General features: G+C 52.4%; 207 protein-coding genes, 1 other RNA gene, 2 pseudogenes and 1 other annotated feature (1 of these 211 cut by a window edge). Of the genes and pseudogenes, 116 read left to right on the plus strand and 94 right to left on the minus strand.

Annotated elements, in window-relative coordinates:
• From OGX86_RS14900 to OGX86_RS14920, 5 genes are all read left to right on the plus strand, one after another.
• The coding region (locus tag OGX86_RS14900; protein WP_286639289.1) for a hypothetical protein at nt 1-421 on the plus strand (421 nt) is incomplete at its 5' end.
• 72 nt (nt 422-493) lie between these two features.
• Nucleotides 494-754 (plus strand): hypothetical protein, encoded by a 261-nt coding sequence (locus OGX86_RS14905; protein WP_396349907.1) that lies wholly within the window; start codon nt 494-496, stop codon nt 752-754.
• Nucleotides 751-1,071 (plus strand): DUF5375 domain-containing protein, encoded by a 321-nt coding sequence (locus OGX86_RS14910; protein WP_286639291.1) that lies wholly within the window; start codon nt 751-753, stop codon nt 1,069-1,071. Before OGX86_RS14905 ends, OGX86_RS14910 begins: the two co-directional genes overlap by 4 nt.
• An 11-nt stretch (nt 1,072-1,082) precedes the next feature.
• Nucleotides 1,083-3,416 carry a primase-helicase zinc-binding domain-containing protein gene (locus OGX86_RS14915; protein WP_286639293.1) on the plus strand — a complete coding sequence of 778 codons (2,334 nt, stop codon included), beginning with the start codon at nt 1,083-1,085 and terminating at the stop codon, nt 3,414-3,416.
• 174 nt (nt 3,417-3,590) lie between these two features.
• Complete coding sequence (locus tag OGX86_RS14920) at nt 3,591-4,049, plus strand: hypothetical protein (RefSeq protein WP_286640250.1); 459 nt, start codon at nt 3,591-3,593, stop codon at nt 4,047-4,049.
• A 593-nt stretch (nt 4,050-4,642) separates the two neighbouring features.
• Here OGX86_RS14920 and OGX86_RS14925 read toward each other — a convergent pair.
• From OGX86_RS14925 to OGX86_RS14940, 4 genes are all read right to left on the minus strand, one after another.
• On the minus strand, nt 4,643-5,824 hold the full coding sequence (locus OGX86_RS14925) for a MalY/PatB family protein (protein ID WP_286640251.1): 1,182 nt from the start codon (nt 5,822-5,824) through the stop codon (nt 4,643-4,645).
• Nucleotides 5,825-5,836: 12 nt separating this feature from the next.
• Nucleotides 5,837-7,288 carry a Na+/H+ antiporter NhaC gene (gene nhaC, locus OGX86_RS14930; protein ID WP_048226419.1) on the minus strand — a complete coding sequence of 484 codons (1,452 nt, stop codon included), beginning with the start codon at nt 7,286-7,288 and terminating at the stop codon, nt 5,837-5,839.
• 153 nt (nt 7,289-7,441) lie between these two features.
• A complete protein-coding gene (locus OGX86_RS14935; RefSeq protein WP_008783828.1) occupies nt 7,442-8,446 on the minus strand; it encodes a LacI family DNA-binding transcriptional regulator in 1,005 nt (334 codons plus the stop codon).
• Between the two features lie 167 nt (nt 8,447-8,613).
• Nucleotides 8,614-9,063, minus strand: coding sequence for a GNAT family N-acetyltransferase (locus OGX86_RS14940; RefSeq protein ID WP_008783829.1), 450 nt, complete (start codon nt 9,061-9,063; stop codon nt 8,614-8,616).
• Nucleotides 9,064-9,187: 124 nt separating this feature from the next.
• Between OGX86_RS14940 and pdxR the strand changes: the two genes are divergently transcribed.
• Nucleotides 9,188-10,657 (plus strand): MocR-like pyridoxine biosynthesis transcription factor PdxR, encoded by a 1,470-nt coding sequence (pdxR, locus tag OGX86_RS14945; protein ID WP_286640252.1) that lies wholly within the window; start codon nt 9,188-9,190, stop codon nt 10,655-10,657.
• A gap of 192 nt (nt 10,658-10,849) precedes the next feature.
• Complete coding sequence (locus OGX86_RS14950; RefSeq protein WP_286640253.1) at nt 10,850-11,563, plus strand: GNAT family N-acetyltransferase; 714 nt, start codon at nt 10,850-10,852, stop codon at nt 11,561-11,563.
• 52 nt (nt 11,564-11,615) lie between these two features.
• Here the strand turns inward: OGX86_RS14950 and cbdX are convergent, their stop codons facing one another.
• From cbdX to puuD, 13 genes are all read right to left on the minus strand, one after another.
• Nucleotides 11,616-11,705: a cytochrome bd-II oxidase subunit CbdX gene (gene cbdX, locus OGX86_RS14955; RefSeq protein WP_003830863.1), complete on the minus strand. Its 90-nt coding sequence runs from the start codon at nt 11,703-11,705 to the stop codon at nt 11,616-11,618.
• Between the two features lie 13 nt (nt 11,706-11,718).
• Nucleotides 11,719-12,855 (minus strand): cytochrome d ubiquinol oxidase subunit II, encoded by a 1,137-nt coding sequence (gene appB, locus OGX86_RS14960; RefSeq protein ID WP_286640254.1) that lies wholly within the window; start codon nt 12,853-12,855, stop codon nt 11,719-11,721.
• A gap of 11 nt (nt 12,856-12,866) precedes the next feature.
• Nucleotides 12,867-14,411 (minus strand): cytochrome bd-II oxidase subunit 1, encoded by a 1,545-nt coding sequence (gene appC / locus OGX86_RS14965; RefSeq protein ID WP_286640255.1) that lies wholly within the window; start codon nt 14,409-14,411, stop codon nt 12,867-12,869.
• 89 nt (nt 14,412-14,500) lie between these two features.
• Nucleotides 14,501-15,358: a hydrogenase expression/formation protein gene (locus tag OGX86_RS14970; RefSeq protein WP_128317567.1), complete on the minus strand. Its 858-nt coding sequence runs from the start codon at nt 15,356-15,358 to the stop codon at nt 14,501-14,503.
• Nucleotides 15,358-15,759, minus strand: coding sequence for a hydrogenase-1 operon protein HyaE (gene hyaE / locus OGX86_RS14975; protein ID WP_048226408.1), 402 nt, complete (start codon nt 15,757-15,759; stop codon nt 15,358-15,360). Before hyaE ends, OGX86_RS14970 begins: the two co-directional genes overlap by 1 nt.
• A 5-nt stretch (nt 15,760-15,764) precedes the next feature.
• Nucleotides 15,765-16,346 carry a hydrogenase 1 maturation protease gene (hyaD, locus tag OGX86_RS14980; protein WP_286640256.1) on the minus strand — a complete coding sequence of 194 codons (582 nt, stop codon included), beginning with the start codon at nt 16,344-16,346 and terminating at the stop codon, nt 15,765-15,767.
• The gene (gene hyaC, locus OGX86_RS14985; protein ID WP_032942451.1) at nt 16,343-17,077 is read right to left on the minus strand and encodes a Ni/Fe-hydrogenase b-type cytochrome subunit; all 735 of its coding nucleotides are present in this window, start codon (nt 17,075-17,077) and stop codon (nt 16,343-16,345) included. The genes hyaD and hyaC overlap by 4 nt, the downstream gene beginning before the upstream one ends.
• Before the next feature lie 18 nt (nt 17,078-17,095).
• Complete coding sequence (gene hyaB, locus OGX86_RS14990; protein WP_032942453.1) at nt 17,096-18,889, minus strand: Ni/Fe-hydrogenase large subunit; 1,794 nt, start codon at nt 18,887-18,889, stop codon at nt 17,096-17,098.
• Nucleotides 18,886-20,013, minus strand: coding sequence for a hydrogenase 1 small subunit (hyaA, locus tag OGX86_RS14995; protein ID WP_286640257.1), 1,128 nt, complete (start codon nt 20,011-20,013; stop codon nt 18,886-18,888). Before hyaA ends, hyaB begins: the two co-directional genes overlap by 4 nt.
• A gap of 208 nt (nt 20,014-20,221) precedes the next feature.
• Nucleotides 20,222-21,502: an NAD(P)/FAD-dependent oxidoreductase gene (locus OGX86_RS15000; RefSeq protein ID WP_048214853.1), complete on the minus strand. Its 1,281-nt coding sequence runs from the start codon at nt 21,500-21,502 to the stop codon at nt 20,222-20,224.
• A 2-nt stretch (nt 21,503-21,504) separates the two neighbouring features.
• Entirely contained in the window at nt 21,505-22,992 is a 1,488-nt protein-coding gene (gene puuC / locus OGX86_RS15005; RefSeq protein WP_048226397.1) for an aldehyde dehydrogenase PuuC, read from the minus strand.
• Between the two features lie 138 nt (nt 22,993-23,130).
• Nucleotides 23,131-23,688, minus strand: coding sequence for an HTH-type transcriptional regulator PuuR (gene puuR / locus OGX86_RS15010; protein ID WP_003830877.1), 558 nt, complete (start codon nt 23,686-23,688; stop codon nt 23,131-23,133).
• A 25-nt stretch (nt 23,689-23,713) separates the two neighbouring features.
• The gene (puuD, locus tag OGX86_RS15015; protein WP_043015313.1) at nt 23,714-24,478 is read right to left on the minus strand and encodes a gamma-glutamyl-gamma-aminobutyrate hydrolase; all 765 of its coding nucleotides are present in this window, start codon (nt 24,476-24,478) and stop codon (nt 23,714-23,716) included.
• A 212-nt stretch (nt 24,479-24,690) separates the two neighbouring features.
• Here puuD and OGX86_RS15020 point away from each other — a divergent pair, with 212 nt between their 5' ends.
• Together OGX86_RS15020 and OGX86_RS15025 are read left to right on the plus strand one after the other, a co-directional pair.
• Complete coding sequence (locus OGX86_RS15020) at nt 24,691-26,109, plus strand: glutamine synthetase family protein (protein WP_003830879.1); 1,419 nt, start codon at nt 24,691-24,693, stop codon at nt 26,107-26,109.
• Between the two features lie 343 nt (nt 26,110-26,452).
• Nucleotides 26,453-27,841, plus strand: a complete 1,389-nt coding sequence (locus OGX86_RS15025) for an APC family permease (protein ID WP_286640258.1) — start codon at nt 26,453-26,455, stop codon at nt 27,839-27,841.
• Nucleotides 27,842-28,027: 186 nt separating this feature from the next.
• Here OGX86_RS15025 and OGX86_RS15030 read toward each other — a convergent pair whose 3' ends face one another.
• A complete protein-coding gene (locus OGX86_RS15030; RefSeq protein ID WP_048214850.1) occupies nt 28,028-30,250 on the minus strand; it encodes an EAL domain-containing protein in 2,223 nt (740 codons plus the stop codon).
• 504 nt (nt 30,251-30,754) lie between these two features.
• Nucleotides 30,755-31,867, minus strand: coding sequence for an agmatine deiminase family protein (locus tag OGX86_RS15035; RefSeq protein ID WP_128317748.1), 1,113 nt, complete (start codon nt 31,865-31,867; stop codon nt 30,755-30,757).
• 402 nt (nt 31,868-32,269) lie between these two features.
• On the opposite strand from OGX86_RS15035, the gene OGX86_RS15040 reads away from it, so the two are divergent.
• A complete protein-coding gene (locus tag OGX86_RS15040) occupies nt 32,270-32,833 on the plus strand; it encodes a DJ-1/PfpI family protein (RefSeq protein WP_048226390.1) in 564 nt (187 codons plus the stop codon).
• 56 nt (nt 32,834-32,889) lie between these two features.
• Here OGX86_RS15040 and OGX86_RS15045 read toward each other — a convergent pair whose 3' ends face one another.
• Both OGX86_RS15045 and OGX86_RS15050 read right to left on the minus strand, forming a co-directional pair.
• Nucleotides 32,890-33,636: an SAM-dependent methyltransferase gene (locus OGX86_RS15045; RefSeq protein WP_220395101.1), complete on the minus strand. Its 747-nt coding sequence runs from the start codon at nt 33,634-33,636 to the stop codon at nt 32,890-32,892.
• Between the two features lie 10 nt (nt 33,637-33,646).
• The gene (locus OGX86_RS15050; RefSeq protein WP_003021255.1) at nt 33,647-33,904 is read right to left on the minus strand and encodes a YjhX family toxin; all 258 of its coding nucleotides are present in this window, start codon (nt 33,902-33,904) and stop codon (nt 33,647-33,649) included.
• Nucleotides 33,905-35,224: 1,320 nt separating this feature from the next.
• On the opposite strand from OGX86_RS15050, the gene pepT reads away from it, so the two are divergent.
• From pepT to OGX86_RS15070, 4 genes are all read left to right on the plus strand, one after another.
• Nucleotides 35,225-36,481 carry a peptidase T gene (pepT, locus tag OGX86_RS15055; protein WP_128317750.1) on the plus strand — a complete coding sequence of 419 codons (1,257 nt, stop codon included), beginning with the start codon at nt 35,225-35,227 and terminating at the stop codon, nt 36,479-36,481.
• Nucleotides 36,478-37,839, plus strand: coding sequence for a C4-dicarboxylate transporter DcuC (gene dcuC, locus OGX86_RS15060; protein ID WP_048226385.1), 1,362 nt, complete (start codon nt 36,478-36,480; stop codon nt 37,837-37,839). Before pepT ends, dcuC begins: the two co-directional genes overlap by 4 nt.
• Before the next feature lie 322 nt (nt 37,840-38,161).
• A complete protein-coding gene (locus tag OGX86_RS15065) occupies nt 38,162-38,791 on the plus strand; it encodes a DUF2913 family protein (RefSeq protein ID WP_128317650.1) in 630 nt (209 codons plus the stop codon).
• A 98-nt stretch (nt 38,792-38,889) separates the two neighbouring features.
• On the plus strand, nt 38,890-39,126 hold the full coding sequence (locus tag OGX86_RS15070) for a hypothetical protein (RefSeq protein WP_020996594.1): 237 nt from the start codon (nt 38,890-38,892) through the stop codon (nt 39,124-39,126).
• Between the two features lie 101 nt (nt 39,127-39,227).
• On the opposite strand, the gene OGX86_RS15075 is transcribed toward OGX86_RS15070, so the two are convergent.
• Entirely contained in the window at nt 39,228-39,857 is a 630-nt protein-coding gene (locus OGX86_RS15075; protein ID WP_048226381.1) for a LysE family translocator, read from the minus strand.
• A 109-nt stretch (nt 39,858-39,966) separates the two neighbouring features.
• On the opposite strand from OGX86_RS15075, the gene OGX86_RS15080 reads away from it, so the two are divergent.
• The 3 genes from OGX86_RS15080 (at nt 39,967) to foxA (ending at nt 44,209) form a co-directional block, all read left to right on the plus strand.
• Nucleotides 39,967-40,872: a LysR substrate-binding domain-containing protein gene (locus OGX86_RS15080; protein ID WP_125363725.1), complete on the plus strand. Its 906-nt coding sequence runs from the start codon at nt 39,967-39,969 to the stop codon at nt 40,870-40,872.
• A 123-nt stretch (nt 40,873-40,995) separates the two neighbouring features.
• Nucleotides 40,996-41,979 carry a helix-turn-helix transcriptional regulator gene (locus OGX86_RS15085; RefSeq protein WP_286640259.1) on the plus strand — a complete coding sequence of 328 codons (984 nt, stop codon included), beginning with the start codon at nt 40,996-40,998 and terminating at the stop codon, nt 41,977-41,979.
• A gap of 121 nt (nt 41,980-42,100) precedes the next feature.
• A complete protein-coding gene (gene foxA, locus OGX86_RS15090) occupies nt 42,101-44,209 on the plus strand; it encodes a ferrioxamine B receptor FoxA (RefSeq protein ID WP_100247269.1) in 2,109 nt (702 codons plus the stop codon).
• Nucleotides 44,210-45,003: 794 nt separating this feature from the next.
• Here the strand turns inward: foxA and OGX86_RS15095 are convergent.
• The 4 genes and pseudogenes from OGX86_RS15095 to OGX86_RS15110 form a co-directional block, all read right to left on the minus strand.
• Entirely contained in the window at nt 45,004-45,513 is a 510-nt protein-coding gene (locus tag OGX86_RS15095; protein WP_231504623.1) for a hypothetical protein, read from the minus strand.
• Nucleotides 45,514-45,696: 183 nt separating this feature from the next.
• Nucleotides 45,697-46,791: a 4Fe-4S binding protein gene (locus OGX86_RS15100; RefSeq protein WP_048214839.1), complete on the minus strand. Its 1,095-nt coding sequence runs from the start codon at nt 46,789-46,791 to the stop codon at nt 45,697-45,699.
• A gap of 220 nt (nt 46,792-47,011) precedes the next feature.
• A pseudogene (locus tag OGX86_RS15105) lies at nt 47,012-48,400 on the minus strand (diguanylate cyclase).
• Nucleotides 48,401-48,479: 79 nt separating this feature from the next.
• A complete protein-coding gene (locus OGX86_RS15110) occupies nt 48,480-49,112 on the minus strand; it encodes a LysE family transporter (RefSeq protein ID WP_008783857.1) in 633 nt (210 codons plus the stop codon).
• Between the two features lie 265 nt (nt 49,113-49,377).
• Here OGX86_RS15110 and yahO point away from each other — a divergent pair, with 265 nt between their 5' ends.
• Nucleotides 49,378-49,653, plus strand: coding sequence for a DUF1471 family periplasmic protein YahO (gene yahO / locus OGX86_RS15115; protein WP_032942474.1), 276 nt, complete (start codon nt 49,378-49,380; stop codon nt 49,651-49,653).
• 32 nt (nt 49,654-49,685) lie between these two features.
• Here the strand turns inward: yahO and prpR are convergent, their stop codons facing one another.
• Nucleotides 49,686-51,296 (minus strand): propionate catabolism operon regulatory protein PrpR, encoded by a 1,611-nt coding sequence (prpR, locus tag OGX86_RS15120; RefSeq protein ID WP_048226372.1) that lies wholly within the window; start codon nt 51,294-51,296, stop codon nt 49,686-49,688.
• Nucleotides 51,297-51,549: 253 nt separating this feature from the next.
• On the opposite strand from prpR, the gene prpB reads away from it, so the two are divergent.
• The 4 genes from prpB (at nt 51,550) to prpE (ending at nt 57,100) form a co-directional block, all read left to right on the plus strand.
• The gene (gene prpB, locus OGX86_RS15125; RefSeq protein WP_048226370.1) at nt 51,550-52,431 is read left to right on the plus strand and encodes a methylisocitrate lyase; all 882 of its coding nucleotides are present in this window, start codon (nt 51,550-51,552) and stop codon (nt 52,429-52,431) included.
• Nucleotides 52,432-52,511: 80 nt separating this feature from the next.
• Nucleotides 52,512-53,681: a bifunctional 2-methylcitrate synthase/citrate synthase gene (gene prpC, locus OGX86_RS15130; protein ID WP_032942476.1), complete on the plus strand. Its 1,170-nt coding sequence runs from the start codon at nt 52,512-52,514 to the stop codon at nt 53,679-53,681.
• A gap of 40 nt (nt 53,682-53,721) precedes the next feature.
• Nucleotides 53,722-55,173 carry a bifunctional 2-methylcitrate dehydratase/aconitate hydratase gene (locus OGX86_RS15135; RefSeq protein ID WP_286640260.1) on the plus strand — a complete coding sequence of 484 codons (1,452 nt, stop codon included), beginning with the start codon at nt 53,722-53,724 and terminating at the stop codon, nt 55,171-55,173.
• Nucleotides 55,174-55,213: 40 nt separating this feature from the next.
• Nucleotides 55,214-57,100: a propionate--CoA ligase gene (gene prpE / locus OGX86_RS15140; protein WP_128317657.1), complete on the plus strand. Its 1,887-nt coding sequence runs from the start codon at nt 55,214-55,216 to the stop codon at nt 57,098-57,100.
• Between the two features lie 94 nt (nt 57,101-57,194).
• Here the strand turns inward: prpE and OGX86_RS15145 are convergent, their stop codons facing one another.
• From OGX86_RS15145 to OGX86_RS15155, 3 genes are all read right to left on the minus strand, one after another.
• Nucleotides 57,195-58,448 (minus strand): MFS transporter, encoded by a 1,254-nt coding sequence (locus tag OGX86_RS15145; RefSeq protein WP_048226366.1) that lies wholly within the window; start codon nt 58,446-58,448, stop codon nt 57,195-57,197.
• 51 nt (nt 58,449-58,499) lie between these two features.
• Entirely contained in the window at nt 58,500-61,583 is a 3,084-nt protein-coding gene (locus OGX86_RS15150) for a beta-galactosidase (protein ID WP_286640261.1), read from the minus strand.
• Nucleotides 61,584-61,704: 121 nt separating this feature from the next.
• Entirely contained in the window at nt 61,705-62,787 is a 1,083-nt protein-coding gene (locus tag OGX86_RS15155; protein WP_079935120.1) for a LacI family DNA-binding transcriptional regulator, read from the minus strand.
• Nucleotides 62,788-62,952: 165 nt separating this feature from the next.
• On the opposite strand from OGX86_RS15155, the gene OGX86_RS15160 reads away from it, so the two are divergent.
• On the plus strand, nt 62,953-63,561 hold the full coding sequence (locus OGX86_RS15160; RefSeq protein WP_231912267.1) for a class I SAM-dependent DNA methyltransferase: 609 nt from the start codon (nt 62,953-62,955) through the stop codon (nt 63,559-63,561).
• On the opposite strand, the gene OGX86_RS15165 is transcribed toward OGX86_RS15160, so the two are convergent.
• Together OGX86_RS15165 and OGX86_RS15170 are read right to left on the minus strand one after the other, a co-directional pair.
• The gene (locus tag OGX86_RS15165) at nt 63,558-64,508 is read right to left on the minus strand and encodes a GlxA family transcriptional regulator (protein WP_286640262.1); all 951 of its coding nucleotides are present in this window, start codon (nt 64,506-64,508) and stop codon (nt 63,558-63,560) included. The genes OGX86_RS15160 and OGX86_RS15165 overlap by 4 nt on opposite strands.
• An 18-nt stretch (nt 64,509-64,526) precedes the next feature.
• Nucleotides 64,527-65,303, minus strand: coding sequence for an MBL fold metallo-hydrolase (locus tag OGX86_RS15170; protein ID WP_103015000.1), 777 nt, complete (start codon nt 65,301-65,303; stop codon nt 64,527-64,529).
• 383 nt (nt 65,304-65,686) lie between these two features.
• Here OGX86_RS15170 and OGX86_RS15175 point away from each other — a divergent pair, with 383 nt between their 5' ends.
• The 3 genes from OGX86_RS15175 to OGX86_RS15185 all read left to right on the plus strand — a co-directional run bounded on the left by OGX86_RS15175 (nt 65,687) and on the right by OGX86_RS15185 (nt 67,292).
• The gene (locus OGX86_RS15175) at nt 65,687-65,932 is read left to right on the plus strand and encodes a YmjA family protein (RefSeq protein WP_003021350.1); all 246 of its coding nucleotides are present in this window, start codon (nt 65,687-65,689) and stop codon (nt 65,930-65,932) included.
• An 86-nt stretch (nt 65,933-66,018) separates the two neighbouring features.
• Nucleotides 66,019-66,495, plus strand: coding sequence for a cold-shock protein (locus OGX86_RS15180; RefSeq protein WP_003830914.1), 477 nt, complete (start codon nt 66,019-66,021; stop codon nt 66,493-66,495).
• 239 nt (nt 66,496-66,734) lie between these two features.
• Nucleotides 66,735-67,292 (plus strand): hypothetical protein, encoded by a 558-nt coding sequence (locus OGX86_RS15185; RefSeq protein WP_241176675.1) that lies wholly within the window; start codon nt 66,735-66,737, stop codon nt 67,290-67,292.
• A gap of 235 nt (nt 67,293-67,527) precedes the next feature.
• On the opposite strand, the gene OGX86_RS15190 is transcribed toward OGX86_RS15185, so the two are convergent.
• On the minus strand, nt 67,528-67,830 hold the full coding sequence (locus OGX86_RS15190; RefSeq protein ID WP_003830918.1) for a putative quinol monooxygenase: 303 nt from the start codon (nt 67,828-67,830) through the stop codon (nt 67,528-67,530).
• Nucleotides 67,831-67,965: 135 nt separating this feature from the next.
• Nucleotides 67,966-68,778: a DNA-binding transcriptional regulator gene (locus OGX86_RS15195; RefSeq protein WP_048226474.1), complete on the minus strand. Its 813-nt coding sequence runs from the start codon at nt 68,776-68,778 to the stop codon at nt 67,966-67,968.
• A gap of 191 nt (nt 68,779-68,969) precedes the next feature.
• On the opposite strand from OGX86_RS15195, the gene OGX86_RS15200 reads away from it, so the two are divergent.
• The 9 genes from OGX86_RS15200 to mmuM all read left to right on the plus strand — a co-directional run bounded on the left by OGX86_RS15200 (nt 68,970) and on the right by mmuM (nt 79,129).
• Nucleotides 68,970-70,634: a bifunctional 3-(3-hydroxy-phenyl)propionate/3-hydroxycinnamic acid hydroxylase gene (locus OGX86_RS15200; RefSeq protein WP_286640263.1), complete on the plus strand. Its 1,665-nt coding sequence runs from the start codon at nt 68,970-68,972 to the stop codon at nt 70,632-70,634.
• 1 nt (nt 70,635) lies between these two features.
• Nucleotides 70,636-71,580 (plus strand): 2,3-dihydroxyphenylpropionate/2,3-dihydroxicinnamic acid 1,2-dioxygenase, encoded by a 945-nt coding sequence (gene mhpB, locus OGX86_RS15205; RefSeq protein WP_032942486.1) that lies wholly within the window; start codon nt 70,636-70,638, stop codon nt 71,578-71,580.
• Nucleotides 71,581-71,608: 28 nt separating this feature from the next.
• Entirely contained in the window at nt 71,609-72,475 is an 867-nt protein-coding gene (gene mhpC / locus OGX86_RS15210) for a 2-hydroxy-6-oxonona-2,4-dienedioate hydrolase (RefSeq protein ID WP_048214822.1), read from the plus strand.
• 9 nt (nt 72,476-72,484) lie between these two features.
• The gene (gene mhpD / locus OGX86_RS15215; RefSeq protein ID WP_048226352.1) at nt 72,485-73,294 is read left to right on the plus strand and encodes a 2-keto-4-pentenoate hydratase; all 810 of its coding nucleotides are present in this window, start codon (nt 72,485-72,487) and stop codon (nt 73,292-73,294) included.
• A complete protein-coding gene (gene mhpF / locus OGX86_RS15220; protein ID WP_286640264.1) occupies nt 73,291-74,241 on the plus strand; it encodes an acetaldehyde dehydrogenase in 951 nt (316 codons plus the stop codon). Before mhpD ends, mhpF begins: the two co-directional genes overlap by 4 nt.
• A complete protein-coding gene (mhpE, locus tag OGX86_RS15225; RefSeq protein ID WP_001013515.1) occupies nt 74,238-75,251 on the plus strand; it encodes a 4-hydroxy-2-oxovalerate aldolase in 1,014 nt (337 codons plus the stop codon). The genes mhpF and mhpE overlap by 4 nt, the downstream gene beginning before the upstream one ends.
• 69 nt (nt 75,252-75,320) lie before the next feature.
• Nucleotides 75,321-76,532: a 3-(3-hydroxy-phenyl)propionate transporter MhpT gene (mhpT, locus tag OGX86_RS15230; RefSeq protein ID WP_286640265.1), complete on the plus strand. Its 1,212-nt coding sequence runs from the start codon at nt 75,321-75,323 to the stop codon at nt 76,530-76,532.
• A gap of 274 nt (nt 76,533-76,806) precedes the next feature.
• Nucleotides 76,807-78,210, plus strand: coding sequence for an S-methylmethionine permease (mmuP, locus tag OGX86_RS15235; RefSeq protein WP_048216352.1), 1,404 nt, complete (start codon nt 76,807-76,809; stop codon nt 78,208-78,210).
• Complete coding sequence (gene mmuM / locus OGX86_RS15240) at nt 78,197-79,129, plus strand: homocysteine S-methyltransferase (RefSeq protein WP_213786511.1); 933 nt, start codon at nt 78,197-78,199, stop codon at nt 79,127-79,129. The genes mmuP and mmuM overlap by 14 nt, the downstream gene beginning before the upstream one ends.
• A 489-nt stretch (nt 79,130-79,618) precedes the next feature.
• Here mmuM and OGX86_RS15245 read toward each other — a convergent pair whose 3' ends face one another.
• The 8 genes from OGX86_RS15245 to OGX86_RS15280 all read right to left on the minus strand — a co-directional run bounded on the left by OGX86_RS15245 (nt 79,619) and on the right by OGX86_RS15280 (nt 89,799).
• A complete protein-coding gene (locus tag OGX86_RS15245) occupies nt 79,619-81,073 on the minus strand; it encodes a PAAR domain-containing protein (protein WP_286640266.1) in 1,455 nt (484 codons plus the stop codon).
• Nucleotides 81,074-81,080: 7 nt separating this feature from the next.
• Entirely contained in the window at nt 81,081-81,794 is a 714-nt protein-coding gene (locus OGX86_RS15250; RefSeq protein ID WP_286640267.1) for a hypothetical protein, read from the minus strand.
• 211 nt (nt 81,795-82,005) lie between these two features.
• Nucleotides 82,006-83,052 carry a ferric ABC transporter ATP-binding protein gene (gene fbpC, locus OGX86_RS15255; protein WP_000192349.1) on the minus strand — a complete coding sequence of 349 codons (1,047 nt, stop codon included), beginning with the start codon at nt 83,050-83,052 and terminating at the stop codon, nt 82,006-82,008.
• 11 nt (nt 83,053-83,063) lie between these two features.
• On the minus strand, nt 83,064-85,142 hold the full coding sequence (locus OGX86_RS15260) for an ABC transporter permease (RefSeq protein WP_008783887.1): 2,079 nt from the start codon (nt 85,140-85,142) through the stop codon (nt 83,064-83,066).
• Nucleotides 85,143-85,210: 68 nt separating this feature from the next.
• Nucleotides 85,211-86,242: an ABC transporter substrate-binding protein gene (locus OGX86_RS15265; protein WP_003830932.1), complete on the minus strand. Its 1,032-nt coding sequence runs from the start codon at nt 86,240-86,242 to the stop codon at nt 85,211-85,213.
• The gene (gene uhpC / locus OGX86_RS15270; RefSeq protein ID WP_003830933.1) at nt 86,239-87,543 is read right to left on the minus strand and encodes an MFS transporter family glucose-6-phosphate receptor UhpC; all 1,305 of its coding nucleotides are present in this window, start codon (nt 87,541-87,543) and stop codon (nt 86,239-86,241) included. The genes OGX86_RS15265 and uhpC overlap by 4 nt, the downstream gene beginning before the upstream one ends.
• 85 nt (nt 87,544-87,628) lie before the next feature.
• On the minus strand, nt 87,629-89,170 hold the full coding sequence (locus tag OGX86_RS15275) for an MASE1 domain-containing sensor histidine kinase (protein WP_048226338.1): 1,542 nt from the start codon (nt 89,168-89,170) through the stop codon (nt 87,629-87,631).
• Complete coding sequence (locus tag OGX86_RS15280) at nt 89,170-89,799, minus strand: response regulator transcription factor (protein ID WP_008783889.1); 630 nt, start codon at nt 89,797-89,799, stop codon at nt 89,170-89,172. The genes OGX86_RS15275 and OGX86_RS15280 overlap by 1 nt, the downstream gene beginning before the upstream one ends.
• A 337-nt stretch (nt 89,800-90,136) precedes the next feature.
• Between OGX86_RS15280 and tauA the strand changes: the two genes are divergently transcribed.
• The 4 genes from tauA to tauD are packed head-to-tail and all read left to right on the plus strand — an operon-like array spanning nt 90,137 to nt 93,556.
• On the plus strand, nt 90,137-91,099 hold the full coding sequence (gene tauA / locus OGX86_RS15285; RefSeq protein ID WP_003830936.1) for a taurine ABC transporter substrate-binding protein: 963 nt from the start codon (nt 90,137-90,139) through the stop codon (nt 91,097-91,099).
• A gap of 14 nt (nt 91,100-91,113) precedes the next feature.
• Complete coding sequence (tauB, locus tag OGX86_RS15290) at nt 91,114-91,881, plus strand: taurine ABC transporter ATP-binding subunit (protein WP_048226334.1); 768 nt, start codon at nt 91,114-91,116, stop codon at nt 91,879-91,881.
• Nucleotides 91,878-92,708, plus strand: a complete 831-nt coding sequence (gene tauC / locus OGX86_RS15295; RefSeq protein WP_048214813.1) for a taurine ABC transporter permease TauC — start codon at nt 91,878-91,880, stop codon at nt 92,706-92,708. The genes tauB and tauC overlap by 4 nt, the downstream gene beginning before the upstream one ends.
• The gene (tauD, locus tag OGX86_RS15300; protein ID WP_048226333.1) at nt 92,705-93,556 is read left to right on the plus strand and encodes a taurine dioxygenase; all 852 of its coding nucleotides are present in this window, start codon (nt 92,705-92,707) and stop codon (nt 93,554-93,556) included. Before tauC ends, tauD begins: the two co-directional genes overlap by 4 nt.
• A gap of 77 nt (nt 93,557-93,633) precedes the next feature.
• On the opposite strand, the gene hemB is transcribed toward tauD, so the two are convergent.
• Complete coding sequence (gene hemB / locus OGX86_RS15305; RefSeq protein WP_048226331.1) at nt 93,634-94,608, minus strand: porphobilinogen synthase; 975 nt, start codon at nt 94,606-94,608, stop codon at nt 93,634-93,636.
• Between the two features lie 501 nt (nt 94,609-95,109).
• Here hemB and ehaB point away from each other — a divergent pair.
• A complete protein-coding gene (gene ehaB / locus OGX86_RS15310; RefSeq protein WP_286640268.1) occupies nt 95,110-98,034 on the plus strand; it encodes an autotransporter adhesin EhaB in 2,925 nt (974 codons plus the stop codon).
• A gap of 89 nt (nt 98,035-98,123) precedes the next feature.
• Complete coding sequence (gene iprA / locus OGX86_RS15315; RefSeq protein ID WP_003830944.1) at nt 98,124-98,747, plus strand: hydrogen peroxide resistance inhibitor IprA; 624 nt, start codon at nt 98,124-98,126, stop codon at nt 98,745-98,747.
• Between the two features lies 1 nt (nt 98,748).
• Here iprA and ampH read toward each other — a convergent pair whose 3' ends face one another.
• Nucleotides 98,749-99,906: a D-alanyl-D-alanine-carboxypeptidase/endopeptidase AmpH gene (ampH, locus tag OGX86_RS15320; protein ID WP_286640269.1), complete on the minus strand. Its 1,158-nt coding sequence runs from the start codon at nt 99,904-99,906 to the stop codon at nt 98,749-98,751.
• Nucleotides 99,907-100,290: 384 nt separating this feature from the next.
• Between ampH and sbmA the strand changes: the two genes are divergently transcribed.
• On the plus strand, nt 100,291-101,511 hold the full coding sequence (gene sbmA / locus OGX86_RS15325; RefSeq protein WP_003021430.1) for a peptide antibiotic transporter SbmA: 1,221 nt from the start codon (nt 100,291-100,293) through the stop codon (nt 101,509-101,511).
• Between the two features lie 15 nt (nt 101,512-101,526).
• Complete coding sequence (locus OGX86_RS15330) at nt 101,527-102,630, plus strand: DUF1615 domain-containing protein (RefSeq protein WP_286640270.1); 1,104 nt, start codon at nt 101,527-101,529, stop codon at nt 102,628-102,630.
• Here the strand turns inward: OGX86_RS15330 and OGX86_RS15335 are convergent.
• Entirely contained in the window at nt 102,615-102,938 is a 324-nt protein-coding gene (locus tag OGX86_RS15335; RefSeq protein WP_286640271.1) for a DUF2755 family protein, read from the minus strand. The two genes, OGX86_RS15330 and OGX86_RS15335, sit on opposite strands and share 16 nt — an antisense overlap.
• Before the next feature lie 264 nt (nt 102,939-103,202).
• Here OGX86_RS15335 and OGX86_RS15340 point away from each other — a divergent pair, with 264 nt between their 5' ends.
• The gene (locus OGX86_RS15340) at nt 103,203-103,421 is read left to right on the plus strand and encodes a DUF2754 domain-containing protein (RefSeq protein ID WP_003830949.1); all 219 of its coding nucleotides are present in this window, start codon (nt 103,203-103,205) and stop codon (nt 103,419-103,421) included.
• A 23-nt stretch (nt 103,422-103,444) separates the two neighbouring features.
• On the opposite strand, the gene ddlA is transcribed toward OGX86_RS15340, so the two are convergent.
• Entirely contained in the window at nt 103,445-104,539 is a 1,095-nt protein-coding gene (ddlA, locus tag OGX86_RS15345) for a D-alanine--D-alanine ligase (protein WP_048216351.1), read from the minus strand.
• A gap of 301 nt (nt 104,540-104,840) precedes the next feature.
• Between ddlA and OGX86_RS15350 the strand changes: the two genes are divergently transcribed.
• The 5 genes from OGX86_RS15350 to adrA all read left to right on the plus strand — a co-directional run bounded on the left by OGX86_RS15350 (nt 104,841) and on the right by adrA (nt 109,673).
• Nucleotides 104,841-106,037 (plus strand): multidrug efflux MFS transporter, encoded by a 1,197-nt coding sequence (locus tag OGX86_RS15350; RefSeq protein WP_008783902.1) that lies wholly within the window; start codon nt 104,841-104,843, stop codon nt 106,035-106,037.
• 248 nt (nt 106,038-106,285) lie between these two features.
• Nucleotides 106,286-106,528, plus strand: a complete 243-nt coding sequence (locus tag OGX86_RS15355; protein ID WP_079935136.1) for a sigma-S stabilization anti-adapter protein IraP — start codon at nt 106,286-106,288, stop codon at nt 106,526-106,528.
• A 104-nt stretch (nt 106,529-106,632) separates the two neighbouring features.
• Complete coding sequence (gene phoA / locus OGX86_RS15360; protein WP_008783904.1) at nt 106,633-108,048, plus strand: alkaline phosphatase; 1,416 nt, start codon at nt 106,633-106,635, stop codon at nt 108,046-108,048.
• A 97-nt stretch (nt 108,049-108,145) separates the two neighbouring features.
• Nucleotides 108,146-108,466 (plus strand): phosphate starvation-inducible protein PsiF, encoded by a 321-nt coding sequence (psiF, locus tag OGX86_RS15365; protein ID WP_128316821.1) that lies wholly within the window; start codon nt 108,146-108,148, stop codon nt 108,464-108,466.
• 91 nt (nt 108,467-108,557) lie between these two features.
• On the plus strand, nt 108,558-109,673 hold the full coding sequence (gene adrA, locus OGX86_RS15370) for a diguanylate cyclase AdrA (RefSeq protein ID WP_213786140.1): 1,116 nt from the start codon (nt 108,558-108,560) through the stop codon (nt 109,671-109,673).
• A gap of 17 nt (nt 109,674-109,690) precedes the next feature.
• Here the strand turns inward: adrA and proC are convergent, their stop codons facing one another.
• Entirely contained in the window at nt 109,691-110,500 is an 810-nt protein-coding gene (gene proC / locus OGX86_RS15375) for a pyrroline-5-carboxylate reductase (protein WP_008783907.1), read from the minus strand.
• A gap of 207 nt (nt 110,501-110,707) precedes the next feature.
• On the opposite strand from proC, the gene OGX86_RS15380 reads away from it, so the two are divergent.
• The 5 genes from OGX86_RS15380 to ppnP all read left to right on the plus strand — a co-directional run bounded on the left by OGX86_RS15380 (nt 110,708) and on the right by ppnP (nt 113,393).
• Nucleotides 110,708-111,163: a YaiI/YqxD family protein gene (locus tag OGX86_RS15380; RefSeq protein ID WP_048214806.1), complete on the plus strand. Its 456-nt coding sequence runs from the start codon at nt 110,708-110,710 to the stop codon at nt 111,161-111,163.
• A gap of 186 nt (nt 111,164-111,349) precedes the next feature.
• Nucleotides 111,350-111,895, plus strand: coding sequence for a shikimate kinase AroL (gene aroL / locus OGX86_RS15385; protein ID WP_008783910.1), 546 nt, complete (start codon nt 111,350-111,352; stop codon nt 111,893-111,895).
• 26 nt (nt 111,896-111,921) lie between these two features.
• Complete coding sequence (yaiA, locus tag OGX86_RS15390; RefSeq protein WP_003021472.1) at nt 111,922-112,113, plus strand: protein YaiA; 192 nt, start codon at nt 111,922-111,924, stop codon at nt 112,111-112,113.
• Nucleotides 112,114-112,359: 246 nt separating this feature from the next.
• Nucleotides 112,360-113,037: an AroM family protein gene (locus tag OGX86_RS15395; RefSeq protein WP_003830963.1), complete on the plus strand. Its 678-nt coding sequence runs from the start codon at nt 112,360-112,362 to the stop codon at nt 113,035-113,037.
• Between the two features lie 71 nt (nt 113,038-113,108).
• A complete protein-coding gene (gene ppnP / locus OGX86_RS15400; RefSeq protein ID WP_003021477.1) occupies nt 113,109-113,393 on the plus strand; it encodes a pyrimidine/purine nucleoside phosphorylase in 285 nt (94 codons plus the stop codon).
• 50 nt (nt 113,394-113,443) lie between these two features.
• Here ppnP and rdgC read toward each other — a convergent pair whose 3' ends face one another.
• Nucleotides 113,444-114,355, minus strand: a complete 912-nt coding sequence (gene rdgC / locus OGX86_RS15405) for a recombination-associated protein RdgC (protein WP_003021479.1) — start codon at nt 114,353-114,355, stop codon at nt 113,444-113,446.
• A 91-nt stretch (nt 114,356-114,446) separates the two neighbouring features.
• Between rdgC and mak the strand changes: the two genes are divergently transcribed.
• A complete protein-coding gene (mak, locus tag OGX86_RS15410) occupies nt 114,447-115,355 on the plus strand; it encodes a fructokinase (protein WP_048214805.1) in 909 nt (302 codons plus the stop codon).
• A gap of 27 nt (nt 115,356-115,382) precedes the next feature.
• On the opposite strand, the gene araJ is transcribed toward mak, so the two are convergent.
• The 3 genes from araJ to sbcD form a co-directional block, all read right to left on the minus strand.
• A complete protein-coding gene (gene araJ, locus OGX86_RS15415; protein WP_048226470.1) occupies nt 115,383-116,555 on the minus strand; it encodes an MFS transporter AraJ in 1,173 nt (390 codons plus the stop codon).
• A 192-nt stretch (nt 116,556-116,747) separates the two neighbouring features.
• On the minus strand, nt 116,748-119,891 hold the full coding sequence (sbcC, locus tag OGX86_RS15420) for an exonuclease subunit SbcC (RefSeq protein WP_128316819.1): 3,144 nt from the start codon (nt 119,889-119,891) through the stop codon (nt 116,748-116,750).
• Nucleotides 119,888-121,090, minus strand: a complete 1,203-nt coding sequence (gene sbcD, locus OGX86_RS15425; protein WP_128316818.1) for an exonuclease subunit SbcD — start codon at nt 121,088-121,090, stop codon at nt 119,888-119,890. The genes sbcC and sbcD overlap by 4 nt, the downstream gene beginning before the upstream one ends.
• 190 nt (nt 121,091-121,280) lie before the next feature.
• On the opposite strand from sbcD, the gene phoB reads away from it, so the two are divergent.
• The 5 genes from phoB to malZ all read left to right on the plus strand — a co-directional run bounded on the left by phoB (nt 121,281) and on the right by malZ (nt 128,452).
• Nucleotides 121,281-121,970, plus strand: a complete 690-nt coding sequence (gene phoB, locus OGX86_RS15430) for a phosphate response regulator transcription factor PhoB (RefSeq protein ID WP_003830970.1) — start codon at nt 121,281-121,283, stop codon at nt 121,968-121,970.
• Between the two features lie 50 nt (nt 121,971-122,020).
• The gene (gene phoR / locus OGX86_RS15435; RefSeq protein WP_003830971.1) at nt 122,021-123,316 is read left to right on the plus strand and encodes a phosphate regulon sensor histidine kinase PhoR; all 1,296 of its coding nucleotides are present in this window, start codon (nt 122,021-122,023) and stop codon (nt 123,314-123,316) included.
• Nucleotides 123,317-123,721: 405 nt separating this feature from the next.
• The gene (gene brnQ, locus OGX86_RS15440) at nt 123,722-125,041 is read left to right on the plus strand and encodes a branched-chain amino acid transporter carrier protein BrnQ (protein ID WP_048226310.1); all 1,320 of its coding nucleotides are present in this window, start codon (nt 123,722-123,724) and stop codon (nt 125,039-125,041) included.
• An 81-nt stretch (nt 125,042-125,122) separates the two neighbouring features.
• Complete coding sequence (gene proY, locus OGX86_RS15445) at nt 125,123-126,496, plus strand: proline-specific permease ProY (protein WP_003021504.1); 1,374 nt, start codon at nt 125,123-125,125, stop codon at nt 126,494-126,496.
• Nucleotides 126,497-126,634: 138 nt separating this feature from the next.
• On the plus strand, nt 126,635-128,452 hold the full coding sequence (malZ, locus tag OGX86_RS15450; protein ID WP_048226308.1) for a maltodextrin glucosidase: 1,818 nt from the start codon (nt 126,635-126,637) through the stop codon (nt 128,450-128,452).
• On the opposite strand, the gene OGX86_RS15455 is transcribed toward malZ, so the two are convergent.
• On the minus strand, nt 128,446-129,348 hold the full coding sequence (locus OGX86_RS15455) for a LysR family transcriptional regulator (protein ID WP_003830973.1): 903 nt from the start codon (nt 129,346-129,348) through the stop codon (nt 128,446-128,448). The two genes, malZ and OGX86_RS15455, sit on opposite strands and share 7 nt — an antisense overlap.
• Nucleotides 129,349-129,621: 273 nt before the next feature.
• Between OGX86_RS15455 and OGX86_RS15460 the strand changes: the two genes are divergently transcribed.
• The 3 genes from OGX86_RS15460 to OGX86_RS15470 all read left to right on the plus strand — a co-directional run bounded on the left by OGX86_RS15460 (nt 129,622) and on the right by OGX86_RS15470 (nt 132,872).
• The gene (locus tag OGX86_RS15460; protein WP_003021513.1) at nt 129,622-130,263 is read left to right on the plus strand and encodes a hydrolase; all 642 of its coding nucleotides are present in this window, start codon (nt 129,622-129,624) and stop codon (nt 130,261-130,263) included.
• A 173-nt stretch (nt 130,264-130,436) separates the two neighbouring features.
• Nucleotides 130,437-130,982, plus strand: coding sequence for an antibiotic biosynthesis monooxygenase (locus tag OGX86_RS15465; RefSeq protein WP_003830975.1), 546 nt, complete (start codon nt 130,437-130,439; stop codon nt 130,980-130,982).
• A gap of 21 nt (nt 130,983-131,003) precedes the next feature.
• Entirely contained in the window at nt 131,004-132,872 is a 1,869-nt protein-coding gene (locus OGX86_RS15470; protein ID WP_048226306.1) for an amidohydrolase, read from the plus strand.
• 67 nt (nt 132,873-132,939) lie between these two features.
• On the opposite strand, the gene OGX86_RS15475 is transcribed toward OGX86_RS15470, so the two are convergent.
• Nucleotides 132,940-133,542 (minus strand): peroxiredoxin, encoded by a 603-nt coding sequence (locus tag OGX86_RS15475; protein WP_003021524.1) that lies wholly within the window; start codon nt 133,540-133,542, stop codon nt 132,940-132,942.
• Between the two features lie 168 nt (nt 133,543-133,710).
• Nucleotides 133,711-134,292 (minus strand): ACP phosphodiesterase, encoded by a 582-nt coding sequence (acpH, locus tag OGX86_RS15480; RefSeq protein ID WP_048226304.1) that lies wholly within the window; start codon nt 134,290-134,292, stop codon nt 133,711-133,713.
• A gap of 90 nt (nt 134,293-134,382) precedes the next feature.
• Between acpH and queA the strand changes: the two genes are divergently transcribed.
• The 7 genes from queA to OGX86_RS15515 all read left to right on the plus strand — a co-directional run bounded on the left by queA (nt 134,383) and on the right by OGX86_RS15515 (nt 141,247).
• Complete coding sequence (gene queA, locus OGX86_RS15485; protein WP_032942525.1) at nt 134,383-135,447, plus strand: tRNA preQ1(34) S-adenosylmethionine ribosyltransferase-isomerase QueA; 1,065 nt, start codon at nt 134,383-134,385, stop codon at nt 135,445-135,447.
• A 208-nt stretch (nt 135,448-135,655) separates the two neighbouring features.
• Nucleotides 135,656-136,783 (plus strand): tRNA guanosine(34) transglycosylase Tgt, encoded by a 1,128-nt coding sequence (gene tgt, locus OGX86_RS15490; protein WP_003021535.1) that lies wholly within the window; start codon nt 135,656-135,658, stop codon nt 136,781-136,783.
• A gap of 22 nt (nt 136,784-136,805) precedes the next feature.
• Nucleotides 136,806-137,138: a preprotein translocase subunit YajC gene (gene yajC, locus OGX86_RS15495; RefSeq protein WP_003021544.1), complete on the plus strand. Its 333-nt coding sequence runs from the start codon at nt 136,806-136,808 to the stop codon at nt 137,136-137,138.
• 27 nt (nt 137,139-137,165) lie between these two features.
• Nucleotides 137,166-139,013 (plus strand): protein translocase subunit SecD, encoded by a 1,848-nt coding sequence (secD, locus tag OGX86_RS15500; protein ID WP_003021547.1) that lies wholly within the window; start codon nt 137,166-137,168, stop codon nt 139,011-139,013.
• Between the two features lie 10 nt (nt 139,014-139,023).
• Nucleotides 139,024-139,995 (plus strand): protein translocase subunit SecF, encoded by a 972-nt coding sequence (gene secF / locus OGX86_RS15505; protein ID WP_003021550.1) that lies wholly within the window; start codon nt 139,024-139,026, stop codon nt 139,993-139,995.
• A 170-nt stretch (nt 139,996-140,165) separates the two neighbouring features.
• Entirely contained in the window at nt 140,166-140,531 is a 366-nt protein-coding gene (locus OGX86_RS15510) for a VOC family protein (protein WP_032942527.1), read from the plus strand.
• A 23-nt stretch (nt 140,532-140,554) separates the two neighbouring features.
• Entirely contained in the window at nt 140,555-141,247 is a 693-nt protein-coding gene (locus OGX86_RS15515) for a helix-turn-helix transcriptional regulator (RefSeq protein WP_032942528.1), read from the plus strand.
• Nucleotides 141,248-141,292: 45 nt separating this feature from the next.
• On the opposite strand, the gene OGX86_RS15520 is transcribed toward OGX86_RS15515, so the two are convergent.
• Nucleotides 141,293-142,156, minus strand: a complete 864-nt coding sequence (locus OGX86_RS15520; protein ID WP_003021561.1) for a nucleoside-specific channel-forming protein Tsx — start codon at nt 142,154-142,156, stop codon at nt 141,293-141,295.
• Nucleotides 142,157-142,454: 298 nt separating this feature from the next.
• Nucleotides 142,455-142,994 (minus strand): SadB/YajI family lipoprotein, encoded by a 540-nt coding sequence (locus tag OGX86_RS15525; protein ID WP_128316816.1) that lies wholly within the window; start codon nt 142,992-142,994, stop codon nt 142,455-142,457.
• Between the two features lie 153 nt (nt 142,995-143,147).
• Between OGX86_RS15525 and nrdR the strand changes: the two genes are divergently transcribed.
• The 6 genes from nrdR to pgpA all read left to right on the plus strand — a co-directional run bounded on the left by nrdR (nt 143,148) and on the right by pgpA (nt 147,255).
• The gene (gene nrdR / locus OGX86_RS15530) at nt 143,148-143,597 is read left to right on the plus strand and encodes a transcriptional regulator NrdR (RefSeq protein ID WP_003021571.1); all 450 of its coding nucleotides are present in this window, start codon (nt 143,148-143,150) and stop codon (nt 143,595-143,597) included.
• 3 nt (nt 143,598-143,600) lie between these two features.
• Nucleotides 143,601-144,704 (plus strand): bifunctional diaminohydroxyphosphoribosylaminopyrimidine deaminase/5-amino-6-(5-phosphoribosylamino)uracil reductase RibD, encoded by a 1,104-nt coding sequence (ribD, locus tag OGX86_RS15535; RefSeq protein WP_128316815.1) that lies wholly within the window; start codon nt 143,601-143,603, stop codon nt 144,702-144,704.
• A 90-nt stretch (nt 144,705-144,794) separates the two neighbouring features.
• Nucleotides 144,795-145,265: a 6,7-dimethyl-8-ribityllumazine synthase gene (ribH, locus tag OGX86_RS15540; protein WP_003021575.1), complete on the plus strand. Its 471-nt coding sequence runs from the start codon at nt 144,795-144,797 to the stop codon at nt 145,263-145,265.
• Nucleotides 145,266-145,284: 19 nt separating this feature from the next.
• On the plus strand, nt 145,285-145,704 hold the full coding sequence (gene nusB / locus OGX86_RS15545) for a transcription antitermination factor NusB (protein WP_000801129.1): 420 nt from the start codon (nt 145,285-145,287) through the stop codon (nt 145,702-145,704).
• A 77-nt stretch (nt 145,705-145,781) separates the two neighbouring features.
• Nucleotides 145,782-146,759, plus strand: a complete 978-nt coding sequence (thiL, locus tag OGX86_RS15550) for a thiamine-phosphate kinase (protein ID WP_008783930.1) — start codon at nt 145,782-145,784, stop codon at nt 146,757-146,759.
• The gene (pgpA, locus tag OGX86_RS15555; protein ID WP_003021578.1) at nt 146,737-147,255 is read left to right on the plus strand and encodes a phosphatidylglycerophosphatase A; all 519 of its coding nucleotides are present in this window, start codon (nt 146,737-146,739) and stop codon (nt 147,253-147,255) included. The genes thiL and pgpA overlap by 23 nt, the downstream gene beginning before the upstream one ends.
• A gap of 99 nt (nt 147,256-147,354) precedes the next feature.
• On the opposite strand, the gene yajO is transcribed toward pgpA, so the two are convergent.
• Genes yajO through xseB form a run of 4 tightly spaced genes read right to left on the minus strand, consistent with a single transcriptional unit; the run spans nt 147,355 to nt 151,415 of the window.
• Entirely contained in the window at nt 147,355-148,329 is a 975-nt protein-coding gene (gene yajO / locus OGX86_RS15560) for a 1-deoxyxylulose-5-phosphate synthase YajO (protein WP_008783931.1), read from the minus strand.
• A 56-nt stretch (nt 148,330-148,385) separates the two neighbouring features.
• On the minus strand, nt 148,386-150,248 hold the full coding sequence (gene dxs, locus OGX86_RS15565; protein WP_003830996.1) for a 1-deoxy-D-xylulose-5-phosphate synthase: 1,863 nt from the start codon (nt 150,246-150,248) through the stop codon (nt 148,386-148,388).
• A gap of 24 nt (nt 150,249-150,272) precedes the next feature.
• The gene (gene ispA, locus OGX86_RS15570; RefSeq protein ID WP_048226298.1) at nt 150,273-151,172 is read right to left on the minus strand and encodes a (2E,6E)-farnesyl diphosphate synthase; all 900 of its coding nucleotides are present in this window, start codon (nt 151,170-151,172) and stop codon (nt 150,273-150,275) included.
• Complete coding sequence (xseB, locus tag OGX86_RS15575; protein ID WP_003021586.1) at nt 151,173-151,415, minus strand: exodeoxyribonuclease VII small subunit; 243 nt, start codon at nt 151,413-151,415, stop codon at nt 151,173-151,175. It abuts the gene before it with no gap.
• A gap of 196 nt (nt 151,416-151,611) precedes the next feature.
• On the opposite strand from xseB, the gene thiI reads away from it, so the two are divergent.
• Nucleotides 151,612-153,060 (plus strand): tRNA uracil 4-sulfurtransferase ThiI, encoded by a 1,449-nt coding sequence (gene thiI, locus OGX86_RS15580; RefSeq protein WP_008783933.1) that lies wholly within the window; start codon nt 151,612-151,614, stop codon nt 153,058-153,060.
• A 65-nt stretch (nt 153,061-153,125) separates the two neighbouring features.
• Here thiI and OGX86_RS15585 read toward each other — a convergent pair whose 3' ends face one another.
• The 3 genes from OGX86_RS15585 to panE are packed head-to-tail and all read right to left on the minus strand — an operon-like array spanning nt 153,126 to nt 155,705.
• On the minus strand, nt 153,126-154,208 hold the full coding sequence (locus OGX86_RS15585; RefSeq protein WP_286640272.1) for a hypothetical protein: 1,083 nt from the start codon (nt 154,206-154,208) through the stop codon (nt 153,126-153,128).
• A 32-nt stretch (nt 154,209-154,240) separates the two neighbouring features.
• The gene (gene yajL, locus OGX86_RS15590) at nt 154,241-154,831 is read right to left on the minus strand and encodes a protein deglycase YajL (RefSeq protein WP_008783935.1); all 591 of its coding nucleotides are present in this window, start codon (nt 154,829-154,831) and stop codon (nt 154,241-154,243) included.
• Nucleotides 154,794-155,705 (minus strand): 2-dehydropantoate 2-reductase, encoded by a 912-nt coding sequence (gene panE / locus OGX86_RS15595; RefSeq protein WP_032942532.1) that lies wholly within the window; start codon nt 155,703-155,705, stop codon nt 154,794-154,796. Before panE ends, yajL begins: the two co-directional genes overlap by 38 nt.
• A gap of 174 nt (nt 155,706-155,879) precedes the next feature.
• Between panE and OGX86_RS15600 the strand changes: the two genes are divergently transcribed.
• Complete coding sequence (locus OGX86_RS15600) at nt 155,880-156,371, plus strand: YajQ family cyclic di-GMP-binding protein (protein ID WP_003831002.1); 492 nt, start codon at nt 155,880-155,882, stop codon at nt 156,369-156,371.
• Between the two features lie 46 nt (nt 156,372-156,417).
• Here the strand turns inward: OGX86_RS15600 and OGX86_RS15605 are convergent, their stop codons facing one another.
• Nucleotides 156,418-157,782: an MFS transporter gene (locus tag OGX86_RS15605; RefSeq protein WP_071445875.1), complete on the minus strand. Its 1,365-nt coding sequence runs from the start codon at nt 157,780-157,782 to the stop codon at nt 156,418-156,420.
• A 235-nt stretch (nt 157,783-158,017) separates the two neighbouring features.
• Here OGX86_RS15605 and OGX86_RS15610 point away from each other — a divergent pair, with 235 nt between their 5' ends.
• Both OGX86_RS15610 and OGX86_RS15615 read left to right on the plus strand, forming a co-directional pair.
• A complete protein-coding gene (locus OGX86_RS15610) occupies nt 158,018-158,392 on the plus strand; it encodes a DUF1493 family protein (RefSeq protein WP_286640273.1) in 375 nt (124 codons plus the stop codon).
• A gap of 167 nt (nt 158,393-158,559) precedes the next feature.
• Nucleotides 158,560-158,883: a DUF1493 family protein gene (locus tag OGX86_RS15615; RefSeq protein WP_071696878.1), complete on the plus strand. Its 324-nt coding sequence runs from the start codon at nt 158,560-158,562 to the stop codon at nt 158,881-158,883.
• Between the two features lie 57 nt (nt 158,884-158,940).
• Here OGX86_RS15615 and cyoE read toward each other — a convergent pair whose 3' ends face one another.
• The 7 genes from cyoE to OGX86_RS15650 form a co-directional block, all read right to left on the minus strand.
• A complete protein-coding gene (cyoE, locus tag OGX86_RS15620) occupies nt 158,941-159,831 on the minus strand; it encodes a heme o synthase (RefSeq protein ID WP_100194043.1) in 891 nt (296 codons plus the stop codon).
• A gap of 11 nt (nt 159,832-159,842) precedes the next feature.
• Nucleotides 159,843-160,172, minus strand: coding sequence for a cytochrome o ubiquinol oxidase subunit IV (locus OGX86_RS15625; RefSeq protein ID WP_079938377.1), 330 nt, complete (start codon nt 160,170-160,172; stop codon nt 159,843-159,845).
• Nucleotides 160,172-160,786, minus strand: coding sequence for a cytochrome o ubiquinol oxidase subunit III (locus OGX86_RS15630; RefSeq protein WP_003831007.1), 615 nt, complete (start codon nt 160,784-160,786; stop codon nt 160,172-160,174). The genes OGX86_RS15625 and OGX86_RS15630 overlap by 1 nt, the downstream gene beginning before the upstream one ends.
• Nucleotides 160,776-162,767, minus strand: coding sequence for a cytochrome o ubiquinol oxidase subunit I (cyoB, locus tag OGX86_RS15635; protein ID WP_003831008.1), 1,992 nt, complete (start codon nt 162,765-162,767; stop codon nt 160,776-160,778). The genes OGX86_RS15630 and cyoB overlap by 11 nt, the downstream gene beginning before the upstream one ends.
• Nucleotides 162,768-162,786: 19 nt before the next feature.
• A complete protein-coding gene (cyoA, locus tag OGX86_RS15640) occupies nt 162,787-163,734 on the minus strand; it encodes a cytochrome o ubiquinol oxidase subunit II (protein WP_286640274.1) in 948 nt (315 codons plus the stop codon).
• A 460-nt stretch (nt 163,735-164,194) separates the two neighbouring features.
• Nucleotides 164,195-165,670, minus strand: coding sequence for a muropeptide MFS transporter AmpG (gene ampG, locus OGX86_RS15645; protein ID WP_286640275.1), 1,476 nt, complete (start codon nt 165,668-165,670; stop codon nt 164,195-164,197).
• Nucleotides 165,671-165,714: 44 nt separating this feature from the next.
• Nucleotides 165,715-166,293, minus strand: coding sequence for a lipoprotein (locus OGX86_RS15650; RefSeq protein WP_032941838.1), 579 nt, complete (start codon nt 166,291-166,293; stop codon nt 165,715-165,717).
• A 306-nt stretch (nt 166,294-166,599) separates the two neighbouring features.
• Here OGX86_RS15650 and bolA point away from each other — a divergent pair, with 306 nt between their 5' ends.
• The 9 genes from bolA (at nt 166,600) to fadM (ending at nt 177,021) form a co-directional block, all read left to right on the plus strand.
• Nucleotides 166,600-166,917 carry a transcriptional regulator BolA gene (bolA, locus tag OGX86_RS15655; protein ID WP_003021619.1) on the plus strand — a complete coding sequence of 106 codons (318 nt, stop codon included), beginning with the start codon at nt 166,600-166,602 and terminating at the stop codon, nt 166,915-166,917.
• A 344-nt stretch (nt 166,918-167,261) separates the two neighbouring features.
• Nucleotides 167,262-168,560 (plus strand): trigger factor, encoded by a 1,299-nt coding sequence (tig, locus tag OGX86_RS15660; RefSeq protein ID WP_003021622.1) that lies wholly within the window; start codon nt 167,262-167,264, stop codon nt 168,558-168,560.
• Nucleotides 168,561-168,807: 247 nt separating this feature from the next.
• A complete protein-coding gene (gene clpP, locus OGX86_RS15665; protein WP_003021624.1) occupies nt 168,808-169,431 on the plus strand; it encodes an ATP-dependent Clp endopeptidase proteolytic subunit ClpP in 624 nt (207 codons plus the stop codon).
• Between the two features lie 126 nt (nt 169,432-169,557).
• Entirely contained in the window at nt 169,558-170,832 is a 1,275-nt protein-coding gene (clpX, locus tag OGX86_RS15670) for an ATP-dependent protease ATP-binding subunit ClpX (RefSeq protein ID WP_003831013.1), read from the plus strand.
• Between the two features lie 184 nt (nt 170,833-171,016).
• Nucleotides 171,017-173,371, plus strand: a complete 2,355-nt coding sequence (gene lon, locus OGX86_RS15675; RefSeq protein WP_003831014.1) for an endopeptidase La — start codon at nt 171,017-171,019, stop codon at nt 173,369-173,371.
• Nucleotides 173,372-173,561: 190 nt separating this feature from the next.
• Nucleotides 173,562-173,852, plus strand: coding sequence for a nucleoid-associated protein HU-beta (gene hupB / locus OGX86_RS15680; RefSeq protein WP_219352570.1), 291 nt, complete (start codon nt 173,562-173,564; stop codon nt 173,850-173,852).
• 268 nt (nt 173,853-174,120) lie between these two features.
• On the plus strand, nt 174,121-175,995 hold the full coding sequence (ppiD, locus tag OGX86_RS15685) for a peptidylprolyl isomerase (RefSeq protein WP_048226289.1): 1,875 nt from the start codon (nt 174,121-174,123) through the stop codon (nt 175,993-175,995).
• Nucleotides 175,996-176,141: 146 nt separating this feature from the next.
• Nucleotides 176,142-176,516, plus strand: coding sequence for a helix-hairpin-helix domain-containing protein (locus OGX86_RS15690; protein WP_048226287.1), 375 nt, complete (start codon nt 176,142-176,144; stop codon nt 176,514-176,516).
• A gap of 106 nt (nt 176,517-176,622) precedes the next feature.
• Nucleotides 176,623-177,021 (plus strand): long-chain acyl-CoA thioesterase FadM, encoded by a 399-nt coding sequence (gene fadM / locus OGX86_RS15695; RefSeq protein ID WP_003021636.1) that lies wholly within the window; start codon nt 176,623-176,625, stop codon nt 177,019-177,021.
• Between the two features lie 105 nt (nt 177,022-177,126).
• On the opposite strand, the gene queC is transcribed toward fadM, so the two are convergent.
• Nucleotides 177,127-177,822 (minus strand): 7-cyano-7-deazaguanine synthase QueC, encoded by a 696-nt coding sequence (queC, locus tag OGX86_RS15700; RefSeq protein ID WP_003021638.1) that lies wholly within the window; start codon nt 177,820-177,822, stop codon nt 177,127-177,129.
• A 65-nt stretch (nt 177,823-177,887) separates the two neighbouring features.
• The gene (locus tag OGX86_RS15705) at nt 177,888-179,588 is read right to left on the minus strand and encodes an SgrR family transcriptional regulator (RefSeq protein WP_048214789.1); all 1,701 of its coding nucleotides are present in this window, start codon (nt 179,586-179,588) and stop codon (nt 177,888-177,890) included.
• 144 nt (nt 179,589-179,732) lie between these two features.
• Between OGX86_RS15705 and cof the strand changes: the two genes are divergently transcribed.
• Complete coding sequence (gene cof, locus OGX86_RS15710) at nt 179,733-180,551, plus strand: HMP-PP phosphatase (RefSeq protein WP_032942541.1); 819 nt, start codon at nt 179,733-179,735, stop codon at nt 180,549-180,551.
• 50 nt (nt 180,552-180,601) lie between these two features.
• On the opposite strand, the gene OGX86_RS15715 is transcribed toward cof, so the two are convergent.
• Nucleotides 180,602-181,657 carry a PLP-dependent cysteine synthase family protein gene (locus tag OGX86_RS15715; RefSeq protein WP_122984023.1) on the minus strand — a complete coding sequence of 352 codons (1,056 nt, stop codon included), beginning with the start codon at nt 181,655-181,657 and terminating at the stop codon, nt 180,602-180,604.
• A gap of 116 nt (nt 181,658-181,773) precedes the next feature.
• Here OGX86_RS15715 and decR point away from each other — a divergent pair, with 116 nt between their 5' ends.
• From decR to amtB, 5 genes are all read left to right on the plus strand, one after another.
• Nucleotides 181,774-182,232 (plus strand): DNA-binding transcriptional regulator DecR, encoded by a 459-nt coding sequence (gene decR / locus OGX86_RS15720; protein WP_003831023.1) that lies wholly within the window; start codon nt 181,774-181,776, stop codon nt 182,230-182,232.
• Between the two features lie 44 nt (nt 182,233-182,276).
• Nucleotides 182,277-184,049: a SmdA family multidrug ABC transporter permease/ATP-binding protein gene (locus tag OGX86_RS15725; RefSeq protein ID WP_128316809.1), complete on the plus strand. Its 1,773-nt coding sequence runs from the start codon at nt 182,277-182,279 to the stop codon at nt 184,047-184,049.
• The gene (locus OGX86_RS15730; RefSeq protein WP_284105791.1) at nt 184,042-185,820 is read left to right on the plus strand and encodes a SmdB family multidrug efflux ABC transporter permease/ATP-binding protein; all 1,779 of its coding nucleotides are present in this window, start codon (nt 184,042-184,044) and stop codon (nt 185,818-185,820) included. The genes OGX86_RS15725 and OGX86_RS15730 overlap by 8 nt, the downstream gene beginning before the upstream one ends.
• A gap of 248 nt (nt 185,821-186,068) precedes the next feature.
• Nucleotides 186,069-186,407 (plus strand): P-II family nitrogen regulator, encoded by a 339-nt coding sequence (gene glnK / locus OGX86_RS15735; protein ID WP_003021657.1) that lies wholly within the window; start codon nt 186,069-186,071, stop codon nt 186,405-186,407.
• A 31-nt stretch (nt 186,408-186,438) separates the two neighbouring features.
• Nucleotides 186,439-187,725 carry an ammonium transporter AmtB gene (gene amtB / locus OGX86_RS15740; protein ID WP_286640276.1) on the plus strand — a complete coding sequence of 429 codons (1,287 nt, stop codon included), beginning with the start codon at nt 186,439-186,441 and terminating at the stop codon, nt 187,723-187,725.
• A 50-nt stretch (nt 187,726-187,775) separates the two neighbouring features.
• Here amtB and tesB read toward each other — a convergent pair whose 3' ends face one another.
• Nucleotides 187,776-188,636 (minus strand): acyl-CoA thioesterase II, encoded by an 861-nt coding sequence (tesB, locus tag OGX86_RS15745; protein ID WP_003831027.1) that lies wholly within the window; start codon nt 188,634-188,636, stop codon nt 187,776-187,778.
• Between the two features lie 212 nt (nt 188,637-188,848).
• Between tesB and OGX86_RS15750 the strand changes: the two genes are divergently transcribed.
• Nucleotides 188,849-189,418: a YbaY family lipoprotein gene (locus OGX86_RS15750; RefSeq protein WP_003021666.1), complete on the plus strand. Its 570-nt coding sequence runs from the start codon at nt 188,849-188,851 to the stop codon at nt 189,416-189,418.
• Between the two features lie 31 nt (nt 189,419-189,449).
• Here OGX86_RS15750 and OGX86_RS15755 read toward each other — a convergent pair.
• A pseudogene (locus tag OGX86_RS15755) lies at nt 189,450-189,839 on the minus strand (MGMT family protein).
• Between the two features lie 84 nt (nt 189,840-189,923).
• Here OGX86_RS15755 and ffs point away from each other — a divergent pair.
• The 3 genes from ffs (at nt 189,924) to OGX86_RS15770 (ending at nt 190,685) form a co-directional block, all read left to right on the plus strand.
• An RNA gene (ffs, locus tag OGX86_RS15760) (signal recognition particle sRNA small type) lies at nt 189,924-190,020 on the plus strand.
• Between the two features lie 198 nt (nt 190,021-190,218).
• Nucleotides 190,219-190,470: a hypothetical protein gene (locus OGX86_RS15765; RefSeq protein ID WP_003831029.1), complete on the plus strand. Its 252-nt coding sequence runs from the start codon at nt 190,219-190,221 to the stop codon at nt 190,468-190,470.
• A complete protein-coding gene (locus tag OGX86_RS15770; RefSeq protein ID WP_048226283.1) occupies nt 190,467-190,685 on the plus strand; it encodes a hypothetical protein in 219 nt (72 codons plus the stop codon). The genes OGX86_RS15765 and OGX86_RS15770 overlap by 4 nt, the downstream gene beginning before the upstream one ends.
• Nucleotides 190,686-190,744: 59 nt before the next feature.
• Here the strand turns inward: OGX86_RS15770 and yczR are convergent, their stop codons facing one another.
• Entirely contained in the window at nt 190,745-192,172 is a 1,428-nt protein-coding gene (yczR, locus tag OGX86_RS15775) for a MocR-like transcription factor YczR (protein WP_136391582.1), read from the minus strand.
• Between the two features lie 87 nt (nt 192,173-192,259).
• On the opposite strand from yczR, the gene yczE reads away from it, so the two are divergent.
• The gene (yczE, locus tag OGX86_RS15780; RefSeq protein ID WP_048214785.1) at nt 192,260-192,889 is read left to right on the plus strand and encodes a membrane protein YczE; all 630 of its coding nucleotides are present in this window, start codon (nt 192,260-192,262) and stop codon (nt 192,887-192,889) included.
• A 64-nt stretch (nt 192,890-192,953) separates the two neighbouring features.
• On the plus strand, nt 192,954-193,307 hold the full coding sequence (locus OGX86_RS15785; protein WP_048226278.1) for a DUF1428 domain-containing protein: 354 nt from the start codon (nt 192,954-192,956) through the stop codon (nt 193,305-193,307).
• 51 nt (nt 193,308-193,358) lie between these two features.
• Here the strand turns inward: OGX86_RS15785 and pdeB are convergent, their stop codons facing one another.
• Nucleotides 193,359-194,912, minus strand: coding sequence for a cyclic di-3',5'-guanosine monophosphate phosphodiesterase PdeB (gene pdeB, locus OGX86_RS15790; RefSeq protein ID WP_286640277.1), 1,554 nt, complete (start codon nt 194,910-194,912; stop codon nt 193,359-193,361).
• Nucleotides 194,913-195,100: 188 nt separating this feature from the next.
• Here pdeB and OGX86_RS15795 point away from each other — a divergent pair, with 188 nt between their 5' ends.
• Together OGX86_RS15795 and ykgO are read left to right on the plus strand one after the other, a co-directional pair.
• Complete coding sequence (locus OGX86_RS15795) at nt 195,101-195,361, plus strand: type B 50S ribosomal protein L31 (RefSeq protein WP_008783961.1); 261 nt, start codon at nt 195,101-195,103, stop codon at nt 195,359-195,361.
• A 1-nt stretch (nt 195,362) separates the two neighbouring features.
• Nucleotides 195,363-195,503: a type B 50S ribosomal protein L36 gene (gene ykgO / locus OGX86_RS15800; protein ID WP_005125190.1), complete on the plus strand. Its 141-nt coding sequence runs from the start codon at nt 195,363-195,365 to the stop codon at nt 195,501-195,503.
• Between the two features lie 78 nt (nt 195,504-195,581).
• Here the strand turns inward: ykgO and OGX86_RS15805 are convergent, their stop codons facing one another.
• From OGX86_RS15805 to acrA, 6 genes are all read right to left on the minus strand, one after another.
• Nucleotides 195,582-196,052 (minus strand): YlaC family protein, encoded by a 471-nt coding sequence (locus OGX86_RS15805; RefSeq protein WP_020996574.1) that lies wholly within the window; start codon nt 196,050-196,052, stop codon nt 195,582-195,584.
• Between the two features lie 116 nt (nt 196,053-196,168).
• Entirely contained in the window at nt 196,169-196,720 is a 552-nt protein-coding gene (gene maa, locus OGX86_RS15810) for a maltose O-acetyltransferase (RefSeq protein WP_003835924.1), read from the minus strand.
• A gap of 181 nt (nt 196,721-196,901) precedes the next feature.
• Complete coding sequence (gene hha, locus OGX86_RS15815; protein ID WP_002892050.1) at nt 196,902-197,120, minus strand: hemolysin expression-modulating protein Hha; 219 nt, start codon at nt 197,118-197,120, stop codon at nt 196,902-196,904.
• A gap of 27 nt (nt 197,121-197,147) precedes the next feature.
• Nucleotides 197,148-197,522, minus strand: a complete 375-nt coding sequence (gene tomB / locus OGX86_RS15820; protein ID WP_003021733.1) for an Hha toxicity modulator TomB — start codon at nt 197,520-197,522, stop codon at nt 197,148-197,150.
• A gap of 488 nt (nt 197,523-198,010) precedes the next feature.
• Nucleotides 198,011-201,160 carry an efflux RND transporter permease AcrB gene (gene acrB / locus OGX86_RS15825; protein WP_193135115.1) on the minus strand — a complete coding sequence of 1,050 codons (3,150 nt, stop codon included), beginning with the start codon at nt 201,158-201,160 and terminating at the stop codon, nt 198,011-198,013.
• A gap of 22 nt (nt 201,161-201,182) precedes the next feature.
• A complete protein-coding gene (acrA, locus tag OGX86_RS15830) occupies nt 201,183-202,376 on the minus strand; it encodes a multidrug efflux RND transporter periplasmic adaptor subunit AcrA (protein ID WP_032942549.1) in 1,194 nt (397 codons plus the stop codon).
• A 141-nt stretch (nt 202,377-202,517) separates the two neighbouring features.
• On the opposite strand from acrA, the gene acrR reads away from it, so the two are divergent.
• Nucleotides 202,518-203,168: a multidrug efflux transporter transcriptional repressor AcrR gene (gene acrR, locus OGX86_RS15835; protein WP_003831045.1), complete on the plus strand. Its 651-nt coding sequence runs from the start codon at nt 202,518-202,520 to the stop codon at nt 203,166-203,168.
• A gap of 128 nt (nt 203,169-203,296) precedes the next feature.
• Nucleotides 203,297-206,662, plus strand: coding sequence for a mechanosensitive channel MscK (mscK, locus tag OGX86_RS15840; RefSeq protein WP_048214782.1), 3,366 nt, complete (start codon nt 203,297-203,299; stop codon nt 206,660-206,662).
• 75 nt (nt 206,663-206,737) lie between these two features.
• Here the strand turns inward: mscK and rsmS are convergent, their stop codons facing one another.
• Both rsmS and priC read right to left on the minus strand, forming a co-directional pair.
• Nucleotides 206,738-206,899, minus strand: coding sequence for a pleiotropic regulatory protein RsmS (gene rsmS / locus OGX86_RS15845; protein ID WP_008783967.1), 162 nt, complete (start codon nt 206,897-206,899; stop codon nt 206,738-206,740).
• Between the two features lie 14 nt (nt 206,900-206,913).
• Nucleotides 206,914-207,441 carry a primosomal replication protein N'' gene (priC, locus tag OGX86_RS15850; RefSeq protein ID WP_182315468.1) on the minus strand — a complete coding sequence of 176 codons (528 nt, stop codon included), beginning with the start codon at nt 207,439-207,441 and terminating at the stop codon, nt 206,914-206,916.
• A 69-nt stretch (nt 207,442-207,510) separates the two neighbouring features.
• On the opposite strand from priC, the gene OGX86_RS15855 reads away from it, so the two are divergent.
• From OGX86_RS15855 to hemH, 8 genes are all read left to right on the plus strand, one after another.
• A complete protein-coding gene (locus OGX86_RS15855) occupies nt 207,511-207,888 on the plus strand; it encodes a DUF454 family protein (RefSeq protein WP_008783969.1) in 378 nt (125 codons plus the stop codon).
• Between the two features lie 193 nt (nt 207,889-208,081).
• A complete protein-coding gene (apt, locus tag OGX86_RS15860) occupies nt 208,082-208,633 on the plus strand; it encodes an adenine phosphoribosyltransferase (RefSeq protein WP_003021759.1) in 552 nt (183 codons plus the stop codon).
• Between the two features lie 210 nt (nt 208,634-208,843).
• A complete protein-coding gene (gene dnaX / locus OGX86_RS15865) occupies nt 208,844-210,772 on the plus strand; it encodes a DNA polymerase III subunit gamma/tau (protein WP_003831049.1) in 1,929 nt (642 codons plus the stop codon).
• Nucleotides 210,105-210,169: a sequence feature (DnaX frameshifting element), on the plus strand. It overlaps the preceding gene by 65 nt.
• Before the next feature lie 57 nt (nt 210,773-210,829).
• A complete protein-coding gene (locus tag OGX86_RS15870; RefSeq protein ID WP_003021764.1) occupies nt 210,830-211,159 on the plus strand; it encodes a YbaB/EbfC family nucleoid-associated protein in 330 nt (109 codons plus the stop codon).
• A complete protein-coding gene (gene recR, locus OGX86_RS15875) occupies nt 211,159-211,764 on the plus strand; it encodes a recombination mediator RecR (protein ID WP_003831050.1) in 606 nt (201 codons plus the stop codon). The genes OGX86_RS15870 and recR overlap by 1 nt, the downstream gene beginning before the upstream one ends.
• Before the next feature lie 110 nt (nt 211,765-211,874).
• On the plus strand, nt 211,875-213,749 hold the full coding sequence (gene htpG, locus OGX86_RS15880; RefSeq protein WP_032942554.1) for a molecular chaperone HtpG: 1,875 nt from the start codon (nt 211,875-211,877) through the stop codon (nt 213,747-213,749).
• 231 nt (nt 213,750-213,980) lie between these two features.
• The gene (gene adk / locus OGX86_RS15885) at nt 213,981-214,625 is read left to right on the plus strand and encodes an adenylate kinase (RefSeq protein WP_003021773.1); all 645 of its coding nucleotides are present in this window, start codon (nt 213,981-213,983) and stop codon (nt 214,623-214,625) included.
• A gap of 163 nt (nt 214,626-214,788) precedes the next feature.
• Nucleotides 214,789-215,751 (plus strand): ferrochelatase, encoded by a 963-nt coding sequence (gene hemH / locus OGX86_RS15890; RefSeq protein WP_003831052.1) that lies wholly within the window; start codon nt 214,789-214,791, stop codon nt 215,749-215,751.
• Here hemH and aes read toward each other — a convergent pair.
• Nucleotides 215,748-216,707: an acetyl esterase gene (aes, locus tag OGX86_RS15895; RefSeq protein WP_149607770.1), complete on the minus strand. Its 960-nt coding sequence runs from the start codon at nt 216,705-216,707 to the stop codon at nt 215,748-215,750. The two genes, hemH and aes, sit on opposite strands and share 4 nt — an antisense overlap.
• A 152-nt stretch (nt 216,708-216,859) precedes the next feature.
• On the opposite strand from aes, the gene gsk reads away from it, so the two are divergent.
• Nucleotides 216,860-218,164 (plus strand): inosine/guanosine kinase, encoded by a 1,305-nt coding sequence (gsk, locus tag OGX86_RS15900; protein WP_003021781.1) that lies wholly within the window; start codon nt 216,860-216,862, stop codon nt 218,162-218,164.
• 45 nt (nt 218,165-218,209) lie between these two features.
• On the opposite strand, the gene ybaL is transcribed toward gsk, so the two are convergent.
• Nucleotides 218,210-219,889, minus strand: coding sequence for a YbaL family putative K(+) efflux transporter (ybaL, locus tag OGX86_RS15905; RefSeq protein WP_003021783.1), 1,680 nt, complete (start codon nt 219,887-219,889; stop codon nt 218,210-218,212).
• Nucleotides 219,890-220,114: 225 nt separating this feature from the next.
• Nucleotides 220,115-221,335 (minus strand): fosmidomycin MFS transporter, encoded by a 1,221-nt coding sequence (fsr, locus tag OGX86_RS15910; RefSeq protein WP_003021788.1) that lies wholly within the window; start codon nt 221,333-221,335, stop codon nt 220,115-220,117.
• 174 nt (nt 221,336-221,509) lie between these two features.
• Between fsr and ushA the strand changes: the two genes are divergently transcribed.
• Nucleotides 221,510-223,162, plus strand: a complete 1,653-nt coding sequence (gene ushA, locus OGX86_RS15915; protein ID WP_128317166.1) for a bifunctional UDP-sugar hydrolase/5'-nucleotidase UshA — start codon at nt 221,510-221,512, stop codon at nt 223,160-223,162.
• A gap of 181 nt (nt 223,163-223,343) precedes the next feature.
• Here the strand turns inward: ushA and ybaK are convergent, their stop codons facing one another.
• The 3 genes from ybaK to copA all read right to left on the minus strand — a co-directional run bounded on the left by ybaK (nt 223,344) and on the right by copA (nt 227,474).
• Nucleotides 223,344-223,823, minus strand: coding sequence for a Cys-tRNA(Pro)/Cys-tRNA(Cys) deacylase YbaK (gene ybaK, locus OGX86_RS15920; protein ID WP_003831056.1), 480 nt, complete (start codon nt 223,821-223,823; stop codon nt 223,344-223,346).
• A gap of 201 nt (nt 223,824-224,024) precedes the next feature.
• The gene (locus OGX86_RS15925) at nt 224,025-224,819 is read right to left on the minus strand and encodes a TraB/GumN family protein (protein ID WP_136391587.1); all 795 of its coding nucleotides are present in this window, start codon (nt 224,817-224,819) and stop codon (nt 224,025-224,027) included.
• 153 nt (nt 224,820-224,972) lie between these two features.
• A complete protein-coding gene (gene copA / locus OGX86_RS15930) occupies nt 224,973-227,474 on the minus strand; it encodes a copper-exporting P-type ATPase CopA (protein ID WP_265638986.1) in 2,502 nt (833 codons plus the stop codon).
• Nucleotides 227,475-227,583: 109 nt separating this feature from the next.
• Here copA and cueR point away from each other — a divergent pair, with 109 nt between their 5' ends.
• Complete coding sequence (gene cueR / locus OGX86_RS15935) at nt 227,584-227,994, plus strand: Cu(I)-responsive transcriptional regulator (protein WP_008783984.1); 411 nt, start codon at nt 227,584-227,586, stop codon at nt 227,992-227,994.
• On the opposite strand, the gene OGX86_RS15940 is transcribed toward cueR, so the two are convergent.
• Nucleotides 227,991-228,707 carry a DUF3142 domain-containing protein gene (locus OGX86_RS15940; protein ID WP_128317164.1) on the minus strand — a complete coding sequence of 239 codons (717 nt, stop codon included), beginning with the start codon at nt 228,705-228,707 and terminating at the stop codon, nt 227,991-227,993. The genes cueR and OGX86_RS15940 overlap by 4 nt on opposite strands.
• Nucleotides 228,677-230,686, minus strand: the 3' portion of a protein-coding gene (locus OGX86_RS15945) for a PA5441 family protein (protein ID WP_286640278.1). Its footprint extends 135 nt past the window's final position; 2,010 of the gene's 2,145 nt are visible here — the last part of the coding sequence; its start codon lies off the right edge, out of view — the gene reads right to left on this strand; its stop codon occupies nt 228,677-228,679. The genes OGX86_RS15940 and OGX86_RS15945 overlap by 31 nt, the downstream gene beginning before the upstream one ends.

A 230,686-nucleotide genomic window follows, 5' to 3' on the forward strand; every position in this document is an offset into this window, starting at 1 on the left:
ATATCGCTGTACAGGATTTCCTGATGTGGTGGTGTCGGGCGTGCTGGCCGACGGTATTCCGTGGGATATGCCGTACCGCTGTCCGGAGCTGGTCTGGAATCCGTACCGGCGCACCTACACCATCCTCATTCGTATTATTGCCGGTGGCCGCATGGCAGAAATTCCGCTCAGTCGTTTTTTGCGGGACTTTACCTGTGAGCATCCCGATGTATTTAAGCGCAACCCTGAAAACCGCCACGCCGTATTACGCGAAATAGCGGCCGACCCGGCATTACAGCAATACCGGGCGCGGAATATCGATAACTATCCTGACGATATTCCCCCGGTTAAACGTCCGGCGCCGGTGGCGCATAAATGGCGGAATAATTTCAGGCCGGAAACGGAAATAAAACCGGATAACAGCTACCGCCATTATCTGTAATTAAAAACGACACCCAAAAAATAAAATGTGCGTATCTGCGCAGGGATACGCACGTCCTCAGGAGACGACATAATGCCTGTTAACAGTACGGAACGGCCGCAGAATATAAACCAGCCCACCATCAGCCGGGCAGACCTCGAATGCCTCGAACATATGCGCAACGTCGGCCAGCTCGTCGGCGACCTGATGCAGGTGCAGGGCTGTACCACCGTGCGCCACAATCCGGCGCAGCAGTTGCAGCTCACCTCGGTGATTTACCTCATGACTGCCCGGCTCGACGGCGTGGTCGACCGCTGTAATCAGCACTGGCTGACCGGGGAGGGCAATGTATGAAAACCGCATTATCTCCCGTTCTGCGCGCTGCACTTTACCGCCGCGCGGTCGCCTGTGCCTGGCTGACCCTGTGCGAACGTCAGCACCGCTACCCGCAGCTCACGCTCGGTACGCTGGAAAGCGCCATTGCGACCGAGCTGGAGGGCTTCTATCTGCGCCAGCATGGCGAGGAAAAAGGCCGTCAGATTGCCTGTGCCCTGCTTGAAGATTTAATGGAAGCCGGACCACTGAAAGCCGCGCCGTCGCTGTCCTTTCTCGGGCTGGCCGTGATGGATGAACTCTGCGCCCGTCATATCACCGCACCGGCACTGCACTGAGGGAAAGCACCATGAAAATGAACGTAACGGACACCGTGAAACAGGCGTGCGGCCACTGGCCGCGCATTCTCCCGGCGCTGGGGGTAACGGTCATCAAAAACCGTCATCAGGCCTGTCCGGTGTGTGGCGGCTCCGACCGCTTTCGCTTTGATGATAAAGAGGGGCGCGGGACGTGGTTCTGCAATCAGTGCGGCGCGGGTGACGGGCTTAAGCTGGTAGAAAAAGTGTTTGGCGTGACCCCGTCAGAGGCCGCCGGGAAGGTGAATGCCGTGACCGGCAACCTGCCGCCGGTTTCCCCGGCGGTGACTGCGACCGCAGACGCTGAAACAGAGGCCGACCGCAAAGTGGCGGCCGCGCTGGCCGTCAGGCTCATGGAGAAAGCCCGCCCGGCCACCGGCAACGCCTACCTCACCCGCAAGGGCTTCCCCGGCCGGGAATGTCTGACGCTCGCCACCCTGCATAAAACCGGCGGTGTGACGTACCGCGCCGGTGATGTGGTTGTCCCGCTGTATGACGATAGCGGCGCACTGGTTAACGTCCAGCTCATTAATGCGGACGGTCTCAAACGCACCCTGAAGGGCGGTCAGGTTAAAGGGGCATGTCATGTCATCGAAGGGAAAAAACAGGCCGGAAAACGCCTGTGGATTGCAGAGGGTTATGCGACCGCACTCACCGTGCATCACCTGACCGGGGAAACCGTCATGGTGGCGCTGTCCTCCGTGAACCTCCTTTCTCTGGCTAGCCTTGCCCGTCACACATATCCGGCCTGCCGGATTGTCATTGCCGCCGACCGTGACCTTAACGGCGACGGCCAGACCAAAGCGTCTGCGGCCGCAGAGTCCTGCGAGGGCGTGGTCGCCCTGCCGCCGGTGTTCGGTGACTGGAATGATGCGTATACACAGCACGGCGGGGAGGCCACGCGTAAAGCCATGTATGACGCCATCCGGCCACCGGCTGAAAGCCCTTTCTCTACCATGAGCGAGGCGGAATTTACCGCCATGAGCACCAGTGAGAAAGCCATGCGGGTGCATGAACATTACGGCGAAGCACTGGCCGTGGATGCGAACGGCCAGCTCCTGTCCCGCTATGAGGCGGGAATCTGGAAAATCATCCCGCCGTCGGACTTTGCGCGCGACGTGGCCGGGCTGTTCCAGCGCCTGCGCGCCCCGTTTTCGTCGGGGAAAATTGCCTCGGTGGTCGACACCCTGAAACTGATTATTCCGCAGCAGGACGCCCCGCCACGGCGGCTGATTGGCTTTCGCAACGGCGTGCTCGATACCAAAAGCGGCGTATTCAGCCCGCACAGCAAAACGCACTGGCTGCGCACCCTGTGCGACGTGGATTTCACCCCGCCGGTGGAGGGGGAAACGCTGGAGACGCACGCGCCGAATTTCTGGCGCTGGCTCGACCGCGCCGCCGGTTCGCGCGCCGATAAACGGGATGTGATACTCGCCGCGCTGTTTATGGTGCTGGCGAACCGTTACGACTGGCAGCTCTTCCTCGAAGTGACCGGTCCCGGCGGCAGCGGGAAAAGTATTCTGGCCGAAATAGCGACGATGCTCGCCGGGGAAGATAACGCCACGTCGGCCACCATCGAGACGCTGGAGTCGCCCCGCGAACGTGCGGCGCTGATTGGCTTCTCGCTGATACGTCTGCCTGACCAGGAGAAATGGAGCGGTGACGGGGCAGGACTCAAGGCCATCACCGGCGGCGATGCGGTCTCCGTCGACCCGAAATACCGCGATGCGTACTCCACCCATATTCCGGCGGTGATACTGGCCGTAAACAACAATCCGATGCGCTTCACCGACCGCAGCGGCGGGGTGTCGCGTCGCCGGGTGATTATGCACTTCCCGGAACAGATTGCCCCGGAAGAGCGTGACCCGAAGCTGAAAGATAAAATCGCCCGGGAGCTGGCCGTCATCGTGCGCCAGCTCATGCAGACGTTCAGCGACCCGATGACCGCGCGTACACTGCTCCAGTCGCAGCAGAATTCCGACGAGGCGCTCAGCATCAAACGCGACGCCGACCCGACATTTGATTTTTGTGGCTATCTGGAGGCGCTGCCCGAACCTGACGGTATGTACATGGGGAATGCGAATATCATCCCGCGACAGCCGCGCCTGTACCTGTATCACGCCTATCTGGTTTACATGGAGGCGCACGGCTACAAGAACACACTCAGCCTGACCATGTTCGGCAAAGGGCTGTCATCGATGCTGAAAGAGTACGGGCTGAATTACGCCAGGCGGCGAACAAATCAGGGGATGCAGACGAACCTTGCGCTCAGGGAAGAAAGCAACGCCGACTGGCTGCCCCGGTGCGACGAAACCACTGCGACATAACCTACCCGGACCGGCATCAGCCGGTCTTTTTTACCTGAAAATTAGTAAAATTACGCAGAAAAGCCATTGTGATAATTGCCCGCTAGTATTCAGTTAGAAGCTGAGGTTGGAATACACCTTTCTACTGGTCGTTTGGTACAATGGATAAAACCGATAGAAAAGGGAGTTACGAGCATGACAGGAATGGAAGTTCTAGATTCTGCATTAAAAATTGGGCTTGGGGCTATGATTAGTGCAGTCTCGGCGTTTGCCATGCTGATCAGGTCACAGCGACATGATAAGGAAAAAGATGCGGCTTCTTGTTTCGTAAGACTCCGCGAGGAAAAGAAAACGCTTTATATTGAATTTCTCACACAATCACAGTCACTTGTGCAAACCTATCGGGATGTTCCTTGCGATGGGCAGGGGCAGGATTATCTCGACTATTTGCGGATCTATAACCAGCTCCAGATCTCTTCGGACGATTTGATCCGAAAATGTGCCTACGAGCTACTCAATGCCGTAAATGAATTTATTGTTATTTATACTGAAGATCGGGAGTTTTATAACAAATTAAGAGATCGTGTGGATATTAAAATTGGTGAATTTCAGTTTCTAGCTAAAAATGAGTTGCAAGAGATAAAGTCAAATTGATGCTTTAAAAGCTACCGTCAAGCAAATGAGCAACACCGACGTTTTAGAATTTCTGAATATTGTGTGACACACCCCAATATGTAGTTTTAGACCACATAGAACGGCTCTCTCTTTTACTACAATCGACAAAAGTGAACAGTAAAGTGTTCACTGTTCACGGACTGTTCACTGCGTATCATATTGAAATTAAAGATAAATAATGGTGAGTGAACAGTGTGAATAGTTTTCCATAAAAAAAGATTTTTTCGTAGTTTGAGGTTGTGCGAAAAATGAACGCATCCGCCAATGTGTATAGGAGTGTGTATAGTTTTATTCTTCGATATTAATTTTTTCAACAAAATCAATTAATTGATTTTGTTTTTCGACTCCTATTATCGCACCATTTCAAACTCTTCCCAGGTCTACCGAAATCAACGCAAACCCCGTTTACTGCGGTTTTCAGTGCGCATCTTATTTTTTCCGGGTAACCTGCACCACGTTCTCCGCATCGCCATTCTTGGTTGGTAGTTCAGAGGTCGTTAATCAGGCCTCGTCGAAATGGCTGATAATATCGAGCGGCCCTGTGCCAGGGCCGATTCGTTTACTGAGCAGATTCAACAGGATGTAAATGCAATACGCTTCAACCCCTCTACCGCTTTTTCGAGGTAGGGGCGTGGACATCCCATGTTCAGCCGGATAAAACCATTTCCAGCAGGACCAAAGCCATTTCCCATTGAAGGCGCAATACCGGCAACATCAAGCATTACCCATTTGAGCTGCTCATCATCCAGTCTAAGCGCTTTGCAATCTATCCACAGTAGATACGTTGCCTGGGAAGGAACAACCCGAGCCCATGGGAGATATTCATCAATTTGTTGAATAAACCAGCGTCGATTTTCAGCCAGATAGCCAAGTAACTCGTCTAACCATGGCGCACCATGTTGCCATGCAGCCGTACTCGCCTCGACGGATAGCGCATTGAATACATCAAGTCCATGCGCATCCAGACGGCGTAAAAAGTGTTCACGCAATGCCGGTGCCGGTATCAGAAAATTAGCAATACGCAATGTCGACAAACCAAACGTTTTACTGGCTGAAGTGGCTGAAATTACACGCGAATGCCAGCGTTCTCCCAGATGCAGAACTGAAGTAAATTGTTCTCCAGGAAGCAATAAATCTGCCCATATCTCATCAGACAGCAACGTCACATCATAGGTCTCGCATAGCGTAAGTAGCTGTTCCAGCTCCTGTGCAGACCAACAACGACCGGTTGGGTTATGCGGATTACATAAAATCATTAATGGTGGACGTTCAGTCCGGAATAACATTTCCAGGTGAGCAAAATCCATTTGATAACCGGTAGCCGGGTCCTCATACAACGGATTTTCCAGCAGCTGTCTGCCGTTCAGAGAGATAATTTTAGCGAATGAACCATAATAAGGCCCCTGAACGACCACGCCTTCACCGGGTTGACTCAGCATTTGTACGAGTAGCGATAATCCCGGAACAACACCTTCAATACTGCAGATCCACTCTTGCTTGATTTCCAGCTGATGCCGGGTTGAGAACCATGAGATTAATGAATCAAAGTAGCTTTGTGGTCGTTCGCTGTAACCAAAAATACCGTGCCCGACGCGATGAGTTAAAGCTTCCTGAACAGCGGGCGGGCAAGTAAAGTCAAAATCAGACACCCACATTGGCAACAGTTGATGTGTATCCTCGCCGAAATATCGCGCCATAAAGTCCCATTTCAGCGAGGCGGTATCGTGACGATCGATAATCTTATTAAAATCCATTACATGCTCTCCCTATTCTGCTGCCGTAATATTTTTTTCTGTTTCTGCCACTGATGGCGCCTTCGCAATACCGATTCCCGTGAAACCGTAAATCAAGGCGAAGAAGATTGCGGCATAGCACTGAATCGCCCATGGCAATAAATCCAGCGTGCTCACTCCTAATGTCGTGGCCATATAAACTCCGGCAGCGGTCCACGGCAACAACGGCTCAATGACGGTGCCAGCGTCTTCAATAGTGCGGGACAGATTTTTGGTATCCAGTCCCATACGACGATATGCGTCTTTAAACAGTTCAGCTGGAACCAGAAGAGCCAGCTTGCCGTCGCTTGTCGCTCCGGTCACCAGAAGGGTGGTACCAATGGTTGCCGCAATTAACTGACCGACACTGTGAATGACCGTCAGTAAGCGGTTAATGATAATGTTGAGCGCGCCGGTTAACGTTAAGGCACCGGCAAAAGAGAATGCGCAAAATACCAGAAGGATAGTGCTCATCATTGAGAACATTCCGCCGCGGTTCAGCAGGCGCGGAACATCAGCAATAATGCCCTCACTCCCTTGCGGGAACATAGTAATGTTAAATCCATCTATAAAGGCATCCAGTCCCTGCTTGATGCTGAGTCCTTGCATGACAACGCCCAGAATCAGGGCTAATACGCATGCACTCAGCATTAAAGGAATGACTGGCTTTTTACGAATCGCGCCCCACAACACAATAACTGGCGGCAAAATCAGAATGATATTGAAGTGGTATAGCGACTCCAGAGCGTTGACAATATCGGTAACCCGTTGCGGCGTGGCGACCTCGCCGAGCATATTGCTGTGGCCGGCAATAAGATAAACCACGGCGGCAAGCAGAAAGCTGGGAATAGTGGTCCACAATAAGTGCTGGATATGCTCGAAAAGGGTGGTATCTGCAACAATGGCCGCAAAGTTGGTGGAGTCTGACAGCGGCGATATCTTGTCACCGAAGTAAGCGCCAGAAACAACGGCACCTGCCGCTGCTGCCATCGAGACATCCAGTCCGGCGGCAACGCCCATCAATGCTACGCCAACCGTTCCGGCGGAACCCCAGGAGGTTCCGGTACACACCGATACGACGCTGGTCAAAAAGAAGGCGGCGATGAGAATGTATTCGGGGCTGATGAGTTTAAGTCCCCAGTACACCATGTAAGGGATGGTGCCGCTGAACATCCATGTACCAATCAGGCCGCCGACACAGATAAGAATCATGATAACCGGCATTGCTTTGGCGAGTTTATCAACCACCGAATTAATGATGTCTTCCCAGCAATACCCTTGCCACCAGGCCATGCCCGCGGCGACTGCAGCAGAACATAGCAACAAAGGCTCAATACGTAGCCCCATGATGCCGTAGCCAATAATTAACAGCAGTAGCATGGCTAAAATAGGGATCACTGCCAGTCCAAATGAGAGTGTTTTTTTCTGATTTTGAGAGGCATTCATTCATGAATCTCCAGTCTGTAAGGTCGCTCAAGAGTAGAGAACACCCTTTTGCCTGACTGTGACCGCTCATTGGCCCTCATGTAAGCGATTACATGAAGACGTTAAACTTGAAGTCGGTCACAATTCAGGGGCTTGACGATTTACGCATTGATTTCAGAGAGAGGGGGGAAGAACAGAATCGCGGATCACTAAATCCGCAGTGAAACTATTCACGCTGGGACGCTGAGTTGCGCCCTTAAAAAGCTGTATCGCCAGCTGCGAAGCGCAGCGAGCCATGCGCTCAACGGGATAATGCATTGTTGTGAGTGCGGGGTAGAGATAGCGGGCCATCACCACATCATCAAATCCAACGATCGAAAGCTGCTGCGGAAGTGTAATTCCCTGCTGATGGAGGATGCGCATAATTCCGGCGGCCATTACATCATTAAACGTCACCGCTGCGGTGAAAGGAATGCCGCAATTAAGCAACTGATGCGCAGCGCGTTCGCCACCCTCTTCATTGAAGGGCACGCTAATAACCCAGTTTTTATCTGGCGTAATGCCATATTCGGCCAGCGCCTGGCGATAACCTTCCAGCCGCTCACGGCGATCGATAATCGGTAAATCACTTGTCACGCAGGCAATACAACGGTGCCCCTGTTCCAGGAGATGTAGCGTGGCTGTTTTAGCTGCCTGACTATTTTCCAGCCACACGCAGCGATTGGCCATCCCGGCAATATAGCGGTTCACGACCACCATGGCAGGAAAATGAGCGGCATATCTCAACAGTTCCTTTTCAGAAAGCCTACTGGCATGGACCACAATAGCTTCACAGCCCTGGTTTATCAGAAAATCGAGTCCTGATTTTTCCATTCCTTCATCGTGGCCACCGCTGCATACCATCAGCCGAAATTGCTGCTGGCGTGATACTTCTTCCACGCCTCGGGCAAGCCTGGCAAAAAAGGGATCGGCAAGGTTGCCGGTCAATAACCCGAGCATGTCACCGCTGCGTTTCGCTAATGCAATAGCGGCGGCATTGCGATGATAGTTCAGTTCGCGCATGGCTTTTTCAACACGCTCACGCGTCACGGGTTCAACCCATGCGGTTTGATTAATAACACGTGAAACTGTTGCGGTGGACACTCCCGCTAACTCTGCAACATCCTTTATCGTTGCCATGCTGGCTCTTTACCTTTTTGATTCTTAAGAATTTGCTTATCGCTGGGTCTTTTCCTTATCTTATTCAGGTTGGGGGGATTTGTCACCGAGACATCCTCTGAGTATATCTACTCAGAGGCTTATTTTTAGTACTGAATAATTAAATACTATCCTGAGTATTATTATCCTTACATACGATATTCGATCATCCCGCTCTTTTGGGCCACCCAGTCATACAGACGTTGTCCACGGAGATTGGTTTCATGCGTATGCCAGTATAATCTTGACGCGTGGTGTTTTTTGGCTTGTTGTTGGACATACTCGATAAGCTGTTTACCGATATGTTGACCACGTACCTCTTCGCTAACAAATAAATCTTCGAGATAGCAATAGTTGGATTCTGCCCATGTTGAACGGTGAAAGAGATAATGCACCAGTCCCACTATTTTTCCATCATATTTGGCAACAGCACAATAAACAGGTTCGCTCGGGGTAAGGAAACGCTCCCACGTTAATTTTGTTACTTCATCTGAAATTTTAGTGCGATAAAATGTTTGATAGTTTATCCATAAAGGAAGCCAGCTGGCGTAGTCTTTTTGTTCTGCACTTTCAATAGTAACGGTATTCATGTTAATCATATATATCCTGATATTTTATACGAGTAATGTGTTAGTATGATGATACTAAGAACTTTATAAATTCTCGTAAAGAGACACTTTCGATATATTGATAGGATCCACTTTTAGTATAAAGGTTAATACAATGAAGAAAAATAATGCGCCTTTATTTCAAGGATTTGTTTTAGGAAAAGGCGCGGTTAAGGAGCAGGTTTACCACATCCTCCGCGATCACATCCTCGAAGGGCGATTGCCGCCAGGAACAAAAATGCCGTCAACCAGGGCATTGTCCGAGATGATGTCAATTTCACGAAACTCAGCGATCGCCGGTTATGACAGGCTATTAGATGAAGGGTATATCCAGACCCGTAAAGGGTCTGGAACATATGTCTCACATAATATTCCGGATCGGAGTATCAGCAATAGCTATCCAAAGATAGCGTCGGGGGGCGTCGTCTCGCCTGATGAACAGGTTCACAGCCGAAATAATCCTGTTCGCGATTTGTGGTCAAATGAGTATGAAGGGCGCGGCATGAACCGCCTATTTGCGGTTGGTGTCGGGTGTACGGATCTCTTCCCGCATGCGTTATGGGGAAAGCTACTGCAACGTGTCTGGAGACAATCCCGGCATCAACTGGGCGCTCACACTCATCCTTGCGGGTACCTTCCTTTGAGAAAAGCGGTTTGCCGCTACATTAAAACAACGCGTGGAGTGAACTGTAACGAAGATCAGATAATCATCGTAAATGGTATTCAACAGGCATTGAACATTACTGCACGAGCATTGCTGTCGGCAGGAAGTGACGTTTGGCTGGACGACCCGGGTTACAAAGGCGCTCGCGGAGCCTTCATGTCAGTTGGCGCGATGGTGAGGCCGGTACCGGTAGATAGCGAGGGAATGAACGTCCGCTATGGTATTGATCATTTTCCTGACGCTAAGCTGGCCTATGTCGTCCCGTCGGATCAATATCCATTAAGTGGAACGTTAAGTTTATCCCGGCGTTTTGAGTTGCTGGAATGGGCGAAGTCGAATCAGGCATGGATATTTGAAGATGACTATAATAGCGAGTTCCGTTATGCCGACCGTTCTTTACAAGCTCTGCAAGGATTAGATCAGAATCAACGCGTAATCTACGCCGGAACATTTTCTAAAATGATGTACCCGGAATTCCGTTTAGGTTTTTTAGTTGTCCCGCCGGGTTTACAAGAACAGATTATGGTGACGAAATATTTTTCCGATCTTGGCACCAGTTATCTTGAACAGGCTGTGATGGCGAATTTTATTGAGGATGGTCACTATTCCAGTCATGTGCGCCGAATTCGTAAGGCATGCTATGAAAGAAGAACTGCGCTGGTCAATGCTATTCAAGAATACCTGGCTGATAAAATGATTGTGCAGCCTTCTGACTCTGGCGTCCATATTGTGTGCTGGCTACAAAACGGATTAACCGGAAATGAAGTTGAGGAGCAAGCCAGATTACTAGGGATGGGAATACTATCACTAAGTCGTTATTACCAGAGAGATGTATCACGACAGGGGATTTTGATTGGTTTTGCAAATCATCCGGTAGAGGCAATTGTTGATGGGATTCGTCGTTTGGCTCAGGTTATTTAAATTATAATATATTCAGCTCTTAGCATTAATGCAGTAAATACGTTTCTTTCGCTACGGGCAAAAATATAGAGTTTGTTTTTTGTACAATTAAATAGTGTGGATCCGTTAAAAACACGCATTGTGGTTCTTTTGGGCCGCTCAGTTTGATCATACCCTGCGCTGGTTTAGTTCTGTTTTGTAAAAGGTACAGATATGCCGGGCGTCTTTAATCAATTCCAACAACCCGTAGGTATGACTTTGTCTGACTGGAAAGGCGCACCCTTTCCACAGGCTCAGCAAATTACAGGTCGCTATTGTAAGCTTGAACGCATTAACACCGAACGCCATGCAAAAGAGTTGTATGAAGCGTACTGCGAAGCAAGCGATTGTCGCGACTGGACATATCTGGCGGTCGGGCCTTTTGAAACTTTTGATGCCTTCCTGGTTTATTTAAAAAACATGGAAGAACAGACAGATCCGATGCATTTTGCCGTGATCGATTTAACCAGTATGAAGCCTGTTGGGACGTTTGCTCTTATGCGGATTGATCCCGCAAATGGTGTGATTGAGGTAGGGCATGTTTCTTACTCCGTACGCATGAAACGCACACGAATTTCAACGGAAGTCATCTCATTGCTTTTAAAGTACGTTTTTGAGGAGCTGGGCTATCGCCGCTTTGAATGGAAATGTGATGCCTTCAATGCGCCTTCCCGTGGGGCGGCGGAGCGCTTTGGCTTCAGTTTTGAAGGCATATTCCGTCAGGCTATCGTTACCCGTGGACGAAATCGTGATACCGCATGGTACTCAATCATTGACGGTGAGTACCCGATACTTCGACCTGCCTACGATCTGTGGCTCGATGAGCGTAATTTCGATCACCAGGGACGGCAGATTCGGCGCCTTGGCGAACTGATGGAAAGGGGATAAAAAAGCTCCCCGAATAAACCGGGGAGCCAGAAAGCGTAGCGCACGCGCAGTATTATTTCTGCCGCGACTCCAGCCAGACCAGTGCCAGCGTGGAGAGTGCGCACATCAGCAGAATGCCGACAAACCAAAACAGATACCACATCGTACGGTCCTCCCTAGTAAAGTTCGTGATTGTGGCGGCGGATCGTTTCTACATTGATTCGTCCCAGCATTTTGTAATAACTCCACACGGTATAAAGCAGAACGATCGGTAGAAAAATCAGCACAATAACCAGCATGATACTGAGCGTCATCTGGCTGGAGGTACTGTCCCACACCGTCAGGCTGGAGAGCGGATACGCGCTTGAAGGCATCACAAACGGAAACAGGGTGATTCCGGCGGTGAAGATCACGCAGGCCTGGGTCAGTGAAGCGCACAAAAATCCCCATACGGCCCGACGTTGCCCGCAGGCATAGATCGCGAGCATCGGGAAAATCATGCCAAGCAGCGGAATAATTAACAGCAGTGGTGACTGATAAAAGTGCGCCATCCACGCGCCCGGTGAGGTCGTTACCATTTTTAATAGCGGGTTGGAAGGACCATTCGGATCCTGGCTAAGTAGCACATAGCCGTCGATCCCCGTCCATAGCCAGTAACCGGCTAACAGAAAGCAGAGCACGACCAGCATCGCGCTGCGACGGGTAGCAGAGAGCGCGCGTTGGTGAAGAATGCCGTCGGTCCTCAACTGGAGCCACACGCCCCCTTGCAGAATAACCAGCATCAGGCTTAATGCGCCGCACAGCAGCGCAAAGGGGGAGAGTAACTGCCAGAAAGTGCCAAGGTATTGCACATGAAGCTGTGGTGTGAAGATAAAAGGTACGCCCAAGAACAGGTTGCCGAACGCGACGCCGAAGATAACAGGAGGGACCAGGCTCCCGATAACCAACCCGGTGTCCCACATAGCACGCCAGCGTGCATTGGCTATTTTGCCGCGATAATCAAAGGCCAACGGGCGAAAGAAAAGGGCACACAGCACCAGGATCATTGCCACATAAAACCCCGAAAATGCGGCGGCATAGACCCGCGGCCAGGCCGCGAATAATGCACCACCCGCCAGAATGAGCCACACCTGGTTACCTTCCCAGTGCGCCCCGACGCTATTGATTAACACCCGTCGCTCATCATCGTTTCGCGCGATCAGCGGTAACAGGCAGCCGACCCCCATATCAAACCCGTCAGTGACCATAAAGGCCACCAGAATGATGCCAATCAGCAGCCACCAAATGAGCCGCAACGTTTCATAATCCAACATGATTGTCTCCTTTATCCCTGTTGTTGCGTTGGTTGCTGGTTATGCATTGCATCTGGACCAAGGCGCGCGTATTTCTGCATCAGGTAGACCTCAGCAATTAAAAACAGGGTGTAAAGCGTGAGAATTAGCCCCATCGAGAAGGCCAGTTGGCCTGCGCTCAGCGCGGAGTGGGCGTACCATGTCGGCAAAATATCCTGAATCGCCCACGGCTGGCGGCCAAACTCCGTCATAAACCAGCCAGCTTCGATGGCAATCCATGGTAGCGGCAGGCTCCACAGCGTCATGCGCAGTACCCAGCGATGCTGGTCGATACGCCAGCGTAAGGTCTGTATCAACGCAATCGCCATCACCAGTAGCAGCAGCGAACCGCATGCAATCATGATGCGAAAGCTCCAGAATACGGGGGCCACCTGCGGGATAGCGCCGCGTTGCGCGGCCTGATATTGCGCTGGTGTAACGTGGTTCATGTCAGGTGCGTAGTTCGCCAGCAGGATGCCGTAACCCAGATCTTTCTCCACAGCGTGAAAAGCGTTCAGTACCTGAGGCGTGCGGTTACCTTTGGCGATTTCCTGCATCAGCAGCCACGCCTCCCGACCCCGCTGCAGGCGGCGGAGTGCGTCCGCCATCAGATTTTTGAGTCCTGGAACCGGGGTATCTAACGAGTGAGTCGCCAGGATACCCAGCAGGGCCGGTATCTTCACGGCAAAGGCGTTACGCTCTTGCTCCTGCTGCGGCCAGGCGATGACATGAAAGGGCGCGGGGGCCGGTTCGGTTTGCCATTCGCCCTCCATTGCCGCCAGTTTTACCGGCTGGAGCTGGGCGACCTCATAGGCTGAGCTATCACCCAGTTGTAGCGTGCCGAGGATAGCCAGCGTGCCAAAGACGGAACCCACCGCGAAGGAGCGCCGGGCGAACTCGCGATTGCGACCACGCAGCAAATACCAGGCGCTGATGGACATCACAAACATGGCGCCGGTGACATAACCGGACATCACGGTATGCACAAATTTCACCTGGCTGACGGGGTTAAAGACCAGCTCGCTAAAGCTGGTCATCTCCATGCGCAGGGTATCAATATTAAAGTGAGCGCCAGTTGGATACTGCATCCAGCCGTTGGCGTTGAGGATCCACAGGGCCGAGATGTTAGAGCCAAACGCAACCAGCCAGGTCACCAGTAAATGCTGATACTTGTTTAAGCGCTGCCAGCCAAAGAAGAACAGCCCCACGAAGGTGGATTCAAGAAAGAAGGCCATCAAGGCTTCCATCGCCAGCGGGGCACCGAAAATATCACCCACATAGTTGGAATAGAGCGACCAGTTTGTACCGAACTGAAACTCCATGGTCAGGCCGGTTGCCACGCCGAGCGCAAAGTTAATACCGAATAACTTTCCCCAGAAACGCGTCATGTCGCGGTAGACTGTTTTGCCGGTCACCACGAACAGGGTTTCCATGATGGCCAGCAAAAAAATCAGCCCCAGCGTCAGGGGAACAAACAGAAAATGGTACAGCGCGGTCAGCGCAAACTGCCAGCGCGATAAGTCAATGACGTCCCACATGCGAACTCCATCAGGCATTAGAGAGTGAATAGGTAAGGAAGAAAACGCCAGACCCGCAGTAGAAAAGTACGCGGGTCTAAAGAGGGGGATCAGGCAGGCGGGCCGGATGCCAGCCAGCCGCAGACTTCATCCAGGCGCTCGAGCGAGTCGAGCAGATCTTCCGGTGCGGCCAACACCAGTTCCGGCAACGGACAGATCTCATAACTCTCAAGCAGAAGCCCTTTCAGGGTATCCAGACAGCGAACATGCCAGACATGGCGCAGCGCCGTGGCGTCGATTTGGCTCTCGCCGTAGCCGATGGTGCGGATTTGAATGTGTCCTTCGCCGCACAGGCGGGCGAGGAACAGGCGATCCGCGTCGCTAATCGGCAGTTGGGTGAGGTTAATGCTATGGGGTTGCGCTGCCGGATCGCGCACGTGCGCCAGCAGTTCCTGGGCCAGCGTCAGGCCATTCATCAACCCATCTATAGGCGGAGGCAGCAGGCTATCGTCCGGCAGCGTATTGATTGTTGCCGCCTGCCACAGCGCCCGTGGCGCGCTACCTGCTTCCAGATGTTCCTGCCATTGCCCCTTGTCATTCTGACAACGCACCCGCCAGATACCGCAGAAAATCGACTCCTGAATCTCGCTCGCCCTGCCGTCAGCATGCTGAATGCGCACGGAAACTTCGCCTTCGCCGAGTAGCGTATTCAGAAAGGTGAGATCGTCTGCATTGAGCGCGGATAAATCCCATCCCAGCACATCCTGTTTGGCGGGAATTCTCTGGGTGAGCTGGTGGCGCACATCGGCTAACAATGCCATCACCGCCGGGCTGTGCGGACAGTTTTCCAGTGTTGCCATGCTGGGGTCGCTGTTGACCTGGCAGGTGAGGGGCAAGGGATTCATGCTGAAGCTGTCATCACCCGGCTGCGTTCCCGGCCCCAGCAGATGAAAAAAGGAATCGCTCATCATGCAGACTCCGGCGGTATGCGTTGTTCAACGAGGGGACGCATCAGGTTGAGCAGGTCGGCCCACGGGTGGATACCGCTGAGAATGCCGCGCAGCTCACCCTGGGTAAACACCAGGGTAGCCGGAAAACGGAACACGCCAAAGCGATCGCCGATCGCCTCGCTGTGTTCAAGATCCGCCATGGCGATGTGCCAGTCAAACTGGGGAAACTCGCGGAGCAACTCGGCAATCATGACCGGGTTATCGCTGACTTCCGGTGTACGGCGAGGATCGCTACTGAGCAGGACCACGCCATCACGCACGCGGGTTATCCAGTCATCCAGTTCAGATGCGCTCAGCGGTTGCCAGCCCTTAGCCAGCATTCGCTGCCATAGCGCAGAAAACGGTTGGTCATTCAACATGTTAATTATCTCTCCAGCGTTACGCGATACTGGCGAATACGCACGCCTTCATAGTTTTCCATCGACAGGCAGTCATAGTTCAGGCAACGCGTTTCATCGCTTATCTGTGGCGCAATGCCCCACGCGGCCAGTTGCGTAAGCGCGGCCTGTTCTGCCGCCGGGAGCTGAGCGCGCGCGATGTCGGTCAGGCTGCCGCCATAGTCGTCCAGCTGTACCGGCTGTAGTCCCACCAGAGCGATGTGCGCGGGGAGATGGCCGCGAATATCCGCCAGAGCCAGCACTTCAGAGAAGCTGTTCTGATGCAGACTCATTTTTTTGGCGCTGAGGTAACTCGGGACTTTGTCTCCGTCGTAAGTTTGCAGGGTGCCTGGTGCGAGCCCGTAGTCGATGGCGTCAAGCAGCAGCAAATGGCTGGCCTGCTCAACGTAGCCCAGCAGATTCAGTCCCTGCGTGCCGCCGTCAACAATCTCTACCGATTCAGGCCAGTGATAATGAGCGTACAGGCGCTCAGCGAGGCGAATACCAAACCCTTCATCTGCCCACAGCAGGTTGCCTAAGCCCATCACGATGACGTTAGGTTCGCTCATGACGCCTCCTTATCGTGCTGACCCTTAGGAAACTTATGACTACGAAAGCCGTTAATCATGGTTGAGATGACGGTCTCGTCAGACATGATGTCCTCACGAATCGCCATATACACATGGCCTACGATGAAGGCGGCGATGAACCACATCCCTAACCGATGCCAGCTGTGGATATCGAGAGAGTTCCCGCCGGTCCAGTAGAAAAACTCCGTCACATAGCGGAAAGGGGTAAAAATGGCGTACTGGCTATGTTCGCTGTATAAGGCAAAACCGGTGAGGATCATAAAAACGGAAAGCAGGAAATAACCGCACATCGCCGCCTGCGCGATGGGGTTATGACCGATATCATCTCCCGGTTTTTTTTCCAGAAACAGATACCAACGCACCACAGAATACGCACCCTGCCACCAGCTGCGCCGCCAGACCGGCACGATAAACAGTTCGCGTGAATAACGGTTACCGACGAAGGCCCAGTAAATGCGCATCAGCAGTATCACCGTGAACACCATGGCGGCGGCGAAATGCACCAGCCGAATGTCGCCCATATAGAACAGATAAGTGGCCTCACCGCTGACCGACGGCAGCGGTCGGCCAATGAAGTATCCGGTTACCATCAACACCAACATGCAGCCCACCGTCAGCCAGTGCCACAAGCGTACTGGCGCTTCAAACACATAGTGGCTGGTGGCGGTATCACGCGCCTCCCCGACGCGTGGGGATGTTTTTCCAGTCATCGTTCCGTTCCTTAACGCTTAGCGAACCTGGACGGCGATAAGTTCACTGCCGTCGTCGCCGAGTACGTGGGTTGAACATGCCAGGCAGGGGTCGAAGCTGTGCAAGGTGCGCAGGATCTCCAACGGTTGATCCGGTATCGCCATTTGGGTGCCCATCAGCGCCGCCTCGTAAGCGCCAATTTGTCCCTTTGGATCGCGCGGGCTGGCATTCCAGGTGGTCGGCACCACGCATTGATACAGGTCGATCTTCTGGTCGCGAATCGATGCCCAGTGGCCTAATGCTCCGCGCGGCGCTTCGGTAAAACCGATCCCGCGACAGTGCTGCGGCCAGCTTTCAGGCTCCCACTTTTCGGTATTTGCGGTAGCCAGATTGCCGTTTTTCAGGTTGGTCATCAGCTTGTCGAAGAAATATTGCAGCTTGCTCACGGCCCACTGCGCTTCGTGCGCGCGGCACAGAATACGGCCCAGCGTCGACTGCATGCCCGACAGCGGCAGCTTGAGGGCGGACATCATGCGATCCACGGATTCAATCGTGGCGGCATCCCCTTTGTGATAGGCAATCAGCGTACGCGCCAACGGCCCAACTTCCATAGCGTGTCCCCGCCAGCGCGGGGCTTTAATCCACGAATAGCGTTCCTGTTCGTTGAGCTGCTTGATATCGGTATCGCTGCCTTTGACATCGCCCGGGTTGTACCAGGGTTCAGTAATCCCTTCGAACGGGTGGCGACCTAATTGATCGTCCGGATAACGATACCAGGCATGATCGACAAACTCCTGAATTTGCTGCTGATCGTCCAGGTCCACCGGCATGACGTTGTTAAAATCACCATTAATCACCGCGCCGCCAGGCATCAACAGGCTCTTCGCGCTGAAGTCATTGGCGATATCCGGGAACGCGCCGTAGCTTAAGACGCACTTATCAGAAAGCCCGGTGCCAATCTGGCTCCAGGGTTTATTGAACTGGCCGATAGCCAGTGCGTCAGGCACCATGACGTTGTTGATGAAATCAGCGGTACGGGTGATGATTGACTGCACCAGGTTCAGGCGTTCCATATCGACTGCGCCTACCGCGCCGCTCTGATCGATATTGATAGCGCACGGCATCCCGCCGACAATCCAGTTCGGATGCGGATTCTTACCGCCAAACACCGTATGGATTTTGATGATCTCGCGCTGAAAATCGAGCGCTTCCAGATAGTGGGCAAAGCCCATCAGGTTGGCCTCTGGCGACAGTTTGTACTGCGGATGTCCCCAATAACCGTTGCGAAAAATCCCCAACTGACCGCCTTCGACAAATTTCTTCAGGCGATTTTGAACGTCAAAGAAGTAGCCAGGAGAAGACATCGGCCAGGCTGAAAGGCTTTGTGCCAGCTGCGATGTGGCGCGCGGGTCTGCTTTCAGGGCATTCAGCACGTCAATCCAGTCCATTCCGGCTAACTGGTAAAAGTGCACCAGATGGTCGTGGCACCACAGCGTCGCCAGCATAATATTGCGAATGATGTTGGCGTTGTCGGGCACCTTTATGCCAATAGCGTCCTCAATGGCATAGACCGAGGCGAGCGCATGTACGCCGGTGCACACTCCGCAAATTCGTTCGACAAATGCCCAGGCATCGCGCGGGTCGCGCCCCTGTAGAATGATCTCCAGCCCGCGGAACATGGTGCCGCAGGAAACCGCGTTGGTGATGATGTTTTGCTCATTAATGTTCACTTCACAACGCATATGGCCTTCAATGCGCGTAATGGGATCCACAACCAGGCGGCGACCGGCATTATTGACCGTATATCCCTGGGTTTGATACGAATTGCTCATGCCTGTTTATCCTTATTGTCTGGAGACTGTTGTCCGGCGTCGGCTAGTTGCTGTTTGTGGCGGTTGTGTTGATTGACGGCGCTGGCGACTGCGTGAACACCGACACCGGCCGCCACGACGACTAGCGCGGTGAGGCCCACGGTATCGGCGGTTGAATGCGTCCCCATTTGTGGAATATCAACCACGCGGCTGTAGAACGAACCGCGATCCCAGAAGCCATTTTCTGAACATCCCAGACAACCGTGGCCGGACTGGATGGGGAAAGAAATGCCACCATTCCAGCGGGTGGTGGAACAGGCGTTATAGGTGGTTGGCCCTTTGCAGCCCATTTTGTACAGGCAATAGCCTTTGCGGGCGGCGTCATCGTCCCAACTCTCAACGAACTCCCCGGCGTCAAAGTGGGCGCGGCGGTAGCATTTATCGTGAATACGCTGACCATAGAACATCAGCGGACGCCCCAAACGATCGAGTTCAGGCAAACGATCAAATGTCACCATGTAGGTAATGATGGCGCTCATGACATCCGGAATCGGCGGGCAGCCGGGCACTTTCACGATCGGCTTATCGGTGATCACCTTATCGATCGGCGTAGCCTGGGTAGGGTTAGGCCGGGCAGCCTGCACGCAGCCCCAGGAGGCGCAGGTTCCCCAGGCGATAATCGCGCTGGCTCCTGCTGCGGCTCGTTTTAACTTTTCAATAAAAGGGCGCCCGCTGCTGATGCAAAACATCCCTTGCTCGCCCAGCGGAGGGTTGCCCTCGACTGCCAGAATATATCGGCCGTGGTAGCGGCTCAGAATGTCTTCAAATACCTCTTCGGCCTGCGTTCCGGCGGCGGCCATCAGCGTGTCGTCGTAATCGAGGGAAATCAGAGAGAGGATGACGTCTTTGGCGAGTGGGTGCGAGGAGCGAATAAACGATTCGGTACAGCAGGTGCATTCCAGTCCGTGGATCCAGACGACCGGGATCCGGGGTTTGTTCTCCAGCGCCCAGGCTATTCGGGGCGTCATTCCAGCCCCTAATCCCAGCGATGTTGCGGCGAGGCTACAGTATTTAAGAAAACTGCGTCGGCTCACTCCCTTCCGGCGCATCGCCTGATAAAAGGTCTCCTCATTATTCGTATTCATAACACGCGTTTCTTCCCCCGTTGAGTTCTGGCGCATGCCGCCAGCGATATCTAAAAAAGCGTATCCGATCGGAAGGGAGAAACAATGCAAAGAGTGTGGTTATGTCCTATTGCGATATTTTCGTGCCTGTTACCTGTTTTTCGCTTTCCAGGCATAAAAAAACGCACAGGGGGAATCGCCCTGTGCGTCGGGTTTATCGCGGAAGAACTTAAACCCCAAGGCGATCGCGTAAGCTGTAATATGCCGCCCCCATGGCGGTAAACGGAATGCGCAGGCTGCGGCCTCCCGGGAACGGGTAGTGCGGCAGTTTGGCAAACGCGTCAAAGCGCTCGGCATCTCCGCGCAGCAGTTCGGAAATCAGGCGTCCAGCCAGGTGAGTACAGGTCACGCCGTGGCCGCTGTAGCCCTGCATATAGTAAATGTTGGTATCAAGACGGCCGAACTGCGGCATACGAGACAGCGTTAACAGGAAATTACCGGTCCAGCGGTAATCAATTTTTACCCCCTGCAATTGCGGGAAGGTCTTCAGCAGTTTCGGCATCACCAGACGCTCAATATCGTCTGGGTCGCGAGCGCCGTAGACTACGCCACCGCCGTACAGCAGGCGGTTATCGCCGGTCAGACGGTAGTAATCGAGCAGGTAGTTACAATCTTCCACGCAGTAGTTTTTCGGGATCAGCGAGCGCGCCATCTCCGCCGACAGCGGTTCGGTGGTTAACACCTGCGTGCCGCACGGCATGCTGCTTTTTGCCAGCGCAGGTTCGAGTTTGTCTCCGAGATAGGCGTTGCCCGCGACGATCACAAAGCGGGCCGTCACCTGGCCTTTTTCAGTGCTGACCACCGCCGGGCTGGTGTGCTGAATACGGGTGACTGGCGACTGCTCAAAGACGCGTCCGCCGTTCAGACGAATGGCGTTAGCTTCGCCAATCGCCAGGTTCAGCGGGTGAATATGACCACCGCTGTGGTCGAGCAGCGCGCCGACATAACGATCGCTGCTGACTTCGCGACGAATTTCACTGCTGTCTAACAGTTCAAGCTGCGTGTTGCCGTAGCGTTCCCAGTTCGACTTCTGCTCTTCCAGCGTTTCCATCTGTTTGTGGTTCAGCGCTACAAACAGCCCGCCGGGACGATAGTCGCATTCGATCTGATAACGCTTGATGCGTTCGCGGATGATATTGCCGCCTTCAAACATCATTCCACCGAGCATTTTAGCGGCGTCTGGGCCATAGGTACGTTCGATGACGTCGATATCGCGACTGTAGGAGTTCACCAACTGACCACCGTTACGTCCGCTGGCCCCGAAACCAATACGCGCGGATTCCAGTAGCACCACGTCGTAACCCATTTCCGCTAAATGCAGGGCGGAGGAGAGTCCGGTATAACCACCGCCCACGACGCAAACATCACAGCTAACCGATTCGCTAAGGGTCGGAAACGGTTCGTACTGATTGGCGCTTGCGGCGTAATAACTGCTGGTATGTTCAGTCATGATTAAGACTCCAGGGAGATCCAGATGGTTTTCAGTTCGCTAAATTTTTCCAGCGCATGCAGGGATTTATCGCGTCCGTTACCGCTTTGCTTATAACCGCCGAACGGCACGGTCATATCACCGTCGTTGTAGTTATTCACGAAGACTGAGCCGGCTTTCAGGCGACGGCTCATACGATGGGCACGCGACAAATCGCGGGTCCAGACCGCGGCGCCGAGGCCGTAGTCACTGTCGTTGGCCAGCGCCAGGGCTTCGGCTTCACTGCTAAAACGGGTGACGACCAGTACCGGGCCGAAGATCTCATCGCGGCTGACGTGGGCTTGCGGCGCGGTATCGACAAAAATAGTCGGGCCGATAGCGGCCGGATGTACGTGGCTGCGGCCATCCAGCGCCAGCGTGCCTTGCGCTTCACCGTCGCGAATAAAACCGTGCACGGTGTCGGCATGCGCATTGTCGATAAGCGTGCCCATCGTGGTTTCCGGATCCAACGGGTTGCCAGGCTGCCAGTTTTTCGCCTGCTCTTTCAGCAGGGCGATGAACTCGTCGGCAATGCTCTCTTCCAGCAGCAGACGCGTACCGGCGATACAAACCTGGCCCTGGTTATAGAAGATACCTGCCGCTGCATTAGCGGCGGCTTTCGGCAGATCCGGACAGTCGGCAAAGACGATATTGGCGCTTTTACCTCCGGCCTCCAGCCAGACGCGTTTCATGTTGCTGTCGCCAGCGTCTTTGAGCAGTTGCTTGCCGGTACGGGTCGAGCCGGTAAAGGTGATCACATCAACATCCGGATGCTGCGACAACGCCTGGCCTGCTTCGTGGCCATACCCGCTAACAACGCTGAGAACGCCATCGGGCAAACCTGCTTTTTTAGCCAGCGCAGCCAGGCGAATGGCGGTCAGCGGTGATTTTTCGGAAGGCTTGAGGATCACGCTGTTACCCGCAGCCAGTGCCGGGCCGAGTTTCCAGCAGGCCAGCAGCAGAGGAAAGTTCCACGGTACGATGGCGGCAATCACGCCTACCGGTTCGCGCACAATCAGTGCCAGATCGTTCACCGAGGTGGTGGCAACTTCGCCATAGACTTTATCTATAGCTTCGGCATACCAGCGGATGGCGCGTGCCGCGCCGGGAATATCATCACGCAGGCTATGGCGAATCGGTTTACCGGTATCGAGCGTTTCCAGTAGCGCCAGCTCCTCGTGATGCTGCTCCATTAAATCGGCGAGTTTGTGCAGTACCGCTTTGCGCTCTGCGGGTGATGCTTGCGACCAGTCTCCGCGTTCAAAGACGGTACGGGCTGCGGTGACCGCGCGGTCCACATCCGCTTTTTTACCGCGGGCGACTTTAGCCAGAGGACGTTGTCCTGCCGGATCCAGCGTAATAAAGGTTTCGTTATCAGCGGCGGCACAATATTCGCCGTTAATAAATAAACGGGTCTCTGGTGAATAATGGCTGGCTTTCTCACGCCAATATTTAAGATTCTGAAAGTTCATAGCTACTCCTTTTATATCAATAAGATAAAGTTCGTTGCTGATCTTTTTCAGGCAAAATCAGGCTGCACGATGCCCCAGGGATGTACCCTGTTAATGCGCGTTATTTAAGAAGGCCTGAGAAACTCAGGCCGCTACTTATTAGAAAGTGGTGGGAGTGTGGGCACTGATGATGCGGCAGATCCCTGCCGAGGTGTTGCTGAAGCTGTGTGGTATGCCGGTGTTAATGGCATAGCTTTGCCCTGCAACAAGAGGATACGTTTGACCGTTGATGGTCAGTATCACTTCACCTTCCAGTATTGTGCCAATCTCTTCACCCTGATGTTTAATTCTCTCCCCGGTTGTCGTGCCTGGCTGATAGGTTTCAAACATCATTGCCAGCGTACGATTCGGATTTCCGTTGTGTACCAGCTTCATGGATACTCCCTGACTCCCGATCTCAATCAAATCATCCTGATTGATAACCACCTGCGGTTCGTCAGGCTTTTCCGGTTCCGCGAAGAACTCGGAGAGCGACAGCCCATATACTTTCAATAGCTTTTGCAGCGTACTGATGGCAGGACTGACTTTATCCTGCTCTATGGTGCTGATGGCGCTATGCGTTAACCCAGACAGTTCGGCGGCACGACGCTGCGAAAGACCCAATTGCTGGCGGATCTCTGACAAACGTTTACCCGGCGCCAGGCCGTCATCGCTCATAATTGCATTTCCTTAACTGTAGTGGTCAGAGTCGCTGTTTTTCAGCGAGGTGGTTCTGACAAGCGGTGATAAAACCTTCAAGTAACAAACGCGACAGGGCGTATTCGCTACTGTTCCATTCCGGGTGCCACTGCACGCCGAGCGCGAAAGGATGGTCATGGACGCTGGCAGCTTCCACTAATCCATCCTGCGAGCGTGCTTCCACGCGCAGCTGCGGGCCAAGGGTTTTTGCGCCCTGACCATGCAAGGAGTTAACCCAAAACGTGCTGCAACCTGGTATTAACTGAGATAGCAATCCTCCCTGTTGAACCTGGACTTCATGAGATGGTGCATATTGCTGCTCCACCGGGAGTTCCGCATCTTCACGATGTTCCAGGAACTGTGAGTGATCGCACAGGCGACGATACAGAGTCCCGCCAGTGGCGACAACTAATTCCTGCAAGCCCCGGCAGATGGCGAAAATGGGAATGCGCCTTTCGAGCCCGGCGGTAATTAGCGCCATGCTCAGAAGATCACGCCCGGGATCGGCGTCAGACTCATCGCCATTTTCACCATAGAGGTGCGGCTGCACATTGCTTGGGCTTCCTGGCAGGAAGATACCGTCCAGTTTCGGTAACAGCGCGTTCAACAATTCGGGTTCCGCAAGCGCATGGGGAAGCGCTATCGGTAATCCACCGGCATTTAATACCGCATTCAGGTACTTTTCTTGCAGAGTCTGGGTCTGGTGACCCTTAAGCCTGTTCCTACACATCACTACACCAATAACTGGCTTGTCAAATATATTGCCCATGATCGACCTCACGTTTTGGAATAAATTATTGCCAAACGGTTCCTTGTTGCGCCATTCCGTTCATTATTTTCTCAATCTAGCAGCGGAATAACCTTCTAGCAAACTTAATTTAACATTTGACAAACAATTTATTTGCATCCAGAGTCGAATGGTGGACATTATATTTAACAGTCAAATCACAGAACAGCTTACCAGGCCAACGGCGGTGAATCATGGAAACCAATATCGTAGAAGTTGAGAATTTTGTTCAGCATTCTGAAGAGAGACGAAGTAGCGCGTTTGCGCGCGAAGTTAAGCAGTATCTGGAACGCTATCCTAATACGCAGTATGTGGATGTGTTGTTAACCGACCTTAATGGCTGTTTTCGCGGTAAGCGCCTTCCCGTTGCGGGATTGCATAAGTTAGAGAAAGGCTGCTATTTCCCGGCATCCGTTTTCGCGATGGATATTCTGGGCAATGTGGTCGAAGAGGCGGGATTAGGCCAGGAGCTTGGCGAACCCGATCGGACCTGTGTACCCGTGGCAGGTACGTTAACCCCTTCGGCTGCCGATCCGGAATTTATTGCGCAGATGATGCTGACGATGCTGGATGAAGATGGCGCTCCCTTTGACGTTGAGCCGCGGAACGTACTAAACCGACTCTGGCAGAAACTTCGCCAGCGCGGTCTGTTCCCCGTCGTAGCGGTAGAGCTGGAGTTCTATTTACTCGATCGTAAGCGTGACCCCGAAGGTTATCTGCAGCCGCCATGCGCGCCGGGAACGGACGATCGAAATACCCAAAGTCAGGTTTATTCGGTTGATAACCTGAACCACTTTGCTGATGTGCTGAACGATATCGATGAACTGGCCCGTTTGCAGCTGATCCCGGCCGACGGCGCGGTGGCTGAAGCCTCCCCAGGGCAGTTTGAAATCAACCTCTACCATACCGACAACGTGCTCGACGCCTGCGATGACGCGCTGGCGCTGAAACGTCTGGTACGGCTGGTGGCGGAGAAACATAAGATGCATGCCACGTTTATGGCAAAACCTTATGAGGAGCATGCCGGTAGCGGGATGCATATCCACATCAGCGTCATGAATAACAAAGGTGAGAACGTGCTGGCTGATGCGAATGGCGATGATTCCGCGTTATTAAAGCGTGCGCTCGCTGGGATGATTGATCTGATGCCCGCATCAATGGCGCTTCTGGCGCCGAATGTGAACTCCTATCGCCGCTTCCAGCCGGGGATGTATGTTCCGACCCAGGCGTCCTGGGGGCACAACAATCGTACGGTAGCGCTGCGGATTCCCTGCGGCGACCGTGATAACCATCGGGTTGAATATCGCGTAGCGGGGGCTGATGCCAACCCGTATCTGGTGATGTCGACCATTCTGGCGGGGATCCTTCACGGTCTGGATAACGAACTGCCGTTACAAGAAGAAGTTGAGGGTAACGGTCTGGAGCAGGAAGGGCTGCCGTTCCCGATTCGCCAGAGCGATGCGCTGTGGGAGTTTATGCAAAATGACAGTCTGCGTGAACTATTGGGTGAGCGGTTTAGCCATGTGTATCACGCCTGTAAAAACGATGAGCTTATCCAGTTTGAACGTCTGATTACCGACACTGAAATTGAGTGGATGCTGAAAAACGCCTGACCGTTGTACAGGTCATTGAAAAAGAAGTCGCATCATGCGGGCTGAGCGGAGCCAGCCCGTAAAAATTGCAGGAATACCTGCCATTTCCCGGATGTCGCGTAATGGAGCGCGGGCGACAACGGGTCTTCAGATAACCGACAGAGTTTGTGACGAGGAAATGTGATGATGCCAATGTTTAAAAACCCGCCCCGCGTGAGTATTCATGGCTCCCGCAGTAAATACGGACCGCATCTGTGCCGTACCACATTGACGCCTTTTTTATGCCATTCCTCCCCGACACGACCCAGGTCTGCTGTACCCACGTTTCGAACGCAGATCTGGACTCGTAGCGGGGAGGAAAATTATGTCGACTAACTCTTCTGCTGATCATTCTGCCCAGCCGGGCAAAGCACAGCTGCGTAAATCCCTGAAGCTGTGGCAGGTGGTGGTGATGGGGTTGGCCTATCTCACCCCGATGACGGTGTTTGACACCTTTGGCATTGTTTCGGGTGTCAGCAATGGCCATGTTCCGGCCTCCTACCTGCTGGCCCTGGCGGGAGTACTGTTTACCGCCATCAGTTATGGAAAGCTGGTGCGCCAGTTTCCACAGGCCGGTTCGGCCTATACCTATGCGCAGAAAGCCATCAATCCGCACGTGGGGTTTATGGTCGGCTGGTCGTCACTGCTTGACTACCTTTTCCTGCCGATGATTAACGTCCTGCTGGCGAAAATTTACCTTTCCGCGCTGTTCCCGGGGGTTGCGCCATGGATTTGGGTGGTGATGTTCGTCGCGATCCTCACCGCGGCCAATCTGAAAAGCGTTAATCTGGTAGCCAACTTCAATGCGCTGTTTGTACTGGTGCAGGTGGCGATCATCGTGGTGTTCATTTTCCTCGTGGTGCAGGGGCTGCACAAAGGGGAAGGGGTTGGGACCGTCTGGTCGCTGCAACCGTTTATCAGCCAGAATGCGCATTTGATCCCGATTATCACCGGGGCGACCATCGTCTGCTTCTCGTTTCTCGGCTTTGATGCGGTAACGACACTATCTGAAGAGACGCCGGATGCTGCGCGCACCATCCCGAAAGCTATTTTCCTCACCGCCCTGTACGGTGGGCTGATCTTCATTGCCGCCTCGTTCTTTATGCAACTGTTCTTCCCGGACATTAGCCGCTTTAAAGACCCGGATGCGGCGCTGCCGGAGATTGCGCTGTATGTCGGCGGCAAGCTGTTCCAGTCTATTTTCCTGTGTACCACCTTTGTGAATACGCTGGCTTCAGGTCTGGCGTCGCATGCCAGCGTTTCGCGTCTGCTGTACGTGATGGGTCGCGATAACGTCTTCCCGGAGAAGTACTTTGGTTATGTCCATCCCAAATGGCGTACTCCCGCGTTGAACGTCATCATGGTCGGGATTGTGGCGCTGTCGGCCCTGTTTTTTAACCTGGTGACTGCCACGGCGTTGATTAACTTTGGTGCGCTGGTGGCCTTTACGTTCGTTAATCTCTCCGTGTTTAACCACTTCTGGCGTCGTGAAGGACGCAAGCATACCTGGCAGGAGAAATTACACTATCTGGTATTGCCAATGGTTGGCGCCGCCACGGTTGCCGTACTGTGGGTGAATCTTGAGGTGACATCGCTGACGCTGGGACTGGTATGGGCCGGCGTTGGGCTGGTGTATCTTGCCTGGCTGACCGGACGTTTTCGCAAACCGCCGCCGCAGTTTGACGCCGCGAAATCTGAGCGCGCCTGGGAGTGATGGAAGCTGAATTGGCCGTAGCATTCGGCTGAGTTGAGTTAAAAATGAAACACGGTATGTCGCGGCAAACGGCCGCGGCATACCTGCTTTAATTAAAGTCCCGCTTGCTTTAGGGAATAAAAAAACCGGCACGGGAGCCGGTAAGTAAATCAATGTAGGAATATAATTATTATTATAATTACTGAATTATAATTCAGCCAACTCAATAGGAACGGGCTTCCCTATATGGTATCCCTGTAACCAACCAATACCCATCGTAATTAGCATCTTTTCAATTTCCTCATTTTCAACAAACTCAGCGACTACTTCCATGTTTTTGAGTTTTGCTACTTCGCAGAAGGATCTGACGGCGCATCGACTAAATTCATCGGTCAATATATTACGGATGAAGGAACCATCAATTTTCAGAATGTCTGCGTCTAACGTTCGTAGTCGTGAATAGCTTGATGCTCCTGTGCCAAAATCATCAATAGCAATTTTAGAACCGGCTTTACGTAGCGCTCTCAGAACATCAGTGACATTAGCGTTGTCAATAATATCTGATTCAATGACTTCAAATATTATACGTTCAGGTGCTATTGAGTATTTTCTAAACAATGTAAAAACATTATCAAGAAAATCAATTTTATTAAGCGAGTCAGGCGTCAGATTAATGGAGAAGTGACTATTAGGGTCAGATTTCTGCCGTGACTGTATAAAACGAAATGTTTGCTCTATAACAGTGATATCCAGCGCAGGAAGTAATCCTGCCTCGCGAGCAACCGGTAGGATGGTGTCTGGAAAGATTAACTTACCATCAACCATTTTTATCCGAATAAGTATCTCGTGATAACGTGTCAGTCCCGTGGTTGAAACGATCGGCTGAACAACCAGCATCGTTGATACGATGGGTTGAGCCATAAGCTCAAACGACTTTCTGTCAATTGCCTTTTGCAACATATGACGAATGACAGCCTGGCTGACAATTTTATCACCTGGCACTTGCGGGCTGAGTAACAACGGTTGCCCCTGCATTAACGAGATGTAGCTTTGGGTATTAAGATGCTTAATTGCTTGAGATAAATTTTTAATCAGGTTTTTCTCGGTGGTATATGCCACACCACAAGATAGCCCTAATTGGTAGTCCTTCCAGATAAAACGAAAAGAGTTTAGGTCCTTGTAGAGATCAGGAATGTCAGGGACAACATTAAGGCGAAGAATTATTCCATGACCTGGTGCGTAATAAATGTCACCTGTACCCTTAATCAATTTACGTACATATGCGCTTAGCGCTTTTACAAATTCAAAACGGAATTCTATTCCGTGAGTTTGCTCCAGCGTATTCAACTCTGTACAACGGATGTAACACAAGCACTCTGTTGCGTGTTTACGGATGTCCATTTGCAGGGCCTGAAAGTTAGGCAGTCCGGTGTTAGGCTCTGATCTAAAAAGTTGTTTGAGGCGGCGGAGATATTTTCGGTTATGAACCACAAGTACACCGGTAACAACAATCGTAATAGAAAAGACAAACACTATCGTGGAGGAAATCACGAGGCTATGTAAATAATTATTATAGTTAGCAGGTGGAATATAACTGTTTATATAATATCCCAACAGGATAAGCATTGTTACCCATACAGGGGATATCAAAGCATGGCCAATACAGATCACTCCCCATAGCATTACTGGAAGTAACCACAGTAATGAATAGTCTGTAAATATAAGAATATCCTCTCTGATGACGATCAAAGCGGACATAATGCACAGTAACAGCACCAGCCATAATACTTGATACAGAATAGGAGGGCCGGATTTTATCAGCGCCTTTACTTGTCTAATGTATAGAATGCACCATGCAGGATTTTGAACGCTTCTAAGCAACAGATAACAAAAAGGGATGCCAGTCAGGCAAGAGTTCATCAGCCACTGTAAGTTAATTAATGTTTGTAGTGTAAAAAGGTTTGCGATCGGTGCAGAGGCTGTGTTCGACTGGAACCAGTGATCAATCGAGATGAATAGTAAGGCGTTGCAACACACGAGCCAGACAATACGCAGGGTTGTAAGCTGGCTACGACCAAAGCTAACCGCGCCTCGTTTGCCTGTCGAGAAAAAGTAGAGAGTCTGGCTAATGAGAGCAGCTAGTAGCTGAGCCGTTAGTGTGAATACCGAAGATAAAGAGTAAGAGTAAAGCGCATACAAGAAAAAGGCAGCCAAAATTGGCAGCGCCTTTTGCCGGTATAAAACCAGCAATGCAGAAATGAGAGGTAAAGTGAGATCGTAAAAATGCAGTGTTATACCCGCAACATCCTCTTGCTTACTGAGATGACCAGCGACCAGCTGTAATGCAAAAAACGCGATGCCGACACAAAAATAGTCTCTAAATGTATTAATGAAATTTATATTTTCCGCTTTTCTTAGCAATATCATCATTCGCAATTCTCAGTGAGTTATCACCGTTCTCGATTTAAGTCATCTACTTAAAACAGGTTAGACTAGAGGTTCGAAATGTGTATTTTTGGATGTTTTCGCTAATTGAAAACCATTCTAAAATATGTTATGTGAATTTTTTAAAAGTAACCCTCGATAATTTCACTGTGTTTCACAACGCAGGGGAGAACAATCTTTGTGGCTGTGCTGATAATAAAAGTTCTGTCATTAGTCATTATTTAAGACAGAATATACGATCGATAATAACGATCAATATAAATCTTTTGATAGATTTTATCGATAGGTTTAGCAGATCATAAATACCATGAAAGATCGATGAAAGCTATTAAAGTGTTATCTTTTAATGGTATTTATTTCATAAGTGTTAATTAAGTGCTTTGTTTATTAAAATTTAACCTACGGAGGCATCTTTCTAAGGGAATCATTCTGTTATTGTCAGGAAAGTGAGTTTCCCCACCTTCCCACAACACACTCAATTGTTAATCATTAACGAGGCTGCTGCTGTGTCGCGCAGTGAATACCGCCGCCACCGGCAGCGATACCGTCGATATTCAACTGAATAATTTCACGATCGGCAAACAGCTCCTGCAAAATAGCATGGGTATTACGATCGGTGCGCTTATCGCCAAATTGCGGTGCAATGACGGCATCATTACACAGATAAAAATTGATATACCCCGCGGCGAAATCATCGCTCGCATAAGTCTGGCGGATGGTAGAAGGTCCTTCCAGCGTGACTACCTCCAACCGTCGGCCTTTGGCATCCGTGGCGGCCCGTAATATGTCCAGATGACGTCGGGTGATCGCGTAATCAAAGGATGACGGATCCTGCTCAAGACCCGCCACCACCGTACCCGGATGCGTGAATCGGGCGTAAAAATCTGTATGGCCGTCGGTAATATCCTTGCCGGCAATACCTGGCAACCAGATGATTTTCTCCAGACCTAGCAGTCGCTTAAGTTCTTCTTCGCATTCGGCTTTGCTGACGCCAGGATTACGGTTGGAGTTAAGCACACAGCTCTCGGTGATGATTGCTGTGCCTTCACCATCTACCTCAATACCGCCACCTTCCAGAGTCAGTACCGAGGGGATAAACTCGGCATGAACGTAATCAGTAACAAATTCAGCCACATCGGCATCTCGTTCGTGCTCTTGCTTATTGCCCCAGCCGTTGAAATTAAATCCCACTCCGCCGAGCGCGCCGCTGGCACTTTTCACAAACACCGGCCCGGTGTCGCGGATCCACAGATCGTCTATTGGGTGAACCAGAAGATTGACTGACGGCCCGCACAGACGCGCGGCGAGCTCGCTGTCTTCTTCGCGTACTAACATATTCACGGGTTCAAATGCGGCGATGGTTTTGGCAACTAACGCCAGGTTTTCCTGCACCACCGGTAGCAGATGAGGTTCCCAGATCTCCGCACTGGCACCAAACGCCATCCAGGTTGCCGTATGTGGTGCGCCTTCATCAGGCATTTGCCAGCGGCGGTTCTCTGTTGCGCGGGCAAATTGGCTAAAGCTGAAGCCCGTCATACCAGCGAGTAGCATACTCGTTGAAGTCACCAGGCCTTGTCTGACGAATGAACGTCTTGTCATCATAGGATTAACCTTTGCGTATTTTTACCTGATATCAGGTGAATAAAATAATAATAGATAATAAATATTCTGCGTATTTTAAATTTTGAATAATAAATAAAGTGATCGCGGGTAAATTTCACGCGAAATATAGCACAAGAGATATGCGTTGCAATCTCTTAGTTTTATATAATGAGTGAAACTGGCTACTATTAAAATTTCTCAACTATATATTTATATATAATTTATATTTATCAGCATGAACATATGTCACGCCGTTGGCTCTGAGCCCCGTCTGACGGGCCTTGCCGTGGATTGTGATCTGGCCGATTGTTCTGTTGTATTTATTAATGACATGAACCGTGTGGACTATAGTAAAGATGGCCGTTATTTCTCATCATTAATAACCGTGAGTGGGGGATGTGAATGAAGAAGATACTGATGCTGGTCGGAGATTATGTCGAAGATTATGAAACGATGGTGCCTTTTCAGGCTTTGCAAATGCTTGGGCATCGTGTGGATGCCGTCTGTCCGGATAAAAGTCAGGGTGACTACGTTCAAACCGCCATTCACGATTTTGATGGGGCGCAGACATACAGTGAAAAGCCGGGGCATCGTTTTACGTTAAATGCGAATTTTGCCGAGGCGCGGGTCGCCGATTACGACGCACTGTTGATCCCCGGCGGGCGTGCTCCGGAATATCTTCGACTGAATCCAGATGTCATTAAGCTGGTGCAAGATTTCAACACTGCCGGTAAGCCTATCGCCGCAGTTTGTCATGGGCCCCAGCTGTTAGCGGCAGCGGGGGTGTTAGAAAACCGGACCTGTAGCGCTTATCCGGCCTGTGCGCCTGAGGTTCGTCTGAGCGGTGGGCATTATGCCGATATTGGTATTGATCAGGCCCACGTTGATGGCAATCTGGTGACGGCACCAGCATGGCCCGCGCATCCGCAATGGTTAGCTAAATTTGTTGAAGTATTAATGAAGTAAGCGATGATGCGATGAAAAAGTCGGTATAACCTGCCAGGCTATACCGACTGCATATATTATCTCTTCATGAGTGCGAATACGCCCCACCCAATATATTCCCGGGTGAATGCAACGTGGCGCACTGGTGAACTTCTCAATTGTTCTCTGACTTCGGCGGCAAACTCATCGTCCGGATTTGCCTCCAGCCACCGGCGCATCGTCAACCATTTTGCCGCCTCGTATCTGTCCCAACCTTCCTGGTCAGCCAGTACCATTTCAACCACGTCATAACCGAGCAGGTCGAAAGACGAAACAAGTTCTGGCAGAGAAAGAAAATCGGCTACTGAAGTCGCGCCGCAAGCCATAGCGATCTCCTCCGTTGCGGGCATCTGACGCCAGTACGGTTCGCCGATGAGCAGGATCCCGCCTGGTTTGAGACTTTGTTCCAGCTGTTTGACCGTTCCGGCAACGCCGCCAGCAATCCAGGTTGCACCAACGCAGGCGGCAATATCGAATTTTTCTTCGGCGATATAACCTGTTGCATCGGCATGAATAAAACGCACGTGCTCAGTGACGCCTAATTCACTTGCCCGCATGGTGGCTTGCTCACTGAATAACTGGCTCATATCGATACCAACGCCGGAAATTCCATGATCGCGTGCCCAGGTGCACAACATCTCGCCCGAGCCGCTGCCGAGATCCAGGATGCGGGTTCCTGGGGGCATCCGTAAAACCTGACCTAACGTCGCATATTTTTGCGCGGTGAACGGATTATGAATGCGATGTGCGCTTTCGCTGATCGTAAAAATCTTCGGGATATCCATCTCTCTCTCCTTAGCGATTATCCAGTTGGGCGCGAACGTTGTTCAGCCCGGTGGTATTGATGCGGTAGGGCTGACCATTAACGGATTTGATCAGTTTTTTCGTTCTGAGCTTTTTGAATACGTCGAGCGTGCAGTCGCAGAGCAGTAACCCTTCGCGGCTATAGCATTCGACGGAAGTGACACGACCAGATGCATCGCGGACGTGAGCAATACGGCCACCTTTGGCGAGAACGTGTAAGGTACGTTGTTCCTGACGGGATAAATTCATACTGGAAAACCTGTTTAATCATCATGTGCAAAACGTGCAAACACACAGCGGTGTCCGCATTCGATTTCGGCGCATTGATAACCAGTCCGGCCTGAAAAGGTCGGTAAGCTGATTATCTGATGATTACATTCTCCAGCATCAAAGCCTCGGGTTGAGTTGATAGGTATTTACCTGCTGAATCATACCAGCCTGGGCGAGTAGGGGAATCGTTCTGTCGGGAAAATGTGATCTATGACGAAAAATTGCGTTTAGCTTATTTTATAATTTTTTAACTCTCGTTAGCTGAGCGGTGTATGGATATATTAAATTTATTGAATATTCAGACATTGTCAGTAGCGGTATTGGCCGTAATGATGTGTTGTTAGCCCCACTTGCGTCATACTATAGATTAGTGATATTTAATTTTTCCCTATCCTAATTTTGTTTTATTTGATAAATATGTCTTTATTATAAAAATGATTTTTAATGGTGTTTGCTTTTAATTCTTTTTAGGAATTTTCTTAACGTCGTGAAGTGTGTATACTCAATCCAGCAAGAAGCTCTTCTGTTATCATCAAAACTATAAAAATGTCCTTAACACCCGTATTACCTCTGCCCTGAATCTCTTCTCAGGGGAGAGGTTTTTTTTGCCTGTGTATAATTTTGATAATCGTCATAAATAGATAATTTAATATTATTGTTCTTGTTGTTTTGCATTAGTGATGACGACAGGTTTTGTTCTGTGAACCATACGGTAATGTTGAAATAGTATCGCTATGAATCTATTTCATGGTGAATAGTGTGATTTCATCTTTATTTATAGGGGTATTATATAGCTTTTCTTATAACTGTCTGTTTTTAAGCGTTATGTTAATTTTCGCTTTTGAAGTAATTGTGATTTTGTTCACGGATTTTAGTGCGTTAAGTGGCTATTTGTAGAGAGGTGCAAACGGTTGCATGTTGCTGTTACAGCATTAGTTCATTAAAAAAATATAGCGATGGTATGTCTTGTGTCGGTATCGGGGGCAAGAATCTAAATGATTTTTATTATCCCTTAGACATACGAATGCCGTTTATGACTTCTGTTAGCTTAACACCATGGAAAATGTAGTAAAAACAGACAGGGAATATGATTTTATCAATCAAAAGGAGTTTTTAATCACTGGTGTAATTACTGGCCTTTTTTATCTTCCTTTATATAAATCGTTGTCGTAACACCCATAAAATCAGCGTTCTGGGATGAGCGCTGATTTTATTTTGTTCTCAGATTATTCAACCCACGCTGTATGCAGGTCTTCTCTTGCAGTACCTCGTAAATGATACATTAAAGGATCTCCTGGAATGGATATTGTTGAACGCTTTATTAACTACACGAAAATCAATACCACGACCTCAAGGGAAAATGGTGCTAATGGGATAATGCCTTCTTCACCTGGTCAAATGGAACTGGCAAAACTACTTGCAGTAGAACTTGAAGCATTAGGACTGGAAAACATTGAGGTCAGGGATACCGCTATTGTGACAGCGACCTTACCTGGAAATACCGATGACACGATCCCTGTCGTTTCCTTTTTTGGCCATCTGGATACCAGCGCGGAACAGACCGCGGACACAAATGCGCAACGTCTTCACTACAGCGGTGGGGATTTGTGTCTGAATCAAGAGCTGAATATTTATCTGCGTGAAAGTGAATTTCCGGAACTGAAAAATTATGTCGGCGATGACCTGCTGGTGACGGATGGTACCAGTCTGCTAGGGGCTGATGATAAAGCCGCCATCGCCGCGATTATGAATGCTCTGGAGTACCTGATCGCGCACCCGGAGATTAAGCATGGGCCGGTGAAGGTCGGTTTTGTTCCTGATGAAGAGCAGGGATTACGGGGAGCAAAAGCGTTTGATGTTGCGGCGTTTGGCGCTGATTTTGGCTATACCCTGGACTGCTGCGGCATTGGAGAGTTTGTCTACGAGAACTGGAACGCGGGTGATGCGGAAATCATCTTTACCGGCCAGTCCGCGCACCCTATGTCGGCCAAAGGTAAGCTGAAGAACTCGCTGCTGATGGCGCATAAGTTTATTGCGATGCTGCCCGGAGGAGAGGCGCCTGAGTATACGGAAGGACGCGAAGGGTATTACTGGGTAAAACAGCTTCAGGGTAACAGCGCCCGTACGGTACTTAAGCTGGATATCCGGGATTTTACCGAAGAAGGGTATAAGGCGCGTATGGCATATATCCGCCAGCTTGCCGTCAGCACCTGCGCGCTGTGGGGAGAAAACAGCGTGGTCTGTCATTTAACCGATCGCTATGCCAATGTGTTCAATAGCTTGCAGGGCGATGCACACTACCCGATTGATATTGCGTTTCGCGCGTATCAGAAGTGTGGCATTACCCCGCAACCTGTCGCCATGCGTGGTGGGTATGATGGCGCAGTGCTATCGCAGAAAGGACTGCCTTGCCCGAATATTTTTACCGGAGCTCATAACTTTCATTCAATTTATGAATATCTACCGGTGCGTTCACTGCGAGCCGCCAGCGATGTGGTGGTAGCGGTCATTGAAGAAACCTTTGCTGAGTTCGCGCAGAGGAGAGCTCAGTCATGATTCAGGTGTTAATTGCCCTACTGGTTATCGTGGTGGTCGCGCGTCTGATACTGAAAGGTTATCGCGCTGAACCGGTGCTGTTCATTGCGGGCCTGGTGTTGATGATTTGTACGGCGTTAACCGGATGGGGTTCTGTATTACCGAAGGGCGTTGCCAGTACGGGGATTTCATTTCTCGATCCTTTCGAGGTGATGCGCGATCTCTTTAGTACGCGTGCTGCCGATCTCGGCCTGATGATTATGGCGCTCATGGGATTTGCGCATTACATGGATCATATCGGGGCAAATGAAGCTGTTGTGCGGGTCGTGACGAAACCTTTGCGCGCGCTGCGTTCGCCCTATGTGCTTCTATTTTTCTCCTATCTGCTCGCCAGCCTCCTGCAGTTGGCCATCCCATCCGCTACCGGGCTTGCCGTGTTGCTGATGGGGACGATGTTCCCCATTATGCTGGGGTTAGGGCTTTCTGCGGCCTCGGCTGCTGGGGTTATTGCCACCTCGCTTGGTGTGGCGTATACCCCGACGGCCATCGATGCTATCAGGGGATCTAAAGCGGTCAATATGGATGTGGTGGAATACGTTGTTTACCACCAGGGACCCGCAGCGCTGGCAACCGTGCTGGTCGTGGGCGTCTGCCATTTCTTCTGGCAGCGGCATTGCGACCGTAAAGCGGGAACGCTACCACGGGAAATCGGTAGCGCTGAGGTGACTGACTCAGGAAATGCCCCGGCTTTTTATGCGCTGCTCCCGATGCTTCCGATATTGATGGCGGTGGGATCATCGGAAATGTTCGTCAGTGGTATTAACCTGAATATTATCACCATTGTGCTCATTTCGATGGCTGTCTGCATGTTGATTGAGTGGTTGCGGGTGCGTGATTTAAAGTCAGTATGCGAAGGATTCAGCCATTTCCTTAAAGGCATGGGCACCGCCTTTACCGGGGTGGTTGGGCTACTGGTTGCGGCAGGTGTTTTTGCTCACGGAATTAAAGTCATTGGTGCCATTGATCAATTAATCCTGATGGCGGAGCACGTGGGATTACCTCCATTTGCTATGGCGGTGGTGTTTGCGCTGGTGACGCTGGCGGCAGCAATTATTATGGGATCGGGTAATGCGCCATTCCTTGCTTTTGTTGAGCTGATCCCGCAAATCGCGGCAAGTATGGGCGCTAACGCTGTTGCCATGATCCTGCCGATGCAGCAGGCATCACATATGGGGCGGGCAATTTCACCGGTTTCCGGCGTGGTGATTGCCGTTTCCAGTGGGGCGAAAATAACGCCATTTGATGTGGTTAAACGTACCGCCGTACCGTTGATTGTGGGCTTTGTAACGCATACCCTGATCATCGGTATTTTCTATTAACTTCGTCTGTAATAAGCAAACTTCCGGGTTGCTGAATGCCCGGTAGTTTGCTTTTTCTGTTTACAGATCTCATCACAAAAGGTGATATTGATTACTGGTGATTATTATTAATCTTTATCTTTATCGCATTATTCTTATTAGTCATTGTTGAGCCACCCCAGATTAATGATTAATAAGTATGATGTATTATATTTGCACGTTTATTACATAGGGATAAGTTAATCTGGATCATATTTTGGCGATTTTAGTTGTAGTAATTTTTTAATAGAGTAATACAAGAATGACGTGGAATAACAATGATGATTTATTTGGGCAGGTTTAAGTGGTAAGGGATTCTGGAAGAGTTAGTACGTTACGACATCATTATCAGGATGATCTGGAAGCCTTTACCTGGAGTGCGTTAGTCGCAATTGGTATCGCAATAAAGGATCATAAAATCTACTCTAAAATGTCAGAGCATCTATTCATTATGCATTGGCTGGCTATTGCCAAAAAAAGAAAAATCTTTTCGAAGAGCATTGTCAGTGAGCTTCAGTGGTTAATTGATGAGGGGAAGAAAAAAAGCCTCAATGCACAACTTAAATTTAAAATAGAATATTTGTACGCCACATCGAGTGGTGATGTGGCAATGCAAAACGACTATTTTAAATTTACTCACACGATTGAAGTGTTGAGAAATAATGGATGGGAGAGCTTTCTGCTCACTCCGGAGAAGTGGCAAGGCCTTCATGAGAGTATTAAGGTCAGAAAAGGTGACTTTATTTTTATGGATGACACCCGGCTTCAGGAGTGCTTTGGCGTGCAGGGGGAGATAGTCAAACCTTTCTGTATTCGAGTGTACGGCGATATTGAGTTTGCAAAGTTAACGTTCATCAAACATAACCTGCCGGTTGAATTTGTGAAACATATTTCGAATGAGTTTTATTACTTCAATTTTCTTTCTGTTAAGTAATGCTTAACTGATATGGGGGACAAATTTCTGTTTGTTCAAAGAGTGTATTGATCTACCTGTGAAGTTATCGGATATATACCACGCGCAAAGGACAGCGAATGTTTACTCGAAAGTTAGTGATTACAACCGAATGGATAAGGTTGTCGGATACGCCAGACAATGTATCCATTTCTTTTCGGGGCGTTCTTGAGATCGGTGAAAGCACGGTTGTGCCAGATGGCAACACGCCTCTACTTCGCTTAGAAAATGAAATGGCACCTGTCGCCGTTGATGCATTGTCATGGGTGAGGGTGCCAGTTGAACGCCAGGAAAATGTTATCGTCTATATTTTCTGAATCCTGGTTTATAAATCCATTAATAATATTAATGTCGATTTGTTCTTATTTTATTCCTCCCGGTGCAAGATGAGATGTCTGGCTGAACAATCTGTCGGGGATCACATCGCGGGTGAGAGCATTTGTAGCGCGTGTACATTATAAATAATGCCAAACACCGCCACCGCGAGCAGAAACAGGGAGGAGATAAAAACGCTGCGTCTGGCAAACCGCTCTGGCATCCAGCGTTTGAAAACCATGATGTAAAAAGACAACACCGTAACATCAAAAATAACCCACACCAGCGTTAGCGTCAGAATGCTGGTGGTGAAATCTTGCGTAATGGCAATGAACTGGGGAAAAAATGCTACGAAAAACAAAATGTCCTTTGGGTTAGCGACCCCTGTCAGAAATCCATGGATAAGCCCGCTGTTATCGCGTTTTGGCGCACACAGTCCGGGTTTTGAGTCCCTGGCCCGCAGGCCGTTAATCGCCATCACACCGATATACAACGATCCCACAAGACCCAGTACGCCAAGCCATATCGCAGAGATTGAAACCACGCCAGCTAGCATCAGTGCAGCCAGAGCAATCAATACTAAAGAAGCTCCGTTAGTGCCAATCAGCGTGATAAAGGCCCGGCGATAGCCGTGCTGCGACGCGGTGGTGGTAATCAACGCCACGACAGGACCCGGAGTTAACAGCAGGGTTACTACGCTGAGGCTATAGGTAGCCAGTAAAGTGAAATTCATACCTGATTATCCTGATGATATTTTCCATCAGTATTCCGCCTGCGTGGCGCATTGAAAAACGAATAAAACTGCGCTCTACTGTGAGTAAAACTCAACATAGAAGCTGAGAATGACGCTACCTCCGTTGTATGCCCTGAGGGCTTTTGAAGCCGCAGCCCGTCTGGGATCGTTCAGTAAAGCCGCTATTCAACTTAACGTGACGCCGGGCGCGGTAAGCCGTCATATTCGCACGCTGGAGGCATGGTTTGGTTGTGAGCTATTTGTCCGCAGCGGCCCGCGTATCGAGATAACGCCTTCTGGCCAAGGGCTGGCGCAGCAGTTGACGGCTGGGTTTCAGAGTCTGGAACACGCGTGTCATGCCTTTCGCAGCAGCAGTCATGAGCTACGGCTGAAAGCGCCGTCTACGTTGACGATGCGCTGGCTTCTGGACGTGCTGCGTCATTTCCGTGAAGCGCATCCGACCCCGGTTGTCGAAATTTCCAGCGTCTGGATGGATACCGATTCGGTATCCTTCGGTCGTGAACCGTATGACTGTGCGATCCTGTTAGGGAATGGCCATTTTGGTGACGATACCGACAGCCGGTTGCTGTTTCAGGAGTGGCTTATCCCGGTGTGCTCAACCGCACTGCTGGTGCAGGCGCAGCGCGATCTTTCTGCCTGTGAACTGATTCATCCCTCAGCGGATCGCCGTGACTGGCGTCGGTGGCTGCAACGCACCGGGAAGTTTCCGGCGTTGAATCTTGCGCGAGGCAAAGTGTTCGACACCCTGGAGCAGGGCAGTCTTGCCGCGATGAGCGGTCATGGCGTGTCCGTTGCCGACCTGCTGTTAAGCCTGGCGGCCATTCAGGCAGGGATGTTGGCGTTACCGTTTAAAGATGCGGTAGCGACTGGCGAGGGCTATTACCTTGTCTGGCCAAAGACTTCAACACGGCTCAGAAATATTGAGCTGCTGTATCGCTGGTTAAAAAAGGCTGCGCCGTGTGTCTCCTCGGCAGATCTAAACTGGCTGGATTAAGCTGTTTATTCTGCTAATCATCATATTGATAATGGTTCTCATTATTATTGTCGTATTGCGCAGGTAATGGTAATGTTGCTTCAGTTATAAACCGTTAATCCCATTTCCTGTGCAGAAGACAGCATGAACAATACCACCGCCCTGAATGCCTCCGGACGCGTCGCTCGCACTTTCTCCGTCAGCGAGTTTATGGATTTTGGTGAGCGCTACGGGATCGATTACCGCTTTCCCCAGTTGGCACAAAGGCCGGATTTACCGTCTGGCAGCCCTGTTCTGCAAGGTGAAATTGAGGAGATGACTCTCCCATGCGGGATGTGCGTGACGCACTCCGACGTACAGGTATTGCAACCCTACGAAACCACCTCTCGTCACGACAGCCCTCTGTATATGCTGGTGGTACTGGAAGGCTGCGTGATCCTGACGCTTAACGGACAGGAGCATGTGGTGCGCTCCGGCATGGCGTTTAGCTCACGCCTGAGTGAGCACCAGACGATGCGTGCCCGTCATCATGCTGATTGTAAACTGCGGACATTATCGCTCGGTTTGTATCCCGACGGCGCGTGTCGCACGGGGTTGCTCGAATCGTTGATGCGTGAGTGGGAAAGATGCCAAACGCCGACGCTTATCTGGCAGGTGCCGGGGTTTTTACTCAGCGGACTACTGTACACACAGCAGAGTACGATTAGCCATATTTCTCGTCAGCTGATGCTGGAAGGGCTGATATTACAACTGTTTGGTCATGGCCTCAGCGTGTGTCAGGTCGAGAGCGGTAAACGTCTTGCGGCGAGCGGTGAGCAGCAGCGGCTGGAGGTCGTTCGCCGACTGCTGGAGCAGAGTCCCGAAAAAGACTACACCCTTAATGAACTGGCGCAACGCGCGGCAATGAGCCCCAGTAGTCTGCGTAGCAAGTTTCGCGCAGCCTATGGCTGTTCGGTATTCGACTACCTGCGCGATTGCCGTCTGGAACGTGCGCGCGGCTATCTACTGGAAGGATATAGCGTACAACAGGCGGCCTGGATGTCGGGTTATCAGCACGCCACTAACTTTTCTACTGCTTTTCGTCGCCGTTACGGCTTTTCGCCCGGCGATTTGCTCAAACTTTGCTAATCCATATTTGCGTTTTACGCACGTGATTTCCTGACAATTTGGCACTGCGCATAGGCAACCTGGCATCCGGCATAGCTATCTCCGTCAGCAAAAAGGTAATAATTCTCACTTACAATTAGACATGCCTTTGGAGATATTCATGTTCGCGAAGACTCGCTTGGCGCTGCTGGTGGGATGGGTTACCGGCAGCGTGGCTTTTCCTCTGCTGGCGCAGGAAACAACAAAAAACGATACGGTGGTTGTCACCTCGCAGATGCAGAGCGGGGCCACGAAGCTTGCCACGCCGGATATTGAAACACCGCAGTCGGTATCGATCGTAACCCGTGAACAGTTTGAAGAGCAGGGCGCAACCAGCGTGCGCCAGGCCGTCAGCTATACGCCGGGGGTGTACAGCAATCAGATTGGCGCTTCCAACCGCTTTGACTACATCGTGCTGCGTGGCTTTTCTGACGGTAGCCTGGATAACGTCTATCTCGATGGTCTGAAGATGATGGGCGACACCAACTCACACAGCTCGCTGGTGGTCGATCCGTGGTTCCTCGAAGATATCGAAGTCGTACGCGGTCCGGCTTCCGTACTGTATGGTCGTTCCTCTCCGGGTGGCATTGTGGCGCTGACCTCACGTAAGCCATCGTTTGATGCGGGCGGCGAAGTGAAGCTGTTTGCCGGCAACAATAACCAGCGCGGCGCGGCGTTTGACGTCACCGGAGCACTGGATGATAACGATCGCGTGGCGGCGCGACTGAGCGGGATGACGCGTTACGCGGACTCGCAGTTTGGTCCATTGAAGGAAGAGCGTTACGCGCTGATGCCCAGCCTGACATGGCGTATCACCGATCAGACGCGTCTGGATCTGATGGCCTATCTGCACCGTGACCCGGAAGGCGGTAGCCACTCCGGTCTGCCGTATGACGGCACCGTGGTTCCGCATTACGGGCAAAAGATCTCCAACACCTTTTACGAAGGCGAGGATGATTACGACAAATACGATCGCCGTGAAAACATGGTGGGCTACAACATTGAGCATATGTTTGATAGCGGTTGGTCGGTGCGGCAAAAGCTGCGCTATCTGCATACCGACGTTGAGCTGAATCAGGTGTATGCGGCGGGCTGGCTGAATGAAACCGAGCTTAATCGCGGTTACTCCGGCTCTGATGAAAAAATGTCGGCGATTACGCTGGATAACCAGCTCGACGGCAGCTTTGATACCTGGCAGGTAAACCACCGTCTGCTGGTGGGGATCGACTATCAGGATCGCAGCAACAATACTACCGGTTACTACGGCGCTTTCCCGCCGATTGACGCTTTTAACCCGGTGTACGGCGCGAAGCCTGATTACATCGACATGTATGCGCGTGAGAAACACAAGTTGCGCCAGACGGGTTACTATTTGCAGGATCAGATGTCATGGGATCGCTGGCGTATTACGCTCGGTGGTCGCTACGATCAGGTCAGCGTTTCTAACATTGATAAGATCAAGGATACTCGCAGCGATCTGGATAAAAACAACTTCAGCACCCGCGCCGCGCTGCTCTATTTATTCGATAACGGCTTTGCGCCGTACGTGAGTTATTCCACTGCCTTTACGCCAACCAGCTTTGCCGATGAGAACGGCAATCTGCTGGATCCGATGAAAGGCAAGCAGTGGGAAGCGGGGCTGAAATATGAGCCGGAAGGACTTAACAGTCAGTTCAGCGCGTCGGTGTTCCGTATCAATCAGACGAATATTGCCACCAAAGAAGAGCCGACCGATCCGTACCGCTCGATTGGGGAAATTGAATCTGAAGGGGTGGAGCTGGAGGCAATTAGCCAACTGACGGATAGCTTCCGTTTGCAGGCGGCGTATACCTATACCGACATTCGCTATAAGAAAAGCAGCCCGGAAGAACAGGGCAAGCGCGCAGTGTACGCCCCGCGTAACCAGGCCAGTACCTGGCTGAGCTACGATGTGAAAAGCGGTCCGCTGGACGGCCTGACGTTGGGTTCAGGCGTGCGCTACGTTAACGGTATTACCAGCGATCGCCTGAATACTCACACCCTGCCGTCCTACACACTGGTGGATATGGTGATTGGTTACGACTTAACGAATATCGGCATTAAAGGGTTGAGCGCGCAGTTGAACGTTAACAACCTGACCGACAAGCGCTACGTTGCAGCCTGTAACTCGCTCTCATACTGCTACTTCGGCGCCGAGCGCAGCATTGTCGGCAGTGTGTCCTGGAAATTCTGATGTTTTAGCCGGATGCGGCGCTGGCGCCTTATCCGGCCTACAGCAGCGTGCAAATCGTAGGCCTGATAAGCGCAGCGCATCAGGCTTTGTGATTGCGGCTATTGTGTAAAACCGTTCTGCAGACAAATCTGCACGCTGGTGCCTTATCCGGTCTACGGCAGCGTGTAAATCGTAGGCCTGATAAGCGCAGCGCATCAGGCATAGTGGATTGCGGTTATTTTGTAAAATCGTTCTGCAGACAAATCTGCGCGCTGGCGCCTTATCCGGCCTACGGCAGCGTGCAAATCGTAGGCCTGATAAGCGCAGCGCATCAGGCATAGTGGATTGAGGTTATTTTGTAAAACCGTTTTGCATACAAATCTGCGCGCTGGCGCCTTATCCGGCCTACGGCAGCGTGCAAATCGTAGGCCTGATAAGCGTAGCGCCATCAGGCATAGTGGATTGCGGCTATTGTGTAAAACCGTTCTGCATACAAATCTGCACGCTGGCGCCTTATCCGGTCTACGGCAGCGTGTAAATCGTAGGCCTGATAAGCGCAGCGCATCAGGCATAGTGGATTGCGGTTATTGTGTAAAACCGTTCTGCAGACAAATCTGCGCGCTGGCGCCTTATCCGGCCTACGGCAGCGTGCAAATCGTAGGCCTGATAAGCGCAGCGCATCAGGCATAGTGGATTGCGGTTATTGTGTAAAACCGTTCTGCAGACAAATCTGCGTGCTGGCGCCTTATCCGGCCTACGGCAGCGTGCAAATCGTAGGCCTGATAAGCGCAGCGCATCAGGCATTGTGATTGAGGTTATTTTGTAAAACCGTTTTGCATACAAATCTGCGCGCTGGTTCTCAGCGTAAAGGCGACTTTGTCTGGGTACTGGCTGTAATAGTTATGCTCTTCTTCCAGCCCTTTTGCCTGCGCCAGACGTACCGTTTCCAGCGAGCAGGTACGGTAGATCAGGTCTTTATTCATATTGGTCTGCTTCTCGCGCTGTTTATCTGCGGACAGCGCCAGCCAGCTTTCGGACAGTGAGTAATCGTAGACCACCCGATTTCCTTTCGCCTGCACGTTCTCAATGGTAATGAATTCGTCGATTTTCAGTCTTGGCTGCCCACGCATTTTTTTCTTATCTTCCGCGGCGGCATATTGGGCCAGCGCATGAATATCCATACTGGCTATTTTCTGTTTATAAGCATCTACATAAGCGGTAGGTTGCTGATAATGCTGAGCGTAAGCGTTTCTTAATTCCCCGTCATTCATCGTACAACCTGCCAGAAACAGAGGTAATAGCAGTGCCAGTTTTATTTTAGTCATGATGTTATTCCGTTCATTATTTTGATCCCAGTCGCCCATAACAAAATAGAAAAATTATTACAGATGATATTTAAGGTTGTATAAACGAGAGCGCGATGGCACAAGTTCAATTGTCTTAAAATGGCAGGACAGGCGGGAAACCCTGCCAGAATTGGCAGGGTTTTGAACATACTGATAAAAAAATTAATGGCCGATCATCTTTGCCTTCGGGATCAGCTGGAAATACATATGATCAGGCACTGGTGTATCCCAGACATTGGCATAAACGGCATAACCAATGGTGGCAAACAGAATGCCAAGCACCAGTAGCGTCATGGCAACACCTGATAGCGTCTTCTGTCGCCATAACGGTTTACCGTTGTCTTGCGCCCCCGGCGGTGTTTGCAGTGAAAAGCTCAGCGTTGAGGCCACCGGGCAGGATTCAACGCAGGTCATGCAGCCAGTGCATTCCACGGTACGCACCTGAATCAGTCTGTCGACCTGGATATTCGACGGGCAGTTTTTCGCGCATTTTCCGCAGTCGATGCAGCTGTCTGCGTTACGGCGGATTTTAAACGGCGAGAGCAGCGAGAACAGGCCGAGCAGCGCACCATAAGGGCACAGATAGCGGCACCAGGCATTGCGAATAAACAGGCTCAGGACGCTGATAACGACAACAAAGATGAGCGTAGCGGGGCCAATATGGCGAAAGAAATCGAGCATCTTTACGTCGATAATCATGCCATAGGCCGACATTAGAAAATACTGAATCCCCTGCGCAGGCATCGACAGGGCGATATACAAAAAGAAACTCAGCAACAAATACTTCAGACTGAGCAGCGGGATATCCAGCCAGCGCGGCAGCGTGAAGTTGCGACCAAATACTTTCTTCCCCAAATTGCCGAGCAGTTCGGATAGCGTGCCCACCGGGCATAACCACGAACAGAAGGCTTTTTTTAACAACAGACTAATCAGGATAAACGCAACTAACAGCAGCATGGAGGCGGCATGGATAGGCGGAAGAAAACCAGTCTCCAGCGTATAGCGGATATTCATCAAACCCGCGATTGGTAGCCATCCCTCAATACCGCCAGGCCTTGGAATATAGACGCTGGTGCCGGCGGTTTCGAAATAGCGGACCCAGTAATAGAACGTTACGCCAATATAAATATTAATAGCCAGCAGGAGAAACTGGGTGGCTTTTCGCCAGCTGCTGGCATTGCGCCAGTCATTCCACGGCAGCTTGCCTCCGATCGTGCCAGGACGGCGCTGCCAGCGTGTTCTCTTCTTCCCGTTCATGGTTTTATACTATCCCTCATATTTCCCCTTCTGCATTCAGAAGGCGTCATCACCGGGATATGCTAGCGCTATTCAGATTTGGTGTATTTGATTTGCATCTTATTATGTGGCTGTTATTTTTATCACGCAAATAGACTTGAATAAAAATAACAGCTCGGTATTTATCGCCGATCAGATAAATACCCTGAACGGGGTATTTATTTCTCTGTGGCGGAGAAGATTATTCCTGATATACCTCTATGCGATCGCGGCCATTACTTTTCGCCAGATAAAGCGCGCGATCGGCTTTATCAACCAACTGTTTATAGTCGGGGTGATAGTCATATTCGGCGATGCCAATGCTGACGGTAATAGAAAATGATTCTGCCGCCGATGCCGCCATGCACATCCCGGCAATCTTCATACGCAGCGTTTCGAGAATGATACTGGCCTGCGACTTGTCTGACTCGACGAGCAGGATCATAAATTCTTCACCACCGTAGCGGAACACGTAATCGCTGCTACGGATATGATCATAAATGACTGCTGCGACGTTTTTGAGCGTCAGATCGCCGGTATTATGCCCGAAGTTATCGTTAATTTGCTTGAAGTAGTCGATATCCAGCATCGCCAGGCTAAAAGGCTTCCGCGCATGTAACGCTAACGAAATCTCACGCCGCATGATGGTTGGAATAAAGCGGCGGTTAAGTAACTGGGTCAGCGAGTCTTTACCATTTTCCTGTTTCACCAGTGCGTCAAACATTGAGGCGAGCAGGAAATGGATTTTTGCCGACAGCTGGCGGACATCCTGCAACAGGCTCATCCTCTCAGGTTCTGTCGGCTGATGCTGAGGTGACAGGGTGGTCGTCATGCGGTTGTCGATCTCTGCTATCAGCGATTCCATTTCATTCAACAGATTGCTGTTGCCGAGAATGTGTTTTCCTTTATGCGAGAACCACATACCAAAATCAGAATTTGCCAGAAATACCATCTCACCGAAAGGCATACCGATGGCGATGTTATAGATAAACTGATTTTCCCAGTCGGTAAATGAGCGAATTTGTCGTTCGCGTTCGACGTTAACGTCATCGTAAATGGTCTGCAGGCGATACTGCTCCTGCGTATGCAGGGAGTTTTGGTGGCTTGGGGAATAAGAGACGGTCATGGCCTCCAGCGCAGTATCCATTGCCAGACTGCTGAAACAGATAGCATTGCTCAGCAGGGAAGACGAGTCGTCAGCTTTGGTTTTCAATACCCGATACAGCTCATCCTTGAGCTTACGCGCGCCGCGGTTTACCAGATCGATGGGCAGACCGATACGGGCATGCACCACGCCAATTTTGCGTTGTTTGGCCAGCAGCTGCGGTAGATCTTCGTGCGCGCTGCCGAGCACGCTGCGTAACCAGTCAAACATACTACCACTGAGGCGGGTACTGACCTGTTCTGTATTAAGGAACAATGCGCTCTGGGCATGGGAGAGCATATAGTCATAAAAAACGGTCACTAAATGGCGGATCTCTTCATCGCTTAACGATGTGAGGAGCGTGTGAACTTCAGGCGATGTTTGTCATATCAGCGCCTGCCATTCTGTAAGGAGTAATGTGTCGTTTACCGGTTCAACCTGTTCCATCTCACTGCCACTCAACCTGCGATTAAAAATTCAGGCGGTATTACGGACAATTACCTCACGATGGTCAAGTTAAACTCTCTTATCGATGGCTAATACCTTCATAAATAAGTCTTAGCGCGAAAACACCTATTATTGCGCCAATCACCCGGCTGGCAACACGTTGGATACGACCATACGCCCGTCGCACGGCAGGCAAAGAAAATGCCTGGCTGAGAAATATACGCCAGATAACGGAAGACAACACAATACCTGCCCATGCCATCAGTCTGGCCCACGTAGGTGTGTCTGCGCTTAAGGTGACCGAGAAGATACTAATAAAAAACAGCACGGTTTGCGGGTTTGATAAATCCGTTAGTAATCCACGGCGGAAAAACACATACCAGGGGGCGGAAAGCGGTTGCTGTAGCGTGGGCATTTGCGGCGTGGCCTGATGGCGGATGCTGTTCCAGGCAAACCACAGCAGATAGGCACCGCCGACAATCTTAATCAATGAAAATATCTCTTCACACTGGGTGATTAGCGTTGCCATACCAAAGAGCCCAAGGCCGGAGTAAAACGCATCACCCAAGGCAACACCCAGACCGGTCATCACACCTGCGCGTCGTCCGGATGCCAGGCTAGTTTGTACTACCACGAACAGATTTGCGCCGGGGTTAAAAAAGGTTAAAACAAACAGGCTGATGGTGAGAACGACGGCGTGCAGAGGTTCCATAGACAACGTTTCCATTAGTAAGCGCTTAAGTGACAGCTAACACTATAATTTTAGTGCGCACGCCATTCTGCGCATTCACTCACACTGCGCGTTAAAACGCAGCGCCACTGCGTTTTGCGTAATTAACGATTCGCAAAATCTCTTTATATTTCCGCCTGCTCTGGATCTTTTTGCCAGCCTGAACTACTTATTAATCATCCTTGACTCGCATGTCGAATGTTCAGGGGTCGATGATGGCATATATAACAAAATCTGGAGCTTTTATATGAAAACTGGAATTAAAGTACTTATTGGTGCGTTAGCTTTTGTTGTGACCAACGCGTACGCCGCGGAATTTATGACGAAGGTTGAGTTTGAAAAGGTTGAGTCTCAGTATACAAAAATCGGTGATATTTCAACGAGTAATGAAGTCTCTACTTCGGATGCTAAAGAAGACCTTCTGAAGAAAGCTGAAGAGAAAGGCGCTGACGTGGTGGTATTAACCTCCGGCCAAACGGATAACAAAATCCATGGCACAGCCAATATTTACAAGAAAAAATAACGTGCAGCTGTAAAAAATACGACACCCGTCGGTCATTGTACCGGCGGGTTTTCTTTTAATCTGCGCCAGAACGTGGTTCTGCTAATTCCGAGATACCGCGCGGCGGCAGTTTTGTCACCATCAAATTGTGCCAGCACCTGCTGTGGCGTCAGTGATGATGATATGTGCGGTGTAGTGGTAACAACGGACAGTTCCGGTAACAGCTGCTGTAAAAAATCTACGTTCAGCTCTGGCTGCGGTTCGACGCTTAAAAACAGTGCCAGGCGCTCCATCATATTACGCAGTTCGCGGATATTCCCCGGCCAGCCATAATTCAGCAACGTCGGCTGACTTAACCCCAGCCCCTTGCGAACAGGCTCAGAAAACGGCACGTCCAGTTCCGCCAGCGACTGTTTTAAAAAGCCTTCCGCCAGTGGCAGGATATCGGGCAACCGCTCGCGTAGCGGCGGCAGCTTGAGGCGTAAAATGCTCAGGCGATAAAACAGATCGGTACGAAACTCCCCCTGTTTCATCTCCTGCTCCAGATTACAGTGCGTGGCGCTAATCACCCGGACATCGACCGGAATCGGTTGATGTCCGCCCACCCGGGTGACCTCTTTTTCTTCGAGCACACGCAGCAGTCGGGTTTGTAACGGCAGCGGCATCTCGCCTATCTCGTCAAGAAACAGGGTTCCGCCGTGAGCGATTTCAAACAGGCCCGCGCGCCCCCCTCGGCGAGAGCCGGTAAAGGCGCCATCCTCATAGCCGAACAGCTCCGCTTCCAGCAATGACTCGGTGATTGCCCCGCAGTTGACGGCAACAAACGGCGGTGAGGGTTTACCGCGCCGATTCTCCTGACGGGTGAAAAACTCACGGTGAATGGCCTGTGCGGCCAGCTCTTTACCCGTTCCTGTTTCGCCCTGAATGAGGACCGGCGCACGCGAACGGGCGTACAGCATAATGGTGTGCCGTACCTGTTCCATCTGCGCAGAGTGACCGCGCATATCTCCGAGCGCGTAGCGAGTGCGCAACGTATCGCCAGAGGCGTACTGACCGTTTCTGCGTAATGTCAAGCGGGTCATATCCAACGCATCGACAAAGGCCTGGCGCACGGTGGCCGCCGAATAGATAAAGATGCCGGTCATGCCTGCTTCTTCTGCCAGATCGGTAATCAACCCCGCACCAACTACCGCTTGTGTACCGCCAGCCTTCAGCTCGTTGATTTGCCCACGAGCATCTTCCTCGGTGATATAGCTGCGCTGTTCAAGCTGCAAATTGAAGGTTTTTTGAAACGCGAGAAGCGCCGGGAGGGGTTCCTGATAGGTAATGACGCCAATCGACGAGGTGAGTTTTCCCGCTTTTGCCAGCGCCTGTAGCACGTCGAATCCGCTGGGTTTAATCAGGATCACCGGAATCGATAAACGGCTTTTCAGATATGCGCCGTTGGAGCCCGCCGCAATGATGGCATCGCAACGCTCGGTAGCCAGCTTCTTACGGATATAGGCCACCGCTTTTTCGAAACCAAGCTGAATGGGGGTGATGGTCGCCAGGTGGTCGAACTCCAGACTGATGTCGCGAAACAGTTCAAACAGGCGGGTGACTGAGACTGTCCAGATAACCGGTTTGTCGTCGTTCACACGCGGCGGTAGATGTGTATCTGCCATAACTAACCCAAAAAAGTAAGGAACCGAGTATTAGGGTTTAGTTGTGTTTCATAAATGTTGCAATGAAACGTGAAGGAACGTTTCATGAAACGATAGCTGACACGCTTTTGTGCAACAAAAATAGGAGTATTGGATTTAATGTATTGTTTTAAAAGATAAAAAATTAAATTGAAGAGAAAATAAGCTCCCTGGCATACCCCTTGCTTTAGAAATATCAACGAACGATAACAAGTTGATAACAAGAGGACGGGATATGTCTCTACACTCCCCAGGGCTGGCGTTTCGCGCTGCGCTCACTAAAGAAAACCCATTACAAATCGTTGGCACCATCAACGCCAACCACGCTCTGCTGGCTCAACGTGCCGGGTATCAAGCGATTTATCTCTCCGGCGGCGGTGTCGCGGCGGGGTCGCTGGGGCTGCCGGATCTCGGCATTTCTACCCTTGATGATGTGCTGACTGATATTCGTCGCATTACGGATGTTTGCCCGCTGCCATTGCTGGTGGATGCGGATATTGGTTTTGGATCGTCTGCATTCAACGTGGCGCGTACCGTCAAGTCGATTTCCAAAGCGGGTGCTGCTGCGCTGCATATTGAAGATCAGATCGGCGCCAAGCGCTGCGGTCATCGCCCGAACAAGGCGATCGTCTCGAAAGAAGAGATGGTCGACAGGATCCGCGCAGCCGTTGATGCGCGCACCGATCCCAACTTTGTGATTATGGCGCGGACCGATGCGCTGGCGGTGGAAGGGTTAGAGGCTGCCATCGATCGTGCCCAGGCGTATGTCGAAGCGGGCGCTGACATGCTGTTCCCGGAAGCCATTACCGAACTTGAGATGTACCGCCAGTTTGCCGATGCGGTACAGGTACCAATTCTCGCCAACATTACTGAATTTGGCGCCACACCGCTGTTTACCACCGATGAACTGCGCAGCGCGAACGTTGCGATGGCGCTATACCCGCTGTCAGCTTTCCGCGCCATGAACCGCGCGGCGGAGAAGGTTTACAACGTGCTGCGTCAGGAAGGTACGCAAAAGAACGTTATCGACATTATGCAGACGCGCAACGAGCTGTACGAAAGCATCAATTACTACCAGTTCGAAGAGAAACTCGACGCGTTGTACACAAAAAAGTAACCGTCGTAGGCCGGATAAGGCGTAGCCGCCATCCGGCAATAAATTAGTACCCTACATATTACAATAATGACGAGGACAACATGAGCGACACAACGATCCTGCAAAATAGTACCCATGTCATTAAACCCAAAAAATCGGTTGCGCTGTCAGGCGTCGCTGCCGGAAATACTGCCTTATGTACCGTGGGTAAAAGCGGTAACGATCTGCACTATCGTGGCTACGATATTCTTGACCTGGCACAACAGTGCGAATTTGAAGAAGTTGCGCATCTGCTGATTCACGGGAAATTACCCACCCGCGATGAGCTCACCGCCTATAAAAGCAAACTGAAAGCGCTGCGCGGATTGCCCGCTAACGTGCGTACCGTACTGGAAGCGCTGCCTGCCGCCTCGCATCCGATGGACGTGATGCGCACTGGTGTTTCCGCGCTGGGTTGTACGCTGCCGGAAAAAGAAGGACATACCGTCTCCGGCGCACGCGATATTGCCGACAAACTGCTGGCATCGCTCAGTTCTATCCTCTTGTACTGGTATCACTACAGCCATAACGGCGAGCGTATTCAGCCGGAGACCGATGATGATTCTATTGGCGGTCACTTCCTGCATTTGCTGCATGGTGAAAAGCCATCACAAAGCTGGGAAAAGGCGATGCACATTTCGCTGGTGCTGTACGCCGAGCACGAATTTAACGCTTCCACCTTCACGGGGCGTGTGATTGCGGGAACTGGCTCTGATATGTACTCCGCGATTATCGGCGCGATTGGCGCACTGCGTGGGCCGAAACACGGCGGCGCGAATGAAGTGTCGCTGGAAATTCAGCAGCGCTACGAAACGCCGGATGAAGCCGAAGCGGATATCCGTAAACGCGTTGAAAACAAAGAAGTGGTGATTGGCTTTGGTCACCCGGTTTACACCATCGCCGACCCGCGCCATCAGGTGATCAAGCGTGTGGCGAAACAGCTTTCTCAGGAGGGCGGTTCGCTGAAAATGTACAACATTGCCGACCGTCTGGAAGAGGTGATGTGGGAAACGAAAAAGATGTTCCCTAACCTCGACTGGTTCTCGGCAGTCTCTTACAACATGATGGGCGTCCCCACTGAAATGTTCACACCGCTGTTCGTTATCGCCCGCGTCACTGGCTGGGCGGCGCACATCATCGAACAGCGTCAGGACAACAAAATTATCCGTCCTTCCGCCAACTATACCGGCCCGGAAGATCGCGAATTTGTCCCTATTGAAAAACGTTGCTAATGCAAAACCTCTAAAGATAAAAAAACAGGAAATGTACCCTATGTCTGCACATATTTCGAACGTCCGCCCTGAATTTGACCGTGAAATCGTTGATATCGTTGATTATGTCATGAACTACGAGATCACCTCGAAGGTGGCGTATGACACCGCGCATTATTGCCTACTTGATACCCTTGGCTGTGGCCTGGAAGCGCTGGAATATCCGGCCTGTAAAAAACTGCTGGGGCCGGTTGTACCGGGTACCGTCGTCCCGAACGGTGTGCGCGTACCGGGTACCCAGTTCCAGCTCGATCCGGTGCAGGCGGCGTTTAACATCGGTGCGATGATCCGCTGGCTGGACTTTAACGACACGTGGCTGGCCGCAGAATGGGGTCATCCTTCCGATAACCTCGGCGGTATTCTGGCGACGGCTGACTGGCTGTCGCGCAATGCGGTGGCGGTGGGTAAAGCGCCGTTAACCATGAAAAAAGTGTTAACCGGAATGATTAAAGCCCATGAAATTCAGGGCTGTATCGCGCTGGAAAACTCCTTCAACCGCGTCGGTCTGGATCACGTCCTGCTGGTAAAAGTCGCTTCCACGGCGGTGGTTGCCGAGATGCTCGGCCTTAACCGGGATGAAATTCTCAACGCCGTCTCGCTGGCGTGGGTCGACGGTCAGTCGCTGCGTACCTATCGTCATGCGCCGAATACCGGCACGCGTAAATCCTGGGCGGCTGGCGATGCCACCTCACGTGCTGTGCGTCTGGCGCTGATGGCGAAAACCGGTGAAATGGGATATCCATCTGCACTGACGGCGAAAACCTGGGGCTTCTATGATGTCTCTTTCAAAGGCGAATCTTTCCGCTTCCAGCGCCCGTACGGTTCGTACGTGATGGAAAACGTGTTGTTTAAAATTTCCTTCCCGGCAGAGTTCCACTCGCAGACCGCGGTAGAAGCGGCGATGACGCTGTACGAGCAGTTACAGGCTGCAGGTAAGACCGCTGCCGATATCGAAAAAGTGACCATTCGTACGCACGAAGCCTGTATCCGCATCATCGATAAAAAAGGCCCGTTGAATAACCCGGCGGATCGTGACCACTGCATCCAGTACATGGTGGCTATCCCGCTGCTGTTCGGACGCTTAACGGCGGCAGATTACGAAGACGGCGTGGCGCAGGATAAACGCATTGATGTACTGCGTGAAAAGATTAACTGCTTCGAAGATCCGGCCTTTACTGCCGATTACCACGACCCTGAAAAACGCGCCATCGCGAATGCCATCACGCTTGAATTCACCGACGGCTCACGCTTTGAAGAAGTGGTAGTGGAATACCCAATTGGCCACGCGCGCCGTCGTAACGACGGTATGCCGAAGCTGGTCGAGAAGTTCAAAATTAACCTGGCGCGTCAGTTCCCGACCCGTCAGCAGCAGCGCATCCTGGATGTCTCCCTGGACAGAGCCCGCCTGGAGCAGATGCCGGTCAATGAGTATATGGACCTTTATGTAATCTAAACCTGCGTGCGGCAAGGCGTAAGTTCAACAGGAGAGCATTATGTCTTATAGCGAGTTTTATCAACGTTCTATTACGCAGCCGGAGTCGTTTTGGGCCGAACAGGCCCAGCGTATTGACTGGCAGCAGCCGTATACGCAGGTGCTGGATCACAGCAACCCGCCGTTTGCCCGCTGGTTTTGCGGCGGCAAGACCAATTTGTGTCATAACGCCATCGACCGCTGGGTGGAGAAACAGCCTGAGGCGCTGGCGCTGATTGCGGTGTCATCGGAAACCGAAGAAGAACGTACCTTTACCTTTCGTCAGCTGTACGACGAAGTGAACGTGGCGGCGGCAATGTTGCTGTCGCTGGGCGTACAGCGTGGCGATCGGGTACTGGTTTATATGCCGATGATCGCCGAGGCGCACATTACGCTGCTGGCCTGCGCGCGCATTGGGGCGATCCATTCGGTGGTGTTCGGTGGCTTTGCCTCGCACAGCGTGGCGGCACGCATCGACGACGCCCAACCGGTGATTATCGTTTCGGCGGATGCCGGCGCGCGCGGGGGCAAGATCCTGCCGTATAAAAAGCTGCTCGATGATGCAATCAGTCAGGCGCAGCACCAGCCGCGTCATGTGGTATTGGTCGATCGCGGTCTGGCGAAAATGGCGCGGGTGGAGGGGCGCGACCTTGACTTTGCCGCGCTGCGCCAACAGCATCTTGGCGCGCGGGTGCCGGTGACGTGGCTGGAATCGAATGAAACCTCCTGCATTCTCTATACCTCCGGGACAACCGGTAAACCGAAGGGCGTCCAGCGTGACGTTGGTGGCTACGCGGTCGCGCTGGCGACTTCAATGGACACCATTTTCGGCGGTAAAGCGGGCGGTGTGTTCTTCTGCGCGTCGGACATCGGCTGGGTGGTTGGGCATTCGTATATCGTGTATGCCCCACTGCTGGCGGGGATGGCGACGGTGGTGTACGAAGGGCTGCCAACGTACCCGGACTGCGGCGTTTGGTGGAAAATTGTTGAGAAGTATCAGGTCAGCCGGATGTTCTCCGCCCCAACCGCCATCCGCGTGCTGAAGAAATTCCCGACCGCGCAAATCCGCAATCACGATCTCTCCTCGCTGGAGGTGCTGTATCTGGCCGGGGAACCGCTGGACGAACCGACCGCCAGTTGGGTAACGGAAACGCTGGGCGTCCCGGTTATCGACAACTACTGGCAGACTGAATCCGGTTGGCCGATTATGGCGATCGCCCGCGGGCTGGACGACCGCCCGTCGCGGCTGGGTAGCCCGGGCGTGCCGATGTACGGATATAACGTGCAGTTGCTCAATGAGGTAACCGGTGAGCCCTGCGAAGCGAATGAAAAGGGCATGCTGGTGATTGAAGGGCCGCTGCCGCCGGGCTGTATCCAGACTATCTGGGGTGATGACGCGCGGTTTGTGAACACCTACTGGTCGCTGTTTTCTCGTCAGGTGTACGCCACCTTTGACTGGGGTATTCGCGATGCGGACGGCTATTACTTCATCCTTGGTCGTACGGATGATGTCATCAACGTGGCCGGGCATCGGTTGGGGACGCGTGAGATAGAGGAGAGTATTTCCAGCTATCCGAACGTTGCCGAAGTGGCTGTGGTCGGCGTGAAGGACGCGCTGAAGGGGCAGGTAGCGGTCGCGTTTGTCATTCCGAAACAGAGCGACAGCCTTGAAGATCGCGACATCGCACATTCGGAAGAGAAGGCGATTATGGCGCTGGTGGACAGTCAGATTGGTAATTTTGGCCGCCCGGCGCACGTCTGGTTTGTATCGCAGTTGCCGAAAACGCGCTCTGGCAAAATGCTCAGACGGACGATCCAGGCGATCTGTGAAGGCCGCGATCCTGGCGATCTAACGACCATTGACGATCCCGCGTCGTTGCAGCAAATCCGTCAGGCGATCGAAGAGTAACATCGTGTGATGCCCGGTGGCGCAATGCTTACCGGGCCTTTTAGTATCGTAGGCCGGATAAACCACGTGAGTGGTGCATCCGGCAAAGAGGCTTTTACAGCGCGACGCTTTCGCGACGACGCCGCAGGGAAAACGGCCCCGGACCGCTAAGGGTAAATACGGAAATCAGCGTGAAGCTCAGCGCAATAATCCCCAGCACCAGATAAGCTCCCTGGAAACCAATACTCTCATACATTTTCCCGGCCAGAACTGACATGAAAATCATGGCTAACTGTTTGAAGAAACAGAAACACACCAGATAAATCGTGGCCGAGAAACGTACTTCGAACTGGCTGGTGATGTATTTGAAGCAGCCGACGATCAGGAACGGTATCTCAAACATATGCAGCGTTTTGAGAATAACGACCTCCAGTGCAGTGGTGGCGAATGACGAGCCAATAATCCTTACCGACATAATCGTACCGGCCAGCAGCAGGGCGTTCTTTCCGCCAATGCGGTTCACAATCAGCGGTGCAAAGAACATGATAGAGGCGTTGAGTAATTCTCCCATCGTCGTGACGTAGCCAAACACGCGGGTACCCTGTTCGCCGGTGGCAAAGAATGAGGTAAAGAAGTTGGCGAACTGCTGGTCAAACACATCGTAAGTACAGGAAACGCCGACCACATACAGGGAGAGGAACCAAAGTTTCGGTTGTTTAAATAACTCCAGCGCCAGCTTCAGGCTGAATGCCGAGTTATTGGCGCCTACCGCATCCGCGACTTTTGCAGAAGAGGGGGCATCTGTTTTTGAAAATAACAGCAGCAATGCCAGAATGACCGCACAGCCAGAGCCTAACCAGAAGACGAATTGGTTATTGATGGTGAACATAATTCCGGCAATCGAGGCGCACAGCGCCCAGCCCACGCAGCCAAACATGCGCGCGCGACCAAATTCAAAGTTGCTTCTGCGGCTGGCTTTTTCAATATAGGCTTCAATCGCTGGGGCACCGGCATTGTAAATAAAGCCAAGGTAAATCCCGCCGACAATTGAACCCAGTAAAATATTAACCTGCAATAATGGGCCAAATACGTAAATAAAGAACGGGGCAAACATTACCAGCATGCCGGTAATTACCCACAGCAGATGTTTACGCAGGCCAAGCTTATCGGACAGCAGTCCGAAAATTGGTTGGAATAACAAAGAAAACAGTGAGATACAGGCGAAGATGATGCCGGTATCGCCTTTACTGATATGGTTTACATCGTGTAACCAGATAGGGAAGAAGGGGAAATACGCACCCATAATAAAAAAGTAAAAGAAGAAGAAAAAGCCGAACATCCAAAAGTTAGTGTTTTTTAAATAATACATAACAGACTTCCTATAAATGCGGGCAGGTATCAACCTGCCCTGCTTATATTATTATTTTTGGCCCCAGACGAACTGGAAGTGGTAGCGTCCGGCGCTCAGCTGGAATTCCGGCGACACGGAAGGACTCCACGAATCATCGCCGCCGACGCCCATATGGAAGCCATCAATATTGAGCCAGGTGCCTGCCTCAGGTTGCAGCAGATGGCGGTGGCTGGTTTCCATCAGTTGCTGCTGGCTAAAGCGGCTGATGTTGAACTGGAAGTCTCCGCGCCACTGGTGCGCACCGTAGTACAGTTCGCGCGTGCCGCAGCGCAGACCGTTTTCGCTCGGGAAAACATACGGGGTGTACATCTCATCAAGCGACAGATCCCAGCGATCGAAACAGGCGGCGCCCAGACGGTCCGGGTAGTTCTCATGCGGGCCAAGACCTAACCAGTTAACTCGCTCCGCAACCTGCGCCAGCTGGCAGCTCAGGCCGATGCGGGCCGGATGCGGCGTACCGCTGGCAACGTCGACATCCACCGTTATCTGCATTTCACCATTACCGTCAATACGATAGCTTTTTCGGCTGACGAACAGCGTTTCGCCCCGATACTGCCACGCATGTTCGGTGGTGATCAGTGCCGCACTGCTCAGCGTATCGGCAGCACAGTGCAGTAACGTTGCTTCAGCCTGATAGTGACCGGCGGCCTTCCAGCGTTCAACCCAGGCGTTAGGGTCGATGCGGGTTGACTCGCTCACGCCGATGTCGTTGTCCAGCGGCGCGCGGGTGAACTGGTCAATAAGCGGGCTTACCAACTGGGCTTCATCGCTAATCCAGTATTGTGTTAGCAGGCCGGACTGACGATCGAATTGCCAGCGTGTGTTGTTGGCCACCACGGTAAAATTGCTCTCACTAACATCCAGCTGTGGTGCGCTGCTGGCGTGTGATGGACGTACCAGGCTGAGCTTCTCTTCCAGCTTCCACTGTTGCCAGGCGCTGATATGCCCGGCTTCTGACCATGCGGTTGCCTGAGGCTGCTCTACGCGCACCGTCAACCACAGTTCGCCTGCGGTGTCCGGCATCGGAACGTTCGGCAGGGTAATCACCTGGTGGCCCTGTGGGGCGATATCCAGAACGATTTCTCCGGCGGCCAGCGGGTTGCCGTCCAGGGCAATCGACCAGTGCAGAACTTCGTTATCGCTGCGGCGGAACAGATATTCGCTGGTCACTTCAATCTGGCGTTCAGCGCCCGGCAGTAACGTGAACTGGAAAAACTGCTGTTCATGTTTGGCCTCATATAACGCCGGATGCGGAGTGCGATCGGCGAACACCAGCCCGTTCATGCAAAACTGACGATCGTTAGGCGTGTCGCCAAAATCGCCACCGTAGGCTGACCATGCTTTGCCGTTCTCATCATATTTGGTCAGCGACTGATCCACCCAGTCCCAGACAAATCCGCCCTGCAGGCGCGGATACTGACGGAACGCTTGCCAGTATTTGGCGAAGCCGCCAAAGCTGTTGCCCATAGCGTGGGCGTATTCACAAAGGATCAGCGGACGCTGTTCGCCGGGCATCGACAGCCACTTTTTAATCGACCATTTGGGTACTGCGGGGAAGGGCTGATCCTGATCGACGCGGGCGTACATCGGGCAAATAATGTCGGTGGCGGCAGTATCAGCTCCACCGCCCTCGTACTGCACCGGACGTGACGGGTCTTCTGATTTTATCCAGCGGTAGAGCGCGTCGTGATTGACGCCATGGCCGGATTCATTGCCCAGTGACCAGATAATAATGCTCGGGTGGTTGCGATCGCGCTGCACCATGCGCGTGACGCGTTGGCTCATGGCAGGCAACCATGCGGGATCGTCGGTGAGGCGATTCATCGGCACCATGCCGTGGGTTTCAATGTTGGCTTCGTCGACCACATACAGGCCATAACGATCGCACAGGGTGTACCACAGCGGATGGTTCGGGTAATGGGAACAGCGCACGGCGTTGAAGTTATTCTGCTTCATCAGGATGATGTCCTGCACCATCGTCGCCTCATCCATCACCTGGCCGTTGACCGGATGGTGCTCATGGCGGTTGGTACCGCGAATCAACAGCGGCTTGCCGTTTAACAGCAACAGGCCGTTTTCGATACAAACCTGACGAAAACCAACGTCACAGGCTTCCGCTTCAATCAGTACTCCGCCTGCGGTGTGTAACTGCACAACGGCGCGGTACAGATTGGGTGTTTCGGCACTCCACAGAGCCGGTTTTTCGACGTTCAGACGCAGAGTTACCCGGTCATGATAAGCGCCGCGTTCATCAATGATCTCACTGCCGAGTGGTGAGGTCGTTTCGCGGGTGAGCGTTTCACCTTCCCACAATTGCAGGGTGACGCGTAAATCTTCGCTCTCGTTGCCACCCACTCTGACTTCCGCTTCCAGCGTGGCGCGGCTGAAGTTGTCATTAAAACGGGTATTAATGCGCAGGTCGCGGATTTGCGTAGTGGGCTTATGCAGCAGGGAGACATCGCGAAAAATACCGCTCATGCGCCACATGTCCTGGTCTTCCAGATAGCTGCCGTCGCTCCAGCGCAGCACCATCACAGCCAGACGGTTTTCGCCGCGCAGCAGATAATCGCTAAGATCAAACTCAGACGGTAGACGGCTATCCTGACCGTAGCCGACCCAGCGACCGTTGCACCACAGATGAAACGCGGAGTTCACGCCGTCAAAAATAATGCGCGTCTGACCTTCCTCTAACCACGCGTCTTCGATATTAAATGTGAGCGAGTAACATCCTGTCGGGTTCTGTGCCGGAACGTACGGAGGATTCACCGGGATTGGGTAGGTGACGTTGGTATAAATTGGCGCATCATAACCGTCCATCTGCCAGTTAGAGGGGACGTTGACGGTGTCTGTCTGTGGCAGATCGCTTGTCAGCCAGCTTTCTGGCACAGCCTCCGGCGCGGCAAACCAGGCAAATTGCCACTGTCCATTCAGCGAGCGTAACTGACTCGAACGCTGATTGGTACGTGCATCATCCGCTGAGCGCCAGCTACAGAATGGCGGATGTGCTTCCAGCCGGTTGAGCTGCGTGACGCCGGGATTTTCCCAGTCGCGGCGGGCCAGAACAGCGGAGAGTGAATCTGTGTTCAGGTTCATAACGGTATCCTGTTTGAATTTGTTACTCGCTCACAATTTCAATCAAAATACGAACAAGCGCTCCTTGCTGTAAAGGATGGGGCGTTCAATAAGTGAACTGACTCACACAATTGTTATGCGTTCACAATTTGGGGGTGAGCTGAGAAACTTGCCGCGCCAGCTGGATCAGTGAATCAGCCAGTGCCTGGGGAGTGGTGGTTTGCGTATCGGGAGGCAGAACCGTTTTGCGCTTGACCAGGGTGACGGGAAGCAGTTGGTTACCCACGCTGGAGCCGCCACGGGGGAGTTGCAATAGCCTGTCGACGCTGGTTTCACCCAGCAACGGAAAATCCTGCCTGATGGTGGTCAGCGGTGGGATGTAACAGGCGCTGTCTTCGGTGTCATCGTAGCCAATTACCGATATATCCACTGCAACCCGCAGACCGAACTCGCTGATTGCCCGCATCGCGCCCAGCGCCATTTGATCGTTAGCGACCAGCATGGCGGTAGGGAGGTTACCGTTATTCAGCATGTGCATCGTTTGCTGAAAACCAGACATCGCGCTCCAGTCGCCTTCCAGCTCCACAACGGGTTGTAGCTGGTAATGTGCCAGATATTTGTGCCAGCCTGCATGCCGAAGCCTTGCCGAAACGGAAGTGTGCGGCCCGCTCAGCAGGGCGATCCGTTGATGTCCGTGCTGCACCAGATGTTCAACGCCAAGGCGCGCGCCGTCGTCATGAGAGAAAATCACGCTGTTAATTGGCGTCAGGTCAGAGACATCGAGAAACAGCACCGGCACCGTACCGCAGGCAGCGGCCACGGCAATGGCATCTTCTTCATCCAGCGGATAGTTGATGATAAGCCCGGTTACGCGTTGAGAAAGCAGATTGTGGACCGCGGCTTTACAGGACTCAACGCCGCTGCGCTCGACCATGGCGATCACCACGCTGGCACCGGAATGGTCGGCGCGGGATTTTATGGCAGCAACAATTTGTGAGGGGGCATGCAGAGCTAGGTTTGCCGTCACAACGCCAATCAGTGGCGTCTGTTTGCCAGCCAGCTGCTGTGCAACGCGGTTAGGGATGTAATTGAGTTCCGCCATCGCGGCCTCAACTTTCTGTCGGGTTTTTGCGGAAACGTGGCTGGCCTGGTTCACGACGCGAGAGACGGTCTGGTAAGAGACACCTGCATGGTCTGCCACATCGTATAGCGTTACCGGTTTCACGTTTATCACCCCTGTAATGACGTTATCTGTGCGCTATGATGCCACAGCGGGACGGTTTTGGGGTATTTGCGCATGGGTTCTGCGAGGCGCATTCCAGGGTTTGAGGATAGCGTGCTGAAGGATTTATCGGCGTTATACCTAACAGAAGAAAAAAGTGAGGACATTGTGAGCGATTCTGCGGCAAAAAATATTCTGTCCATCTACCGACGCCATGCGGATGCTTTTGCCAGCCAGCGCTCGCGCACCTTGTTCGAGAAAAGCTGGCTCGATAAATTTATTTCCGTGATGGGCGGGCAGGGCAGCATTGTGGATATTGGCTGCGGCAACGGTCAGCCGATCGCCGGTTATTTTATCCAGCAAGGTTTTCAGCTTACCGGCGTTGATGGTTCCCCGGCGATGCTGACGCGGGCCCGAAACACTTTTCCCGCACAGCGCTGGCTGGAACAGGATATGCGCGAGTTGGCACTCAATGAGACTTTTGATGGACTGATCGCCTGGGACAGCTTTTTCCATTTAACTCAGCAGGACCAGCAAAAGATGTTCCCGATTTTTGACCGCCTCAGCCATCCCGGTAGTGCGCTGATGTTTACCAGCGGTACGGACAACGGCATCGCGATGGGGCAATTTGAAGGTGAGCCGCTGTTTCACGCCAGCCTCGCGCCGGATGAATACCGCGCACTGCTGTCAGCACACGGTTTTGCGGTGGTCGAGATGGTGATGGAAGATCCGCAATGCACCGGGCACACCATCTGGCTGGCGCAAAAAAGAGGCTAATCGCCGCGAAAGGTTTTACGCCATTCAGCCGGGCTAACGCCAAAGTGGGATTTAAAATGCTGGCGCCAGGTGACGGGCGACTGAAAACCAACCTGTTCGGCGATGCGTTCAACGGGTAACTGGCTGGACTCCAGCAACGTCTGGCTACGGCGCAGGCGCTCGGCAATCAACCATTCGGCCACGCTTGACCCTGTGGCCTTCATAAAATGACGGGTGAGGGTGCGACGGCTCATCATCACCCGTTGCGCCAGCTCGTCAAGATTATGCGGTTCATGGAGATGCTGGCGCAAATAGTCGAGCAGGACGTTGATGCGCTGATCTTTGGTATTTTTCGCCACCGGTTGCTCGATAAACTGTGCCTGGCCGCCCTCGCGATGTGGCGGTACAATCATCCGTCGGGCAATCTGATTCGCCACAGTGCTGCCAAAACGCTGGCGGATGACGTACAGGCAGCAATCCAGCGCGGCGGCGGTGCCTGCCGAGGTAATAATACCGTCGTCATCCACGTACAGCGCGTTGATATCCAGATGAGCTGCCGGAAAGCGGGCCTGGAAATCCTGCTCGAACTCCCAGTGCGTAGCCGCCCGTTTGCCATCCAGCAGACCGGCGTAGCCGAGAACAAACGCACCCAGGCATAACCCAACAATCTGCGCGCCGTTTTGTCGCGCACGATTGAGCGCATCAAGCAGGCTTTGTGGTGGCCGATGTGCCGTGGTACCCCACCAGGGGATCACCACGATGTCGGCGGCCTCCACCGCTTCATAGCCGTTGGCTGCGTGAATGGAGAAGCCATCCTGCGAGGAAACGATGCCCGGCTGTTCGGCGCACAGTTGCACCTCAAAACGCTTTTTCGCCGCCACTTTGTCACTGAAAATAATGCACGGCACCGAGAAGTGAAACGGGCTGAATTCTTCCACGGCAACAATGGCGACGTTAAGCGGTTGCATACGAGTCCTCTGTGGAGTTTAAAACGTCAGGGTTTCGCCATCTTCCGGCACGTTAACAAATTGCGCAATCTGGTTGTCGCAGGCGTACTCTTTCAAGGCCGCGCGGGTCAGCAGACAGTGGTTAATCGCCTCCATGTGGGTCGCCACAATTTGTGCTTCGGGCAGCGTGAAGTGGGTTTTTAGCACATCTTCCGCGCCCATGATAATTGGGCCAAACCCGATAACGTGAGCAAAGCCTGCGTTCAGAATGACCACGCCTGGCTGGAAAGTCCGCATGTTGGTTTCCACCTCGTCGCGCCAGATGGTGTCCCCGACCAGATACAGCGTTTTTTCCGCCGGATGCTGGAAGATTACTCCGCAGGCATCACCCAGACGCTCAGCCATTTGCGGGACGGCGTAAGCGCGATCCGAACCGTGCTGGCCGCCGGTTTTACGCAGGGTGATATCACCAAGCGCAGTGTTTTGCGTCAGTACGGTCAGTTGCGTGAAACCTTGTTCCCGCAGTACCTGCGCATCGCGATCGTTTTGCACATAAATCGGTTTGTCTTTCGGCACGACACGAGCCGCGGCTTCATCCCAGTGGTCTTCATGCAGATGGGTCACGATCAGCGCATCAACGTTGAGCAGGGTGTCGATATCGACAGGCAGATCAACGGTCGGGTTGCGGATCTCGGCGCGTGCCGTACCGGCAAAGCCCGGATAAGTACCTTTTGCCGCCAGCATAGGGTCGATCAGAAAGGTTTTGCCACCAAAAGTGATGTGCTGCGTAGCGTTACGGATTTGCGTGATGTTCATGGTGTTTGCTCCACGTGTTGGGTCAGTGGTGTCATCGTAGAGTGTTGTCCAGAAGATGAATGCGGGCAAATGGGCGACTAGCGATGGGATTGGGCCAACTGCGGATTACAGATGTCGATAATGTAATTAGAATTAAAGTAATTTAATATTTCCTTGGTGGCTCGTTATTTAATACGCAGTTGTTTTTATCGAGCTGAATAAGAATGCTGTTATTTAAATACGGAAAGGTTGATTAAATGCGAAGTGGTGCCAGAAAACATTATTGATATATGTAATGCATAGTGACCAATAAAACAGATCGCGAACCATGAAATAAGAATGCTATCATTCACACCAGACGCGGCAGGCAACTGCTGGCACATGCATTTACCCCGGAGCAACTGATGAACAACGACATTCCGCTAAAATATTATGATATTGCCGACGAGTACGCTACCGAGGCCGCAAAGCCGGTGAGCGACACAGAACGTGACGCGCTGGCGCACTACTTCCAGCAGCTGATCACCCGTTTGATGAACAACGAAGAGATCAGCGAAGAAGCGCAGCAGGAGATGGCTACCGTGGCAGGTGTCGACGCTCAGCGTATCGATGATATTGCGGAGTTCCTCAATCGTTGGGGTAACGAGTAGCCAAAGACATGGCCTGTGTTTTACACTGCGCGCAAATTGAGTAGGTATACTCTACGAGTAATAGGTTTAATCAGGCGGAAACAGCAATGAACGGAACAATCACAACGTGGTTTAAAGATAAAGGCTTTGGATTTATCAAAGATGAAAACGGCGACAACCGCTATTTTCATGTGATTAAGGTTGCTAATCCTGAGCTGATCAAGAAAGACGCGGCGGTGACTTTTGAGCCCACCACCAACAACAAAGGCTTGTCTGCCTACGCGGTAAAAGTCATACCAGACAGCAAGTACATCTATATCGCAGGCGAGCGTCTGAAGCTCACCTCGATCAAGTCATTCCTGGTCTACAGCGAAGAAGTCCCTGTAGAGACCCGTATCGACAAAGAAAATGCTGTGCTGTCTGTCGGCGTGCTGATGAACAGCATCCGACCGAAATCAGACGTGAAGCCTGGTGAAATGCGCACGCTGAAAAAGCTGGCCATCACTACCTTCCAGGGCACGACGCTGATCTTCTCGGAAGATGAAATCGACATCGACGCGACGGTGAAACTGCTTAAAGTCTGAAACCCTTCGGACTGAATAAAAACCGGAACGCTGCTCTTTTCAGGAGCGGGTTTCGGTTTTTTTTTGATATGTGTAATTTACGTGATTCAGGTATGTAGTGATAAAATTAGTAGGTAGCAATCCGTTTCTGAATAGGTATATATTATCCGTATTAAATAAATATGATCGCCAACTATTTGCAGATTAGTAGCACGGTTAACTAATAGTGATTCACCGATATAACTAATGGGGTAATATAAGTGATTTTTAAAAAAATATGGAAAGCTATATCTTCTGAATATGTACCATCGGCCATTTGCTTTTTTCTCCTTGCAAAAATGGATTATGAAATAATATCTATCTGGCCACAGAATGAATCGGTTGATGACAGAATTAAACTTTCTTTACTATTCATTCATTTGGTGATGATTTTAGTGATGTTTACTCCGCTAATTAACCGGTTTTTGTCACGAGTAGACAATGAGAAACTTGAAAAGTTTATAGCTCTTCCGCAGAAAGATAAAAACATCACATACATAGATTATTATGATTTTCTGAGCGGGCTTGCTTTATCAGCATTTTACTTATCTATCCTTATTTTTACAATGAAGAGTATTTACGAAGAAGCAGGATGGATAATTTCTGGTATTTATATATTTACAATGTTTGTGTCTTCTATTTCTATTGCTGCATTGTCATTACTTAGGTTTGTCTGGTTATTTACAAAGTTTAATAATTATATATATTGGTTTATTGTTTTACTTGCGAGCAGTATGTGTATGGCAGTTATTGGTGCCGCGATGAAAATGGCCTCATAAAAATGCGCTTAATATCTGAAACAGTAATAATGGAGTATAAACTCTAAATAATAATACAGCTGGAACAGTGATGATTCCGCTTTGTAATCAGTGTGATGCATTGTTGCAAAGCTTAAAGCCTCTTTCGAAGAGGCTTTAAGCCCTCAGCGACCAGTGAAGTAAAAGACTTTCTTTCCTTGTGTTGAGCATCCTGCCAAAAACATAATTAACAGTAATCCCAGTACTTTCTTCATTATCACGAGACAGCCGGATTTACCACGTCATCCATCAGTATGTAACGTGCTTCCTGGCGAGTGTATTGATCGATTAATGGTACAAGTCGCTGGAAATGCTCGCTGGCACAATGTTCATCGAGAGCCGCGTGGTTTGGCCATTCTTCGATAAAAATAAAATGGCCCGGATCTTTTTCATCAATATAGAGGTCGTAAGCAATGCAGTGCGGTTCTTTCTTCGTAGCCGATATTAGCTCACGATACAACGGGAGAACAGTTTCAATATACTCAGGTTTGATGAAATCCTCAGCAATGACCTTTAACATGCAGCCTCCTGGCAGAAAACGAATGCACACTATGTAATGAAGATATTTTTTGGGCAAGAGGTCACAGAGTTTTATCGGCCGGTTAGTGAGTTATGCCAGCTATCAATCAGATGATCCGCATAACTGTGATCCATCTCACCTCCCGGCAACCAAAATCTCCTGCGATTCGACGCCGTCCTCTATCTGTTTCGCCACCTTTTGTAAGGCCGGAAGATGCTTTTCCGCGGCCTGTTCGATGGTCATGGCGCTGGCCATATACACCAAATTCAGGCAGCCGATCACCCGCTGTTCGCTGCGGATGGGGACGGCGATAGAAGCGATTTTCTCCTCCTGATCCCAACCGCGAAAGTTCTGGCCAAAACCGTCTTTTCGCGCGCGGGTCAAAATGGCATTGAGCTTCAGCGGTTCGCGCGCAAGCTGGAACTCTTCTCCCGATCGGGAGGCAAGCATTTCAATCAGTTCCTGCCGTTCATTCTCCGGGCAAAATGCCAGCCAGGTCAGGCCGGATGCGGTTTTCAGCAGTGGCAAACGACGCCCTACCATCGCCCGGTGAAACGACAGACGGCTGAAACGGTGGGTAGTTTCACGTACCACCATCGCGTCCACATCCAGCGTGGAAACGTCGGTCGGCCAGATGACCTCGCGCAGCAAATCTCCCAGCAGCGGGGCGGCGAGTGCAGAAATCCACTGCTCGTCACGAAACCCCTCGCTGAGCTGGCGGACTTTAATGGTTAAGCGAAAGCTGTCATCGGACAGGCTGCGCCGGACGTAGCCCTCATCCTGCAGGGTTTCCAGCAGCCGTCTGACCGTGGTGCGATGCAGGCCGCTTAACTCAGCAAGTAAGCCAACACTGGCCCCACCATCGAGCCGGTTTAACATATTTAATAACATTAATCCGCGCGTTAATCCGCGTACGGTTTTGTACTCAGTGCTCTCGTCATTTTTCATATTCATTGACAAATCTAAAGGTAAAACAACGTTGTGCACTTAGTGCACATCCTGGCATGTTTTGATTGTAGCGCAAAAACTCGCTTCTATACTGACCGCACAACAAAAAATTATTCACATATTTTTAACAAAACAAGTTGCGCCTCACCAGGGTCCGCAATTGCGTTTTGTCCGAGTCGTGAGGTTCTGAAATGACAACAAAAAACCCGGATATCCAACCCGCTGTGCAGCATACCGCGCAGGTGGCGATTGCCGGTGCTGGTCCGGTAGGGCTGATGATGGCCAACTATCTTGGGCAGATGGGCATTGAGGTGTTGGTAGTGGAGAAGCTCGACACGCTGATCGACTATCCTCGCGCCATCGGCATTGACGATGAAGCGCTGCGCACTATGCAGTCTGTGGGGCTGGTCGAGAACGTTTTGCCGCACACCACACCGTGGCACGCAATGCGCTTTCTCACCCCAAAAGGCCGTTGCTTTGCTGATATCCAGCCGATGACCGACGAATTTGGCTGGTCGCGTCGTAATGCGTTTATTCAGCCGCAGGTGGACGCGGTGATGTTGGAAGGGTTGTCGCGTTTTCCCAACGTGCGCTGCCTGTTCTCCCGCGAGCTGGAGGCCTTCAGCCAACAAAACGGCGAAGTGACGCTAAATCTGAAAGCGCCAGACGGTCAACGTGAAACGGTGAAGGCTCAGTGGCTGGTGGCCTGCGACGGCGGCGGCAGCAACGTCAGACGCTTGCTGAACGTGCCGTTTGAAGGTAAAACCGCGCCGAATCAGTGGATTGTGGTGGATATCGCCAACGATCCGCTCAGCACGCCGCATGTGTATTTGTGCTGCGATCCGGTGCGCCCGTATGTCTCTGCCGCGCTGCCGCACGCGGTGCGCCGTTTTGAGTTTATGGTTATGCCGGGGGAAACCGAAGCGCAGCTTAGCGAGCCGCAGAATATGCGCCAGTTACTGAGCAAAGTGCTGCCGAACCCGGACAACGTCGAGCTGATCCGCCAGCGCGTGTATACCCATAATGCTCGTCTGGCCGAACGTTTTCGTATTGACCGCGTGCTGCTGGCGGGCGATGCGGCGCACATTATGCCGGTCTGGCAGGGTCAGGGATATAACAGCGGCATGCGCGATGCTTTCAACCTGGCATGGAAACTGGCGCTGGTGATTAACGGTAAAGCCGGCGATGCGCTGTTGGATACCTACCAGCAGGAACGCCGCGACCACGCCAAAGCGATGATCGACCTCTCCGTGACCGCTGGCAACGTACTTGCGCCGCCCAAACGCTGGCACGGCGCGGTACGCGATGGGGTTTCCTGGCTGTTGAACTATATTCCGCCGGTCAAACGCTACTTCCTTGAAATGCGCTTTAAGCCGATGCCGCAGTACCACGCCGGGGCGCTGGTGCGTGAAGGCGACGCGAAAACTTCACCGGTCGGCAAGATGTTTATCCAGCCGAAGGTGACGCGGGAATCGGGCGAAGTGACGTTGCTCGACAACGTCATCGGACCGAATTTCGCGGTGATTGGCTGGGGCTGTAACCCACTATGGGGCATGAGCGAGGCGCAGATCCAACAGTGGCAGGCGCTGGGGACGCGTTTTATCCAGGTCGTGCCGGATACGCAGATACATACCGATCAGGATAACCACGACGGCGTTACCCGCATAGGCGATACGCAAAACCGCCTGCGCGCGTGGTTTGCCCAGCACAACGCCGCGCTGGTAGTCATGCGCCCGGACCGCTTCGTGGCCGCCATCGCCATTCCGCAAACCCTGGGCAGCACCCTGAATAAACTGGTGTCGGTGATGACGCTCACTCGCGCTACTGCCGACATTCCTGTTGAAAAGGTTGCCTGATATGCACGCTTATCTTCACTGTCTTTCCCACTCGCCGCTGGTGGGCTATGTCGACCCGGCACAGGCTGTGCTCGACGAGGTTAACGGCGTGATCGCCAGCGCTCGGGCACGTATTGCGGCGTTCGAACCTGAACTGGTCGTGCTGTTTGCCCCCGATCACTACAACGGATTTTTCTACGACGTGATGCCGCCGTTCTGTTTAGGCGTTGGCGCTACGGCGATCGGCGATTTTGGTAGCGCGGCGGGGGAATTACCGGTGCCGACAGATCTCGCTGAAGCCTGCGCCCACGCGGTAATGAAAAGCGGTATCGATCTCGCCGTGTCCTACAACATGCAGGTCGATCATGGCTTCGCGCAGCCGCTGGAGTTTTTGCTCGGCGGCCTGGATAAGGTGCCGGTGCTGCCAGTGTTTATTAACGGCGTCGCCACGCCGCTGCCGGGCTTTCAGCGTACCCGCATGCTCGGTGAAGCGATTGGCCGTTTCGCCAGCTCGCTGAATAAGCGCGTGCTGTTTTTAGGCTCTGGTGGTCTGTCGCATCAGCCACCGGTACCGGAGCTGGCGAAGGCTGATGCCCATATGCGTGACCGCCTGCTCGGCAGCGGCAAACAGTTACCTGAAAACGAGCGCGAGCTGCGCCAGCAGCGGGTGATCAGCGCCGCCGAGAAGTTTGTGGTCGATCAAAACACGCTACACCCGCTTAACCCTGTCTGGGATAACCGTTTTATGTCCCTGCTTGAGCAGGGGCGTTTGCAGGAGCTGGACGCGGTCAGTAACGAAGAGCTGTCCGCGATGGCGGGCAAATCAACGCACGAAGTGAAAACCTGGGTTGCCGCCTTCGCCGCTATTTCTGCTTTTGGCAACTGGCGCAGCGAAGGCCGTTATTACCGCCCGATCCCGGAGTGGATCGCCGGATTCGGCTCCCTGAGCGCCACTACGCAGAACTAAAACAGAACTGAATATGCAGGAGAACATCATGACTTACCAACCGCAAACCGAAGCCGCTACCAGTCGTTTTCTGGAGGTGCAGGAAGCAGGCGAAACCCTACGCGTGCATTTCAATGATTGTGGGCAGGGCGATGAGACCGTCGTGCTGTTGCATGGCTCTGGTCCTGGCGCGACGGGCTGGGCAAACTTCAGCCGTAATATCGATCCGTTGGTACAGGCCGGATACCGGGTGATCCTGCTGGATTGTCCTGGCTGGGGCAAAAGCGATGGGATCGTTAACCGCGGTTCGCGATCCGATCTCAACGCCCGCATCCTGAAAAGCGTGGTCGATCAATTGGATATTCAAACAGTCCACCTGTTGGGTAACTCGATGGGCGGTCACAGTGCTGTGGCGTTTACCCTGAGCTGGCCGGAGCGCGTGGGCAAACTGGTATTAATGGGCGGCGGAACGGGCGGCATGAGCCTGTTTACCCCGATGCCGACCGAAGGTATCAAGCGCCTGAATCAGCTGTATCGTGAGCCGACCATCGAGAACCTGAAGCTGATGATGGAGATCTTTGTCTTCGACACCAGCGACCTGACCGAGGCGTTGTTTGAGGCGCGCCTGAATAACATGCTGTCGCGCCGCGATCACCTGGAAAACTTTGTCCAGAGTCTGGAGGCCAACCCGAAACAGTTCCCGGATTTCAGCCCGCGTCTGGGTGAAATCAAAGCCCAGACCCTGATTGTCTGGGGACGCAATGACCGCTTTGTGCCGATGGATGCCGGTCTGCGCCTGCTTTCCGGGATTGCCGGTTCTGAACTGCACATCTACCGCGACTGCGGGCACTGGGCGCAGTGGGAACATGCGGATGCCTTTAACCAACTGGTGCTGAATTTCCTCACTCGCCCTTAAGGAACGGACATGACGAATCGTAATCTTGAGCAGCTAGCCGCCGATTTACGTCAGGCTGAAGAAAAAGGGGAAGCCATCGCCCCACTGCGTGAATTGATTGGTGTGGATAACGCCGAAGCGGCCTACGCCATTCAGCGCATCAACGTGCAGTACGACGTGGCGCGCGGCCGTCGCGTGGTCGGGCGCAAAGTGGGGCTGACGCACCCGAAAGTGCAGCAACAGCTGGGTGTCGATCAGCCGGATTTCGGCACGCTGTTTGCTGACATGTGCTATGGCGATAACGACACCATCCCGTTTTCCCGTGTTCTGCAACCGCGTATTGAAGCCGAAATTGCGCTGGTGCTGAACCGCGATCTGCCCAATACCGACACCACTTTTGACGAGCTTTACAACGCCATAGAGTGGGTACTTCCCGCGCTGGAAGTGGTCGGCAGCCGTATCCGCGACTGGTCGATCAAATTTGTTGATACCGTGGCGGATAACGCCTCCTGTGGCGTGTATGTGGTCGGCGGTCCGGCACAGCGTCCGGCAGGATTAGATCTGAAAAACTGCGCGATGAAAATGACGCGCAACAACGAAGAGGTCTCAAGCGGGCGCGGCAGCGAATGCCTGGGACATCCGATCAACGCCGCCGTCTGGCTGGCGCGCAAAATGGCCAGCCTCGGCGAGCCGCTGCGTGCCGGAGACATTATTCTCACCGGAGCGTTAGGTCCGATGGTGGCGGTGAATGCGGGCGATCGTTTCGAAGCCCATATCGACGGTATTGGTTCAGTCGCCGCCACCTTTTCAGCGGCGGTTACAAAAGGAAGTCAGTCATGAGTAAGCGTAAAGTCGCCATTATCGGCTCCGGCAACATCGGTACCGATTTGATGATAAAAATTCTGCGTCACGGCGTGCATCTGGAAATGGCGGTGATGGTCGGTATCGATCCGGAATCAGATGGTCTGGCGCGTGCCCGGCGCATGGGCGTTGCCACCACCCATGAAGGGGTGACAGGGCTTATCGCCATGCCGGAATTCGCCGACATCGACATCGTGTTTGATGCCACCAGCGCAGGCGCGCATGTGAAGAACGACGCCGCGTTACGCGCCGTTAAACCTGGCATCCGCCTGATCGACCTGACGCCCGCGGCAATCGGCCCGTACTGCGTGCCGGTGGTGAATCTGGCAGCCAACGTTGATCAGCAGAACGTCAATATGGTGACCTGCGGCGGACAGGCGACCATCCCGATGGTGGCGGCAGTTTCTCGCGTGGCAAAAGTCCATTACGCCGAGATTATCGCCTCGATCGCCAGTAAATCGGCGGGGCCGGGTACCCGTGCCAATATCGACGAGTTTACCGAAACTACCTCGAAGGCGATTGAAGTGGTCGGCGGCGCGGCAAAAGGCAAAGCCATTATTGTCCTTAACCCGGCCGAGCCGCCGCTGATGATGCGTGACACGGTGTATGTGCTGAGCGAAGCGGCCTCTAAGGTTGAAGTTGAAGCGTCGATTAATGAGATGGCGGCGGCGGTGCAGGCCTACGTGCCGGGCTATCGCCTGAAACAGCGTGTCCAGTTTGAAGTCATCCCGGAGGATAAACCGGTGAATCTGCCGGGTATCGGCCAGTTCTCTGGGCTGAAAACCGCGGTGTATCTGGAAGTGGAAGGCGCGGCGCACTATTTACCAGCCTACGCGGGCAACCTCGACATTATGACCTCCAGCGCGCTGGCGACCGCTGAGAAGATGGCGCAGTCCCTCGCTCGTCAGGCAGGAGAAGCAGCATGAACGGTAAAAAACTCTATATCTCTGACGTGACCCTGCGCGACGGTATGCACGCTATTCGTCATCAATATTCGCTGGAGAATGTGCGCCAGATAGCCAAAGCGCTGGACGACGCACGGGTTGATTCTATTGAAGTGGCCCACGGCGACGGTTTACAAGGTTCCAGCTTTAACTACGGCTTTGGTGCGCACAGCGACCTGGAGTGGATTGAAGCGGCGGCGGACGTGGTGAAGCATGCCAAAATTGCCACGCTGTTGCTGCCGGGTATCGGCACTATTCATGACCTGAAAAATGCATATCAGGCCGGCGCACGGGTAGTGCGCGTGGCGACCCACTGCACTGAAGCGGATGTGTCGGCCCAGCATATTCAGTATGCGCGTGAGCTTGGCATGGATACCGTCGGTTTTCTGATGATGAGCCATATGACCACACCGGAGAACCTGGCACAGCAGGCGAAGCTGATGGAAAACTACGGCGCGACCTGTATTTATGTGGTCGATTCCGGCGGCGCAATGAATATGAGCGATATTCGCGCCCGCTTCCGCGCACTGAAAGCGGTGCTGAAGCCGGAAACAGAAACCGGAATGCATGCGCACCACAACCTGAGTCTTGGGGTGGCGAACTCGATTGCCGCAGTAGAAGAGGGGTGTGACCGTGTCGACGCCAGCTTGGCAGGGATGGGCGCAGGCGCGGGCAACGCACCATTGGAGGTATTTATCGCCGCTGCGGATAAGCTTGGTTGGCAGCACGGAACCGATCTCTACGCACTGATGGACGCCGCCGACGATTTAGTGCGTCCACTACAAGACCGCCCGGTGCGGGTGGATCGTGAAACGCTGGCGCTGGGCTATGCCGGGGTGTACTCCAGTTTTCTGCGTCATTGCGAAGTGGCGGCAGCACGTTATGGCCTGAGCGCAGTAGATATTCTGGTGGAACTGGGCAAACGTCGAATGGTGGGCGGCCAGGAAGATATGATCGTCGACGTAGCGCTGGACCTGCGCAACCGCAAATAAAAAATGATTACGCGGCTGGCAACGTATCAGCCGCGATTCACCTGCATCGTGACCTCAGAGGGACATCTTATGACGACCCGTACCCCCGCATCTTACCGCCTGACGTTGACCGTTGGGCTTTGCTTTTTAGTTGCCCTGATGGAAGGGCTGGATTTACAGGCCGCCGGTATCGCTGCCGTCGGTATCGCCCACGCGTTTGCGCTGGATAAAATGCAGATGGGCTGGATCTTCAGTGCGGGCATTCTCGGGCTGCTGCCCGGCGCGCTGGTGGGCGGCATGCTGGCCGACCGCTATGGCCGCAAGCGTATTCTCATTGCCTCTGTGGCGCTGTTCGGCCTGTTCTCGCTGGCGACGGCGATTTCCTGGGATTTCTCATCGCTGGTGTTTGCCCGTCTGATGACCGGCGTCGGGCTGGGCGCGGCGTTGCCGAATCTGATCGCGCTGACTTCCGAGGCGGCGGGCCCGCGTTTTCGCGGTACGGCGGTGAGCCTGATGTACTGCGGTGTGCCGATTGGCGCGGCGCTGGCGGCAGCGCTCGGGTTTAGCGGCCTGGCCTCCGCCTGGCAAACGGTGTTCTGGGTAGGCGGGGTGATCCCGCTGCTGCTGGTGCCGCTGTTGATGCGCTGGCTGCCGGAATCTCAGGTTTATACCCAACAAACGCAGGTGGCCGCCGCACCGTTGCGCGCCCTGTTTGCGCCAGCGACGGCGAGTGCCACGCTGCTGCTGTGGTTGTGCTATTTCTTCACCCTGCTGGTGGTGTATATGCTGATCAACTGGCTGCCGATGCTGCTGGTGGAGCAGGGCTTTCGGCCATCGCAGGCGGCAGGCGTAATGTTTGCTCTGCAAATTGGCGCGGCCAGCGGCACGTTAATTCTCGGGGCGTTAATGGATAAACTGCGCCCGGTGGTGATGTCGCTGCTGATCTACACCGGGATGTTGGCTTCACTGCTGGCGCTGGGTACGGTGTCGTCATTGAGCGGCATGCTAATGGCGGGATTTGTGGCGGGGATGTTCGCCACCGGCGGGCAAAGTGTGTTGTATGCGCTGGCGCCGCTGTTTTACAGCACGCAGATCCGCGCCACAGGCGTGGGAACCGCCGTCGCAGTCGGGCGTCTGGGGGCGATGAGCGGTCCGCTGCTGGCAGGGAAAATGTTAGCGCTCGGTACCGGAACGGTAGGGGTGATGGCGGCTTCTGCGCCGGGCATTTTGCTGGCAGGCCTGGCGGTATTTATTCTGATGAGCCGCAAATCGCAGATGCCGATCCCGACCAGCGGTGCTTAAGCATTCATCCGGTTGTGGGAGTGGGGAGATTTGATTCCTACTTCCGGGTTAACGCCGTCAGTCAACTGTGTTGCCAAAGTTTAGATAAAACATGGCAACGGAGGCGTTATGAGCTGGCGGCCCTTTTTGTATCTGATTATTAATCCCCACCCGCTATTAAGCGCCCGGCGCGGGCATCTGCGTCTGGTGCAGGGTTGACTTTGCATTCTGTTAACAAACGCGGTATAACAAACCTTCTTTGGATGTTTAGATGTCCATACGTTTAGAAGGTTATATGCAAACAACACAACAAAATGCGCCACTGAAGCGCACAATGAAAACGCGTCACCTGATTATGCTTTCCTTGGGCGGCGTGATTGGCACAGGATTATTCTTCAATACCGGGTACATCATTTCCACCACTGGAGCGGCGGGAACGCTGCTGGCCTATCTGATTGGCGCGCTGGTGGTCTGGCTGGTTATGCAGTGTCTGGGCGAGCTGTCGGTCGCGATGCCGGAGACCGGAGCGTTTCACGTTTATGCCGCGCGCTATCTTGGTCCGGCTACCGGGTATACCGTGGCCTGGCTCTACTGGCTGACCTGGACCGTGGCGCTGGGTTCGAGCTTTACCGCCGCTGGATTCTGTATGCAGTACTGGTTTCCACAGGTGCCGGTATGGGTCTGGTGTGTGGTGTTTTGCGCGATTATTTTTGGTCTGAATGTTATCTCCACGCGCTTTTTTGCCGAAGGGGAGTTCTGGTTCTCGCTGGTCAAAGTGGTCACTATCATCGCCTTTATCATCCTCGGTGGGGCGGCGATTTTCGGCTTTATTCCGATGCAGGATGGCTCGCCCGCGCCGGGGCTGAGTAATATCACGGCAGAAGGCTGGTTCCCGCACGGTGGCTTACCGATTCTGATGACTATGGTGGCAGTGAACTTTGCTTTTTCGGGTACCGAGCTTATCGGCATTGCCGCCGGTGAAACGGAAAACCCGCGCAAAGTTATCCCGGTAGCGATTCGTACTACCATCGCGCGACTGATTATTTTCTTTATCGGCACCGTGTTTGTGCTGGCAGCGCTGATCCCGATGCAGCAGGCGGGCGTGGAGAAAAGCCCGTTTGTGCTGGTGTTTGAGAAAGTAGGGATCCCGTACGCCGCTGATATTTTTAACTTCGTGATCCTGACGGCTATTCTTTCTGCAGCGAACTCCGGGTTATATGCCTCCGGGCGCATGCTGTGGTCGTTGTCGAATGAACGTACGCTACCGGCCTGTTTTGCGCGAGTAACGAAAAACGGCGTGCCACTGACGGCGCTGTCGGTCAGTATGCTCGGTGGTGTGCTGGCGCTGTTTTCCAGCGTGGTGGCCCCGGACACGGTATTTGTTGCGCTGTCGGCAATCTCCGGATTTGCGGTGGTGGCGGTGTGGCTGAGTATCTGCGCCTCGCATTTTGTTTTTCGTCGCCGTCATCTGCAACAAGGTAAGGCATTGAGTGAATTACATTATCGCGCGCCGTGGTATCCGCTGGTGCCGGTATTAGGTTTTATGCTGTGCCTGGTGGCCTGTGTAGGGCTGGCATTCGATCCAGCGCAGAGAATTGCGTTGTGGTGCGGGTTACCGTTTGTTGCGTTGTGCTATGGTGCTTATTTCCTTACTCAACCCCGAAACGCAAAACAGGAGCCAGAACATGTCGCAGAATAATCCGTTACGCGCTCTCCTTGATAAACAGGATATCCTGCTGCTGGATGGCGCGATGGCGACGGAGCTGGAAGCGCGAGGGTGTAACTTAGCCGACAGCCTGTGGTCAGCCAAAGTGCTGGTAGAAAACCCGGAGCTTATCCGCGAAGTGCATCTTGATTACTACCGGGCGGGGGCGCAATGCGCGATCACTGCCAGCTATCAGGCGACGCCGGCGGGCTTCGCCGCGCGAGGTCTGGATGAAGCGCAGTCGAAAGCGCTGATTGGCAAAAGCGTGGAGCTGGCGCGTAAAGCCCGTGAAGCGTATCTGGCAGAGAACCCGCAGGCGGGAACGCTTCTGGTGGCGGGATCCGTCGGGCCTTACGGCGCGTATCTGGCGGATGGCTCTGAATACCGTGGCGATTATCATTGTAGCGTTGAGGCATTTCAGGCGTTTCATCGCCCGCGCGTGGAAGCCTTGCTGGATGCCGGGGCCGATCTGCTGGCCTGCGAAACCCTGCCGAATTTCGCCGAGATTGAGGCGTTGGCTGAGCTGTTGACCGCATATCCGCGTGCGCGGGCGTGGTTCTCATTTACCCTGCGCGACAGCGAGCACCTGAGTGAGGGCACGCCGCTGCGTGACGTGGTTGCGTTGCTGGCGGGTTATCCGCAGGTGGTGGCGCTAGGCATTAACTGTATTGCGCTGGAAAACACCACCGCTGCGTTGCAGCATTTACACGGTTTAACGGCGCTGCCGCTGGTGGTGTATCCGAACTCGGGCGAGCATTACGATGCCGTGAGCAAAACCTGGCATCATCACGGTGAGCATTGCGCGCAGCTGGCGGATTATCTGCCGCAGTGGCAGGCCGCTGGCGCACGGTTGATTGGCGGGTGCTGTCGCACCACGCCTGCGGATATCGCCGCGTTAAAAGCGCGAAGCTGAGAGTTTATCGGGGCTACAGTGAATGATGTGGCGATACAGCTGGATTGTTGATCAGATATAGGGTGTATTGATATAAAATTAAAGAAGGGACTCCAATGGAGTCCCTTTAGTTAGAAGATGATAAAAAATCCGATTATTATAGGAATGCAAATAAATAATGACATTGATTCAATTCTAAATCCTAATGTTAATTTTTTTGGCAGATTTCTTATTAGATTATACCCTTCTATGCTTATACCGTGATGTAAATGCTTATGGTATTTAAAATTTAAACTTCTAGTTATAAAATTAACTTTCTCATTATATAAGCATGGAGTAAGAAAAACACTGGCATCTTTGCATAACTTTGTTGAAAGCGGTAGGGGACCTATCTCTTTCTCGTATATTTCAACTATTTTTCTGTATGCTTTTTTATTGTAAAAGTAACATGTTGTGAATATAAAAAAATCAAATACAAACGCAAGGCAAATTAAGTTTTTTATAATCGTTTCATTTTGAATTAAAAAAATTTTCATATATAATATGTCCCCCTAAATATTCACCAGCATTTTCGCCATATTTTTCTACAAGTTTACTTGATGCAATAGTAACACCAACCCCTGTAGCAAAACACAGTGCAGCACCGACCCCACCAGCTTCTATAGTTGAAAGCCCTAATATCCACGTACAAACCACATTTGCGCCACGTCCGACCGCCAGACCAGTAAGCATACTACTAGCCTGTTTGAATCCAAATTTACTATATTCAGTAATAGCCGCTTTTTTACAAGCACTTTCACGACCTTTTGAACAAGCGTCATAAACGTTTGATGTATATCCGGAAAAATCTAAACCTATGCCAACAAAACCAACTGTTTTCATTAGATTCATTAGTTTTGCCGAGCGCTCAATATATGTAGCATAACCTTCAATGTTATCTATTCCAGTTTTATCCCATTTATACATAATTGAACTTGTAGATAAACCTAATGCTTTTTTAATACTATCATATTCTTCTAAATTAAGCTGGGTTTTTGAAAATTTGTTTAAAACAGCATCTAGGTTTTTAAACAGTCTTGCTCGTTGACCAAAGAACTCTTCCCCAGATATAATTCCTTTGTTATGACTGTACGTATCTTTATATAACTCCTGAATTTCAATTAATATTTGTTTTATTTCTCCGTAATAACTTTTACCTATCTCACTAATATATCCAAAACCATCTCCAGCATTTCCTAAATAATCACCGAAAAGTTGATATGAAAATGCATCCACGGCTCCTCTGTTATCATGCAATAACTTTGCATCCTGCAAGGTAAGTGGGGCCAGAGCTTTATCAATTCGATCACGCGCTTTTTGCAATGTTTCAATCTGTTGCTGATCTTGCTTTTCAGGATCAACAACAATCAGAATTGAACCAGGTTGTTTTTTCATATCAGGGTTCAGTTTGTGATACAGCTCTCTCGTACCCTCGGGGGGGTTAACGAAAATATACGGCTCATATGTTGATGGTTTTGACTCATAGGGCAATACACAAAATCCCCCATCGACAGGCTCACGAGGCGGTTTATCCTCTTCACCCGGACAATATGGTCCAGGTGCCATCGTGAGCGGTTTTGGCGCGTTCTGCGGAGCTACAGAGACCACTCTGTTTGTGACTGACTTAGGTGCGGAGAGAACTTCACTCTCATAGAAATAAGTGACATTTGAAATTGAGTTAATAAATCTGCATTTGCAGGGGCATGTGCCAACGCTATGTGCTGTTCCGGCAGCTTGAACACCATGTATAAAATAACCCGGTTGTCCTCCTACTATGTGGTAGAGTTTTTTATCTTTACCGCATATATAGCTATCGCCATGTCGTGCCGTTGGCTGTCCGTCGAGTATATGATTAGTACAGCCTGTTAAAATAGTACCGCCGCAGGTTGTTTTATCACCGACCCTTAAAAAATATGCAATTCCCATACAATTCTCATTTTAATAAACTTAAACTTTCCGGATTACAAAAAATCCAGTCATTTTTCCATGTTGCCATATAAACACAATCTTCGATTTTATTCGATTCTTTGAATTGTATATTATTATAAGCGATTAGACTTTGTTCTTTTAAATAGTCATTATGATAATTACATTGCGATTGAGTATGACTTAGAAAATCAGGGAATCTTTTCTTCCACATTTGATGAAATCTATCTGTAACTTTTTCAGGTATTTTTAGGATAGGCAATTTTTCATTTTCACTGAAACTGCTAAAGGTATATTTGACGGGGATTACAACTTGAGCTAAATGATAACCATGATATATAATATTGCATTGTTTATCAGCCCATAATCCTGCACTCAACAGCAGATAATAATCATCGCTATTTTTGATGGTTTTATTGTTTTTTACCATTTCCCCAATGTTAAAATCATTCAGTGCATGTACGCTCCACTTTTCATTAAATTTTTTCTCTAGGTAAACAGAGTAAATTGATGCTTCCATCTTTGAATAAAAGATTAAAATCCCCTCGATACTTCGAACGTATCTCCTCCACAACGGTTCTAACATTTTTTCGTTTTTATGTGTTGTTTTGTTGTATATCCCGCTGACACGGCCCAATACCCATAATTCGTGCTCGCTTATATATTGAGTGATTTGGTTTTCTTCCTGGTAAAAATACATTTTTGAATCTCTCTCATCCATTGAAAACGTGATGACATACTATTTTCTCTGTAAAAGTTGTGCGGCTGATCGCATAAGTAATAAAAAAGCCTGAATCCAATTAAGGATGATTCAGGCTTGGAATAATTAAGTTTATATGTATTTACTTAATAAATATTTTATAAGGATTTTTCCTTCTCTATAATCAAATTAATTTTATCTGGTCCGTTGTTTGATCGTAGCCCGGCACAAATTATGCCGCATCCGCCAGAACAAACATGCCGTACGGATGGATTTCAAGATAATACTGCTCGCCGACGTCCGGTTGCAGACGCGTAGCGTTGACCTGCAATAAAATCTCCTGCCCGTGCCATTCCACCGTCACTTCATACTGCGGCCCCATATAGGCGACATGGCGGATCACGCAGCGCTGGCTCTCTTCGCCGCGATCGCTGAGCGTGATCGCTTCCGGGCGCACACCGACCATCCCTTCACCCTGTGTACCAAAGTGCAGCGGGCGCGGCAGATGATAGCCGTAGATATCAACGTATCCGTCGCTGAAGGTTGCCGGGAACAGGTTGGCATCGCCCATAAAGCTCGCCATAAAGCGGGAGGCGGGCTGGCGGTAAAGATCCTGCGGTGAGCCGATCTGCATGATGTGTCCCTTGTTCATCACCAGCACAGTATCAGAAACCGCAAAGGCTTCGCTCTGATCGTGGGTGACGTACAGCGAGGTGATATCAAACTGCTTTTGCAACTCGCGGATCTTGTCGCGCATGCTGCGACGCAGGTTGGCGTCGAGGTTACTCAACGGCTCATCAAACAGCAGCACTTTCGGCTTGAGGATCAGCGCGCGGGCCAGCGCCACGCGCTGCTGCTGCCCGCCGGAGATCTGATCGACAAAGCGGTCTTCGAATCCTTCCAGATCCACCATCGCCAACGCCTCTTTGACGCGGGCTTTCAGCTCTGCGCGCGGTACGCCGAGCATTTTCAGGCCATAACCGACATTCTCTCCCAGCGACATATGCGGGAACAGGGCATAGGACTGAAACACCATACAGATATCGCGCTGCTGAATAGAGCGATGGGTGACGTCTTCGCCATCAATGAAAATTTGCCCTTCGCTCGGTTTTTCCAGCCCGGCAACCAGGCGCAAAATAGTGGTTTTGCCGCAGCCGGACGGGCCGAGCAGCGTCACCATTTGCCCCTGCGGGATGGTGAGGTTGATATTGTCGATTACCGTATTACTGCCAAATCGTTTAGTGACGTTGCGCAGTTCAACGAAATTTTTCTGAGTCATAGTGCGCTCCATTACGCCTGGTTTTTGGCTTTTGAACGGGAGGTTCGTGATTCACCGATCAGCCAGTCAAAGATGAAAATAATCGCCAGCATCACCACGATCAGAATGGAACCGTAGGCAATCGCCACACCGTATTCGCCATCTTCCACGCGGTTGAGGATGTAAGCCGTCGCTACGCGGGTATCCGGCGTGACGAGGAACACAATGGCGCTGACGGTGGTAATGGCGCGCACAAAGCTGTAAATCAGCGCCGAGAGGATCGCCGGGCGCAGCAGCGGCAGCAGGATGTGCGTAATAGTACGCAGAGAACCGGCGCGCAGGCTGAGTGAGGCTTCATCCAGTGATTTATCGATTTGGCCCAAGCCCGCGATGCCCGCGCGAATGCCGACCGGGACGTTACGCATCACCATCGAGATAATCACGATGGCGGCGGTGCCGGTGAGATACACTGGGGCGCTGTTAAAGGCCAGAATGTACGACACGCCCGCGACGGTGCCCGGAACGGCAAAGCACAGCATGGTGGTGAACTCGATGGTCTTCTTGCCTTTAAACTGCTGGCGCACCACGATCCATGCGATCAGCAGACCGAAGATCGCGGTGATCGGCGCGGCAATCCCGGCGTAGAGCAGGGTGTCGAGCAGTGAAGGCCACGCGCCGTCGCTCATCCCCTGACCGAACAGTTTGGTAAAGTTCGCCAGCGTCAGGGTGTAGTCCACGCCCCAGTTGACGGTGAAACTGCCGTAGAAAATGCTGCCGTAGAGCAGGGCGTTAAAGGCAATCCACACTGCCAGCAGCGCGACCACACTCCATACCAGCGTTACCGGCAACGGCTGTACGTCGCCCCGGTAGGATTTGCCGGAAACGGTGACGTATGAGCGTTTACCAATCCACATATACTGCACGCAGAACACCAGCAGCGAAAACAGCAGCAGGAAGGCACCCAGCGTACTGGCGGCCTGGTAGTCAAGCTGCGAACCGGTGATGTAGAAGTAGATTTGCGTTGCCAGCACGTCGAAGTTTCCGCCGAGCACCAGCGGGTTACTAAAGTCGGCCAGTGACTGCACGACCACAATCAAAAAAGCGTTAGCCAGTGCGGGTTTCAGCAGCGGGACAAACACGCCGTTAAAGGTCTGCCAGCGGCTGGCACGCAGGGTGTATGACGCTTCTTCCAGCGACGGATGAATGGTTTTGATTGCTCCGTCGAGGATCATAAACGCCATCGGCGTAAAGGCCAGAACCTGAGCCAGCCAGATGCCGGTAAAGCCATACAGCCAGTTGGTGTTGGTTAAACCAAACCATTCGACCATAAACTCGGTGATGTAACCGGAGCGTCCCATCATCAGCGTGACGCCTAAACCGACGACAAACGGCGGAGTGACGATCGGCAAAATCGAGAAGATACGTCCGATTATGGCGCTGCGTCTGGCGATACGGGTGGTGTAGATAGCCAGTACCAGACCAAAGAAGGTACAGCCGACGCCGACGGCAATCGACAGCATAATCGAGTTGAGGATCACCTGAATGATATGCGCCTGCGACAGCACATTCATAAACGCCAGCGGGGCAAATTCCCCGGCGTCGTTGGTGAACATCGGAATGAAAATGGCGATGCTCGGCCAGACGATAAAAATACCGATCAGCGCGACAATCGCGGTAAGCGAGCCGATGACGAAACGGTCACCGCCCAGCCATTCGAGGCGGGTGAGCGCCAGGGTCATGATTGCGCCAAGCGCGACAAACAGCACGATGGTGGCATAGCCTAAGCCGCGACCCTCAAGGGTGGCGCTGGCGACAATAAAGGCCATACAGAAAAATGCCCAACCCGCGTCAAGATAATGGCGGCTGCGCTGTTCGCGCCTGGCTTCATGGAATGGGCGCACCAGCAGCAGGCTTGGCAGCAGATACCACAGCCAACTGATATTAAACTGCGACCAGCCGTAGGCGGCGAGTATTTCTTCCCGCGTTGACTCCAGCAGACCGTAGTCCAGGCTCCAGCTAGGCAGCAGGGCAAACGCCAGCCAGCCGAGCAAAACCCAAAGAAATATCGCATCCCGTTTTTTCACGGGATGGAGTGCAAGTGTGTGTGACATAGCGTTTCCGGTAATGTAGGCCGGGTAAGGCGTTTACACCGCACCCGGCAAATGAACGCAACGTGGGCTTATTTACCCATCTTAACTTCGCTAACCCACTTATTGATCAACGCCTTACGTACGTCAGTCGAGCCGTACTTATCCATGTCGTAATTGATAAGCTTCAGGTCGTCGAGCTTCAGCGAGTTAGGAGAGGTCTCGGCGGTGGTGTTGGTCAGGATCTGATAGGATTTCCCTTTCTTCCACGCCAGCTCCTGTGCGTCTTTCGACAGCACCCAGTCAACGAACAGTTTGGCGTTGTCGACGTTGCGCGCACCTTTCAGGATGCTGACGCCGCCGATTTCATACCCGGTGCCTTCGCAGGGGGAAATCAACTCCAGCGGTGCGCCCTGTTCTTTTTCCAGCGAGTAGTCGTGCAGGAAGCCAATGCCGATAGCCGTTTCGCCGCGAGCGGCGTTACGCGCCGGGGCAATGCCGGATTTGGTGTATTGAGAGACGTTGGCATTGAGCTGTTTCAGGTAATCAAAGGCCTGATCTTCACCCCACAGTTGAGCAAAGGTCGCCAGCGCGGTGTAGGCGGTACCGGAGCTTTGCGGGTCAGCAATCTGGATTTCGCCCTTGTATTCCGGTTTGGTCAGATCCTTCCAGCATTTTGGCACCGGCAGGTTTTTCTCTTTCAGGCGCTGGGTGTTGACGCCAAAGCCCAGAATACCGACGTAAACCGCCGAAGAGAGGTTACCTTTGACCTTCGCGGGATCGCGGAATTTCTCCATGATCTGTTCGAGGTTTGGTGATTTATACGGCTGCAGCAGACCCATTTCACCGGCCTGGGATTGCGGATCCAGCGTACCGCCGTACCACACATCCGCCTGCGGGTTTTTCTTCTCGGCATCCACTTTCGCCAGCGTACTGCCCGAGCCGTTGCGAATGAATGAGGTTTTCACATCATATTTTTCACCGAAGGCTTTGGTTTCGGTTTCGCACATCTCGTTGGTGGCGCTGCAATACACCACCAGACGGCCCTGCGCCTGGGCTGCGTTGCTGAAGGCCGCCAGCGTCAGAGCGGAAGCAATCAGGGTAGAGGTAAGCGTCAGTTTCATTGTTTTATCCTTTGACTGAGAGAAGGGGTAATGCCCGCAATGAGCAACGGCATCAGCAATAAACCCATAAAGACAGCGGCAACCGAGAGCAAACTGAACATTCCCGACCAGCCGTAATGTTCTATGACCAACGACAGCGGCCAACCCGCCAGCGCGGCCCCCAGATAGGCGAACAGCCCGAGAAAACCGGTAATTGAACCTGCCGCTGCTTTGTGTCCGCATTCAACGGCTGCGAGGCCAATTAGCATTTGTGGGCCAAACACAAAAAAGCCCACGGTAAAGAAACACACTGCCAGTAGCGCGTAGTGGTGCACTGGTGCCAGCCACAGTGCGGCGACGGAAACCATCAGCCCCAGCGTGAACAGCAAAATCATCGGCGCACGCTGACCGCTGAACAGCAGATCCGATCCCCATCCGGCAAACAGCGCCCCCAGCAAGCCGCCAACTTCAAACAGCATCACCGTGGCATTGGCGCTGAGCAGATTCACGCCGTGGCTTTCCGTCAGCCAGATGTTGCCCCAGTCGTTGAGCGCAATGCGGATCAAGTAGACCAATACATACGACACGCCGAGCAGCCAGATCATCGGGTTTTTCAGCATGGTGGTGCGCAACATTTGCCACAGCCCCATCGGCGGGCTTTGCTGTTCCTGACGCAGCTCCAGCGGGTCATGCCGCCATTCCCCAACCGTGGGTAATCCTTCTTCCTGGGGCGTGCCTTTCAATTGCAGGGTGAGCCAGATTCCCAGTGCCATACTGATTATCCCCGGTGCCAGCATGGCCGCCTGCCAGCCCCACCAGTGGGCGGCAAAAGCGCTAATCAGCGGGATAATGGCGCCACCGATGTTGATCGACATATTCCAGCAGCCCCACCAGAAGCCACGTTCGTTGCGCGAGTACCAGTGGGTCAGCAGTCGGGCACAGGGCGGCCAGCCCCAGCCCTGAAAAAATCCGTTCAGCGTCCAGACCACCAGCAGCAGCGTCAGCGATTCACCAAAGGCGAACAGCACGTTTAAAACGCCGGTGGCAAACAGACCAATACCCATAAACGCGCGCTGTCCGTGGCTGTCGTGCCACAGCCCGGCGGTAAATTTCGACAGACCATAGGTCAGATAAAACAGTGACCCGAGCAAGCCGATATCGCCCTTATCCAGACCCAGGTCTGTTTGTAGCGCCGGGAGGACATAGTTAACGCTTTTGCGCGTCAGATAAAACGCGGCGTAACCAATTACCATACACATCAGCAGCCGGGGGCGTAGCGCCCGGTATTGTTGGTCTGTTTCGCTGGCTGAGCGTGTATGCATGGCAGTCTCCGTTTGTGCTGACTATAGGAAAGTGAAAGCAAAAGGGGATGAGAGAAAGTCCGCAGTGACTAAGACTTTTTCCTGGTTAGCGACTGGTTTGTTGCAAATTTGTGGGCAGGTTAACAATTACTCGCGTGCCATTGTTTGATTCGAGCGTCAGTTCACCGCCAAGGGCGCTCACCCGCTCACGCATCCCCTGGATACCGAAACCGGGAATTTTTTCTGGCAGAATACCAACGCCGTTGTCAGCGACGTCCAGAAACAAGCAATTTTCCCGCTGGCGCAGCGTAATCGACACATCGCTGGCATCGGCATGTTTACAGACGTTATTGAGTAACTCCTGCAACAGGCGATACAGCGTGAAGCGCACCGTTTCGTTTTCTGGCGTATTTTCTAGCTGATAATCAAAGCGGCAGCGAATACCCCGTTCAGCAAAAGCAAATTCATTCACCAGATGATGTAGTGCATCTTTAAAAGACAGTTCATCGAGCGCGGGGGGGCGTAGTTGGCGCAGCAACTGACGGGTGGAGTGATGAATACGCCGGGCCAGGTCGTTGATTTGATTCGCAGCCTCAAGCGTTTGCTCACGACCCGGTGCGCGTTTGACCAGTTGCGACTGAATTTGAATGGCGGTGATGTTCTGACCAATTTCGTCGTGCAGTTCCCGCGCCAGGCTTTTGCGCGTGTTTTCTTCGGTGCGGATCAGCTGTTCGGTCAGCGCGCGACGCGCCGCCAGTTCGGTTTCCAGACGCTGGCGATAATGGTGCAGGTTTTGCGCCAAATGCTGCTGGCGGCTGATGGCGATCCCCAGCCCTATACCCAGCAGAGCCTGGGTGGCGAGGAAAATCTCCAGCTCCAGTAAATTACTGAACCCGACACCGATTTGCCGGGCGATGGTGATCATCATACTGCCGAGCAATCCTGACAACACGCCACCCTGCCAGCCAAATTTCCACGCCATCACCACGTTCGGTAAGAACACCACGATCAGCAACAGGCGCTCGATCTCCGGCGACAGCACCATTTGGGTGCCGATGCCAATAATAAAAAACAGGCTACACCAGATGATAAGCGAAGTGCGCAGCGGGGGATTGGTGGTATCCAGCCCGAGCAGATGATAGCGGTGCTGTTGGCGCAGAAATTCATAGATCAGATAGACAAACGGCGTCAGCAACACGCCGCCGGTAAACGACGCCAGGCCAATCAGCGTTGCCGGGCTCTGGATAAACGGTGAAAGCAGGGCAGTATTGAGCAATGAGGTGAGCGTTACGGCGGCCAGCAGCAGCGTTAAGCGTTGCCAGTAAAGGGGAAAGCGGTGCCAGTATGACTGGCCGATGCTCGCTGGAATCAGGCTAATTAACGGCGCAGCCAGCAGGATATAGCCATTCAATAATTGCTCGCTGTGCAGCCAGAACAACATCAACACCGGCGGTAGTATCAGCGCGGGCCAGTAACGGCGAGAAAGCAGAATTAACAGCGCGAGATAGACGCCGTGTGGCAGAAATAGCGCCGCCTGCTGGCCGTTGTGGGTCAGGTAAAACCCCAGCGTCCACAGCATCAGCCAGCCCGATCCCCAGGCCAGCAGAATAAACAGAGAAATAACCCAATGCCGAAGGTTACGCGACATTAATGCCCCGTCAATAGCTGGTGGTCGAGGGCAAAATGCACCAGATCGATGGTGCTGTGGCATTGCAGTTTGCCCAGCACGTTCGCGCGATGAACGTGCACCGTCTTGTGGCTGAGGTCGAGCTTGAAGGCGATCTCTTTTACGCTGTCGCCTTTGACCAACAGATCAAACACTTCACGCTCGCGCGGGGTCAGAACTTCCAGAACCTGCGCGGGCTGCTCGCCGCCGCGTAGCGCACGCAGCGCATCGGCGCACAGGTAATGGCCGCCCATGCCTACTGAGCGTACAGCCTGCACCAGTTCTTCCGGGCCGCAGCGTTTGGTCAGGTAGCCGCTGGCGCCTGCGTCCAGCGCGCTTTGCACAAACGTGGGCGAGTCATAAATGCTGAGAATAATGGCGCGAAAACCGGGCTTCTGCGCCCGCAGTCGTTTTAACAGGCTCAGGCCATTTTCATCCGGCATGGCGATATCCATTACCGCGACGCTGACATCATCATGCAGAAGTGCAGGCCAGGCTTCCGCCGCGCTGCTGTACTGACCGGTAACGTTCAGATCGTCTTCGAGACTGAGTAATTGCGCAAAGCCGGAACGCACCACCACATGGTCATCCACCAGCACAACATGAATCATGATATTGCTCTCTTGCTGACAATGGCCTCTATGATGCCTGCCAGCGCCGCGCTGGCAATCATCGTGGCGCGGATATGTAACGAATGTAACAAAATCGCAATAATTTGCCGGGTGTTGTAGCGAGTGTAGGCCTGATAAGCACAGCGCATAAGGCATTGATTGCCGGATGGCGGCGCAAGCGCCTTATCCGGCCTACGTTCCGTAATGAGCGAAATAGCTAACTATTGCCGTTTTTTTTCTAAAAACGCTTTGTTCTTAGCCAGAATTTTTAATTCCTTTATCAAATTGTGCCGCAACGAAATACTGCCCCTATAACAAGACAGGGGAGCAGACAATCATGGCTATTTCATCGCGTAACGCACTTCTTGCCGCACTGGCATTCATCGCATTTCAGGCGCAGGCGGTGAACGTCACCGTTGCTTATCAGACCTCCGCCGAACCTGCCAAAGTGGCGCAGGCGGACAACACGTTTGCCAAAGAGAGCGGGGCGACCGTTGACTGGCGCAAATTCGACAGCGGGGCGAGCATCGTTCGTGCGCTGGCATCCGGTGATGTGCAGATCGGTAATCTTGGCTCCAGCCCGCTGGCGGTCGCTGCCAGTCAGCAGGTGCCTATTGAGGTTTTCCTGCTGGCATCAAAGCTCGGCAATTCTGAGGCGCTGGTGGTGAAGAAAAACATCAGTAAACCGGAAGATTTGATTGGCAAACGCATTGCCGTGCCGTTTATTTCCACCACCCATTACAGCCTGCTGGCGGCGTTGAAACATTGGGGGATTAAACCCGGCCAGGTGGAGATTGTGAACCTGCAACCACCGGCGATTATTGCCGCATGGCAGCGCGGAGATATTGATGGTGCGTATGTCTGGGCACCTGCGGTCAACGCGCTGGAAAAAGACGGCAAGGTGTTAACCGACTCCTCGCAGGTTGGCGAGTGGGGGGCACCGACGCTGGACGTGTGGGTGGTGCGCAAAGATTTTGCCGAGAAGCATCCTGAGGTGGTGAAAGCCTTTGCCAAAAGCGCTATCGATGCCCAGCAGCCTTATATCGCTAATCCTGATGAATGGCTGAAGCAGCCGGAGAATATCAGCAAACTGTCACGTTTGAGCGGCGTACCGGAGGCGGATGTACCGGGGCTGGTGAAAGGTAACACTTACCTGACACCGCAACAGCAAACCGCTGAGCTAACCGGCCCGGTGAACAAAGCGATTATCGACACCGCGCAGTTCCTTAAAGAGCAGGGCAAAGTCCCCGCTGTCGCGACAGATTACAGCCAGTACGTGACCGATCGCTTCGTGCAATAAATAAGGAGGCGATGATGCTGCAAATCTCTCATCTTGCTGCCAGCTACGGTGGAAAACCGGCGCTGGAGGATATCAACCTGACGCTCGATAGCGGTGAACTGCTGGTGGTACTCGGGCCTTCCGGTTGTGGGAAAACCACGTTGTTAAATCTGATTGCCGGGTTTGTGCCGTATCAGCATGGCAGCATCACGCTGGCAGGTCACAGGGTTGACGGTCCGGGGGCAGATCGCGGGGTCGTGTTCCAGAACGAAGGTCTGCTGCCCTGGCGTAACGTGCAGGACAACGTGGCTTTTGGTCTGCAACTGGCGGGCGTGGACAAGCCGCAGCGCCAGCGTATTGCCCTGGATATGTTGCAGAAAGTCGGACTGGAGGGCGCGGGCAAACGCTTTATCTGGCAGCTTTCCGGTGGACAACGTCAGCGTGTCGGCATTGCGCGGGCACTGGCGGCCAACCCGCAGCTGTTGCTGCTGGATGAACCTTTTGGCGCGCTCGACGCCTTTACCCGCGAGCAGATGCAAACCCTGCTGCTGAAGCTGTGGTATGAGACCGGGAAACAGGTGTTGTTGATTACCCATGATATCGAAGAAGCGGTGTTTATGGCGACAGAGCTGGTATTGCTGTCGCCAGGTCCTGGTCGGGTGCTGGAACGACTGCCGCTTAATTTTGCCCGTCGTTTTGTGGCCGGAGAGTCGAGCCGCAGCATTAAGTCCGATCCGCAGTTTATCGCCATGCGCGAGTATGTGTTAGGTCGGGTCTTTGAACAACGGGAGGCATTCTCATGAGCGTGGTGATTAATGATAAACCCCGTCGCCAGCGGGTGCTGAACTGGCGCTGGCCGTTCTCGCGGCAGATTACCTTAAGCCTTGGTACGTTGGCCGTCATTCTGGCGGTGTGGTGGACGGTGGCGGCGCTGCAGTTAATCAGTCCGCTGTTTTTACCGCCGCCGGGACAGGTTTTACAAAAGCTGATCGTCATTGCCGGGCCGCAAGGGTTTATGGATGCCACGCTGTGGCAGCATCTGGCGGCGAGTCTGACGCGTATTGTTATCGCGCTGCTGGCGGCAGTGCTGCTGGGCGTTCCGGTTGGGATCGCGATGGGGCTGAGTCCTACGATGCGCGGCATTCTCGATCCGATCATTGAACTGTATCGTCCGGTTCCTCCCCTGGCCTATTTACCGCTGATGGTCATTTGGTTTGGCATCGGTGAAACCTCCAAGATCCTGCTGATCTATCTGGCGATTTTCGCCCCTGTGGCGATGTCGGCTCTGGCGGGGGTAAAAAGTGCGCAGCAGGTGAGAATCCGGGCCGCGCAGTCGCTGGGGGCCAGCCGTGCGCAGGTGCTGTGGTTTGTGATTTTACCGGGTGCCTTGCCGGAAATTCTTACCGGGTTGCGTATTGGACTGGGCGTGGGGTGGTCGACGCTGGTGGCAGCTGAACTGATCGCGGCCACGCGAGGGTTAGGATTTATGGTGCAGTCAGCCGGTGAGTTTCTGGCAACGGATGTGGTGCTGGCAGGGATCGCGGTCATTGCCGTTATCGCATTTATTTTAGAGCTGGGTCTGCGCGCGCTTCAGCGTCGCCTGACGCCCTGGCATGGAGAAGTACAATGAGTGAACGTCTGAGCATTACCCCGCTGGGGCCGTACATTGGCGCACAAATCACTGGTGCGGATTTGACGCGTCCGCTGAGCGATAATCAGTTTGAACAGCTTTATCATGCGGTACTGCGCCACCAGGTGGTGTTTTTGCGGGAGCAGGTGATTACGCCACAACAGCAGCGGGCACTGGCGCTGCGTTTCGGCGATCTGCATATTCACCCTGTCTATCCGCATGCCGAAGGGGTAGAGGAAATTATCGTACTGGATACCCATAACGATAATCCGCCGGATAACGACAACTGGCACACCGATGTCACCTTTATCGACACGCCGCCTGCCGGGGCGATTCTGGCAGCAAAAGAGCTGCCATCGGCCGGGGGAGACACTCTATGGACTAGCGGAATTGCCGCTTATGAGGCATTGTCTGAGCCGTTTCGTCAGCTGTTGAGTGGCCTGCGGGCAGAGCATGATTTCCGTAAGTCATTCCAGGAATATAAATATCGCAAGACACCAGAAGAGCATCAGCGCTGGCTGGAGGCGGTCGCTAAACATCCACCGTTGCTACATCCGGTGGTGCGCACACACCCGGTAAGCGGTAAACAGGCACTGTTCGTGAATGAGGGATTTACTACGCGAATTGTCGATGTGACGGAAAAAGAGAGCGAGGCGTTACTAAGCTTTTTATTCGCGCATATCACCAAACCGGAGTTTCAGGTGCGCTGGCGCTGGCAGCCCAACGATGTGGCGATTTGGGATAATCGCGTCACGCAACATTATGCCAATGCGGATTATCTGCCGCAGCGGCGTATTATGCACCGGGCGACGATCCTTGGGGATCAGCCTTTTTATCGGGCGGGTTGATTGTTGGTGGGGTTTTACTTATCGGGCCTGGAACTGTCGGCCCGATAAGGTGAAGTCGCCATTCGGCAACAAAGTGGTTAGCGCAGGATTTTTTTCTCGGCCAGATCCAGTGCGAAGTAGCTGAAGATCAGATCCGCGCCAGCGCGTTTGATCGAGCCTAAGCTTTCCAGAACCACTTTCTCTTCATCTATTGCACCTGCCATCGCCGCGAATTTGATCATCGCGTATTCACCGCTGACCTGATAAGCGCCAATCGGCAGCTCGGTGCGCTCGCGGATATCACGCAGAATATCGAGATACGCGCCAGCCGGTTTGACCATCAGGCAGTCTGCGCCCTGGGCTTCATCCAGCAGCGATTCGCGAATCGCTTCACGGCGATTCATCGGGTTCATTTGATACGTTTTACGATCGCCTTTCAGCGCCGTGCCTGCGGCTTCACGGAACGGGCCGTAGAAAGAAGAGGCAAACTTGGTGGAGTAGGACATGATCGCAGTATCGGTGAAGCCCGCGGCGTCCAGCGCCTGGCGAATCGCCTGTACCTGGCCGTCCATTGCGGCGGAAGGGGCGATGAAATCTGCGCCCGCTGCTGCGGCAACGACTGCCTGTTTGCCGAGGTTGGCAAGGGTTAAATCGTTATCAACGCCGTGATCGCATAACACGCCGCAGTGACCATGCGAGGTGTATTCACAGAAACAGGTGTCGGACATGACGATCATTTCCGGTACGGTCTGCTTACAGATACGCGACATGCGCGCCACCAGACCGTCTTCTTTCCAGGCATCGCTGCCGGTCTCATCGGTGTGATGAGAAATCCCGAAGGTCATGACCGAGCGGATGCCTGCATTAGCAATACGTTCGATTTCGCGCGCCAGGTGTTTCTCTGGAATGCGCATCACGCCGGGCATGGCGTCGATAGCTTTGTAATCGTCGAGTTCTTCTTCAACAAAGATCGGCAACACCAGGTCATTTAAGCTGAGTGTTGTCTCTTCAAACATAGCGCGCAGCGCAGGGGATTTGCGCAGGCGACGAGGGCGTTGGATTAGGTCTGTCATGGTATGCCTGATGTTTGTGGAATCGAAGGCCGTAGTATACCCGAACCTGAGGGCGAGAGGTTTACGAAAGTTGGCGTTATGCCGAGGTTATGGTGATGTTACCAATGCTTGGTATTATGTGTTATCTCTATTTTTGCAATTATGACTATTTTAAATAGTGATTAGTTTTATGGTGAATTTAGTTTGATTTAATCTTTAATTAAGCGATGGGGATTTAATGGAATTTATTAGCTGACGTTTTATTTTAAAGTTAATCATAGTTTCAATGTATTGTTTTGTCATTTTTCTTGCGTGTAACTGTCTAAAATAAAAATGATTTTTACGTTTGTTTTCTGTTTCGAATAATTTGCATATCTATTGTCCGTAATCGGACTTAAGCCAAAGAATAATTGAACCTTTCCTTTGTGAAACCGCATAATCTTCCCCGCGAAACATAAAATGTTTTCTTTGCATTGATAATTGATGGATCAACTATATTACGTCCCTGAGGAGGGATGACAAATGCACACTTGGAAAAAGAAACTTGTAGTATCACAATTAGCATTAGCCTGCACTTTGGCAATCACTTCTCAGGCGAATGCTTCAACTGATATCTCTGGGACCACCTACACAACGTTTGCTCATTATAATGACGCATCCTACGCGGATGGCGTCTATTATGATGGATATGTTGGTTGGAACAATTACGACACCGATAGTATTTATAACGGTGATATTTATCCGGTAATCAATAACGCCACTGTCAACGGCGTTATTTCGACTTATTATCTGGATGATGGGCTGTCTACTAACACCAATAACAACAGCCTGACGATTAAAAACAGCACCATTCACGGTATGGTGACATCCGAATGTATGACCACGGATTGTACTAACCGTACGGGTACTGACTATTACTACGATCGCCTGGCGATGAACGTCATCAATTCAACTATCGATGACAACTACGAACATTATACCTACAACGGTACGTATAATGACGCAGCTGACACACACGTTGTCGACGTTTATAACCTGGGTACGGCTATCACGCTGGATCAAGAAGTTGATCTGTCTATCTCCGCCAACTCTCATGTCGCTGGCATAACCCTGACTCAGGGTTACGAGTGGGCAGACATTGACGATAATACCGTCAGCACTGGCGTAAACAGCAGTGAAGTATTTAACAACACTATCGCTGTCAGCGATTCTACCCTGACCTCTGGTTCATGGACTGACGAAGGCACCACCGGTTGGTTTGGTAACACCAGCAATGCAAGCGACTACAACGGTAATGGCTGGAACGCTGACGATATTGCATTAGCGGTTATTGCACATCCGGATGCGGATAACGCGATGCAGACCACTGCCACGTTTGATAATTCCACGCTGATGGGTGACGTGCTGTTCTCCAGCAACTTCGATGAGAACTTCTTCCCGAACGGTGCTGACACTTATCGTGATACCGATGCTGACCTGGATACCAATGGTTGGGACGGTACTGACCGTCTGGATCTGACCCTGAACAATGGCAGTAAGTGGGTCGGCGCGGCAATGTCCGTGCACCAGGTTGACACCGATGGTGACGGCGTTTATGACAGCTACGCTGCAGGCACTGAAGCCACCGCTACGCTGATCGACATCACCGCTAACAGCCTGTGGCCGGATTCAACCTACGGAATCGATAGCGACACAACTTCTTATGACGAAAATGGTCATGTAGTTGGCAACGCTGTCTACCAGAGCGGCCTGTTCAACGTCACGCTGAACGGTGCTTCACAGTGGGATACCACCAAAACTTCCCTGATTGATACCCTGAGCATCAACAGCGGTTCGGTTGTCAACGTGGGTGATTCTATCCTGATCTCCGACACTATTGGCCTGACCGGTGGTTCTGCACTGAACATCAACGAAGATGGTCATGTTGCAACAGATACTCTGTCTATCGACAACAGTACTGTAACGATTGCTGACGACGTATCTGCTGGCTGGAGTGTAGGTAGTGCTGCGCTGTATGCAAACACCATTAACGTCACCAACAACGGTGTTCTGGATGTGGGTAACAGTACCGGTAATGCGCTGCAGGTTGATACCCTGAATCTGACCAGCTACACCGACGCTTATAACCATGTTAACGCGGGTGTTTTCGACATCAACAGCAACAACTATGTGCTGGATGCTGACTTGACCAACGATCGCACTAACGATGAATCTCAGTCTAACTACGGTTATGGCGTGATCGCGATGAACTCTGATGGTCATCTGACTATCAACGGTAACGGCGATTCCGACACCTCAGGCGATCAGTCTGAAGTTGATAACTATGGTGACCATGTAGCGGCGGCAACCGGTAACTACAAAGTCCGCATCGACAACGCTACTGGCGCAGGTTCTGTTGCGGATTACAAGGGTAACGAGCTGGTCTACGTTAACGACGCGAACAGCACTGCGACCTTCTCTGCAGCCAACAAAGCTGATCTGGGTGCTTACACCTACCAGGCGCAGCAGCAGGGTAACACCGTTGTTCTGCAGCAGATGGAACTGACAGACTACGCGAACATGGCGCTGAGCATTCCGTCTGCTAACACCAATATCTGGAACCTGGAACAAGATACCGTTGGTACTCGTCTGACTAACGCGCGTCATGGTCTGGTTGATAACGGTGGTGCATGGGTTAGCTACTTCGGTGGTAGCTTCGATGCAGATAATGGCACCATTAACTACGATCAGGATGTTAACGGCATCATGGTCGGTGTTGATTCCAAAATTGATGGTAACAACGCTAAGTGGATTGTCGGTGCTGCAGCAGGCTTCGCGAAAGGTGATATGAGCGACCGTACCGGTCAGGTGGATCAGGATAGCCAGACTGCCTACATCTACTCTTCTGCTCACTTTGCCAACAACATCTTTGTTGACGGTAACTTAAGCTACTCTCACTTCAACAACGATTTGACTGCTAACATGAGCAACGGTCAGTATGTTGATGGTAGCACCTCATCTGACGCCTGGGGCTTTGGCTTGAAACTGGGTTATGACCTGAAGCTGGGTGACGCAGGTTACGTAACGCCATACGGCAGCGTATCCGGTCTGTTCCAGTCTGGTGATGACTATAAGCTGAGCAACGACATGAAAGTTGATAGCCAGTCTTATGACAGCATGCGTTATGAACTCGGTGTCGATGCAGGTTATACCTTCGCCTACAGCGACGACCAGGCGCTGACTCCGTACTTCAAACTGGCCTACGTTTACGACGACTCTAACAACGATTCTGATGTAAACGGCGATTCTATCGACAACGGTGTAGAAGGTTCTGCGGTACGTGTTGGACTGGGAACTCAGTTCAGCTTTACCAAAAACTTCAGCGCATACACCGATGCTAACTACCTCGGTGGTGGCGATGTAGATCAAGACTGGTCTGCAAATGTTGGTGTTAAATATACCTGGTAAGACATCTCTCGTTGTTAAAGAAAAGATAATCTAACTCAGAAAAATGCCCGTCACGGATTTGACGGGCATTTATTGCAAGGAATGCCCAGATGTTGTCTGCAAATAAACCGCTTGTGGAATTTGGTAAGCTTGATAAATGTTTGTCAAAATATGGCAAACACTTTGAGTGTGATAACGATAAAGAAATAATTTATTCCAGTGATATAAACAGTGACGATACCTTTATCATTTTAAATGGTGTAATTTCTCTGAGGCGAGGGGAGAATGTGCTGGTCGGTATTGCGCAGGCACCGTTTATTATGGGGCTTTCAGATGGTGTGATAAAAACAGATATACAATACAGATTAATCACGGAAAGCGATTGTACGGGATACCATCTACCTGCCTCGCAAACAATTAATATAATTGAAGAGTGCCAGCTTTGGCGTGAAGCTTTTTGTTGGTTGGCATGGCAAAACTCCATGCTTGAATTACGCGATCTGCAGTTGATCGGCAATAACTCCTACGATCAGATTCGCGCGACATTGATCTCTATGACGAAATGGGATGAAGCCCTTCGTTCACGCATTGGCGTTATGAACTATATTCACCAACGCACACGAATTTCACGCTCGGTTGTCGCTGAGGTTCTCGCAGCATTGCGTAAAGGCGGTTACATTGAAATGAATAAAGGCAAACTGGTGTGCATTAACCGTTTGCCTTTTGAGTATTGAATCAGGATGCAGGAATGACCTGTGGCTTGTACCCGCTCAACTCTGCAACCAGTTCGTTGATACCGTCGCTCATATTGGTAAAACGGGTCAGCGGAGAGCGCGTCACTACGACAAATGCCCCAACGTTTTGCTGTGGGATCATCGCCATATAGGTAATGAAGCCACCGCCGCCACCGGTTTTTTGAATAATTCCCGGTCTGCCATTCTTCGGCGCCATGTAGACCCAGCCCAAACCAAGCGCATCGGCTCTGCCTGGAACGTCCATTCCCACCACTTTAGTTAACTGCGTACGCTGGTAAATCAGCGTCTGCATCCGGTCGGCCTGCTGGCTACGATGATAAAAGTCAGAAGAAAGATACTGCTGCATCCAGCGCATCATATCGCCAGGCGTTGAATAGACGCCGCCGCTGCCCATCGCTGCCAGCGTATTGTTACAAGGACTGGCACCTTTTTCCGCGACCATCAGGCGTCGGCACTGATCGGGAGATGGCGTAAAGGTGGTGTCTTTCATCCCCAGCGGACGGGTGATTTTATCTTCAAACAGCTGCGGATAAGGCTTACCTGACGCGGTACCCAGCGCATCGGCCAGCAGATCAAACGCCAGGTTGGAATAAGAAGCCTGCGATCCTGGTGCGGCTTTAAGCGTAGCCGTTGAGAGATAGCTCCAGCGCTGCTCGCGGGTTGGCCAGACAAACACCGGGCGCTTGGCCGCGCCGCCTGGCTGTTCGCGCGGCAGTGCGCTGGTATGCGTCGCCAGATTCACCAGCGTAATTGGTGTTCCTTGATAAGTGGGTACGCGTGCGCCAGGAGGTGCATATTTACTCAATGGATCGTTGAGTTTGACCGTGCCCTGATCGAGTAATTTCACCAGCATTTCGCTGGTCATTAATTTGGTAATTGAGGCAATGCGGATTACGGAATCCAGTTGCGGGTGAACATTATTGCCGGGGCGTGTTTCACCAAAACTGCGAAATACACGCTGATTACCATCAATCACCACGAGCGCCATCCCCGTAGCACCACTGCCGTAAAATATATGGTCGGCATAACGATCAACGATATCAGAGGCGAAGACCGGATCGGTTATAGGCTGTGCCGCCTGGACAGATGTCAATGACGCCGCACACAGCGCGGCAGAAAAAAGCAGACTACGTTTCAACGGTGGTGTCCATGAGTTAGAGAAAGTGAAAAAGGATGTCGTGCGTATGCGTATTTATACTACTCATCGGCGTATTGCAAAGCGCTTATCAACCAATGATAGTGGGAAAAACGTAACGATGAGTAAACACAGGAGTTTCCTGGATTGCGGATGTTCGCTTTTGTGATCTCACGCTGTGATAATCTGCACATACTGGAACGTTGTCGAGTGTGAAAACCACAGAAACAATTCTTCATAACCGAGGTGCGAACTAAGTGCCTCGGTTTTGGTCACAATTGTCGGTTTCAGCTTGTGTTTTTGGGCGTAAGCCGTCTGGCCTCCGCACTCTACGGTGGCAAATGCACAGCAGTCGTCATAACGATAAGAAGTTAGCAGGAGAGCACTATGTTTAAGTCTTTTTTCCCAAAGCCGGGGCCGTTCTTTATTTCGGCATTTATTTGGGCACTGGTCGCCGTTGTATTCTGGCAAGCAGGTGGGGGAGCCTGGGTTGCACATATTACCGGCGCGTCGGGAGACGTACCTATTAGCGCAGCGCGTTTTTGGTCGTTGGATTACCTGATTTTTTATGCGTACTACATTCTTTGTGTCGGGGTGTTCGCGCTGTTCTGGTTTCTCTACAGTCCACACCGCTGGCAGTACTGGTCTATTCTGGGCACATCGCTGATTATTTTTGTGACCTGGTTTCTGGTTGAAGTCGGCGTCGCCGTCAACGCCTGGTATGCGCCATTTTATGACCTGATTCAAACTGCGCTCAGCGCACCACACAAGGTGAAGATTGAGCAGTTCTATCATGAAGTGGGCATTTTTCTCGGTATTGCGCTGATAGCCGTAGTCATTGGCGTGATGAACAACTTCTTCGTCAGCCACTATGTGTTCCGCTGGCGTACCGCGATGAACGAACACTATATGGCGCACTGGCAGCATTTGCGTCACATCGAAGGCGCAGCACAGCGTGTACAGGAAGACACCATGCGTTTTGCTTCTACGCTGGAAGATATGGGCGTCAGCTTTATCAACGCGATTATGACGCTGATTGCCTTCCTGCCTGTACTGGTAACGCTCTCTGCCCATGTTCCTGACCTGCCGATTGTTGGACATGTGCCTTATGGCCTGGTGATTGCCGCGATTGTCTGGTCGCTGATGGGAACCGGTTTACTGGCCGTGGTCGGGATAAAGCTTCCCGGGCTGGAGTTTAAAAACCAGCGCGTGGAAGCGGCCTATCGTAAAGAATTGGTCTATGGCGAAGATGATGGCAACCGTGCGACGCCACCGACGGTGCGTGAACTGTTCCATGCGGTACGGCAAAACTACTTCCGTCTCTATTTTCACTATATGTACTTCAATATTGCCCGTATTCTTTACCTGCAGGTTGATAACGTTTTCGGCTTGTTCCTGCTGTTTCCGTCGATTGTTGCCGGTACGATTACGCTCGGCCTGATGACGCAAATCACTAACGTGTTTGGCCAGGTGCGCGGCTCGTTCCAGTATCTGATTAACTCCTGGACAACGTTAGTAGAACTGATGTCTATTTATAAGCGTCTGCGCAGCTTTGAACGAGAGCTTGATGGTCAGGATATTCAGGAAGTTACCCATACGCTGAGTTAATAATAAGGAGATGTTATGTCGACGGTTTCCCGTCTTTACCCCTTGTCTGGTCTGGCAGCACTGGTGCTGGTGGGATGTAGTAGCCAACCTGCGCAGCCGCTAAAAAAGGGGGAGAAAGCCGTCGATGTGGCGAGCGTGGTGCGCCAGAAAATGCCCGCCAGCGTGAAAGACCGGGACGCGTGGGCGCAGGATTTGGCAAAGACCTTTGAAAGCCAGAAGCTGGCACCGACGGTTGAAAACATCTGTTCGGTGCTGGCGGTAGCGCAGCAGGAGTCAAACTTCCAGGCCGATCCGGCTGTTCCTGGTTTAAGCAAAATCGCCTGGAAAGAGATTGACCGTCGCGCAGAACGCATGCATATCCCGCTGTTTGTCGTGCATACCGCGCTAAAGATTAACTCGCCAACGGGGAAAAGCTACAGCGAGCGTCTGGATACGGTGAAGACGGAAAAACAGCTTAGCGCCATCTTTGATGATTTCATCAACATGGTGCCGATGGGGCAGACATTGTTTGGATCGCTTAATCCGGTACATACCGGTGGTCCAATGCAGGTCAGTATCGCGTTTGCTGAGCAGCACACCAGCGGGTATCCGTGGAAAATGGCGGGGACGGTACGTCAGGAAGTGTTTAGCCGCCGTGGTGGGTTGTGGTTCGGTACGTATCATCTGCTCAACTACCCGGCGAATTACAGTGCGCCAATCTTCCGCTTCGCCGATTTTAATGCCGGATGGTATGCGAGCCGCAATGCAGCTTTCCAGAATGCGGTCAGTAAAGCCAGCGGAGTGAAGCTGGCGATGGACGGGGATCTGATTCTCTATGGCAGCAGTGAGCCGGGCAAAACGGAGCTGGCGGTACTTAAACTGGCCGGGAAGCTAGGGATGAGCGAGAGTGAGATCCGCCGTCAACTGCAAAAAGGTGACAGCCTGGCCTTTGAAAAAACCGCATTGTACGAAAAGGTTTATAAGCTGGCGGAAGCGAAGACCGGGAAAACGTTACCCCGTGAAATGCTGCCGGGCATTCAACTGGAAAGCCCGAAGATCACGCGTAATCTGACTACTGCGTGGTTTGCTAAACGGGTGGACGATCGTCGGGCGAAGTGTATGAATCAGTCATCTTTATGATGACGGTGACGCCAGCGCATGACCGCCGCTATGACGCCAAGAATCAGGCTTCCGGCCAGGAAGGGGATCAGTCCAAAGAGGGTACCGACGCCTAAACCGATTTCAACCCGCGGGCGTCCTGTCTCCTGCATTTGCAGCTGCATCAGTTCTTCATAGATGCCGGGCGCGTGGGCCAACAGATTTAAAATCTGTGCACCCGCCCAGAAGCAAAACAGCACAAATACGGCATACGCAATGTTGCCGGACAGGGAGGAGGGATCCCGATGCTTGCCCTTAAACAGGGATTTTGAGAGCGTAAAATCAGCCATAAAGACCTCCGGAAATAACCTGCTTTTTTTGACGTAATGCCTGGAACTGAGAGTGAGTCTGACAGGTGATCGGCAATGTCAATATCAGAATGATGGTAATTTCAGGTAGAGATTATTCCTGGATTTCGGTTTTTTGTTGGCGGTCACAATTATGTAACCTTAAGTTAAACTGAGTTACATTTAAGAAATTCCGCACAGGCCACAGACGCCCTCGGGGAAATGTGCGAGGATGCCTTACTGTGTTGTATTTCCACCGGAGCTGTTATGAACCTGCCTGTAAAAATCCGCCGAGACTGGCATTACTATGCTTTCGCTATTGGGCTTATCTTTATTCTGAATGGCGTGGTGGGGTTATTAGGTTTTGAAGCGCAGGGATGGCAAACTTATGCGGTGGGGCTGGTGACCTGGGTGATTAGCTTTTGGCTGGCCGGATTAATCATCCGTCGCCGCGTTGAAGATGATGAAGCAAAGGATGCCCAATAGCTCTATCAGGCATCCTGACGGGTTTACATACTGGTTTTCAGCGCGCTATCCGCAGCATGGCGTTCCAGCGCCAGTTCGATCAGGCGAGTGATCAAATCGGTATAGCCTAAACCGCTCGCTTGCCACAGTTTCGGATACATACTGATGTTGGTAAAGCCTGGCAGCGTGTTGATCTCATTGATCACAACGTCGTTTTCAGCAGTTAAGAAGACGTCCACGCGCGCCATGCCGGCACAGCCCAGAGTCTGGTAGGCCTGAATGGCGATTTCGCGGATCTTATCGTTAATCTCTGGCGCAATTGCTGCCGGAACGACAACTTTGGCACCGTTATCGTCAATGTATTTAGTGTCGTAAGCGTAAAAATCGCTGTTCAGCACGATCTCACCACAGGTACTGGCCTGCGGATGATCGTTGCCCAGTACCGCACATTCGATCTCGCGGCCTTTGATCCCTTGCTCCACAACGACTTTATGATCGAATTCAAATGCCAGCGCGACGGCCTGATCGTATTGGACTTCGCTGGTTACTTTACTGACGCCAACGGACGATCCCTGGTTGGCCGGTTTTACAAACAGCGGCAGACCCAGGCGGGATTCCACTTCGGCAAAGCTGATGCTGTTGCGATTCGCGCGAGTGAGCGTAATAAATGGCGCGATGTTTAACCCGGCATCACGCAGCAGACGTTTGGTCACGTCTTTATCCATACAGGCAGCAGAACCCAGCACATCAGAACCGACAAACGGCAGGTTCGCCACGCGCAGCATGCCCTGCAGAGAGCCATCTTCACCCAAAGTACCGTGTACGATTGGGAAAATAACATCGACCGTCGGCAGCGGTTGACCGTTTTGTGCATCGATCAACTGGTGCTCTTGTTTACCCGGTACCTGCGCCAGGCTGGTCTCAGAAGGTCGCAACGCAATATGCGCCGGATCGTCTGAATTGAGCAGATAGTTACTGGCATCGCTGACGTGCCATTGCCCTTGTTTATCAATACCTAACAGCACAACGTCAAAGCGAGTCTTGTCGATGGCATCGACAATATTTTTTGCCGATTGCAATGACACTTCATGTTCCGCTGATTTACCACCAAATACGATTCCTACCCGCAACTTTGCCATCTTAAAAACCCATTCCATGAATGCAAAGCACATACATTACCACGACAAAACGCAGGTTTCCTCGGCTTCTGGCAGATTGTTTTGGCGAATGACAGGGGATTAGAAGGGGACAGACACGCAGATCGCGCGGGAAGCACAATCCCCTGTTTATATTATGGGTTTGATGTGAGCTATATCACAAATATGATGAGCGGGAAGATAAAATCCTAAACTGTGATTTATCGCACCTGTAGACCCTTATTCGGCTAAGTAATTTGTTAAGCTGCTCGCAGTTTTCAGCTACTTATCGTTATGAGTCCTTATGGAATCCTGGAGAGTTAACCTTATTTCCGTTTGGTTCGGATGCTTTTTTACCGGACTGGCGATTAGCCAAATCTTGCCTTTTTTACCACTCTATATCTCCCAACTGGGCGTGACCTCGCATGAAGCGCTATCAATGTGGTCCGGATTAACGTTCAGCGTCACCTTCCTGATTTCAGCCATTGTTTCTCCGATGTGGGGCAGTCTGGCCGACCGCAAAGGACGCAAGCTGATGCTGCTGCGGGCCTCACTGGGGATGGCCATTGCGATTTTGCTACAGGCATTTGCCACTAACGTCTGGCAGCTTTTTCTGCTGCGCGGGGTGATGGGGTTAACCTCCGGCTATATTCCTAATGCGATGGCGCTGGTTGCGTCACAGGTTCCACGCGAGCGCAGCGGCTGGGCGCTGAGTACGCTCTCTACGGCGCAAATTAGCGGCGTCATTGGCGGACCGCTGATGGGAGGCTTTATCGCCGATCATGTTGGCTTACGGGCGGTATTCTGTATTACCGCCGCCTTACTGGTGGTGAGTTTTCTGGTCACACTGTTCTTGATCAAAGAGGGCGTTCGCCCGACGATTAAAAAAAGCGAACGTCTGAGTGGGAAGGCCGTGTTTGCCTCGCTTTCGCATCCGGCGTTGGTGATCAGCTTATTTTTTACCACCATGGTGATTCAACTGTGTAACGGCTCAATTGGGCCTATTCTGGCGCTATTTATTAAATCAATGGTCCCGGACAGTTCGAATATTGCTTTTCTCAGTGGGCTGATTGCCTCAGTACCGGGCATTTCTGCTCTGATTTCCGCGCCTCGACTTGGTAAATTAGGCGACCGTATTGGTACTGAGCGGATTTTAATGGCGACGTTAATCTTCGCGGTGGTGCTGTTTTTCGCCATGTCGTGGGTCACCACGCCGTTGCAGTTGGGAATTTTACGTTTTCTGCTCGGCTTTGCTGATGGTGCGATGTTGCCGGCGGTGCAGACGCTGCTGGTGAAATACTCCAGCGACCAGATAACCGGACGCATCTTTGGCTATAACCAGTCATTTATGTACCTTGGCAACGTCGCCGGGCCATTGATGGGTGCAACGGTATCGGCAATGGCGGGATTTCGTTGGGTGTTCATTGCTACAGCAAGCATTGTGCTTATCAATATCTGGCAACTGGCTATCGCGTTGCGACGTCGGCGCGAGGTTCGTTGAGTTCCTGATTAACAACGCTGCCTGTCAGCGTTGTTAATTCATAAGTGTGTATTATATATTTGTGTGATTATTACTTTTCTTACCTTTTTATATTGAATCATTCTGCATCCAGACGCATTTACCCTTATTTTGTGTTGTGATTGTTTTCTCAAATCTTTTTATTCCTTATAAAAATACAACTTTCATCCTCTAGGCAGTCGTGAGCCTTAATGATAACGTGGCCCATATTTTGTTAAGGGAATAGGCAAATGAAAAACCTCGTCACTGAGTTGTTACTTAAGCTCGCGCAAAAAGAAGAAGAATCGCAAGATCTGGCGGCACAGGTCGAAACGTTAGAGCGGGTAATCATCGAAATGCTGCGCAATATGGCGTGGAACGATCGGCAAATATTTATTCGTCAAATTGAGGGGGCGCTGGCTGGCGGAAACCGCATGCCCGCGTTTCTGACGAACATACATAATGCTGGCGAGTGCGTACCAAAAGCGTTGTGATCCATCTGTGTAGGGGTAACCACAAATTATCATAAAAGTGTCACATCAAATACTTATAGTCGCTTTGTTTTAATTTTACCGTATTTATACATGGAGAATATAAAGTGAAACAAAGCGCTCTGGCTATTGCCCTGTTACCTTTGCTGTTTACCCCGGTTATTAATGCAGAAACATCTACTGTAGCGGTTATGGATAATCGTGCTGCTCAGGGAGATATCACCACGCCGGGTGGCGCTCGCCGATTGTCTGCCGATCAAACGGCAGCTCTGCGCGAATCCCTGAACGATAAACCGGCCAAAAATATAATTTTACTGATTGGCGATGGGATGGGCGACTCCGAAATAACGGCAGCGCGAAATTATGCTGAAGGCGCGGGCGGCTTTTTTAAAGGTATTGATGCTTTACCGTTGACCGGACAATACACACATTATGCGTTGGATAAGAAAACGGGCAAGCCCGATTATGTGACAGATTCAGCAGCATCTGCGACAGCATGGACAACCGGCGTGAAGACCTATAACGGGGCGCTGGGTGTGGATATTCATGAAAAAGATCACACCACGATTCTGGAAATGGCCAAAGCGGCAGGTCTGGCGACAGGCAACGTTTCCACGGCTGAATTACAGGATGCCACGCCGGCCGCACTGGTTGCCCATGTCACTTCGCGTAAATGCTATGGCCCGAGCGTGACGGCTGAAAAATGCCCGACGAACGCGCTGGAAAAAGGCGGTAAAGGGTCAATTACCGAACAATTATTGAATGCTCGTGCGGATGTTACGTTAGGCGGCGGGGCAAAGACTTTTACTGAAACCGCTACGGCAGGTGAGTGGCAGGGTAAAACGCTGCGAGAACAAGCCCAGGCCCGTGGTTACCAGATGGTGAGTGATGCCGCGACGCTGGCGGCTGTTAGCGAAGCGAATCAGGATAAACCGCTGTTGGGTCTGTTCTCAGACGGTAATATGCCAGTGCGTTGGGAAGGGCCGAAAGCGTCTTATCACGGCAACCTGGATAAGCCGGTAGTGACCTGTACGCCAAATCCAAAACGTAACGACAGCGTGCCAACGCTGGCGCAGATGACGGATAAAGCGATTGAGCTGTTAAGCAAAAATGAGAAAGGTTTCTTCCTGCAAGTAGAAGGCGCGTCAATCGACAAACAAGATCATGCCGCTAACCCGTGTGGACAAATTGGTGAAACGGTCGATCTTGATGAAGCAGTGCAGCGTGCACTTGCCTTTGCGAAGAAAGATGGCAACACCCTGGTTGTGGTAACCGCTGACCACGCGCATGCCAGCCAGATCGTCGCACCGGATACCAAAGCGCCAGGTTTGACGCAGGCGCTGAACACTAAAGATGGCGCGGTGATGGTCATTAGCTATGGCAACTCTGAAGAAGAGTCCCAGGAGCACACCGGCAGCCAACTGCGTATTGCAGCCTATGGCCCTCATGCGGCGAATGTGGTTGGCCTGACCGATCAAACCGATCTGTTTTACACCATGAAAGCGGCGTTAGGACTGAAATAAGCTGATACCCGGCGGCAATACTTTTGCCGTCGGGTGGTATTTTTATCGTTAGCAGCCAAACTTACCTGTGTGTCGTCGTTCAGAAAAGGATGGTGCTATGAAAATTACATTATTAATGACGTTACTTTTTGGTCTGATTTTTTTAACTACCGTCGGTGCTGCCGAGAAGACGTTAACCCCGCAACAACAGCGTATGACCACCTGCAATCAGCAGGCCACGGCGCAGACCTTAAAAGGGGATGCGCGTAAGAACTATATGAGTGATTGCCTGAAAAACAGTAAATCTGCACCTGAGGAAAAGAGCCTGACGCCACAGCAACAGAAAATGCGTGAATGCAACGTCAAGGCGACGGAACAGTCTCTGAAAGGCGATGATCGTAATAAGTTTATGAGCGCTTGCCTGAAAAAATCTGCTTAGCACTTCCGGGTGAGCAGGTAAAATCGCTCACCCGAAATATCATACTTCCGCCACCAGACCCCTTCCTATAATTTGGGAAATTTGTTTCAGAATATTCCCAAATACGATGAATGATGAAAACTTTTATCAAAAGAAGGTCGTCCCGAATGAAGCATTTATATTGCTTCATCAAAATGACCACCAACGTTCCGGTCTGCGATTTGCCCGACGAATCAGGCTGCCGCGAGCGGTGGGACTGGGGGGAATGTTTTTCCCTATCGCGTCGGTATTAGTTTCTCAGCCAATAACCGGAGGCTGGTGGCTTTTGCTGGTGGGATGGGCGTTTGTCTGGCCGCATCTGGCATGGCAATGGGCAAGTAAAGCTATCGATCCACTGCATAGCGAATATACCAACTTAAAAGCCGATGCCATCCTCGCCGGGATGTGGATGGGGATTATGGGGATAAACTTGCTGCCATCCACGGCGCTGTTGATGATTATCTGTATCAACCTGATGGGCGCAGGGGGTATGCGTGTCTTCATTGCAGGCGCCGTGTTGATGGTGGTTTCCTGCCTGGTGACGTTACAGTTAACGGATATTCCTGTGGCTTTTAGCAGTACGCAACTGAGTGTGCTGCTGTCTCTGCCGGTGTTAGTGGTTTACCCGTTGCTGTTTGCCTGGGTGAGTTACCAGACGCTCATCAGGCTGGCAGAACATAAACGTCGCTTACAGGTTATGAGTACGCGAGATGGGATGACCGGGGTTTATAACCGACGTCATTGGGAACTGTTGCTGCGGAATGAATTTGATAATTGCCGCCGTCATCAGCGTGATGCCACGCTCCTTATCATCGATATCGACCATTTTAAGAGTATCAATGATACCTGGGGCCATGACGTCGGGGATCAGGCCATTGTTGCACTGACCCGCCAGTTACAGATGACCTTACGCGGTAGCGATGTGATTGGTCGCTTTGGCGGTGATGAGTTTGCGGTAATCATGTGTGGCACGTCAGCGAGCAGCGCGATTGCAGCGATGTCTCGTGTTCACGAACGGCTTACCCAACTGCGTTTATCTTGCGCGCCGCAGGTTGACCTGCGCATTAGCGTGGGCGTTGCGCCGCTGACGTCTGAAACTGAACACTATCGAGAATGGTTAAAATCAGCAGATATGGCTCTCTACAAAGCAAAGAATTCCGGACGTAACCGCACTGAAGCGGCGGCCTGACGTCCGGCGGTGTTAACTCAGGAGCGGCTGAGTTTTTCCGACTGCTCCATGCACTTAATCATCGCTTCAATCACCGATGAACGGAAACCGCGTTCTTCCAGGACGCGTACCGCCTCAATGGTGGTTCCACCTGGCGAGCACACCATATCCTTCAATTCGCCAGGATGTTTACCCGTTTCCAGAACCATTTTCGCCGAACCCATTACCGCTTGTGCTGCAAATTTATAAGCCTGCGCGCGGGGCATCCCCCCCTGAACGGCGGCATCAGCCATCGCTTCGATAAACATAAATACATAGGCCGGTGCTGAACCGCTGACGCCAACGACCGGATGAATCATTGCCTCCGCAATGACTTCTGCTTCACCAAAGCAGCGGAAGATATTCAGCACGTCGGCTGTTTCTTCTGGCGTGACTAAGGCGTTCGGCGTGACGGAGGTCATTCCGGCGTTCACCAGCGACGGCGTGTTTGGCATCGCGCGAATGATTTTACGGTCGTGACCCAGGGCACGGGCCAGCTGATCGAGAGTGACGCCTGCGGCAATCGAGACGACCAGGGAATCTTTGTTCAGGCTGGAGGTAATTTCACTCAGCACCTTAATCATGATGCCTGGTTTTACGGCCCCAAAAACAATATCAGCGATTTGCGCGACTTCTTGTGCAGACTGCGCCGCATTAATGCCGTACTGGTCGTGTAGCGCGGCGACCTTATCGGGGGAAGGGGTGTAGACCCAGATTTGTCCGGGGAGAACCTGGCCGCTGGCGATCATGCCGCCAAGAATGGCTTTGCCCATATTACCGCAGCCGATAAAACCAATTTTCTTGTCCATCTTGTCACTCCCTATGGATGATATTCATTGTTTTATACCCGTCATACTTCAAGTTGCATGTGCGTTGGCTGCAACCCGAATTATTTAGGGTAAATCTGGGAAAGCTAAGCTTAGCGCGGAATGAATATGTTCAGAAGGAGAAACAGCACTTTGCCTGAAAGTAAAAGCACGCGACAATGTGCGACAGCACACCAGTGGGGAGAAGCTATGACAATATGGGTGGATGCCGATGCGTGTCCGAATGTGATTAAAGACATTTTGTACCGCGCCGCTGAGCGCATGCAAATGCCGCTTGTTTTGGTGGCCAACCAAAGCCTGCGCGTCCCGCCTTCGCGTTTCATCAGCACATTACGTGTGCCTGCGGGCTTTGACGTGGCTGATAACGAGATTGTGCGTCAGTGCAGCGCCGGTGATTTAGTGATAACGGCAGATATTCCGCTGGCGGCTGAAGTGATTGAAAAAGGTGCGGCGGCGCTTAACCCGCGCGGCGAACGTTATACCGAAGCGACGATTCGTGAGCGTCTGATGATGCGTGATTTTATGGATACACTGCGTGCCAGCGGTATCCAGACCGGGGGGCCGGACAGCCTTTCGCCCCGCGACAGACAGCATTTTGCGGCTGAACTGGATAAGTGGTGGCTGGAAGTTCAGCGTAGAAAATAGAGTGTGTAATTTATTATTTACACTTTATTCATTGTGAATTCTTGTTATAGTAGGGGTTAACTCATCTTGCCATTCTTTCTGTAATTTTTTCTTTACGGTTTTGGCGATGTACTAGTTTGATGATATGATTATATTTTTAACCGCATCAGATCCCGCTTGTTGGCGGCTCTCTGGGGAAATTCTGTGATGACGCAACCTCTTTTTCTTGTTGGCCCCCGGGGGTGTGGTAAGACGACAACCGGTATGGCGCTGGCAAAGGCTATTGATTTCCAGTTCGTTGATACAGATCGCTGGTTGCAATCGCACGTGCAAATGACCGTGGCGGAAATCGTCGAAAGAGAAGGATGGGAAGGGTTTCGTGCCCAGGAAACGACCGCTCTGCAGGCTGTTACAGCTCCTGCCACGGTTGTTGCGACCGGCGGCGGTATCATTCTTACCGAATTTAATCGTCATTACATGCGCAGCCACGGCGTGGTTATCTATCTAAGCGCACCGGTATCGGTACTGGTTGATCGTCTGGAGGCCACGCCTGAAGAAGGATTGCGACCGACTCTAACCGGCAAACCGTTGACCGAAGAGGTTCAGGAAGTGCTCGCCCAGCGCGATGTTTTGTATCGCGAGGCTGCGCACTATATCGTTGATGCCACCAATCCGCCTTCGCAGGTAGTGGAAGACATTCTTGGAATACTGGCGCAGGCAGCGCCACGGTTGCAGGGCGGTGTCTATACTTAATGTTCATCCAGTGAAAAGGAAGAACTATGCCGACACAACCACCTTATCCGCGTCAAGCGACCATTGTTACGGTTGAAAAAGGGACGCCAGGTCAGACGGTAACCTGGTATCAACTTCGTGCCGATCACCCTAAACCGAATTCGTTGATCAGTGAGCATCCTTCAGCTCAGGAAGCGATGGATGCTAAAAAACGCTACGAAGACCCCGATAAAACCTGATATGAAGACCGCTCTGGCACGAGTCTTAAAAGTGCCAGTCCGGGCGCGCATCACATTTTTTTAAATTTCGCCGTATACAGTAAAAATTGAAAATTAAACAATAACAATCCAGTACTGGAATGATCTGGAATCTTTACACAATACACCGCCGATCTACTGCTACGCTTTTGAGCATTTGTAGCACAGGTCAGCGCCCGGCTCTTATCCGGGATTTCACAGCAAAGTAAGAAGACGGTGGAGCAACAAATGAGTACGTCGTTGGCTATCCTCACGATTGGCGTTGTGCCGATGTGTGAGATGTTACCGCTCCTGACGGAATATATTGATGAACAGCACATTACTCACCACAGTCTGCTGGGGCAGATGCAGCGAGAAGATGTGATGGCCGAGTACGGGGCTTCACCCGGTGACGAGCTGTTATTAACGCTGCTTAGCGACCACCAACTTGCTCATGTCTCACGCCAGAAAGTGGAACGCTCGCTGCAAAGCATTGTGGAGGTTCTCGATAATCAGGGATTTGATGTGATCCTGCTGATGAGTACCGCCTCAATCACCCGTCTGACCGCCCGCAATAGTATCTTGTTGGAACCCATACGCATTATTCCCCCGTTAGTGGCTTCAATTGTCGAAGGGCATCAGGTTGGGGTCATTGTACCTGTTGCTGAATTGCTCAAAGCCCAGACACAAAAGTGGCAGGTGTTACAAACTCCGCCAGTGTACGCCGTGGCGAATCCAGTAGAAGGTTCTGAACAACAGCTGATTGATGCCGGGAAATATCTCCTTGAGCAAGGTGCTGATGTTCTTATGCTGGACTGCCTGGGGTTTCATCAGCGTCATCGTGATTTACTGCAAAAGTCGCTGGATGTCCCGGTTCTGCTGTCCAATGTGTTGATTGCTCGACTGGCTTCGGAATTGCTGGCGTAATTTTGCGTGACAGGTGGAACATCAGCCCCCTATATTGGTTCCTAACTTAATCACGAGATAGGGCCAGTTGTATGCTTCAAAGTAATGAATACTTTTCCGGCAAAGTAAAATCGATCGGTTTTACCAGCAGCAGTACTGGCCGCGCCAGTGTAGGCGTGATGGCTGAAGGTGAATATACCTTTGGTACTGCGGCGCCTGAAGAGATGACGGTAGTAAGTGGCGCACTGAACGTGCTGCTGCCAGGGGAAACCGAGTGGAAAGTGTATGCCGCAGGAGACGTGTTTAACGTACCGGGCAACAGCGAGTTTCATCTGCAGGTAGCAGAGCCAACATCCTATCTTTGCCGTTACCTGTAAGCGTAAAAATGACGAATGGCGATATTGAGTCGCCATTCGCTAAACACGGCTTAACGTTGCGCTTCGCCGCCTAATCCTTCCACCAGACTTTTAATCAGCGCCGCCAGTTCACCTGTCATCAGGATGAAATCGGCATCAAAACGCTGAGCATAATCTTCGCGGTCGATATCTTCGTTCTGATCGCGCAGCTCGTCGCTGAACTTCAGACGCTTAATGGAGCCGTCGTCACACATAACGAACTGAATGCGCTGCTGCCAGTCGAGGGCCAGCTTAGTAACCAGTTTTCCCGCTTCGATATGCACGGCGATTTCGTCGCAGACCAGATCCTGCTTTTTCGCGCGGATCACACCGCCGTCTTCAAGGATCGCTTTCAGTTCAGCTTCATCCAGCAGTTGGAAGCCCTGTGCCGTGGTGCCGGAGCGAACCCATTCGGTCAGCGTCAGCTCAATAGGGTTTTCCATCGTCAGCGGAACGACCGGCAGCGAACCGAGACTCTTACGCAGCAGCGCCAGCGTATCTTCGGCTTTTTTCGCGCTCGCACAATCAACCATGATCAGATCGTTGACGGTATCGATCCACATCATTGTCTGGCTGAAGCGGCTAAAGGCGCGCGGCAGCAATGAGTGCAGAACTTCATCTTTCAGCGAGTCTTTTTCGGTCTTCTTAAGTTTGCGACCTTGCTCAGCTTCCAGTTTGAATATTTTGGCTTCCAGCGCCTGTTTGATAACCGGCGACGGCAGAATTTTTTCTTCTTTGCGGGCGCAGATAATAATTTGGCCATTGGCGGTATGCGTTAATGCATCGCTGTGCGATCCCATCGGCGGAACCCAGCCCATTTTTGCCATATCCTGGCTACCGCAAGGGGTGAACGTCATTGATGCCAGCTGTTTTTCCATCTCTTCGGCACGCAAAGAAACATCGCGGCTAAGACGGTAAACCATTAAATTTTTGAACCACAGCATGATAATTTCCACGGCCTTGTCGTTAAATCCAGCGGGCATGATAGCGAATTGTCGCTATGCTTGCATTGTTAATCGGGAAGAGGAGCAAACAGTGCGTATAGGTATCGATTTGGGCGGTACGAAAACGGAAGTTATTGCGCTTGGCGAGGCGGGCGAACAGCTTTTTCGCCATCGCCTGCCCACGCCGCGTGATGATTATCGGCAAACGATAGAAACCATCGCCACGCTGGTGGAGATGGCGGAAAACGCCACCGGGCAGACGGGAACCGTGGGAATGGGCATTCCAGGTTCAATCTCGCCTTACACCGGGGTGGTAAAGAATGCCAACTCGACCTGGCTTAACGGACAACCTTTTGACAAAGACCTGAGTTCGCGTCTGAATCGTGAAGTGCGGTTGGCAAATGATGCCAACTGTCTGGCGGTTTCAGAAGCGGTGGATGGTGCGGCGGCCGGGGCGCAAACCGTGTTTGCGGTGATTATCGGCACCGGATGTGGCGCAGGCGTGGCACTGAATGGTCGGGCGCACACGGGTGGTAACGGTACCGCGGGCGAGTGGGGGCATAATCCGCTGCCATGGATGGACGAAGATGAGCTGCTGTTCCGACAGGAAGTCCCCTGTTATTGCGGTAAACAAGGCTGCATTGAAACCTTCATTTCCGGGACCGGCTTTGCCACCGACTACCAGCGTCTGAGCGGTAAGCAGCTCAAAGGCAATGAAATTATCAGCCTTGTTACTGCGCAGGATGCTCTTGCGGAGCAGGCGTTGAGCCGCTATGAGCGTCGTCTGGCGAAATCACTGGCACATGTGGTGAATATTCTCGATCCGGACGTCATTGTGCTGGGGGGCGGAATGAGCAATGTCGACCGACTGTATCAAAACGTTCCGGCGTTGATTAAGCAGTTTGTCTTTGGCGGCGAATGCGAAACGCCTCTACGCAAGGCGCTACACGGGGATTCCAGCGGTGTACGTGGTGCGGCCTGGCTGTGGCCGCAGGAGTAAGGTTCGCGTAGCCGGGTAGCGCAGATGCTATCCGGCAGCGTGTGTCATCTGGGGTACTGCGCGCTTCAGGCGACCGTACAGCAGCAGTGACGACATCGCAGAAAACGACAGCAGTGCCGCCGGCAGCGTCACGTAGTTGTAGGCAAAGCCCAGCGTCAGCATCATGCCACCGCAGTAAGCGCCAATCGCGCTACCGAGATTAAAGGCAATTTGCCCGCCAGCCGCACCCAGCAGCTCCCCTCCTTTAGCATTTTGCAGCAGCAAAATTTGCAGCGGTGCCGACAGGGCAAACAGGCCCGCGCAGCAAATAAAGGCGAAGGTCAGCGACGCGGCTTTGATCCCGCCAAAGGCAAAGAGCAACAGCAGAGCCAGCACAATCACGAAGTCGGTTATCACCGCAATGCGCAGCGGCGTATAGCGACCAGACAGCCGACCGCTCAGCAGATTTCCCAACACCATTCCTAATCCTACCAGCATCATGATGAAGGTCATCAGCGCTTCGGAAAAGCCGGAGATGAACATCATGTATGGTTTGACGTAGCTGAACCAGGCGAAAACCCCGGCGTTACCAAACATGGTGGCGGAGAAAATGAGCCACGGGGCGGGGCTTTTCAAAAAGTGAAATTGTTCGCGCAGGTTTCCTTTTGCTTCATCGCTGATGTTGGGTACCCAAAAAGCGACCGAGACCATCACGGCGATATTAAAGACGGCAATCAGCAGGAACGTATAGCGCCAGCTAAATTCCTGACTCAGCCAGGTGCCGACGGGAATGCCAACCAGATTGGCAACGGTCATCCCCGAAATCATGCCCGCGACAGCGGCGGTGACTTTTCCCGGGCGGGCGAGCTTCGACAGGATAATTGCGCCAACGCCAAAAAACGCGCCGTGCGGGAAGCCTGAAACCAGCCTGCCCACCGCCAGCATAAAATACGAGGAGGAGAGGGTGAAAATGGCGTTGCCAATCACACACAGTGTGACCAGAAACAGCAGAATATGCTTGAGCGAAAAGCGGCTGGAAAAGAGTGCAATAATGGGAGCGCCCAGCACTACGCCAAAGGCGTAAAACGAGATCATATGGCCAGCGGCAGGAATAGAAATACCCACGTCCTGCGCCAGCTCGGTGAGAACGCCCATGATGCCAAACTCGGCCATGCCCAGCCCAAATGTTCCCAGCGCTAAAGAGAAAATGACTTTTTTCATACCACCTGCCAACAAGAAAGACGCAGGATGTGCGTCATAGCGGCGAACGTTCGCCGCCAATAGCGATAGCTTGCGGATAAGCGAAGTGGAATGCCATTTCATATCCGTCCCTGAGTATGCATTATTGTGCTACATAGCGTGCCTGATAGCGATGACGCTTATCCGGCCTGTGACACCACATCCGCTGGCCGATTACTCCACCGCAAACATTTTGTCGAGTTTGCTGTAGCCCAGACCGTTGATTTTTTTCACCTTGATCTGCACCGGAATGCGTTCTTTCATTGCTTCGACGTGGCTGATCACGCCAATGGTTTTACCGCTAGCGTTGAGCGCATCCAGCGCGTCCAGAGCGGTATCCAGCGTTTCGCTGTCCAGCGTGCCGAACCCTTCGTCGAGGAACAGGGAGTCAATTCGTGTTTTGTGGCTGACCAGATCGGACAATGCCAGCGCCAGCGCCAGACTCACCAGGAAGCTCTCGCCGCCGGAGAGCGTACGCGTGTCACGCACCGCATCGGCTTGCCAGGTATCGACCACCTCCAGCTCCAGCGCTTCGCTGGCCTTGCGCTGCAACAGATAGCGACCGTGCAGACGAGTCAACTGGTTGTTGGCAAGCCAGACGAGGTTATCCAGCGTCAGCCCCTGGGCAAATTTGCGGAACTTATCTCCCTCTTTCGAGCCGATCAGCGCATTCAGATAGCCCCAGTCTTCGACCTGCTGCGCGACTTTTTCAATCTCCTGCATCAGCGCCTGCTGCTGCTGGCGGTTTTCAGCATCTTGTTTAAGCTGCTGGCGAATTTCGCCCTGACGAGTCGTGTTATCGCGTAGCAGCTGGGTGAGCTGCGCCAGCGCGTCGTGCAGATGTTGTGCGGTGAGCGTGAGATCCACCCCGGTTGGTTGCTGCTGTTGATGAGTCGCCAGCGCCTGCTGGGCCTGATTAAGCAGCGTTTGTGCCTGTTGTTGCTGACCTTCGAGTGACTGCTTTAACTGCTCAAGACGGTTGAAGGTCTCTTCATCCAGCAGGGCGGCGATAAAGGCGTCACGATTGTCAAAGATGCTGGCCTGCAATGCGGCATCAAACTGTGCCTGAATTTCTGCGGCGCGCTGAACGTCCTGCGCCTCCTGCTGTTGCAACGTTTGCCACTGCCCCTGTAAGGAGAGGCAATCGTCGTGCACCTGCCGCCAGTTTTCCAGCGACAGACCCTCATTGTTTTCAGGAAGTGCCTCGGTTTCTGGCAGCGTTTCCAGCAGCGGCGCAAGCTGGGCTATTTGGGTCTGTAAAGCGCTCAGTTCGCTCTGGCGTTGTTGCCACATTTGGGCTTCGTTCGCCCGTTCGCTCAGCCATGAGGCGACGTTATCCTCAGCCGGAAGGGACAGGCCATGACGGGCCAGCTCGGCGGTTAGCGCCGCCTGACGCTGGTCAATATGCTGCTGGAGCTGAGTTATTTGCTCTGTATGCGCGGTGATTTGCGCCTGCAGGGTATGGCGCAGGCTCAATTGGTGAAGCTGCTGCTCATGCTCTTCCTGGGTGGCAAGCCATGGGGCGATGTCATCCTGCGGTTGCAGCGTCACGTTGAGGCTGGCGGTGACCGTCTGCCACTCTTGAGTAAGTGCTTGCTCCTCCTGAGAAAGCGTCTGTACTTCGCGTTCATCCCGCTGAAGCTGCTGGCTTATTGCCTCGAGCTGTCCGCGTAGCGTTGAACCCTCATCGGCCAGCGTTTTAACCTCTTTTTCCAGCGCCTCACGTCGTGCCTGATTTACGCTCAGCTCAAGCGTCTGGTAACGCTCGATAGCCGGATGTGTAGTAGAGCCACAAAGCGGACAAGGTTTGCCGGATTCCAGTAATGCCCGATGGCTTTCCAGATCTTTGATGCGGGCTTCCTGCTCGCAAATGAGTCTCACATCGGTAAGCTGCTGGTTTTTATCTTTATAGCGCTGGCGTTTCTCGGCGAGTACCGCGTTGCGCTGGGTCAGTTCTTGCTGACGTTGTACAAGCGTAGCGCGTAACTGTGCCAGCTGCTTTTGCTTCGGGGCGATTTGCCCGTGCAGATTACTGAGCCGCTGGCGTAGCGGACGAAGCTGCACATGTTGCGCCAGCGCTTCTGTCACTTCCTGCGGCGAAAGGGTCAGCGCAGGAAGCGCCAGTGCATCGAGCTTACGTGTGTCATTCTCCCGCAGCTGCTGCCACTGGCGTAGCTGGGTGCTGGCGTCGGACTGTTGCGCCAGCAGCGCTTTCCAGCCAGCCAGTTCGCTACTCCATAAGCGGAAGCGGTCATGCTCGTTCAGCCAGTCGGTTAACGTCTGTTGTTCGGCCAGCATAGCGGCTGACTGCGTGTGCGCCTGCTGACGGATGCGTCCGCGCAGCGCTAAGCTGCTTTGTAAGCGAGCATTCACTTCCTGAATCTTCTGGCGCGTACGCTCGATAGTAGCCGTTTGTTCCTGGATTCGCTCCCAGTGCGGGCGTAACGCTCTGGCCGGTTGCGCCAGGCTCAGCGCTGCCAGCTGTGGCTGTGCGTCTTCTTGCGCCCGAAGTGCTGCCTGTAATGCCTGCTGGTGGCGGTTTATGTCCGTCTGAAGCTCATTTTGCCGAATAAGCCAGTTGAAGTGCTGTTGCTGGGTTTGTTGGCTGGTAAGGTATTGTTTTTCTTCGTCAGTAAGTACCTGCAAACTTTCCGTCAGGGACTGCACCTGCTCTGGTGCTAACAGCGCCACGCCGCTGGCCTGGGCCTGCAGTTTTTCCAGCTCCGTACGCGCTGACTTGTGCTTTTCAAACACCATGGCGGAGATTTGGCCGTAGATCTCAGTACCAGTTAACTCTTCCAGAAGCTCGGCGCGCTCTTTCGGTTTGGCATTAAGAAAGGCGGCAAACTGCCCCTGAGACAGCAGCATTGAACGGGTAAAACGTCCGTAATCCAGCCCGGTAAGCTCGGCGGTCATCTCCAGCTTGTCTTTGACTTTATCAGCGAGGATTTTACCGTCGGCGCAGCGGGCCAGCTCTACGCGTGGGACCTGCAGATTGCCCTCAGGCTGGTTGCGTGCCCGGTTCTGGCTCCAGAATGCGCGGTAGGCTTCGCCGCGCACCTCAAACTCGACCTCGGCCAGACACTCTGCGGTGTCGCGGGTCATCAGGTCGTTTTGCGACTGTGACACGGTATTCAGGCGCGGCGTTTCGTGGTACAGCGCAAGGCAAATCGCGTCCAGCAGGGTGGTTTTCCCCGCGCCCGTTGGCCCGGTGATGGCGAACAGTCCATTGCTGGCAAAAGGTTCTGCCGTGAAATCGACTTTCCATTCTCCCTTCAGGGAGTTGAGGTTCTTCAGACGCAGGCTGAGAATTTTCATGCTTCACTCTCCCCGGCAAGCGTGTGTAAGGTTGCGCTAAACAGCTGATTCAGCCGGTTGCGCTGAGGCTCCTCGATCTCTTCCAGCGCCAGGCGGCGGTCAAAAACTTCCGTTACGCTTAGCTCGCTTAACGTTTCGCGTCGTTCATTGGCCATAATACGTTCACGTTGTTCCCGACTGCGGCGCACCAGTAACACCTCGACCGGTAAATCTTCGGTTAAGGCCTGGATCTTACGTTGCATGTCATGCAGATAGTCGTCGGTGGTGATTTCAATATCCAGCCATACCGGCGGCTCTTGTGGCACGTTACGCCACTGCTCAAGCTGGGCGGTAATGGCGGCTAAATCGCCTTTCAATACTGCAAGCGGCTGGGTGACCGGTACGGTGAGATTTTCAACGGCGCTGAGTCTCCCCGCTTCGAAATTCACCAGATGTACACATTTGCTTTTGCCGCACTCGTCAAAACTGAGGGCAATCGGTGAACCGCAGTAGCGAATATGTTCCGTGCCGCCGATAATCTGCGCCCGGTGAATATGCCCCAGTGCGATGTAGTCCGCGGGTGGAAAGTTTTGCGCCGGAAAGGCGTCCAGCGTACCGATATAAATGTCACGTACGGCGTCACTTTTACTGGCGCCAACGGTGGTCAAATGCCCGGTCGCAATGATGGGCAGGTTTCGATCGCCACGCAGCGTGCAGGCGTCCTGATACTGCTGCTGGTAATAGTCGGTGATCGCCCCCAGCAGATGCTGCTGTTTTTCTTGTCCGGTTAGCCCGGCCTGGCTGGTAATGATGTCACGTGGTCGTAAGAAAGGAACCGGACACAGGATTGCTCCCGGCGTGCCATCACGTTGCGGCAGCACCTGCGGCGCATGGCCGGCGCTGGCAACGACCGTGGTGTTGAGAAACGCCAGAATATCGCGGGATTCATTGAGCGTGGCGACAGAATCGTGGTTGCCTGCCAGCACGACCAGATGACAACCGGTTTGCTGCAGATTGACGACAAAACGGTTATACAGCTCACGGGCGTAGCTTGGCGGTGAGCCGGTATCGAAAATATCGCCCGCCACAATAATGGCATCCACCTGCTGGGATTGTGCCGTCTCCAGCAGCCAGTCGAGAAAGGCCTGATGTTCAGCGGCGCGGCTCTTGCTGTAGAAATTTTGGCCCAGATGCCAGTCAGACGTGTGAAGGATGCGCATAAGAGTTCCATGACGATAAAACAGTGGCGGGGATTATAACCTTTCAAGGACGGTAATATCTTGTCTCCGGGCTGTCATAATTCGTCTGGCTGCGTTAAACCTGGACTATCTTTTCATAAATCTGTCATAAAACTGACGCATAATGGCACCGTATTGATGGCAAACGATTTAATTATAAACAGGGCAAATCATGGCGAGACGTATTCTGGTCGTAGAAGATGAAGCTCCAATTCGTGAAATGGTCTGCTTCGTGCTCGAGCAAAACGGTTTTCAACCCGTAGAAGCCGAAGACTATGACAGTGCTGTGAACCAACTCAATGAACCCTGGCCGGATCTCGTCCTGCTTGACTGGATGCTTCCCGGCGGCTCGGGTCTACAGTTTATTAAGCATCTCAAGCGCGAAGCCATGACGCGGGACATCCCCGTGATGATGCTGACGGCGAGGGGAGAAGAGGAAGATCGCGTCCGGGGTCTGGAAACCGGTGCGGATGATTATATTACCAAGCCGTTTTCTCCCAAGGAGCTGGTGGCGCGTATTAAAGCTGTGCTGCGTCGTATTTCCCCCATGGCGGTGGAAGAGGTTATTGAGATGCAGGGGCTGAGTCTTGATCCCACTTCGCATCGCGTGATGACCGGCGAAGAACCGCTGGATATGGGGCCGACCGAATTCAAACTGTTGCACTTCTTTATGACTCACCCCGAGCGCGTCTACAGCCGTGAACAACTCCTCAATCATGTCTGGGGAACCAATGTCTACGTAGAAGACCGGACAGTGGATGTGCATATCCGCCGCTTACGTAAAGCGCTGGAGCACAGCGGACACGATCGAATGGTGCAGACAGTTCGCGGGACGGGATATCGTTTTTCGACCCGCTTCTGACTGACAAGAATCAGGGCCTGATGGATTAGGCCGTTTATGGAGTAAGACGTTTGCTAGAACGATTGTCATGGAAAAGGTTGGTACTGGAGCTGATCCTGTGCTGCATACCAGCATTTATCCTTAGCGCATTTTTCGGTTACCTGCCCTGGTTTTTACTGGCGTCGGTAACGGGCCTGCTTATCTGGCATTTCTGGAATTTATTACGTTTATCCTGGTGGTTATGGGTCGACAGAAGTATGACGCCGCCGCCGGGGCGAGGCAGTTGGGAACCGTTGTTATATGGGCTGCATCAAATGCAGCTTCGCAACAAAAAGCGCCGTCGAGAACTGGGTAACCTGATTAAACGTTTTCGCAGCGGGGCGGAATCACTACCCGACGCGGTGGTGTTGACCACCGAAGAAGGCGGTATCTTCTGGTGTAACGGACTGGCTCAGCAAGTTCTGGGACTGCGTTGGCCGGACGATAGCGGGCAAAATATTCTTAACCTGCTGCGCTACCCGGAATTCACACAATATCTGAAAACGCGCGATTTTAGCCGGCCAATCAATCTGGTGCTAAATACCGGACGGCATCTGGAAATTCGCGTGATGCCCTATACCGATAAGCAATTGTTGATGGTGGCGCGCGACGTTACCCAGATGCACCAACTGGAAGGTTCACGGCGTAACTTTTTCGCCAACGCCAGCCATGAGTTGCGCACACCGCTGACGGTGCTGCAAGGCTACCTGGAAATGATGCAGGAGCACCCGCTGGAAGGGACAACGCGCGAAAAAGCACTGCATACCATGCGTGAACAAACGTACCGTATGGAAGGCCTGGTGAAGCAGCTGCTGACGCTGTCAAAAATTGAAGCTGCGCCGACGTTGCAGCTGAATGAGAAAGTCGATGTGCCCATGATGCTGCGCGTGATCGAGCACGAAGCGCAAACCCTGAGCCAGCATAAACATACGTTTACCTTTGATGTCGATAACAGCCTGAACGTGCGAGGCAACGAGGAGCAGTTGCGTAGCGCTATCTCGAATCTCGTGTACAACGCGGTTAACCACACACCAGCGGGAACGCACATTACCGTACGCTGGCAGCATGTGGCGTCGGGGGCGGAGTTTTGCGTGGAAGACAACGGTCCGGGCATTGCCCCCGAGCATATTCCACGTTTGACTGAACGTTTTTATCGTGTGGATAAGGCGAGATCGCGACAAACGGGCGGTAGCGGGCTGGGTCTGGCTATCGTGAAACATGCGCTGCATCATCACGACAGCCGTTTGAACATCGAAAGCGAACCAGGCAAAGGGACGCGATTTAGTTTCATGATCCCAGAACGTTTCATTGCCAAAAGTAACGGCTAAGACGTATTCGTAAGATAATCTTTCCAAAAGCCAGCGCAAGCTGGTTTTTTTTATGTGGTCAATAGATGCCTCCTGAATTTCACGACGTTTGATTGTTTTTTGTTCGAACTATTACCCATACCTTTTTCCATGAAATGGTGTTTTGTGCTAACCCTATTTTTCATATCGCTATATTGTTCTGGTTTTTGGATCCCACCTTGCTTTAAAACGTTATAAGCGTTTAAATTGCGCTCCAGGTGCTGTCATACCGACTGCATTTACGCGGTAAATCGAAAAACTATTCTTCGCCGCGCCAGGTCGGGAGTGTTTCCCGCTGGAATTGAGCAAAAATGCCGCTGTATTGTCCCCCAGGGAAAGGCAAAAATTTACTATTTTCAACACCACATCCACAGGCAGTAAGACTTTATGACCCATCAGTTAAAATCGCGCGATATTATCGCTTTGGGATTTATGACATTTGCACTGTTCGTTGGTGCAGGTAACATCATCTTCCCCCCAATGGTTGGTTTGCAGGCAGGTGAACACGTCTGGACTGCGGCTTTTGGCTTTTTGATTACGGCCGTTGGCCTGCCGGTACTTACCGTTGTCGCGCTGGCGAAAGTCGGCGGTGGTGTGGACCGACTGAGCACGCCTATCGGTAAAGTTGCCGGTCTGCTGCTGGCGACCGTTTGCTATCTGGCCGTTGGGCCGTTATTTGCTACCCCGCGTACCGCGACGGTCTCTTTCGAAGTCGGGATTGCACCGCTGACTGGTGACTCTGCGCTGCCGCTGTTTATCTATAGCGTTATCTATTTCGCGATTGTCATTCTGGTTTCGCTTTATCCGGGCAAACTGCTGGATACGGTGGGCAATTTCCTGGCACCGCTGAAAATTCTGGCACTGGTGGTCCTGTCTGTCGCTGCAATCATCTGGCCAGCTGGCCCGATCAGTAATGCGATGGAAGCCTATCAAACTGCGGCGTTTTCTAATGGCTTCGTGAACGGGTATCTGACCATGGATACGCTGGGCGCGATGGTGTTTGGTATTGTTATCGTTAACGCCGCTCGCTCGCGTGGTGTTACTGAAGCGCGTCTGCTGACCCGTTACACCGTTTGGGCGGGTTTAATGGCGGGTGTGGGCTTAACGCTGCTGTATCTCGCGCTGTTCCGTCTGGGTTCAGATAGCGCGATTCTGGTCGATCAGTCTGCTAACGGCGCGGCGATTCTGCATGCGTATGTTCAGCACACCTTTGGCGGTGCAGGAAGCTTCCTGCTGGCGGCGCTGATTTTCATCGCCTGTCTGGTCACCGCGGTTGGCCTGACCTGTGCGTGCGCAGAGTTCTTTGCCCAGTACGTTCCACTGTCTTATCGTACGCTGGTATTTATCCTCGGCGGCTTCTCGATGGTGGTTTCTAACCTGGGTCTGAGCCATCTGATTCAGATCTCTATTCCGGTGCTGACGGCTATCTATCCGCCATGTATCGCACTGGTTGTATTAAGCTTTACCCGCTCATGGTGGCATAATTCTTCCCGCGTCATTGCACCTGCGATGTTTATCAGCCTGATTTTTGGTATCCTTGATGGCATTAAAGCTTCTGCAATTGGCGACGTGTTACCGGCCTGGACCCAGCGTTTACCGCTGGCGGAGCAGGGGCTGGCGTGGTTGATGCCAACAGTCGTGATGGTGGTCCTGGCAGTTATCTGGGATCGCGCCGCGGGTCGACAAGTGACCTCCAGCGCACACTAATATCACTGACAATAAGTTTTAACCACGGGGCTATTAACATGGCCCCGTGGTTTTTTTATTGTGTTAACAGGTTAGGAATCGATGGAAAGTAATAACAAGCTAAAGCGTGGGCTGAGCACCCGGCACATCCGCTTTATGGCATTAGGTTCAGCAATTGGTACCGGGCTGTTTTACGGCTCGGCCGACGCTATCAAAATGGCGGGGCCAAGCGTATTGCTGGCCTATATTATCGGCGGTGTCGCGGCGTACATTATTATGCGTGCGCTGGGCGAAATGTCTGTTCATAACCCGGCAGCCAGCTCCTTCTCGCGCTATGCGCAGGAAAACCTCGGACCGCTGGCAGGCTACATTACCGGCTGGACCTACTGTTTTGAAATCCTGATTGTCGCCATTGCCGACGTGACAGCCTTCGGCATATACATGGGCGTCTGGTTCCCGGCGGTACCGCACTGGATTTGGGTACTCAGCGTGGTGCTGATTATCTGCGCCATCAACCTGATGAGCGTGAAGGTATTTGGTGAGCTGGAGTTCTGGTTCTCGTTCTTCAAAGTCGCCACCATTATCATCATGATTGTCGCCGGTTTCGGTATCATCATTTGGGGGATTGGCAACGGTGGGCAACCTACCGGTATCCATAACTTATGGAGCAACGGTGGCTTCTTCAGCAACGGCTGGCTCGGCATGGTGATGTCGCTGCAAATGGTGATGTTTGCCTATGGCGGGATTGAGATTATCGGGATTACCGCAGGCGAAGCCAAGGACCCGGAAAAATCTATTCCGCGCGCCATCAATTCCGTACCAATGCGTATCCTGGTGTTTTATGTGGGGACGCTGTTCGTCATTATGTCTATCTACCCGTGGAACCAGGTGGGTACCGACGGTAGCCCGTTCGTTATGACGTTCCAGCATATGGGCATTACCTTTGCTGCCGGGATCCTCAACTTTGTGGTTCTGACTGCGTCGCTGTCGGCTATTAACTCTGACGTCTTCGGTGTGGGGCGTATGCTGCACGGCATGGCGGAGCAGGGCAGTGCCCCGAAAATGTTCGCCAAGACGTCGCGTCGTGGCGTGCCGTGGGTGACGGTAATGGTGATGACTATCGCGCTGCTGTTTGCGGTGTATCTTAACTACATCATGCCGGAAAACGTCTTCCTGGTGATCGCCTCTTTGGCGACTTTCGCCACGGTATGGGTGTGGATTATGATCCTGTTGTCGCAGATTGCTTTCCGTCGTCGTCTGCCGCCGGAAGAGGTCAAAGCGCTGAAATTTAAAGTTCCGGGTGGGGTAACGACGACCGTTGTTGGCCTGATTTTCCTGGTCTTTATCATCGCGCTCATCGGCTATCATCCGGATACCCGTATTTCGCTGTACGTCGGCTTTGCGTGGATTGTCCTGCTGCTGGTCGGATGGGGATTCAAGCGCCGTCGCGAGCGCCAACTGGCTGAAGCACAGTAATATTTTTGCCGGGTAGCTTTGCGTTACCCGGCAAGTTTCTCCTCCCCCGAACTCCTCCCCCAATAAACGTTAAGATGATGAGTGATCCTGCACTTCGCTATGGCAAGGTGACGTCATTATCATCAAAGGGGATACGTGATGTTGAACGCCTGGCACCTTCCGGTTGCCCCATTTGTTAAGCAAAACAAAGATCAACTGACGATTACATTATGGTTGGCGGGGGAAAATCCACCCCAGCGGGTGACGCTACGCGCAGAAAACGATAACGAAGAGATTTCGCTGGCTATGCACAAGCAGCGTAGCCAGCCGCAGCCGGGCGTGACCGCGTGGCGAGCGGCGATCGATCTCTCCAGCGGGCAGCCTCGTCGACGCTATAGCTTTAAATTACTTTGGCCCGATCGTCAGCTATGGTTCACCCCGCAGGGATTCGGCCGTTTTCCGCCTGCTCGTCTGGAGCAGTTTGCGGTTGATGTGCCGGATAATGGTCCGCAGTGGGTTGCCGATCAGATTTTCTATCAAATTTTCCCGGACCGTTTTGCCCGCAGCCAGTCGCGTGAAGCGGGACAGGATAATGTCTATTACCACCACGCCGCCGGACACGACATCGTGCGGCGCGAATGGGACGAACCGCTTACGGCTCAGGCCGGTGGCTCCACGTTTTATGGCGGCGATTTGGACGGCATCAGCGAAAAGCTACCGTACCTGAAAACGTTAGGGGTCACGGCGCTGTACCTGAATCCTGTTTTTACCGCCCCGAGCGTGCATAAATACGATACCGAAGATTACCGTCATGTTGATCCGCAATTTGGCGGCGACAGGGCGCTACTGCGTCTGCGGCACAACACCCAACAGCAGGGCATGCGTCTGATTCTCGACGGCGTCTTTAACCATAGCGGCGATTCGCACGCCTGGTTTGACCGACATAATCGGGGAACAGACGGGGCGTGCCATAACCCAGAATCCCCCTGGCGCGATTGGTATCATTTTTCAGCCGACGGCGTTGCGCTCGACTGGCTGGGATATTCCAGCTTACCTAAGCTGGACTTTTCCTCGGAAAGCCTGGTGAATGAAATTTATCGTGGTGAAGACAGTATCGTCCGCCACTGGCTGAAAGCGCCGTGGAGTATGGACGGCTGGCGTCTTGATGTGGTGCATATGCTGGGAGAGGCCGGAGGCGCACGTAACAACCTACAACATGTGGCCGGAATTACGCAGGCGGCAAAAGAAACCCAGCCAGAGGCGTATGTGGTGGGTGAGCATTTTGGCGATGCGCGCCAGTGGTTGCAGGCTGATGCAGAAGATGCCGCCATGAACTATCGCGGCTTTACTTTCCCCCTCTGGGGATTCCTCGCCAATACCGATATCTCATACGACCCGCAATCCATTGATGCCCAGACCTGTATGGCGTGGATGGATAACTACCGCGCGGGGTTGTCGCATCAGCAACAGCTGCGGATGTTTAATCAGCTCGACAGCCATGATACCGCCCGCTTTAAATCTCTGCTCGGTAAAGACGTCGCACGGTTACCGCTAGCGGTGGTATGGCTGTTTACCTGGCCTGGCGTGCCCTGTATTTACTACGGTGACGAAGTGGGGCTGGACGGGAACAACGATCCGTTTTGTCGCAAAACGTTCCCGTGGCAGCCTGAAAAACAGGACGCTACTCTGCTGGCGTTGTATCAGCGGTTGGCAAAATTACGCCACCAGAATCAGGTGCTGCGCCACGGTGGTTGTCAGGTGATTTACGCCGAGGATAACGTGGTGGTGTTTGTTCGCGTGCTAAACCGACAGCGCGTACTGGTGGCGATTAACCGTGGCCACGCTTGTGAAGTGGTCCTGCCAGCCTCGCCATTACTGAGCGTGAGTCAATGGCAGCACAAAGAGGGCAACGGCATGCTTGCCGACGATATCCTGACGTTGCCGGCGATTTCCGCCTCAGTATGGATAGGTCATTGATATAAGCGCGCAATTTCCGGGCTTGCCAGCAGCGTTTCCCGCCACCACCGCTGTGCCAGCCCATCGCGGTTATTGCGCCATGCCATATAAGCCACGTCTTTTTGGCGAAATGAGATAACCGTTTTTTCCACCAGCTCGCCCGTGGTAAGCCACGGGCTGGCAATATGGCGGGGGAGAAATCCGCAGCCCATACCGGCTCGTAGTAGCATCACCTTACTGTGGAAGTCATCGACGCGGATTTGCGCCTGTTCCTCCATCAGATTGGTTTGTAACGGATGGCAGAAGCGGGCGCTGTCGCTGATAACAATCGCCCGATGCAGGCATAACTGTTCGTTGGTCAGGCCGTCTGCTGCTGCTGCCAGCGGATGCTCAGGCGCAACGACAAACACATTGTCCAACGTGCCGAGCATTTTATAGGACCAGGCTGCAGACGTTGGCGGTTCATTAATTGCCCCCAGAATAATATCGGCTCCATTATGGGTCAGCTCCTCCCAGGAGCCCGCCAGCGTATGGTGGGTAAAACTGAGGCGAGTTTGTTTATTCAGCGCATGAAATTCATCGATAATGGGCAACAGCGCGGCGAAAGGGAAGGAGTCGTCCAGCGCAATTGCCAGCTCTTTTTCCCAGCCTGAACTCAGCTGTACCGCCTGCTTTTCGAGATCTTTTGCCGCATTCAGCAGCAAACGCCCTTTTTCCAGCATCATCTGTCCGGTATCGGTAAATTTTGCCCGGTGCCCGGAACGGTCAAGCAGCTCGATATTCAAATCGCTTTCCAGCTTCTGAATCATATAGCTGAGTGCGGCAGGGGTTTTAAACAGCGACTCGGCCGCTGCGGCAAATGAACCCTGTTTGTCGAGTGCGTCGAGAATAAGCAAAACATCCAGATTAATGCGCATAAGCAGAAAATATCCTGAAAATTAAACCCTTCTGTTGTACCGAATGAAGAAAAACAATGCCAGTGAATAAATTAGATGAGTCATGCGCATTTTTTTGATGTTGTTTAGGATATATCGCAACACAAAATTAATAGTTTCACAGGATGGTAAGTTTTCTTTAATAACTCGTTAGAAATTTCCCGCTATACTCAACAAGCTTTCTGATTCAGGATCCTGCTGCTGACGGCAGATACAGACCGTTGCCTTTTAACTTATTGATTAAGAAGGTGTGCTATGTCTATTCGGGAACTGATTGACCCTCAAAATTCTACGCTTATTTTTATTGATCATCAGCCGCAAATGTCATTCGGTGTGGCAAATATTGATCGCCAGACTTTAAAAAATAATACCGTTGCATTAGCGAAAGCCGGGAAAATATTCAATGTACCGGTGATTTATACTTCTGTAGAAACCAAAAGTTTTAGCGGATATATCTGGCCGGAATTGTTAGCGGTTCATCCTGATGTCAAACCCATTGAACGCACCTCAATGAACTCCTGGGAAGATGCGGCGTTTGTGAAAGCGGTGGAAGCGACCGGGCGTAAAAAACTGATTATCTCCGCGCTGTGGACCGAAGTATGCCTGACTTTTCCGGCGCTAATGGCACTGGAGGCAGGCTATGAAGTTTATGTGGTAACGGATACCTCCGGCGGCACGTCCGTAGATGCTCATGAGCGTTCTATCGACCGCATGGTACAGGCAGGTGCCGTACCCGTAACCTGGCAACAGGTTCTTCTCGAGTACCAGCGCGACTGGTCCCGCAAAGAAACCTACGACGCCGTAATGGATCTGGTACGCGAGCACAGCGGCGCCTACGGTATGGGCGTGGATTATGCCTATACCATGGTGCATGGCGCGCCGGAACGTAAAGCTTAAATACACGTCATCCTTCATGTTGCATCTTTGTTGGCTTCGCTTGCGTACCCCGGTCACTTACTTATGTAAGCTCCCGGGGATCCACAACCTTGCCGCCTCGATGCACCATGAATGATTTTGTGTATTGCTTTTCTGGCCTAAGTGGCCTGTTTCCTCTCAACAAGGAACCCTTCATGGCTCAGAACAAACATGTGACGTTGGTAATTACTCATACTCTGCTACCTGAGCAGGCGCAGAGGTATGAGCAGTGGCTGGGGAAAATCATGCCTGTAGCGGCTGAATTTCCCGGTCATCTCGGGGCGAACGTGATTCGCCCGGCAGATGGCAACAACCTGTGGAACATCATTATCCGCTTCGACACGCTTGAGCATCTGTATAGCTGGACCCAGTCCGATACGCGCCGCGTGTTGGTCGAAGAGATTGCTCCACTGCTGGCTGAAGGTGACAAAACCGAAATTCGCACCGAAGCAGCATTCTGGTTTACGCCGCCCGCGCCCCATGTACGCCAGCCCAAACGCTGGAAACAGTTTCTGATAACCCTGCTAGTGATATTTCCCAGCACCAATCTGGTGCCGTGGTTGACCGGCATTGTGCTGCCTGCAATGAAGGGCTCGTTACTCCTGCATCTCATCAATGATGCCTTTGTGGTTGCGCTAGTGGTCTGGTTCTGGATGCCCATCGTAACCCGTCTGTTTGCCGGATGGCTGAAAAAAGCCTGACCGGTATCTCAGGAGATTGTTATGTCTCAAACTGCCACACTGATTCTGACTCACGGAAAAATTCATACTCTCGACAGGCAAAGTCCGCAGGTCGAGGCGGTGGCGATCGCCAACGGAAAGATCCTGGCGACCGGTAGCCACGAACGGGTAATGAGCTTTGCCGCCGAAGGGACGCAGGTTGTCGATCTGCAAGGACATACGGTGATTCCGGGCCTGAACGATTCGCACCTGCACCTTATTCGTGGTGGACTGAATTACAACCTAGAATTGCGTTGGGAAGGCGTACCGTCACTGGCGGACGCGCTACGCATGCTCAAAGACCAGGCTGACAGAACGCCGTCGCCACAATGGGTACGCGTGGTGGGCGGCTGGAGTGAATTCCAGTTTGCCGAACGTCGCATGCCAACCCTAGAAGAACTGAATGAAGCCGCTCCGGATACTCCGGTTTTTGTTCTGCATCTCTACGACCGGGCTTTGCTCAACCGCGCCGCGCTGAAAGCGGTTGGCTACACCAAAGCGACGCCGGATCCGGCGGGCGGTGAGATTGTGCGTGATAGCAACGGCAACCCGACCGGAATGCTGATCGCTAAACCGAACGCGATGATCCTTTACTCGACGCTGGCAAAGGGACCAAAACTGCCGCTGGAAATGCAGGTTAATTCGACCCGCCAGTTTATGCGTGAACTGAACCGTCTGGGACTGACCAGCGCCATCGATGCGGGCGGCGGCTTCCAGAACTACCCGGAAGATTACGAGATCATTGAGCAGTTACACGCCAACAAACAGATGACGGTGCGTATTGCCTACAATCTGTTTACCCAGCGTCCAAAGCAGGAACTGGAAGACTTTGAACGCTGGACCGACATGCTCAAGCCAGGGCAGGGAACCGACTTCTATCGTGCCAACGGGGCAGGGGAAATGCTGGTCTTTTCTGCAGCGGATTTTGAAGACTTCCTTCAGCCACGTCCGGATCTGCCGGAGGGTATGGAAGATGAGCTGGAGCGCGTGGTGCGACATCTGGTGGAGCATCGCTGGCCGTTCCGCCTGCACGCCACCTACGATGAATCTATCAGCCGAATGCTGGACGTGTTTGAGAAAGTTAATCGTGATATCCCGTTCAATGGCCTGCACTGGTTCTTCGATCACGCCGAAACAATTACCGAACGGAACATCGAGCGTGTAAAAGCACTGGGCGGCGGGATTGCGGTCCAGCACCGTATGGCGTTCCAGGGAGAGTATTTTGTCGATCGCTACGGCAAAGACGCGGTTAAACATACGCCGCCGGTGGCGAAAATGCTGGCGGCTGACGTTCCGGTTGGGCTGGGGACTGACGCCACCCGCGTGGCCAGCTACAACCCGTGGACCGCGCTGTACTGGCTGGTTTCGGGCCGTACCGTTGGCGGGATGGCAATGTACGATGATAACAACCGTCTACCGCGTGATGTGGCGCTGGAACTGTGGACGGCCGGTAGCGCCTGGTTTTCCAGCGAACAGGGTAAGAAAGGGCGCATCGAGAAAGATCAACTGGCCGACCTGGTGGTGCTGTCTAAAGATTACTTCAGCGTGCCGGAAGAAGAGATCAAAGGTATTGAGTCGGTGATGACCGTTGTTGATGGCAAAGTGGTTTACGCCGCCGGGCATTTCACCCCGCTGGCACCACCTGCTATTCCGATTGTGCCGGACTGGTCGCCAGTGGTGAAGGTGCCGGGGCACTATCGCTCAGCGCCACCTGCTGCGGCGAAAATTGGCGCAATGGTGCAGATGCACCAGTGCTGCGGTAGCTGCGATGTACACGGTCACCAGCATGATATTGCGCGGAAATCGGGGATTCCGGTGTCAGATGACCGGGCTTTCTGGGGCGCGCTTGGCTGTTCCTGCTTTGCGTTTTAATCGCTTATCGGATCTGCTAACAATAAAAAAGGCCCGCATTTGCGGGCCTTTTGTCGATTCATGCCAATTACAGGCTGGAAACGTTCTCGGTCAGGTATTTTGCCACGCCGTCCGGAGACGCGTTCATACCTTCTTTACCTTTTTCCCACTGTGCCGGGCAAACGTCGCCGTGCTCTTCGTGGAATTGCAGCGCGTCAACCATGCGCAGCATTTCGTCGATGTTACGACCCAGCGGCAGATCGTTAACCACCTGGTGGCGAACAACGCCGTTAGCGTCGATCAGGAAAGAACCGCGCAGCGCAACGCCCGCTTCCGGGTGCTCGATGCCGTAGGCTTTCTGGATTTCGCGTTTGATGTCAGCAACCATTGCGTATTTCACTGCACCGATGCCGCCTTTGTCGACAGGGGTGTTACGCCATGCGTTGTGGACAAATTCAGAGTCGAAGGAAACACCAACAACTTCAACGCCGCGCTTCTGGAATTCTTCGTAACGTTTGTCGAATGCGATCAGTTCTGACGGGCAAACGAAGGTGAAGTCCATCGGCCAGAAGAACAGAACGGTAGTTTTACCGTTGGTATGCTGTTTGAAGTTGAAGTTTTCAACGATCTCACCGCTACCCAGTACCGCAGCTGCTGTGAAATCCGGAGCCTGACGAGTTACCAGTACCATATAATTCTCCTGCAATGTTAAGGGTTTTTTGGAACGCAACGCGGGCCAGTATAGAGAGTGTTCGTGAATAAGACAAAGAGGCGCTGGCAATCAATGAGACAGGTTTTGTCTATCAATCTTTTGCCGGACGGCGGCTACAGCTTATCCGGCGGGGAATGCGGGCTGCGATCAAAGGGTTCTACGTCGCGCCTGTTCCATCATTTGCGGATAAAACTGCCAGAATCGTTCTTCTAACGCATCGTAATGCGTATCGAGGTCATACCATGAGTCGCGTAGGGCATCGAGCCGTGGACGGCGGCTGGCCATGCCGTTCAGGACGTTCTGGATAAAATCCATATCCCGATAACGCTCAAGCCATTTTTCTGACCATATATAGTTGTTCAGATTGATAAAGCGCGGCGGCGATTCCGGCAAAATAGTGGTTACCTGGGTACGGGCATAGCGCACAAAGTCCGTCAGCGGGAAGTCAGGGGAGATTTCCGACCAATGACGCGACAGAAAATGATCCCACATAACGTCCAGCGTAATCGGCGCGACACGGCGTGTTTCGCTACGAAACCACTCTTTGGCTTCACGCACCTGCGGTAAGTTATCGGTCATCACGTCGATACGACGATGCATGAAGATGCCTGCTACCACATCAGGCGAGTAGTGCGTTTCCGGATTACCCCGGACAAAATCGGCCAGCAGATTGCCGGAAAGCGAGCTATCGGCAAGATGAGCGAGATGCAAATGTGCAAGAAAATTCATAGTTAAACGTTTATCCAGAGGGGTAAAGGTTGCAGGGAGAACGCCCCGGCACTAGACTACCCGCCTCTTATTTTAGTCTGAGTCAGTGTCATGCGCGTTACCGATTTCACCTTTGAACTACCCGAATCCCTGATTGCCCACTATCCGCAAGCTGAGCGCAGTAGCTGCCGCTTGCTGTCTTTGGACGGGCCGACGGGCGCGCTGACGCACGGTACTTTCACCGATTTGCTCGATAAGCTCAACCCTGGAGACTTGCTGGTCTTTAACAACACCCGCGTAATTCCTGCGCGTCTGTTTGGTCGTAAAGCCAGCGGCGGCAAGATTGAAGTGCTGGTCGAGCGTATGCTGGATGACAAACGTATTCTGGCGCATATTCGTGCCTCGAAAGCGCCGAAACCGGGTGCCGAGCTGCTGCTGGGGGACGACGAAAGTATTAAAGCGACGATGGTCGCCCGCCATGACGCGCTGTTTGAAGTTGAGTTTAACGACGAACGCAGCGTGCTGGATATCCTCAACGCCATCGGCCATATGCCGTTGCCGCCGTATATCGACCGTCCGGATGAAGACGCCGACCGCGAGCTGTACCAGACCGTGTACAGCGAAAAACCGGGTGCCGTCGCTGCGCCGACCGCGGGTCTGCATTTTGACGATCCGCTGCTGGCTAAACTGCGCGATAAAGGCATTGAAATGGCGTTCGTCACCCTGCACGTTGGAGCGGGTACTTTCCAGCCGGTGCGCGTAGACACCATCGAAGACCACATTATGCATTCTGAATATGCGGAAGTGCCGCAGGATGTGGTGGACGCGGTGCTGGCGGCGAAAGCGCGCGGTAATCGCGTGATAGCCGTGGGAACAACGTCCGTTCGCTCACTGGAAAGTGCGGCGCAGGCGGCCAAAAACGATCTCATCGAGCCGTTCTTCGGCGATACACAAATCTTTATTTATCCAGGCTATAAATATCAGGTGATTGATGCTCTGGTCACCAACTTCCACCTGCCGGAATCGACGCTGATTATGCTGGTTTCCGCATTTGCTGGTTATAAAAACACCATGCACGCCTATCATGAAGCGGTAAAAGCGGAATATCGCTTTTTTAGTTACGGAGATGCCATGTTTATCACGTACAATCCGCAGGCTATTTCTGAGCGACCGTGAGAAGGCTATCTCACTTGCCATTTTGATGTCGGGCAGTGCTCGCCATCCTCACGTACTGCGTGTACGCTCCGGTGGCTGTGCGCTGGTCGCCCCCAAACTGGCTGCGCCGATTGCGCCTTCGCCAGTGGGTTAATATATTTTTACTCCGTGGAGTGATTCCGTGGGGAAAGTTTAATCATCAGACTGTCTCTCTGATGCAGGAGAAAAAATGAAATTTGAACTGGATACCACAGACGGTCGCGCGCGCCGCGGCCGCCTGGTTTTTGATCGTGGCGTAGTAGAAACGCCTGCTTTTATGCCAGTCGGTACTTACGGCACAGTAAAAGGCATGACGCCGGAAGAAGTTGAAGCGACCGGCGCACAGATTATCCTCGGCAATACTTTCCACCTGTGGCTGCGCCCGGGTCAGGAAATCATGAAACTGCACGGCGATCTGCACGATTTCATGCAGTGGAAAGGGCCGATCCTCACCGACTCCGGCGGCTTCCAGGTGTTCAGTCTGGGCGATATCCGTAAGATAACCGAGCAGGGCGTGCATTTCCGTAACCCGATCAACGGCGATCCGATTTTCCTCGATCCAGAGAAGTCGATGGAGATTCAATACGATCTCGGTTCCGATATCGTGATGATCTTCGATGAATGTACACCGTATCCGGCCGACTGGGACTATGCTAAACGCTCAATGGAGATGTCTTTGCGTTGGGCGAAGCGCAGCCGTGACCGTTTTGATAGTCTCGGCAACAAAAATGCGCTTTTTGGCATCATTCAGGGCAGTGTTTACGAAGATTTACGTGATATCTCCGTCAAAGGTCTGGTAGATATCGGCTTTGATGGCTACGCTGTCGGCGGTTTGGCTGTCGGTGAGCCGAAGGAAGATATGCACCGCATCCTGGAGCATGTATGCCCACAGATTCCGGCAGATAAACCGCGTTACCTGATGGGCGTCGGCAAACCAGAAGATCTGGTTGAAGGCGTGCGTCGCGGTATCGATATGTTTGACTGCGTGATGCCAACGCGAAATGCCCGTAATGGTCATTTGTTTGTGACTGACGGCGTGGTAAAAATTCGTAACGCGAAACATAAAAGCGACACCAGTCCGCTCGATGCTGAGTGTGATTGTTACACCTGTCGCAATTATTCGCGCGCTTACTTGCATCATCTCGACCGTTGCAACGAAATATTGGGCGCGCGACTCAACACGATTCATAACCTTCGCTACTACCAGCGTTTGATGGCGGGTTTACGCAAGGCTATTGAAGAGGGTAAATTAGAGAGCTTCGTGACCGATTTTTACCAACGTCAGGGTAGACCAGTTCCACCTGTGAACGTTGATTAATTTTAATAATGAGGGAATTTGAATGAGCTTTTTTATTTCTGATGCGGTAGCGGCAACAGGTGCTCCGGCGCAGGGCAGCCCGATGTCTCTGATTCTGATGCTGGTGGTGTTTGGTCTGATTTTCTATTTCATGATCCTGCGCCCACAGCAAAAGCGTACCAAAGAACACAAGAACCTTATGAACTCCATTGCGAAAGGCGATGAAGTACTGACTAACGGTGGTCTGGTGGGTCGCGTGACTAAAGTAGCAGAATCTGGCTACATCGCTATCGCGCTGAACGACACCACTGAAGTGGTTATCAAACGTGATTTCGTAGCTGCCGTTCTGCCGAAAGGCACCATGAAGGCGCTGTAATTTATTGTTTTCCCAAAGGGAACTGCCGTGTTAAACCGTTATCCTTTGTGGAAGTATGTCATGCTGATCGTCGTTATTGTCGTCGGTCTGCTCTATGCGCTTCCCAACCTGTATGGTGAGGATCCGGCTGTTCAAATCACTGGCGTGCGCGGTGCCGCCGCCAGTGAGCAAACGCTGATCCAGGTCCAGAAAACGTTACAAGAAGATAAAATCACACCTAAGTCTGTGGCTCTGGAAGAGGGTGCTATTCTCGCGCGCTTCGACTCCACTGATACCCAACTGCGCGCACGTGAAGTATTAATGGGCGTACTGGGCGATCAGTACGTCGTGGCGCTTAACCTTGCTCCGGCAACCCCACGCTGGCTGGCTGCCATTCACGCAGAACCGATGAAACTCGGTCTTGACCTGCGTGGCGGCGTTCACTTCCTGATGGAAGTGGATATGGACACCGCGCTGAGTAAGTTGCAGGAACAAAATATCGATAGCCTGCGCAGCGATCTGCGTGAAAAAGGCATTCCTTATACTACCGTTCGCAAAGAAGATAACTACGGTCTGAGCATCACTTTCCGTGATAGCAGCGCCCGTGATGAAGCTATCTCTTACCTGAGCAAACGTCACCAGGATCTGGTTATTTCCAGCCAGGGCAGCAATGCTCTGCGTGCGGTAATGACCGATGCGCGCCTGAGCGAAGCCCGTGAATACGCAGTACAGCAGAACATCAACATTCTGCGTAATCGTGTTAACCAACTGGGTGTTGCTGAGCCCGTGGTACAACGTCAGGGGGCTGACCGCATTGTGGTCGAACTGCCGGGTATTCAGGATACCGCGCGTGCGAAAGAAATTCTGGGCGCAACCGCGACGCTGGAATTCCGTCTGGTAAATACCAACGTTGACCAGTCTGCTGCGGCATCCGGGCGTGTACCGGGTGACTCGGAAGTGAAACAATCTCGTGAAGGTCAGCCGGTTGTGCTGTACAAGCGCGTGATCCTGACCGGTGACCATATCACCGACTCCACTTCCAGCCAGGACGAATACAATCAACCGCAGGTTAACATCTCGCTGGATAGCGCAGGTGGTAACATCATGTCCAACTTCACCAAGGACAACATCGGTAAGCCGATGGCGACCCTGTTCGTGGAGTACAAAGACAGCGGTAAGAAAGATGCCAACGGTCGTGCAGTACTGGTTAAACAGGAAGAGGTGATTAACATCGCCAATATCCAGTCTCGCCTGGGTAACAGCTTCCGTATCACCGGTATCAACAACCCGAACGAAGCACGCCAGCTTTCCCTGCTGTTACGTGCCGGTGCGTTGATTGCGCCGATTCAGATTGTTGAAGAACGTACCATCGGCCCAACCCTGGGTATGCAGAACATTAAACAGGGTCTGGAAGCATGTCTGGCCGGTCTGGTGGTGTCTATCCTGTTCATGATCTTCTTCTATAAGAAGTTCGGTCTGATTGCGACCAGTGCGCTGATTGCTAACCTGGTGCTGATTGTCGGTATTATGTCGTTGCTGCCGGGGGCTACGCTGAGTATGCCGGGGATTGCGGGGATCGTCTTGACCCTTGCCGTCGCGGTCGATGCGAACGTACTGATCAACGAACGTATCAAAGAAGAGTTGAGTAACGGGCGCTCGGTGCAGCAGGCCATCAATGAAGGTTATGCGGGCGCATTTAGCTCCATCTTTGATGCGAACATTACGACGCTGATCAAGGTCATCATCCTGTACGCAGTTGGCACCGGGGCAATTAAAGGGTTCGCGATTACTACCGGTATTGGTGTGGCGACGTCGATGTTTACCGCGATTGTCGGTACACGTGCCATCGTAAACCTGTTGTATGGCGGCAAGCGCGTCAAAAAGCTGTCAATCTGAGGAGTGCGAAGTGGCACAGGAATATACTGTTGAACAATTGAACCACGGCCGTAAAGTCTGGGACTTTATGCGCTGGGACTACTGGGCTTTCGGCATTTCAGGTTTCCTGCTGATTGCGGCCATCGTGGTGATGGGCGTACGCGGGTTTAACTGGGGTCTCGATTTCACCGGTGGTACGGTTATTGAAATCACGCTGGAAAAACCGGCCGATATGGACGTGATGCGCGATGCGCTGGAGAAAGCGGGCTTTGTTGACCCGCTGCTGCAGAACTTCGGCAGCAGCCACGACATTATGGTGCGTATGCCGCCAACTGAAGGTGCAGACGGCGGTCAGGTGCTGGGTAGCAAAGTGTTGAGTGTGATTAACGAATCCACCAACCAAAACGCCGCGGTGAAGCGAATTGAATTCGTGGGGCCGAGCGTGGGTGCAGACCTGGCGCAAACCGGTGCGATGGCGCTTATGGCGGCGTTGATCTCCATCCTGGTGTACGTCGGTTTCCGCTTTGAATGGCGACTGGCGGCAGGGGTAGTTATCGCGCTGGCGCACGACGTGATTATCACACTTGGGATCCTGTCGTTGTTCCATATCGAGATTGACCTGACTATCGTCGCATCACTGATGTCGGTAATCGGTTACTCGCTGAACGACAGTATCGTTGTATCTGACCGTATTCGTGAAAACTTCCGCAAAATTCGTCGCGGTACGCCTTACGAAATCTTTAACGTGTCACTGACTCAAACGCTGCACCGTACGTTGATTACGTCCGGTACAACGTTGATGGTTATTCTGATGCTGTTCCTGTTCGGTGGTCCGGTACTGGAAGGCTTCTCGCTGACGATGCTGATCGGTGTTTCCATCGGTACTGCGTCTTCTATCTACGTGGCATCGGCGCTGGCGCTGAAGCTGGGTATGAAGCGTGAGCACATGCTGCAGCAGAAGGTCGAGAAAGAAGGGGCGGATCAACCGTCGATTCTGCCTTAACCCATCCAGGAGTGAAGATACTGGAATCCCGATCGCAAGGTCGGGATTTTTTTTGCCTGTGAATTAGCGACAGGTAATTATCTTTTCCTGTCGCCACACTACTGACAGTATGCTGTCAGTAGCCCTGTCATATAGTCCTCCTGAGATTACCCACACAGGCAGGAGGAAGTATGAGCAATGTAATTAATTGGTTTGAAATCCCCGTGGTACAAATGGATCGCGCCATCGCTTTTTATGAGCCAGTAATGCAGGTTTCTTTGCGCCGGGAGAACATGGACTGCGCTGAGCTCGCCGTATTTCCGCATCAGGATCCCGCTCCCGGCGGGGCGCTGGCTAAATTTGACGGTATTACGCCTTCAGCGCAGGGCGCTATTATTTATCTGCATACGGACGATTTGGCTGCAACGCTTGAACGCGTCGCCACTGCTGGCGGTCAGTGTGTGTTTGGCCCACTCGAACTGGGGCAGGACATTGGTACGATTGCGCTATTTACTGACAGCGAAGGCAATCGTGTTGGTTTACATCAACCCGCGTAATATTTTCAGCACTGAGGATTAAAATGAGCAGACGCGCCGACCGCTTGTTTCAGATTGTGCAAATCCTGCGTGGCAGGCGAGTGACAACGGCGGCGCTGCTGGCAGAGCGTCTTGAGGTTTCTGAACGGACGATTTATCGCGATATCCGCGATCTCTCTTTATCCGGTGTGCCTATTGAAGGCGAAGTGGGCAGCGGATACCGCTTAATGGCCGGGTTTGATCTACCGCCGTTGATGTTAACGCATCACGAATCAGAAGCATTGATGGTAGCGATTCGATTGCTGAAAACATGGGGTGGGGATTCACTCTCACAGGCGTTGGAATCCGCGCAGGAAAAAGTGTTGGCGATATTGCCGCCAGAGAGTCGGCGCAGAGCCGAGCAAACGCGGATTTTCGCGCCAGATTTTGGTAATCAGCCGCATTCACGTAGTGCCTTCGATCTCATACATCGCGCGGTTTCAGCACAGCAGGTGCTGGCGCTGCATTATCGTGATGAGTCCGGGAATCTCTCCTGGCGCGACGTTCAGCCGCTGGGATTATTTTTCTGGGGCGAGCACTGGCTGCTGGTTGGCTGGTGCGAGAAGCGTGACGATTATCGTTGCTTTCGCGTTGATCGATGTCTGAAGATTACGCCACTCGACAGGCATTTTCGCGAATCGGCAGATCGCTCGCTAAGTGACTTTTTGCGTAAAGTACGCTGTGAAGACCAGCCATAAAAAAGCCAGCGGTTAAGCTGGCTTGTCTGCGAAACATTGTCTGGATTAGAAGTTGTAACCTACGACCAGGTAACCACCCCAACCGGTAGATTTCGCGCTGAAGTCGCCTTCGCCCCAGTTCAGGGTATCTCCACCTTTCCACTGGCCGCCGTTATGGAAGTAACGCGCTACGACGGAGTAGTGCCAGTGATCGTAGTTCAGCGCCAGGACGTGGCTGGATGCGATAGAGTTGCTGGTGCGGTTCGGATCATCACCCAAATCTGAGCCCCAGTCGAAGTTGGTGAAGCCGATGTAGGTCAACTGGCCGCCCCAAACCTGGGTGATCGGCACAAAGTATTTCACTTTGAAACGGTAGCCATCCCACTCGTTTTCGTTGGATGCGCCATAGTTCTGCCACTGGTATTTAGCATACACGTTCAGGGACAGACCCATCGGCAGACCGGTATCGATATCGGTACCCAGACCCATATACCAGGTGCTCTGGCGGCTGGCTTTGTTATCACCCATATCGTAGATGTAGTTGTTGGCGAAATACCATTCTTTGAACGGACCAAAGCTCAGGTCAGCACCGGTCAGTTTGTCGATGGAGAAACGCGGTTCGATTTCCATAAACAGCGGGGAACCGTCAGACCAAATACCTTTATCGTTGCCGTTACCCCAGTCGAAGGTTTTCGGAATATCGATGTAGCCATAGAAGTCAAACCAGTCTTTTTTGGCAAACGCTTCGTATTCCAGATACACGTCGTTGTTCAGTTTCGGGGAGAAACGGGTGTGATAGCTACCCACCACGTTGACACTCTGGTGCCACCAGTCGGACAGATATTGCGGTTTGTCATTTTCTGCTGCGTTGGCAGTAAAAGACGAGGAGAGCGCCAGCACTGCACCGGCTGCAAGTAATGTTTTTTTCATATGTATGCCACTGTTTGAAATCCCTTTCGGGAGTGAAAAATGCGCAATTTGCGTTTCTAAATATTTCGTAATTCTTCGGAGCCTATTATAAAAATCATTGTTCACAAAAATATGTCTTGTTTCACAGTTCTATCATTTACGTAATCGATTGCGTTCACGTTTGCGTACTTTAGGCGGCGAATTGTACTGGCTCCCATGAATGTTGCCAAGTTTTACCAGAAATATCGGTTATGTCAGGGGAGTAACAAAAAGAAGCAGAGTGATGTTGCGGAACGCACAAAACGTTCCGCAAAAAAGTTTATTGGCTAACAGGCTGGACGTCGTGGATGCGCACAAATCCTAACTGATCTGGAGTGAGGCCATTTATCTGTAACGGAATGTCTACGTCGCTGGGAGCAAGAATACTCGCCGGAGCGTTGACCAATTGGTTATGAACGTTCACTTCCTGATAGTTGTCCGTGGTGCCCTGAATTTGCCCGTATTCGACGGTGGCGCTAAAGGCGGGTAAAGGCGTGTTGGATTCACCCTGAATTCGTAGCGTCAGGCGCGTACCATCGGCGTTCGGCGCAATGTTCACCAGCGACATGCGTAAGGTGCCAATCTGGCTGTCCAGTCGTGCCGGGGTTTTGGAGCCCGGCAGCAGATAGGCGCCGCTGGTTGATTTTGCATTCAACATATTTTGTTGCGTAATTTTTACCGTTTCCTGATTAAGCTGCGTCATCTCTTTATTCAACGTGCTAACGCTTTGATGCAGCTGGCGTACTTCGCTTTGCTGTGCGCAGGCACTAAGACTAAAGAGACTTCCCACCAGGAGAATTCTTAGGTAACGTCTTGTCATTGTGATTACTTCCTTCATTGTCGCGATAGCATAATGGTAGTGTGCACTGAGCACGAAGGCATCGATCCTTTGTCTCAAAAGCGCAGCGCCTTTGTTGTCACGGCAGTTCAGGGTAAAATAGATTCTGTTAACCACTGAGGTACAGGACGCCGTATGCATTGCCCATTCTGTTTCGCCGTAGACACTAAGGTAATTGACTCTCGTCTTGTAGGCGAGGGCTCCTCGGTACGCCGCCGTCGGCAGTGTCTGGTCTGTAACGAACGTTTCACCACTTTTGAAGTGGCTGAACTTGTTATGCCGCGCGTTGTGAAAAGCAACGATGTGCGTGAACCCTTTAATGAAGAAAAGCTGCGCAGCGGCATGCTCAGAGCGCTTGAGAAACGGCCTGTCAGCGCAGATGACGTCGAAATGGCGTTAAACCATATCAAATCACAGCTGCGTGCGACGGGCGAGCGTGAGGTGCCGAGCAAGATGATTGGCAACCTGGTGATGGAGCAGTTGAAAAAGCTCGATAAAGTCGCCTACATCCGCTTTGCCTCTGTCTACCGGAGTTTCGAAGATATCAAAGAATTTGGCGAAGAGATTGCTCGCCTACAGGACTAAGCCATGCAGGATGAATTGTACATGGCGCGCGCGCTAAAGCTTGCTGCGCGCGGACGTTTTACCACTCACCCCAACCCCAACGTGGGCTGCGTGATTGTGAAAGATGGGGAGATCGTCGGTGAAGGATATCATCACCGCGCGGGCGAACCGCATGCCGAAGTTCATGCTCTGCGGATGGCTGGAGAAAAAGCGCAGGGGGCAACTGCCTACGTGACGCTTGAACCCTGTAGTCATCATGGTCGCACGCCGCCGTGTTGCGATGCGCTGATTGCGGCGGGGGTGTCGCGTGTGGTTGCGGCGATGCAGGATCCCAATCCGCAGGTCGCAGGACGTGGGCTCTACCGTTTGCAGCAGGCGGGTATCGACGTCAGCCACGGGCTGATGATGAGCGAAGTTGAGCAATTGAATAAAGGCTTCCTCAAGCGCATGCGTACGGGATTCCCATATCTTCAGCTTAAGCTTGGCGCGTCGCTTGATGGCCGTACAGCGATGGCCAGCGGTGAAAGCCAGTGGATTACCTCGCCACAGGCGCGCCGCGATGTGCAACGCTTGCGCGCGCAAAGTCATGCCATTTTAACCAGCAGTGCGACGGTGCTGGCAGACGACCCTCAGCTTACCGCGCGTTGGTCGGAGCTTGGGGAGTCAACTCAGGCGAGTTACCCGCAGGAAGAGCTGCGTCAGCCAATCCGCATTGTTCTTGATAGCCAGAATCAGGTCACACCGGCGCACCGAATTGTGCAACAGCCTGGAGAAACCTGGATTGTCCGGACTGAAGACGACCCTCGTAGCTGGCCGGAGACGGTGCGCAGCCTGAAGGTGCCGGAACATAACGGACATCTGGATCTGGTGGTGCTAATGATGCAACTGGGCAAACAGCAAATTAACAGCATTTGGGTTGAAGCTGGCCCAACGCTCGCCGGGGTATTATTACAGGCCGGTTTGGTCGATGAGCTAATCGTGTATGTTGCGCCTAAACTGTTAGGCAGCGATGCGAGAGGATTATGTGTGCTTCCAGGCCTTGAGAAACTGGCTGACGCACCCCATTTCAAATTCAATGAGATACGCCAGGTGGGCCCGGACGTTTGCCTGCATTTAACGACTGCGTGAGGCTTTCTGATTTAGAGGAAGCAGCGCACAGAATATTATGATAAAATCCGCCCCCCTTACGGGGCCATAAATCGAACCCGAAGGAAGAATATGAACATTATTGAAGCTAACGTTGCTACCCCGGACGCTCGCGTCGCCATCACCATTGCGCGTTTCAACAACTTTATCAATGACAGCCTGCTGGAAGGTGCTATCGACGCCCTGAAACGTATTGGCCAGGTTAAAGATGAAAACATTACCGTTGTTTGGGTTCCAGGTGCATATGAGCTGCCACTGGCCGCTGACGCACTGGCAAAAACCGGTAAATACGACGCGGTGATTGCGCTCGGTACGGTGATCCGTGGCGGTACCGCACACTTCGAATATGTGGCTGGCGGTGCAAGCAATGGCCTGGCGCATGTCGCTCAGGACAGTGGCATTCCGGTAGCCTTCGGTGTTCTGACCACCGAAAGTATTGAACAAGCCATCGAACGTGCTGGCACTAAAGCCGGTAACAAAGGCGCAGAAGCTGCACTGACTGCGCTTGAAATGATTAATGTATTGAAAGCCATCAAGGCCTGATTTTTGTAAGGGGAAATCCGTGAAACCTGCTGCTCGTCGCCGCGCCCGTGAGTGTGCCGTCCAGGCGCTCTACTCCTGGCAGTTGTCCCAGAACGACATCGCTGATGTTGAATACCAGTTCCTGGCAGAACAGGACGTTAAAGATGTCGACGTTCTGTATTTCCGTGAACTGCTGTCCGGGGTGGCGACTAACAGCGCGTACCTGGATGGATTAATGAAGCCTTACCTGTCTCGTCTGTTGGAAGAGCTGGGTCAGGTAGAAAAAGCCGTACTGCGTATTGCGCTGTTTGAATTGTCTAAACGTAGTGATGTGCCGTACAAAGTGGCCATCAACGAAGCGATTGAACTGGCAAAAACCTTCGGCGCTGAAGATAGCCACAAATTCGTGAACGGCGTACTGGATAAAGCAGCACCTGTGATTCGCCCCAACAAAAAGTAATCCCGAGGCCGGCTGGATGGTGGAACCTGTTTCCGCTGTCCCCGGCTTTTTCTTTTTTTTCTGCTGAGGCATAACGTATGGCATGTGGCGAGTTTTCCCTGATTGCCCGTTATTTTGACCGCGTAAGAACTTCTCGTCTTGATGTCGAAACCGGTATTGGTGACGACTGCGCACTTCTGAACATCCCTGAAAAACAAACGCTGGCGATCAGTACCGATACGCTGGTGGCAGGCAACCACTTCCTCCCCGACATTGATCCGACCGATCTCGCCTGGAAAGCGCTGGCGGTGAATTTGAGCGATCTGGCGGCGATGGGGGCGGATCCTGCGTGGCTGACGCTGGCGCTCACGTTACCTGACGTCGATGAAGCCTGGCTGGAAGCCTTCAGCGATGGCCTGTTTGAACTCCTCAATTACTATGATATGCAGCTGATTGGTGGTGACACCACGCGTGGGCCGCTGTCGATGACGCTGGGTATCCATGGCTACGTCCCCGTTGGGCGGGCCTTAAAACGTTCCGGCGCGAAACCGGGTGACTGGATTTATGTTACCGGCACGCCGGGCGACAGTGCGGCCGGGCTGGCGATTTTGCAGAACCGATTGCAGGTTGCAGATGCAACAGACGCGGACTATCTGCTGCAACGCCATCTGCGTCCCACGCCGCGTATTTTGCAGGGACAAGCCCTGCGCGATCTGGCCAGTGCGGCTATCGATCTCTCCGATGGCCTGATTTCCGATTTGGGACACATCGTTAATGCTAGCGGCTGTGGCGCACGGGTTAACGTTGATGTGCTGCCATACTCCACGGCATTGTCACAGCACGTTGAGCCGGAACAGGCCCTGCGTTGGGCGCTCTCGGGAGGTGAAGATTATGAGTTATGCTTTACCGTACCGGAAATTAATCGTGGTGCGCTGGAAGTGGCGCTGGGAAATCTCGGCGCAGCGTTTACCTGCATTGGGCAGATGAGCGCGGACGTGGAAGGCATTCACTTTACGCGCGATGGAAAACCCGTCACGTTTGACTGGAAAGGATATGACCATTTTGCCGCGCCTTAAAAAAGATGTCGCCAAAAGCCGCCTGAGTATGCGCAATCCGTGGCACCTGTTAGCCACCGGTTTTGGCAGCGGGCTGAGCCCAATTGTTCCAGGCACGATGGGATCGCTGGCGGCGATCCCTTTTTGGTATTTAATGACTTTTCTGCCGTGGCAGCTGTATTCGCTGGTGGTGATGTTATCTATCTGTATCGGCGTTTATCTGTGCCATCAAACGGCGAAAGATATGGGCGTGCACGATCACGGTAGTATTGTCTGGGACGAGTTTGTCGGGATGTGGATTACCCTGATGGCGCTGCCGACCAACGACTGGCAGTGGGTTGCCGCCGGATTTGTGATTTTCCGTATTCTGGATATGTGGAAGCCGTGGCCGATTCGTTGGTTTGATCGCAACGTGCATGGCGGGACGGGGATCATGATCGACGATATTGTGGCCGGGATACTCTCTGCCGGAATTTTGTATTTTATCGGTCATCACTGGCCGGTAGGTATCATTTAACCCTTTTCAGCGGCTATTGTAGGCCCGATAAGCGCCGCGACATCGGGCGATCAGTGCCGGATGCGCTATGCTTATCCGGCCTACAATCTACAACCTCGCTTATTTAAATCCCACCACCGGATGCTGTTTGTACGGCGTTTCCAGCTCGGCAATCTGCTCCGGCTTCAATGTTAAATCTACCGCGTTGAGCAACTCATCCAGCTGTTCCTCACGCGAAGAGCCAATAATTGGCGCTGCCACGCCGGGTTTGCTCAGCAGCCAGGCCAGCGCAACCTGTGCCCGCGTTACACCCAACTCCTCACTGACACCGGTCAGTCGTGCGGCGATTTGCGCGTCGTTTTCATCGCTCTCGTTGTACAAATTTTTACCGACTTCATCGGAAACCAGACGTGCGGTTGTTTCTCCCCAGGGACGCGTCAGGCGACCGCGCGCCAGCGGGCTCCATGGGATAACGGCCACGCCTTCCTGATAGCAAAGCGGCAGCATTTCGCGTTCTTCTTCGCGGTAGATTAGGTTGTAGTGATCCTGCATACTGACGAACTGCGCCCAGCCGTGTTGCTTCTGTAAGGCCAGAGCCTGAGCAAACTGCGAAGCGTGCATGGATGAGGCACCAATATAGCGAGCTTTACCGGCTTTCACGACGTCGTTTAGAGCCTCCAGCGTTTCTTCGATTGGCGTGTTGTAATCCCAGCGGTGAATTTGCAGGATGTCCACATAGTCCATACCCAGGCGTCTGAGGCTATCGTCGATTGAGCGCAGGATTTGTGCGCGGGATAAACCTTCCGCTAAATCATCCACCTGGTGAAAAACCTTGGTAGCGACCACGACATCTTCGCGGCGGGCGAAATCACGCAGTGCGCGGCCGACAATCTCTTCGCTGCTGCCAGCGGAGTAGCTGTTGGCGGTATCGAAAAAGTTAATGCCACCCTCAAGGGCGTGTTTGATTATCGGGCGGCTGCTTTCTTCAGGTAGCGTCCAGGCGTGATTGCCGCGATTGGGTTCGCCAAATGTCATGCAACCCAGGCAAAGGCGGGAGACCCGTAGGTCGGTTTTTCCTAAGATGTTGTATTTCATCAATCCACTCCTGCTTAGCTCGTGATGAATTAAGCATAGCAGGAGCGGGGAGGGGATTATGCCAGCCAGGCCTTGATTTTGGTCTCAATTCCGGCGGCATTCAAACCCAGATCGGCACGGGCTTCATCCTGAGTTCCCTGCGGGATGAAGAAGTCTGGTAGGCCAATGTTCAGCACCGGGACGGGCTTACGATGGGCCATCAGCACTTCGTTTACGCCGCTGCCAGCACCACCCATAATGGCGTTCTCTTCAATGGTAACCAGCACCTCGTGTTGGGCAGCCATTTCAAGGATCAACGTTTCATCCAGTGGTTTTACAAAGCGCATATCGACCAGCGTGGCGTTCAGCGACTCTGCGACCTGAGCGGCTTCCGGCATCAGGGTGCCGAAGTTGAGAATCGCCACTTTTTCCCCGTGACGTTTCACGATGCCTTTACCAATTGGCAGTTGTTCCAGCGGGGTCAGCTCAACGCCTACCGCGTTGCCGCGTGGATAGCGCACGACCGTTGGACCGTCGTTGTAGTGATAGCCGGTGAACAGCATCTGGCGGCATTCGTTTTCATCACTCGGGGTCATGATGACCATTTCCGGGATGCAGCGCAGGAAGGAGAGATCGAACGCCCCCTGGTGGGTTTGCCCATCTGCGCCAACAATCCCTGCCCGGTCAACGGCGAACAGGACCGGCAGTTTCTGGATGGCTACATCGTGCAGCACCTGATCGTAGGCGCGTTGCAGGAAGGTCGAGTAAATGGCTACCACCGGCTTGTAGCCGCCAATCGCCAGACCGGCAGCAAACGTCACCGCGTGCTGCTCGGCAATCGCCACATCGAAATAGCGATCCGGGAACTTACGTGAAAACTCCACCATTCCGGAACCTTCGCGCATCGCCGGGGTGATTGCCATCAGCTTATTGTCTTTCGCTGCGGTCTCGCACAGCCAGTCACCGAAAATTTTTGAATAGCTCGGCAGGCCGCCACTGCTTTTCGGCAGGCATCCGCTGGACGGATCGAATTTTGGTACCGCGTGGAAGGTTATCGGATCTTTTTCCGCAGGCTCATAGCCACGACCCTTTTTGGTCATGATGTGCAGGAACTGCGGGCCTTTCAGATCGCGCATGTTTTTGAGCGTAGTAATAAGCCCCAGCACGTCGTGACCGTCCACCGGACCGATATAGTTAAAGCCCAGTTCTTCAAACAGAGTTCCCGGCACAACCATACCTTTAATGTGTTCTTCGGTACGTTTAAGCAGTTCTTTAATCGGCGGCACGCCGGAGAAGACTTTCTTCCCGCCTTCGCGCAGCGAGGAGTAGAGTTTGCCTGAGAGCAGCTGTGCCAGATGATTGTTCAGCGCGCCAACGTTCTCTGAAATCGACATTTCGTTGTCGTTGAGGATAACCAGCATGTCGGGCCTAATATCGCCCGCGTGGTTCATCGCTTCAAACGCCATCCCTGCGGTAATGGCACCATCACCAATCACACACACGGTACGGCGCTCTTTACCTTCTTTCTCGGCGGCAACGGCAATACCGATACCTGCGCTGATGGAGGTTGAAGAGTGCCCAACGCTCAGTACGTCATACTCGCTTTCACCGCGCCATGGGAACGGATGCAGGCCGCCTTTCTGACGAATGGTGCCGATTTTATCGCGGCGACCAGTCAGAATTTTGTGCGGATAAGCCTGATGTCCCACATCCCAGATTAACTGGTCAAACGGGGTGTTGTAGACATAGTGCAGCGCGACGGTGAGTTCCACCGTGCCCAGACCAGAGGCGAAGTGCCCGCTGGAACGGCTTACGCTGTCGAGCAAATAGCGGCGCAGTTCGTCGCAAAGCTTTGGCAGGCTCTCTTTTGGCAGCAGACGTAACTCCTGGGTGGAGTCGACCAGCGCCAGGGTCGGGTATTTGGCTATATCAAAACTCATCGCAAGCTCATGGGATATGTTGGTTTATTTATCACGCTGGATTATGTAGTCCGCTAGCGCTTCCAGTGCCGAGGTATCGAGTGACTGTGCGGCCAGCAGACTTAGCGACTGGCGGGCGTCCTCGATTAAATCCCGGGCTTTATTCTGGGCTTGCTCAAGACCCAGAAGTGCAGGATAGGTACTTTTGCCAAGCTGCTGGTCAGCACCCTGACGTTTACCCAATGTTGCAGTATCGCCTACCACATCCAGGATGTCATCCTGAACCTGGAAAGCCAGACCGATGCTTTCTGCGTATTTGTCGAGTATTGGCAGGCATTCTCGCCCTTTATCGCCAGCACTTAATGCCCCCAAACGCACGGCGGCGCGAATCAATGCTCCGGTTTTATGGCGGTGAATCCGCTCCAGCGCATCCAGCTCAACCTGCTGACCTTCCGCTTCCAGATCCAGCGCCTGACCGCCGCACATACCGGCGATGCCACTGGCCTGAGCCAGTTCAGAGATCATCGCGATGCGGTCACGGTCAGTGACTTCCGGCATTGGGGCGTCGCTGATAATGGAGAATGCCAGCGTTTGTAGCGCATCTCCGGCCAGGATCGCATTTGCCTCGCCAAATTTTACGTGGCAAGTCGGCAGACCGCGTCGCAGGTCATCGTCATCCATCGCGGGCAAATCATCGTGCATCAGCGAATAGGCATGAATGCATTCGACGGCGGCAGCGGGAGCATCAAGCGTACTCAGGCTGACCCCAAACATCTGACCGGTCGCATACACCAGGAACGGGCGCAGGCGTTTACCGCCTAATAATGCGCCATATTGCATGGTTTCTACCACGGGAGTGTTCTGAAAGGGCAGTGGCGCGATAAAACGGCTCAGTGCCTGGTTGGCCTGCTCAACGCAAGCCTGTAGCTGCTGCGTAAAATCCATTTACTCATTATCCGGTGTAAAAGGCGTAAGGGCGGCGTCTTCAGTATCTGACAGCAGGATTTGTACGCGCTGTTCAGCCTGTTGCAATTTGACCTGTCCCTGACGCGCCAACTGTACGCCACGTTCGAATTCGTTCAACGCTTCTTCTAACGGCAGGTCGCCGCCTTCCAGACGGGTAACAATTTGTTCCAGCTCGCTCAGCGCGGTTTCAAAACTGGCGGGCGCTTCATTTTTCTTCGGCATAATGAATGTCTGACTCTCTGTATTGGCAGCACAAGACTATGGTAACGGACTCGCACTGATAAGCAAATAACGCGCAATGTGCACAGTAGCCGCGTGATGGTGATATACTTGCGCGCCTGGATGCAGTCGCGGGTATGGGCTGCTGTATTTTTTTCCATTACAAGTCATTCAGACTTGCCTAAGAACCATTGCCGCCATGAAGTTTATCATTAAATTGTTCCCAGAAATCACCATCAAAAGCCAATCTGTGCGTTTGCGCTTTATAAAAATTCTGACAGGGAACATTCGTAACGTTTTAAAGCACTATGATGAAGACCTTGCCGTTGTTCGTCACTGGGATCACGTTGAGGTTCGCGCTAAAGATGAAAGCCAGCGCCTGGATATTCGCGACGCGCTGACCCGTATTCCGGGTATCCACCACATTCTCGAAGTAGAAGACGTGCCGTTTACCGATATGCACGATATTTTCGAGAAGGCACTGGTGCAGTATCGCGATCAACTGGAAGGTAAAACCTTCTGTGTTCGCGTGAAGCGTCGCGGGAAGCATGAGTTTAGCTCCATTGAGGTGGAACGTTATGTTGGCGGTGGACTGAACCAACATATTGAATCTGCACGCGTGAAGCTGACGAAGCCGGATGTGACCGTTAATCTTGAAATCGAAAACGACCGTCTGCTGCTGGTTAAAGGCCGCTATGAAGGTATTGGTGGTTTCCCGATTGGGACGCAGGAAGACGTACTGTCGCTGATTTCCGGCGGTTTCGACTCTGGTGTATCCAGCTACATGCTGATGCGTCGCGGCTGCCGCGTACACTATTGCTTCTTCAATCTCGGCGGCGCCGCGCATGAAATCGGTGTTCGTCAGGTGGCACATTATCTGTGGAATCGCTTCGGTAGCTCGCATCGCGTGCGTTTTGTCGCGATCAACTTTGAGCCGGTGGTGGGCGAGATCCTGGAGAAAGTCGACGACGGTCAGATGGGCGTGGTTCTCAAACGTATGATGGTACGCGCGGCGTCGAAAGTCGCTGAGCGCTACGGCGTACAGGCACTGGTGACCGGTGAAGCGCTGGGCCAGGTGTCCAGCCAGACGCTGACCAACCTGCGCCTGATCGATAACGTTTCAGACACCCTGATCCTGCGCCCGCTTATCTCCCATGATAAAGAGCACATCATCAACCTGGCGCGTGAAATTGGTACCGAGGACTTTGCGCGTACCATGCCGGAATACTGCGGCGTAATTTCAAAAAGCCCAACGGTGAAGGCGATTAAAGCGAAGATTGAGGCCGAAGAAGAAAACTTCGATTTCTCTATCCTCGATAAAGTGGTTGAAGAAGCGAACAATATCGATATTCGCGATATCGCCCAGCAGACTCAGCAGACCGTGGTGGAAGTGGAAACCGTGAGCGGTTTCGGCCCGAACGACGTGATTCTGGATATCCGTTCTGTGGATGAACAGGATGATAAACCGCTGAAGGTTGAAGGTGTGGACGTCGTTTCTCTGCCATTCTACAAGCTGAGCACTAAATTCGGCGATCTGGACCAGAGTAAAACTTGGCTGCTGTGGTGTGAACGCGGGGTGATGAGTCGCCTGCAGGCGCTTTATCTGCGCGAGCAGGGCTTTGAAAATGTGAAGGTGTATCGCCCGTAATTGAGTAAACATCGTGTTGTAGGCCGGATAAGGCGGTTACGCCGCCATCCGGCAATATAACGATATTATTCAAAACGAACGGGAAGCGTCTTCCCGTTCGACTCCCAGACCCCCTGATAGACACCGTCTTTTAACTCTAGCGTTATCTTCTCTTGCGTTTGTTCAGCCGCAGATGTCTTCAGTTCATAATGTTGATTGTCGGCTGTGTCGCATTTGCCGGTCAATTCAATCGGTGCGCCAAATTTTTGGTAAAAGTAAGCCCCTTCAAAAAAATCACCGTATTTGCAGTCCACCTTCAACACAATACGCATGCTTTTTCCCAGCGTGCCGTACATGACTTTGCCGTCAATGCCGGGCGCTGGCGAAACTGGTGTTGTACTCTTTGCGGTAGTCAGATATTGGCCGTACGGTGTGAGCTGATTTTGCAGTTCCGCGGTTGGGATTTTCGTTGTGAAATCACCCAACTCGTCGAGCGCACGGCTGGCGTGGTTGCTACAGCGTCCGTTCAGGAAAGCCAGGTGGTCTTTTTGCAGGGAGAATTTGTCGATGTAGTACAAACCGTCGGTGTAGGTTGCGCACGATGCGTAGAATTCGGCATAGTTAAAATCTTCACCTTTATCTTCTTTTATTTGTTCTGGTGTTTGCGAATTATGCGCCGTAACAAAGGTATCGATTTGGCCGCGGATATCTTTTCTGATGCGGGTGTTTAATTCGGCGATTGTAGCCCGGGAAAAGAGATCGTTAAGGGTAATTGCCGCACCGCTGGCTAAATCGAAGCTAATCGGCACATTGTACGACTCGCAATACGCCCCGCAACCTTCGATAAACATATTCATGGTCAGGATTTTTGCGTCGCGATACTCAACCGTGTAGTCAAGGTTTGCGGTGGGATTCATGGCTGATTTCGCAAACTGATTTACTGTTGCCTGTGGAGTATTGCCCGGTAGCTGATTGATAAAGCTTGCGAAAATATAATCGTTAATGCGTTTTGCAACTTTGGGGTTATCCGTCGAGGAAAACCATGGCACGCGATACTGCATTTCAGTGCTTCCGGGATAGCGATATTCAATACTCTTTATTTCGAGTTGCGTCGCTGTGGCATAACCGGAAAGGAGCAGTAAAGCCACTCCACTCAGATATCCTTTCATTATGATTCCTTATAAGGGAGTGGCTCGAAGATTTACTCGTAATAGTTATAGATTCCCGCGGCCATCACCAGTTGTGACGCCACCTCGTGAGCTTTTTCGCGACTCACCAGAAGATCAATGATTTTCAAACCGAAATCAATGGAAGTCCCCGGTCCCTGGCTGGTTAACAGGTTGACGCGAGGATCCCATACGACGCGCTTGTCCTGCCACTGGTCAGCGGGAATTTGGTCTTTCAGCGCCGGAAAACCGGTCATGTTACCGATGGGGAAAATATCGTGTGGGACGAGTACGGTGGCGGCCGCGGCGCAAATTGCCGCGACAATGCGCCCGGAGCGATGAAACTGTTTCACGGTTTCGATAAGCAGCGGGCTGTCGCGAAAACACTCGGCGCCTTTAATACCGCCCGGCAGCACGATAATGTCGAAATCGCCGTCAGCAACTTCGACTAATGGCGCATCCGCCAACAGCTTCACTCCGCGTGAGCAGACGATCGTCAGGTCGCCATCGCTGGCGACGCTGGCGGTCGTGACCTTAATTCCGCCGCGAACCAGCAGATCGATAGTGGTGACCGCTTCGGTCTCTTCACTACCAGGGGCGAGACATACCAGTGCTTGAGCGCTCATACTCACTTTCCTTTCTCTTTACCATTTCAAACAGTTGGGCGTTTTCCGGGACGGCGATGCCGTGCGCGCGGGCGCGTTTTAACAAATATCCGGTAATGTAGTCGATCTCTGTATGACGCAGGGCACGAATGTCTTGCAGCATTGATGAGATATTTTCCGCCGTACTGTCAATCACTTGCTCGACATAATAGCGTAAATCATCCACAGATGTATGGTGGCCTTCGCGTTCAATGACCGCGGCCACTTCCTCGCAGATGAGTGCTATTTTTTCAGGATGATGGCGTAACTCGCCGTTTGGGCAATCCCATAATGCGGTCAGCGGGTTAATGACGCAGTTGACGGCCAGCTTTCGCCACAGTTCGGCGCGAATAGTGTCGTGCCAGGCGACGTCCGGTAGCACCTCTTGCAGGACTTCAGCCAGATAACTGAAATCACCGTCTTGTTCACGCGCAGGACCAATGCGCGTTGTTCCCTGAGCGACATGAATGATGACGTTGCCGTCACGGCGTGCTGCGTGGGTGGTGGTACCTATCAGCAGAGGTTGCTTAATGTTATGCAGCTCTTCAATTGTCCCCATGCCGTTGTGAATCAGCAGAATGGGAGTAGTTTCAGGCAGAATTGCGGCCAGGCCTTTTACCGCATCAGAAACCTGCCAGGCTTTCAGGGTGACCAGTAGCAGGTCGCTTTTTGCCAAAAAGTCGGGGTCGTTTGCCGTCAGGGATTCATTAAAAACTGACCCATCCGTGTCGATCAGGTTTACGCTGCAATAGGGTTGCGGTACGCGTAGCCACCCTTGCACCTCATGTCCATGTTTGCATAGCGCGGTAAGCCAAAGCTGTCCTAGCGCTCCACATCCCAGTACGGTAATTTTCATTCTTCCTCCTCACCTGCAACAGCACCAGGTGTTAATCCATATCGGCCGTACCCCATTATTGTTCGCAGGTATCAGTACCACGTACAATTAAAGGATACAGCCTAGTATAGCGCTGTCTGTTGGGTAACTTTGCAGGTATTATGCTTCGCATCAAAAATGAAGGGAGAGGAAAAGATGCCATCTTTCGATATTGTCTCTGAAGTTGATCTTCAGGAAGCCCGTAACGCGGTAGATAACGCCAGCCGCGAAGTGGAGTCACGCTTTGATTTTCGTGGCGTTGAAGCGACTTTTGAGCTGAATGAGTCAAATAAGACGATTAAGGTGCTGAGCGAATCTGATTTTCAGGTCAATCAGTTGCTGGATATTCTGCGTGCCAAGCTGCTCAAACGCGGTATTGAAGGCACGTCGCTGGACGTACCAGAAACCTTCGTGCACAGCGGTAAAACCTGGTTTGTTGAAGCTAAGCTGAAACAAGGCATTGAAAGCGCAGTGCAAAAGAAAATCGTTAAGCTGATCAAAGACAGCAAACTGAAGGTGCAGGCGCAGATTCAGGGCGAAGAAATCCGTGTAACCGGCAAGGCGCGAGACGACCTGCAATCCGTTATGGCGCTGGTTCGCGGCGGCGACCTCGGTCAACCGTTCCAGTTCAAGAACTTCCGCGATTAAGTCGTTATGTCAGATGGCGTAAGCCGCCATCTGACAAATCTCATCTTTACGCCTGGCTGATGGCCTGCTCAACCTCAAATCGATTGGTGACTTTGCTGTCGATTTTCACGTAGGCCGAATGTTCTTTCGCGACAATTAACACTTCGCTTATCCCTTCTTTAGCCAGCAGACGCTGCTTCAGGGTGTCATCCGCAGCAATTTCAGGTGGGATTTCCACCCGCAGGCTGCTGACATACGGCGGCTCTTTCATTGTACTCGCCACCAATAACCACACTGCCGCCAGAAGCGCACCGGCCAGGAATACGGCCTGACCATCAAACATTTCAACCACCCAACCGCCGAGCGAACCGCCAATCGCCACGCCAAGAAACTGGCTGGTGGAGTAAACGCCCATTGCCGTGCCTTTATAGCCAGCCGGAGACTCTTTACTGATAAGCGAGGGGAGGAGGGCTTCCATCAGGTTAAAGGCGAGGAAGAATATCTGCACGCCCGCAATCAACCCCCAGAAACGCACGTTAGCGCTCCACAATACAATCTCTGCAATAAGTATCAGTAACACGCAGGCGAGGAACACGCGTTTCATGCGGCGCTTCACTTCGGCGTAAATGATGAACGGCACCACGGAAACAAAAGACAGCAGCATCGTCACCAGATAAATTTTCCAGTGCTCTGCGGCGGGGAAGCCTGCTTTCGCCAGTTGGCCTGGTAAGGCAACGAAGGTGGACATCAGCAATATGTGCAGACACATGATGCCAAAGTTGAGCTTCAGCAGTTTGGGCTCTGCCAGCACTTTACTGAAGCTGCCTTTTACCATGCCCGACTCGCGGTTCAGCACGTGGGTAGTGCTATTGGGAACGACCCAAATGGTTAGCACAATACCCGTGGTAGCAAGAGCTGCGATCATCCAGAACAGCGCGTGTAGTCCCAGCGCATGGGTAACGATTGGTCCTAGCACCATCGCAATGGCGAAGGTGATACCAAAGCTGACGCCGATAAACGCCATCGCTTTGGTACGGTTTTGCTCACGGGTTAAGTCGGAAAGTAGCGCCATTACGGCAGCAGCAATCGCGCCAGAGCCTTGCAAGGCCCGGCCAAGAATAATTCCCCAGATTGAATCGGAGAGAGCAGCAATTATGCTGCCGAGAACAAATACCGCCAGCCCGCCGACAATAAGCGGCTTACGACCGATGCGGTCAGAGAGCAGGCCAAAGGGGATCTGGAAGACGGCTTGAGCCAGACCATATATGCCGATGGCAAGGCCTATCAGCGCTTCGCTGGCACCCTGTAGCGCCATACCGTACGTGGTCAGAACTGGCAGGACCATAAACATGCCAAGCATGCGCAACGAGAATACGGTCCCTAAACCCCAGGTGGCGCGCAACTCACCGGGCGTCATTTTGTAATCGTTCATTCCCACCTCTGTATTAATTTCGCGCCTAGTGTAAAGCGGGGAAGGGGTGCGGTAAACCTCTACGATATGTGGAATTGTGTAGTGGGATAATTGAAATAATTACTTTCGCAACTAATTTGCTTGCGATAATTACAGGTGTAGTCTTTTTGTGGTTGTTTCTAATGGAAAGAGGGAAAAGGAAAATGGTATTTCGCGATAAATATAACCCATTGCTTCAAGCTGATGTTTGTATTCAATGGACATCATTCTAGTGAGTATTCAAGACGATGTGTTAAAAATTTTCAGGGAAGAAATACCTGGGTATTTGGATGAAAACTGGAAGGAGGTTCCTTTAGAATTCGACACAGATTTATTCGATGAGCCACGAGACGATCTCTCAGATGCAATTGAAGAGTTCCGGAAAGGATTCAACGTTGATTTATCGGAAGTAGACTGGACCCGCTATTTCCCCTGGGAAAACACGCCACTTTTGGCACGATGGTTCAAGGTTAAACGGGAGGAGGTTGAAGCAACACGTTTACCTTTAACCGTAAGGATGTTTGCGGAGTCAGCAGAGGAGGGGAAATGGTTGTTTGAGATCTGGCCTGATGAGCAAAAAGACGAGACCTGACGCTCTCAAAATCGCGTAGTAAGTAAAAAGGGTGCCGAAGTACCCTTTTAGCATTCGCTGAATTTACCCAACCCAGGTCAACAGGTTGTGTGAATTATGCATCATAAAGTCTAATGATATCATCATATTATTACGACCAAAGATCGCATACAGTGGACATCCTTCTGATGAGAAATTATGAAGCTGAAGTTATTGAGTACATCATGAAGAATTACCCAATCAGGGAACGTTGGTTCAGACCTGGTCTTAAGCAGGTCACTAAAGAATGGACCCTTGAGGATGATTTTCAGTTTGTTCCGGAAGATGCGTATGATTTTTTAGCTGATTTATTTGAGCATTTTGATATTGAATACTCGAAGTTTGATGGAAGGAATTATATTGAACAAGAATACCCTTTCTGGCGAAAAGATCCTCCTGAAATTGAGTTAAAGCCTTTGACAGTAGGTATGATTATCGAGTCAGCAAAGGCTGGGAAATGGCTCTATGACTGAATAATATTCCTGCCAATAAAAAGGGTGCCGGAGCACCCTTTTCGTATCTGCAGATTCTTACCAGACGTAAGTCAGCAGGTTCTGCGAGTTTGGCACCATAAAGTCGACGGACATCATCACGGAAAGCGCGGTAATGGCGATGATGGAGAAACCGAACAGCTTGCGCGCCCAGACTCTGTCATCTTCCACTTTATAACCGCGCAGCGCCATGCCCAACCACCAGACGCTCACCGCCGCTGCAACAATCAGGTATTTATAACCTGCATAGCCGCCCAGGGTTAGCATCAGCGTGGCGATAGCAAACGCCACGATGTACAGCGTGATATGGTTCTTCGCGACCGAAATACCTTTCACCACCGGCAGCACCGGGATGTTGGCAGCCTGATAATCCTTGAAGCGGAAAATCGCAATCGCGTAAGAGTGCGGCATCTGCCACAGGCTGAAAATAGCCAGCAGAATCAACGCACCGCTATCGAACACACCGGTTACGGCACAGTAGCCAATCACCGGCGGCGCAGCGCCGGAGAGTGAGCCAATCAGCGTACCGTAAACGGAATGGCGCTTCATGTACAGGCTATAAACGCCCACATAGACCACGAAGCCCATTACCCCCAGCCAGCAGGCCAGAGGGTTCGCGCCAAACCACAGCAGCATAAAGCCAGCAATACCCAACAGGGTGGCGTATACCAGCGAGACCGCAGGGGAAATCAGACCTTTAACCAGCACGCGGTTTTTGGTCCTCTCCATCTTCCTGTCGATATCCCTGTCGATGTAGTTGTTAAATACACAACCCGACGCCACAACCAGTGACACCCCAACCAGCGTGTAGATAAACAGGGGATAATCAATGCTGCCTTTTGAGGCCAGCAGGAATCCCCCAATCACCGAGATCAGGTTGCCAAAGATGATGCCTGGTTTCGTTACTTGCAGGTATTGCTTAAACATCATAATTGCCGCTCTTAGTGCATCATCATGTTGTAGTTAAGGTTCCACATAATCCAGATGGAGCCCACAACCAGGATGGCGATGATTAGCACAGTAAAGACGAAGGCCGTCATGTTCCAACCTTCATCAGATTTGCTATTCATGTGCAGGAAGCACACCAGGTGCACCAGAATCTGTACCACTGCCATTACCAGAATAGTTCCCAGAATGACGGCCGGAGAGGCAGAACCTGTCATCACCATCCAGAACGGAATGACCGTCAGGATGATCGACAGGATAAAACCTGTCATGTAGGTTTTTACGCTGCCATGGGATGCGCCGCCGCTCTCGTTAGAATGACTCATTACATCGCCCCCATCAGATAAACAACAGTGAACACACAGATCCACACCACATCAAGGAAGTGCCAGAACAGGCTCAGGCACATGATGCGGGTACGGTTAGTACTGGTCAGGCCGCGACGAGCAACTTGCACCATCAGCACTGCCATCCAGATAAGACCGGAGGTGACGTGCAGACCGTGCGTGCCGACCAGCGCGAAGAACGCAGACAGGAAGCCACTGCGATCCGGGCCCATACCGTTAACAATCAGGTGATGGAATTCATAGAGTTCCATCCCGATGAATCCGGCACCGAACAAGAAGGTCAACGCCAGCCAGGAGATAACCTGGCTCTTGTTGTTCTTGTACATGGCAATCGCTGCCATGCCGTAAGTAATGGAGCTGAATAACAGCAGGAATGTTTCAACCAGAACGAACGGCAGTTCAAAAATGTCCTTACCTGTCGGGCCACCTGCGGTGCCGTTCACCAGAACGGCATAGGTTGCAAACAGAATAGAGAACAGAATGCAGTCGCTCATCAGGTAGACCCAGAATCCGAAGATCTTGGTCTGGCCTGCATCGTGGTGCCCGTGTTCGTGCGCGTGGGCAGTCGCGTGCGTTAAAGTATCAGTTGCCATTTTTCAGCCCTGCCTTAGTAATCTCATCGAAATGCTGGTTTTCCAGTTTTTCGACTTCCGGGACCGGCACGTAGTAATCCACGTCTTCATCAAAGCTTTTCACAATCCAGCTGATGATCATGCCTGCGAAGCTTGCAATCGCCAGCCACCAGATATGCCAGATCATGGCGAAACCAAACAGTGTTGCAAAAGCGGTAATGACGATACCGGCACCGCTGTTCTTCGGCATATGAATTTCTTCATAGTGCGCAGGCTGCTTGTACGCTTCACCTTTTTCTTTCATTTCCCAGAAGGCATCACGCTCGTGAACGTGCGGCACAACGGCAAAGTTATAGAACGGAGGCGGGGAAGAGGTTGCCCACTCCAGCGTACGACCACCCCATGGATCACCGGTCAGGTCACGGTTCTGCTCGCGGTCGCGAATAGAAACGAAGATCTGAATCAGCTGGCACAGGATACCCAGTGCAATCAGCGCGGCACCGCAGGCGGCAACGACCAGCATCGGATGGAACTGTGGATCAATCTGCTGGCTGAGGCGACGGGTCATACCCATGAAGCCCAGCACGTACAGTGGCATAAATGCTACGAAGAAGCCGATGATCCAGAACCAGAATGCGCGTTTACCCCAGGTTTCGTTCAGCGTGAAGCCAAACGCTTTTGGCCACCAGTAGGTCATACCAGCGAAGCATCCAAATACAACGCCGCCGATGATAACGTTATGGAAGTGCGCAATCAGGAACAGACTGTTGTGCAGAACGAAGTCCGCACCCGGCACCGCCAGCAGTACACCGGTCATGCCGCCGACTGAGAAGGTGACGATAAAGCCAATCGTCCACAGCATTGCTGAGTGGAATACGATACGGCCCTGATACATGGTGAACAGCCAGTTGAAGATCTTCACCCCGGTCGGGATGGCGATAATCATGGTGGTGATACCGAAGAAGGCGTTTACGTTAGCGCCTGCACCCATGGTGAAGAAGTGGTGCAGCCAAACAACGAACGACAGAACGGTGATACACACGGTTGCCCACACCAGTGAGGTGTAGCCAAACAGACGTTTACGCGAGAAGGTTGCAGCGATTTCGGAGAATACACCGAACACCGGCAGAACCAGAATGTACACTTCCGGATGGCCCCAGGCCCAAATCAGGTTGATGTACATCATCATGTTGCCGCCCATATCGTTGGTAAAGAAATGGGTACCCAGATAGCGATCCAGGGTCAGCAACGCGACGGTAACCGTCAGGATTGGGAAAGAAGCGATAATCAGGATGTTTGCACACAGAGATGCCCAGCTAAACACCGGCATCTTGAACATGGTCATTCCTGGTGCACGCATCTTAATGATGGTCACAAAGAAGTTGATACCGGTCAGAGTTGTACCAATACCGGACAACTGGACTGCCCATATCCAATAGTCGACCCCGACGCTTGGACTGTACTCTATTCCTGAAAGCGGCGGATACGCCAGCCAACCGGTCTGCGCGAATTCACCCACGCCCAGAGAAAGGTTAACCAGGATTACGCCGACAACGGTGAACCAGAAGCTCAGGTTGTTCAGGAACGGGAATGCAACGTCACGTGCGCCGATCTGCAGCGGAACCACCAGGTTCATCAGACCGATAACAAATGGCATTGCCACGAAGAAGATCATAATCACGCCGTGAGCCGTGAAGATCTGGTCGTAGTGGTGAGGAGGCAGGAAGCCCGCTTCACCTGCAGAAGCCAGCGCTTGCTGACTACGCATCATGATGGCGTCGGCAAAGCCACGAATCAACATGACGATTGCGACGATGACATACATGATGCCAAGGCGTTTGTGGTCAACAGAAGTCAGCCACTCTTTCCACAGGTAGGTCCACTTACCGAAGTAAGTGATAAGGCCCAGTAAGGCCGCACCACCGATGATAATGGCAGCAATCGTAACCATGACAATAGGTTCATGGAACGGAACTGCATCCAGCGTCAATTTTCCGAACATCGTATTCTTCCTCGGCCCCTTAGTGAGCGGATTCCGCGTGGCTCATGTCCATGCCTTCCATTCCTTCGTGTGCGCTGTGCTCACCTTCGGGTTGGGTCATGTCCATGCTCTTACCGTGAGCCATAAATTTGTTAATAACGTCTTTAAACAAATCCGGTTTCACGTTGGAGAAGTATTCCACCTGGTTGTATTCGCTTGGCGCAGCCACTTTCTCGAACGCTGCCATGTCGCTCATGGTGTTCGTGGACTGTTTAGCTTTAGCAACCCATTGGTCGAATTCGGTGCGGTCCTTTGTTGCGATAGCCTTGAACTTCATACCGGAGAAGCCTGGTCCGCTATAACTTGCGGAGATACCATCATAAGTACCGACTTCGTTGGCGATCAGATGCAGTCGAGTCTGCATACCTGCCATGGCATAAATCTGGCTACCCAGACGCGGGATAAAGAAGGAGTTCATCACGGAGTTGGAAGTCACTTTGAATTCAACCGGAGTGTTCGCCGGGAAGGCGATTTCATTCACGGTAGCGATACCCTGTTCCGGATAGATGAAGAACCATTTCCAGTCCATGGAAACCACTTCGATGGTAATGGGCTTCTCGTCATGCGCCAGCGGTTTGCTTGGCTCAAGAGCGTGAGTGGTTTTCCAGGTCAGAACGGCAAGGAAAATGATGATTAAGATCGGCACCGTCCAGACCACAGCTTCCACTTTATTGGAGTGTGACCAGTTCGGGCTGTACTTCGCATCTTTATTGCTTGCACGATACTTCCAGGCAAAACCAACAGCCATCAAGATGGCGGGAATAACGACAATCAACATCAGGCCAAATGCCGTCAGTATCAATGACCGTTGTTCCAGTCCAATCTGTCCTTTAGGGTCAAGCAGCGCAGAATTACAGCCACTGAGTAATGCAGTGCCTGCAATTAATGACAACCATCCCAAACTTTTATTGTATTTCCTGAGTCTCATTTAACGACCTCAATTCCACGGGACCGGGTGGCGTTTAAAGTGTGAGGGCATTTTACGGGAAGGTTACATTACTGTAAACATCTCTAGATCTGTGTTACTGGGTTCTGCCGTGCATGTCACATATGTTGCAATATATGTCGCTTTGGCTTTAAGAACCTGTTGCAACATCACGTTATAACGAAAGCGGGCAGGTGGGGGGCGTACTGAGGGCAATTGGTATAACCAATACGAAAATAAAACAATTGCTTAACAATTGATTATCAATAAACGGACAATTGAGGAACAAAAAATAAATCTTTCGTGGCTGAATCGAGTAAGGAAAATAGTATATATAAAAGGCGTCAATAATTTCCAAATTCTTTGGCGCACAAAATAACAAATATTATTTTTAGTAGTTGTTGCTTATTTCGCCGTTATAATTACGCAGGGTGATTACAACGGCGATATTAATGCGTTTTTTTTACGCCAGACGGGTTTTGCGCAATGCCAGATAATCAAGCAATCCACCAAAAACGACCCCGCAGACCGCGACCACCACTGAGACTTCAAGCAGTTCCGGCAGGAAGGAGAAGTTGGTGTAATCCAGCGCGTTCATGGTTAACAGCAGCAGCCAAACCAGCAGCAGGCAGCAGCCCGCAACTAGCGTCATTAATGCCAGAATGTATGCTCCACGAAATTCCGTGCGCGGAATGAAGCTTTCATTTTGCCAGCTATGTTCCAGGGTCTGGCGACATACCAGCAGCAGTATCAGACCGGGGATCGCGGCAAACACGGAGAACAGATAAAACGTCGGCCAGCCGTGTGCTTCGACAAACCAACCCGCTACCGGGCCAACGTAAACGCGACCAACGGCTGAAAGCGCGGAGAGCAGGGCGAACTGGGTCGCTGAGAAGGACTTATTGCACAGCGTCATTAATAAGGCGACAAACGCCGCCGTGCCCATTCCGCCGCACAGGTTTTCAAAGAAGACGGCCGCCGCCATGCTGAACATGTGTTTGTCAGTGATGGACAGTAGCCAGTAGCCCGCATTCGACGCCCCTTGCAGGATGCCGAAAATAAGCAATGCGCGGAACAGAGAAAGGCGCTGCATCAGGATCCCACCGTACAGCGCGCCAACAATGGTGGCCAGTAGCCCCAGTGTCTTATTCACCACGCCAACTTCACCCGCATCAAACCCAACGCCGCGGATTAAAAAGGTGGTGGTCAGGCTCATGGCGAAAGCATCCCCGAGCTTATACAGCACAATAAGCAGCAGGATCAGCCATGCGTTGTTACGACCAAAGAAGTCTCGCAGCGGAGCCGCAACCGCCTGTTCCAGCGTTTTAGGCACTGGAATGGAGTCAGTCGGTTCAGGTGCTAACAGGGTGGCGATGATACAGGGAATCAACAGCGCAGCCATCAGCCAGTACATCCCTTGCCAGCCCAGCCAGCGATCGGCCATCCATAAGGCCAATCCGCCTGAAACCAGCATCCCTAGTCTATAGCCCAGCACGCTAATAGCCGCGCCGGTGCCGCGGTCTTCTGCGGGCAAAACGTCGGTTTTCCAGGCATCAAAGACGATATCCTGCGATGCCGAGCAAAAAGCGATCACTACTGCGAGTGCGGCCATCCAGCGTAACTGTGTGCCAGGCTCCAGAAAGCCCATCGCGGCGATAGAAATTAACAACAGCACCTGGGTCGCCAGCAGCCAGCCGCGACGTCGACCTAAAAACGGTGGCGTGTAACGGTCCATCAACGGGGACCAGAGAAATTTAAATACGTAGGCCTGACCGACCAGGGAAAAGAAACCGATGGTTTTAAGATCGATATTCTCGACTGTCATCCACGCCTGAAGCGTACCGGAGGTGAGTGCGAGCGGTAAACCGGAGGCGAACCCCAGAATGAGCAGGATAGCTGAACGTGGTTGCTGAAAAATACGTAAGTATTGACTGGACATGGGCTTCTATAGGCCCGACGAACGCCGGGCCATATGGGCAGAAATTAACGAGCGTTCTGCTTGATGAAATCGTGAACGCTGGTGTCCTGAGACATATCAGCGATGGTGTCGGTCAGTACGCTGTTAACGGCGTTAGCGATATTTTTGTTAGAGGCCTGCAGGGCACCTTCAACAGAATAGCTTGCGCGGTAGTTTTTGGTCATCTTGTTGCCATTAGCGGCGGTCGCGATGATGGCGATGTCTGCTTTGGTGGCGATGTTATAGCGCACGCTACCCTGAGACACGTCAGCATACAGCTGGTTAACAATGATTTGCAGGTTGACTGCACCGTTTGGTCCAATCATATAACCACGTGCTGTCATCTGTTTTTCCAGTACTTCTTGCAACAGGAAACGCAGGTCGCGGGACGCGGTCAGGGTCACCAACTGGTTGTCGCGGGTGACTTTTGCCAGCGCTTGATCCTGGCGCTGGTCGGCTCCGTTGATGCTAACGGTCACACCCATCAGGCTTGGGTCCTGCTGCGGCAGGGTAATTTTCGGGGAGACTTCAATAGTGGTCGGCGGTGTTGCGCATCCAGCTAACATAAACAGCGCGACAAACGGGACGAGGATTTTTTTAAACATGCCAGGGCTCTCAGCGAATCTAAATTGTATGGTTAGAGAAAATTCCCGCCATCATAACATCGCCAACGATGAGGGGAAGTGGGTAACGCATGTAAATTCATTGTGTTGTCCGTTTTATGACTTTGTGGAGACTATAAACGGACTTTTTGCAATAAATTGGAGTGAGGAATCAGTGAACTTCATCCGTTTGAATGAGAAAATCAGACAAGCGCTAATTTTTTGTTGCTAAGGTGTAATGAAAACGGTAAAAGCGGCTAGTATTTAAAGGGATGGGTGACATCTCAGCGTTGTCGGAGGAAAAATTTCATGATGATTCGTGAGCAAATAGAAGAAAAATTAAGGGCAGCGTTCGAACCCGTGTTCCTCGAAGTTGTGGATGAAAGCTATCGTCACAATGTCCCGGCTGGTTCTGAAAGCCACTTTAAGGTTGTACTGGTTAGCGATCGCTTTACAGGTGAACGTTTTCTTAATCGTCATCGGATGATTTACAGCACGTTAACGGCGGAGCTTTCCACAACCGTTCATGCGCTTGCCCTGCATACCTACACTATTAAGGAGTGGGAAGCGTTGCAGGATACGATTTTTGCATCGCCTCCGTGTCGTGGAGCGGGAAGCATCGCGTAAAAACGGATTTGCAACAACCGACGCTTTTCCAGTATGTTGCTACAGATTATGTGAAAACGGCCTGCGGGCCGTTTTGTTTTGTCTGAATTCTGGGGCTGTCGTACAGTATTCAGACAAAAATTAGCCGGGAATTGTGAAAAAAGCCGCAGCAACGCGCGATAACCGTTCTCGACTCATAAAAGTGATGCCGCTATAATGCGCGTCTTATTTTTCGGAATGTCTTCGGGATGATTCTGACGACAGGGAATGTGATTGCTTATGAGAACATCCCAGTTCCGCGAAGCCAACAACCTGTGCTTGCGGAGAAGAGTTGACCGAGCACTGTGATTTTTTGAGGTAACAAGATGCAAGTTTCAGTTGAAACCACTCAAGGCCTTGGCCGCCGTGTAACGATTACTATCGCTGCTGACAGCATCGAGACCGCTGTGAAAAGCGAGCTGGTCAACGTAGCGAAGAAAGTGCGTATTGACGGTTTCCGCAAAGGAAAAGTACCGATGAATGTTGTTGCTCAGCGTTATGGCGCGTCTGTTCGCCAGGACGTTCTGGGTGACCTGATGAGCCGCAACTTCGTTGACGCGATCATCAAAGAAAAAATCAATCCGGCTGGCGCACCGAACTACGTTCCGGGCGAATACAAACTGGGTGAAGATTTTACTTACGCGGTAGAGTTTGAAGTTTACCCGGAAGTTGAGCTGACTGGCCTGGAAGCAATCGAAGTTGAAAAACCGGTTGTTGAAGTTACCGACGCTGACGTTGACGTAATGCTGGACACCCTGCGCAAGCAGCAGGCTACCTGGAAAGACAAAGACGGCGCTGCTGATGCAGAAGACCGTGTAACCATCGACTTCACCGGTTCTGTAGACGGCGAAGAGTTCGAAGGCGGCAAAGCGTCTGACTTCGTACTGGCGATGGGCCAGGGTCGTATGATCCCGGGCTTTGAAGAAGGCGTTAAAGGCCACAAAGCTGGCGAAGAGTTCACTATCGACGTGACCTTCCCGGAAGAGTACCACGCTGAAAACCTGAAAGGTAAAGCTGCGAAGTTCGTTATCAACCTGAAGAAAGTTGAAGAACGCGAACTGCCAGAACTGACTGAAGAATTCATCAAACGTTTCGGCGTTGAAGATGGTTCCGTAGCAGGTCTGCGCGCTGAAGTCCGTAAAAACATGGAACGCGAGCTGAAAGGCGCTGTGCGTAACCGCGTTAAGTCTCAGGCGATCGAAGGCCTGGTAAAAGCTAACGACATCGACGTTCCGGCTGCTCTGATCGACAGCGAAATCGACGTTCTGCGTCGTCAGGCTGCACAACGTTTCGGCGGCAACGAGAAACAAGCTCTGGAACTGCCGCGTGAACTGTTCGAAGAACAGGCTAAGCGTCGCGTAGTTGTTGGTCTGCTGCTGGGCGAAGTGATTCGTACCAATGAACTGAAAGCTGACGAAGATCGCGTTAAAGGCCTGATCGAAGAGATGGCTTCTGCTTACGAAGATCCGAAAGAAGTTGTTGAGTTCTACAGCAAAAACAAAGAGCTGATGGACAACATGCGTAACGTCGCTCTGGAAGAGCAGGCTGTTGAAGCCGTTCTGGCGAAAGCGAAAGTGACTGAAAAAGCCACTTCCTTCAATGAACTGATGAACCAGCAGGCGTAATTCGTCGCTTTTTTAGCTCGAATTTCGTACGCAAGCCCGTCACCTTTTGGTGGCGGGTTTTTTTTTGTCACGCATTTTGCATGGGAAGAGTGCGAAAACAGCGTTTCAGTGTTAGCGTTACAACAAAAGATTGTTATGCTTGAATTATGGCGATGTCGTACCCATTACTGAGGGACTAGCTGATAATCCGTCCATAAGGTTACAATCAGCACAGCAGGTTTTTTCAAATTTTATCCAGGAGACGGAAATGTCATACAGCGGCGAACGAGATAACTTTGCACCCCATATGGCGCTGGTGCCGATGGTCATTGAACAGACCTCACGTGGTGAGCGCTCTTTTGATATCTATTCTCGTCTACTTAAGGAACGCGTCATTTTTCTGACCGGCCAGGTCGAAGACCATATGGCTAACCTGATCGTGGCGCAGATGCTGTTCCTGGAAGCAGAAAACCCAGAAAAAGATATCTACCTGTACATCAACTCCCCTGGTGGAGTGATCACTGCCGGGATGTCTATCTATGACACCATGCAGTTTATTAAGCCGGACGTCAGCACCATTTGTATGGGCCAGGCGGCCTCAATGGGCGCGTTCCTGCTGACCGCCGGGGCGAAAGGCAAACGTTTTTGCCTGCCTAACTCTCGCGTCATGATCCACCAGCCTCTGGGCGGTTACCAGGGCCAGGCAACGGATATTGAAATTCATGCCCGTGAAATCCTGAAGGTAAAAGGGCGCATGAACGAACTTATGGCGCATCATACGGGTCAATCTCTTGAGCAGATTGAACGTGATACCGAGCGCGATCGCTTCCTCTCCGCTTCTGAAGCGGTAGAGTACGGTCTGGTTGACTCGATTTTGACCCATCGTAATTAATGCCCAGTGCGCAGGTGTGCCGCTATAATTACCTGGAGCGGCACAACGCTGATTAGCGTCTTGCGCCTGAGAATGGCATTTGCGTCGTCGTGTGCGGCACAAAGAACAAAGAAGAGGTTTTGACCCATGACAGATAAACGCAAAGATGGCTCGGGCAAATTGTTGTACTGCTCTTTTTGCGGCAAAAGCCAGCATGAAGTGCGTAAGCTGATTGCCGGTCCATCCGTGTATATCTGCGACGAATGTGTTGATTTATGCAACGACATCATTCGCGAAGAGATTAAGGAAGTAGCACCGCACCGTGAACGCAGTGCGCTGCCGACGCCACATGAAATTCGCAACCACCTGGACGATTACGTTATCGGTCAAGAGCAGGCGAAGAAAGTGCTGGCGGTCGCGGTATACAACCATTACAAACGTCTGCGCAACGGCGACACCAGCAATGGCGTCGAGTTGGGCAAAAGTAACATCCTGCTGATTGGCCCGACGGGTTCCGGTAAAACGCTGCTGGCTGAAACGCTGGCGCGCCTGCTGGACGTTCCGTTCACCATGGCTGATGCCACCACGCTGACCGAAGCCGGTTATGTGGGTGAAGATGTTGAAAATATTATTCAGAAGCTGTTGCAGAAGTGCGATTACGACGTGCAGAAAGCACAGCGAGGGATCGTCTATATCGACGAGATCGACAAGATTTCGCGTAAGTCTGATAACCCATCTATTACCCGTGACGTTTCCGGCGAAGGTGTACAGCAGGCGCTGTTGAAACTGATCGAAGGGACGGTTGCTGCCGTTCCGCCACAGGGTGGTCGTAAACATCCTCAGCAGGAATTCCTGCAGGTTGATACCTCCAAGATCCTGTTTATCTGCGGTGGTGCCTTTGCCGGTCTGGATAAAGTGATTGCTAACCGTGTTGAAACCGGCTCCGGCATTGGTTTTGGCGCAACGGTAAAAGCACAGTCTGATAAAGCCAGCGAAGGTGAACTGCTGTCGCAGGTTGAACCGGAAGATCTGATCAAATTTGGTCTGATCCCTGAGTTCATCGGTCGTCTGCCGGTTGTGGCAACGCTGAGCGAGCTGAGCGAAGAAGCGTTGATCCAGATCCTCAAAGAGCCGAAAAACGCCCTGACCAAGCAGTACCAGGCGCTGTTCAATCTTGAAGGTGTCGATCTGGAATTCCGTGAGGAAGCGCTGGATGCGATCGCTAAGAAAGCGATGGCGCGTAAAACCGGTGCTCGTGGTCTGCGTTCTATCGTCGAAGCCGCGCTGCTCGACACCATGTACGATCTGCCTTCTATGGAAGACGTCGAAAAAGTGGTGATCGATGAGTCGGTGATTGGCGGTCAGAGCAAGCCATTACTGATTTACGGTAAGCCGGAAGCGCAGCAGGCATCTGGCGAATAATTCATCAATTCATACAGACATTTAATTAAAAAGGGGGGATTTTATCTCCCCTTTTATTTTTCCGTAAACATGGCGTTGAATGTGTGGGAAACATCCCCATATACTGACATACATGTTAAAGGTGGTGTGAAGCACAGTCGTACCACCTGATTACCTGGCGGAAACTAAACTAAGAGAGAGCTCTATGAATCCTGAGCGTTCTGAACGCATTGAAATCCCCGTATTGCCGTTGCGCGATGTGGTGGTTTATCCGCACATGGTCATACCCTTATTTGTAGGGCGGGAAAAATCTATCCGTTGTCTGGAAGCGGCTATGGACCATGATAAAAAAATCATGCTGGTCGCACAGAAAGAAGCGTCAACGGATGAGCCGGGTGTAAACGATCTTTTCACCGTCGGGACCGTGGCCTCTATTTTGCAGATGCTGAAACTGCCTGACGGCACCGTAAAAGTGCTGGTCGAGGGGTTACAGCGTGCGCGTATTTCTGCGCTGTCTGACAACGGCGAGCATTTCTCTGCGAAAGCAGAGTACCTTGACTCGCCTGCTATTGATGAGCGCGAACAGGAAGTGCTGGTGCGTACCGCTATCAGCCAGTTCGAAGGCTATATCAAGCTGAACAAGAAAATCCCACCAGAAGTGCTGACGTCGCTGAACAGCATTGACGATCCTGCACGTCTGGCGGATACCATCGCTGCACACATGCCGCTGAAGCTGGCTGACAAGCAGTCCGTGCTGGAGATGTCCGACGTTAACGAGCGTCTGGAATATCTGATGGCGATGATGGAGTCTGAAATCGATCTGCTGCAGGTTGAGAAACGCATTCGCAACCGCGTGAAAAAGCAGATGGAAAAATCTCAGCGCGAGTACTATCTGAACGAGCAGATGAAAGCTATTCAGAAAGAACTCGGTGAGATGGACGATGCACCGGACGAAAACGAAGCGTTGAAGCGTAAAATCGACGCGGCGAAAATGCCGAAAGAGGCAAAAGAGAAAGCGGAAGCAGAACTGCAGAAGCTGAAAATGATGTCTCCTATGTCGGCGGAAGCGACCGTGGTGCGTGGCTACATCGACTGGATGGTACAGGTGCCGTGGAATGCGCGTAGCAAGGTCAAAAAAGACCTGCGTCAGGCGCAGGAAATCCTCGATACCGACCATTATGGTCTGGAGCGCGTCAAAGACCGTATCCTTGAGTATCTCGCGGTTCAAAGCCGTGTAAATAAAATCAAGGGGCCGATCCTGTGTCTGGTTGGACCGCCGGGGGTAGGTAAAACCTCTCTGGGGCAGTCCATCGCTAAGGCAACTGGGCGTAAATACATCCGTATGGCGCTGGGCGGCGTGCGTGATGAAGCCGAAATTCGCGGTCACCGCCGGACCTATATCGGTTCTATGCCGGGTAAACTGATCCAGAAAATGGCCAAAGTGGGCGTTAAAAACCCGCTGTTCCTGCTTGATGAGATCGACAAAATGTCTTCCGACATGCGTGGCGATCCGGCTTCCGCACTGCTTGAAGTGCTGGATCCAGAGCAGAACGTGGCGTTCAGCGATCACTACCTGGAAGTGGACTACGATCTCAGCGACGTGATGTTTGTTGCGACCTCTAACTCCATGAATATTCCGGCACCGTTGCTGGATCGTATGGAAGTGATCCGTCTGTCCGGTTATACCGAAGACGAAAAGCTGAACATTGCCAAACGTCACCTGTTGCCGAAACAGATTGAGCGTAATGCGCTGAAAAAAGGTGAGCTGACGGTCGACGATAGCGCCATTGTGGGCATTATTCGTTACTACACCCGTGAAGCAGGTGTGCGTAGTCTGGAACGTGAAATCTCTAAACTGTGCCGTAAAGCGGTGAAACAGCTGCTGCTGGATAAATCGCTGAAACATATTGAGATCAATGGCGACAACCTGCACGACTATCTGGGTGTACAGCGCTTTGACTATGGCCGCGCGGACAACGAAAACCGCGTTGGTCAGGTGACGGGTCTGGCGTGGACGGAAGTTGGCGGCGATCTGCTGACCATCGAAACCGCCTGCGTACCGGGTAAAGGTAAGTTGACCTACACCGGTTCTCTGGGTGAAGTCATGCAGGAGTCGATTCAGGCTGCGCTGACCGTGGTGCGTGCGCGTGCGGAAAAACTGGGTATTAACCCGGACTTTTACGAAAAACGCGACATCCATGTTCACGTACCTGAAGGGGCTACGCCGAAAGACGGTCCAAGTGCGGGTATTGCTATGTGTACTGCGCTGGTTTCTTGTCTTACCGGTAACCCAGTTCGCGCCGACGTGGCGATGACGGGTGAGATCACTCTGCGTGGTCAGGTTCTGCCTATCGGTGGTTTGAAAGAAAAACTGCTGGCGGCACACCGTGGCGGCATTAAGACGGTCTTAATTCCCGATGAGAACAAACGTGACCTGGAAGAGATTCCGGACAACGTAATTGCCGATCTTAATATTCACCCGGTGAAACGTATTGAGGAAGTTCTGACTCTTGCGTTGCAAAATGAACCCTCTGGAATGCAGGTTGTGACGGCAAAATAGTGACCTCGCGCAAAGAGCATTAATAAAAACAGGGCTGGCAGGCCATTTCGGGCTTGCCAGCCTTTTTTTGTATAGCTAATTTAGATAACGGATTGGGCTTGCCATCATTAACGGGTGTTGTAAGGGCATGGCAGGCCTGATATAACTGCTGCGCGGTCGCACTTTGAAGGATTCAGGTGCGATATAAATTATAAAGAGGAAGAGAAGAGTGAATAAATCTCAACTGATCGACAAAATTGCTGCAGGGGCTGATATCTCTAAAGCTGCGGCTGGACGTGCGTTAGATGCAATTATTGCTTCTGTTACTGAATCTCTGAAAGAAGGTGATGACGTAGCGCTGGTAGGTTTTGGTACTTTTGCCGTTAAAGAGCGTGCTGCCCGTACTGGTCGCAACCCGCAAACAGGTAAAGAGATCACCATCGCCGCGGCTAAAGTACCGGGCTTCCGTGCAGGTAAAGCACTGAAAGACGCGGTAAACTAAGTGATTTCCCCTTTGGGGATGTGACGAAGTACAAGGGCGCATCGACTGATGTGCCTTTTTTATTTGTAATTCCGGTACTTTCTACGCGTTGTGGGCTGACAATTGCCCCTGTTTCTTGTCACAATAGACCTTTGTGCGCAGCGTTCAGGAAACGCTATGCTGCGTGAAGCATATATACTCAAAATCCTTGTTGCCGTTGTTGTCATCAACGCGGGGGCAGCAGAAAGGATAACGCGTATAGTCATCTACAGCGGAGTGTGGTTACACCATGATGGACAGCTTACGCACGGCTGCTAACAGTCTCGTGCTCAAGATTATTTTCGGTATCATTATCGTGTCGTTCATTTTGACCGGCGTGAGTGGTTACCTGATTGGCGGGGGCAATAACTTCGCCGCCAAAGTGAATGGCCAGGAGATAAGCCGCGGGCAGTTCGAGAATGCGTTCAACAGTGAACGTAACCGCATGCAGCAACAGCTGGGCGATCAATACTCCGAGCTGGCCGCGAACGAAGGTTATATGAAAACGCTGCGTCAGCAGGTGCTGAATCGTCTTGTTGACGAAGCACTGCTGGATCAGTATTCCCGCGAGCTTAAGCTCAACATCAGCGACGATCAGGTTAAACAGGCCATTTTCGCCACGCCTGCGTTCCAGGTGGACGGCAAGTTTGATAACAACCGCTACAACGCGATTGTCAATCAAATGGGAATGACTGCAGACCAGTACGCTCAGGCATTACGTAATCAGCTTACGACACAGCAGCTGATTAACGGTGTTGCCGGTACGGACTTCATGCTGAAAGGCGAAACGGACGAACTGGCGGCGCTGGTCGCGCAGCAGCGTATCGTGCGCGAGGCGACGATTGACGTTAACGCACTGGCCGCGAAGCAGTCTGTTACCGAGCAGGAAGTTGCCAGCTACTACGAGCAGAATAAAAACAACTTTATGACGCCGGAACAGTTCCGCGTGAGCTACATCAAGCTGGACGCTGCTGCTATGCAGGAGACGGCCAGCGATGCTGATATTCAGTCTTACTATGACCAGCATCAGGATCAGTTCACTCAGCCGCAGCGTAACCGCTACAGCATCATTCAGACCAAAACGGAAGATGAAGCCAAAGCGGTACTGGGCGAGCTGAACAAAGGCGGTGATTTTGCTGCGTTGGCGAAAGAAAAATCTGCCGATATCATCTCTGCCCGTAAAGGCGGCGATATGGGATGGCTGGAAGATTCCACCACCCCGGATGAGCTGAAAAATGCTGGTCTGAAAGAAAAAGGCCAACTGTCTGGCGTAATTAAGTCTTCCGTTGGTTTCCTCGTTGCACGTCTTGACGACGTACAGCCCGCGCAAGTTAAACCGCTGAGCGAAGCCCGTGACGAAATTGCGGCAAAAGTGAAGCAGGAAAAAGCGCTGGATGCGTACTATGCGCTGCAGCAGAAAGTCAGCGACGCGGCCAGCAATGATAACGAATCTCTGGCGGGTGCAGAGCAGGCTGCGGGTATGAAAGCGGTTGAAACGGGCTGGTTTAGCCGTGACAGCCTGCCGGAAGAACTGAATTTCAAACCAGTCGCTGACATCATTTTCAATGGTGGTCTGGTTGGTGAGAACGGTACGCCTGGCAGTAACTCCGATATCATCACCGTGGACGGCGATCGTGCGTTCGTGCTGCGTATTGCAGAGCACAAAGCTGAAGCCGTGAAGCCACTGGCTGAAGTGAAAGAGCAGGTAACTGCGCTCGTTAAGCACAATAAAGCAGAGCAGCAGGCGAAGCTTGATGCCGATAAACTGCTGGCGGATCTGAAAGCCGGTAAAGGCGATGAAGCGATGAAAGCGGCGGGTCTGAGCTTTGGCGAGGCGAAAACGCTGAGCCGTACGGGTCAGGATCCGCTGAGCCAGGCTGCCTTTGGTCTGAGCCTGCCGGCGAAAGACAAACCGAGCTACGGCGTCGCGAACGACATGCAGGGTAACGTTGTTCTGTTGGCGTTGGACGAGGTGAAAGCCGGTTCTATGCCTGAAGCGCAGAAGAAAGCGATGGTTCAGGGGATCACTCAGAACAACGCGCAGATTGTCTTCGAAGCGCTGATGAGCAACCTGCGTAAAGCCGCAAAAATTAAAATCGGTGATGCGCTGGAACAGCAGCAATAACCGAGGCAGTTCGCAAAAAATTGCAAAAAGTTGTATCTACCAAAGGCCGCTTTCGCGGCCTTTTCCATTTCTGATATTTGCCGTTTGTCTGCCGTTCTGCACCTCGCTATCGTGATTCCACTGTTAACAAACAAGGAGAAAACAGTATGAAACATGGAATCAAAGCTCTGCTTATCACTCTTTCATTGACCTGCGCTGGTATGGCCCAAACCGCATTGGCGGCTGAGCCTGTCGCCAAAAGCCTGGCGACTCAAACCAAAGCGGAAAACTCAGGGGCGGCACAAAGCAAAGCCACACTGCCCGCTAAAGCAAGTGACGATGAAGGCACCAGGGTAAGCATCAACAGCGCTTCTGCGGAGGATTTAGCGCGAGTTATGAATGGCGTGGGTCTAAAGAAAGCGCAGGCGATTGTGAGCTATCGTGAGGAGTACGGGCCGTTTAAAACGGTGGACGATTTAAAGCAGGTGCCGGGCATGGGTAGTTCGCTGGTTGAGCGTAATCTGGCAGTTTTAACACTTTAATAACTTGCAGAGCGCTGAAAGTTTGCCAGACTGTAGAGGTCATACCAGTTATGACCTCTTTACCCTAAAGTCTGTTCCTATAAAAACAACGTAAGGCTCCTGCGCTATGCAAACACAAATCAAAGTTCGTGGTTTTCATCTTGATGTCTATCAGCACGTTAACAATGCCCGCTATCTGGAGTTTCTGGAAGAGGCCCGCTGGGATGGTCTGGAAAACAGCGACAGCTTTCAGTGGATGACCGCACACAACATCGCTTTTGTGGTCGTGAATATTAATATCAACTACCGCCGTCCTGCGGTGCTGAGCGACCTGCTGACTATCACCAGTCAGGTTCAACAGTTAAATGGCAAAAGTGGTGTGTTAAATCAGACCATTACCCTGGAGCCGGAAGGGCAGGTGGTGGCTGATGCGCTGATTACGTTCGTCTGCATTGATTTGAAGACGCAAAAAGCGCTGCCGCTGGAAGGGGAGTTGCGCGAAAAACTGGAGCAGATGGTGCAGTAGTGGCTGCGACTGCCGGAAGGCGACGCTCAAGCGTCTTATCCGGCCTACAAGAGTTGCTGCAACTGCATGTAGGCCGGATACGCAAAGCGCCATCCGGCAATACAATCATTTTAACCCGGTTTTCTGTTTCATTGCCGCCATCACTGCCGGTTTATCCGCCAGATAATGGTTCAGGCCGTTGGCACGCAGATTACACGCCGCACAGTGACCACAACCGTCACCTTTGATGCCGTTATAGCAGGTCAGCGTTTCTTCGCGTACCAGGTCCAGCTTGCCCCAGTAATCGGCCAGTGCCCAGGTTTCGGCTTTATCGATCCACATCAGTGGGGTTTCAAAGCGAATATCTTTCGCCATCCCCAGGCTTACAGCATGGTTCAGGGCTTTAACGAACTCATCGCGACAGTCCGGATAGCCGGAGAAATCGGTCTCACAAACGCCGGTAATGACCGCCTCTGCCTGCACCTGGTACGCGTAAATTGCTGCCAGCGTTAAGAACAGAATATTGCGTCCTGGCACAAAGGTATTGGGAATGCCGTTCGCATCCGGTTCGTAATCGGGTACCGGAATGTTATCGCGGGTCAGGCTGCTGACAGCCAGTTCACTGAGCAATGTGACATCAAGTACTTTGTGCGCTCGCGCGCCAAGTTTTAAGGCCAGGTCACGTGCGACATCAATCTCAGCGCGATGGCGCTGACCATAATCAAAGGTCACGCAGTGCACTTCATCATACTGATGCAGCGCTTGCGCCAGACAAGTCGTGGAGTCCTGACCTCCACTGAATACAACAACGGCACGTTTCATGGCTTTTCCTGACAAAATAACGAAGCCCTTATGGTAGCGCCTGGGCGTGCCGTCCACCAGCTTCTTCACGCTGAAGGAGGTGGCAGCCAGGCTTCGGTAAACTCGAACCAGCCACGAGGATTCAGGCGTACGCCGTTCACGCCCGGTGGCGCGCTGATGCGATAGTGATAATTGAATAGTGGCGTCAGGGTAGCGTCATGCATTAGCGTAGCGAAAACTTGCTGTAAAGCCGCGTGGCGATCGTCCTCATCGGCCTGAATTTGTAGGGCATCCAGGGTCGTTTGCAAATGTGTGTATGCGGGCGCATTCAATACATGTGACCAGAGCTGATCGCAGCGCAACCACTGTTCGAGAGTATATTCAGGTGCCTCACCAATCAGCCTGTCGCCCATCATCAGGTCGGCCTGGGCTAAGGGATGATCGCCATCCCAGTTTTTAGCATTATGAAAAATAAGCGTTAATTCACAGCCGAGCAGCGCCAACGCCTGGCGAAGCTGTTCAGCCATAGCGTGAAGTTCTACCGGCAGGTGATAAGCCAGCGTCAGCTTTTCCGGTAATGCCACCTCATCGAGTTCATCCCATTGCGGGATAGTCCATCCGGGGAGCAGTGCATTGCTTGGCGTGATCAGATTTTCATCCACTTCAAGCGTTTGTAGCAGGGAAGAACGGTGGATGATATTGATCAGTCTACGGGCCTGCTGCGTATTCAGGCGCGCGCTTTTTCTGAGCGTGAGATAGCAAAAACCAAGACTGATCCCGCTGCTTACCTGGCTTAGCATAGGCAACTCTTCGGGTTTACCAATCGCAATTTGCACCGGATGGCGACAGCTGGTGCCCAAATCCTGGGAGAAGAGCTGCGGGGTTATCCAGTATTCAATGGCTTTTAGCAGCGGATGACTCAGATGGTAGTGATCGTGACTCTCGATACGCACCAGCTCAGGAGTAAACAGCGTCAGCCGGAACGGGCCGGTACCCACAAACGGGTGCTCAGGATGCGCCAGGTGACTGCTGTAGCTTGCCAGACGGTGCGCCAGCCAGAAGTCGGGACGATGCAGAATAAAGGTCAGACACTGGGGATGCGTCACCTCAATGCGCTTTACGCTGATAAACAGCTTATTCAGCGCGGGGAGTTCTAACAGCTTCAGCAACTGCTGATGTAGCTGTGTGCTGCTGACCGCATCGCCGTTATGCCAGTACAGGGTGGAACGAATATAGAAATCCCAGCGCAGGCCGTCAGCGGAGATATTCCAGTGGTGGGCTAAGTCTCCACAGGGACGTTGCGTAGTGCTGTCAAACCGGGTCAGGCCAGAGAAAACTTGTCCAGCGAGGTGTTGCTCCGCGCGACCGGGGAGAAAACCGGGGTGCAAGGGGTCGAGCGGGCGGTAATAGGGTATACGCAGGGTTGGCGTGTCGTTTTGCCACTGACCGCCCATAAACGGTTGTAACAGTGTTCTTAATTCACCCGGCGCCAGCTGAGCCAGTTCCAGTACGCTAAGCTGCTCGCCCTTTTGCAGGGCCTGTTCCATCATGGTGTTGCGCAGTGAATCTGGCGTCACTAAAAACCGCAGCTGCCCGCGTTTCCCGCGCCCCGACTGGGCATGCCACTCCAGCCAGCCCGCATCCTGCGCTTGCTTTAGCAGGGTACGTACATGGCGTTCGCTACAAAAACAGCGTTCGGCCAGTTCCCCGACGGTCACCGACTGCGGTTCGCCGTTCGAGGGCAGCCACAGGCGTTGGTACTGGTTCAGGCGATTAAGCAGACGCATTAATACTTTTTCCTTCAGGATGTTCGTTAACGGTGTATGCGTAGAGAAACCCGGAACAATTCATTTTATCTATTCACTATTACTTCCGTATATCTCAGGTGATACTGGATCACAAGTTAACCGCGTCACAGTGTGGAGAAAGAAATGGCTCGTCTGGCTGCATTTGATATGGATGGCACCCTTTTGATGCCGAATCACCATTTAGGTGACGAAACGCTTTCAACGCTGTCGCGCCTGCGTGAACGCGATATTACTCTGACATTTGCTACCGGCCGACATGTGCTTGAGATGCGCCATATTTTAGGCTCGATCTCACTGGACGCCTTTTTGATTACGGGTAACGGCACGCGCATTCACTCTCTTGAAGGCGACGTGTTACACCGTCAGGATCTGGATCCGAATGTCGCGGATATTGTGTTGCATCAGAAGTGGGACACTACCGCAAGCATGCATGTCTTTAATGACAATGGCTGGTTCACCGGACAAGAGATCCCCTCACTGCTGCAGGCGCATGTGTATAGCGGATTTCGCTATCAGATCGTCGATGTGAAACGTATTCCGGCGCATCAGGTCACGAAAGTCTGTTTCTGCGGCGATCATGACTCTCTGATCCAATTGCGCATTCAACTGAATGAAGCGCTGGGTGAACAGGCGAATCTCTGTTTTTCCGCGTTTGATTGCCTTGAGGTGCTGCCGCTGGGCTGTAATAAAGGATCGGCATTGGCGGTGTTGAGCGACTATTTAGGTTATTCAATGGCCGAGTGTATGGCGTTTGGCGATGCCATGAACGATCGCGAAATGTTAGGCAGCGTTGGGCGCGGCTTGATTATGGGTAACGCGATGCCGCAACTGATTGCTGAACTGCCTCATTTATCGGTGATTGGACATTGCCGTAATCAGGCAGTGTCACACTTTTTGACGCATTGGCTGGACAATCCACATCTACCTTATTCCCCCGAATGAGAGATCCCTTCCAGCAAGCCAGACTTCGCGTCTGGCTTTTTTTTATCCTATTAATGGGTGTTCAGTAGTCGGGCGAGCTCCGCTTTCCACGGCGTTAAATCACCGATGTGTGCATCGACCCACTGTGGGTTGTAGTAGGTTTCCAGATAGCGTTCGCCGCTGTCACACAACAGCGTCACTAGTGAGCCGCTTTCTCCGGCATCGCGCATACGGGCGGCAAGTTGCAGCGTTCCCCACATATTGGTGCCAGTTGAAGCGCCGACTTTGCGGCCCAACTGCGTTTCCAGCCAGTGTGCGGTGGCCACGCTTGCGGCATCCGGCACGCGCAGCATTTCATCGACCACGTCAGGAATGAAAGACGGTTCGACACGCGGGCGGCCAATGCCTTCAATTTTACTTCCTACCGGACTGCGTAACGTGGCATCGCGATCCTGCCAGAAGGGCAGAAAGACCGAGTTTTCCGGGTCCACTACCATCAGTTGAGTGTCGTAGCCCTGACAGCGAATATAGCGGCCAATGGTTGCTGAGGTGCCACCGGTTCCGGCGCTCATCACAATATGGCGGGGAACGGGGTTGGGCTCGCACTGCATCTGACGAAAGATGCTGTCGGCGATATTATTATTGCCGCGCCAGTCGGTGGCGCGCTCAGCGTAAGTGAACTGGTCCATGTAATGACCGTTCAGCTCACGCGCCAGTTGCTCAGAGGCCGCATAGATTTCGCAGGCGCTTTCCACGAAATGACAGCGACCGCCGTAAAATTCAATCTGTTCAACTTTACGTTTTGCCGTACAGGAAGGCATGACGGCAATAAATGGCAACCCTAACAGTCGAGCGAAATAAGCTTCAGAGACCGCCGTTGAACCGGACGATGATTCAATGATGGTGGTGCCTTCTTTGATCCAGCCATTGCACAATCCGTACAGAAACAGTGAGCGTGCCAGACGATGCTTCAGACTCCCGGTCGGATGCGTGCTCTCATCTTTTAAATAGAGCTGAATGCCCGGGAACGCCGGTAGCGACAGGCGAATGAGATGCGTATCCGCAGAACGCTGATAATCCGCGTTGATTTCATTGATGGCGTTTTTAACCCAGGAGCTATTCATCATTAATAGATATCCATTTGTCATTTTGTGCCCAGAATAGCGAAAAGCACGGAAAAAATTGTTGCCATTTAGCCTTTAAAATAGAATGTAAGGAGAAAATTCTTCTCTGTGGAGTGGATATGTTAGACAAAATTGACCGCAAGCTACTCGGCTTACTGCAACAGGACTGCACCCTTTCTTTGCAGGCATTAGCAGATGCCGTTAATCTGACTACCACCCCCTGCTGGAAACGTCTCAAACGACTTGAGGATGACGGTATCCTGCTGGGCAGAGTCGCCCTGTTGGATCCAGAAAAACTGGGGCTGGGACTCACCGCGTTTGTGCTGATCAAAACTCAGCATCACAGCAGCGAATGGTATTGCCGCTTTGTCACTGAAGTGACCGGAATGCCCGAGGTTCTGGGGTTTTGGCGTATGGCAGGGGAGTATGACTACCTGATGCGAGTGCAGGTTGCTGATATGAAAAGCTATGATGAATTCTATAAGCGCCTGGTGAACAGCGTACCGGGCCTGTCTGACGTCACCTCCAGCTTTGCCATGGAACAGATTAAATACACAACTGCTCTACCTATTGAATAATTCTCCCGGCGCTTATTGCCGGAAATCTTGTCAGGACATAACGCGTGCGATTATTTGCTCAATTAAGCTGGTACTTCCGCCGGGAGTGGCGTCGCTACCTCGGGGCAGTGGCCCTGCTTATCATCATCGCTATCCTTCAGCTTATTCCGCCGAAAGTGGTCGGGATCATTGTGGATGGCGTGACGACTCAACGCTTCACCACCGAGCGGCTGCTGATGTGGGTGGGGACAATTGCCCTGATTGCCGTGGTGGTTTATTTGCTGCGTTATGTCTGGCGCGTGCTGCTGTTTGGCGCATCCTACCAACTGGCGGTTGAGCTGCGGGAAGATTATTACCGTCAGTTGAGTCGCCAGCATCCAGAATTTTATCTGCGGCACCGTACGGGCGATCTGATGGCGCGGGCAACCAACGATGTCGATCGCGTCGTATTTGCCGCCGGAGAAGGGGTGCTGACGCTGGTAGATTCGCTGGTTATGGGGTGTGCGGTGCTGATCGTGATGTCAACGCAGATAAGTTGGCAACTGACGCTCATTGCGCTGCTGCCGATGCCGGTGATGGCGTTGATGATCAAACGTTACGGCGATCGACTCCATAACCGTTTTAAGCTGGCGCAGGCGGCGTTTTCCAGTCTCAACGATCGTACTCAGGAAAGCCTGACCAGTATTCGTATGATCAAGGCCTTTGGGCTGGAGGATCGGCAGTCGGCATTATTTGCCGCAGATGCTGAAGATACCGGTAAGAAAAACCTGCGTGTGGCGCGCATTGACGCCCGCTTTGATCCTACGATTTATATCGCCATTGGTATGGCTAACCTGCTGGCGATTGCCGGGGGAAGCTGGATGGTGGTTCACGGCTCGCTGACGCTCGGGCAGCTCACCAGCTTTATGATGTATCTCGGTCTGATGATTTGGCCGATGCTGGCGCTGGCCTGGATGTTTAACATCGTCGAACGCGGCAGCGCCGCGTATAGCCGAATTCGCGCCATGCTGGCAGAAGCGCCGGTAGTGGATGACGGTACTGAACCGGTGCCGGAAGGACGCGGCGAGCTGGCGGTGGCGATTCGCGAATTTTGTTACCCTCAAACCACCCACCCGACGCTGGAAAATGTGAATTTCCAGCTCAAACCTGGACAGATGCTGGGCATCTGTGGTCCGACCGGCGCGGGAAAAAGTACGGTACTGTCGCTGATCCAGCGTCATTTTGATATCACCCAGGGCGATGTGCGCTTTCATGATATCCCATTAACGCGCTTACAGCTGGATAGCTGGCGCAGCCGACTGGCGGTTGTCAGCCAGACACCATTCCTGTTTTCCGATACCGTCGGTAATAACATCGCCTTAGGACGCCCGCAGGCCACGCAGGAAGAGATCGAGCATGTGGCGCGCCTTGCCAGCGTTCATGAGGATATTTTACGTCTTCCTCAGGGCTACGACACCGAAGTGGGCGAACGCGGGGTGATGCTGTCTGGCGGGCAAAAACAGCGTATTTCTATTGCTCGAGCGTTACTGCTGAACGCTGAAATTCTGATTCTGGATGATGCGCTGTCGGCGGTGGATGGTCGTACCGAACATCAGATCCTACATAACCTGCGCCAGTGGGGCGAAGGCAGAACCGTGATTATCAGCGCACACCGTTTATCGGCTCTGACGGAAGCCAGCGAGATTATCGTGATGCAGCATGGGCATATTGCTCAGCGCGGTGAGCATGAATCTTTAGTGCAACAGCCCGGTTGGTATCGCGACATGTACCGCTATCAGCAACTTGAAGCGGCGCTGTCTGATGCACCAGAGATAAACGAGGAGGCGGCTAATGCGTAGTTTCGGGCAATTATGGCCAACTCTGAAAAGACTGCTGGCGTATGGTTCCCCATGGCGAAAACAGCTGACGATTGCGGTCGTCATGTTGTGGGTGGCTGCGGCGGCGGAAGTCAGCGGTCCGCTGCTGATTAGCTATTTTATCGATAACATGGTGGCGAAGAACAATCTGCCGCTGGCGATGGTCGCCGGGCTGGTTGCGGCGTATGTGGGATTGCAGCTGCTGGCGGCGGGTCTGCATTACGCGCAGTCGCTGTTATTTAATCAGGCGGCGGTTGGCGTGGTGCAACAGTTGCGCACTGACGTCATGGACGCTGCGCTGCGCCAGCCGCTCAGCGCTTTTGATACTCAGCCCGTCGGGCAGCTTATCTCCCGCGTGACCAATGATACTGAAGTTATTCGCGACCTGTACGTGACGGTGGTCGCAACGGTCCTGCGCAGTGCGGCCTTAATCGGCGCGATGCTGGTGGCGATGTTCAGCCTGGAGTGGCGCATGGCGCTGGTGGCAATGGCCATTTTCCCGGCCGTGCTGGTGGTGATGGTGATTTACCAACGCTACAGCACCCCGATTGTGCGTCGGGTGCGCGCTTATCTGGCGGATATTAACGATGGCTTTAACGAAGTCATAAACGGCATGAGCGTTATCCAGCAGTTCCGCCAGCAGGCAAGGTTTGGCGAGAGAATGGGCGAGGCCAGCCGCTCGCACTATATGGCGCGTATGCAAACCCTGCGACTGGATGGTTTTTTGCTGCGTCCACTGCTGAGCCTGTTCTCGGCGCTGATCCTCTGCGGTTTGCTGATGCTGTTCAGTTTTACCTCTGGCACCTCCATCGAGGTTGGCGTGCTGTACGCGTTCATCAGCTACCTCGGCCGTTTGAACGAACCGCTGATCGAGCTGACCACCCAGCAATCAATGCTGCAGCAGGCGGTTGTCGCTGGTGAGCGAGTTTTCGAACTGATGGACGGGCCTCGTCAGCGCTATGGTGAAGACGATCGCCCGCTCAAAAGCGGAGACATTGAGGTGGATAACGTTTCATTTGCCTATCGCGACGACAACCTGGTGCTGCAAAACATCAGTCTGTCCGTGCCTTCGCGCAGCTTTGTGGCTTTGGTCGGACACACAGGCAGCGGCAAAAGCACGCTGGCCAGCCTGCTGATGGGATATTACCCGCTGACGCAGGGGGAAATCCGCCTTGACGGACGTCCGTTGTCTTCTCTGAGCCACGGTGCGTTACGTCAGGGCATCGCGATGGTGCAGCAGGATCCGGTGGTGATGGCGGATACCTTCCTGGCAAACGTCACGCTGGGTCGCGATATCTCAGAAGAGCGGGTCTGGCAGGCGCTGGAGACTGTGCAACTGGCAGAACTGGCTCGGGGTTTGAGCGAGGGGATCCATACCCGGCTGGGCGAGCAGGGCAATAATCTCTCCGTTGGGCAGAAACAGCTGCTGGCGCTGGCGCGGGTATTGGTTGAAACGCCGCAGGTGCTGATCCTCGATGAAGCCACGGCCAGTATTGATTCCGGTACTGAACAGGCCATTCAGCACGCGCTGGCGGCGGTCCGTGAACACACTACGCTGGTGGTGATTGCGCATCGGTTATCGACGATTGTCGATGCGGATACCATTCTGGTGCTGCATCGCGGTCAGGCGGTTGAGCGTGGTACGCACCAGCAATTACTGGCGGCGCAAGGCCGTTACTGGCAGATGTATCAGCTGCAGCTGGCGGGCGAAGAGTTAGCCGCCAGCACGCAAGAGGATTCTGTTATCGCCTGACGGCGCAGCGCTTATCCGGCCACGCGGTATCGTAGGCCGGGTAAGGCGTTTACGCCGCCATCCGGCAATCAACAATCTGGTGCAAAAATGTAACGCACTATGCACCGTTATAGTGCGTTTTTTCTTTTTCTCTCCCGATAGTACCCGGCGAACCTGAATCATTCCGCGTTTTTCATTCCTGGCACACCCCTTGCAATATTCCTCTCGTGTATCTGCAGCCACTACTGAATTCTGACTGGAGGGGATCTATGAAGCTGGTTACCGTGGTAATCAAACCGTTCAAACTGGAAGACGTCCGTGAAGCACTGTCGTCTATTGGTATTCAGGGGCTGACCGTCACCGAAGTGAAGGGGTTTGGCCGACAGAAAGGTCATGCTGAGCTGTACCGTGGGGCTGAATATAGCGTCAATTTTCTGCCAAAGGTGAAGATTGATGTGGCGATTGCCGACGACCAACTGGATGGCGTGATTGATGTCATCAGTAAGGCGGCATACACCGGAAAAATTGGCGACGGCAAAATCTTCGTCGCCGAGCTGCAACGTGTGATTCGTATTCGTACCGGCGAAGCCGACGAAGCCGCACTGTAACTTCTGGCACACAGTGATAGGAAACCAAAAAATGAAGATAGCAACGATGAAAACGGGTATTGCTTCACTGGCACTACTGCCGGGACTGGCGATGGCGGCACCGGCGGTTGCGGATAAAGCAGATAACGCTTTTATGATGATCTGTACCGCGCTGGTGCTGTTTATGACTATCCCTGGCATTGCGTTGTTCTACGGCGGTTTGATTCGCGGTAAGAACGTACTGTCGATGCTGACTCAGGTGACGGTGACATTCGCTCTGGTTTGTATTCTATGGGTGGTTTATGGCTACTCACTGGCCTTTGGCGAAGGGAATAATTTCTTCGGCAACTTCAACTGGGTATTGCTGAAGAACATCGCGCTGACGGCGGTCACGGGGAGCTTCTACCAGTACATTCACGTTGCTTTTCAGGGATCTTTTGCCTGCATCACCGTTGGGCTGATTGTCGGGGCGCTGGCTGAGCGTATTCGTTTCTCTGCGGTGCTGATTTTTGTGGTGGTGTGGTTAACGCTGTCGTACATCCCCATTGCACATATGGTCTGGGGCGGCGGATTGCTGGCTTCTCACGGCGCACTGGATTTTGCCGGCGGGACGGTCGTGCACATCAACGCAGCGATTGCCGGTCTGGTTGGTGCGTATCTGATTGGTAAACGCGTCGGTTTTGGCAAAGAAGCCTTTAAACCGCATAACCTGCCGATGGTCTTCACCGGTACCGCTATTCTCTACATTGGTTGGTTTGGCTTTAACGCCGGTTCAGCGGGAACGGCGAATGAAATTGCCGCACTGGCCTTCGTCAATACCGTGGTCGCCACCGCCGCCGCCATCCTCGGATGGATCTTCGGTGAATGGGCGCTGCGTGGCAAACCGTCTCTGCTGGGCGCCTGTTCTGGCGCTATTGCGGGTCTGGTGGGCGTAACACCTGCATGTGGCTACATCGGTGTCGGCGGGGCGCTGATTGTCGGTGTGGTTGCGGGGTTGGCTGGCCTGTGGGGCGTAACCATGCTGAAGCGTTTTCTGCGCGTGGACGATCCGTGTGATGTGTTTGGCGTGCACGGCGTGTGCGGTATTGTTGGCTGCATCCTGACCGGGGTTTTCGCTGCCAGCTCACTGGGCGGCGTGGGCTTTGCTGAGGGAGTGACCATGGGGCATCAGCTGCTGGTGCAACTGGAAAGCGTGGCGATCACCATCGTCTGGTCCGGCGTGGTGGCCTTCATTGGCTATAAGCTGGCGGATATGACGGTGGGTCTGCGCGTACCGGAAGAGCAGGAACGCGAAGGTCTGGATGTGAACAGTCACGGCGAGAACGCTTACAACGCTTGATGTTTCAATCTGCCGGATGGTAACGCTTTTGCGCCACCATCCGGTAATTCTCAATTGCGATTACGCATTACCCCTTCCTGCACGGTAGAGGCGACCAGCACGCCGTCCTGCGTATAAAACTCCCCGCGTACAAAACCTCTGGCACCGGAGGCAGAAGTACTCTCGACGTTATACAACAACCACTCATTAATATTGAACGGACGGTGGAACCACATTGAATGGTCAATGGTGGCGATCTGAATCCCTTTTTCCAGAAAACCAATCCCGTACGGCTGCAGCGCTACAGGCAGGAAGTTCAGGTCTGAGGCATAACCCAGCAGATATTGATGGACGCGCAGATCGTCCTGCAGCTCGCCGTTTGCACGGATCCATACCTGGCGCGCCGGAGGTGCGACGTGACCTTTTAAGGGGTTATGAAATTCAACCGGGCGCACTTCCAACGGACGATCGTTGATAAATTTTTCTTTCAACAGCGGCGGCAGTAAATGCGCCACTGAGCGGGCAATTTCTGTTTCTGATTTCAGCTCATCGGGACCCGGCGCATCCGGCATGGTTTTCTGATGTTCAAATCCGTCTTCCGGTGCCTGGAAAGAGGCGGTCATGTAAAAAATGGGTTTACCATTCTGAATTGCGGCAACGCGGCGCGCGCTGAAGCTGTTACCATCACGCAAGACTTCAACATCATAGATGATGGGCTTTTGGCTATCGCCGGGGCGTAAAAAGTAGCTGTGGAAGGAGTGCACCAGACGCTCTTCCGGTACGGTTTCTTTGGCGGCATACAGCGCCTGACCGACAACCTGTCCCCCAAAAACCTGACGTAACCCTAAGTCTTCACTTTGGCCCCGAAAGAGTCCTTCTTCAATTTTTTCCAGATTTAACAATGTCAGCAAATTTTTCAGCGCCAGACTCATACGTGCTCTCCAGGTTATATCGATCTCGCAGCGAGGTAGGCAGAGTATAACGCAATTTTGAAAGTGGTCCGATGGGTGCAATTGTCTGAATTAAAGGCCTATTACAGGCAAAAACAGCTGTCTTGTGCCACACTTAGTCACGTTATGTTTTTGTTAACCACTCTTCTGGCGAGGATAGTTCTCGCTGGTGCATAGATGATAAGGAGAATTTAATGAAACTCGTGCACATGGTAAGTGGTTTAGCGGTTGCGGTCGCTCTGGCGGCCTGTGCTGATAAAAGTGCAGATATTCAGACACCTGCGCCAAGCCCTAATACGTCAATTGCTGACACACAGTCTAAAATTCAACAGCCAAACGTTTCTGGTACGGTATGGATCCGCCAGAAAGTGGCCTTGCCACCCGATGCGGTGCTGACCGTCACGCTGTCAGATGCGTCGCTGGCCGATGCACCGTCAAAAGTGCTGTCGCAAAAAGCGGTCCGTACTGAAGGTAAGCAGGCGCCATTCAGCTTTGTATTACCATTTAACCCGGCAGATATTCAGCCTAACGCCCGTATTCTGCTGAGTGCGGCAATTACGGTTAATGACAAACTGGTCTTTATTACTGATACCGTTCAGACGGTCATTAATCAGGGTGGTACGAAAGCTGACCTGACGCTGGTCCCTGTACAGCAAACAGCAGTACCGGTTCAGGCAAGCGGTGGGGCAGCCACCACGGTGCCGTCAACGTCACCAACCCAGGTAAATCCCTCTTCTGCCGTTCCTGCTCCCACGCAGTACTAAGGCAGTCGTAACCCTCTCCGTCTGGAGAGGGTTAGTACACCCAGCGATAGCGCTGTAAATCTATCTGCCCGCTTCCTGAAACCACTATTCCTTCTGCCAGCAACGCCTGACGCTGCCGTTGTAAGTCGGGGCCGGTCAGCGAAATGGCACCATGACGATTAACCACCCGATGCCAGGGCAAAGTGCTGCCTTCGGGGAGACGCTTAAGCACGCCGCCGACCTGGCGCGCAGCGCGCGGCGAACCGGCAAGCCTGGCAACATCGCCATACGTGGTGACGAAACCTTCGGGGATTGACGCGACGATTTGCCAGACGCGTTGGGGGAAAGTGTCTTGTATATCCATTATTTATTCCTGCGCTAATCCTCCAGCATAATGCCGAATGGCGAGGGAGTGAAGCCGCATTGCACAAGAAAACAGCATCCGATGCTGGATGGGTTGCAATTACAGGGTGCAGCAGTGATAATGCGCCTGCGCGTTGGTTAACAACGCTCTCAATGGGGGCTCTGTTGGTTCTCCCGCAACACTACTCTGTTTACCAGGTCAGGTCCGGAAGGAAGCAGCCAAGGCAGATGACGTGTGTGCCGGGATGTAGCTGGCAGGGCCCCCACCCAATTCTGCCGTCCGGCAATTTCCCTTCCGCTTATCTTCTTTTCTTTGTCATCGTATTGTCATTTTATTGTCATCAAATGCTGTCAATGTGTTTCGGGGATGTTATTTGATGCTTTTGCCGCCGCCATCGCGCTGTAACGACAGGGTCTTACATTCGGTGTGTTTTGGCTGACCACAAGGATTTTCTACGATGTCGACCGCTGTATTGAATGTCAAAATTGATGAGGCGCTAAAAGAAAAGCTTCGCCATTACGCTGAAGTGCATAACGAAAATTTAAGTGTTGCGACGGAAAAACTGCTGCTGATTGCGTTTACCGCCGTTGAAGAGGCGGGAGTCTCCGCTGAAGATATCGATAGCCAGCATACGGAAGAGTCCGTAGTTGAAGCACTGACTCCTAAAGAAATCAAAGCGTTGCGCAGACTACTGAAGAAGAAAAAATGAAACAACAACCGCTCTCAACTGCCTGTAATTACGGCGAAGCTTGTGATTTACTACGCTCCGGTTATGTGAAACATGTTCGTCTGAGCTGGAACGTCGGCAGCGATGAGTTCTTCCGTATTGCCTCAGACTGGTGTGATGCCGGGGCAAAAATTAAGAAAGACGGTGAAAATTTCGTGATTTCACTGAAGGGTTTTCCGGTTCCCCCTCAGCGGTAATATCACCGGGACTCTCTCATCCATCCCGGCTTATAAGGGCGAGTCCTTTGACTCGTCGCTTAAATTATTTTGCGTACTTTCCCGCTGTTGGCCTGCAAACGCAGGTTATCCCAAATGGGTTGTAACACCCTGAAGGCGGCACGCGCTGTGTCATCCGGCAACGTGAAAGGCATACGCAAAAAACGATCGAATGCGCCATCAAGGCCAAACCGCGTACCGGTTCCTAACTGAATGCCTACGCTTTCGGCGCGCGTAGCGAACAGCGTTGCCAGCGTATCGGGCAGTTCAACCCAAAAAGAGAGTCCTCCCTGTGGCTGGGTAAACTGCCACTCCGGGAAATGTGCGTTCATCAGGCTCGAGCACAGATCGCGCTGCGATGTGAGTAGCCGTCTTCTGTCAGGAAGAAAGTCGGCGGCGTTATCCAGCAGCCAACTGGTGGCAAGTTGTTCAAGCACCGGGGAGCCTAAATCGAAGGTGTCGCGGGTTTGTACCAGCGCCGCAATGGTTCGCGCCGACGCACGGATCCAGCCCAGACGTAATCCCCCCCAAAAGCTTTTCCCGGCCGAACCCAACAGAATGATCGGCGCGTCGCGATTGAATGCGGCAAGTGGCGGCGGCGGCGGGGCGTCATACCACAGGTTCACCATCGTCTCATCGACCACCAGGGTTGTGCGGGTTCGTTCGGCAATATCCGCCACGACCTGGCGAGTTGCAGCGTCCATGCAACGCCCGGTCGGATTGTGAAAGTCCGGCATCAGGTAGGCCATTCTCGGTGCGGTTTGCGCGATGGTGGCGACCAGACCCGCGGTATCCCAACCGTGCTCGGGTAGCGACACGCCGACGGGGCGACAGGATGCGCCTTGAATCGCGGCAATCGCCAGCGGATAAGTGGGGTGATCAACCACTACGCGATCGCCGGGGCCGGTGAGCAAACGCAGGATCAGCGCCAGGCCGCTGACTGCACCATTCACGACCATGATTTCATCGGGCTGCGTCGGGAGCCCGCGATCGCAATAATGCCGGGCGATGGATTCACGTAATACCGATAACCCCTGCGGCAGATACCCGGAGCTCAGCAAATGCTGTGGCATAGCGAACAGCGCCTGCTGGTAAGCCTGATGAATTTCGGGACCGGCACTTAGAGCCGCCGTGGACAAATCAAGTGCTGTGCCGGTACTGGTCCGGGTTGGCACATGGCGAATATGTTCCGGCAGGATCACCCGTGAGCCGCTACCATGACGGCTTTCAAGATATCCCTCTTCACGCAGTTGCGCCATAGCGCTGGCGACGGTAGTTCGACTTACTTGCAGGACTACGGCGAGCTCGCGTTCACCCGGTAAGCGGCTATCCAGCGCCAGTCGACCATCGAGAATAAGCAGACGTAACGCTTCTGCCAGCTGTCGCCAGATGGGCGTTCGCGAGGGGCTTTCCAGCCAGTGTCCGAGCAGGCGTTGCAAAGACTGACTTCCATAACGGCGAGATGACATAGCAGTCCACTTTTTGAAAACTGGACATTAATCATAGTGCCAATTGCGGTGAAGATGAAAGTTATCTGAGAGTGAGAGGGGAAAAGCATGCTGCGTCGTTTGCTTCAGCTGTTTATCGGGCTGACACTGTACGGTGTATCGACGGCGATGTTTGTCCGTGCTGATTTAGGGGCCGATCCGTGGAACGTGTTTCACCTGGGTGTAGCCAATTTATTGTCGATGAATATCGGCGTGGTGATTATTGCCGTGGGCGTGTTGGTGTTGCTGGCGTGGATACCGCTGCGCCAGCGTCCAGGCTTTGGCACGCTGAGCAACGTGATTATGATCGGGCTGGCGGCAGATGCCGCGCTGCTGGTGATTCCTGGATTTGAATCTCTGCTGGCGCGCAGTGGGCTGCTGGTGTCAGCGGTAATATTGAATGCGTTAGCAACCAGCCTGTACATTGGCGCAGGTTTTGGCGCCGGTCCGCGTGATGGTCTGATGACCGGTATCCACGCGCGTACCGGCTGGCCAGTACGACGAATTCGAACCGCAATCGAAGTGTCGGTGCTGCTTATCGGTTGGCTGCTGGGTGGAACCGTGGGCGTTGGTACGGTGCTGTATGCCTTGGCTATCGGACCGTTGATTCAGCTTTGCCTGCCGTGGTTTCGGCATCAGCCGCAGTCACGTACGCGTATCAGGAATGCGCCTGGGGCGCGATCGCCTACTGGCGACTAAACTTAACCTCGACTGACGCGGCCGGAATCGGCTTGCCGCGCAGTACACTTCGGAGGTTTTTCTCATGAAGTATGTTGATGGCTTTGTGGTTGCCGTACCCGCTGAAAACAAGGAGGCGTACATTGCGATGGCGGCAAAAGCAGCTCCGCTTTTCAAGGAGTTCGGTGCATTGCGCATAGTGGAGTGCTGGGCAGATGATGTCCCCGACGGCAAACTGACCGATTTTCGCATGGCTGTGAAAGCACAGGAGCATGAAGAAGTGGTATTCAGCTGGATTGAATACCCTTCCAAAGAGGTCCGCGATGCGGCGAATCAGAAGATGATGTCCGATCCCCGTATGAAGGAGTTCGGTGAATCTATGCCATTTGACGGCAAGCGAATGATCTACGGTGGATTTGCGCCCATTATGGAAGAGTGATGTGACTGGCTGTGCGGCGTGCCGCCAGCCATCTCAACATCAACAGCAATGTTAAAGCCGTTTTTCTGCCCACAGAATAAATTCCGCCTTCGGCAGCGCTTTGCTGTAAAGCCAGCCCTGACCGTACTGCACGCCATGCTGGCGTAGCCAGGTTTCCTGATTCTTGGTTTCGATACCTTCCGCCACCATCTCAAGTTTCAGCGTTTTTGCTATCTCGATGATATGCGGCGTCACGTTGTTGTATTCCAGTGCATCAACGAACGATTTGTCTATCTTCAGGATGTCGACATCCAGATCCTGTAAATAGCTCAGGCTGGAATAGCCGGTGCCAAAGTCATCAATATAGATTGAATGACCTGCCTGACGGTATTTGGCAATAAACGGCGCGCTGTTTTTCGGGTCGGCAAACTCGCGTTCGGTTAGTTCCAGCGCGATTTGCGTAGGCTTAAGTTGCCAGTGGTTCACTTTCTGACTTAACAGAGCAGGAAGCGTTTCGGAGGCCAGATCGGCTGACTCAAGATTGATGGATATATGCTGGTCTGGATGCTGACGCAGCCATTTACCTAAATCTTCAAATACGCTTTCAATAATCAACCGTGTGAGAGGCTCTGTCAGCCCGGTTTCATGCGCCAGCGCGACGAAAACTTCCGGCGACAGATAGCTTCCGTCGGCCTGCTGCCAGCGAGCCAGCGCCTCTGCTCCAACCACTTTCCCCGTTTTGAGCGAGATAATTGGTTGGTAGTGGACTTTGATGTCCCGATGCTGGATAGCGTCCTGTAATTGGTGATGGGGCGACTGTAAGCGGCGCAAAATACGCAAAACAAAGGCGGCGGTGAGCAAGCCTATAAGAATGCCTGCCGGGAGCCAGATCAGTGCCTGCCGGTGCCAGGTTTTTTGCAATGGCAGGGTAGATGCCCAGGTTACGATCGTAATACCCAACTCAGGAAAGGGGCGGGCGTTATAAATGCTGCCATCTTTTTTAAAATGAGTAATCGATTTTTCTTGCTGTACATGCTGCAAAACGTCCGATGGCAGGTTGGCGCTACTGGCAACCACGACGTTGCGCACGGTGCCAATGATAGTGACTTCAATTGGCCATGAGCCAAACGGGATGACGTCAATGAAAGAGCCTGGATCGACCATTACAACATAATGTTCGCTCCCTAATGCTGCCATAAAGCGCTTGATGCCCAAATCATTTTGCGTGGTAAGCCATGCGCGATATCCATCAGGCGTGACTTTCATTGCGGGTGGAAATGCGTCTGCCTGGCTTCTTTTTTCCAGAGATGAGCATTGCGGAACGTTATCTTTGAGGTACAGCACTTCCTGAATATAGCGGTAGCTATAGGACAAACGACGCATTTCCAGCAAATGCTCGTCACTGCAAGGCACCCCCTGAAATGCTTCAATATGGCGTAATGCTTTTTTCGCCTGCTCGCCTACGCGTTCCGTACGTAATGCGACTCGTGTTGAGAACATGTCGAGTTCATCGATAAATTTCGTTTCGACCTGACGATGTGCCAGCCACAGGCTTAAACCTACAGGCGCGAGGATAGAAAGGAACAGTACCCCAGTCACCAGGCTTATCAAATGTCGTGTTGTCACAGTGATATCCTTATTTACACAGCGTAGGGAAAGTATATCCGAAACCCCAAAAAGCTATTCGATTGGCATCATATATTTACGGCCATTTATCATCCCGTTTGACTCCCTGTAGCGTAAATCAGGTTGTGGTTTGTACAAGAGTGGTGTATTTTGATGGTTATGTTATAACGTATCAAATTGAGGTTGCCATGAAACCGGATATTCATCCTTTTTACCGTACCGTAGTGTTTCACGATACCAGTGCCAATGAATTCTTTAAGGTCGGTTCGACCATCAAGACTGAGCGTGAAATTGAGTTTGAGGGGAAAATGTACCCGTACGTGACCCTCGATATCTCTTCTAAATCACATCCGTACTATACCGGGAAACAAAAAACCTTTGATAATGAAGGTAGTGCAGCACGTTTCCAAAAACGTTTTGGTCATTTTATTGGCGTTAAGCGGGGTTAAAATGCAGGTACTCAATTCACTTCGCAGCGCAAAACAGCGCCATCCTGACTGCCAGATAGTAAAACGCAAAGGGCGTTTGTACGTTATCTGCAAAACGAATCCGCGCTTTAAAGCAGTACAGGGGCGTAAAAAAAGGCGTTAGTTTCTTTGCCAGCATTTCAGGGATTAAAGTGCGTTACCTTCGCAGGAACGCACTTTTTTTATCTGTGCTGAGATATCGTTACTGGCTGGTCTGGGCGCGGGTAAGCGTAAAGACATCGTAAAACGAGAGTTCGCCTTTGCGCGATATCATCTTTTGCAGCTGTGCTTTATGTTCGCTATCCACGGACGGTGAGTGCAGGATAGTATCGATGAGAGAGGAGGGGACAAAGCGCGTGTTGTACCATTCTCCGTTATAGCAAACTCTAAAATCCAGAACGTCGATATCTTCAAAGCGGTATCGTGGCGCAACGTCGAAAAAGAAAAAGCCGTTGAGTACAACGAACAGTACCACCAGCAGCCATACCGAATCGACTAACGTTTCTGACTGTAGCATCACCGCCAACGTGGCAAACCACGCAACATACATACCGATAAACAGCCCTGGGTGTTTGCGAATAAAGCTGATGCTAAAGCGCGGTTTGTTGTCGCGCTTCTCGCGAATATTTAAGTCGTCGATTGTTTCAGTAAGCAGGCGCTGTATTTCTGTCATCTCTTGCCTTCGTGATATCTGCAAAATTCAGGAGGGATCGCCCTATTTTAAAAGGGGATACCCTTTGAAGAAAGTAACAGATTAACCGCAATTTAGCATAACAGTTACATTTAAGATCACAGCGTTTTGATGATCCTTGCGGGATTGCCCCCAACCACGGTGTTTGCCGGAACGCTTTTAGTGACCACTGCGCCTGATGCCACAACCACGTTATCGCCCAGCGTGACGCCGGGATTGATCACTGCACGGCCACCTATCCAGACATTATTGCCGATAGTCACGGGCTTCCCGAACTCCAGGCCACTGTTGCGCTCGGTAGCATCCAGCGGATGGGTCGCGGTATAGATATGAACGCCTGGTGCCAGCATGCAGTTGTCGCCAATATGAATTGGACAGACGTCGAGCATAACGCAGTCGAAATTAGCGTAAAAGTCTTTACCAAGATAGATGTTATAACCGTAATCACAACGGAAAGAGGGTTCAATATAGGCTCCCTCACTCTGACCTAACAGATCGTGCAGGATTGCCTGACGCTCATTTTTTTCATCGGGTGCGGTGAGATTGTAGCGATGGATCAACTGACGAGCGCGTAGTCGGTCACTGCGCAGCGTTTCATCTGCCGGGCGATAGTATTCGCCGGCGATCATTTTTTGCTTTTCATTACGCATTACGAATTCCCTGTGTACTGAAGGTTATTTCAGCACAGTAAAACGTAATGCAGAAAAGGGGAACGTTCCCGCTTCTTTGCTGTGATCATAGTCACGCGATTTTAATTAAATAACCATTGTAAATACGAAAATGGTCAGCCAGACAACTGTACCGCTATACCTGACTTAACCTTGAGTGCAATTAGCGAATGAATTTCCAAACAGAAGTTGGAATCTTGTCGTAAAGCTTATTCATGGTCAATTCAGCAAGGCGATGATCTGCTGCTGAGTAAAATACAGCCAGTTCGTTGTCGGACAATTCATATTTATTTTTTTCAATAACGCGCTCTAGCGTATCAATTGTCTGGCAACGTCGCAGGCGCATCAAATAATCTGTTTTAGTTAATGGTTTATCGGACATAACTCTTACCTATGATTGTAATAATTTTTAACAAGACAAACTTACAGGATTAGCCCTGGTGGCATTGACAAAACAGCGAAACAGTCGATTACCTGACTTCCGCCATTTCTGCAGATCCTGCGTATTAATACCATAACTGCTGAACAACATAAAAGTGTCATCCAGGTATTCATCTATCTGCGCGATCAGCTTATTGTCCTCATTGTACTTAATTTTATAATTAAGTGCGAAGGTTGCAATATGCTCTATCAGTTCATTGAGCTGCAAGCTGGTTGCAGAGGTAGGGTCATTAACCCAGCCATGGTTACTTTGTTCAAGGTTTGCAAGACAGTCATGATACAGAGTTTCGCAGAGAAATTTAAGCTGCGCGATATCATGTCTTTTGGGTGAGTACTCATCCATAACGCATCCCCTTCTTAGTGGCTTAAACTAACCGAACACCTTTCGGGATGGATACAACAACTACCTGGAACTTGCCCGCGACTCCTGATGATTTAACTATAATCTACTCTAAAAAAGATTTCATCGTCATATCACGAAAAATTACAATTATGTAAAATTATGATGCTACGTCATTTTTACATTTTAACAGATAAATGCCGCTATTCGAAATGGGACAATTTCTTTATTCTTCGGGCAATCATCGGGTTATCTTGTTTAGGTTTAGCAACGAAAGGCAACAACCGACAATGTGAACCAGTGGATAGGATTAATCTTAATATTTATTAAAGTAAATAAGAACTCTCGCTGTTTTTTTAAGAATAGCCTTTAAGGCTGCAAGGATTATATCGCTTATTTATCCGATAGAAAATAAACGGAATGGCAATAAGTGATTTTTATGATTTTTCCAGAAAAAAGGCCGCTTGCGCGGCCTTATCTTTAGAGATGTATCAATGATGCTCTACTGAGTGGCTATGCTCAATATCTTCATTTTTGCGGCTAAAGCGGCGGCGTACCACCACAAAGAACACCGGAACAAAGAAGATCGCCAACACGGTTGCCGTCACCATCCCGCCCATTACGCCAGTACCAACGGCGTTCTGTGCACCGGAACCTGCGCCGGAACTGATGACCAGCGGCATTACGCCCAGAATAAAGGCCAGTGACGTCATCAGGATTGGACGTAAACGCATGCGTACTGCGTCCAGCGTCGCCTCTATCAGACCTTTACCCTCTTTATCCATCAAGTCTTTGGCGAATTCGACGATAAGTATCGCGTTCTTCGCCGACAACCCAATGGTTGTGAGCAGGCCTACCTGGAAGTAAACGTCGTTGGTCAGGCCGCGGAACGTTGCTGCCAGCAATGCACCGATAACACCCAGCGGTACAACCAGCATTACGGAGAACGGAATTGACCAGCTCTCGTACAGCGCTGCCAGACACAAGAACACGACGATCAATGAAATGGCATACAGGGCAGGGGCCTGGTTGCCGGACAGTCGTTCCTGGTAGGACATACCGGTCCAGTCATAACCGATACCGGATGGCAGTTTGCTGGCCAGTTGCTCCATCATGGCCATGGCTTCACCGGTACTTTTACCCGGAGCGGCCTGACCTAAGATTTCCATGGACGGCAGACCGTTATAGCGTTCCAGACGCGGTGAACCGTATTCCCAACGTGAGGTAGAGAAGGCGGAGAACGGTACCATCTGTCCATCGCTGCCGCGGACATACCAGTTTCCAATATCTTCCGGCAACATACGGTATTTCGCTTCAGACATGACGTAAACTTTCTTCACACGACCACGGTCGATGAAGTCATTCACGTAGCTTCCGCCCCATGCTGCACCCAGCGTTGTATTAATATCACTAATGGAAACGCCCAGAGCCTGCGCTTTTTCCTGATCGATATCGATCTTGAACTGCGGCGTATCTTCCAGACCGTTAGGACGAACACCGACCAACAGATCAGGATGCTTCGCGACTTCACCAAACAGTTGGTTACGCGCCTGAGTCAGCTTCTCATGGCCCAGACCAGCCTGGTCAATCAACTGGAAGTCGAAACCGGTCGCGGTCCCTAACTCCACAATAGCTGGCAGGTTAAAGGCAAAGACCATCGCGTCTTTAATCTGCGAGAATGCGCCCATCGCACGCTGAGTAATCGCCTCAACCTTGTTCTCTTCGCCTGGACGTTCACTCCAGTCTTTCAGAGAAACGAACGCGATACCGGTGTTCTGACCACGACCTGCAAAACCGAAACCGTTAACGGCAAACACCGATTCAACGTTCGCTTTTTCCTTGGTCAGGTAGTAATCCGTCATTTCGTCCAGCACCTTCTGGGTACGCTCTTGCGTTGCACCCGCAGGCAGCTGAGCCATAGACAGGAATACCCCTTGGTCTTCATCTGGCAGGAACGAACTTGGCAGACGAACGAACAGATAAGCCATGCCCACGACGATGATCAGATACAGCGCCAGATAACGACCGGTGCTGCGCAGAATACCGCCCACGCTATCGGTGTAATGGTGCGTGCTCTTATCGAACATGCGGTTAAACCAGCCGAAGAAGCCTTTTTTGCCTTCTCCGTGATCGCCTTTAGCAATCGGTTTGAGCATGGTCGCACACAGGGCCGGGGTCAGAATCAATGCCACCAGTACAGACAGTGCCATCGCGGAAACAATGGTGATGGAGAACTGACGGTAAATTGCACCGGTAGAACCCCCGAAGAACGCCATTGGGATAAACACCGCTGACAGTACCATCGCGATACCCACCAGTGCGCCCTGAATCTGGCCCATCGATTTACGCGTTGCTTCCTTCGGCGGTAGCCCTTCCTCAGCCATTACACGTTCAACGTTCTCGACCACAACGATGGCGTCATCCACCAACAGGCCGATGGCGAGCACCATCCCGAACATCGTCAGGGTGTTTATCGAGAAGCCGAAAATCGCCAGGACGGCAAACGTACCCAAGAGCACCACCGGCACGGCGATAGTCGGAATCAGCGTCGCGCGGAAGTTCTGCAGGAACAGATACATTACCAGGAACACGAGGATGATTGCTTCCGCCAGCGTTTTCACTACTTCGTGAATAGAGATTTTCACGAACGGTGTGGTGTCATACGGGTAAACGATCTTCAGACCTGACGGGAAGAACGGTTCCATCTTCTTCAGTTCATCGCGGATAGCGTTTGCTGTATCCAGGGCGTTAGCACCTGTCGCCAGCTTGATACCCAGACCGGATGCCGGTTTACCGTTGAACTTCGCAATGATGTCGTAGTTCTCACCGCCCAGTTCCACTTTCGCCACGTCACGCAGACGAACCTGGGAACCATCCTGATTCACTTTCAGCAGAATCTTGCTGAACTCATCAGCGGAGGTCAGACGGGTTTGCGCGATGATAGACGCGTTAAGCTGCTGGCCTTTCACCGGTGGCGTACCACCTAATTGACCGGCTGCAACCTGGGCGTTCTGCGCTTTGATGGCGCTGATTACATCAACCGGCGTCAGCTGGAAGTTGTTCAGTTTGTTCGGATCCATCCAGATACGCATCGCGTACTGAGAACCGAACAGCTGAACATCACCCACACCTGAAGTACGGCTGATGGCATCCTTCATGTTGGCGCCAACGTAGTCGGAAATATCCTCCTGCGTCATGGTGCCGTTGGTGTTGATAACACCGACAACCATCAGGAAGCTGCTGGATGACTTCTCAACGCTAACCCCTTGTTGCTGTACTTCCTGAGGCAGCAACGGCATGGCCAGCTGCAGTTTGTTCTGCACCTGTACCTGCGCGATATCCGCATCAGTACCAGACTGGAAGGTTAGGGTGATCTGCACGGTACCCGTGGAGTCACTGTTAGAGGACATGTACATCAGGTTATCGATACCGTTCATGTTCTGTTCGATAACCTGCGTAACAGTATCCTGTACTGTTTTGGCATCAGCGCCAGGGTAGGTCGCGGAGATCGTCACTGCTGGCGGTGCAATAGTTGGATATTGCGCTACCGGCAATTTGAGGATCGCGAGCCCCCCTGCCAACATGATGATAATGGCGATCACCCACGCAAATATTGGGCGATCGATAAAGAAATTAGGCATGTCTTAACGGCTCCTGTTTAAGTTAAGACTTGGACTGTTCAGGCTGGCTACCGCTTTGGCCTTGCTGGTTGTTATCAGCGGTGATTTCCTGCGCTTTTACCTGCGCGCCAGGACGTACTTTCTGCAGCCCTGTGACAATCACGCGGTCGCCCGGCTTAAGTCCATCAGTGACTAACCATTTGTCGCCAATCGCTTGTGCGGCGACAATTTGACGAGTTTCAACTTTGTTGTCTGCACCGATAACCAATGCACTGGCATCGCCACGCGGTGTACGGGTAACGCCTTGCTGTGGAACCAGTAATGCCGTTGGGTTAATCCCTTCTTCCAGACGTGCGCGAACGAACATACCCGGCAGTAAGGTGTGATCCGGGTTAGGGAAGATGGCGCGTAACGTAATCGACCCGGTAGTTTGATCAACCGTCACATCAGAAAATTCCAGCGTACCGGACTGCGGGTATTTAATGCCGTCGTTGGTTACCAGTTCGACTTTCGCTTTGCCGTTCTCTTGCTTCAGCGTGCCGTTGGCCAGCTCTTGTTTCAGGCGCAGGAAGTCGTTGCTTGACTGCGTCACGTCCACGTAGATCGGGTCCAACTGTTGAACGGTCGCCAGTGCGGTCGCTTGACCGTTTTGCACCAGAGCACCTTCCGTAACGGATGATTTACCAATGCGGCCGCTGATCGGCGACGTCACTTTGGTATAGGCCAGATTGATGCGTGCAGTTTCTACCGCGGCTTTCGCGGCGACAACGGCGGCGTTTGCCTGCTGTGCGTCTGCCTGCGCGCTATCGTAATCCTGTTGACTGATGTACTTAGTACCCAACAGTTTCTGATAACGTTTAACCGTCAGTTGAGCGATATTTGCTGCGGCTTGTGCTTTGGCCAGATCACCTTTTGCGCTTTCATAAGCGGCCTGGTAAGTCGCAGGATCAATCTGATAGAGAGATACACCCGCTTCGATGTCACCACCTTCGGTGAAATTACGCTTCAGGATAATACCGCTAACCTGAGGGCGAACTTCTGCAATGCGAAACGCACTGGTGCGACCCGGAAGCTCAGTTGTTATCTGTAGAGGTTCAGTTTTGAGCGTAACAACTCCAACCTCTGGCATCTGCTGGCCCCCTTGTTGGGCCTGTTTGTCGTCACATCCTGTTAGCGCTAAGCTGCCTGAGAGCATCAGAACGACTGCCAGAGGCGTTAACCCTCTGTTTTTGTTCATATGTAAACCTCGAGTGTCCGATTTCAAATTGATCAATGGCTTAAAGCCCATAAACCCATTGCTGCGTTTATATTATCGTCGTGCTATGGTACATACATTCACAAATGTATGTAAATCTAACGCCTGTAAATTCACTGACATATGGCACGAAAAACCAAACAACAAGCACAGGAAACACGACAGCATATTCTCGATGTTGCTCTGCATTTGTTTTCGCAACAAGGGGTATCATCCACCTCGCTTGCGGAGATCGCAAAAGCCGCTGGTGTCACGCGCGGCGCAATCTATTGGCATTTCAAAAACAAGTCGGATTTATTCAGTGAAATCTGGGAGCTAGCAAAACCTAACATTGATGAGTTAGAGACTGAGTATCAGGCAAAATTCCCCGACGATCCACTATCAGTATTAAGAGAAATTTTAATTTACGTTCTTGAAGCTACCGTGACAGAAGAACGCCGACGTTTGTTGCTGGAAATTATATTCCACAAATGCGAATTTGTCGGGGAAATGGCCTCTGTTCAGTTAGCTCAACGCCATCTTTGTATTGAAAATTACGATCGTATCGAACAAACATTGCGGCACTGTATGGATGCCAATATGCTGCCGGAAAACCTGAACACCCGTCGCGTGGCGGTCCTGTTGCGCAGCTATATTACCGGAATCATAGAAAACTGGTTATTTGCCCCCGAATCGTTTGATCTGAAAAAAGAAGCTCGGGAATACGTCGCAGTGCTGCTGGAGATGTGCCTTATGTGCCCAACTCTGCGGCTTGGCGTGGCGGAAATCCACTAAATGTTTTGGGCCTGTACCAGGAATTCTCCTGGTCGTTTTGCCTGCTGCTATTCTGCCGGTCACAGCCGTGATATTCTTGCCGCTTGACTATTTTCGGTCACTTTTCCGGTTCAGAAACGTTCACTCTCATGACTATGTTGCAGCTCTATAAACGTTCACAGCATCTTATTGCTATTACCATCCTTTTCTTCATTCTCTTGCTTTCTTGCCAGTCGTCTGCTTTTGCGCGGGCGCAACAGAGTGGTGAACTGCCGACGAAAGCGGATATTCAGAGCCAACTGGATGCACTGAGTAAACAAAAAGATCTCTCCGCGCAGGATAAGCTGGTCCAACAGGATCTCCTCGATACCATCGCCACGCTGGATAAAATCGATCGCGTGAAAGATGAGACCGTACAGCTTCGTCAGAAAGTTGCCCAGGCGCCGGAGAAAATGCGTCAGGCGACGGATGCGTTAAATTCGCTCAGCGATGTCGATAACGACGATGAAACGCGAAAAACGCTGAGTACACTCTCCTTACGACAGCTTGAGTCGCGCGTGGCACAGGTTTTGGATGATCTGCAAAGCTCGCAAAACGATCTTGCTGCCTACAACAGCCAATTGGTGTCGCTGCAAACGCAGCCAGAGCGTGTGCAGAATGCGATGTATACCGCGTCGCAGCAAATGCAGCAAATCCGCAATCGACTCGATGGCACCAATGTGGGAGAGGCGGCGTTACGCCCCAGCCAGCAGGTGTTGCTGCAGGCGCAGCAGGCGCTGCTGAATGCGCAGATCGACCAACAGCGTAAGAGCCTCGAAGGTAATACTGTTTTGCAGGATACCTTGCAAAAACAACGTGATTACGTAACAGCTAACAGTAACCGGCTTGAACATCAGCTCCAGCTTCTGCAAGAAGCGGTGAACAGCAAACGACTGACGTTAACCGAAAAGACGGCTCAGGAAGCGGTAACGCCGGATGAAGCCGAACGTATTCAGTCAAACCCGTTAGTGAAGCAGGAACTGGACGTTAACCATCAGCTCAGCCAGCGTCTGATTGCCGCGACCGAAAACGGCAACAACCTGATGCAGCAGAATATCAAAGTCAAAAACTGGCTTGACCGCGCGCTGCAATCCGAACGCAATATTAAAGAACAGATCGCCGTCCTGAAAGGCAGTCTGCTGCTGTCGCGTATTCTGTATCAGCAACAACAAACACTGCCGTCGGCGGATGAACTTGCCGATATGACCAACCGGATCGCCGATTTGCGTCTGGAGCAGTTTGAAATCAACCAGCAGCGTGATGCGCTATTCCAGAACGATGCGTTTGTCGCCAAACTGGAAGAAGGGCACAGCAACGAAGTGAATGGTGAAGTCCATGATGCCCTGCTGCAGGTTGTGGATATGCGCCGTGAACTGTTGGATCAGCTGAACAAGCAGCTGGGCAACCAGTTGATGATGGCGATTAACCTGCAAATCAATCAACAGCAGCTAATGAGCGTGTCGAAGAACCTGAAAGGGATCCTCACGCAGCAAATCTTCTGGGTTAATAGTAACCGTCCGATGGACTGGGACTGGATCAAAGCCTTCCCACAAACGCTAAAAGACCAGTTTAAGTCGATGAAAATCACGGTGAACTGGGAAAAAGCCTGGCCCGCCGTCTTTATTGCGTTTCTGGCGGGGCTACCTCTGCTGCTTATTGCCGGGTTAATCCGCTGGCGTTTGAAATGGTTGAAAGAGTATCAGGCGAAATTAGCCGCCGCAGTAGGGAATCTGCGTAATGACAGTCAGCTCAATACGCCAAAAGCGATTCTGATCGATCTGATCCGAGCGTTGCCGGCGTGCCTGATTATCCTCGCCGTGGGCCTGATTCTGCTTACCATGCAGTTGAATATCAGCGACCTGCTGTGGGCGTTCAGTAAGAAGATGACAGTCTTCTGGCTGGTGTTTGGTCTGTGCTGGAAGGTGCTGGAAAAAGATGGCGTGGCAATTCGTCATTTTGGTATGCCAGCGAAGCAGACCAGCCACTGGCGCCGCCAGATCGTGCGTATTAGCCTGGCGCTGTTACCGCTCAACTTCTGGTCGGTCATTGCTGAGCTGTCGCCGCTTAATTTGATGGACGATGTGCTGGGTCAGGTAGTTATTTTCCTCAACCTGCTGCTGATCGCCTTCCTGGTATGGCCAATGTGTCGTGAAAGCTGGCGCGACAAAGAGTCGCATGGCTTGCGTCTGGTTACCATTACTGTCCTCTCAATTATCCCGATTGCATTAATGGTGCTGACGGCGACAGGGTATTTCTACACCACGTTGCGCCTGGCCGGTCGTTGGATTGAAACGGTCTATCTGGTTATCCTCTGGAACCTGCTGTATCAGACGGTACTGCGTGGATTGAGCGTGGCGGCACGGCGTATCGCCTGGCGCCGTGCCTTAGCGCGTCGTCAGAACCTGGTGAAAGAAGGGGCGGAAGGAGCCGAGCCGCAGGAAGAACCGACCATTGCGCTTGAGCAGGTGAACCAGCAAACGCTGCGCATCACCATGCTGGTAATGGTTGCCCTGTTTGGTGTTCTGTTCTGGGCTATTTGGTCTGATTTGATAACTGTATTCAGCTACCTCGATAGCATTACGCTCTGGCATTACAACGGCACCGAAGCGGGAGCTGCGGTGGTGAAAGACGTCACCATGGGCAGCCTGCTGTTTGCGATTATTGCGTCAATGGTCGCGTGGGCGCTGATCCGTAACTTACCCGGCCTGCTGGAAGTGCTGGTGCTGTCGCGACTGAAGATGCGTCAGGGCGCTTCGTATGCGATCACCACGATCCTTAACTACGCGATCATCGCCATCGGCGCGATGACGGTCTTCGGATCGCTCGGTGTTTCATGGGATAAGCTACAGTGGCTGGCAGCAGCCCTGTCGGTTGGTCTTGGTTTTGGCTTGCAGGAAATCTTCGGTAACTTTGTTTCGGGTCTGATTATTCTGTTTGAACGCCCGGTCCGCATCGGCGATACAGTGACTATCGGTACGTTCTCAGGAACGGTCAGCAAGATCCGTATCCGTGCCACCACTATTACCGACTTCGATCGCAAAGAGGTGATCATCCCGAACAAAGCATTTGTGACGGAGCGTTTGATCAACTGGTCGCTTTCCGATACCACCACGCGCCTGGTGATCCGCATCGGCGTGGCCTACGGTTCGGATCTGGATAAAGTGAAGAAAGTGCTGTTGCAGGCGGCGATGGAACACCCGAAAGTGATGCACGATCCAGAGCCTGCGGTGTTCTTTACCGCCTTCGGCGCCAGCACGCTAGATCATGAACTGCGATTATACGTACGTGAACTGCGCGATCGTAGCCACACGGTTGATGAACTGAACCGTGCGGTCGATCGTTTATGCCGTGAAAACGACATTGATATCGCCTTTAACCAGCTCGAAGTGCACCTGCATAACGCGAAAGGTGATACCGTGACCGAGGTTAAGCGTGACATCATTAAAGGTGATGATCCGACGCCTTCGGTAGGTTAATAGAAAAACTCATCAGGCCTGCGAGCTTCGATTCATTCGTAGGCCTGATAAGTGCAACGCTTTCAGGCATTCCAGCTATATCGCGTTTTTTGAACAAGAGAGCTGTTTCTTTTCGTAATCCCGTTTAACAATCTCCAGCGCCTTCAGTACGGTTTCAGGCGCAACCTGATTTTCCTCAAGTAAAACAATCAAATCGACGGCCAGTTTGACCTCGTCCGGGGCGTTCTCTAATGACATAAATTCTCCGGGGATTAACGGGTTAAACGCGCCAGCACGTTTTCTATTCTTGCCAGAGCATGGCGACAGCGCGCCAGCCGCGCCTCGAATGCTTCTACTTCACGATGCAGTTTTTGCTGTTCTTCAAAGCCGGTAGCTTGAGCCAGACGCTCTTTGCGTTCACGCGTCATTTCAACCAGACGGCGTTCAAATTCCTGATGTTGGACCCGTTTGCGCTGCCAGCGCGCCAGACCTGGAGAAGCGCTGTCCCACTCTCGAAGGGACCAACTGGCGGTTTCACGTGAAATCGCCTCTAACTGTGAGGCAAGGTGTTCCGCAAGCCAGGTGATTTGTGGGAGTTGCTGCTGCTCAACGGCGCGGCGCAGGGCAGTAAGATTATCGTCAGCTTCTTCCAGGCAGGCCTGCAGCAACGTGCTGCGCGTGTGAAACAGATGCCTGTCAAAGCGGGCGCTAAGCGTTGTGTGGTGCGCCAGCGGGGCGCAATGTTGTCGCAAGCGGTTAAGCTGGTTTTCGAGCATCTGTAACAGCATGGCGGTTTTCACAACAACACTCCGATGAAAATGAGAACCGTTATGCTAAAGTAGCGATTCTCTGTGTTAAGTACTCATATTATGCAACGCATTATTCTAATCATCATTGGCTGGATAGCGGTAGTGCTAGGTACGCTGGGCGTTGTATTGCCTCTGTTGCCGACGACGCCGTTTATACTGCTGGCCGCCTGGTGTTTTGCCCGCTCATCGCCGCGTTTTCACGACTGGTTGCTTTACCGTTCGTGGTTCGGCGGGTATTTGCGCCACTGGCAAAAACACCGTGCGATGCCGCCGGGAGCAAAACCGCGCGCTATTTTGTTGATCCTGGTGACGTTTGGCATTTCACTGTGGCTGGTCAATATGATGTGGGTGCGCGGCCTGCTGCTGGTTATTCTCGCCTGTTTACTGATTTTTATGTGGCGGATCCCGGTGATTGATGAAAAACAACAAAAGCAGTAAAGCGCAATAATCGCTGTTGCAATTGTCTCTCACAGCCAGTAAATTCGACCGTTTTCGAGCACAGGCGCAGGTGGTCAAAGGTTAAGCAAGTGTAACCTTGGCTCTTATATAGACACAAAATCATTCAAGATACGTCGAGGATGAAGTGTTTAGTGCGCCGTGAAGTAATACTGTATTAATCAGGCACAAACTTATGACCGCGACAGCACAGCAGCTTGAGTTTCTCAAAAATAGCATCAAAAGCATCCACGACTACCCAAAACCGGGCATTCTCTTTCGTGATGTCACCAGTTTACTGGAAGACCCGAAAGCCTACGCCCTCAGCATTGAATTGCTGGTTGAACGCTACAAAAATGCGGGTATCACTAAAGTGGTTGGCACCGAAGCGCGTGGCTTCCTGTTTGGCGCGCCGGTAGCGTTGGGGCTGGGCGTCGGCTTTGTTCCGGTACGCAAACCCCGTAAGCTTCCGCGTGAAGTTATTGCTGAGACCTATGAGCTGGAATATGGCACCGATCAGCTGGAAATCCACGTTGATGCCATCAAACCTGGCGATAAAGTGCTGGTTGTGGACGACCTGCTGGCAACTGGCGGCACGATTGAAGCGACCGTGAAGCTGATCCGCCGTCTGGGTGGTGAAGTTACCGATGCTGCTTTTATCATTAACCTGTTTGATCTGGGCGGCGAACAGCGTCTGGAAAAACAGGGGCTGACCTGTTATAGCCTGGTTCCATTCCCGGGCCACTAATTTAGGGCTATCTTTTTTGCCATTTTGGCCCCGGTCAGTGCTCGAAATCCTCACGTACTGCGTGTACGCTCCGGTTTCTGTGCGCTGCCCGAAACCAAACTGACTGCAACGATAACGCCCGAATATAACGTGTCAACCTCGCCGTCTCTGCGAGGTTGTGTTAGCATTATCCCCCTGTGAATCCACCCTCCAGCCTTTCAGAGCCTGCCAATGAGTTATCAGGTCTTAGCCCGAAAATGGCGCCCACAAACCTTTGCTGACGTCGTCGGCCAGGAACATGTGCTGACGGCACTGGCGAACGGCTTGTCGTTAGGGCGTATTCATCATGCTTATTTGTTTTCCGGCACCCGTGGCGTCGGGAAAACCTCTATCGCCCGCTTGCTGGCGAAGGGATTAAACTGTGAAACCGGCATCACCGCTACGCCGTGCGGCGTGTGCGATAACTGCCGGGAAATCGAGCAGGGGCGTTTTGTCGATCTGATTGAAATCGACGCCGCCTCACGCACCAAAGTCGAAGACACCCGTGACCTGCTGGATAACGTCCAGTATGCGCCTGCGCGCGGTCGCTTTAAGGTCTACTTGATCGACGAAGTGCACATGCTGTCGCGCCACAGTTTTAATGCCTTGCTGAAAACGCTCGAAGAACCGCCCGCGCACGTTAAGTTCCTGCTGGCGACTACCGATCCGCAGAAGCTGCCGGTGACTATCCTGTCGCGCTGTCTGCAATTCCATCTTAAAGCGTTGGATGTCGAACAGATTCGCCATCAGCTTGAGCATATCCTCAAAGAAGAGCATATCGCCCATGAACCACGTGCACTGCAACTGCTGGCTCGCGCCGCGGACGGCAGCCTGCGTGATGCGCTGAGCCTTACCGATCAGGCGATCGCCAGCGGCGATGGTCAGGTCTCGACCGAGGCGGTCAGCACCATGCTCGGCACGCTGGACGACGACCAGGCGCTCTCGCTCGTTGAAGCGGTTGTGGCTGCGGACGGCGAACGCGTTATGGCACTGGTAAACGACGCCGCCGCGCGCGGTATCGAATGGGAAGCGCTGCTGGTTGAGATGTCGGCTTTGCTGCATCGTATTGCCATGGTTCAGCTTTCGCCTGCCGCGCTCGGCAGCGATATGGCCGCCATTGAACAGCGTATGCGTGAACTGGCGCGAATCGTTCCGCCAACCGATGTGCAGCTTTACTACCAAACTTTGTTAATCGGGCGCAAAGAACTGCCGTATGCGCCGGACAGGCGAATGGGCGTCGAAATGACGCTGCTGCGTGCGCTGGCTTTTCATCCGCGCATGCCGCTCCCGGAACCTGAAGTTCCACGACAGTCGTTTGCCCCGGTCGCACCCACTGCGGTGATGACCCCGACGCAGGTGCAGCAGCAGCCTGCGCCTGCACAACAGCAACAGAATGTACCGCTCTCCGATGCCACCAGTCAGGTGTTGGCGGCGCGTAGCCAGTTGCAACGCGCTCAGGGAGCAACCAAAGCAAAAAAGAGTGAACCGGCAGCCGCTTCCCGCGCGCGGCCGGTGAATAATGCTGCGCTGGAAAGACTGGCTTCGGTGTCGGAACGTGTTCAGGCGCGTCCGGCGGTCTCTGCGCTGGAAAAAGCACCGGCGAAGAAAGAAGCGTATCGCTGGAAAGCGACCAATCCTGTTGCAGAGGTTAAAGAAGTCGTTGCCACGCCGAAAGCGCTGAAAAAAGCGCTTGAGCATGAAAAAACGCCGGAACTGGCGGCAAAGCTTGCGGCTGAAGCCATTGAACGCGACCCGTGGGCCGCCCAGGTGAGTCAGCTCTCGCTGCCTAAACTGGTGGAGCAGGTGGCGCTTAATGCCTGGAAAGAAGAGAATGGCAACGTAGTTTGCCTGCACCTGCGTTCCACGCAGCGACACCTAAATTCCAGCGGCGCGCAGCAAAAACTGGCTGAAGCACTGAGTTCCTTAACGGGGTCAACGGTTGAATTGACCATCGTTGAAGATGATAATCCAGCGGTGCGTACGCCGCTGGAGTGGCGTCAGGCCATTTATGAAGAGAAGCTCGCGCAGGCGCGTGAGTCGATTATTGCGGATAATAACATCCAGACACTGCGTCGTTTTTTCGATGCGGAGCTGGACGAAGAGAGTATTCGCCCCATTTGATCGTGAGCCTAATGGTTTGACGGTCGTCATCCCTTAACGTGATTGAGAGAGAAGCCTATGTTTGGTAAAGGCGGTCTGGGTAACCTGATGAAACAGGCCCAGCAGATGCAAGAAAAAATGCAGCAGATGCAGGAAGAAGTCGCCAAGCTGGAAGTGACCGGCGAATCTGGCGCGGGTCTGGTAAAAGTGACCATTAACGGCGCGCACAACTGCCGTCGCGTGGAGATCGATCCAAGCCTGTTGGAAGACGACAAAGAGATGCTGGAAGATCTGGTTGCTGCGGCATTCAACGACGCGGCGCGTCGCATTGAAGAGACGCAGAAAGAGAAGATGGCCTCTGTTTCCTCCGGAATGCAGCTGCCGCCTGGCTTTAAGATGCCGTTCTGATGCAAACCAGCCCGCTGTTAACTCAGCTTATGGAAGCACTGCGCTGTCTGCCGGGCGTTGGCCCGAAGTCGGCGCAGCGCATGGCGTTCACGCTACTTCAGCGCGATCGCAGCGGCGGGATGCGTCTGGCACAGGCGTTAACGAAGGCAATGTCGGAAATCGGCCATTGTGCCGATTGCCGCACCTTCACAGAGCAAGACGTCTGCAACATTTGCTCGAACCCGCGTCGCCAGGAAAACGGTCAGATTTGTGTGGTGGAGAGTCCGGCGGACATCTACGCCATTGAGCAAACCGGGCAATTTTCCGGACGTTACTTCGTGCTGATGGGACACCTGTCGCCGCTGGACGGTATTGGCCCTGATGATATCGGGCTGGATCGTCTCGAACAGCGACTGGAGTCTGAGCAAATCAACGAACTGATCCTGGCGACCAATCCCACGGTCGAAGGAGAGGCGACCGCCAACTATATTGCTGAGCTTTGCATGCAATATGGCGTTGAAGCCAGCCGTATCGCCCATGGCGTTCCGGTAGGCGGCGAGCTGGAAATGGTCGATGGCACTACGCTGTCGCACTCTCTGGCAGGGCGACACAAGATTAAATTCTGAACAAACGGAGGCCGCGACGGCGGCTTCCGCTTGAAATCCTTCCCGCTTGTCCCCATTTCACCCTCAACGTGTTTTTACCATTGAAAATGGCATTGTTGAGGTAGATCTACATGAAAGGACAAGAAACTCGTGGTTTTCAGTCAGAAGTAAAACAGCTTCTGCACCTGATGATCCATTCTCTGTATTCCAATAAAGAAATCTTCCTGCGTGAGCTTATCTCTAACGCCTCGGATGCGGCAGACAAGCTGCGTTTCCGCGCCCTGTCTAACCCGGACCTGTATGAAGGCGACGGTGAGCTGCGTGTACGTGTTTCCTTCGATAAAGATAAGCGTACGTTGACCATTGCCGATAACGGCGTGGGGATGAACCGTGATGACGTTATCGATCATCTGGGGACCATTGCGAAATCCGGTACTAAATCTTTCCTCGAATCCATGGGATCCGATCAGGCGAAAGACAGCCAGTTGATTGGCCAGTTCGGGGTGGGTTTCTACTCTGCGTTCATCGTGGCGGACAAAGTCACCGTGCGTACCCGCGCTGCGGGCGATAAGCCGGAAAACGGCGTGTTCTGGGAATCTGCGGGCGAAGGTGAGTACACCGTTGCCGACATCACCAAAGACGATCGCGGCACCGAAATCACCCTGCATCTGCGTGAAGGCGAAGATGAGTTCCTTGATGACTGGCGCGTACGTTCCATCATCAGCAAATATTCCGACCATATCGCGCTGCCGGTAGAGATCGAAAAATCCGAAGAAAAAGACGGCGAGACCGTGGTTTCCTGGGAAAAGATCAACAAAGCGCAGGCGCTGTGGACCCGTAACAAGTCGGAAATCAAAGACGACGAATACAACGAGTTCTACAAGCACATCGCCCACGACTTCACTGACCCGCTGACCTGGAGCCACAACCGTGTGGAAGGTAAGCAGGAGTACACCAGCCTGCTGTACATCCCGTCCCAGGCTCCGTGGGATATGTGGAACCGCGATCACAAGCATGGTCTGAAACTGTACGTCCAGCGTGTGTTTATTATGGACGACGCCGAGCAGTTCATGCCGAACTACCTGCGCTTTGTGCGCGGTCTGATAGATTCCAACGATCTGCCGCTGAACGTTTCCCGTGAGATCCTGCAGGACAGCACCGTCACCCGTAACCTGCGCAGCGCGCTGACCAAACGCGTACTGCAGATGCTGGAAAAACTGGCGAAAGACGACGCGGAAAAATACCAGACCTTCTGGAAACAGTTCGGCCTGGTACTGAAAGAAGGCCCGGCGGAAGATCACGCCAACCAGGAAACGATCGCTAAGCTGATGCGCTTCGCGTCTACGCACACTGACTCCTCCGCACAGACCGTGTCGCTGGAAGACTACGTGTCGCGGATGAAAGAAGGGCAGGAGAAAATCTACTACATCACCGCAGACAGCTATGCGGCAGCGAAGAGCAGCCCGCACCTGGAACTGCTGCGTAAGAAAGGCATCGAAGTGCTGCTGCTTTCTGACCGCATCGATGAGTGGATGATGAACTACCTGACCGAGTTCGACGGTAAGGCATTCCAGTCTGTTGCCAAAGCTGACGAGTCCATCGACAAGCTGGCGGATGAAGTTGATGAATCGGCAAAAGAAGCGGAAAAAGCGCTGACGCCGTTCGTTGAGCGCGTGAAAACCCTGCTGGGCGACCGCGTGAAAGAAGTGCGTCTGACTCACCGTCTGACCGACACGCCAGCCATCGTCACCACCGATGCGGATGAAATGAGTACCCAGATGGCGAAACTGTTTGCCGCTGCGGGCCAGGCCGTACCGGAAGTGAAATATATCTTTGAACTGAACCCGGACCACGTGCTGGTAAAACGCACGGCGGATACCCAGGACGAAGCGCAGTTCAAAGAATGGGTCGAACTGCTGCTGGATCAGGCGCTGTTTGCTGAGCGCGGCACGCTGGAAGACCCGAACCAGTTCATCCGTCGTATGAACCAGTTGCTGGTGTCCTGATACCCGTAATGTAATGCCGGATGGCGTTAACGCTTATCCGGCCTACAGCATCTCGTAATAGTATGCCGGATACGGTGTTTCCACCGCCATCCGGCATTTTCTCGCCTTATTTTTAATTTTCCCACCGTTAACCGTTTCAGCGTCGGGCGTCTTTCTTGAGCCAATTGCGTGATGGTGGTATCGTTTAGCGCTTTTTAAAAAATATCGACAACCTTTAAGGGGATTTTCGTAATGCGTATCATTCTGCTTGGCGCTCCGGGCGCGGGTAAAGGAACTCAGGCTCAGTTCATCATGGAGAAGTATGGTATTCCGCAAATCTCCACCGGTGATATGCTGCGTGCTGCCGTGAAATCTGGCTCCGAGCTGGGCAAACAAGCGAAAGACATCATGGACGCCGGTAAGCTGGTGACTGATGAGCTGGTGATCGCGCTGGTAAAAGAGCGTATTGCTCAGGAAGACTGCCGTAATGGTTTCCTGCTGGATGGCTTCCCGCGTACTATTCCGCAGGCAGACGCCATGAAAGAAGCGGGCATCAACGTGGACTACGTTCTGGAGTTCGATGTTCCTGACGAACTGATCGTTGACCGTATCGTGGGTCGTCGCGTACACGCTGCTTCTGGCCGCGTTTACCACATCAAATTCAACCCGCCTAAGGTTGAAGGTAAAGACGACGTGACCGGCGAAGAGCTGACCACCCGTAAAGACGATCAGGAAGAAACTGTACGTAAGCGCCTGGTGGAATACCATCAGATGACCGCTCCGCTGATCGGCTACTACTCTAAAGAAGCGCAGGCGGGTAACACCAAATACGCTAAAGTTGATGGCACTCAGGCCGTTGCTGACGTGCGCGCAGCGCTGGAAAAAATCCTCGGCTAATTTTTTCGCGTAATAAATCTCTTATCAGGCCTGCCATTATCGCGTAGGCCTGATAAGCGTAGCACCATCAGGCAAATTCTCGTCTTACCTCTCACAGCAATTAGTTCTTCTTTATCGCTTTTCCGCTACAATTATCAACAATTTGAATCGATAAGAGGCGGTAATGCGTCAGACGAAAACCGGTATCCTGCTGGCAAACCTCGGCACTCCCGATGCCCCAACCCCCGAAGCCGTTAAGCGCTACCTGCGCCAGTTTTTAAGCGATCCACGCGTAGTTGATACGTCACCTGCACTGTGGTGGCCGCTTCTGCGCGGGGTGATTTTACCGTTGCGTGCGCCACGCGTAGCCAAGCTGTACCAGTCAATCTGGATGGAAGACGGTTCCCCGCTGATGGTTTATAGCAAGGCACAACAGCGTGCGCTGGCAGAACGCCTACCAAATACCCCTGTTGCGCTGGGAATGAGCTACGGTTCGCCGTCGCTTGAAAGCGCGGTCGATGAACTGTTGGCAAGCGGGGTTGAACACATGGTGGTGTTACCGCTGTACCCGCAATATTCCTGTTCGACGGTGGCGGCCGTCTGGGACGAGCTGGCGCGTATCTTAGCGCGTAAACGCGGTATTCCTGGCGTTTCATTTATTCGTGATTACGCCGATGACAGCAGCTACATCGATGCGCTGGCGAAGAGTGCCCGGGATTCATTTGCTCAACACGGTGAACCTGATTTGCTGCTGCTCTCCTATCACGGCATTCCGCAGCGTTACGCCGATGAAGGCGATGACTACCCGCAGCGCTGTCGCGATACCACTCGAGAACTGGTTTCAGCGCTTGGCCTGCCGCCAGAAAAAGTAATGATGACCTTCCAGTCTCGCTTTGGTCGCGAACCGTGGTTGACGCCGTATACCGACGAAACGTTAAAAATGCTGGCGGAGAAAGGGACACAACATATCCAGGTTATGTGTCCGGGCTTCTCGGCAGATTGCCTCGAAACGCTGGAAGAGATAGCGGTACAAAACCGGGAGATTTTCCTCGAAGCTGGCGGTAAGCAATATGAGTATATTCCGGCGCTTAATGCCGCACCGGAACATATCGAAATGATGGTTAAACTGACCGACGCTTACCGTTAAAGCTGGGCTCTGAAGTAACGAGCGCCTTCCCGTAATGCATCGTCGGCGGTTTTCATCATTCGCGAATAGTGCAGGAAGGCGTGTAGCGTGCCAGGGTACATTTTGTACTGGCAGGGCTGCTGATGCGCCTGCAACGTCTGGAATAGTAAGCGGCTATCGTCAATCAGCGGATCAAACTCAGCGCCAGCGATAAAACACGGTGGCACGTCACGCGTCAGATCGTTATTAAACAGGCAATAATACGGTGACTCGCGATCGTCAGCGCTACGCAGGTACGCGTTTTCGTACATCTGCAAGTCCTCGCGGGTTAACCCATCCCACGCTCCGCCCATCAGCCGTCGGCTCAGTGAATCCTGCAGGCCGTAAAGCCCATACCACAACAGCACTCCAGCCACCTTGCCGCAGACAATGCGTTTATCCCGTAGCCACAGCGCGCTGGCAAGCGCCAGCATGGCTCCGGCGGAATCGCCCGCAAAACCGATATGATTCACATTAAGAGAATAGTCGCCAGCGTGCTGATGAAAATACTGGCAGACGGCGGCAATCTCTTCGATGGCTTGCGGGAAACGGGCTTCTGGCGCAAGCGAATAGTCGATACCAATTACCGTGCACTGCGTATAGCGCGCCAGCAAGCGCATAATACGGTCGTGGGTATCCAGATTACCGAGAATAAAACCGCCGCCATGCAGATAATACAACGTTGCCAGGCTATGAGGCTGCGGTGAGTAAATACGTGTGGCCACGGGGCCGCATGCGGTAGAAATAACGCATTCGCGGGTATTCATCTCTGGGGCATCGGCATTCCACAGCTGCCGTTCATGAATGTAGTGTTGGCGCTGGGCCACGAAGTCATCTGCAGGGGGCCACGGCGGCAGATCGTCGCGATGAAAATTCACCACGCTTTTCATTTCATCCGAAATTCTGTCGAGTACGGGGATCTTGTTTTCCGGCTTCATAAAACGCTCCTTGTGAAGGTGAGTTATTGTAGAAATTAATCCCGTATAAACTGCGATCTCACCGTCTGATATTGAAACTTAGCGCCGCATCGCATGCGTGGCAGGGAATGTGCTACCATGCATCGCTCAGTTAACCACCCGTAAAATCGACCATGAAATTTCCCGGTAAACGCAAATCCAAACACTATTTTCCCGTCAGCGCGCGCGATCCGTTGCTGCAACAAATTCAGCCAGAAAATGAAACCAGCGCAGCCTGGGTGGTAGGTATCGACCAGACGCTGGTGGATATTGAAGCCAAAGTGGATGATGACTTTGTAAAACGTTATGGATTAAGCGCCGGGCATTCTCTGGTGATTGCCGATGATGTCGCAGAAGCGCTCTACCAGGAACTGGTGCGTGAAAATTTGATCACCCATCAGTTTGCGGGCGGTACTATCGGTAACACGATGCACAACTACTCTGTGCTGGCGGATGACCGCTCGGTGCTGCTGGGCGTGATGTGCAGCAATATCGAGATTGGCAGCTATGCGTACCGCTATTTATGCAATACCTCCAGCCGTACCGACCTGAACTACCTGCAAGGCGTTAACGGACCGATTGGCCGCTGCTTTACGCTGATTGGCGAGTCAGGTGAGCGTACCTTCGCAATCAGCCCTGGGCATATGAATAAGCTACGAGCGGATAGCATCCCTGAATCGGTGATTGCCGGCGCGTCCGCGTTGGTGCTGACGTCCTATCTGGTGCGCTGCGAACCGGGTGAGCCGATGCCGGAAGCGACCATGAAGGCGATTGAATATGCCAAAAAACACAATGTGCCGGTGGTTCTGACCCTGGGCACCAAATTTGTCATTGCCGATAACCCGCAGTGGTGGCAGGCATTCCTGAAAGAGCATGTCTCTATTCTGGCGATGAATGAAGAAGAGGCCGAAGCGCTGACCGGCGAAAACGACCCGCTGCTGGCGTCCGACAAGGCGCTGGATTGGGTGGATCTGGTACTGTGCACTGCGGGTCCGGCTGGTCTGTATATGGCGGGCTTTACGGAAGAAGAAGTCAAACGTAAAACCCAGCATCCGCTGCTGCCCGGTGCTATTGCCGAATTTAACCAGTACGAATTCAGCCGCGCCATGCGCCATAAAGACTGTACCAATCCGCTGCGCGTGTATTCGCACATCGCACCGTATATGGGCGGGCCTGAGAAGATAATGAACACCAACGGCGCAGGTGACGGCGCGCTGGCGGCATTGCTGCATGATATTACCGCCAACAGCTATCACCGCAGCAACGTGCCTAACTCCAGCAAGCACAAGTTCACCTGGCTGACCTATTCGTCGTTAGCCCAGGTGTGTAAGTATGCTAATCGCGTGAGTTATCAGGTGCTGAACCAGCATTCACCGCGCCTGACGCGCGGTTTACCGGAACGTGAAGACAGTCTCGAAGAGTCGTACTGGGACCGTTAAATCTTGCATAGGCCGGATAAGCGATAACGCTATCCGGCACGGACATTAACTGGCCGTAGCAACTTCACCTGCAGGCGGCGTTTCAATCAGCTCCAGCATGGTGCGGGCGATTTCACGCTCACCCATGACGACCTGGTTGGCGCCGCGTTCGGTAATATATTCCACCTCATCGTCATAATGCGCGCGGGCGATAATCTCAATCGACGGGCATTTCTCACGTGCAGAAGCGACAATTTCACCCGCTTCATAACCATTGGGAATGGTCAGCAGCAGCCAGCGCGCGCAATCCAGATGCGCCAGATTCATAATCTCTTCGTTGGCGGCATTTCCCAGTACCGCGCGGATCCCACGCTCGCGCAGTTCATCCACCCGGGTACGTGAGGTTTCGATCACCACCAGCGGGATCCCCGCAGCCATCAATTTCTCACCCAGCAGGCTGCCGACGCGACCAAAGCCAACCAGCAAGGCATGATTGCAGATATCCACCGGAATTTGCTTCTCTTCTTCGATAGCCTCTTCCAGCGTCTGCTCCTCCAGCGTTTCTGTTTTGGCGAGGTATTTTTCTAACACCGCAAACAGCACCGGGTTGAGCATGATGGACAGGATTGCCCCGGCCAGCACCAGATTCTGTCCGGCCTGCGGCAGCAGGTTCAACGCCATTCCCAGACCCGCCAGGATAAAGGCAAATTCACCAATCTGCGCCAGGCTGGTGGCAATGGTGAGCGCCGTACGTTGGGAGTGACCAAACAGACGCACCAGGAAATAGGCGGCAAGGGATTTACCAAAGATAATAATCGCCAGCGTGCCCAGTACCGCCAACGGCTGCTGGATCAGAACTAACGGATCGAACAGCATCCCGACGGAAACAAAGAACAGCACGGCGAACGCATCGCGCAACGGCAGGGTATCATGGGCCGCACGGTGGCTCAGTTCAGATTCATTCAGCACCATACCGGCGAAGAACGCGCCCAGCGCAAAGGAGACATCGAACAGCTCTACTGCGCCAAAGGCGATACCTAAGGCGAGGGCAAGGACTGAGAGGGTAAACAGTTCGCGTGAACCGGTTGCGGCGCTGCGGGCCATAATCCACGGTACCAGGCGACGACCCACCAGCATCATAATCGCGATAAACGCCACCACCTTACCGATGGTAATGCCCATATCGACGGCCAACGAGGCGAAGCCGACATCTTCTTTTTCCAGCATCCCGGCGACGGCTGGCAGGAGAACCAGCGTCAGCACCATCATCAGATCTTCGACAATCAGCCAGCCAATGGCAATTTGCCCGCGCTGGCTGTCAATGAGCTGTCGTTCCTCAAGCGCACGCAGTAGCACCACGGTACTGGCGGTTGAAAGACACAGACCAAAGACGATCCCCACCATCAGCGACCAGCCTAATACGGCTGAAAGCGCCATACCCAGCAGCGTTGCCACTGCTATCTGGGCAATCGCACCGGGAATGGCGATAGACTTTACCGCCATCAAATCCTTCAACGAAAAGTGCAGTCCCACGCCGAACATCAGCAGAATAACGCCAAGCTCGGCCAGCTCAGGCGCGAGCTTAGTATCAGCAACAAAACCAGGTGTAAATGGACCGGCCAGAACGCCCGCTAACAGATATCCCACCAGAGGAGAAATACGTAGTTTATTGGCAATCATGCCTAATATAAAAGCGAGCACAAGGCCGCCGACAATGGTGGTGATAAGCGGGGTGGCGTGATGCATTCCGTCTCCTTTGGTTGCTGTGATGATCCTAAAAACCCAAACTACGAGTAATAGTTTATGACAATTTTAATGTTTATGTTTATGAATAATTATTGAATTTTGAAGAAAACGGGATTTTACGCGCAAAAAAGCACGGATCGGAAAAGTACAGCGATATATGAGAGGTAAAGGCTGATGGCTACTGTAAGTAATGACGGCCAAAGTTTACTTTTTGCCGTCAGAAAATCAGGCTTTGTGTCGGTTATCAGGTAAGAATATGGTCAGTATCCCCAGAAGTGGCAGGAAAGCACATATTTTGTAGACCAAATCGATGCTGGTATGGTCGGCTATCAGCCCTAGCACCGCGGCTCCCAAGCCGCCCATGCCGAAAGCAAAACCGAAAAATAGCCCAGAAACCATGCCGATACGCCCAGGAAGCAGCTCCTGCGCGTAGACCAAAATGGCAGAAAACGCCGATGCGAGGATAAAACCAATGATCACGGTTAAAATCCCGGTCCATTCCAGCGTTGCGTAGGGTAAAACGAGGGTAAATGGCGCAACGCCGAGGATAGAGCCCCAAATAACATATTTTCTGCCAATTTTATCGCCTAATGGTCCGCCAATCACCGTCCCGGCCGCGACGGCAAACAGGAAAGCAAACAGGTGAAACTGGGCGTTTTGTACCGATAATCCGAATTTTTGCATCAGATAAAAGGTGTAATAGCTGCTGATGCTCGCCATATAGAAGTATTTGGAGAAAATCAGTACCAGCAGGATGCTTACCGCCAGCACCACTTTATTGCGCGGTAACGGATTTACGATGGCGACTTTCGGTTTTCCTTTACTCATCCGATGCTGCGCAGCGTACCAACGGCTGATTTGTGCCAGGACGACAATCGCTAATAACGCAGCCAGAACAAACCAGGCCACATTACCCTTACCATATGGCGCGATGATGACAGCTGCCAGCAAGGGTCCCAAAGAGCTACCGAAGTTACCGCCAACCTGGAAAATTGACTGTGCCAGGCCGTGGCGACCGCCGGAGGCCATGCGTGCCACGCGGGACGATTCCGGATGAAATACCGAAGAGCCGGTGCCAACCAGCGCCGCGGCGAGCAGCACCATATGGAAGCTGCCAGCCATAGCCAGCAAAACAAGTCCGCTCAGCGTGAAGCACATCCCAATGGGCAGCGACCACGGCATCGGGTATTTGTCCGTCCAGTAACCCACCACCGGTTGCAGCAGCGAGGAAGCAAGCTGGAAGGTTAGGGTGATCATCCCGATCTGCATAAACGTTAGCGAGAACTCTGACTGCAATAGCGGATAAATCGCCAGGATCAGCGACTGAATCATATCGTTTAGCAGATGGGAGAGGCTGATCGCTCCTAAAATGCCAAATGAGGTGCGTGCTTTAGCAACCGACGCTGACGCGCCAGCCACAGGCTGGGTTGGTTCACTTATTGCCATAGAAAGTCACTTCTGTTTGGGTTGCGATTATGAGGGTAATCTATTTTGTTATTATTACCTGACTAACATACCTGCGGAAGGTGTTTGAAGGAAGTCTCATTTCTGAAAACATTTTCGACTATTATTTCATATCATTGTAATTTCAGTCGTTGATTTTGGCTCAGGGAGAGAAATATGAAGTTTTTAAAACGGGGCGTGGCGCTGGCGTTATTAGCCGCATTTACGCTGGCAGGTCAGCCAGCGCAAGCGTACGAAAAAGATAAAACCTACAAAATTACCATTCTGCATACCAACGATCATCACGGTCACTTCTGGCGCAGCGAATACGGAGAATACGGACTGGCGGCGCAAAAAACGCTGGTGGACAGTATTCGTAAAGAGGTGGCAGAGGAAGGGGGAAGCGTACTGCTGCTTTCCGGTGGCGACATTAATACCGGCGTACCGGAGTCCGATCTGCAGGATGCGGAACCTGATTTTCGTGGGATGAACCTGATTGGCTATGACGCAATGGCGGTCGGAAACCACGAGTTTGATAATCCCATGACCGTACTGCGCCAGCAGGAAAAATGGTCCAAATTCCCGTTTCTCTCGGCCAATATCTATCAGAAAAGCACTGGCGAGCGTTTGTTTAAGCCGTGGGCCATCTTTAAGCGCCAGGATTTAAAAATTGCCGTACTCGGTTTAACCACCGATGATACGGCAAAAATAGGCAACCCCGAGTTCTTTACCGATATTGAGTTCCGTAAACCTGCTGATGAAGCCAAACTGGTTATCCAGGAACTGAATATGGGTGAAAAGCCAGACATCATTATCGCGACCACCCATATGGGACATTATGACAACGGCAACCACGGCTCGAACGCCCCTGGCGATGTCGAAATGGCGCGTAGCCTGCCGGCGGGATCGCTGGCGATGATTGTCGGTGGTCACTCGCAGGATCCGGTGTGTATGGCTTCAGAGAACAAGAAGCAGGTTGATTACGTACCGGGTACGCCGTGTGCGCCAGACAAGCAAAATGGGATCTGGATTGTGCAGGCGCACGAGTGGGGGAAATATGTGGGCCGGGCGGACTTTGAGTTCCGTAACGGCGAAATGAAAATGGTCAACTACCAGCTCATTCCCGTCAACCTGAAGAAAAAAGTGACCTGGGACAACGGTAAAAGTGAGCGCGTACTCTATACCCCGGAAATAGCTGAAAATCAGCAAATGCTTTCGCTGCTGACGCCGTTCCAGAATAAAGGTAAAGCGCAGCTCGACGTGAAAATTGGTAGCGTCAATGCGCGCCTTGAAGGCGACCGAAGCAAAGTCCGTTTCGTGCAGACCAACATGGGACATTTGCTGCTGGCTGCGCAAATGGCGCGAACCAGCGCAGATTTTGGCGTGATGAGCGGCGGTGGCATCCGTGATTCCATCGAAGGCGGCGATATCACTTATAAGAGTGTGCTGAAAGTGCAGCCGTTCGGAAACATCGTGGTGTATGCCGACATGAGCGGGAAAGAGGTGATTGACTATCTGACCGCCGTGGCGCAAATGAAGCCGGACTCCGGGGCCTATCCGCAGTTTGCCAACGTCAGCTTTGTGGCGAAAGACGGCAAGCTTAACGATTTGAAAATCAAAGGCGAACCCGTTGACCCAGCCAAAACCTATCGCATGGCAACGCTAAGCTTCAACGCAACCGGTGGCGATGGCTATCCGCGCATTGATAACAAACCAGGCTATGTGAATACCGGGTTTATTGATGCGGAAGTGCTGAAAGAGTTCGTGCAGAAGAACTCACCGCTGGATGCCAGTGTGTATGAGCCGAAGGGTGAAGTTACCTGGCAGTAACAGGGCTATTTTGTTCGCCATTTTGAACGCGGGCAGTGCTCGGAATCCTCACGTACTACATGTACGCTCCGGTTCCTGCGCGCTGGCCGAGTCCAAACTGCCTTCACCAATAACGCCCTGTTGAGTATTCGGTTTGTAGGCCTTAAAGCTGCGCGCCATCAGGCAATCATTCTATAACCGCTTAATCGCGACGAGCGATGTCGGCGAATTTCGCATCCAGAATTTTCGCCAGATCGCCGGCTGCCAGTTCGATATCCAGCCCGCGTTTGCCGCCGGAAACATAAATGGTGTCAAACGTCTGGGCAGGGGCATCAATGAGCGTTGGCAATCTCTTTTTCTGTCCTAATGGGCTGATCCCCCCCACCAGATAACCGGTGGTTCGTTGCGCAACCATTGGATCGGCCATATCAACCTTTTTAGCCCCCAGCGCCTTAGCGACCTTTTTGAGATCCAGTTGACCGGCTACAGGCGTGACCGCAACTGCCAGATGCTTCATATCGCCATTCACGGCAACCAGCAGCGTTTTGTAGACCTGGTCCGCATTCAGACCTAACTTGCGTACCACTTCATCACCAAAGTTCGTCTCGGACGGGTCGTGATCGTAGGTGTGAATCTGGAAAGAAATTTTGTTTTTTTCGAGTAATTTAACGGCGGGTGTCATAGCAATTTTCCTGGACCAGACAAAATACGACTCAAGCATACGCCTGATGTCTGTCTAAAAAATAGTACCATCTTGCGCAATAGTATTGGCAGGATGATGACTTTGAGCGACAATCGAACTACACCGATGCTTTAAGCATTGGGATCATAATAATGATGAAATTCCTCTTTGACGGGCCAATAGAAATATTGGCCATTTTTTTTACCGTAACATCTCCGGCAAATTTCCCTCTCCGTACAGATGTAGCGCGCCAACGGCCACGACGTAATGACCAGCAGGCATCGCCCTGAGCCGATCGCGCCAGGCTGTGTTGCGTTGATGCATCAAAACGTCATACAACGACTGGCTAAAGGTATTGGGAAGCGTCAGTTCGCTATTGCGTGGCGGTGTTTTAAGCCACCAGCCCATCATTTGTTGCAACAATCTGGCATTGGTATGCCAGTGCGTCAGAGTATCGTCCAACAAGGCCAGCCCGTTATCAGGCAACTGACATAACAGCTCGATTTGACTGGATGCGCCCTCCAGCTCGATAACGGGTTTATGCGCTTGTTTTGCCGCTTTCAGCAATTGGTAATCAATTCCGTATTCCGCCCGTAGCCCCAACTGCTGTGCCTGTGTCGCCTGTAATACCATGGCGATTTGCCACAACGGCTGAGTAGATAACAGCGATGGGGAAATGCCCAGTTCGTTGGTGACTTTATGCAGGTTTTCTAACTGCTCCGGGCTGATACGTTCTTCGAGTGCGGCAAATGTAGGAAGGTTAGCAAATGGCGCGTCGTCACCGGAAACATCCGCTTCGACAATCAGCGCGTCGGCATGGTTGAGTTTTTTGAGTAATTTGGCAGGCAGAGGTGCCATATCGCGACTGCCCATGTGAATACTGCCAATCAGATGAAAATGGCGGTTGCCGGGCAATGAAATGTCGATGGCAGGCCAGGTATAGTGGTTGCCGCGTAGCGCGGTGAAAAATGTTTTTACCCGGTATAACAGATCCATACGACCTCCCTAAGTAGACTTTCATGCTAGCGCGTGGTCCAGGAAGGTGCAATGCGAGAATCGCCGGATGGCGACGCGAAATCGTCTTATCCAGCCTACAATGTTACCTGCACTTTGTAGGCCGGATAAGCGTGAGCGCCATGCGGCAGAGGGTTACTCTTTCGGTTTGAAGCGCAGCAGTCGGTTAGCGTTGCTCACCACAGTAATGGAGGAGAGTGCCATCGCCGCCCCTGCAACGACCGGATTCAGCAGTGTTCCGGTGAATGGCCACAGGATCCCAGCGGCAACGGGGATACCGATGCTGTTATAAATAAACGCGCCGACCAGGTTCTGCTTCATATTGCGCAACGTTGCCCGGGAGATAGACAGTGCATCCGCAACGCCCATCAGGCTATGACGCATCAGCGTAATCGCGGCGGTTTCAATCGCCACATCGCTGCCGCCACCCATGGCAATTCCGACATCGGCCTGAGCCAGCGCAGGTGCATCGTTAATACCGTCACCCACCATGGCAACCTGACGCCCCTGGCTTTGCAGACGTTTAATCGCCTCGGCTTTACCGTCCGGCAGAACACCGGCAATCACTTCATCAATACCGGCTTCTTTTGCAATAGCGTTAGCCGTGGTCGGGTTGTCACCAGTAAGCATCACCAGACGATACCCGTTGCGGTGCAGGCGCTGAAGTGCTGCCACGCTGTCGCTACGCAGCGGATCACGCACCGCTAACAGCGCCGCCGCTTTACCATCAATCGCCAACAGGACCGGGGTTGAACCCTGGGATGCCTGAGCGGTGATTTCATCTTCCATTTCAGTGGTATCAACCTGTTGCTCATTGAGCAGTGCCTGGTTGCCCAGCAGCAACGTATGACCTTCCGTTTCACCGCTTACGCCTAAACCGCGCAGCGTACGGAAACCATTGACCTGTGGCAGCGTAACATCACCGGCTTTGTCCAGAATCGCCCTTGCCAGCGGGTGACTGGAACCCTGTTCAAGGGCTGCAGCCAGACGAATCGCCAGCGCTTCATCGGTATTGCCAAACGTTTTGATGGCGACAACCTGCGGTTTACCTTCAGTCAATGTCCCGGTTTTATCAAATACGACGGTATCAAGCGTACTGGCGCGCTGCAGCGCATCGGCATCACGTACCAGAACCCCAAACTCAGCGGCACGACCTACACCGGAAATAATCGACATCGGCGTCGCCAGGCCCAGCGCACAAGGGCAGGCAATAATCAGTACGGTAGTGGCAATCACCAGCGTATAAACAATTTGTGGTGCCGGCCCGAAGAAATACCAGATTGCCGCACTCACCAGCGCAATGACGACGACGACCGGAACGAACACTGAGGAGATACGGTCGGCTAGTTTACCAATCTCCGGTTTACTGCTTTGCGCCTGGCGCACCATACGAATAATGCGTGACAGCGTGGTATGGCTGCCAACGGCACTGGCGCGGAACAGCACGCTGCCGTCTTGTACGACCGTACCGGCGTGGACGCTATCGCCTTCGCCTTTTTGTTGCGGAATAGGCTCTCCGGTCAGCATGGCTTCATCCAGCCAGGCCTCACCCTGAGTGATTTCGCCATCTACCGGAACGCGGTCACCGGTGGTCAGGCGCAGCAACATTCCCGCCTGAACGTCTGCCAGCGGCACGTTCTTTTCGCCTTCGTCGGTAACAACACGCGCGGTCGGCGGTGTCAGATCGAGTAATTTTTCCAGTGCTTTGGACGAACGCTGGCGAGCCCGCGCTTCCAGCATGTGCCCGAGGTTAATCAGACCGATAATCATCGCACTGGCTTCATAATAGAGGTGTCGCGCTTCCATCGGGAACCATTGCGGCCAGAGGTTGACACTCATGGAATAAAGCCATGCCACCCCTGTACCCAGTGCCACCAGCGTATCCATGGTCGCGGTGCCGTTCATCAGGCTTTTCCACGCGTTGCGGTAAAAATGACCGCCCGCGAAAACCATCACGGCAAGCGTTGCCAGACCAATCGTCAGCCACAGGCTACGGTTGTCGGCAGTGACCATCATGTTTTCGCCAATCATTCCCCATACCATGACAGGGATACCCAGCAGCAGCGCGACGGCCGCCTGCCAGCGAAAACGTTTCATGGTTGCTACGGCGGTTTCTTGCTGACGCTCGCGGCGCTTAACATCATCTTCAATGGCTTCTGCGCCGTAGCCCGCTTTTTCCACCGCTTTCACTAACTGGTCGGCGGACGCACTGCCCATTACCAGCGCAGTACGTTCCGCCAGGTTTACCCGTGCCTGCGTGACACCCGGTACGCTTTGCAGAGCATCTTGTACGCGGATAACACAGCTGGCGCAGCTCATGCCGTTTAACAGCAACTGTTGGCTGTCATCATCAGCCGTAGCTGCCGGAAGCTCGGAAGGGACCGCTGCCAGTGCTTCCGACGGGATTGATGACTCCGTCAGCGGTTTAGCCTTTGGGTGGCTTAACTCCGCGCCGTAACCGGCTTGTTTGATGGTTTCAATCAGCGCTTCAGCACTGGCGCTCCCGGTGATGTGCGCTTCAGTCACAGTGACATCCGCTTGCTCAACGTCCGGGCGTTGCTCCAGACTTTCTTTAACTCGTTTTACGCAGTGACCACAGGACAAGCCGTCCAGGGTTAGATCGATGGTTTGAGACATAACAAATTTCCTCTATGATTGGTCTGAGATTCATTGACCTTAGCAATCGTTTTGACTAACTGTTATAAAGGTTAAACCTTCCATCAAGGGGAAGGTCAAGGGGGGAGATGTGAATATATCCGATGTTGCTAAAAAAACCGGTTTAACCAGCAAAGCCATTCGCTTTTATGAAGAGAAAGGACTGGTGACGCCGCCGCTGCGTAGTGACAATGGCTATCGCACTTACAACCAACAGCATCTGAATGAACTGACGTTGCTGCGTCAGGCGCGGCAGGTTGGGTTTAACCTGGAAGAGTGCGGCGAGCTGGTAAACCTGTTTAACGATCCGGCGCGTCATAGCGCGGATGTGAAAAAGCGCACCCTGGAAAAGGTGGCGGATATTGAGCGGCATATCAGTGAGCTGCAGGCCATGCGCTTGCATTTACTGGCGCTGGCGGACAGTTGCCCGGGTGATGACAGCGCTGAATGTCCGATCATGGATAATCTCTCCGGCTGCTGCCACCACAAAGCCAAGGCTTAACGGCGAGAGGGATTAAGCATAAACACCACCGTGCCGCGGTACCACGGGGATTTCTCAAGCTGCGCTTCAGCCAGTGGGTCCCAGTTACCGTTTTGCACCAGTCCCAGCTTAAATGGAATGCGCAGGCGGCTCAGCGCGGGTAGATACGCCTGATAATTCGTCACCGTGTGACACCCCTGATAGCTTTGCACCACCAGTTCATCGACCGCCAACGCGTTCAGCGTAGCGACGTCGCCCGTTTTTGCCCAATCCAGTAGTCCGGTTACGCCTAGCGCAAACTCGGCCGGGAGCTGTTGGCGCAGTTGCTGCAGAAAGTGGGCGTAGTCGGTCAGTTGATGGGTCGCTGCGTCAAAATCAACCTGCAGGCCAACGACGTGATTCCCGGCGGTCTGCCAGCGCTGCATCAACCGTATGATACGCGCCGGGATCTCTTCCGGTACGTCGAGGGTTGTAAAGCGTACGGTCAGCCAGATTGAGGGAAAAGACAGACGACTGACCGGCAGTCCGAGGCGCTGGAACACCACGTTACCGGAACGAACCAGTACCTCGCCCTGGTGCAGATAAACCGTTTGCGCGTCTTTCAGCTCGTCACTGGCTTTCACCCCAGACCACAGCCAGAAGGCTGAATGTTCACGGGCGGCGACGATATCCGCTGCCTGTGCCTGGCCGAGAAGCAGTGCGGTTACCAGTAATATTTGAGTTTTTGCGCCCACGGGCTTCCCGGATACTGCGTTTTCAGTTGGGTGAACCAGCCCTTACGCTGCAGTTTATCCACGTCTTCACCGCCGCATTCGTTAGCGCCTGATGGCGCATAGCACATGATGGCGCGATACAGCGCGAAGCTCTTATCTTCGACTTCCGCGGTGGGCGAGGTAATTACCTGCTGGTAGTAGCTCTGTCTGTCGAACTGGCCGAACGGTTTCTTGTGCGAGATAGCTGATTCAAGCACGTCGTTGCCAGCGCTGTTTTTCCACAGATCAACATGTGTTTGCGTGGTGCGGAAGAATTCGCCAAGGCAGTTCAGCGCGTGAGCATCATCCGCTTTTTTGCTCAATACCGTTACCGTTTCATTGAGGCTGCGGCACGTATAACCCGCCTGCGCCGTGTCGCCATTCCAGTCGAATATGCTCAGGTTAACGTCATCAAACGCTTCGCCAATGACCGGTGATGTAATCGCGCTGGCCAGTTTTCTGTCAGTAAGCCAGTCGCCAAAACGATTCTCTGTAAGATCCCGCACCAGCAGCGTATGCAGCGCAATGGTACGCTCTTCGTTATTCGTGCCATTAACGGCCTGCTGGCGCAGCAGTTCTGGCGTGGCCTGCGTTTTCAGCACCTGCGAGCGAAAGCGCAGGTTGGTCACCGCGCTATTCGGTGCGAAAACTGCCGCCACATCGCCGCTATATACCAGCGTGGCGGCAAGCTTAGCCTGCACATATTGCTGCTGTTCGTTATCCTGGCTGAGTTTTAACAACTGCTGCCAAAAATCGCGCGCCTCGGCCCATTTCTTCTGGCCCATCAACGCTTCGCCGTACAGCACCTGTTCGCTGAAGGTGAGGGTATCGTGAGCGGCAAGTTTCTGCGCTGGCGTAACTGCCTGAATAATTGCCGCGTAGTTGCCCGTTGCCAGCCACAGATTCAGTTGCAGATCGCGCCATAGCGGCAGTTTTTGGCTCTGTTCAAACACCGGTTTGCTGGCGTCGAGCTGTGCCTGCGTCAGCGTGGGTTTGCTGTTGTTATCCAGGCGCAGCGCGCGTAGCAGTTCGATATAGCTGACTCGCGGCGCGTCGGGGAAGGCCTCAACGACGGACTGGTCGTAGAACGCCATGCCATAGACATTATCGTATTCGATGACATTTTCGCGCAGCTGCCGTGCGTCAGCCGACTGCTTTAGCGTCTGTTCATACAACCCGGCCAGCTGCGGCCATGACTGTAAATACCAGTTGATGCGACGCAACATGCCTCGTGAAGAGTCAGCGTAGAGTCCTTGGGGAAAACGCTGCAGATAGGCCTGCGCCAACTCTTGAGCCTGAGTGGCATCCTCGCGATTAATTTTCGCAATATCAAAATCGCCGTACTCGCCCACGCTGTTCTGACTGCTCTTGTTCAACGCCGTGCGCATCAGCATGTATTGCGCGGTCTCTGCCAGCCACGGACGATCGCTTGTAGCAAGTTGAGTGAAATCCCGTTCGGCACTGGCATAATCACCGGCATAGAAACTGGCGGCTGCTGCCAGATAGCTTTTATAGGGCAGAGCAGGAGAATCTGCCGTCAAGGTGGCAAGAGAAGACTCAATTTGCTCGCGGGTTGCTCCGGAAAGCAGTCCTGTACGCGCCTGGGCTAAGGCCTGGCGCTGTTCCGCCGTTAACGTGGAATCGGCCAACAGCGCGGCAAAAAACGCGCTGACGCTCTCGGTGTTATTCGAAACATGGCGGTTCTCAAGCTCAGCGTCGTTGATGTTTATTTCGTCGGCGCTAATGTTCAGCTCGGCCATCTGTCGGGAGAGCGGGCTGTCTGCGGCAGATGCCGGAGCAGCGGCTGGCTGCGGGGCAGCCTCATCCCACTGCGGGTGATAGGCAAAATAGAAATCACGGGAGCGGGTGATGTCTGCGGGCATTGATTGCACGGGCAGAGCAAATGATTTTTCCTGGCTCAGCAGCCGCAGCAGGTTGTCACGGCTGTCGTTTTCAGGGTT

The organism is Citrobacter sp. Cpo040, from assembly GCF_030332915.1.
Lineage (GTDB): Bacteria > Pseudomonadota > Gammaproteobacteria > Enterobacterales > Enterobacteriaceae > Citrobacter > Citrobacter portucalensis.

Coding starts and splice junctions, on each gene's coding strand:
- OGX86_RS14905 (WP_396349907.1), top strand. CDS start 494: ATGCCTGTTAACAGTACGGAACGGCCGCAGAATATAAACCAGCCCACC.
- OGX86_RS14910 (WP_286639291.1), top strand. CDS start 751: ATGAAAACCGCATTATCTCCCGTTCTGCGCGCTGCACTTTACCGCCGC.
- OGX86_RS14915 (WP_286639293.1), top strand. CDS start 1,083: ATGAAAATGAACGTAACGGACACCGTGAAACAGGCGTGCGGCCACTGG.
- OGX86_RS14920 (WP_286640250.1), top strand. CDS start 3,591: ATGACAGGAATGGAAGTTCTAGATTCTGCATTAAAAATTGGGCTTGGG.
- OGX86_RS14925 (WP_286640251.1), bottom strand. CDS start 5,824: ATGGATTTTAATAAGATTATCGATCGTCACGATACCGCCTCGCTGAAA.
- nhaC (WP_048226419.1), bottom strand. CDS start 7,288: ATGAATGCCTCTCAAAATCAGAAAAAAACACTCTCATTTGGACTGGCA.
- OGX86_RS14935 (WP_008783828.1), bottom strand. CDS start 8,446: ATGGCAACGATAAAGGATGTTGCAGAGTTAGCGGGAGTGTCCACCGCA.
- OGX86_RS14940 (WP_008783829.1), bottom strand. CDS start 9,063: ATGATTAACATGAATACCGTTACTATTGAAAGTGCAGAACAAAAAGAC.
- pdxR (WP_286640252.1), top strand. CDS start 9,188: ATGAAGAAAAATAATGCGCCTTTATTTCAAGGATTTGTTTTAGGAAAA.
- OGX86_RS14950 (WP_286640253.1), top strand. CDS start 10,850: ATGCCGGGCGTCTTTAATCAATTCCAACAACCCGTAGGTATGACTTTG.
- cbdX (WP_003830863.1), bottom strand. CDS start 11,705: ATGTGGTATCTGTTTTGGTTTGTCGGCATTCTGCTGATGTGCGCACTC.
- appB (WP_286640254.1), bottom strand. CDS start 12,855: ATGTTGGATTATGAAACGTTGCGGCTCATTTGGTGGCTGCTGATTGGC.
- appC (WP_286640255.1), bottom strand. CDS start 14,411: ATGTGGGACGTCATTGACTTATCGCGCTGGCAGTTTGCGCTGACCGCG.
- OGX86_RS14970 (WP_128317567.1), bottom strand. CDS start 15,358: ATGAGCGATTCCTTTTTTCATCTGCTGGGGCCGGGAACGCAGCCGGGT.
- hyaE (WP_048226408.1), bottom strand. CDS start 15,759: ATGTTGAATGACCAACCGTTTTCTGCGCTATGGCAGCGAATGCTGGCT.
- hyaD (WP_286640256.1), bottom strand. CDS start 16,346: ATGAGCGAACCTAACGTCATCGTGATGGGCTTAGGCAACCTGCTGTGG.
- hyaC (WP_032942451.1), bottom strand. CDS start 17,077: ATGACTGGAAAAACATCCCCACGCGTCGGGGAGGCGCGTGATACCGCC.
- hyaB (WP_032942453.1), bottom strand. CDS start 18,889: ATGAGCAATTCGTATCAAACCCAGGGATATACGGTCAATAATGCCGGT.
- hyaA (WP_286640257.1), bottom strand. CDS start 20,013: ATGAATACGAATAATGAGGAGACCTTTTATCAGGCGATGCGCCGGAAG.
- OGX86_RS15000 (WP_048214853.1), bottom strand. CDS start 21,502: ATGACTGAACATACCAGCAGTTATTACGCCGCAAGCGCCAATCAGTAC.
- puuC (WP_048226397.1), bottom strand. CDS start 22,992: ATGAACTTTCAGAATCTTAAATATTGGCGTGAGAAAGCCAGCCATTAT.
- puuR (WP_003830877.1), bottom strand. CDS start 23,688: ATGAGCGATGACGGCCTGGCGCCGGGTAAACGTTTGTCAGAGATCCGC.
- puuD (WP_043015313.1), bottom strand. CDS start 24,478: ATGGGCAATATATTTGACAAGCCAGTTATTGGTGTAGTGATGTGTAGG.
- OGX86_RS15020 (WP_003830879.1), top strand. CDS start 24,691: ATGGAAACCAATATCGTAGAAGTTGAGAATTTTGTTCAGCATTCTGAA.
- OGX86_RS15025 (WP_286640258.1), top strand. CDS start 26,453: ATGTCGACTAACTCTTCTGCTGATCATTCTGCCCAGCCGGGCAAAGCA.
- OGX86_RS15030 (WP_048214850.1), bottom strand. CDS start 30,250: ATGATGATATTGCTAAGAAAAGCGGAAAATATAAATTTCATTAATACA.
- OGX86_RS15035 (WP_128317748.1), bottom strand. CDS start 31,867: ATGATGACAAGACGTTCATTCGTCAGACAAGGCCTGGTGACTTCAACG.
- OGX86_RS15040 (WP_048226390.1), top strand. CDS start 32,270: ATGAAGAAGATACTGATGCTGGTCGGAGATTATGTCGAAGATTATGAA.
- OGX86_RS15045 (WP_220395101.1), bottom strand. CDS start 33,636: ATGGATATCCCGAAGATTTTTACGATCAGCGAAAGCGCACATCGCATT.
- OGX86_RS15050 (WP_003021255.1), bottom strand. CDS start 33,904: ATGAATTTATCCCGTCAGGAACAACGTACCTTACACGTTCTCGCCAAA.
- pepT (WP_128317750.1), top strand. CDS start 35,225: ATGGATATTGTTGAACGCTTTATTAACTACACGAAAATCAATACCACG.
- dcuC (WP_048226385.1), top strand. CDS start 36,478: ATGATTCAGGTGTTAATTGCCCTACTGGTTATCGTGGTGGTCGCGCGT.
- OGX86_RS15070 (WP_020996594.1), top strand. CDS start 38,890: ATGTTTACTCGAAAGTTAGTGATTACAACCGAATGGATAAGGTTGTCG.
- OGX86_RS15075 (WP_048226381.1), bottom strand. CDS start 39,857: ATGAATTTCACTTTACTGGCTACCTATAGCCTCAGCGTAGTAACCCTG.
- OGX86_RS15080 (WP_125363725.1), top strand. CDS start 39,967: ATGACGCTACCTCCGTTGTATGCCCTGAGGGCTTTTGAAGCCGCAGCC.
- OGX86_RS15085 (WP_286640259.1), top strand. CDS start 40,996: ATGAACAATACCACCGCCCTGAATGCCTCCGGACGCGTCGCTCGCACT.
- foxA (WP_100247269.1), top strand. CDS start 42,101: ATGCCTTTGGAGATATTCATGTTCGCGAAGACTCGCTTGGCGCTGCTG.
- OGX86_RS15095 (WP_231504623.1), bottom strand. CDS start 45,513: ATGACTAAAATAAAACTGGCACTGCTATTACCTCTGTTTCTGGCAGGT.
- OGX86_RS15100 (WP_048214839.1), bottom strand. CDS start 46,791: ATGAACGGGAAGAAGAGAACACGCTGGCAGCGCCGTCCTGGCACGATC.
- OGX86_RS15110 (WP_008783857.1), bottom strand. CDS start 49,112: ATGGAACCTCTGCACGCCGTCGTTCTCACCATCAGCCTGTTTGTTTTA.
- yahO (WP_032942474.1), top strand. CDS start 49,378: ATGAAAACTGGAATTAAAGTACTTATTGGTGCGTTAGCTTTTGTTGTG.
- prpR (WP_048226372.1), bottom strand. CDS start 51,296: ATGGCAGATACACATCTACCGCCGCGTGTGAACGACGACAAACCGGTT.
- prpB (WP_048226370.1), top strand. CDS start 51,550: ATGTCTCTACACTCCCCAGGGCTGGCGTTTCGCGCTGCGCTCACTAAA.
- prpC (WP_032942476.1), top strand. CDS start 52,512: ATGAGCGACACAACGATCCTGCAAAATAGTACCCATGTCATTAAACCC.
- OGX86_RS15135 (WP_286640260.1), top strand. CDS start 53,722: ATGTCTGCACATATTTCGAACGTCCGCCCTGAATTTGACCGTGAAATC.
- prpE (WP_128317657.1), top strand. CDS start 55,214: ATGTCTTATAGCGAGTTTTATCAACGTTCTATTACGCAGCCGGAGTCG.
- OGX86_RS15145 (WP_048226366.1), bottom strand. CDS start 58,448: ATGTATTATTTAAAAAACACTAACTTTTGGATGTTCGGCTTTTTCTTC.
- OGX86_RS15150 (WP_286640261.1), bottom strand. CDS start 61,583: ATGAACCTGAACACAGATTCACTCTCCGCTGTTCTGGCCCGCCGCGAC.
- OGX86_RS15165 (WP_286640262.1), bottom strand. CDS start 64,508: ATGCAACCGCTTAACGTCGCCATTGTTGCCGTGGAAGAATTCAGCCCG.
- OGX86_RS15170 (WP_103015000.1), bottom strand. CDS start 65,303: ATGAACATCACGCAAATCCGTAACGCTACGCAGCACATCACTTTTGGT.
- OGX86_RS15175 (WP_003021350.1), top strand. CDS start 65,687: ATGAACAACGACATTCCGCTAAAATATTATGATATTGCCGACGAGTAC.
- OGX86_RS15180 (WP_003830914.1), top strand. CDS start 66,019: ATGAACGGAACAATCACAACGTGGTTTAAAGATAAAGGCTTTGGATTT.
- OGX86_RS15190 (WP_003830918.1), bottom strand. CDS start 67,830: ATGTTAAAGGTCATTGCTGAGGATTTCATCAAACCTGAGTATATTGAA.
- OGX86_RS15195 (WP_048226474.1), bottom strand. CDS start 68,778: ATGAAAAATGACGAGAGCACTGAGTACAAAACCGTACGCGGATTAACG.
- OGX86_RS15200 (WP_286640263.1), top strand. CDS start 68,970: ATGACAACAAAAAACCCGGATATCCAACCCGCTGTGCAGCATACCGCG.
- mhpB (WP_032942486.1), top strand. CDS start 70,636: ATGCACGCTTATCTTCACTGTCTTTCCCACTCGCCGCTGGTGGGCTAT.
- mhpC (WP_048214822.1), top strand. CDS start 71,609: ATGACTTACCAACCGCAAACCGAAGCCGCTACCAGTCGTTTTCTGGAG.
- mhpD (WP_048226352.1), top strand. CDS start 72,485: ATGACGAATCGTAATCTTGAGCAGCTAGCCGCCGATTTACGTCAGGCT.
- mhpF (WP_286640264.1), top strand. CDS start 73,291: ATGAGTAAGCGTAAAGTCGCCATTATCGGCTCCGGCAACATCGGTACC.
- mhpE (WP_001013515.1), top strand. CDS start 74,238: ATGAACGGTAAAAAACTCTATATCTCTGACGTGACCCTGCGCGACGGT.
- mhpT (WP_286640265.1), top strand. CDS start 75,321: ATGACGACCCGTACCCCCGCATCTTACCGCCTGACGTTGACCGTTGGG.
- mmuP (WP_048216352.1), top strand. CDS start 76,807: ATGCAAACAACACAACAAAATGCGCCACTGAAGCGCACAATGAAAACG.
- mmuM (WP_213786511.1), top strand. CDS start 78,197: ATGTCGCAGAATAATCCGTTACGCGCTCTCCTTGATAAACAGGATATC.
- OGX86_RS15245 (WP_286640266.1), bottom strand. CDS start 81,073: ATGGGAATTGCATATTTTTTAAGGGTCGGTGATAAAACAACCTGCGGC.
- OGX86_RS15250 (WP_286640267.1), bottom strand. CDS start 81,794: ATGGATGAGAGAGATTCAAAAATGTATTTTTACCAGGAAGAAAACCAA.
- fbpC (WP_000192349.1), bottom strand. CDS start 83,052: ATGACTCAGAAAAATTTCGTTGAACTGCGCAACGTCACTAAACGATTT.
- OGX86_RS15260 (WP_008783887.1), bottom strand. CDS start 85,142: ATGTCACACACACTTGCACTCCATCCCGTGAAAAAACGGGATGCGATA.
- OGX86_RS15265 (WP_003830932.1), bottom strand. CDS start 86,242: ATGAAACTGACGCTTACCTCTACCCTGATTGCTTCCGCTCTGACGCTG.
- uhpC (WP_003830933.1), bottom strand. CDS start 87,543: ATGCATACACGCTCAGCCAGCGAAACAGACCAACAATACCGGGCGCTA.
- OGX86_RS15275 (WP_048226338.1), bottom strand. CDS start 89,170: ATGTCGCGTAACCTTCGGCATTGGGTTATTTCTCTGTTTATTCTGCTG.
- OGX86_RS15280 (WP_008783889.1), bottom strand. CDS start 89,799: ATGATTCATGTTGTGCTGGTGGATGACCATGTGGTGGTGCGTTCCGGC.
- tauA (WP_003830936.1), top strand. CDS start 90,137: ATGGCTATTTCATCGCGTAACGCACTTCTTGCCGCACTGGCATTCATC.
- tauB (WP_048226334.1), top strand. CDS start 91,114: ATGCTGCAAATCTCTCATCTTGCTGCCAGCTACGGTGGAAAACCGGCG.
- tauC (WP_048214813.1), top strand. CDS start 91,878: ATGAGCGTGGTGATTAATGATAAACCCCGTCGCCAGCGGGTGCTGAAC.
- tauD (WP_048226333.1), top strand. CDS start 92,705: ATGAGTGAACGTCTGAGCATTACCCCGCTGGGGCCGTACATTGGCGCA.
- hemB (WP_048226331.1), bottom strand. CDS start 94,608: ATGACAGACCTAATCCAACGCCCTCGTCGCCTGCGCAAATCCCCTGCG.
- ehaB (WP_286640268.1), top strand. CDS start 95,110: ATGCACACTTGGAAAAAGAAACTTGTAGTATCACAATTAGCATTAGCC.
- iprA (WP_003830944.1), top strand. CDS start 98,124: ATGTTGTCTGCAAATAAACCGCTTGTGGAATTTGGTAAGCTTGATAAA.
- sbmA (WP_003021430.1), top strand. CDS start 100,291: ATGTTTAAGTCTTTTTTCCCAAAGCCGGGGCCGTTCTTTATTTCGGCA.
- OGX86_RS15330 (WP_286640270.1), top strand. CDS start 101,527: ATGTCGACGGTTTCCCGTCTTTACCCCTTGTCTGGTCTGGCAGCACTG.
- OGX86_RS15335 (WP_286640271.1), bottom strand. CDS start 102,938: ATGGCTGATTTTACGCTCTCAAAATCCCTGTTTAAGGGCAAGCATCGG.
- OGX86_RS15340 (WP_003830949.1), top strand. CDS start 103,203: ATGAACCTGCCTGTAAAAATCCGCCGAGACTGGCATTACTATGCTTTC.
- ddlA (WP_048216351.1), bottom strand. CDS start 104,539: ATGGCAAAGTTGCGGGTAGGAATCGTATTTGGTGGTAAATCAGCGGAA.
- OGX86_RS15350 (WP_008783902.1), top strand. CDS start 104,841: ATGGAATCCTGGAGAGTTAACCTTATTTCCGTTTGGTTCGGATGCTTT.
- OGX86_RS15355 (WP_079935136.1), top strand. CDS start 106,286: ATGAAAAACCTCGTCACTGAGTTGTTACTTAAGCTCGCGCAAAAAGAA.
- psiF (WP_128316821.1), top strand. CDS start 108,146: ATGAAAATTACATTATTAATGACGTTACTTTTTGGTCTGATTTTTTTA.
- proC (WP_008783907.1), bottom strand. CDS start 110,500: ATGGACAAGAAAATTGGTTTTATCGGCTGCGGTAATATGGGCAAAGCC.
- OGX86_RS15380 (WP_048214806.1), top strand. CDS start 110,708: ATGACAATATGGGTGGATGCCGATGCGTGTCCGAATGTGATTAAAGAC.
- aroL (WP_008783910.1), top strand. CDS start 111,350: ATGACGCAACCTCTTTTTCTTGTTGGCCCCCGGGGGTGTGGTAAGACG.
- yaiA (WP_003021472.1), top strand. CDS start 111,922: ATGCCGACACAACCACCTTATCCGCGTCAAGCGACCATTGTTACGGTT.
- OGX86_RS15395 (WP_003830963.1), top strand. CDS start 112,360: ATGAGTACGTCGTTGGCTATCCTCACGATTGGCGTTGTGCCGATGTGT.
- ppnP (WP_003021477.1), top strand. CDS start 113,109: ATGCTTCAAAGTAATGAATACTTTTCCGGCAAAGTAAAATCGATCGGT.
- rdgC (WP_003021479.1), bottom strand. CDS start 114,355: ATGCTGTGGTTCAAAAATTTAATGGTTTACCGTCTTAGCCGCGATGTT.
- araJ (WP_048226470.1), bottom strand. CDS start 116,555: ATGAAAAAAGTCATTTTCTCTTTAGCGCTGGGAACATTTGGGCTGGGC.
- sbcC (WP_128316819.1), bottom strand. CDS start 119,891: ATGAAAATTCTCAGCCTGCGTCTGAAGAACCTCAACTCCCTGAAGGGA.
- sbcD (WP_128316818.1), bottom strand. CDS start 121,090: ATGCGCATCCTTCACACGTCTGACTGGCATCTGGGCCAAAATTTCTAC.
- phoB (WP_003830970.1), top strand. CDS start 121,281: ATGGCGAGACGTATTCTGGTCGTAGAAGATGAAGCTCCAATTCGTGAA.
- brnQ (WP_048226310.1), top strand. CDS start 123,722: ATGACCCATCAGTTAAAATCGCGCGATATTATCGCTTTGGGATTTATG.
- proY (WP_003021504.1), top strand. CDS start 125,123: ATGGAAAGTAATAACAAGCTAAAGCGTGGGCTGAGCACCCGGCACATC.
- malZ (WP_048226308.1), top strand. CDS start 126,635: ATGTTGAACGCCTGGCACCTTCCGGTTGCCCCATTTGTTAAGCAAAAC.
- OGX86_RS15455 (WP_003830973.1), bottom strand. CDS start 129,348: ATGCGCATTAATCTGGATGTTTTGCTTATTCTCGACGCACTCGACAAA.
- OGX86_RS15460 (WP_003021513.1), top strand. CDS start 129,622: ATGTCTATTCGGGAACTGATTGACCCTCAAAATTCTACGCTTATTTTT.
- OGX86_RS15465 (WP_003830975.1), top strand. CDS start 130,437: ATGGCTCAGAACAAACATGTGACGTTGGTAATTACTCATACTCTGCTA.
- OGX86_RS15470 (WP_048226306.1), top strand. CDS start 131,004: ATGTCTCAAACTGCCACACTGATTCTGACTCACGGAAAAATTCATACT.
- OGX86_RS15475 (WP_003021524.1), bottom strand. CDS start 133,542: ATGGTACTGGTAACTCGTCAGGCTCCGGATTTCACAGCAGCTGCGGTA.
- acpH (WP_048226304.1), bottom strand. CDS start 134,292: ATGAATTTTCTTGCACATTTGCATCTCGCTCATCTTGCCGATAGCTCG.
- queA (WP_032942525.1), top strand. CDS start 134,383: ATGCGCGTTACCGATTTCACCTTTGAACTACCCGAATCCCTGATTGCC.
- tgt (WP_003021535.1), top strand. CDS start 135,656: ATGAAATTTGAACTGGATACCACAGACGGTCGCGCGCGCCGCGGCCGC.
- yajC (WP_003021544.1), top strand. CDS start 136,806: ATGAGCTTTTTTATTTCTGATGCGGTAGCGGCAACAGGTGCTCCGGCG.
- OGX86_RS15510 (WP_032942527.1), top strand. CDS start 140,166: ATGAGCAATGTAATTAATTGGTTTGAAATCCCCGTGGTACAAATGGAT.
- OGX86_RS15515 (WP_032942528.1), top strand. CDS start 140,555: ATGAGCAGACGCGCCGACCGCTTGTTTCAGATTGTGCAAATCCTGCGT.
- OGX86_RS15520 (WP_003021561.1), bottom strand. CDS start 142,156: ATGAAAAAAACATTACTTGCAGCCGGTGCAGTGCTGGCGCTCTCCTCG.
- OGX86_RS15525 (WP_128316816.1), bottom strand. CDS start 142,994: ATGACAAGACGTTACCTAAGAATTCTCCTGGTGGGAAGTCTCTTTAGT.
- nrdR (WP_003021571.1), top strand. CDS start 143,148: ATGCATTGCCCATTCTGTTTCGCCGTAGACACTAAGGTAATTGACTCT.
- ribD (WP_128316815.1), top strand. CDS start 143,601: ATGCAGGATGAATTGTACATGGCGCGCGCGCTAAAGCTTGCTGCGCGC.
- ribH (WP_003021575.1), top strand. CDS start 144,795: ATGAACATTATTGAAGCTAACGTTGCTACCCCGGACGCTCGCGTCGCC.
- thiL (WP_008783930.1), top strand. CDS start 145,782: ATGGCATGTGGCGAGTTTTCCCTGATTGCCCGTTATTTTGACCGCGTA.
- pgpA (WP_003021578.1), top strand. CDS start 146,737: ATGACCATTTTGCCGCGCCTTAAAAAAGATGTCGCCAAAAGCCGCCTG.
- yajO (WP_008783931.1), bottom strand. CDS start 148,329: ATGAAATACAACATCTTAGGAAAAACCGACCTACGGGTCTCCCGCCTT.
- dxs (WP_003830996.1), bottom strand. CDS start 150,248: ATGAGTTTTGATATAGCCAAATACCCGACCCTGGCGCTGGTCGACTCC.
- ispA (WP_048226298.1), bottom strand. CDS start 151,172: ATGGATTTTACGCAGCAGCTACAGGCTTGCGTTGAGCAGGCCAACCAG.
- xseB (WP_003021586.1), bottom strand. CDS start 151,415: ATGCCGAAGAAAAATGAAGCGCCCGCCAGTTTTGAAACCGCGCTGAGC.
- thiI (WP_008783933.1), top strand. CDS start 151,612: ATGAAGTTTATCATTAAATTGTTCCCAGAAATCACCATCAAAAGCCAA.
- OGX86_RS15585 (WP_286640272.1), bottom strand. CDS start 154,208: ATGAAAGGATATCTGAGTGGAGTGGCTTTACTGCTCCTTTCCGGTTAT.
- yajL (WP_008783935.1), bottom strand. CDS start 154,831: ATGAGCGCTCAAGCACTGGTATGTCTCGCCCCTGGTAGTGAAGAGACC.
- panE (WP_032942532.1), bottom strand. CDS start 155,705: ATGAAAATTACCGTACTGGGATGTGGAGCGCTAGGACAGCTTTGGCTT.
- OGX86_RS15600 (WP_003831002.1), top strand. CDS start 155,880: ATGCCATCTTTCGATATTGTCTCTGAAGTTGATCTTCAGGAAGCCCGT.
- OGX86_RS15605 (WP_071445875.1), bottom strand. CDS start 157,782: ATGAACGATTACAAAATGACGCCCGGTGAGTTGCGCGCCACCTGGGGT.
- OGX86_RS15610 (WP_286640273.1), top strand. CDS start 158,018: ATGGACATCATTCTAGTGAGTATTCAAGACGATGTGTTAAAAATTTTC.
- OGX86_RS15615 (WP_071696878.1), top strand. CDS start 158,560: ATGAGAAATTATGAAGCTGAAGTTATTGAGTACATCATGAAGAATTAC.
- cyoE (WP_100194043.1), bottom strand. CDS start 159,831: ATGATGTTTAAGCAATACCTGCAAGTAACGAAACCAGGCATCATCTTT.
- OGX86_RS15625 (WP_079938377.1), bottom strand. CDS start 160,172: ATGAGTCATTCTAACGAGAGCGGCGGCGCATCCCATGGCAGCGTAAAA.
- OGX86_RS15630 (WP_003831007.1), bottom strand. CDS start 160,786: ATGGCAACTGATACTTTAACGCACGCGACTGCCCACGCGCACGAACAC.
- cyoB (WP_003831008.1), bottom strand. CDS start 162,767: ATGTTCGGAAAATTGACGCTGGATGCAGTTCCGTTCCATGAACCTATT.
- cyoA (WP_286640274.1), bottom strand. CDS start 163,734: ATGAGACTCAGGAAATACAATAAAAGTTTGGGATGGTTGTCATTAATT.
- ampG (WP_286640275.1), bottom strand. CDS start 165,670: ATGTCCAGTCAATACTTACGTATTTTTCAGCAACCACGTTCAGCTATC.
- OGX86_RS15650 (WP_032941838.1), bottom strand. CDS start 166,293: ATGTTTAAAAAAATCCTCGTCCCGTTTGTCGCGCTGTTTATGTTAGCT.
- bolA (WP_003021619.1), top strand. CDS start 166,600: ATGATGATTCGTGAGCAAATAGAAGAAAAATTAAGGGCAGCGTTCGAA.
- tig (WP_003021622.1), top strand. CDS start 167,262: ATGCAAGTTTCAGTTGAAACCACTCAAGGCCTTGGCCGCCGTGTAACG.
- clpP (WP_003021624.1), top strand. CDS start 168,808: ATGTCATACAGCGGCGAACGAGATAACTTTGCACCCCATATGGCGCTG.
- clpX (WP_003831013.1), top strand. CDS start 169,558: ATGACAGATAAACGCAAAGATGGCTCGGGCAAATTGTTGTACTGCTCT.
- lon (WP_003831014.1), top strand. CDS start 171,017: ATGAATCCTGAGCGTTCTGAACGCATTGAAATCCCCGTATTGCCGTTG.
- ppiD (WP_048226289.1), top strand. CDS start 174,121: ATGATGGACAGCTTACGCACGGCTGCTAACAGTCTCGTGCTCAAGATT.
- OGX86_RS15690 (WP_048226287.1), top strand. CDS start 176,142: ATGAAACATGGAATCAAAGCTCTGCTTATCACTCTTTCATTGACCTGC.
- fadM (WP_003021636.1), top strand. CDS start 176,623: ATGCAAACACAAATCAAAGTTCGTGGTTTTCATCTTGATGTCTATCAG.
- queC (WP_003021638.1), bottom strand. CDS start 177,822: ATGAAACGTGCCGTTGTTGTATTCAGTGGAGGTCAGGACTCCACGACT.
- OGX86_RS15705 (WP_048214789.1), bottom strand. CDS start 179,588: ATGCGTCTGCTTAATCGCCTGAACCAGTACCAACGCCTGTGGCTGCCC.
- cof (WP_032942541.1), top strand. CDS start 179,733: ATGGCTCGTCTGGCTGCATTTGATATGGATGGCACCCTTTTGATGCCG.
- OGX86_RS15715 (WP_122984023.1), bottom strand. CDS start 181,657: ATGATGAATAGCTCCTGGGTTAAAAACGCCATCAATGAAATCAACGCG.
- decR (WP_003831023.1), top strand. CDS start 181,774: ATGTTAGACAAAATTGACCGCAAGCTACTCGGCTTACTGCAACAGGAC.
- OGX86_RS15730 (WP_284105791.1), top strand. CDS start 184,042: ATGCGTAGTTTCGGGCAATTATGGCCAACTCTGAAAAGACTGCTGGCG.
- glnK (WP_003021657.1), top strand. CDS start 186,069: ATGAAGCTGGTTACCGTGGTAATCAAACCGTTCAAACTGGAAGACGTC.
- amtB (WP_286640276.1), top strand. CDS start 186,439: ATGAAGATAGCAACGATGAAAACGGGTATTGCTTCACTGGCACTACTG.
- tesB (WP_003831027.1), bottom strand. CDS start 188,636: ATGAGTCTGGCGCTGAAAAATTTGCTGACATTGTTAAATCTGGAAAAA.
- OGX86_RS15750 (WP_003021666.1), top strand. CDS start 188,849: ATGAAACTCGTGCACATGGTAAGTGGTTTAGCGGTTGCGGTCGCTCTG.
- OGX86_RS15765 (WP_003831029.1), top strand. CDS start 190,219: ATGTCGACCGCTGTATTGAATGTCAAAATTGATGAGGCGCTAAAAGAA.
- OGX86_RS15770 (WP_048226283.1), top strand. CDS start 190,467: ATGAAACAACAACCGCTCTCAACTGCCTGTAATTACGGCGAAGCTTGT.
- yczR (WP_136391582.1), bottom strand. CDS start 192,172: ATGTCATCTCGCCGTTATGGAAGTCAGTCTTTGCAACGCCTGCTCGGA.
- yczE (WP_048214785.1), top strand. CDS start 192,260: ATGCTGCGTCGTTTGCTTCAGCTGTTTATCGGGCTGACACTGTACGGT.
- OGX86_RS15785 (WP_048226278.1), top strand. CDS start 192,954: ATGAAGTATGTTGATGGCTTTGTGGTTGCCGTACCCGCTGAAAACAAG.
- OGX86_RS15795 (WP_008783961.1), top strand. CDS start 195,101: ATGAAACCGGATATTCATCCTTTTTACCGTACCGTAGTGTTTCACGAT.
- ykgO (WP_005125190.1), top strand. CDS start 195,363: ATGCAGGTACTCAATTCACTTCGCAGCGCAAAACAGCGCCATCCTGAC.
- OGX86_RS15805 (WP_020996574.1), bottom strand. CDS start 196,052: ATGACAGAAATACAGCGCCTGCTTACTGAAACAATCGACGACTTAAAT.
- maa (WP_003835924.1), bottom strand. CDS start 196,720: ATGCGTAATGAAAAGCAAAAAATGATCGCCGGCGAATACTATCGCCCG.
- hha (WP_002892050.1), bottom strand. CDS start 197,120: ATGTCCGATAAACCATTAACTAAAACAGATTATTTGATGCGCCTGCGA.
- tomB (WP_003021733.1), bottom strand. CDS start 197,522: ATGGATGAGTACTCACCCAAAAGACATGATATCGCGCAGCTTAAATTT.
- acrB (WP_193135115.1), bottom strand. CDS start 201,160: ATGCCTAATTTCTTTATCGATCGCCCAATATTTGCGTGGGTGATCGCC.
- acrA (WP_032942549.1), bottom strand. CDS start 202,376: ATGAACAAAAACAGAGGGTTAACGCCTCTGGCAGTCGTTCTGATGCTC.
- acrR (WP_003831045.1), top strand. CDS start 202,518: ATGGCACGAAAAACCAAACAACAAGCACAGGAAACACGACAGCATATT.
- mscK (WP_048214782.1), top strand. CDS start 203,297: ATGACTATGTTGCAGCTCTATAAACGTTCACAGCATCTTATTGCTATT.
- rsmS (WP_008783967.1), bottom strand. CDS start 206,899: ATGTCATTAGAGAACGCCCCGGACGAGGTCAAACTGGCCGTCGATTTG.
- OGX86_RS15855 (WP_008783969.1), top strand. CDS start 207,511: ATGCAACGCATTATTCTAATCATCATTGGCTGGATAGCGGTAGTGCTA.
- apt (WP_003021759.1), top strand. CDS start 208,082: ATGACCGCGACAGCACAGCAGCTTGAGTTTCTCAAAAATAGCATCAAA.
- dnaX (WP_003831049.1), top strand. CDS start 208,844: ATGAGTTATCAGGTCTTAGCCCGAAAATGGCGCCCACAAACCTTTGCT.
- OGX86_RS15870 (WP_003021764.1), top strand. CDS start 210,830: ATGTTTGGTAAAGGCGGTCTGGGTAACCTGATGAAACAGGCCCAGCAG.
- recR (WP_003831050.1), top strand. CDS start 211,159: ATGCAAACCAGCCCGCTGTTAACTCAGCTTATGGAAGCACTGCGCTGT.
- htpG (WP_032942554.1), top strand. CDS start 211,875: ATGAAAGGACAAGAAACTCGTGGTTTTCAGTCAGAAGTAAAACAGCTT.
- adk (WP_003021773.1), top strand. CDS start 213,981: ATGCGTATCATTCTGCTTGGCGCTCCGGGCGCGGGTAAAGGAACTCAG.
- hemH (WP_003831052.1), top strand. CDS start 214,789: ATGCGTCAGACGAAAACCGGTATCCTGCTGGCAAACCTCGGCACTCCC.
- aes (WP_149607770.1), bottom strand. CDS start 216,707: ATGAAGCCGGAAAACAAGATCCCCGTACTCGACAGAATTTCGGATGAA.
- gsk (WP_003021781.1), top strand. CDS start 216,860: ATGAAATTTCCCGGTAAACGCAAATCCAAACACTATTTTCCCGTCAGC.
- ybaL (WP_003021783.1), bottom strand. CDS start 219,889: ATGCATCACGCCACCCCGCTTATCACCACCATTGTCGGCGGCCTTGTG.
- fsr (WP_003021788.1), bottom strand. CDS start 221,335: ATGGCAATAAGTGAACCAACCCAGCCTGTGGCTGGCGCGTCAGCGTCG.
- ushA (WP_128317166.1), top strand. CDS start 221,510: ATGAAGTTTTTAAAACGGGGCGTGGCGCTGGCGTTATTAGCCGCATTT.
- ybaK (WP_003831056.1), bottom strand. CDS start 223,823: ATGACACCCGCCGTTAAATTACTCGAAAAAAACAAAATTTCTTTCCAG.
- OGX86_RS15925 (WP_136391587.1), bottom strand. CDS start 224,819: ATGGATCTGTTATACCGGGTAAAAACATTTTTCACCGCGCTACGCGGC.
- copA (WP_265638986.1), bottom strand. CDS start 227,474: ATGTCTCAAACCATCGATCTAACCCTGGACGGCTTGTCCTGTGGTCAC.